Genomic DNA, 169,470 nt, shown 5'->3' with positions numbered 1-169,470 from the left:
ACGCCATCCCTTGGTCAGGTCAAGATCCTTTTGGATCTTTTTTTGTGATTTTCATCACCTTCTGAACCGGCGTCATCACTTGGTGACAACGGCGGCGAATTATAAGGATCGCCGCCAACTGCGCAAGATCTTTTTCATCAAAACTGAATCGTTTGCTGGCTTTTTAATCGGATGTCTTTTTATCGTCCGATTTTTGGACTTTTTCTGATGTTTCTTGTTGGCTTTTCGTTACAGAATCACCTTCTTCACAATCAGTATCACCAACCACATGTTCAAGTTTAATGTTCTTTATTGTACGGAAGGTCGTGATTGGACCAGAAATCGCGTACAAGAAGAAAATAGAAAACAACACCAATGAAGGTTCGGTAGCAACAATCACGAACGCTAATACAATCGCAAGGATGGCAATGAACGATACGCGTCCACGCCAATCGACATCTTTAAACGAGTGATAACGGAAGTTACTTACCATCAACAAACCTGCAGCGATGGTTAGAAACGCTGCAAAATAACTTACGTTGCTTGGATCAATTTCGTATTTATTGCCAACCCAAACAAACCCGGCGACTATCGCTGCCGCACTCGGAATGGCTAAGCCTTGGAAATAACGTTTATCGGATGTGCCATGGTTGGTATTAAATCGGGCCAACCGCAATGCACCACCGGCAACAAAAATGAAGGCAGCCAACCAACCGAGCTTGCCAAGATCACCAAGCGCCCAGTTATACATGACCAATGCAGGTGCCATACCAAATGACACAATGTCCGCCATGCTGTCGTATTCAGCACCGAATTCGCTTTCGGTGTTTGTCATACGCGCAACGCGCCCATCAAGGCCGTCGAATACCATGGCTATAAAAATAGCAACAGCAGCCGATTCAAACATATTATTCATCGACGCAACGATGGCAAAAAAGCCTGAAAACAGTCCCGCTGTTGTCAACAGGTTTGGCAACAGGAAAATTCCACGACTCTTTGCTGTGGTTAATGACTGTTCAGTTTTATTCGGCATAGTTTGGTTCCCTTATAATGGTGGCCGCACAGCATAGCATAGCTTATTCATTGCAATAAATAGCCGAACTTGTGCTTAGCCCGGCTATTACATTGTGCCGCTTACTGGGAAATCACCAAGTTATTGTCTTGGTAATCAACCTTGATTGCTGTTTTAGGCAGCAGCTTTCCTGATAGGATTTGCTGTGCTAATGGGTTTTCGAGCTCTTGTTGAATCGCCCGTTTCAATGGGCGCGCTCCAAACACCGGATCAAACCCAGCCTCGGCTAAGTGAGCTAAAGCAGCATCACTCAGCTCAATCGAGTAATCACGTTCAGCTAAGCGTTGGTACAAACGTTGTAACTGAATTTGCGCAATGTGCTTAATATGATCCTTCGCTAATGGGTGGAACACCACCGTTTCATCAACACGATTCAAGAATTCAGGCCGGAAATGATGCGACAGAATGCCCATCACTTCAGCTTTCATTTCTTCATAAGTTTGCTCATGAGCTTTCTCTTGAATGACATCTGAACCCAGATTCGACGTCATGATGATTACGGTATTCCGAAAATCGACAGTCCGTCCTTGTCCATCTGTTAAACGCCCATCATCAAGTACCTGCAACAGAATATTAAATACATCTGGATGCGCTTTTTCTATTTCGTCTAATAGAATCACTGAATAAGGACGTCGACGAACAGCTTCCGTCAGGTAGCCCCCCTCTTCATAACCGACATAGCCAGGAGGCGCACCAACCAGACGCGATACCGCATGCCGTTCCATGAATTCAGACATATCGATGCGCACCATGGCATCGTCAGTGTCAAACATGAAATGCGCAAGCGCCTTACATAATTCCGTTTTACCAACACCGGTTGGGCCCAAGAACAAAAACGAGCCTATCGGCCGTTGCGGATCAGACAAACCTGCTCGTGAGCGACGAATTGCATTCGCCACCGAGGTAACAGCTTCATCTTGTCCAACAACGCGTTGGTGCAAATTCTCTTCCATTTTGAGTAACTTATCACGCTCACCTTCAAGCATTTTACTTACAGGAATGCCTGTCCAACGCGATAGTACGTCAGCAATTTGCTCTTCAGTGACTTTATTCTTAAGTAGCGACATGCCTTCTTCGTCCACCTCAGAAGCCGCTTTCAACTGCCGCTCCAATTCAGGAATACGGCCGTACTGAAGTTCTGACATGCGGTTCAGGTCACTTGCTCGACGCGCAATATCAAGCTCCGTTTTGGCTTCTTCAAGCTGTGCTTTTATGTGCTGTTCACCCTGAACGACCGCTTTTTCAGACAACCAGACTTCTTCGAGCTCCGCATATTTACGTTGCTGATCGTCTAACTCCCCCTCAAGCAGTTCTAAACGTTTTTTACTCGCTTCATCTTTTTCCTTCTGCAATGCTTTTTGTTCAAGTTGCAGTTGGATAATACGACGCTCTAAGCGATCTAAATCTTCAGGCTTCGAATCAATCTGCATACGAATGCTCGAGGCCGCCTCATCAATAAGGTCGATTGCCTTATCGGGCAACTGGCGGTCGCTGATGTACCGATGCGACAATGAAGCCGCCGCAACAATAGCAGGGTCGGTAATCTGCACCGAATGGTGCACCTCATAGCGTTCCTTCAGGCCACGCAATATCGCAATGGTATCTTCAACTGAAGGTTCATCAACAAGTACCTTTTGAAAGCGACGCTCAAGTGCCGCATCTTTTTCGATAAATTGGCGGTACTCATTTAATGTGGTTGCGCCCACGCAGTGCAGCTCGCCACGCGCAAGTGCAGGCTTAAGCATATTGCCCGCATCCATTGCGCCATCCGCTTTACCCGCGCCGACCATGGTATGCAGCTCATCAATAAAGAGAATGATGCGCCCTTCTTCTTTACCTAATTCATTCAATACCGCTTTCAACCGCTCTTCAAACTCACCGCGGTATTTAGCGCCAGCTAACAAAGCGCCTAGGTCAAGCGACAACACGCGTTTATGTTTCAGCCCCTCTGGCACTTCACCATTAACGATACGCTGCGCCAGCCCTTCAACAATGGCTGTTTTACCAACACCAGGCTCACCAATTAACACCGGATTGTTCTTAGTACGACGCTGCAACACTTGGATGGTGCGACGAATCTCATCATCTCGACCAATAACCGGATCTAACTTACCGCGCTCAGCACGCTCGGTCAGGTCAACGGTATATTTAGTTAATGCTTGGCGTTGATCTTCAGCATTTTGATCGCTCACAGCGTCACCACCTCGCACTTTCTCAATTGCTTTCTCCACTTTTTCACGTGTTACACCAAGTTTCTTTAATATTTCGCCCAGTGCGCCTTTGTCTTCTGTTGCCGCAAGCACAAATAGTTCAGACGAAATGAACTGGTCATTACGCTTTTGCGCATATTTATCGCAGAGATTTAACAGACTGCTTGAGGCCGCAGACACTTGAACATCGCCCCCAGTGCCTTCAACCTGCGGGAGTTTCTCTAGTGCGGCATTAAGTTGTGTGCGCAAGCTGTTTTGATCAACTTGCAAAAGCGTCATCATCGGACGTAAAGAACCGCCGTCTTGCGTCAATAGCGCCTGCATAATATGTAGTGGCTCAATAAATTGATGGTCGCGACCCAACGCTAATGACTGTGCGTCAGCAATCGCCATTTGAAATTTGTTGGTTAGTTTATCGAATCGCATGATTACCCTCTAAAAATATCAGTTATATCCTGATTATCTATGTGGGTATTAATTAACCAATTTCAAGCACAAACGTGCTAATTTTTCCAAATTATTGATGCAAAGCGGCCACAATGAGCATCGCGGCGATAGGAATACCAACGCGAATCGTTATAGGTGCACCAGCCGCTTTGCTTAATATGCAAGCAACCATGAGCCTGAAGAGTGCGTTCAGCTAACAACGGGAGATCAGCAAACCACTTGCCCGCTTTGTGGGGACGGAACGTCGATAAATCAACCAGATTTAATTCGGCAAATGCTGCCCGTAAGTCATCGCCGACTTCAAAAGCAGCAACAGAAATAGCGGGACCGATAAAAGCCTGAATCTGTTGTGGGGGGCATTGGAATTGGCGCAAGGTATTTTCAATTACGCCATTGGCTAAACCGCGCCAACCGGCATGAACTGCTGCGATTTCGTTGCCGTTATCGCTGCACAATAAAATAGGTAAACAGTCGGCGGTTAACACCGCACAGACAGATTGAGGTTGGTTTGAGTAAATGGCGTCGGCTTTAACTGTCGGACGCGCTTCAGAAAAATTCACAACCTGGTTGCTGTGAATTTGTGCCAACCAGCGCGGCGCACAGGGTAACTGTGCCTCACGCTGTAACACGCATCGATTTTTAATGACGGCGGCCGGATCGGCACCTACATGAGCTGCCACATTGCCTGGTTGTGCGACCGTAGAAATTGCAGCATGAATGCCTGGTGGTAATGTCCAATCAAGCATTAACATGGTTTAGTCGACCGGATGTTCCTGGCGATCTAAACGCAATGCTGCAATTAAATTCACCATGTCGTCAGGTGTTGGAGCTTCCCAACTCATCCATTCGCCGGTAATTGGGTGATGCAACGAAAGTCGCGCGGCATGCAATGCCTGACGGCGAAAATTGCGTAAGGTTTCCAATAGTTCAGCACTCGCTTTCTGCGGCGGGCGTGGCCGACCACCATAGGTAAAGTCGCCAACTAAAGGATGACGCAAATGCGCCATGTGCACACGAATTTGGTGGGTTCGTCCGGTTTCCAGCCTTAACCGCAACAGCGTATGCGCACGAAAACGCTCTGCCACACGAAAATGAGTCACGGCTGGTTTGCCAAGTGCAACAACCGCCATATGCGTACGCTGCGTTGGATGACGCGCAATTGGCTCGTCGATCATGCCACCTGCAGTCATTGGGCCATTACAAACCGCCTCGTACTCACGGGTGATTTGGCGTTCCTGCATTGCCGCAACAAGATGGGTTTGCGCAGGCACAGTCTTCGCTACCACCATCAAACCCGTGGTGTCTTTATCCAAACGGTGAATGATTCCCGCGCGAGGAACTTGATCAATAGCCGGAAAGTGATGCAACAGCGCATTTAACAATGTACCATCGGGTGTTCCCGCGCCGGGATGCACAACTAAGCCAGCAGGCTTATTGATGACTAAAATGTCGTCGTCTTCATAAACGATATTCAAGTCCATGGGCTGCGCTTCGAAGCGTCGCTCTTCAATTAATTCGGCATCGACTTCGATGGCCATTCCTGTCAGTACTTTCTCGCGCGGTCTGTCAACAACATTGCCTTCGATACGAACGTGTCCGTCGGTGATCCAAGTTTTTAACCGAGAACGTGAGTAGTCAGGGAACATCTCAGCAAGTGCTTGGTCCAAGCGCTTACCGTTGGCAGAAAGGGGGACGTTTCCAGTTAATAAAATCTGTTCGCTCATAAATTCGTATTCGGACCTGTGAAAGCAGCCAACGCTGCGCTAGAATGCGTGAATATGTATAGTGTACCTGTTTGGGGCGCTGCACCAAAGTTAAATCAACAGAGATTAAAAAAACAAACTATGAAATTTCGTATAATCTTAGCCTGCATCGCAGCATTGACATTGAGCGCTTGCTCAAGCTCACCAGACGAAACTGATGTTAACCGGTTAACCGATGTAGAAGCAGGTTATGCCCGTGCTCAACAAGCATTGCAAAACGGTAATTTCACAAGTGCCTTGCAGGTGCTTGAAGCGCTGAATACCCGTTTCCCGTTTGGTCCGTTTACTCACCAAATCCAACTTGACCTGATTTATGCCTACTATAAAACAGGTGATATTGATAAAGCGCTCGCCTCAGTCGATCGCTTCACGCGACTCAACCCGAACCACCAATCTATCGACTACGCCTTATACATGCGTGGTCTCACGAACGAACGTGCCTCAGAGAACTTGTTTCAAGATTTGGTCGGTGTAGATCGTTCTGACCGTGACCCAACTAAAGCACGCGAGGCCTTTGATGATTACGCTGAACTTGTACGTCGTTTCCCTGACAGCAAGTACGCCGCGGATGCACGCCAACGAATGATTGGCATTAAGAGTCGACTTGCGCGTCACGAATTAGCGGTCGCACAATATTACATGAAGCGCGAAGCATTTTTGGCAGCAGCCAATCGCGGCAAGTATGTGTTAGAAAATTTTGCTGATACGCCTGAAGCTGAACACGCGCTAGCGGTTATGGCTGAAGCTTACGACAGTTTAGGTTTAGTGGAATTGCGTGCTGACGCAGTTGCCACCTTGAAACACAACTACCCGCAAAGCGATTACTTATCGCGCTTTAATTGATTAACAAGAATTGATTAAAAAGAATTGATTAAAAAGGCGCGGTTGTTAAACCGCGTCTTCGTTTTCTTCCCCAGTACGAATTCGAATAACACGCTCAACATTGGTGACAAATATTTTACCGTCACCAATTTTACCCGTCTGTGCGGTTTCCAAAATAGTATCAATGCACTGCTCAACTTGGTCGTCTGAGACAACAATTTCCAGTTTCACTTTCGGCAGAAAGTCGACCATATATTCCGCACCGCGATACAGTTCGGTATGACCCTTTTGACGCCCAAAGCCTTTAACCTCAGCAACTGTCATGCCCGCGATACCAATTTCAGAAAGTGCTTCACGCACGTCATCTAGCTTGAATGGCTTGATAATCGCTTCAATTTTTTTCATGAGAACTCCGAGCTTGCACCTGCCGTTCTAATTCATAACGAAAGTGACTGGTTATTGGGTAGCGGCGGTCTTTACCAAAGTTACGCGAAGTAATCTTAGGCCCAATTGCGCCTTGCCGACGTTTGTATTCATTAATATCAACCAAGCGCACAACACGCAAGACTTCAGCTTCATCGAAACCACAATCGATTATCGCACTTGGCGACCAGTCTTGCTCCACATAAAGCGTGAGTATTTTGTCCAACACGTCGTAGGCTGGCAAACTGTCTTCATCTTTTTGATCAGGCGCTAACTCGGCCGATGGCGGTCTGGTAATAACACGCTCTGGAATAACCTCAGCCGCTTGGTTGCGATAACGCGCCAATGCAAACACCAAGGTTTTCGGTACATCTTTAATGGGTGCAAAGCCGCCATTCATATCGCCATAAAGTGTGCAGTAGCCAACCGCCAACTCACTTTTATTGCCGGTGGTAAGCACTAACGAATGGGTTTTATTTGAAACAGCCATTAATAGCGTTCCGCGTGCGCGTGCCTGCAGGTTTTCTTCGGTGGTATCTGCACTTGTTCCCACAAATAAAGGCCCAAGCTGCTGCATGAAAGCATCATAGATAGGTTCAATTGCCACCACATCGTATTTGACACCCATGGTGCGCGCTTGCTCAGCAGCATCATCTTGACTCATTTGCGAGGTATAGCGAAATGGCATCATAATCGCGTGCACTTTATCTGCGCCTAACGCGTCCACTGCAATCGCCATGGTCAGCGCTGAATCGATACCGCCTGAAAGGCCCAATGTAACGCCTTTAAACCCGTTTTTACCGACGTAATCTTTAACCGCCAGCACCAGTGCTTGGTAGATTTCTGCAAGACGATCATGGGCGTGGGGTTTAATATCTTGGTCGAGTAACGTAATGCCATGGCTATCACAGCGAACGCTTGCGCATGATGGTTGGCAGTGGGGTAATTCAGCCACTAAATCGCCGTTTGCATTCATCACCAACGAATGCCCATCGAAAACTAATTCGTCTTGGCCACCACAATTGTTCACGTAAATAATTGGAATGTGCGCTTCGCTGATGCGTTGTTGCATAATGTGCATACGTTGTTGATGTTTATCAACTTCATAAGGGGATGCGTTCAGCGTTAAAATTAAATCAACACCTTCCGTGCGCAACTGGCTGAGCGGCTCTGCATGCCATAGGTCTTCACAAATCAGTAAGCCAATGCGATGGCCTTGCCAGTTAAATACACCGGTATCATGGCCTGGAATAAAATAACGCTGCTCATCAAACACGCCGTATTGTGGCAGCCGTTGCTTATGGTAACGCGCCAAACATTGGCCCCGATGCAATACCGAAACACTATTATAAAGCTCGTTGCCCACCCGCTGAGGATGGCCAACTACCGCCAAGTTGTGTTCCGCTGCAGCGGCTATTTCTTTCAGGGCTTGGTCAACTAACGCTTCCAAGTCATCGCGAAACAGCAAGTCTTCAGGTGGATAGCCTGTTATCGCAAGTTCAGGAAAAACGACAAGGTCACTGTCTTGATACTGCGCCAACGTAGCTACGATTAAATCAGTATTACGTTTGATAGCACCCACCGTGAAATCGAGTTGGGCAAGCGTTACCGTGATTGGCTTCATGAATTGGCTCTCAGGCTTGACGAATATTAGGTTGCGTATGATAGAGCAGCGCCTTGTTTCGCGCAAATAAAGCGACTCATTACGCGTTTAAATCAAATTGCTTTCCGGCACTCTCGATGGAATAAATTTCACGCCCCTGTTGCGTGCGTGACCTGGCTATTTCGGCCCATTGATACACCACATTACGATGCACCTTTGCCCATAAGTTACGCCCGCAATCAACGTACAGCTGGCCGGATCTAATGATTAATGGGTGTTGTTCTGAAAGGGCAAATTGCTGCTCAATGTTGGTTGTCAGCTGAATAACCGGTGGCTCTGCATTGGGCACATTTTGCCACGTGGTGACAATGAAAGGCGCATCAGCAACCGTTATTTTAACTTTCTCGGCGGGGGTAACCAGGTAGAAAGTGTTGTCTTCATACACCAAAACGCTGGCGAATAATTTAACCAAGGCTTGGCGCTTAATCAGCGAACCTTGATAAAACCAATTACCGTCAGCGTCAATGTGTATTGGCAGCTCACCACAATAAGGCGGATTCCACCGTTCTGTGGGAGCATGCCGGCCTTGCTCTATCGATTCCAGCAATTGCTCCAACTTCATTTAACTCACCAAACGTTTCTGACGCAGTAAGTACCACAAGGTTGCTTCCGTACGGTTTGATACTTTAATTGCTTTAAAAATTGCCGACAAATGAACCCGAATTGTCCCTTCAGTAATTCCCAGAATTGTCGCAATTTCTTTGTTCGACAAACCTTGCGCCAGTAACTGCATAATTTCCAGTTGGCGGGGTGACAAAAAGTGCTCAGCACTCCCTTGTCGATTTATCGTGTCGTTTAAACGCGACTCCTCTGGTAAATACCGATCGTTTTGCAGCAGAATACGAATAGCTTGCTTCGCTTCTTCAGCGCTCGCATCTTTGGGCAGATAACTACGAACACCATTGCTCAATGCTTGGCGAACTTCTGACAACGGCCGTGGCCAGCTGAACAAAACGATGTGCGAGCTAGGCGCCATTTTCTTCAGTGTTTGCAAGGTTGGGCGAATCTCCGCATCTGGAATGTCCATATCGAGGAAAATTAAGTTATAGTCGCTTTGGTGGCGCAGGTATTCTTGCGCGATATCAAAACTTGGGGCTTCGTAGATTGCCAGCTCATCTGAGAAACTTGTTAGTACTTGAATGAGGCCAGCACGTACGAAAAATTGCGAGTCGATAATTAGTATTTTCATGAATGTCCACGCGCTTTAAATGTCCCTAACAATTAGCGTATTGTACACGCTTTAACGAATGTTTGAAGGTTTGGTGTTACCAAATTGTAAAAAAGTGTAAAAAAGTGAATTTTTTGCGACGCACTCTAAACGCTTTGTAAAACTAGGAACGTTCTACAGGGCATAAAATTCAGTCAAAAAGAGAACTTTATGAGAATTTTACGTTTAATCACATTTGTTCTAATAATGTTATATACGGGTGCTGCGTTTTCGCAAACCACGTTATTCCACAATTTTAACGGTTACACGCTAACCGGAAAGCCGGGTGCCGAGGCGGTACTCGTCAAGTTTAATGCCATGCTGATTCGCGATGGCAAGGTAGCAGCGGTAGGCACACTTGCTGATCTTGAAGCAACCTATGGTAAGCAACTGGCTGACCAACGGGTTGATTTGAAAGGCAAGTTTGTACTGCCGGGGATTACCGATGCACACGGTCACGTGCTGGGCTTAGGCCAAAACCTGATGTTGGCTGATTTACGCAATGCCACCTCAGAAAGCAATGCGGCGGCAACAGTGGCTGATTTCGCCCGTAAAAATCCGTCAGCGCCTTGGGTACTGGGTCGCGGCTGGAATCAAGAAAACTGGGACGTTCGCCAATTTCCTCAAGCACAAACACTGGACGAAGTAGATGCTGAGCGCCCTATTTACCTAACGCGCGTAGATGGCCACGCCGCATGGGCAAATAGTAAAGCACTGGAACTTGCAGGCATCACCGCAAACACAGTAAGTCCTGATGGCGGCGACATCATTCGCGATCAACAAGGCCAGCCTACCGGCGTATTGATTGATAACGCCATGGGCTTAGTTGAACGGGTTATTCCAACCCCGACTGCCGAGCAGCAAGAACAAGCCTTAAAAGTGGCATTTGAACACCTGTTAGCGCGCGGTATCACCGGCGTGCATGATGCGGGTGTTGATGCAACCAACCTGCAAGTCTACAAAGAATTAGCAAACGACGAAGCACTCCCTATTCGCATCTATGCAATGCTGTCGGCCACCGAGCCAACACTGGCTGAATTGTTAGCGGCTGGCCCCTATGTGACAGATGACGACAAGTTATCGGTACGCAGCGTCAAAATTTACGGTGACGGTGCCTTAGGTAGCCGTGGTGCAGCGCTACTTGCCTCTTACCATGATGCGCCTGGTCAACATGGGCTGATGGTCACGTCGCAAGAACGCATTCGTGAACTCTATGAATTGATTATTCCGCATGGCTTTCAAATCAATACGCATGCTATTGGCGACCGCGCGAACCGCGTTGTTCTAGACGAAATGGAGCGTGCCTATAACACCATCGGCGGCCGTAGCCTGCGCCATCGTATTGAGCACGCGCAAATTGTTCACCCCGAAGATATTCCGCGTTTCAAAGAGTTAAATATTATTGCTTCCATGCAACCAACGCATGCAACCAGCGATAAGAATATGGCGGAAGACCGTTTAGGTAAGGCACGTATGAAAGGCGCCTACGCTTGGCAAACATTCGCTGAACAAGGCACCATTATTGCGGCTGGTTCTGACTTCCCGGTTGAACTTGCAGACCCATTTTTTGGCTTACACGCTGCAGTAACCCGTCAAGATCGTGACAATCAACCGCAAGGTGGCTGGTACGCGCATGAAAGCTTAACGCTTGAGCAAGCACTGCGTGCCTTTACCCTTGATGCGGCCTATGCCGCTGGCCAAGAGCAGGTTTTAGGTAGCATTGAGCCAGGCAAGTGGGCGGATTTCATTGTGTTAGATCATGATCCCTTTGCGCGTGATGCCGCTATACTATGGCAGAACAATGTAAACGCCACCTATGTTGCAGGTGAGCGTGAATATAGCGCTAATTAATTGAAAGGAAGTGGACGCAGTATGGACTTAAAAAGTGTTCGTCGTGATTATGCCCAAGGCAAACTAACGCGTGAGTCGCTCGCTGAAGCACCTATGCAGCAATTTGCGAACTGGTTTCAAGCGGCAAAAGATCATCCGTCACAGACGGACCCTACAGCGTTCACTTTGGCAACCGTTGGTGCGGATGGTCAACCGCACCAACGTATCGTACTGCTGAAAGATATTCAGGCTGATGGTTTCGTGTTTTACACCAATTACGACAGCCAAAAAGGCCATGATATTGCTGGAAACAGCCGCGTGGCTATGCATTTTGCGTGGCTTGCACTCGAACAGCAGATTCGTATTGAAGGTTTTGCGCGCAAAATAGCACGGGCCGAAAGCGAAGCTTATTTTTATAGCCGCCCTCGCGAAAGCCAACTTGGTGCGTTGACTTCAGCGCAAAGTCATACCATTGCTTCTCGTGATGAATTAGAACAGCGTTATCATGCGCTCACCGAACAATATAAAGACCAACAAGTGCCCATGCCTGATACTTGGGGTGGTTACTTGGTTGCGCCTGAGCGTTTTGAATTTTGGCAAGGCGGTCGCTATCGACTGCACGACCGATTCACCTTTACCAAGCAGCATGAAAGCTGGTTAATCGAACGCTTACAGCCTTAATCTAGAACGTCCGGTAAAGGTTGCTGCATACTGTCAGCAACCTTTTTTAATTGCCGCCACAGCTCTGGCGTATAGTCCACTCCGGATTGCAGTTGCCGCTCACGCGTAGCTAACGCACCTTCGCCCGGTATCCGAACCGGTTTATTGGCATCAATGGGTATGGCTTGGTGCATGCCGTCAACCAGTGCTTGCGCTTGTGCCTTAAATGCATCTGCATCACCAAAAGCACTCGGATCAACCACCTGAATCCACACCGTGTTGGCATCTAAACCCGGCTGTTCTTGATGACGCCCTAGCTGGCTTAACGCAAGCGTCCATAATTCACTGAACAAACATAAGCCCGAGCCTTTATAGCCGAGGTCTTCGCCACCCAGAGGGGCAAGCACACTAGCAGGGTCGGCCAAAAATGTTGTGGCATCGGACGTATAGTCGCCGGCAGCCGTGATCAGTGCCGGATACGGCAACGGCTTTTGCTCAGCAATGGCTTTTCGTACTTTGCCTGCAGCCGTCATCGACAAACTAATATCAAGCAATATCGGTAATTGCTGAGTGGGCGCACCAATCGCGAACGGATTCGGCGAAAACCACGCCGATTTTGCACCATAAGGTGCAACAGCTTGCTGACCTGGCGTTGCGCACATGATTTGAATCAGCATGCCCGCACGCGTTGCTTGTTCAAGGTAAACCGCTAGCGCCGCAACATGCTGTGCACGCTTAATAACCACCGTACCGGTGCCGCATTCTTTCGCCATAGCGATTGCAGCCGTTATCGCTTCTGGCACCACGTACAAACCGGATACCAAGTCAGCGTCCCATAATTGCACTGCCGCACGTTGTTTCAGCACGTGATACTGGCCGGTGCGACGCGAACTGCCGTCCGCTAAACAATTGAGGTTATAACGCAACCGCATTAACCCATGGGTTCGAAACCCCATAAGATCAGCTGCCAGAAGCTTTTCCGCCATAGCCTGCGCTAATTTGGGTTCCGCACCGGCTTTTTCTAAGCAGGCTTGAGCCCACTGGCGCATCGAATTTGCTTCAACTTGAATATTTTTCTGCACGGTCATGTTGTGTACGTTGTAAATTAGGGTAAGTTCGATAAGCTTATCAGACAATAGTAAAGAGGAGTATAGAGGTGTCTGAAACTTCAACAGCACAACGGATTGGCGTACTCACCAGCGGTGGTGACGCACCAGGAATGAATGCAGCGCTGCGCGCTGTCGTACTAGCTGCAGAACATTACGGCATGGAAGTGATTGCGTTTCGACACGGCTACGAAGGCCTGTTAAACAACGAGCATATTCCCCTGCAAGCACCTGACGTGGCCCATGTGCTGCAATATTCGGGCACCATCATCAAAAGTGCACGCTGCCCGCGTTTTAAAGAAGAAGACAGCGCAAAGCTGGCAGCGGATAACCTAAACAGCCTCAATATCAATGCGTTAATTGTGATTGGCGGTGACGGTTCATTTCGCGGTGCCCACCACTTAAGTAATTATTGGTCTGGACAAATTATTGGGGTGCCGGGCACCATCGATAACGACGTTTTTGGTACTGACGCAACCATCGGTTATTCAACTGCTGTTGCAATTGCAATGGACGCCCTCGATAAAATTCGCGATACCGCCGATGCAATGGACCGCGTTTTCATTGTTGAAGTCATGGGCCGTCATGCTGGCTTCATCGGTTTGATGAGCGCCATGGCCTCCGGTGCTGAGCGCATGATTCTACCCGAACTGCAAAAAGATAAGCCGCTGACGGTGGCGGCATTGGTGAAACACATCAAGCGTGTTGAAGCAGTGCGTGGCCCTGGCAGCTACGTTATGGTCCTTAGTGAGCACCAATGGCCTGGCGGCGCTGTCGCGCTCTCTGAACAGCTGGAAGCCGAATACGACATGCCATGCCGACCGTGCTTACTTGGCCACATTCAACGCGGTGGCCCGCCAACGGCATCCGACCGAGTGCTCGCCTCAGAACTTGGCGTGCATGCTGTCGAGCTTATTTTAAAAGGTGAAACCGCGGTAATGACCGGGCTGAAAGCCGGTCAGTTGGTTGCTGTGCCACTCATTGACACATGGACCAAAAAGAACCCGCTTGATGAGAATTTATTGCGCATTCAGCATGAGATTTTTAATCCAGTAAAAAAGCCTTCTCGTAGTTAATCAGAGTGTGGCAATTTGGCGCAATTACAACGATAATAGCCCCCTTTTTAAGCACGCCAATTAAATCACTGTTGAACCAGCGGAGGTGAATCACCTTGAGTCAGCAACAACCTAAACAAATCACTTCGTTAGAAGTGAAAACGGACACCCCAGTACGCGAGTTTTTTGGGGCACAAACCGATGCAGCTTTATATGCCAATGGCACCCATATAATTGGGTTTGGTTTTGATGGCACCGCATGCTTTCGTAAAGGAACCCGCAACGGGCCCGACGGCTTGCGTTCCGTGTCAGAAGACATCGAAAGTTATTCGCCCTACTTAGATGCCGATCTGTTTGATCATCCGTTTTATGATTTAGGTAACTTGTCACTTGGCTCAAGTGATGATGTGGAAGCGCAGTGGCAACATGCTACCGATCAATTTGAACAGGTATTCGGCCCAATCAACTTGGAAGCCGACAACATTCGGGTGCTCACCTTGGGTGGCGAGCATTCAATTTCTTACGCGCCAATTCGCAAATACTTGCAGCAATACCCTGAGTTAGTGCTACTTCACCTTGATGCACACGCCGACTTGCGTGATGGCTTTCTCGGTTACCACTACTCACATGCATCAATTATTCGTCGTGCGCTTGACCATTTTGGCCCGGGGCATGAACTCATTCAGTACGGCATTCGCTCTGGTACCCGTGACGAATATCGGTTTATGAATGAGCACGGCACCGTGCGTAAGTCGCGTAAAGAGTTTTTGGACAGCGTGATGGCGATTCCAGCCGACCGTCCAATCTATCTGACGCTCGACCTTGACTATTTTGACCCAGCATTTCTGCCTGGTACTGGCACGCCAGAGCCCGGTGGCGAAGATTTTCATTCATACGTGAGCTTAATGAAAATTTTGCGACAGAAAAATCTTGTTGGCGCTGATGTTGTTGAGTTATCACCAGAAATTGATCCAACCGGAAATTCTGACGTGTTTGCCGCAAAAATTGTGCGCGAATTACTTATTATCTTGAACGAAAAAGGGGCTCGCTGATATGGCGCAGAACTGGACAATCGACGATGCCGAAGAACTTTATGGCGTAAAGCGTTGGGGCGCAGGTTATTTTTCAATTGGTAACAATGGCAGCATCCAAATTGCTCCCAATCATCGCCTGCCTGACGTAAACATCGATATGAAAGAAGTGGTTGATGAAATTCTTGCTGAAGGAATTCAACTGCCTGCGGTTATCCGTTTTCACGATATTTTGCGCTCACAAGTTGAAATCTTAAATGAGACATTCGCTAAGACAATTGAGGATGCGGATTACAACGCACGTTATGTTGGCGTATTTCCCATTAAAGTGAATCAAATGCGCGAAGTGGTCGAGGAAATCATCGACGCCGGTGAACCTTACGACTACGGCCTGGAAGCTGGTTCCAAACCAGAGCTTATGGCGGTGCTTGCGTATAACGAAAACCCGAATGCATTAACCGTTTTGAACGGCTACAAGGACGAAGACTACCTGACGCTCGCCCTACTTGGTCGTCAGCTACGCCGTAAAATGATTATCGTTATTGAGAAATTCAGTGAGCTGGAAATGCTCATCCCGTTAGCCAAAAAACTTGGCGTTGAGCCAATGATTGGTTTGCGCAGCAAAATGATGGTGCGTAGCTCCGGCAAATGGGCAGGCTCAAGCGGTGATCGTGCGAAATTCGGCTTAAGCATTACCGAAATATTAAACATTGTTGAGCTTTTGAAAAAAGAAGACATGCTGCACTGTGCAAAATTATTGCACTTTCATATCGGCAGCCAAATGTCTGATATCCGCAAAGTAAAAGAAGCGGTTTCAGAAGGCGCACGGCTTTATGCAAAATTGATTCAAATTGGCGTGCCATTAGAGTATTTAGATATTGGTGGTGGTTTAGGTATCGATTACGACGGAACCAGCTCAACCACCGATTCATCGCGTAATTACTCAACTGAAGAATACGTTGCTGACGTGGTTTACGGGGTGAAGCAGATCTGTGATCTCGAAGAAGTCCCCCACCCGAACCTGGTCAGTGAAAGCGGCCGCGCCATTACCGCACACCACAGTTGTGTGGTGACCAATATTGTTGGTGAGATTAAAAATACCGGTGCCCAATTCGACATCAGCCCAATCGCCGACGAGCACATTCTTGTCAGCAACATGCGCGAGCTGGTTAACTCAACCGAAATGCACCCGCAAGAACGCTATAACGACGCTGCAAGTTTCAAGCAGAGCGCGTATGAAGCATTCAAACTGGGTATTTTGTCTTTAGACGAAATGGCCAAGCTCGACACCATGTATTGGCGCATTTTGACAGAAATCCATCAATCGCTTGATCGCGAGAGCTTCGTCTTTCAAGAGCTGGAAGAATTAGAAGATATGCTCGCCAGCCAATACTTGTGCAATTTCTCTATTTTCCAGTCTGCTGCAGACACCTGGGCGATTGGTCAGGTATTGCCAATTGTGCCCATTAGCCGCCTGGACGAGAAGCCTGAAGTGCGTTGCTCAATTGTGGATATCACCTGTGATAGCGACGGCAAGCTGAGCAAATATATTGAAGGCACCGAAATCAGCGACAACATCCCCATGCACACATTACGCAAAGGCGAAAACTACCACGTAGGTATGTTCCTTACCGGCGCGTATCAAGACGTTATGGGCGACATGCACAATCTGTTTGGTCGGTTAACCGAAGTTCATATTTACTGCCATGACGACGAACCAGGCGACTTTTACATTGAAGAAGTGGTTCCGGGTACTGCAGCAGAGAAAGTGCTTGAAACCATGCAGTACAACACCGATTACATGGCCAAAACAGTCAAGAAGTCGATTGACCGCGAAGTGCGTAAGGGACACATTGCTCCGCGTGAAGGCGTACGCTGGACTGACTATTACGAGAAGTGTTTAGCGGGTACAACCTACTTGAAGGTGTAAAAATCAACAAATTGGGTATTTCCTGAGCAAACGGTCTGAATTCACCGAATTTCATCAAAAAAGCGGTTGACTCAGACCCGAAAAACTCGTTTAATACGCCCCGACGCCCAGATAGCTCAGTCGGTAGAGCAGGGGATTGAAAATCCCCGTGTCGGTGGTTCGATTCCGCCTCTGGGCACCATTATTGATAAGGCCTCGCTAGAAATAGCGGGGCTTTTCTTTTTCTGGCTTTGTGCCAAATTTGTACCAATTGTGCCATCAACATTCGATGCAACCGCTTTCAAATGCTGTCCTGCCAAATGAGCGTAGCGCAAAACCATTTCATAAGATGCCCAACCGCCGAGTTCTTGCAGCTCTTGAAGACTTGTTCCTCTTTGAGCATGCCAACTCGCCCACGTATGGCGTAAATCGTGCCAAGGTGGGTCCTCTGTTTGGCTTCAACAATCACAATCGAGCAGTGATAAGAGTCGAAATTACATATTATTTAAAACACTTTTCGTACTCCATTCATGAATTTTTTCTACTTTTCCTTAGTTTATCCGCCGCTTTTGGCAGTCTGGCCACCATTGCCTTATAAGTCGGACCTTCACGAACATCATAACGATATTCAGTGCCATACTTCTTATAATGACGCTCAACAGCAAGAATGTATGCCTCACAGTATTCAATCTCTGATTCATAATCTTTTGCTTTATTCGAGAGAATAGCAACGCGAAGAAAATATGATGGCGCAGCGAGATGCTCGGTCCTTTCCATCATGCGTAACTCTGCAGCACAACAACGTTTCATTACCGCAATATCATGCTTGAATTTTTCTACGAGGTTTAAGTCATGCCGTTCATCTTCTCGACCCGCTTTTACTAAAGCGTCAATTAATATATCTCCGCTCGTTTTATTTCGGTCACTAGCAGCCTGTAACCATGGCTCAGACGTCGGCACACTCCAAGCGGAAATAATTTGTTGTGCAGCTTTAATATCAGGAACTTTATCGTAACTGCAAATATCATCTACAGCTTCAGAAAGCTCTACTGTGACTGACTCAGAATTTTCTATATACGGGGCAAGTATGTTCGCAATCAACTTCGGATCACGCTTTCCTGAAGCCAGCAAAAAATAAGTAATATTCATTAATGCTTGTTCGTGCTTGCTCTCTACTCTTAAGACTTTGGCTAAATGCTCATGCACACTGGAGTCTAGCGCTAGAGATTCCAATATCTTGGAACCATTCTCAATACCCAGCTGCGCAAAAAGCCGCTTCTGCTCATGAAATTTTCTCCATGCCTCATCATGATTTCCTTCTTCTAAGGCCTCAAGTGCGCACTGCTTCGCTTCTTTGGCTCTTGAAAGAAGATTTTTCGACTTAGAAGCGATGGCTGATCTTGATCGATTTTCGAAGCTAGTTTTATTTTTACGTGTAAAGAAATCCCAAAACGACATAATTTTTCCTATTAGTCTTTTGATTGATAATCAACGACTTTAGGTTTAGTGGTTGATTCAAATCCGTTTATAGAAACACAATCTAACGCTTTACAACCAGATGATAGTACACTGACAAATAGAATCTGTTATTGATTTTTGGTTTTGCGGGATACGAGTGTCGGTTCAATTCAAGACGCTCCGTAGCTACGACCGACAGAAGCCTGATATCGAGATTAATTAACGCAGGTGATAATATGACTAACACAGAAACATGCATGCGAGAAATGCGTCACATTTTAAAACTCTTTGGTCAAAGCTATGATTTTGATCAGCAGTGGATATTATTCAAGGCTTTCTTAAATACACTGCACAGTCTTACGGATAACGACTCAAAAGCAAAAGGAATCTTAATAGGAAGTCCGTTAATCGATTTTACCCTTGTATTAAGAAATATAGTCCACCACCAGCCTGCCAAATGGCATTACAGTCAACATGACGTTAAACCAACCAACTTTTCTATTAGTTATACTGAAGACTCAGGCGTAAAAATGACATCAAGCTACTGTTTGGTTATTCAGAAAAATACATTAGAAGATGAAGAACTCCAAGCAGAACTTGGTCGTAACTCTAGTAAGCAACTTAAAGCCCTGCAGATAGCATTAAAGAAAATCGAAGCTCACGTAATTGTTGTAAAACCATTGATGCTGCAAATACAGAATCATATTGAAAATTATTGCCGAGAGCACAATTGTTACACTGATGGTTACGATGAGGACAGCAAAGGTTTTGTAATTGTTCGAAATTAAAACGAAAACGTGATTTACACTTAGTTCAGCCTGTGCCGATTTTGTACCGCCCCCCCATAAATATGCCAATCTGACCGTGAAAATTGAACCATCAATGTCGCAGCGACGCATTTTCTGTTCAGTATCATTCTCCATTTAAATATACAGCTTTATTAACCCCGCTATGTAGTGGCAAACTAGACTTGGCCAGCACATTAGGACAAATGACATGGACAAGTATATTTCAAAACCTAAGATCATAAATTTTTTAGGCTCTGCAGCTTCGATTATTATCTTTTGGTCGGTGGTCATCCTACTGTTTAAAAGTTGTGCGGCTTTATTTGAACCATCAGAGGACGAAGGACACACGGAAAAATTTCTAACTAATTTGGAGAGCGACAAAGAGTTGAGACGTCGAGTATTAGACCACTGCAAACTCAAAGAAGAAGTTGAATTCCCCGTAAACTCTGATGTATCAGTCTCTTGTCTTAAAACATCTAACGTAATTTATTCAGCGTTTTTCACAGAATCCACTTACAACAGGGAAACTAATGAACTCATTGAGAATGCAAAAAGTGACTGGATTATAAAGCTAGCCTCCTACAGTGTTACTTCAGACTCGGATATCGAATTCTTCCTCACGTCTCTTAGTAAAAATGTACATTATTGCGTTGCGACTTTGAAAATGACTCGTGAAGAACGTGAGCGGGCAAGATACGCACAGTCCTGTATCGGAGTTATGCCCATTTGCCTAGACGCAGCATATAAGGACGAATGGTCAGAAGATCTCATATTTTGTGGAAGCTACATGAATGCGATCATGAGTACTCGCTTTAATTTCTAGAGCATCTGTTTAGTTTTACTACTTTAGAGATTTCTTTTTATATAACTATTAGTTTCACTTTTAATGTGTCAATTTGACCGTGAAAGTGAAAATCACCGTGTCGTGGCTTGATTCCGCCTCTTGGCACCGTTCGTTAGTAAAGAATATTGAAATAAAACCGTACAGAAGGCTTTTAGGCGCTAGCTCGCTTGAATAGGTAATTGATGCCCAGTAAAGGAAGGAAAGTAGCGAATGCTAGATACTTCCAATCCCCTTGCAACAATCCAGCCACATATACAAATATAAACAGCGTACCCCACAAAAGCACAATTGTTAGGCTGGCTTTCGAATCCTTGCTAGAGTTTGCGCTCGCTTTTTTTAACAAACCAAAACAGAAAAACGGATACAAAATTGATTTTATGATTAACACTAATTGCGAAGAAGCATCATTGTGCTTCAAGAAATTTCTGTAAAAGTAGTACATATTATAAAACCCAGCCGAAAAGAACGAGAAAATCACTAATCTCGCAGGGGTTTCGGTATAGAAGCTTAAATTATTATGGTTTTGAATTGGCATACCGTACTCAACTGTATTTCCCTATATAAATTGGGAGCACAAAAGCGACAACGAAAAGCGAAAATCCAAACAGAACTAATTGTCGACGTCACAACGCTCCCTTAATTTTTAGTCCACATTTAACTTGTACTTGCTCATAGGTCAACTTATTTAAGAACCGATTTCGCTAATAAAAAAGGGGCGCAATAAATGCGCCCCTTTTATTTAAAACCGAAAAGTTTAGAACTCGTAGCTGTAGCTCAAACTGATTACCCGCCCTACTTCACGTGACTGCACGGTCACGCCTGATTGGGTTACGTCTTGCTCTTCATCAAGTAAGTTCTGCACTTTAAAACTGATTTTAGAATTAAAGTCTGGGTAGTAGTTGTACACTAAGTCGAGTGAATGGAATGGTTGCTCATACGCATCACCACGACCGCCGATACCTGCTGCCAGAATACGCTCACCAAACACGTTGTAGATTAACGAGCTTGAGTGATTGCCGTTGAGTGAATCGTAGCTCAACTGAAAGTTGGCAACGTATTCAGAGTGGCCTGTCATGCGCTTCGTTGGGTTGGTTAAGTTACCGGCTAACGCTGGGTCAATAACTGCCTCAGAATCACTCCAGGTCAGGTTACCACTGGTAAAGAAGCCATCCGCTAGATACGTCAGGTCATGCAGCCATTCAAACTCAACACCGTAAACTTCCGCTGAAATGCCGTTCACGTAGTTTAACGTGTATTCCTCGTCCCCTACGCTTAGCACTGACTCAATTGGCTTCTCAATATCTTTATAGAACGCCGACACGGTGTAGTTGTCGCCGTTATCTGCAAAGTATTCAAAGCGCGCATCGAGGTTGGTCATTGGGCTGCTTTCAAGGCCTGCACGACCAATGGTGCGAATGTCGGTAATCGGGTCAAAGTACGCAACCGGAACTGTTTCACGAATGTCTGGGCGAACCACTGTTTCCGAGAAACCAAAACGAATTTGATAACTCTCATCGCCAATATAGGTTAAAGACAACGCAGGATAGAAGTCATCTTCAACTGTTGTGCCGTTAAGAATGCGTTCAACCGAGTAGTACGTGTCTAAATCTTCAGGCGTAAAAATCAAGCTTGAAGTGGCCAAAGACACTCGCTTAAACTCTTCCCAACGCACACCACCGGCTAAGCGCCAGCTGTTGGTAAGAAACGCGTCAAACGAGCCATAAAACGCATCGGTTTTCTGCACAGCAATGTAGTCGTCGGCGTCAGGCGCTGTTGGCTCACGATACGACAACAAGAAGTTGCTTTCATCAATGCGCTCATCAGTTAAGTAGTCCGTTACGCCCAAAATGTTCGCCAAATCGTCGTTTACCGAAATCCGTAAACCTGAGCCATTATCCATCGCAAAACGGTCAGTGGTGTAATAACGCGCTTTGTCGGTGAAGTCATAGCCCGCTTTAAACTCAATATCCATACCCGCTAAGTTGGTGGGTAATGACAAGTTACCGCCATACGATTTCACGTGGTCTTCCATATCCACGTATTGGTACACAGCACGGTTATCATCACCTGTAACTACGGTGCTCAGATAATTGCCTTGGTCGTCATACAAGTCATCAAACCGGAATGACATGTCCGTAGGTATGTCAGTTTCAGCCGTAGACTCCGTGTATTGCCAGTCAAAGCCAATGCCCCAATAGTCTAAAAATGTGTGCTGACCACGCACTTGGTCAATATCCAAAGTGCGTTCTTCGTATTTAAACTCATGCTCACGGTTGGCTAAACCTGAACCGTAAATGGTTTTCAAGTTACTGCCATTTGGGCTTTGTAAAATACCAAACTCAGATTCGTCTTCAGCATCAGTTAAGTACAACTTGGTATAAGTGACGCTGTGCGTATCAAGCTCATAACCTACGCTGAATACGCCGTTTAAACGCTCAGTTTCGGTGGTCAGTGTGGTTTCGCTTAAGGTGTTGTAGCACGAGTTAGCAACTTCTTCTGCGCTGTTTAATGTTGTGGCACAACCTTCCGTGGCGTTTTCGCTCAGTACTGCACTAGAACGCTCTGAAACATTCCACTTGGTGTCATAGGCGCCAGCTAACAAGAAGCCGATGCTGCCACCAAAATAGTCTTCATCAAAGCTATTGCCGATACTGGCTTTAATGCTGTAGTTCGGGTTAAGCGAATCGTCTTGCAGTGCAATATTGCGTGGCAATGATTTCGCAAGCCCCGCGTTGATCATACGCGCTTGCTCACTTGCTGAGCCCAGTTCGTTGTCAACTAATCCGTCTTTGCCAACAATATTACGCAAGCTAAAATCACCGCGGTATTTAACAATCGCGTCGCGAATATTCTGTGGAATACCGGCTTCATTGCGGTCATAGGTATACCCATCCGTGGCATTGCTATTTTGACCGATACCAACCTCAAGATTCACCTGAAAGTCGCTTGGCAGCGATTTGGTACGAATATCAATATTACCGCCACCGAAGGCTGCCGGCATGCTCGGTGAGAACACCTTCTGTACCGCTAGGCTTTCAATAATGGTTGAAGGAATGATATCCAGTGGAATCACGTTACGGGTTAAGTCTGGGCTTGGAATGCTTGCGCCATTTAATCGCGCGCTTGAATAACGTTCACCTAAACCGCGCACGTAAACATATTTGCCATCTACCAGAGTTAATCCCGTCACACGGCGGAGCGCTGAAGCAGCATCGCTATCACCGGTGCGCGCCAGTTGTTCTGAACCAAGAATATCGGCAACGAAGGCCTGATTTTTGCGCTCATCAACAACCGCAGCTGCACTTCCTTGCAAACGCGTGCCGGTGGTGACAACTTCTTCAATGGTCGTGTCCGTTGTTGTTGCGGCTTCACTTTCATCAGCAGCTTGCTGTTGGGCATACGCTTGGCCACTTGCAGCAAGTGCAAGGCTAACCGCTAACACCAGCGGCTTGAGTTTGTAATTCGTGCTCATAATCAACTCCTGCGTTATGTTGAACAGCGGGCATGTTGATTAACATGCCCGCCATACGTTGCTTTACAACAAGTTCTATTAGTCTTGTTCTGCAGCAGCTAACGCAGCTTCAACCCACTGATACCATTCAGATGATGTGTCATCGCTAGATACCGCACCAATGTAATCAACGGTTTCGAAGTAGTCGTTACCTAAGGCACTTAAGTCATCGGCAGTAACAGTAATGTCAGCAGAAGTCATGTCAGTCGAAAAGCCATCTGCTGCAAATACGGTGGCGTTACCACCCAAACGTGCGTTCAAACCGCCATTATCGAACCATTCTTGACGGGTTGAACCATCAGGTAGCAATGCAGCTGAAGTAAACTCGTTCTCTGCAACACAAGCCATTGCTGAGCTGAAGAAGTTCAAGCCGTCCGCTACTACACCTAACTCGCCGTCACCGGTGAACAAGATGCAGCGGGTGTCGTTGGTCGCAACATCGTCTTTTACTAACAGGAAGTTGTAGAGTTGACCTTGGAAGTTATCATCAAACTTCATGGCAGTTGATGGGTCATTGTCACGGGTTGATAAACCGTCGGTTGTGACAACAGTTACGTTGGCGATAGTTGGACGTGACGTTGGCGCTTGTGAGTATTCTGCACCTGAGTTTTTCTCGCCGTCAGCTTCAAAGCCGCCGTTACCCATGAATACATCAGTACCGTCTACGTTTACAGTGCCGTGTTTGATGTACAAGAACTGGGCATTACCTTGCCAACCTGCATCGATATCCATTGAATCGTCTTGCGTGTCTGTGAATACAACACGTTTCACGTTAGCGGCGCCACCAAAAAACTCAATGCCGTCATCGTAACCTTGATGAATGTGAACATATTCGTATGAAGAGCCTGAACCAACTGCGTTTAAGGTCAGTGAGTTCAAGTCATCGCCGTCACCACCAGCACGAGGGCCTGAACCGGCATACCAGATTTTCGCGTATTTCATTGAGCCGCTATCATCTGCGTTATCGTTACCGCCGTAGTAGCTCACGATACCCTCTGAAGCAACGTTACAGGTGTTCGCGTCACGTTGTGCATCGGTACACTGGTTAGTAATACCTTGGCCGTTTACGATAATACCGCCCCAATCTGCGAAGCGCGGGCCATTGCCAACCACATCAAAACGGGTGAATGCGTTCGCTGACGTGAAGGTAACAGGTTTGGCGAACGTACCAATCGCATTAAGCTTAGCACCGCGAGCAACGCGAACAATTGCCTCACCACTGGTGAAAGCTAACGTTGCGCCTGGCTCAACCGTAACCACTGGGCCAGTTTCATTGATCGTACAGGTGGTGGTGGTATCACAATCTTCACCAATCAATAGCGCGCCATCAAATACGTGCACACCGCCGTCAGGCAGTTCTGCAAACGTTAAGTTTTCAGTGATTTCAACGTTGCGGCTTGCGAACTCTAAATTGTATTCGCAGTCGCGGCCATCAAAAGCACCCTGCAAACCGTTGTAGCTGGCGCATAAGTTATCACCCGTTGGGTCAGTTGGCGTTGCACCGCCGCCTGAAGTGTTGTTTGAGTTATTCACACTGTTGTCATTAACAGTTGGGTTTACTTCAATATCACCGCCACAACCAGCAAGGGCCAAAGCAGAAGCGATTGCTGTAATTTTGAAAAGGGTTTGCAAGTTCATTGTGTTCTCCCGGATAGGAACGTATGTAAGTAATTAAACGACGCAGGCAGATTAGTGATAAGCCATGACAAATTTGTGACAATTTCTTGATGTCATGAAAGATTCACTGAACCGCAACAGAACTGTCATCGTAAAAGTCGTGAAAGGCTCACGACTGCTTACACTTTCTCGTGGAGCAAGACCCGCCGTGGTGCTACATTGAAAAGAGAAACGTGGTTAAAGGATAAATATGATGCGCTATTTTATTGCAATTGCTGCTGTTATTTTGCTTGTGCTGTTACTGATGGCGCCGCCGGCATCGGGCATCCGCTTAATCACCCTCAATAAATCTGATCTGGGCTGGACCGTAACCTACAGCCTGAACGAACCTGTGACTCAACTGGAGTTTGTTCGCTCGCCCGATAACAGCCGCAGCGAGCGCTGGCAGCCACTTAATTCAAATACACAGATACGCCTGCAAAACGGTTCCGAAGTAATTACCAGCATTGATGGACAGCCCTTTAGCGAGGTTTCGTTTATTCTTGATGCAACTTATACCCCGTTGCCGAAAGACTACGCGCCATTTTCGCCCTTCAGCAATGGTGGCATGTTGGTTCACACCGCACGGTTTTTCGCCTGTGCCAATCATTGCACGAACGCCCATCATGAATGGCCCATGGCAATTACCATGAGCGGCGGTGACTATCTATTGATTGATGGGCAACAATATTTGCAAACCCATGAGTGGCTTGATCGGGATAGTGGCCGGGCTATTTATGTTGGTACCCAACCGCCCGAAGTATTCTCCGCATTGGTAGCCGTTATTGACCCAGTGTTACCCAACTCGTTGCAGAATGAATTAATCACCGAGCTACCCATGATCATGAGCTACTTCACCAAACAGCTTGGCAGTTTGTCCCAAACACCTACCCTGTTTGCTTCCTATAGCCCCTATGAAGGTGGTTTCTATGGTCACCAGGGTGGCGTTTTACCCCATCAGGTATTCATGCACTGGTACGGCAAAGGCGCACTCGACAACCTTGATGAGCAGAACACCTTGTGGTTTTTTGCCCATGAAATAGCGCACCTGTTTCAAGGTGTCGGGCTGCGTTATTCAAGCCCTGAGGAAGCCTGGATACATGAAGGCGCGGCCGAATTAATGGCTTATTTGTATGCTGATAGCAAACTCAAACAAGACAGTGCGTTGCTGCAACGCGCCATAGAAGGTGCCCAACTTGAGTGCGCATCTACCTGGCCCGTCAGCGAGGAGTTTGTCGATGTCGGCCGGGTAAACTTTAGAGCCCATTACACCTGCGGTTTGGTGGCGAACGCCGAGCTGCACGTGCAACTGAAAGCCAATGGCGTTGAAGAGGGTATTTATACCTTGTGGGCAACCTATTCACAGTTAGTGAAAGATGGTGAACCCGCTGATTCTGAAACCTATTTTGCTGCATTTAAGCAATTAACGGGGTATGCTTCAATGTCATTACGGCAGCTTATCGATCGCCCCGTGTCTGCTTCTCTGGCACCCTAATTAAACGGTAGACGGCGCGGCAACAAGGATAATAAATGAAACCACAACGAATATTCATCACTGGCGGCGCCAGTGGCTTGGGCTTTGCGCTTGCACAAATATGTGCAAAAGGCGGCTGGCAGGTATGTATTGGCGATCGTGATATTGAGCGCGGTGAAGCCGTTATCGGTAGCCTGCAGAAATGGCAACCCAAGGCCATGTTTCTACCCTGCGACGTAACCCGTATGAGCGACCTAGAACAAGTGGCGAAAACCCTCACTGAAAAATGGGGCGGTGTTGATGTTGTGGTCAACAATGCCGGCGTGGCTCAGGTGGGCAAGATCTCCGATACCACCCTCAGTGACTGGCAGTGGATTATCGACATTAACTTGCTTGGTGTGGTGCGCGGTTGCAAGGTTTTCACACCGCTATTTAAACAGCAAGGCTCAGGCCATTTCGTGAACATTGCCTCTATGGCAGGCCTGTTAGATGTGCCAAACATGAGTGCATACAACGCCACCAAGGCTGCGGTGGTTAGTCTGTCAGAAACGCTGCAAAACGAATTGGTGAAAGATAATATTCATGTCACCGTGGTTTGCCCAAGTTTCTTTAAAACCAATTTGAATCAAGGCATGCGCTCCACCATTGATGGCATTGAACAGAAGGTGGATAAGCTGATGAGCTCAAGTAAGCTCAATGCGGTTGATATTGCGCGTTTGATCATGAAAGCCGTGGATAAAAAGAAAAGCCACGTGCTACCGCACCGTCAAGGTCGTTTAGCTTGGTACATGAAACGCTGGTTGCCCCGTAGTTGGTATCAAAAACTGCTCTATTCACGAATGAAATAGTCGACAGTCGCTTCCATAAATAACGCCCTCTTATGAGGGCGTTTTCGTTTTAAACCCGCCGCGTAATCCCTCTTGATAAACCGCACTTACAGAATCACCTTGTTTCAAAAATAACAACATAAGCAATATGAATGGTCATAATTTTATTCATTCATTTGTAGAATGTGCCGTTTTAGGTCTAGCCTGTAATCGTTAACACATGAACAACAAGTGGACAGATTATGACCGACTCAAATAAGCCAACCGCAACAGCCTTTGATGGCCTGCAACTGCCGCCGTTAAGCGATGCTAGCGCAGCACTAATTAATAACACCACGCAAGAATTCTTAGTTGCACTTACGCGTAAGTTTCGCCCGCAATTGCACGCCGTGCTTGGGGCACGAGCTAAGCGCCAGCAACAGATTGATGATGGTACGTTGCCTGATTTTGACCCCGCTACGAAATCCATTCGTGACGGAGATTGGCGTGTTGCCCAACTCCCTGAAGACTTAACCAAACGCCGTCTGGAAATTACCGGCCCGGTTGACCGCAAAATGGTAATTAACGCGCTCAACGCCAACGTTGATTGCTACATGGCCGACTTTGAAGACTCGCAGTCGCCAACCTGGGAAGGCTTATTGCAGGGGCAAGTTAATCTATACGATGCCAACCGCGGCCAACTTGATTATACCGACCCAGATTCTGGCAAGTATTACCAACTTAACGACAACCCTGCGTTATTGATTGCTCGGGTTCGGGGGCTTCACCTTCCCGAAAAACACGTGCTTGTTGATAATGAAGTGGCACCGGGCGGCTTGGTCGATTTTGCGCTGTATTTTTGTCTGAATTTTCAACAGCGGCTAAAGAACAATACCGGCGTTTATTATTACATTCCGAAGTTAGAGCACAGCGACGAAGCAAAATGGTGGGCGGATGTGTTTCGGTTTACCGAAGACTACTTTAAGCAACCCCGCGGCACCATTCGGGCCACTATTTTAATTGAAACCCTTCCAGCAGTTTTTCAGATGGACGAAATACTGCACGCCATGAAAGACCACATCGTGGCGCTAAACTGCGGCCGCTGGGACTACATTTTTAGCTACATCAAAACCCTGAAAAATCACCCCGACCGCGTTCTGCCTGATCGCCAAGTGGTGACGATGGACCAACCGTTTTTAAATGCTTACTCGCGATTGTTGGTAAAAACCTGTCACCGCCGTGGCGCGTTAGCAATGGGCGGAATGGCGGCGTTTATTCCAAGCAAAGACCCCGACGAAAACGCGAAAATACTCGCCAAAGTAAAAGCTGACAAAGAGCTAGAACGGACCAATGGCCATGACGGCACATGGATAGCTCACCCTGGGTTGGCTGCAACCGTGCGCGAAGTATTTGTCGACGGCCTAAGCGGCAACAACCAATTGCATGTATTACGTGAACACGACCAACCCGTTACAGCCGAACACTTGCTTGCCCCCTGCTCAGGCCCACGCACCGAGCTTGGTATGCGTACCAATATCCGCGTTGCCTTGCAATACATCGCCGCCTGGATTTCCGGCAAAGGCTGCGTGCCCATCTACGGCTTAATGGAAGACGCGGCCACGGCAGAGATATCACGCACCAGCATCTGGCAGTGGATAAAGCACCAAATGACGCTTGATAACGGCAACGTTGTCACCAAGCAGCTATTTCGCGATTACCTAGCCGAAGAAGCCAAGGTTGTGCGCAACGAGGTGGGCGACCAGCGCTGGAACCAAGAACACTTTGAACAAGCAACACAACTTCTTGAACAGATAACAACAGCAAACGACTTGGTTGAGTTTCTGACTCTGCCCGGCTACGCGCTGCTTGATTAATAACAACAACTTAAACGAAACAGGATGACAACCATGACAACCACATCAATACATCACGCCGAAGCCGCGAAGCTGCTTGAACAAGACTGGCAAGAAAATCCACGTTGGAAAGGTGTCGAGCGCACCTACTCCGCACTGGATGTGATTCGCTTACGCGGCAGCGTACAACCTGAATGCACCTACGCCAGAAATGGCGCGGCGAAACTTTGGCGTTTGGTAAACGGTGCCGCACAAGAGAAGTTTGGCAAAGACTACGTCAATGCTCTTGGGGCACTTACTGGCGGCCAAGCCGTGCAGCAGGTAAAAGCAGGCTTGCAAGCTATCTACCTGTCTGGGTGGCAAGTTGCTGCGGACAACAATAGCTCGTTGAGCATGTACCCTGATCAGTCGCTCTACCCAGTTGACTCGGTACCCACTGTGGTTGAGCGTATTAATAATAGCTTCGCGCGAGCCGACCAAATTCAGTGGTCTAAAGGCATTGGCCCAGAGCAAGAAGGCTATATTGATTACTTCGCGCCTATCGTGGCCGACGCAGAAGCTGGATTTGGCGGCGTGCTCAATGCTTACGAATTAATGCAAGCGATGGTGAAAGCTGGTGCCGCGGGCGTTCACTTTGAAGATCAGTTGGCTTCGGTTAAAAAATGCGGGCACATGGGCGGTAAAGTTTTGGTGCCAACCCAAGAAGCCGTGCAGAAATTAATCGCGGCGCGTTTAGCTGCTGATGTGGCCGGCGTACCAACGCTTATCTTAGCGCGTACCGACGCCAATGCGGCAGATTTATTGACGTCAGATGTTGACGCGAATGACTTACCTTTTTGCACCGGCGAGCGCACCGCCGAAGGTTTTTATCGCGTCAATGCGGGCATTGATCAGGCTATCTCACGCGGCTTAGCGTACGCACCTTATGCTGATTTGTTGTGGTGTGAAACCGCCAAGCCGGATTTAGACGAAGCGCGCCAATTCGCCGAAGCCATTCATGCCAAATACCCAGGTAAATTGCTGGCTTATAACTGCTCGCCAAGCTTTAACTGGAAGCGCAATCTTGACGACACCACCATTGCGAAATTCCAACGTGAACTTGCGGCAATGGGGTACAAGTTCCAGTTCATTACCTTAGCGGGTGTGCACAACATGTGGTATCACATGTTTGAGTTAGCCCATGACTACGCACGCAATGACATGTCAGCTTATGTGAAGCTGCAACAACAAGAATTTGCGGCAGCCGAAAAAGGGTATACCTTCGTGGCGCATCAACAAGAAGTGGGCACCGGTTACTTTGATGAAGTGACAAATGTGATTCAAGGCGGAAAGTCTTCTGTTACGGCGTTAACAGGCTCCACAGAAGAAGACCAGTTCAAAAAACCGGCGTAATTATTAATTTACAAATACCCCTTAATAATTACCTCTGAAAATTCTCCGTATAAGCCGCTGAACACAGGTGTTTGGCGGCTTTTTTGTGGTAGTATTCGCCCGCCTGAGCAGCTCACCCCAAGAATCACGCTGTTCAACCCTTACGGCCTCCCATGTTGAAGGAATAACGACTCATGTGGAAACTACTGTTGTTGCTATTGGGCGCAAGCCTATTTTCTCCTGCCGCCTTTGCTGCTTCTGGTCAACTTGATTTGACGACAGCTAATGTTGGCATCGCCGCGATTGTCATTTTCACCGTAGCTTACATACTGGTTATGGGTGAAGAACGTTTGCACATGCGCAAGTCAAAGCCGGTGTTGGTTGCAGCGGGCTTGATCTGGATGATGATCGGTTTTGTGTACATGCAAAACGACCTGCCTGGCGTTGCTGAAGTTGCGTTCCGTCATAACCTGCTTGAGTTTGCCGAGTTGATGTTGTTCCTGCTGGTGGCTATGACCTACATCAACGCCATGGAAGAACGCCGTTTATTTGATGGCTTGCGCGCATGGATGATCAAAAAAGGGTTTACCTATAAACAACTGTTTTGGCTAACTGGTTTTCTCGCATTTTTTATCTCGCCAGTTGCCGACAACCTCACCACAGCCTTGCTGATGTGCGCCGTCGTCATGAAAGTTGCTGACGGCGATAAAAAGTTCATTAGTGTTTCATGTGTGAGTATTGTGATTGCGGCGAACGCTGGCGGTGCCTTTAGCCCCTTCGGCGACATTACTACGCTAATGGTTTGGCAAGCCGGCATGGTGCAATTTCAAGAATTCTTTGTGCTCTTTATTCCGTCACTGCTGAACTACTTGGTGCCAGCGGTGATCATGAGCTTCTTTATTGAAGACCGTAAGCCATCATCCATCTACGAAGAAGTTGAGCTCAAGCGCGGTGCATTGCGAATCACCGGCCTGTTCTTGCTCACCATAGCAACCGCAGTGGCGTGCCACATGTGGCTGCACCTGCCGCCTGTGTTGGGCATGATGATGGGGTTAGGTTACCTGCAATTCTTCGGCTACTTCTTGCGTATGACACTGCCAGGCTCACTGGCACGTAAGCGCGCCATGGCTGAACGCGCGGGCGACATGGCCCGGCTTGAGCGCCTTGGTAGTGTGGTGCCCTTTGACGTATTTAACCGGGTGCAACGCGCGGAGTGGGACACCCTCTTATTCTTCTACGGCATTGTGATTTGTGTTGGCGGGCTTGGCTTTATGGGCTACCTGTCACTGCTATCAAATACGCTGTACTTGGGCTGGAACCCGACGTTCGCGAACGTTGCGTTGGGGTTAATGTCGGCGATTATTGATAACATTCCGGTCATGTTCGCGGTGCTTTCCATGCAGCCCGAAATGTCTCACGGCCAATGGCTATTAATTACGCTGACCGCGGGTACCGGAGGTAGTTTATTGTCGATTGGTTCTGCCGCAGGTGTGGCGCTGATGGGTCAAGCGCGTGGCTATTACACCTTCGCCAGCCACTTAAAATGGACCCCGGTTATCGCGCTCGGTTACATCGTTAGTATCCTGGTCCACATGTGGCTGAACGAAAGCTTATTTACCGTATTTAACCACTAGCGACTCACGTTTAGTCAGAAGCGGTGCGTACACAACGCATAAAGCGCACCGCTTCTGGATACGGAAATACATCGGTAATCACCCCTTGACGCAAATGCTCTTGCTGCTGCTGCCAAAACTTCGCGTCAATAAGCTCCGGATGAAACTTTAACAGTAAGTCACGCAGTTCAGGTTGTGGCACCGCAAAGGTTGCCAGCTGTTCGGGAAACACATCATTTGGCGCAACCGTATACCAAGGCTCAGGGGCTATCATTTGTTCGTAGGTTTCAGCTTTGGGTAACGCACGAAAGTTCATTTCGGTTAAGTACTGAACTTCATCGTAATCATAAAACACCACGCGTTTGTGGCGCGTTAAGCCAAAGTTTTTCAATAGCATGTCGCCAGGAAATATATTGGCCGCCATCATGTCTTTTATGGCTTGCCCGTAGTCTTTCATGACCTTTTCAATTTCCGCTGGCGTGCCGTATTCAAGGAATATATTCAGTGGCACCATGCGGCGCTCTACGAACAGCTGGCTAATAATCAGCTGGCCGTCTTCAATTTTTAAGCTTCCCGCTACCGTGGTTTGTAATTCTTCGAGTAAATCAGGCGCTATGCGGTCAAGCGGAATCGCCACATTCGCAAATTCATAGGTGTCTGCCATGCGCCCCGCACGGTCGTGACGTTTAACCATACGGTAGCGATCAATAACGGTTTGCCGACTCATCTGCTTGCCGCCGCCAAATTCATCTTTAATGACCTTAAAAACATACGGGTACGAAGGCAGCGTGAATACGGTCATCACCATGCCTTTTATGCCCGCTGCGGCCACCAACTGATCATCGCTGGCTGCTAAATGATGCAGAAAGTCACGATAGAATTCCGTTTTACTTTGTTTGTGTAAGCCAATGGCAGAATACAGTTCCGCCAAAGTCTTCTTCGGCATTAAGTCTTTTAAAAATCGCACCAACGCCGATGGCGCACGGGTGTGCACCATGAAGTAGGAGCGCGCAAAACCAAAGATAATGGCCATTTCGTCGGTGTTGGTAATCAGTGCGTCTAAGTACAACTTGCCTTGCGGCGTTCGAAGTACCGGCACAATAAACGGAAAAATACGATTCGCACTGACAATACGCCCGACAACATAAGCGGCTTTGTTACGAAAAAATGGTTCTTTGAGCACATCAATGCGCAATTGGTAAGCCGACAGCTTGCCCGCTTCAGTTTGATCACGAAATGCTTTTCGTAACAGGCGGATGTCTTCGGAAAGGTCATCGTAATCCGCGCCGAAATCAACGTCGCCCATGATTCTCGCCAAGGTGCGGCGCATGCCCTGCACCACTGGAAAATACGAACGGAATTCGGTTTCCAGCGCCAGCGGAATGCTATTACTTAGCGTGGTTTCAACAAATATGTAGGCGTTGTTAAAGTAACGCCGATGAAACAGATTACAAAATACCGAGTTATAAAAAGTTTCTGCCAGTTCCGCTTGTGGGTGGAACTGCAAAAAGTCTTGGTAGAGCTGTCGCGTGGCTAACCACGCCTGCTCGTTGAGTTTATCGTCGGTTAGCTTTCGCAGTGCCGTGGTGGTTTCGTGCACGCGTTGATCATAGAAGCTAATTCGCACGGTTGCTGCATATTGGCCTGCGTGCCAATCGCCTTCCGCAAAACGCTGCTTCGCATTACGCGTCACCTCTTGGAATAACGCATAATGCTTATGAAAACCCTGCAGTATTTTGCGCGCGAATAGCCCGGCTAACTCGTCGTTGCTCATGGTATCGTGCGCGCTACTGATAGGCCGCAGTGTCAGTAATCAGCTGGCGGAACCAACGATGCCCCGCATCGTGTTGCAATAACGGGCTCCAGATCATGGTTAGCTCTAACGCCGGAATGGCAAACGGTGGCTTGATCATGACCAATTCATCATCGTCTTTATAAAGTGTGGCCGCTTGCGTTGGCAAGGTAGCTATTAATCCCTGTCGCGCTAGGTGCATCGCCACATGGTAGTTACGGGTAAATACGCGAATTTCGCGTTTATGCCCCAGTTTACCCAGCGCTTCATCAACCCAACCCAGCTTTTGTACATCGTGCGGGTCCATGCCCACACCAACGCCAAAGCCGGTTTTGCTCACCCATACATGCTCGCCTTTTAAATAGCTTTCTAACGTAGGGCTGGCAACCAACGGGTGGTCTTTACGCACCAAACAACTGAAGTCATCTTCCCACAGATTTTTCTGGTGAAACGACTGCGGTAGCTTTTCGAAACGGTTTATCGCGAGATCAACTTTGCCGTTTTCAACATCATGAAAACTAATGTCGCTGGGTGTCATAATATCCAGTGCCACATGCGGGGCCTGCTGCTTTAACTTTTCCAGCAAGCGCGGCATCAGCGTCGAAGCGGCATAATCTGACGCCATAATACGAAATACCCGGTCACTGGTGGCCGCATCAAAATCGCGTGCTGGCTGCACCATTTCTTCCACAGAATAGAGAATTTGGCGTACCGGTTCTTGCATGCGCAGCGCTGTTTCAGTGGGCAGCATGCCCTCGCTGGTGCGCACCAAAATAGGGTCATTAAGCAGTGTGCGTAGGCGTTTCAAGCCATTACTCATGGCGGGTTGCGTGATATTTAACTGCGCGGCGGCTTTGGTGACATTGCGCTCGCGTAGCAGCACATCAAGATAGACCAGTAAGTTAAGATCAATGTCTTTAATGTTATTCATAAAAAAAATAAATCCCGCTATAAGAATATAGCGGGATTATAGACATAATTTTTCTGAGATACATCACTTGCGTGATGCGACTATGGTCTATTCCCAGAAAAACGCTTTACGTGGCTCAGCTTTTGGCACCAACTGGTTCATGGTTTCGGCATCAAATAAACGGCCGTTTACCATGGTATGGGTAACACGATCAGTCACTGAAATGTCTGCCAACGGATTACCGTCAATCACGATAATGTCCGCAAGCTTCCCTTCTTTCAACGAGCCAATGTATTTATCCATACCGAACTCTTTGGCTGGGTTAATGGTTGATGTTGCCAGTGCTTGCAGTGGCGTCATGCCACCTTGCGCCATCATCCAAATTTCCCAATGTTGCGCCAGGCCTTCGCGTTGACCGTGCGCGCCAGCAACCACATCCACGCCAAGGTCTTGCAACTGCTTGGCAACGTCAGCGTTATTAAAGTGGTTGTAGTGATTGTGTGGCGCTTTTTCACGGCGCACCGAACTCACCAAAGCGTCCTGCGGAACAAACTTAGACAGTTTAGGATGCGACCATACGTCGGTTTCAGCGTACCAATAGTTCTCACCCCAAATGCCGCCATAGGCAACGCCAAGCGTCGGCGTGTAATTGACGTCAGTTTGGCTCCAGAACTGCTCAATATCGTCATAGATTTTGGCAACTGGAATGGAGTGCTCAACCGTGGTGTGACCATCAGCAATCATGCTTAAGTTATGTTGCAGCAATGAACCGCCTTCTGGCACAACCATCATGCCCAATTCACGACCAGCCTGAATGATTTGCTGACGTTGGTTACGGCGTGGTTGGTTGTAGCTTTTCACGGAAAACGCGCCAACTTTTTGCAAGCGCTCAAGGTGGAACTTGGCGTCTTCCAAGTCATCAACATGCGCTGTGTAGCCCGGACCATTGGCACCGTACAAAATTGTACCGGTGGAGAAGGTGCGCGGCGCAGCAATCAAGCCTGCTTTTTGTAGCTCACTGGCTGCAAAAATTTCAGTGGTGTCATTTGACGGGTCATGAATTGACGTAACACCGAACGCTAAGGTGGCGTAAGTTTTCCAGTTTTGCTCTGGAATAATCTCGTTGTCACCCTGCGGACCATGCGCATGGCCATCGAACAAGCCTGGCATGACCGTTTTGCCGGTGGTATCGATAACCGTTGCGCCGCTTGGTACGTTCACATCGTCAACGCTACCGACAGCCACAATCTTGTTACCTTTAACCACAACAGCGCCACGCTCAATCACTTGGTCGCCTTCCATGGTAATGACTTGCCCGCCAACAAACGCGACCGTTTCGTCGTGAATGCCTGCATCGGCATCAAAGCTAATATCAAGACCATTCGCAACTTGTTCGAATTCTGAATCGCCATCAATTCCGAACAGACCGTTCACAGACGCATGGTACAACTCAGGGCCAAGTGACCAATACAAGGCCTGACCATCGCCACTCCAGGAAATATTTTCACCGGCACGAACGGACAATTGCTCCACCGGGAACTGCTTGTCCGTTGGGCTAATTTTAATTGGTGCACCACGCTCGACAAATGGCGTTACGAACACTTTGAACCGCTCAGCAAAAGCCAGGTGCTGACCGTCTGGTGACACGCGGAATTCAGTTGCATGCTCAGCGCTATATAACGTGCGCGATTCTTTGGTGGTTAAATCCACACTCATCAATGACGGAGAACCGTCAAACGCCATCAGATAAACACGATCATTGCGCGCACCAAACTGCGGCGAGCTGCCATTTTCATTGATTAAACGTGGCTCAGCATTTTTGGCCAAACTCAGGTGGTAAACACCCGGGTTTAAACCGTAGGTATCGGCCGTGATATAACCACCACGCAATTTGCGATACACCACAGATTTGCCATCAGGGCTAAATACCGGCTCAACAAATTTGCCTTTGCCTGTTGGCAGCACTGTTTCTTTACCTGATTTCAAATCACGAACAATCAGTTGCCCTTGCTCTTGATCATCCCACGTGGTGTAAATTAATTTGCTACCGTCACGTGAGTAGCTCGGATACAGCTCCCAAGCGCCGTCACGGTTTGTTAAACGCTTCGGCTCGCCATTCGGCAAGCTACGCACATAGAGTTTGCCCAAGGCTTCAAATACAGCTTGTTTCGCGTTTGGCGCAACTTGCACCATACGTAGCATTTTCACTTTGAACTTGTCTTGATCAAGATTGGTTTCAAAATGCAGTGCATGCTGTACTTTTTTGGTGGTTTCAACGCTAAACGGAATCACGCGGGTGCTGCGGCTTTCCACATCAATTTGCATGATTTTACCGTCAGCCCAGAACACCATTTTTTTGCTGTCTGGCGTCCAGTCCATGGTTGGGTAAACGCCATGAATGGCCCATGTTTCTTGCATGTCGCGATCAAGCTGGCTATACAGCCGCGTTTTTTCGCCCGACTCTAAATTGTACAAATAAAGTACGCTATTAAAATCTTCGCGCTTGATGTATGCCAAATGCTTGCCATCCGGTGACGGTGTTGGACGAATTGCACCGCCCGCGCCACTTAAAATGACATCAATTTCGCCAGTTTCGCGGTCAAAGCGTTTAATTTCATAAATGCCTTCAAGCGAATCTTTGCTGTAATGGAAAGTTTTGCCTGGCGTGTCATCCTGTGAAAAATAGATATAACGGCCATCTGGAGAAAATGCTGGTTCGCCTAAATCTTTTTGATCATTCGGGCGTTCAGTTAGCATCACGCCTGAGCCACCTGAGCGGTGATACATCCAAACTTCACCCGCACCCAATGAACGACGCGCGGTAAAGTGCTTACGGGCCACGATAAATTCGCTATCCGGGCTCCACGCAGGGCTATTTAACAAGCGGAAGGTTTCATCGGTTACTTGGCGCGGATTGCTGCCATCAGCATCCATGATCCAGATATTATCGCCACCGTCAGCATCAGACGTGTAAGCAATGTATTTGCCGTCTGGCGAGTACACAGGCTGCATATTCCACGCAATGCCACCGACTAATAACTCGGCATCGCCGCCGGTTGATGAAATGCGATAAATGTCGCCCAGCATATCAAACACAATGTGTTTGCCATCAGGGCTCATATCAACATTCATCCAAGTACCTTCAGAGGTTTTAATCTGAATTTCCTTGAATTCGCCTTGAGGGTTGTTTACATCCCAATCCGTTTCGGTTTGAGCTTGTGCTGAATGTGAAAATGAGAGTGCAACGCTGACCGCAACGGCCAGCGCAGATAATTTTTTCATGAGAAAACCTTTTATTTAATTATTTTTTAGCGATGACCCACACAGCGTGCACAATGCCAGGAATATAGCCCAACAAAGTCAGCAGGATATTAATCCAGAAATGCTTACCAATACCTACTTGCAAGAACACACCAAGGGGTGGCAATAAAATGGCAATGATAATTCGAATAAAATCGCTCATGGGTCATCTCCTAATTCATTAGTATTTCGCGGCTTCGTCCTTAGCAGGAATAGTCGCTTTGATGAATTCGCGCAAGTCATCATTTGACAGTTTCAAATCTTCTGCGCGCAAGTACATCATGTGACCGCTGCGATAGCCTTTAAAACCAATACGATCAGCCATTTTGCCGCTTGGGTCGATGTGCCACATATTATATTTGGCATCAAAGTAATTTGTTGCGCCGTCGTAGTAGCCCGACTGAATCAGCACGTTCAAGTATGGGTTTTGCGCCATGGCTTGACGTAGGTTTTCGCCGGTATTGTTGTTGCTGCGATCCCACGGATGCACCGGACCAAACATGTTGTATTTCACGTCGGTTTTAAACTTCAGCTCTTCACGTAAGTAATAGTTGATAGCTGGCGTGAACGAATGCAACCACGAGGTTAACTCAGAGTTGTAATCTGGGCGCGAACCTACGTCGTCTTTATCAATACCTAAATAACGCGAATCGAGGCGGCCGATGGTTTGGCTGCGATCACGCAATAATTCTTTCCAGAAAAATGAGGTACTGATATCCAAGTTTGCACGCATCACGGTTTGCTTATCCAAACCTGAATATTTGGCAACTTGCTCAGCAACTTCTTCTTTTTCAGCTGCAGGCAACAACGCGCCTTTAGCCAACGCTGGCAGGTACACATTTAAGGTGTATTGCTCAACTTCAGGAAGTAATTCAAGTAAGTCTTTTTTCAACAAATCGCTGTTTAGCGCATTGTGGTACCAAGCTGCAGCAGCAAAGTACGGCAAGCGGTTCGCCGCTTTTACTGGGCCATCGCGCTCTATGCCGATATCCGTTGGTGACACTAAAACGACGCCGTTAAGGTACATCCACTGGCGGTTTTGCAGCTCAAGTGCCAAGCCAGAAACCCGCGTGGTACCGTAGCTTTCACCAATCAGGTACTTCGGCGAGCGCCAGCGCTCATGACGCGTTACAAAGGTGTTTACCCAGTCGGCTAGGTATTTCACATCAGCATTAACGCCAAAGAACATTTTTTGCAGTTCGTCACGTGAGTACTCGGTGCCGTCTTTCTTTGGCAACGGACGCGAGTAGCCGGTGTTAACTGGGTTTACAAACACGATATCCGCAACATCAAGCACTGAGTGCGGGTTATCTTTCACGCCGTAAGGCATGATTGGGAAACCTTCATCATCAACGCGCAATGACTTAGGGCCCGTGTAAGCAATGTGCATCCATACAGACGCTGAACCGGGTCCGCCGTTAAATGAAATCAGCAGCGGCCGCTCTTCGCGGTTTTTAACGTCTTGGCGCTCATAATAGGTAAAGAATAATGCGGCTGTCGCTTCGCCGTCTTCATTGAATACCGGTTGTGTTCCGGTGGTGGCGGTGTATTTGAATCGTTGCCCGTTGATGTTGGCGCTGTGCTCAGTCACCACAACATCATCGGCCTTCATTTTTGCTTCAGGTAATTCAAATTCAGTTGCGGTAGCAACCAAGCTTGAACTCATCATCGCAGCTAAAATTAGATGCTTCATGCCCTTCATCATTACTTCCTCTCGTTTTTATCGTGCTTCCATTTAATGCAATACGGGTGCAAAGCTCAAGGTGAGTGAGCCAAACGCACCGATTTTCAAGATGGTCACGACGGTGACATTCATTGCGATGTCAGTATGTCGTCAAAAGGTAATACAAATAGCCCAAGGCAAAGCCAGCAAGATAGACTAAACCTACCCACGCATAGATATTCAGAAGCCGTGACATGGGCCGGCGTTTTGCCAATTGAAAGTTTAACCACGCAAAAAATGGCGTGGTTAAAAAAGCTAAGGTCATGGCGAATGTCAGCATGGGGCCCAGCGCACTTTTGAAATACATAATCACCAACATGCCAGCAATAGACTGCCCGATTATCCAAATATTGAGCGGAAAAGGTCGGTTGGGCTTACGGGTGGTGGATTTAGGTAGCAGCAAGCGCTGACTCTCGCGTAAGGTTCTTGCGTAACCATCAAGCACCGCCAAGGTTGTACCAAACATACAAAGAAAGGCTATCGCACCCACTAAATATTCCGACCACTGGCCTATTGTACTGCCGTACATGCTGACAAATTGGCTGGCGAATTGGCTACCCGCCATGGCAATGGGTTGGTCACTGCCAAATTGCACCAAGGCCCCCAGCGCTAAGAACAGCAATGCCAATGCGGCGGTAACCCAATAGCCCAAATTGAAATCAAACAAACCATGGGCCAGCGTTACTTGGGTGAGCTTTTGTTTACTGCGCAGCCACAGTGAACTGATGGCCGAGAGCTCAATGGGTACTGGCATCCAGCCCACCATAGCGACTAAAAACGCCAATGCGGACAACTTCCATGGCGACGGCGCAACAAAGTCTGCGGGTGGCGGCACCGCGTTCCACCATGCAATGCCAACGGCAATAACCGTGGCGATACTTAAACTTGCCATGATCCACTTCGACAGTTTATCCAAGGTGCGATATTGCCCGCCCAGCAGAATCAACCAGCAGTTCACTAGAATCAACCAGCTCAACACAGTGGTCGATAATTGCGGAATAAATAACTGCAACAAGCTTGCCGTTAGCAGCAGCACACCGGCGGTATTGACCACCGCGGCAAGCAGGTTAAGCGCAGTAAATGCCCACAGGTAAAAGCGCCCTTTGCGATGGTACCCAGCAATTAAACTCTCGTTGTGCTGCAAGGTGTACGAAACCGCAAAGCGGAAGAATGGGTATTTGAGTACGTTAACCAGCAAAATAACCCACCACAGCTGCCAACCGAATAGCGCACCGGCTTGTGTGGAAGCAACTAAATGGGATGCGCCAACGGCCGCTGCCGCTAAGATGACGCCAGGGCCAATAGCACTTAACCGGGAAGATTGTGTGATATGTGTCATGCTTTTGTTCTTATAGTTTTTGATATGACGAGCTACAGCATAGCGCCAATTTCGCGGAAGCCAAAATTATGTTTATACTGGCTTAATCGCTGTTGTGACATAAGGACACAGACATGAGTGGCACTGAGCGCCAGCTAATCGTTAATGGCCAACAGGTACAATGGGAAAATTTACTCAAGTCGGGCGACCGAATATTTATTGGCACGCACGCCGCGGTGCCCCACGCGCTGCTGCATGATCTCACTGACCATTGTCAGCATTTTCATGATATTGAAATCATTCAAATTTACGCACTGGGTGATAACCACTGGGTGAACCCCGAGTACAGCCAAAACTTTAAGGTGAATTCCCTGTTTATCGGTGGCGAAAAGGTGCGAAAAGCCGTCGCCGAAGGCCGTGCCGATTACACGCCAGCCTTTATGTCTGATATTCCGTCGTTATTTAGCGAAGATATTTTACCGTTAGACGCGGCGCTAATTATGGTGAGCCCTGCCGATCAATACGGCTATCATTCGCTGGGCGTGTCGGTGGATATTGTTTCGTCGGCGCTGCGCTCAGCAAAAAAAGTTATCGCGCAAGTGAACCCCAAAATGCCGGTAACCTTCGGCCAAGCCTTTATTCATAAAGGCCAAATTGATGCATTTTTTGAGGCCGAGCAAGAGCTACCCGAAATTTCAGCGCCAGAACTTGACGCTGTGACCGAGCGCATCGGCCAGTACGTTTCATTGCTGGTTGAAGATGGTGCCACCATCCAAATTGGCTTTGGTAAAATCTGTGACGCGGTTCTGCGGTATTTAAGCAACCACAAAGACTTAGGCCTACACAGCGAGCTAATCACTGACGGCATTATGGAACTGATGCTGAGCGGCGTGATTAATAACCGTAAAAAAACCTATCACCAGCATAAAGCCGTGACCAGTTTCTGCATTGGCACCAAGAAGCTTTATGACTTTGTGAACAATAACCCGCACATTGGCTTCTACCCTTCGGAGTATGTGAACTCGCCGGCGAACATTGCCCGCAATGAAAAAATGGTTTCGATTAACAGCGCCATTGAGGTCGACTTAACCGGGCAAGTGGTTTCCGATTCCATTGGGCACCACTTATATAGCGGTATTGGTGGGCATGTTGATTTTACCCGCGGCGCCAGCATGAGCCCTGGCGGTAAACCTGTCATTGCACTGCCTTCTACCGCGAAAGACGGCACCGTATCGCGTATTGTGCCGTTTATTACCGAAGGCGCCGGTGTGGCCACATCACGCGCCCATGTGTATTACGTGGTGACTGAGTTTGGCGTGGCCTCACTGCGCGGCAAGAGCATACGCGAGCGCGCCCTTGAGCTCATTCGTGTTGCCCACCCCAAATTCCGTCAGCAATTGCTCGAAGAAGTGCGCAAGCACTACTACGTGCCCCACTACCAAGTTTTGCATTCCGTTGAAGTGCCCGAACTTGGCCCTGTTGGGTTTAAAGAAATTGTGATTAATGGCGAGTTTTTTGACTTGCGCCCACTCAACCCAAGTGACGAGCGGCGCCTGCAAGAGTTTTTCTATTCGCACACCAAAGAAACCCTGCAAATGCGCTACAACACAGTGCCAACGCAAATGAGCCGTGAGAAATCGTGCACCTTGGTGAGTGTTGACCAGTCGCGCGATTTGGCGCTGTGTATTGTGCGGCAAAAGGGCTCGATGGCGCAGATTCAAGCCGTTGGTCGCTATTACCTGCTACACGACGAAAAAAGCTGTGAAGTTGCCTTCGTTACGCGCGAAACTCAGCATGGTAAAGGTATGGCAACCCGCTTATTGGAAGAAATGAAGCGTATTGCGCGCGCGCGTGGCCTTGAACGCATGATGGCTTATGTGCGTTCTGAAAACGGCAAAATGCTGGCGGTGTTTGAGCGTGCGGGGTTTGTTCGTAAACCTTCAGAAGAACCGGGTGAGGTGTATTTGCAACTCAATTTAAATGACGTTTCTAAAGGCAGCGAGTGAAGTATGTCGATAACCGTATTTAGTCACCAATATTGCAGTTTGCACCGCGTTTCAGAAGTGCACCCGGAAGAGCCGGCGCGTATTGCAGCCATTAATGATCAGATTATTCGCTCTGGCATGGAGTTTGCGCTGACGCAAAAAGATGCCGAGCCAGCCGACCGTGAAGACTTACTCCGCGTACACGCCGCCAATTACGTAGACGACGTGTTTGAACGCGCACCAACTGAACCCGATCAGCACATTTGGCTAGACCCCGACACCATGATGACGGCTGGCACACTGCGCGCTGCGTTATACGCTGCCGGCAGCGGCATTTGCTCAGTAGACGAAGTGTTTACCGCCGAAAACCGCCGCGCGTTTTGCTCAGTTCGCCCACCCGGCCACCACGCCACGTGGGATGCCGCTATGGGGTTTTGCATTTTCAATAACGTAGCGGTGGCCACCGCATACGCCATGCATAAATATGGCCTTGAGCGCGTGGCGATTGTGGATTTCGATGTGCACCACGGCAACGGCACCGAAGACATCTTTTTGAACGACGAACGCGTGCTGTTTTGCAGCTCGTTTCAACACCCTTTTTACCCGAATTCGGGTACCGAAACCATTAGCCATGAAGTGATCAATATTCCATTGCCAGCAGGCTGTGATGGCCCCACCTGGCAAGCCGCTGTGCGCGAACGCTGGTTCCCCGCCATTGATGCCTTTGAGCCGCAATTGATTATGGTTTCAGCAGGCTTCGACGGCCATATGGAAGACGACATGGCGCAATTCAATCTAACCGAAACCGATTACCACTGGATGGCTCAGGAACTGAAAGCGCTTGCTGAACGCCATTGCGAAGGGCGTATTGTTGCGATGCTTGAAGGTGGCTATGACCATAGCTCGCTTGGGCGCAGTGTGGTGGCGTTTTTGAAAGGAATGCAGTGATATACATAGCGGCACACCCATAAACTCTTCTCATCTTTTTTAGCTGCTGTGATCTCCCCAGAATACTTTGGTGTACTAAGCTTATCGGTAATAACGTGTCATCAATGACATGTTTTAAGCCGCCACAGGTGGAGAGAATCGAAATGAAAAAATTTACTGCTTTGTTATTACCAATTGCTATCTACGCATTTTTAGCGCCAACAGCCGTAGCCCAAGAAAAAACAGCCTTAGTGCCGTTACCGTCGCTTGATGATTTCACCAAAGGCGAAGATGGCTGGGCTTTGGGATTAGGCTTAGGTGTTGAGTATGAATCCGCCTACGAGGGTTCCGACGAGTTTGGCTTCGAAGTTGATCCTGCTGGGGCACTGCAATGGCGCACTGGTGACAATATTTTTTACTTTGCTGGTGAAGCGTTGGGTTGGCGCGGTCTTCGCGACGATATCTGGTTGTTCGAAGCGACTGTCGGCTTTGATGAAGGCCGTGAAGAAGCCGATTCAGACGACGGTTACTTAAATGGTCTTGGTGATTCAGACGAAGGCGCTGAATTTGTGTTACAGGCGCGTCGTGCGTTTAATGCTGACTGGCGTTATTGGCTCGATGGCCGCGTGATTGCCAGCGAAGATGGCAACATTGGTATTTTTGGTGTCGGCCGCCGCTTTGGTGAGCAAAACGACGGCACCGGCGGTGAGTTGGCCTTGGTTGCGGTATATCACGACAGCGATCGTGCCAATAAAGATTTCGGCATCAACGCCGCGCAGGCTGCTGCGTCGGGCTATAACCAAACCTATCTGGATAGTGGCATTCGCTCAATTGGACTGCATTACAATTATCGTCAATATATCAACGAGAATTGGCTAGTTTTTGTTGAAGGCCTATATGAACACTACAGCAGTGACGTGCAAGACAGCCCAATTGCTCGCAGTGACTACGAAGCAGAATTGGGCGTCGGATTTATTTACCTATTCTTCTAAGTGATTGAGCGGCGGCGGTACCACCAAAATACCAACAGTACCGCCAGCTGCGCACCAAGGCTTTGCCAGGTGGCAGCCATACCTAGCCAGTCAATATTAAGCGGCACTGGGAATGGTGTTGCCGCAATCCAACCCGCCTCTTGGAAGGCAATGATCGCTTTACCCGCTAATACAAACGCCAGCGCCAATAACAGATACGTGGTGTAGGCAAAGAACTTCGCAATGGGTAACTTCAAGCTGAAGCGCAACATTACCCATGTCACCACAGTCAATACCGCCGCAGCGGCGATGAAGCCACCCCAAACGCTACTATGCTGGCCCGTTTGTGCTTGCGTGAGTAACGACTGATAAAACAGTACGGTTTCAAACACTTCCCGGTAAACCGCCACAAAACTTAACAGCGCGATACCCCACAACGTCCCTGCCGCTAAATGCGAATGCAAATGTTGCTTGATGTATTGTTGCCACGCCTGCGCGTTGGTTTTGCTGTGCATCCAAATGCCAACGTAAACCAGCACCACCGCAGCTAGCGCGGCAGCGACACCTTCCATGATCTCGCGACTGGCACCACTAATTGAAATCAGCGATTGTGCCGCCCACCAGGTCAAGCCGCCAAGTACTAGCGCCGTCACCCAACCGGTATGCACGTACTTCACGGCGTCATTGCGCTCCGTGCGACGTAATACTGTGATCAGCGCCAGCACCACGAGTAACGCCTCTAAACCTTCACGTAATAGAATGACAAAGCTCGCCGACGCTAACGCAGTATTTGAAAGCTGCTGCTCAGTCATGGTGGCTTGCGCGTGGTCTAACGCTTGAATCGTTTCATTAATTGCAGCACTTACTTTTGCTTGCTGATTGGGAACGGCGATAATCCGGCGCAAGTCCATCATTTGCGCTTCAATGGCTTTGGTCTGCGCAGCATCGTACGCGCTTAAACCGTTTTCCATTAATTCAAAACCATCTAAGTAAGCACTCACTGCCAAATGGTTTGCACGCTTTACGTCACCTGCTGCGTAAGCTTCTTCTGCCGCTTTCAAACGAGCTTTTGCGACCGCAAATGGTGATATTTCCGCTTCAAAAAGTCGCTGCGGGTTCGCACGCAAAATATTTACCAAATTCGCTTGTGAACTCGGCAATTCAGCACGCAATTGCGCTGGACTCGTATTCACCATCTGTTGTAAATCAATCACCTCAACACTTGCTTGCGGCGCATCCACTGCGTGTTGTTGAAACGCCAGCGAGCCCACATAAAATGCCAACGACCAACGCTGCTGCTCGGTCAGGTTGGTAAATGCCATCATGGCCGTGTCATCAATCCCTTTGGTAATTGCATCGTACAGACCCAACAACGAGCGGTTTTCAGCACGCTCTAAATCCGTAAAGTTAGTTGGGGCAGGTTCTAGATTTTGCCCTGCAGGCCCGTCACCCTGGCCTTGCTGGCCATGACATGCGCTGCACTGCGTTTGATACAGCTCTTTGGTTTGCGCTGTTGGCGATAACGCTTTTGGTAGTTCTACTTTCGGTAATTGCTGCAAGATTTGCGCACGAAGCTGCGATGTTGCACCACGCACCTCTGCCAAATCGGCTTTATTCATGATTAGTTCGCGAAGCTGTTGCGCCGGCTGAACGAGTCTTTGCAATGCTTGATTATCAGTTGCAAGGGTGTTGATATTGCGCAGAATTATTGACGAGAACTCTTCCATTTCGGCATATTCGCCGGCGTTAACCACCTCACCGTTGGCAACCGCCTCACTGTAATCCACTCCAATATATTCCACCAACTGCGCAATTTGGCGCATGTATTCTTGTTGAAGCTCTGGTTGGCTGTTTGAGGTTTGGGCTTTTGCTTGCGGGCTCAACACTGCCAGTGTGGCAATAACAATAACCGCCAATGCGGCACGAGTAATGGCTTGAAGCGTCATGAGGTTCGCTCGTTCTCTTGAGATTAGTAGAAGATAGAAACAAAGTGCATGTTATGACGAGCGATGTTACTACTAATGCGAATGATTCGCAATAACGCTGGCGGGGTTTTAGCCTATTCCTACATAGCAATAGACGTCGTCATTCGATATTTCTGTGAACGTATGTGACTCAGTGTCGACGGTGAATACTTGTGTCGCCTTCACCCATAGCTTGTTGTCTTGATCTTTCTCAGAGGTGGAACGAATTAATGCGACAAAGTTGTCGTTAGATGGCATCAAGCCTGGCCGGGTCGCTTGCATCTGTTTAAACGACGAATAATTTTCCGTGCAGTTTGATACGGTTGCCTGCCCCTTTGGGTTCTCGAGAACGTCGACTATTTCCCATCGTTTAGAGCCCTGTGTATTTTTCGACAACACAATAACGCTTTCTTGGTTACTGAGATCTTTAACGTTGCTAACCGAATACTTGCAACCTGAAAGACAACTTCCGGATAACTGCTTTAACTCGGGTAAATCCCTCTGAAAGCTCTGGTAATGCTGACCAATTAAATCCGTTGCTCGAGCTACGCAAGTTACACTGACTAGAGAGAATAACGCTACAATCCATTTGGTTTTCATGTCATTTCCTTATTCAAGGTTCCTGTACGGCTTACCGAACTGAACATCCGCTCAAAAGACAAACTACTATTCTGGAGAAATAATTCCGAACAAGGCTGCTTTGTGCCAGGAGCAGACGTTAACGCCCCCATGTGCGGCGGGTTTGGAGCGTAGCTGAAAACCAGTCTGACAACATGCTTTTGTTAGAAATCGACACGATCAATTAGCACTTTCCCGCGCCATTGTGCTAGATATATCGAGCCATATGATTCATATGACTCAAAATTTAAAGCCACATCCTCAACCAAAGATTCTTTATAGATGTCACCTAGCTCCAATAAACTTTTTAAGTTATCTTCATCCAGCTCAACACTATCCTTAAAATGGTTGTACATATGATGAAATCGGTCGATCGGCTCGGGATGTGATTTTGCACGACCCACCGAAGGACTTATTTGGTCCTTCACTCCTTGGTATATGTGCAAGTACACAAAAAAGAATAAAGCTCTGTTTACAAGATCTGCTCTCATATCAGGAGTGTAAATCGGCCTTTCGATTGCGTTAATGTCGGCATCGAGTTCATCTTGCTGGGCATATGAGAAAAACTTATGGGGCTTTTCGCCCATCTCCCGAACCGATAAATAAGTATCCTCAATCAAGTTTGCATCATTCAGATGCCCAAGAAAATAATGAGCAAACTCATGCCCAACAATGAACTCCAATTGTCGATTTGTATGATACTGAACGTTATCATGGACTTGTTTGGGTATTTCACCTCTAGGGTCGAGCTCAAAATCGAGAGCTTCACTTTGAAGCATTGTTCTAATCGCAATTTTTATTGCGGCACTTCTAACAGCTTGGGGTACTTCTGCATCGCCATGATCTAGGATTGCTAGATTCATAAAATATAAGAAGTATCTTAGTGACTCAGATATCGTGATTATATTTCCGAATTCTGTCTTCTCAATTTGACCATTCGGCTTATCACAAAAGACGAACCCAGCTGTTAATTCCTTCGCTTCTGCATAATCTTCATCTGCTAGGTGTTCGACATAGTTCTCAAGTGGCTTGGTATCAAAATAATCATTGAAACACCAATTTTCTCCTGCATCGGCCATCGTTCGCATAAAGACACGATAAATTCTTACGTGATTAACAGTGGCGTCAGCTCTAATTTTCAATAGGTAGTCACTAGCGGACGAAACGTTAAATATACGCTCGATTTCATCGCGACTGCATAGCGACATATAAAATCCCTTCGCTATAGTTTCTTGATCCATATCTATGCCTTTGTATTTCTAACATTTGTATTATTGTGCGTGCGCATTCAGAAACTCGTCCAATTGATAGTTTTCGGTTATTAACTTACTGAGAAAGCAGGTATTCCTGACTTGAAAAGTCCCGAGTTAGTAAAGACAATTTGAGTATGCTTAGTTACACCCTACCGAGCGCACAATATCCAATCTTTATTTTTTCTATGTCATTGACAGTAAACGGCTTAAATACACAACACAACAATATAGCGCGCAATATTCAGAGATAAGTGTGCTGCGTCTCAGGTGGGTCAATTTAACATTGCCGGTGACATTACTAGTCTAATTGGACAAAAAGCCCAATGTCCGATCCTCGCTCATCGCTCACCCTCGGCTTTGCGCCAAGAGCGGACTTTTTAAGCCGCGCTCTTCGGCAAATTTGTAGCGCAGCGAAAGACTTGCCCGACAGTAGTGCCTTGTTAGCAAGTACTACTTAGCGCAGTATATTATTGGCCTTACGTTCATATCTTTGACCGCATGCGCGAAGGAAGAAATAATCCATAATAGCTGGACAATATTCCCTCTAACAGGTTCTTCTTCTTTTATTTTATTAAATTCTTCTTTAATACCTGAGATAGAAAGAAACGAACAGCATAATACGCAGCTACGATTCAGCTTGTAATCTTTAAGCAAGTTAGCCAGATACAGTTCAAAATCATCAGTGTTGCCCTGCCGTATCCTAGGTATTTTTGTCTGAACGCCTTTTCCTGACTTGTAATCTTTCTTAAATGTTTTTTCTAATTTTGACAGCATAGCATTTGCATCGAAATACATGTTTCCAAGATTCTTAATCCCTTGGCCTACGACATCATGTAAGTTACTAGCTGATGTACTGGGATCACCATGTTTCGAGTGAATAAAGCAAATGTTTGATTTTTCTTTATTAAATGTTATGTGATCAGCCCACTCATCACCTAAATCGTCACAGAATATAAAATCATCTTGAGCATGAATTTTTTCAACGGCATCAAACATCGAATCGGCTGTAAAATTTTCGCTTTCTACCGTAAAACTGCCTTTTTCCGAATTGACCGCTGGCATTAACTCTATTGGTTGAAAAATCTCAAGGATGTTGTCGATCTCGGAAATTCCAGAAGAATCTTCGAAACACGCCCCCATAAAGTACATGTATTTGGGGTCGTCAAAAGTAACACTATAGAATCCATGCTTAACAATATACTTTTGAAGAGTTATTAGCTTGCCGTTTTCAGACACACGCAACTTTGCAAGATATTTCGAATATAAAGTAAGACTTTTTTTGTTAGCTCGAATCCGAGAACCATCATTAACTCCGATGACGCTCAAATCTGAATCTATCTCATATACCTTCTCTAGCGCAGATTCTAGATTTTTGTAGACGCGATTGGAAACGCTGATGACCTTACCCTTTTTTGTTTTATATTTTAGCTGGATACCGTCTTTCTTTAGACGATCAAACAAGGGGGAACTCTCTATAAGAATGGCATTAGGCGAGCAAATAGTTAAGACTTCACTTAGCTCCACTTTACTTGCGAAAGCATCTAAGAAGTTTGTATTGCTAGGAGCTTCTATAAGATTGACCTGCTCCGAAACCCATGCAGCGATATTGTCGATTGTTTCTCTACTGGATGATTCAACAACCCGACCAGTTCCTGATATAGACCTGGTCTTGGCTCCTTGCCGGAGCTTAAAGTAATAGGGGATTGATCTTCCTGCTGAATGAGTCGAAAGCAATCCTTTTAAGTCGGCCGCTTCATATGATCTTGATCTCATTGCTCGATCTGAAACTGTCATATTTCTAAGCGCCAATCTCTGAAATTCCACATCATCATCAGAGAATGAAGATGAAAACTCTTTACTGCCGACGAGAGTAAAGTTTTCATCCATCAAGTCGAATATATTGCCACAGCTTTTCTTAAGAACAGCAAGGTAGCCGCCAGTCTCAATAATCAATATAAATGCATAAACCGTGTCTTCGAAGTCATCGTCCAAGAAGTAAACTGGTCTACTAGAAGAAAACACCCTTACTGAATAGACAAAACCTAATTTTAGCTCATCTACATTTCTTTCCTGCCTAAATTGATCAATTATAAATCCACTATCTGGATTCATGTTATCAGAGGCAGTGTCGAGGATTTTTCTAAGCAATTCATCCTCTACAGGTTCATTAACTCTGTAAAATTGTGCATTCTTAGTCAATCTGAGTCTTTCTGGCATTATCTTGCCTCCTTGCTAACAGTGTATTATGCCAACCGTGCGAGCTAGATTACCTTGTAAGGTCAGAGAGTCCAACGTCTGTTTATCGCTCAAAGCCGACATTAATTCTAACGCTAATTTTTCAAAGAAATGCAAATGCCTTTTGCCCTAAGAAAATTTCGGCCTGTTCGGTTACTAAAAACCTAAATCTTTACATCCATGAGGTGGAATGCCCTTAGAAAGCTCTTGTTGTTTTGCTCGAATATTTTATGGTCTGGATGATTTATTGAGCGTTTATCTTCAAGAAATGCTGGTGCGACACACCCCCAGTTCGAATTTCTAGCGAAGTAGACAACACAATCGACATTACTTTCTTTCCATTGGTTCGAGACGTCGTGTTTGAGATCAGAAGCAGCGACTGTTTTAACTTGAATTCGATAGTAGTTTGGTCCATCAGAAATCAATAAATCAGTTTGATGTCCGTGATCTAAAATAGGTAAGAATACTTGCCATCCATCTTGCATTAGCCAAGAAACCACCATACTTTCAAATGATGTATTTTTTAGAGTTTGATGCGTACCTTTTTGCGTTTTCGTTAGTCGACGTGGCATTTCACTATCCTCTGTAAGCCGTTCAAGCGACCACACCTCGGCACTTAGGAAATGCCGAACATCCCCAGAACTGTCGCCCTTGATGTTCACCTCGTTTAACCAATCGCTTTACCATCTGTGCTCCACATTTTGGGCACTGAACGCCCTCATCAGCGGAATTTGATTTATTGGTCTTCTGCTCAATAATTTCTTTAACGTGCTGGCGATGCGCACGAGAAGTTTGAATTGAACGTGTTAGCGCATTTGATTCAATCTTATCTCTAATTGCACGCACTTCCTCAGTGCTCAACACAGGCATTTTCTTGGCTTGAATAAAATTAATATAACGTGCACCAAAGAAAACATTATCCGGCATTTGTGACTTAAATTGACTATCACCGATAAATACAATCAGCGAGTAAATTTGTTCTTCGGTTAGCTGCAGTATTTCTTTGAGTACTTGGGTATGTTTGTAGTTTTGATGCAACGGATTTTGAAAGTTATATTTATTCCGGTAAATAACCTGAGTCCATGTCTTTTGCTTCTCAGAACCGAAAATCCAACCACGGAAGTACTTTGTCTCAACAACAAATACGCCATAAATCGAGACAATAATATGATCAATTTGTGTGGTGCCATCATCAGTAGGTAGCGTCACATCTTTTATGAGGTGATATTGGTCTTTATCTAAATGAATTTTCGCGGCGAGGTTCACTAAAAACTCACCGAGCTTTCCTTTGAACCACGATGTATTCAAGATCTTAATAATAACAAGCAGCAACGCTATAGCACCAAGATACTTAAACATATCGGTGTTTTGCTGAAACGCTGACAGCAGAATATCCATATTCATTTTCTCCATTTTCGTCTCGTGACTGGCTAATATATCGCCATAGAACCGCTAAGCAGTCAAACATAAAAAAAGGCGAGCTAAAAAGCTCGCCTTTTTCATCACATCAAAACGAATCAACGATAACTATCAACCGCAGGGCAGCTACACATCAAATTCCGGTCGCCGTATACGTCATCAATACGGTTGACGCTTGGCCAGAACTTGTTGATTTTAACCGCAGCTACTGGGTATGCAGCCACTTCACGGCTGTATGGGCGTTCCCAGTTGGCGTCAACGATGTCTGCTAACGTGTGTGGTGCGTTGTGTAATGGGTTATTGTCTTGCGCCCACTCACCTGCTTCAACACGTTTTGCTTCTTCGCGAATGCTGATCATGGCTTCAATGAAGCGGTCTAGTTCAGCTTTTGATTCTGACTCGGTCGGCTCAACCATTAAGGTGCCCGCTACCGGGAAGCTCATGGTTGGGCTGTGGAAGCCATAGTCTTGCAAGCGTTTTGCCACGTCCATTTCAGTTACGCCGCTGGCATCTTTCAATGGGCGTAAGTCAATGATGCACTCGTGCGCAACGCGGTCGTTACGGCCTTTGTACAGAATTGGGTAATGCTTGCTTAAGTGCTTGGCAATGTAGTTGGCGTTCATGATTGCCACTTCAGTTGCTTCGCGTAAGCCACGGCTGCCCATCATGACAATGTACATCCACGAAATTGGCAGAATGCTCGCGCTGCCGAATGGTGCTGCAGAAACTGCGCCGTTCGCTTTGTCGGTACCTTCAATGGTAATCACGCTGTGATTCGGCAAAAACGGTGCTAAGTGTTGTTTAACACCAATTGGGCCCATACCTGGACCGCCGCCACCGTGTGGAATGCAGAAGGTTTTGTGCAAGTTCAAATGCGAAACGTCAGCACCAATATAGCCCGGCGACGTAACGCCTACTTGTGCGTTCATGTTGGCGCCGTCAAGGTACACTTGGCCACCGTGCGCGTGCACAATTTCACAAATGTCTTTAATGCCTTCTTCGTACACACCATGCGTTGATGGGTACGTAACCATGATGCACGACAAGTTATCGCCTGCTTCAGCGGCTTTCGCTTTCAGGTCGTTCAGGTCAACGTTACCGTTCTTATCACAATCAACCACTACCACGTTCATGCTCATCATTTGTGCAGAAGCTGGGTTGGTTCCGTGTGCAGAGCTTGGAATCAAGCAGATGTTACGGTGTGCGTCGCCGCGGCTCTGGTGATACTTCTGAATGGCTAGCAAGCCAGCATATTCACCTTGAGCACCCGAGTTTGGCTGCATAGACATCACGTCGTAGCCAGTAATATCCACTAACCACGTTGACAAGGTGCTCAGCAATTCTGCGTAGCCTTGTGCTTGGTCTGCTGGGCAGAACGGGTGCAACTGACCGAATTCAGGCCAGGTAACCGGAATCATTTCTGCGGTCGCGTTCAGCTTCATGGTGCATGAACCCAACGAGATCATGCTGTGGTTCAACGACAAGTCTTTGTTTTCAAGCTGCTTGATATAACGCAGCATTTCAGTTTCTGAATGGTAGCTGTTGAATACTGGGTGTTCCAGAATTGCGCTTTCGCGGCGCAATGCTGCTGGAATTGACTCAACGTCACCTGAGGCAACGCGTGAATCCAATACGTCAACTTCTAAGCCGTGGTCATCACCGAACAACACGGCAAACAATGCAGCGACGTCGTGACGAGTTTTGGCTTCATCAAGGCTTACGCCAAACTGGCCGTTGCCATCAACACGTAAGTTAATTTCTGCTTGGTCAGCGCGTGCTAACACGGCATCGGTATCGCCTTCCAGCTTGAAGGTTAGCGTGTCAAACCAATGGTTATTAACCAGTTTCACGCCCTTTTCTTGCAAGCCCAGCGCCACAATGTCAGTTAAGCGATGAATGCGTGACGCGATTGTTTTCAGGCCTTGCGGGCCATGGTATACCGCATAGAACGATGCCATGTTGGCAAGCAATACCTGCGCGGTACAGATGTTTGAGTTGGCTTTTTCACGGCGAATGTGTTGCTCACGCGTTTGCATGGCCATACGCAGTGCTTGGTTGTCGCGCGAGTCTTTCGATACACCGATGATACGGCCTGGTAACGAACGCTTGTACTTGTCGCGGGTTGCGAAGAATGCAGCGTGTGGGCCGCCATAGCCCATAGGTACGCCGAAACGTTGGGCTGAACCCAACACCATGTCTGCGCCCATTTCACCCGGTGACTTCAACAGCACCAAGCTCATGATATCGGCAGCAACGGCAACCACGCCTTTGTTCGCTTGAATGTCGGCAATCAGTTTTTCAATGTTATGAATTTCACCGTTGCGATCTGGATATTGCAGCAAGGCACCAAATACGTCTTGACTGTCGGCGTCACGCGCTGGGCCAACTACAACTTCAAAGCCAAACTGTTCGGCACGGGTTTTCACCACGTCAATGGTTTGCGGGTAAACGTTGTCCGCAACGTAATAGGTGTTTGATTTGCTTTTGCTGACACGCTTGGACATTGCCATGGCTTCGGCAGCAGCGGTTGCTTCATCAAGCAACGAGGCGCTGGCCAATTCAAGGCCGGTTAAGTCCATGGTCATTTGTTGGAAGTTCAAAATAGCTTCTAAACGACCTTGCGCAATTTCTGGCTGATAAGGCGTATAAGCGGTGTACCAACCTGGGTTTTCTAACACGTTACGCAGAATAACGTTGGGCACTAGGGTGTCGTAATACCCCATACCAATAAATGACTTGTAGACTTTATTCTTGCTCGCAATGGCTTTCAATCTGGCCAGCGCATCGCGCTCGGTCATTGGTTCGCCAACGGCCAAGAATGGGTCGCGACGAATCGCTCCTGGAACGGTGTCTTGCGTGAGCTCTTCGAGTGAATGCACACCCAGCTCTGCTAACATTGCCGCGGTTTCATCAGCACTTGGGCCAATGTGACGCGCAATAAATTCACCGTGATTTTCTAACTGCTTCAGCGTGGTCGTAGTCATTTACTTCAGATCCCCTAGCTTTCGGGTTGATACAAGACATTTGAAACACAAAACCCCGGTGCAAATGACCGGGGCTTAGCAACAAAACGAGCTGTTATTCTTCGTCGATAACTGCTTGATAACCTTCGGCATCAAGCAAGCCTTCAACTTCAGTTGGGTCTTCGGCTTTGATTTTGAACAACCAGCCGTCACCAAATGGGTCATTATTTACAGTTTCTGGTGCGTCTTCTAAATCTTCGTTAACTTCAACAATTTCACCAGCAATAGGTGCATAAATGTCAGAAGCTGCTTTTACTGATTCGGCAACAGCAACATCATCACCGGCAGCAACATTCGCACCAACGTCTGGCAACTCAACAAACACCATATCGCCTAACAAATCTTGCGCGTGTTCAGTGATGCCGACAGTAAAAATGCCATCGCCTTCGTTACGCACCCATTCGTGCGTTGATGCGTACTTAAGTTCCTTTGGAATGTTGCTCATGTTCTGTTCCTCATTTTCTGTTCATCAGAAAGGTAATAAATGTTTAGGCAAGTACTGACTTACCGTTGCGCACGAAGCTTGGTTTGACCACGCTTACTGTAACTAATTTTTTGCGAATTTCCACCTCAACGCTGTCACCGACTGTGGCCGGCACACGGGCCATAGCAATCGAGAAGCCTAAGGTTGGTGAAAAAGTACCTGATGTGATCACGCCTTCTGCGCCTTCAACCACAACTCTTTGACCATGGCGTAGCACGCCTTTTTCTTTCATAACCAAGCCAACCAATTTATCGTGACCTGCCGTTTTTTGCTGTTCAAGCACGGTACGCCCAATAAAATCGCGATCAGCCGGTTCAAAAGCAACACTCCAGCCCATATTCGCTTCAAGTGGTGTAACGCTTTCGTCCATATCTTGACCGTACAAGTTCATGCCTGCTTCTAAACGCAGTGTATCACGAGCACCAAGCCCACATGGTTGTACGCCAACATTTAATAGGTCGTCCCAAAGCTTCTCAACTTTGTCGCCAGGCACAACAATTTCATAGCCTTTTTCACCGGTGTAGCCGGTGGTCGCGATAAAGTGGTCACCCGCTTGTACGGACATAAACGGCTTCATGTCTGCCACTGGCGCAAATGCTTCGTCGCCCAGTACTAACTTAAGTTTTTCTGCAGCTTTTGGCCCTTGCAACGCCACCATACCGAAACTTGGTTGTTCTGTGATGGTTACTTTGAAGTTGGCCGCAACGCTGTGAATCCAGTTCATGTCGCGCTCACGGGTTGCTGAGTTCACAACCAGGCGATACGACTCGTCACTGAAGAAATAAACGATAAGGTCATCAATTACGCCGCCTTGTTCGTTCAGCATGCCGCTGTAAAGGGCTTTACCCGGAATGCTTAATTTTGCAACGTCATTGGCTAACAGGTAGCGCAGGAAAGGTTTCGCATCAATACCGGCCACATCAACAATTGTCATGTGCGACACATCGAATACGCCTGAGTCGTTGCGCACCGCATTGTGTTCTTCTATTTGCGAGCCGTAGTTCAGCGGCATGTCCCAGCCGTGGAAGTCGACCATTTTCGCGCCAGCTTTCACATGCGCGTCATATAAAGGAGTGCGATTTGCCATGAGCTAGTTGTCCTTTTTGGGTGTTGATGCGCCAAAATTTACACAGTGCTTGCGCATTCAAAAATTAGGGCGAATTATAGAACTCTAAGGCCCCCGCAACAAATGAATATTACTTATACATTCATAAATATTTTAAATATATTTAATATTCGTATAAGATTCAGTAATGAAACCCATTGGAATAGGGCCTGCAGCATGCAACATCTTCCATTAGAAGCGCTACGTGCATTTATAAGTATTTATGAATTGCAGAGTTATACCGCTGCCGCCCAACAATTGAACCGTTCCCAACCGGCAATAAGCTTGCAATTGCAACGCCTTGAAGACTTACTCGGCGTGTCGCTATTAAGTCGCAGCGGCGGCCGTATTCATCTGACCCCTTCCGGGGCCGAGCTGCTTGATCAAGCGCGGCTATTGCTCGGCCTGAATGATCAAATCTTTGCGCGCTTTACCGAGCCCAGTGTGTCGGGGCAAGTTCGCTTAGGTATTCCAAGCGAGTTCGCCAGTAAACTCTTGCCGCAGGTGCTTGGTCAGTTTGCGCAAGCCTACCCGAATGTTTCGCTGTCAGTGACATCGGCGCTTAGCAGAGATTTGCTTAAAGACGAACAAGCGCATTTTGACTTGGTGATTGCCTTAAAAGAGCCCGATAAGCGGGTTACCCGCCCGGGGTTGATTATCTTGAAACAAGAACCCTTAGTTTGGGTGGGCAGCCACAGCGAAATCGGTGGTAGCAGTGAAGCCCTGTCTTTGGTTGTGGCGCCCGAAGGCTGCATTTATCGGCGTCGCGCTTTAGCTGTGCTGCGACAAGCCAATACACCGGTTCGCATCAGTTACACCAACGCGGACTTCTCGGGCCTGACGGCGGCTATTGAAAGCGGTTTGGGGTTAACGGTGTTGGCGCAAAGTACGGTGCCGGATAACTTAGCGCGGTTGCAACGCAGCCACTACCATGCGCTGCCAGAACTTGGCGAGGTAAGCGTTGCGATGTGGCAAGCCGATGCCGACAATCAAGCCGCCACGCAGCTTGCCCAGTTTATTCAAGAACGCATTTAGCGGCTATTCGCCCAGCGCGGCTTTTACCAGCATACGTTTAATAGGCGCCGTGCTATTGGCCACCTTAAAGCCCACACCGCGCACTAATTTAAGTAACGGGTTGGCACTGCCGAAACCACGCTTGAAGGCTTCCATTGCGGTGATCATAGTCAGCGCGGCTGCTTTGCGTTTGCGCTCCCAGGCTCGCAAGCTGCGCTGGGTCGGCGATTGCTCAAATATCGCGAGTAAATCAATAACATCACCAAAACCCAAGTTGGCACCCTGCCCCGCTAACGGGTGAATGCTGTGTGCGGCGTCGCCGATAATCAACAAGCGGTCTTGCAGCCAACGCTGCGCATATTGCATGCGCAATGGAAAGCCAACCCGTTGTGACGCTAACTGCAGTGTGCCAAGGCACTGATCACTCGCGGCCTGCAGTTGCTTTATAAAGGCTTGGTCGTCATCGGCGAGCAACTGCTGTGCATAATCGGAGTCGGCCGACCATACCAATGACACATGGTGTGGATCATGCAACGGCAGCCAAGCCACCGGCCCTGTCGGCAAGAACACCTGCCGTGCCACGCCTTGATGCGGCTGTTCAGTTTCAATCACGGCGACAATGCCGATTTGTTCGTAGTCCCAAAAGCTAATGGGTAACTTGGCACGTTCGCGAATGGCTGAACGCGCACCGTCAGCGGCAATTAAATAGTCACCATGCAGTTGCTGGCCTGAGCTAAGAGTAACGTGCGCATGTTCAGCATCAACCTGATGCGCGGTCACTTCGTCTTCGGCGTGCATCACCACACCTGCTGCTTCAGCGGCGTCCCATAATGCTTGCTCTAACACGCGGTTTTCAACAATCGCGCCAAGGTCATCCGCATCAACTTCTGCCGCGGCAAAGCTAATCTCACCAAAGCTGTCGTGGTCCCACACCTGCATACCGGTGTACGGGCCCAAACGCTCGGCCGGAAGCTTCTGCCATACGCCAAGGTTTTGCAGTAATGCCCGGCTATGATGTGCCAGTGCACTCACGCGCAGCTCGGTGTGTTCGCTGTAGGTCGGTCGACCTGAACGCTCAACCATGTGCACGCGGTGGCCTTGCTGGCGTAAGCCTAAAGCAGCGCTTAAACCAATCATGCCGCCGCCGACAATAATGACTGTCAGGGCATTCGTTTGAGCTTTCATAAGTCACGGAACCCCATCGTTTGTCGCGCAAAAACATGGCGCAACGGCGGTAAGTTATCTAACCCAAACAAGGCTAAATTACGCCCCATAATCAATGGCGCATAGTGGTTGGAAAAGCCACGCACTAAGCTGTCCGTTAACCCAATAATATGTTTGTAGTCGGCTTGGCGCGCTTGGTTGTAACCACTGAGCATTGTATAGCTGCCGGGGTCGGTGGCATTAATGAGTTTTGCACTCAGCTCAATGGCGTCACGCACCCCTAAATTAAACCCTTGCCCCGCAATTGGATGCAAGGTGTGCGAAGCATTCCCAATAATCACCGTACGATGGGCAATACTGGTATCTGCCAAGTGCAATTGCAGTGGGTATTGTACCCGGTCGGTAACGGCTAAAAAGCGACCGGCACGGTAGCCAAAGGCCTGCTGGCAGGCTGCCAAAAAGTCATCATCTGCACTTGCTAATGTGCGTTGAGATTCTTCAGGGCTTAAGCTCCAAACCAGTGAGGCTTGGTTATTCGGTAACGGCAATAACGCAATGGGGCCGGTTTCCGTGAAGCGCTCGTAGGCCCAGCCTTGTAACGATTCAGATAAAGTTAGTGTGGCGATAATACCGGCTTGTTGGTAGTCGGTGTGTTGCATGGTAATACCGGCATCGGTGCGTACTTGAGAACGCTGCCCGTCGGCACCAACCAGTAAAAGCGCTGAGCTTGTGTGCTCGGTGTCATTTACCGTGTAGGTAACTTCAATGGCGGCAGATTGGCGTTCCGCACGCACAAACCACGCACCGCCAACCCAGTCGATATTGTCCTGCACCTGGCACGCCTCATACAACGCCTTGTTCAGCGTTGCCGCGGCAATCACTTGTCCCATTGCTGGCACACCATGCTGGTGCGCGTGCAGTCGTGTCATCCCTAAATGGCCGCGATCGCTCACATGAATGTGTTCAATCGGGCTCGCTTTATCCGCGATAGTTTGCCAAATGCCTTGGCGCTGCAAGAGCGATACGGTGGCGGCTGCCAGCGCAATGGTGCGCTTGTCTTGGGCAGGGCCTTGTTGTTGCGGTTCAAGCACGCGAATACGCCAATCTGGCTGGCCACGTGCCAGCAGCAATGCGGTTAAGGCGCCAACCAGCCCACCGCCAGCAATGATTACTGGCTGCGGTGCTACTGAGCCATCCATTGCTCAATCTCTTCAACAGTTTTAGGTACGCCTTGTGTCATGTTTTCATAACCTTGTTCGGTAATAATGACATCGTCTTCGATGCGAATACCTATACCATGCCATTTTTCATCGACGTTGGCGGTGCCTTTGGGAATGTAGATACCCGGCTCAATGGTTAACACCATACCCGGTTCAAACTTGCGCTTTTTACCAGCTTGGGTGTAGGTGCCTACGTCATGCACATCAAGCCCCAACCAATGGCCTAATCCATGAATCATAAACGGCCGAAATGCGTCATTTGCTATCAGTTCTTTCAGGTTGCCCTTAATAATGCCAAGTTCATGCAGGCCTTCAGTCAACGCCTTGCCCGCTGCAACCATCGCTTTATGCATGTCGCTGCCCGGCTTTAACGTATCAAGCGCTGCCTGCTGAGCCGCTAACACAACGTTATACAGCGCCTTCTGATCGGCGCTAAAGCGCCCGTTGACGGGGAATGTTCGCGTAATATCACCGGCATAGCCTTGATATTCAGCGCCAGCGTCAATTAATAGCAGGTCGCCATCGTGCAGCTCACTTTCGTTTTCGGTGTAATGCAAAATACAGGCATTTTCACCGCTGCCACAAATGGTTCCATAGGCTGGCGAAAGCGCATTTTGCATGGCAAATTCATGGTGAATTTCTGCTGCCACCTGGTATTCAAATTTGCCCGGTTGCACGAACTTCATCGCACGCTTGTGCGCATCGACACTTATACGCGCGGCGTGGCGCATCAGTTCAAGCTCGGCGGCACTTTTGACTATGCGCATATCGGCTAACCACGGGTTAATATCAACCCACGCATGCGGTGCTTGATGCCCTTTTTTCGGTGAAGCACGCAGCTCATCGGCTAGCGCATGCAGTTGCCCAGCAAGCTCTGGCTTGTCATGCGGGTAATAAACTTGTTCCGCGCCATCAAGAATGGCAAATAAATGATCGTCCACATCGTCAATGCTGGCGGTAAAGTCCACACCCAGACTTTCCAGCGCGCGTTCAACGCCAAGGCGTCGGCCGTGCCACACTTCATCGATTGGGCTACTTGGCTGACAGAACAACTGCACTGGGGTTTCGCTATGTGGCGCAAGAACCAACAATGCATTGGGTTCATTAAAGCCGGTTAGGTAGAAAAAGTCGCTGTCCTGACGGAATGGAAATTCGGTGTCGCGGCTACGCGTTTGCAATTGCGCACTTGGAATAATGGCCACAGCCTCAGGCGATGACTTTTTTAAAAGTTTTAATACGTGGGCGCGGCGCTTTTTGAATTCGGCAGAAACTTGGGTATGTGACATGTGAACCTACATCAGAAACGGGTCAGTGAATTAATGTAAAACCTTATTGGTGACACAATCGGTGCCGGCTCGCTGGCCCAACTCGTTAAAGCACAACATGGCGGAAATACGTAAATACTCCACCACTTCATAGTAGGCGCGCTCGCCTTCTTCGTCGTCATCAACGGCAAAATCTAGTTTCGCAATTTCGACCATGTCATCGATAACTTCGCGAACATCGTCAGATAGCCCCGCTAAGTTGGTTTGATTCACGCCAAAACCAACCAGATAGGACTGTACCCAACCAATCATACTGCCAAGGCGTTCAACTAAAGCTTCGTGGTCATTCGGCAATAACAAGTTAAAGCCTAAATCCGGATCACGCATGCTGGCGCACACGTCTGCGGCCATTTCGATAAGCTGTTCTTTAACGACAGGCTTAAAGGATTGGCCTTCGTGGATTAAGTCGCTCAATAGCGTCAGCCAATCTTCGCCTTTCAGGCTGGCGCCGCTCGCAATCATTCCGGTTAAAATGCCGTGTACTTCGGCCGCGCTGGATAATATTCCTTGCTGCTCGAAGAATTCGTTTAACTGGTCGTAATTAAGTGGTTTAGCATTACTGCTACCCGTTTCAGACATAGCTATATTCTCTTTACGTTCTTTACGCACATCCTACCATTGCAAAGCTATTCAGGCTAGCTGACAAAGCCCGGTAGTACGTGTCATAATATTGGCAGTGTAATTAATAAGAATAGTTCAAGCACAGAGGAAGCGGCATGAGTCAACGCACCATGGACATAAGATTGATGGAACGTCACTACAAAGTGAATTGTCCACCTGGGCAAGAAGTGGCGTTGCAACAAGCTGCCGACCGATTAAATAAAAAGCTCGAAACTATTCGCGGGGCAACGAAGTTATCGAACCCTGAACAGATTGCGGTTATGGCGGCGTTAAATTTGTGCCATGAGTTTGCGCAAGATGAACAACGCAAACAACAGTATATTGTTGATTTAGAAGAAAAGCTGAAGTTGTTGCAAGAAACGCTTGAGCAAGTAATGGCCGAGCAACGCCCCGGACGTTAATACAAAGAATTATGACTGCCTGGGATGTGCGCCAGCACGCCGATGTCCCTGAGCCGATGCTAGCAGTAAAGGGGCTCACTGGGCGACTATTGTGCAAGCTCGACATGTATCGAGAAGCCTGCGGTCGTTCCAATTGCGCCCCGCCTTGAACCAGTGGGTTCAAGGGCCAAGGCACGCAGCGGCATTCTGGGTGGTCACCCCTTCGAAAAAACCAGTACGCAATTAGATATTGAAGAGCGATATTAGATATTAGTCAAAGTCCAACCCGCTAATATCTAATATCTAATATCTATTACCGTTTTTGCTTTTCTTTTTGCACGATGGTGCGGACGTCGGATAGCAGTTCTTGCGCATCGTAAATGATGCCATCTTTGATGGTGTAGCGAATGCCTTTGGTGCGCATTGGCTCATTGTTTTCGTCGAGCTTGTAATGGCCTGTGCCGTACAGCACCTTAAAGTTTGCTAACGGGTTTTCGTCAACCACAATTAAGTCCGCTTTTTTACCCGGCACCACACTGCCAATTTCATCTTCAAGGCCAAGTGCTTCTGCACCGTTAAGCGTTGCAGCTTGAATCACTTCAAGCGCATTGAAGCCAGCTTCACGTAATAATTCCAACTCGCGGATGTAACCAAAGCCGTAAATCTTATAAATATAACCGGCATCTGAACCTGTGGTGATGCGCCCACCATGGTTTTTAAAGTCGTTTAAAAAAGTCATCCACAATTGGTAATTTTTGCGCCACGCAACCTCTTCATCAGTGGTCCAGTCAAACCAATATGAACCGTGCGCGTAGCGGCTGGGTGTAAAGAAGTCCCACAGTTGCGGCAAAGTGTATTCGTCGTGCCAAATTGCCTGACGCTCACGCATCAAATCACGGCTTGCTTCATAAATGGTGAGCGTTGGGTTAATGGTAAAGTCGAGCGCAATCAACTCATCACGTACCTGATTCCATTTTTCTGAACCGGGCTTTGCCGCTTGTGCCCAGAGTTTGCCTGCTTCACGGAAACGATCTTGCTCGTTGTTGTAGTTGTAATCAGCTGGATAGTTTTGAATCTGCTGGCCAGTAAACAGCGCCTCGGGCAAACCATACCAGTGCTCCATACTACCCAAGCCTAAACGGGCGGAGTCGATAACGCTGGTGCGTACCACGTTCAACTGCGCATGATGCATCATGGTGCCAAGGTTTTGTTGACTGGCTTCATCAAGCGCCGCCGCCATCACTTTCGGGGTTGCACCAAAGAATTTTATCCCGGCTGCGCCCTGTTTTTTGATGCTACGCACCCAATCACGGGCTTGTTCGCCGTTAAAAATAGGGGCGTCAGCGCCCATTCCAAAACCTGCGTATGGGATAAGTCGCGGTGAAACAATCGAATTCTTCTCGGCCTGTTGCTGATGCCACTTGGTCCAGTCCAGACCGTTAAAGCTGCCCGGTTCACGCACCGTGGTAATGCCGTGTGCCAGCATTAACTTCAGCACGTATTCGGCTGGAATGCCTTCGGCCGAGCCACCAATGTGACCGTGCATGTCAATAAAGCCCGGCAATACATACTTACCGGTTACATCAAGTTCGGTGTCGTTGGGTCCAGCTTCCGGCCGCCCTTCCGTTTTAATTGGTACCCCTGGGTTGCCGACACTTACCACGTTCACAATGCGATCGTTTTCGATAACGATATCGACTGGCCCTTGCGCAGGTGCACCTTCACCATTTATCAAGGTCGCCCCACGCAGAATCAAACGCATGTATGGGCCGTCACCTTGGTCACCCCGCGCTGGAGCTTTTGGCGGTGCAGCAACAGCTGTACTGGCTATCACAAAGGTTAGGGTTAACGTGGTCAGTAATTGGCGTATCATGATATAACTCACTGTTATTCGATTTATTATGCAACTAAGGATATCAGCGCCGTGTCGCAACAGCAATTACGCAGTCACCTTCTTAACGCACGCGCTAGCCTGTCTGCCGCAGAGCGCGATGATGCGGCGCGACAGGTGGGTGAACACTTACTTAACCTGCCTGAACTGCAACAACCTTGCACGCTCGGCAGCTATTTTAGCGTGCGTGCTGAGCTGCCCACCCATGCCATAAATCAAAAACTGATGGATGCGCAGCATCAAATTGCTCTACCCATTTTGCACCCTATTCTTGCGGGGCATTTGTTGTTCCTGAAGCTCAGCGAGACCACCCAATGGACCCACAATAAATACGGTATTCCTGAGCCCGAATTAAACGCGCAACACATTGTGCCGTTGCAGCAGATGCAGGTGCTGCTGGTGCCGCTGGTGGGATTCGACCGCAGTGGCAACCGCATGGGTATGGGCGGTGGCTTTTATGACCGTACCTTAAGTGCTTGGCATAAAGGGCATGTCAAAAACCTGCTCCCAATTGGCTTAGCGCTTGACTGTCAGCTGGTGGATGAGCTGCCTAAAAACCCGTGGGATGTGCCGCTACCGATGGTGATCACACCCGCGAAAACATGGGACTTTCGCAGCTAAAACTGTATACTCAAAGGCCATAGACAACTGACTGTGGGAATCCGTATGACAACCTCTCAAGACCTACTCAAAAAGCAAGCCGCTGAAGCCGCACTAAAGTATGTAGAACCTAACACCATTGTAGGTGTCGGTACTGGCTCAACGGTAAACTTTTTCATTGATGCACTCGCCACCATGAAGAATGACATTGAAGGCGCGGTTTCAAGCTCGGAAGAATCCACAAAACGTTTAAAATCTCACGGTATTGACGTGATTGAGCTCAACAACGTCGGCAACCTGCCCGTTTACGTAGACGGCGCCGACGAAATTGATGAGCACCTGCGCATGGTTAAAGGTGGCGGCGGCGCACTGACCCGCGAAAAAATCATCGCTGCCGTAGCCGATAAGTTCATCTGCATTGCGGACGAAAGCAAGGTGGTTGGTCGCTTGGGTAATTTCCCTGTGCCGGTAGAAGTAATTCCAATGGCGCGTTCTTACGTTGCCCGCGAAATTGTGAAGCTGGGCGGCGACCCTGTTTGGCGACAAGGGTTTACCACCGACAACGGAAACGTCATTCTGGATATTCATAACTTTGATATCTTAGACCCTGTTCAACTGGAGCAACAATTGAATAGTATTGTCGGTGTTGTCACTAACGGCCTGTTCGCCAAGCGCGGCGCAAATATTGCAATTATCGCAAGCCCCGCAGGCTTAAAATTTATGGAGTAGAAATGAACGACGTGACCGCACCACAGGTTTCACTTGCCAAAGAGCGCATTCAAATTTTATTGCTTGAAGGCGTGCATGACAGTGCTATCGAGGTACTCAAACAGCACGGGTATACCAACATTCGGGCATTGAAAACTTCGCTTAATGAAGATGAACTTTGCGAAGCAATCAAAGATGTGCACTTTATTGGGATTCGGTCACGCACGCAGTTAACGCCGAAGGTGTTTGCTGCGGCCGAGAAACTGGCAGCGGTTGGCTGCTTTTGTATTGGTACCAACCAAGTTGACTTAGAAGCCGCACGCGACCATGGCGTGGTGGTTTTTAACGCGCCATTCTCAAACACGCGCAGTGTGGCCGAGTTGGTGCTAGCAGAAATTATCATGCTGCTACGGCGTATTCCGGAGAAAAGTGCTGCGGCGCACCGTGGTGGCTGGGATAAAGCTGCGAAAGGCTCATTTGAAGCCCGCGGCAAAATTTTAGGCATTATTGGGTACGGCCATATCGGCAGCCAACTGAGCATACTTGCCGAACAGCTTGGCATGCAGGTGCGCTATTACGATATCGAAACCAAATTGTCACTGGGTAATGCACTGCAGGTGCGCAGCTTAAATGAGCTGCTTAGCCAAGCGGATGTTATTACCCTGCATGTTCCTGAAACGCCGCAAACCCAGTGGATGATTAGCGCTGAACAACTGACTAAGATGAAACCTGGCGCGGTATTAATCAATGCGTCACGCGGTACCGTGGTGAAGATTAATGCATTGGCTGACGCGCTTAAATCAGGGCACTTGGCGGGCGCTGCAATCGATGTATTCCCTGTTGAGCCGAAGGGCAACAATGAGGAGTTTGAGTCACCACTGCGGGGCCTGGATAATTGCATTCTAACCCCGCACATCGGCGGCTCTACCCAAGAAGCGCAAGAGAACATTGGCATTGAAGTGGCGGGTAAGCTGGTGCGTTATTCCGATAACGGCTCAACGTTATCTGCGGTGAACTTCCCTGAGGTGGCCTTGCCAACCCATGCTGGCGCGCGCCGGTTGCTGCATATTCACCAGAACCGCCCTGGCATGCTAACGCGTATTAACCAATTGTTGGCCGACAACAACATCAACGTATCCGGTCAGTATCTGCAGACCGACAGCAAAGTCGGTTATGTGGTGATTGATATCGACACGCCACCAACAAGCACCATTGCCGACGACCTGCTGGTTGAAATGCGGGCCATAGAAGGCACGATTAAAGCCCGCGTACTCTACTAACAAAAACGCCGACATCTTGTGTCGGCGTTTTGCTATAAGGCTTGAGGCTTAACGGTTGCCTTTAACCGTTTTCTCCATCGACTCTGGCGACACGTGGCGTACGTCTTTGCCTTTCACGAAGAAGATAATGTACTCCGCAATATTCTGGCAACGGTCACCAATACGCTCAAGTGAACGTGCCGACCACAACACATTCATGACCTTCGGAATACCACGTGGGTCTTCCATCATGTAGGTCATTAACTGACGTGTGAGTGCTTCGTATTGACGGTCAGCTTGGGCATCCATTTGATGCACTTCATACGCTGAATCAAGATCCATACGCGCAAATGCGTCAAGCACGCCTTGCAGCATGGCGAGTACTTGTTGGCCTAAGTTTTCAAGGCTCACCAAAAACTGCTGTTGGTCATTGTTGAAACTCTCAAGCGCTACACGTGCAATGCGCTCCGCTTCATCACCAATACGCTCAAGATCAGAAATGGTCTTGAAGATGGCAATCACTAACCGCAAGTCGCTGGCTGCTGGCTGACGCTTGGCAATAATCTGCACACACGCTTCGTCAATTTGAACTTCTAACGCATTGATTTTGTAATCGCGCTGCAGAATCTTTTCTGCCATTTCGTGATCAGATTTTTCAATGGCATGCAACGAATCACGCAGTTGCTGTTCCACCAAGCCACCCATAGTGAGTACTTGGTTACGAACTGCTTCAAGTTCGTCGTTAAACTTACCGGAGATATGCCGGCTCATATTGTTTTTATCCATAGCCTTCTCCTATTAACCGTAACGTCCGGTAATGTAGTCTTCCGTTTGTTTCTGTTCTGGCGTGGTAAACAAGGTATTGGTATCTGCGTACTCAATCAACTTACCCATATACATGAACGCCGTTTGATCAGAAACCCGGGCGGCTTGTTGCATGTTGTGGGTAACAATCACCACGGTAAACTGTTCTTTCAAGTCGGTGATCAATTCTTCAATGGTTAGCGTTGAAATTGGATCCAATGCCGAGGTTGGCTCATCAAGCAACAACACCTCAGGCTCAATCGCAATTGCGCGGGCAATAACCAAACGCTGTTGCTGACCACCGGATAAACCGAATGCAGATTCATTGAGTCGGTCTTTCACTTCTTCCCAAAGCGCGGCACCCTTTAACGAGCGCTCAACCACTTCGTCCAAGGTGCGACGGTCATTCACACCCTGCAACCGCATGCCGTAAACAACGTTCTCATAAATTGACTTAGGGAATGGGTTCGGGCGCTGAAACACCATACCAACACGGCGGCGTAATGCTGCCGCATCAACGTCTTTTTCGTAAATGTTTTTATCGTGCAAGCGAATTTCACCACTTACACGGCAGATTTCAACCAAGTCGTTCATGCGATTAATGCAACGCAATAGTGTTGATTTACCGCAACCTGACGGCCCGATGAAGGCGGTTACACGATTTTTCGGAATGTTCATCGAAATATCGTATAAAGCCTGTGCATCACCATAGTGCAAGTTCAAATTGCGAATTTCTAACGCAGTTTGCTCAGGCGTCAAATTTGCTAAGTCTAATGATTCGACATTGCTTGTGCTCGGGGTTACCGAAATCATAATGTTTAACCTTCTGCCCTAAAATTTGTTAACGCTTTAACAGCTTAGTGTTCAAGCGAGCGATATTTTTCACGTAAATGGTTACGCACGCCAATAGCGGTCAGGTTAAGCCCGACAATGACGGTAACCAATAAAAATGAGGTGGCGTAAACTAACGGACGCGCTGCCTCAACGTTTGGACTTTGGAAACCCACATCATAGATATGGAAGCCAAGGTGCATAAATTTCCGATCTAAATGGAAGTACGGGAAGTTGCCATCAACTGGCAGCATCGGCGCCGACTTCACCACACCAACTAACATCAGCGGTGCAACTTCACCTGCTGCGCGTGCCACGGCCAAGATTAAGCCAGTCATAATTGCTGGTGAGGCCATCGGTAAAATGATTCGCCACAGCGTTTCGGCTTTGGTTGCGCCCAATGCCAAGCTGCCTTCACGCAAGGTACTTGGAATACGTGATAGACCCTCTTCAGTAGAAACAATCACTACCGGCAACGTCAAAATCGCCAAAGTAATTGCGGACCACATAACCCCCGGCGTACCAAAGGTTGGGCTTGGTAGCGCTTCTGGATAGAAAATTTGGTCCAGTGAGCCACCAACCATATAAACAAAGAAGCCAAGACCAAACACACCGTAAACAATTGACGGCACACCGGCTAAGTTGATAACCGCAATGCGTATCAAACGCGTGATAGCGTTTTTACCGGCGTACTCATGCAAGTACACAGCGGCAACCACACCAAACGGTGTGACGATAACCGACATCAGCAACACCATGAATACGGTACCGAATATTGCAGGGAATACCCCACCCTCTGTATTTGCTTCACGCGGGTCTTCCGAGACAAACTTACCAATTTGCACAAAGAAGTGCCCGATTTTACTGAATAGGCCCATGTCATTCGGGAACGTGGCGTCCAGTACGCGATATAAAGGTATGGAAACCTCCATGCCACGCATGTCGCGCATTACTACGCTGTCGCGACTGGCTTGTTCACGAAATGCGAACAGCTGCTTCTCAAGCTCACGGTATTGCTCGTTTAGTGCCTGTTCTTCAGCCGTGATCCGTTGCTTTTCGGTATCCGTAAGTTTGCCTTCAAGGTCTAACGCACGGCTTTCCAAACGCAGGCGGTTCAATTCATGGTTGATTGCACCAATTTCGCCTTGCTGCAAATTAGTGGCCTTTTCGTTCAGCTCAACTGCACGCTCAATGCGTTCGAATAGCACGTCGCGAATATCACGGTCGTTAACAACCGATTCGCCCTGCTCCAACACATCAACAACGTAGCCGTAGAAATTACCGTCTTTGGAGCGTTCCAACACACCTAAGTCAGCTGGCGTTTCGTCACGAATAATTTGCGGTTCCATCACCCACATAAAATCAAGCGGGACAAACTCACGGTTACCTACTTTAAACAGCTGGCGCTCTAGCGTTTCACCGTCAAAGCCATCGAGTTCTACACCCGACTCTTCTAAGCGTTCAATTGGAACTTGCTCACGGTCGTACACCTCACCAATAATGATGCGCGTTGACCCGTCATTGGCTTGCACCTGCACTTCGTGAATTTGTGCGGGCCAAAAGAACGACAAGCCGCGCCAGGCAATAAGTGCCAATAGCCCGAGTACGGCAATAAGACTCACACTAACTGCACCGGCGGTGAGCCAAATGTACGGTTTTCCTGATTTAAACCATTTGTTCATGGAAATCCTCTTGCTTACATCGAGCTGTATTTTTCACGTAACCGCTGGCGTACAAGTTCGGCCAACGTGTTAAACGCAAACGTGAATACAAATAGAACAAAGGCAGCCAAAAATAGTATTCGATAATGCGAGCTACCCACTTCCGATTCAGGCATTTCAACGGCAATGTTGGCAGACAACGTGCGCATGCCCTCGAAAATATTCCAATCCATAATCGGCGTATTGCCGGTGGCCATGAGTACAATCATGGTTTCACCAACGGCGCGGCCAAGGCCCATCATTACCGCCGAGAAAATACCCGGGCTAGCGGTTAATAGCACTACTTTGGTAAGCGTCTGCCATGTAGTAGCACCTAACGCTAATGAGCCGTTCGATAAATGGTTAGGCACGCTAAATACCGCATCTTCGGCAATCGAGAAAATGGTCGGAATAACCGCAAAGCCCATCGCGATGCCCACCACCAACGAGTTACGCTGGTCAAACGTGATGCCTAATTCGTTGGTAATAAACTGACGCACATTTCCGTCAAATAGCACCCGCTCTATAAATGGTGACATTTCAAACGCGAACCAACTGACCAGTGCGACCACCGGCAACAAAATTAAGGCGGCTCTGCCGTCCGTGAATTTGTTGCGCCAGGTTTTTGGCAAGCGACTGCTTAGAAACGCCACCAGAATAATCGCGCTTGGCACCAAAATGATGGTGGCGACAATTCCGGGCAAGTAATTCTCAATAATCGGGGCTAACCACAAGCCTGCCAAGAAACCCAAAATAACTGTTGGCAGTGCTTCCATAATTTCGACAGTTGGCTTCACCACTTTACGCACACTTGGAGACATAAAGTAGGCCGTATAAACCGCTGCAGCTAAGCCAATTGGCACGGCGAACAGCATGGCATAAGCTGCTGCTTTAATCGTTCCGAATGAGATCGGCACCAAGCTGAACTTCGGCTCAAAATCATCTGAACCCGATGTTGATTGCCAAACGTACTGCGGTTCCGGATACCCTTCGTACCAAACTTCTTGCCAAATGCCACTCCAACTCACTTCTGGGTGTTCATTTTCGAGTTTGAAGGTGTGCAATTCACCGTCACTTTGCATCAACAGGGTATTCGCCCGTGGGTCTATCACCACACGGTCTGCACGCAGTTTGTCAGGATATTCAAGATACAGATCAGCTTCGGAGGTGGTGTGGAATACACCTACTTGCCCATTTGCTGAAACGGTATAGAAGGTTCTGCGATAATATTCAGCAACGATATCAACAATGGCGTCGTCACCGGCTTTAAATTCACGAATGTACTGATACTGACGACCATTTTCGCCCGCCACTTCAAACCATTGCGTGACCAGGCCATTGGCATGACCAAACATGACTGAGCTGGCACCAGCAAGCAACTGCATGCTGGTTATTTCGCCGTAACGGCGGCGTTCAATGTTCAGCAACTGGCGTTCAGTTACTTTCCCTGAACGTGATACATCAAATACGTAAAAACGATTACCCTGCCGCACAAACACTTGACTAAGGTTCGGCTGCACAAGAATGTTGTCCACTTCGCCGGTTAGCGGCAACTCGGTGAACTTTGATTCAAGCTCAACGGCTCCGGTTAAGAAGCTCTTGGTTGCCATGGCGTAATTAACAATCACGGTGTTATCGGCTGTCACTGCAGCAAATAACGAGGAGTCGCCATCATATTCATAGGCCAACTGGGTGAGTGTGCGTTGTTTCGGGTCAACCTGAACCAGCTCACCGTCATTGCCGTAAGCAACATAAGGTGTTGTTAGTCGCTGGCCCGCAGTAAACTTAGAACGAAACTTGGGTTCGATAATGCGCACTTGGCCATTGGCTACGGCATAAGCATAACGCTTTTTCTGTGGTTGCGTGGTCGCAAACGCGGTGGGCTGTTCGGCCACCTGTTCGGATAAAATAACTTCACCAGGCTGCCAATCTGTGCCTAATTTTGTTTTCAGTGCGAAAAAGGTCAAGTCACCTTGATCACTGAATCTAAAACCAATTTCAGACTGTTCTTCCATGCCCATGGCGAGGGTCTGGCCCTGTCCGGGAATGGCAAAAGATTGTTGCCGCTCAATTTCCACACCGCGGAAAATTGGCTCAACCACATATAACAAATAAAAGAAGATCAGTAGCAGTGCTATCAAGACTAATCCGCCGCCAAAGGTTACCCCCCAACGCGCGGCTCTATCTTTAAATAATCGCACATTACTGGCTCCCAACTCAGAGCGTTGTGATGCCGCCATTGCTGCCTCTTAAGTTATAAACCAATGAATATATTTATGATGCCGCATAGTATAGACGTGTTCTATGACAGTATTGTTACAGTACTGTCATATTAGTGAAATTTTTCTGTCATGCAGCAAAAAGCCCGCTAGGAAATTAGCGGGCTTTTCATGGTTCGTTTTGCTTAGTTTAAGCCTAAACGCTCAAGCTCTTGCTCAACCACAATGCGTGGTAATGGAATGTAGCCGTCTTTGTCGACAATTTCTTGGCCAGCTTTTGACAATACCATTTTCAAAAACTCAGCTGTTGCTGGGTCCAACGGCTTGTTTGGATGCTTATTCACATAAACATACAAGAAGCGCGACAGTGGGTACTTACCAGCAAGCGCATTTTCTGTGGTTGCATCAACATATTCTTCGCCAGCTTCAACCGCTAAAGGTACGGTTTTAACACCAGAAGTCATATAACCGATACCTGAGTAGCCGATTGCGTTCAGTGAAGTTGATACTGACTGCACAACAGATGCAGAACCTGGCTGTTCGTTGACGTTGTTGCGGAAGTCACCGTCACACAATGCGGTTTCTTTAAAGTAACCGTAGGTACCTGAAACTGAGTTGCGGCCATAAATCTGCAAGTCGCGTGCGTCCCAGCTACCGGTAAGGCCTAAATCACCCCAACGACGCACTTCTTCGGTTGCACCGCATAAGCGGGTGCTTGAAAACACAGCATCCACTTCAGCAATGGTCATGCCTTCGATTGGGTTATCTTTGTGTACGAATACTGCTAAAGCATCAATGGCAACACGAACGGCTGTTGGCTTGTAACCGTGGCGCTTTTCGAAAGCTTCAATCTCTTTTGCTTTCATGGCTCGGCTCATTGGGCCGAAGTTTGAGGTGCCTTCAGTCAACGCTGGTGGCGCAGTTGATGAACCAGCAGCCTGAATTTGCATGTTCACATTCGGGTACATGCGTTTAAATTCTTCAGACCAGAAAGTCATCATGTTTGCTAAGGTGTCAGAACCCACTGAAGATAAGTTGCCAGATAAGCCGCTTACTTTTTCATATTCAGGTAAGTTGTCAGTTGCTTTTTGCGCGGTTGCTGAAAAGCTCAATAAGCCTGCAACTGCTGCGGTAATTAATGCCGATTTGAATTTCATAATAGACTCCAATCGTTAATGTGTGTTGGCGCAAACCAAACGTGTAATCAGTAACTGGAATCTATTCTAGTAGGTCAATGTGACAGTATTGTGACAATTATGACAAAGCTGTCATTTTTTTATCACAAGCTCTTCAGAAATACGGAAATAAAACCGCGAGCCGCGCCCAACCACGGAATCAATTTGCAGTCGGCTATGGTGGTGTTCTAAGGCTTGTTGCACAATTGCCAGGCCAAGGCCGGAGCCGCCCTTCTTGCTGTTGCGGTCTTTATCAACCCGATAAAAACGCTCCGTTAAGCGCCCCACATGCTCAGCTGGAATGCCGGGGCCGTTGTCCTGCACGCTGAACTCGGCGTCTTGCCCAACCATTTTCCAGGTTACACGAATGACGCCGTTGGGCTGCGTGTAATGAATTGCGTTAGCCACCAGATTTGAAAACACGCTGCGCAGTTCATCTTCAACGCCATGAATTTGAATTGGCTGAATATCAAATTCAAGTGTGTGCTGCTTGTCTTGATTGAGCCGTTGCGCGTCACTTTTAACCGTCTCCAGCATACTGGGTACGTTGACAATGCGTTCAAACATGTCGGTACGGTGCACATCCATGCGCGACAGCGACAACAATTGATCAACCAGATTGCGCATGCGGTCACTTTGACCCTGCATATCACTCACGGCTTTGGTGAGCATCGCGGGTGGCATCGAGGCTGGCTCATCGAGCATTTCCAAATAGCCTTGCAACACGGTGAGCGGCGTTTTTAATTCATGGGAAACGTTCGCAACGAAGTCTTTGCGCATTTGTTCTAACTGTTTCAGCTGCGTCACGTCGCGGGCCATGAGCAAATACTGGTCGTCGCTGTAGGGCATGATGCGAACTTCAAGCTCGATGTCTTCCCGCACCGGTGAAGGTATATGGATGTCTTCACTGAAGTCGCCTTTTTGCAAGTAAGCGACAAACTCAGGATGCCGAATTAAGTTTGAGAGCCGAATTCCGGTATCTGCTGGCCATTTCAGGCCAAAATAAAACTGCCCCAATTTATTGCACCAAATTAAACCGCCGTCTTTACGAAACACGATAGCGGCGTCAGGGATTGCTTCAGAGGCTTCACGAAAACGGCGCAGTAATCTGGCCAATGCACGACGGCGCTGCTGGCTGCGGCGCTGGGTGCGGTAAATGCCGTCATAGATGTAACTCCAGCTGCCCGGCGCGCTTGGCGGAAGTACTGTACGGCGATGCCATAACCAGTCCACCAGCCTATATTGGTAGTAGTAATGCCACACCACTAATGCAAACAATACAATGGCAAGTGTTGCCCAAAAATAATCGAACAACCAACCTAAAAAGCCCACTGGGATAATAAACCACAGCAGGCCTTTTAAAATAAACAGCACCGAATAGCGGCGATCCATGCTCAGAACCCGCCTTGTTTAGCTTTTTGAGAAACGATAGCCGACACCGCGAACGGTTTGCACCAAGCGGTCATGACCGTGGGTTTCAAGTGCTTTACGCAAGCGACGTATATGCACATCAACGGTTCGGTCTTCAACATAAACGTTTGTTCCCCAAACATGGTCCAGCAACTGCTCACGACTATACACCCTATCTGGGTGGGTCATAAAGAAGTGCAGCAGCTTAAATTCTGTAGGCCCCATATCCAAGCGTTCATTAAACGCCGTAATACGGTGCGAAACGGGGTCTAAGCGCAAGCCTTCCACTTCAAGTGGCTCATCGAGTGCTGTCGGTGCAACACGACGAAATACGGCTCGCATACGCGCCATGAGTTCTTTCGGCGAAAAAGGCTTGGTCATGTAATCATCAGCACCAACCTCTAAACCGCGAATTTTATCTTCTTCTTCGCCACGGGCGGTTAGCATAATGATTGGAATTGACCGGGTGAAATCATCACCCTTTAATTTTTTGGCGAGCTGAATTCCAGAACCACCTGGAATCATCCAATCCAGTAAGATCATATCGGGGAACGGTTCGATAACTTTCTCAAGTGCACTCTGGTAATCGCCTGCTTCAACAGCTTGATAGCCATGTTGTTCCATGACAAAACTTAGCATTTCTCGAATTGGCGCTTCATCTTCTACAATCAGTATCTTTCTGGACATGTGCGTCACCTATTGATTTCAAGCACCGCCGATTATCTAGATACTTTATGACACTTTTATGAAAGTCGGCAAATTTGTTTCATTTATTTTAACTGAATGTCTATCCACACCAGCCGATGATCGGACGAAACTTCACGGTTACGCACGAGTTCAGCCTTGGCTGCGTTGGGCTCCGGCCAAAATACGCCCGCTTGAATCAGGCTGATACCAGCCGCCGATGGTAAAACATAATCCGCGCGCTTACGCCAACCCGCTGTGTGCGTTGATGCCTGCGGATTGTCCGGTGAGTGCGCGGCCCCACCGCGACTTTCTGGCGTGATTTCTGCATTTACTTTGGGGTGTTCCAACAATTGAGCAATGGCGCCAGGAACGTTATCTTCGCTTTCAATCGAGGCGTTTAAATCACCCGCAATAACAAATGCCTGGTTCTCACCAAGGCCACCATAATTGCCATTATCATCGTAAATATAGTCACTTAAATGTGGCTGTATGTAGTCTGCCCAAAATCTGATTTCATCGTGGTTACGGCGCCCATTACGATTTTCTTTGCCATCAAATACGGGCGGCGTTGGATGGCTGACCAGCACATGCAAAGTGTGTTGGTTGACAGCTATCGGCACGTCCCAATGCGACTTGGAGCTCAAACGAAATTCTTGCCACGCCTCAGCGCTGTAAAACGGTTCGCTGGTACCTGGCTTCAACGGGGCAAGCGCGCCTGGCATATCCTTCCACTTAAACATTTGAAAGGTACGTACCGCGTCGGTTTGGATTGGGTATTTGGACAACACCGCCATACCGTATTGGCCCGGATAAAAACCGAAACCCCAGGCATCATTGCCGGTGCCTGTTGCTTTGCCATCGCCGCTTAAATCATAAGGGCTCGGTACGCCAGTGTTCACCGGGGCACTATACACATACGGGTAATCAATTGGCGATTCGCCATTTTGACTCACGGCCAAGTAGTCACGCTTAAATACATCAATGCCGTGTTGCTGATTAATATAGTCAAATTCATTAAGCACGAGCACATCAGGACGGGTGTGCTGCACAATCTCAGCGATTGCCTTTATTTGGGGATGCTGTTGCGCCAAAGCATCACGCAACGCACTCGCGCCTTTGTCTGGCAACTCTTCGGCAGCAAGATAATTACTTGCATCCATACTCACGTTAAAAGTAGCTACCCGCAATGCGACTGGCTCATTCATTTTTTCTTTGGGCATATCGCATCCTACTAAAGTAAGCGCAGATACAGACAAGATAAGGGCTGTATACAATTTCATCGGGGCGGGTGATCCTGTTTAAGGCTCGCTAAGACATAACAAGAGAATAAAGGTTCAATTTAGCCGATGCAATTCAAATAGAATATAGGTAAAATACTGTCACATTTTTGACACATGGATGCGGTGATAATATCCCCGTTGTGTCATCAGGGCGGTAAATCCAGTTGTAACGCCTTGTCTCAACTTTTATTCGTTCAGTAAATGTTAGGGAATAAGTATAAATTGGCAACGGATCACGAGCGTTATATGCGTCGCGCCATCGAACTTGCGCAACAAGCCGAACAACTCGGAGAGGTGCCTGTAGGTGCCCTTGTTGTAGCCGATGATCAAATTATCGGCGAAGGGTTTAACGAAGTAATTCGTTTAAACGACCCTTCAGCCCATGCCGAAGCCCAAGCCATTCGCGCTGCCGGCAAAGCACTCGGCAATTATCGCCTCATTAATACCACCCTGTACGTTTCTTTAGAGCCCTGCGCCATGTGTGCGGGGCTTATTACACATGCGCGTATCAAAACATTAGTTTTCGGTGCCGCCGACCCGCGCACAGGTGCTGCGGGCACGGCAATCAATGTTTTAAATCATGCCTCTATGAATCACCAAGTCAATATCATTGGCGGTGTATTGCAGGAAGAGTCAGCAACCCTTTTACAAGATTTCTTTAGAAAGCGCCGGAAAAACCAAACGAATTGATGCGTATTTGTTAATTTTTGACTACTATTTCATCAAATTGTAACAGAAGCGAATTAAGCTTCGACCACAAAAATGAAAACTTACTTTAACCACAACCCAGGAAAGCAACATCATGTTGAATAATAAACCCAGCCGCATTGCAGCTGCCGTCGCGTTAGCGATAGGCTTATCTGCAACAGCAACTGCACAAGAAACATCATCGAGTGTACGTGGTGTCATCGTCAGTCAACAAACAGGTGAAGCACTCAGTAATGCTTCTGTTTTGTTAACCGACGAACGTACCGGTTCTTCACGTACGTTAACCGCAAACGACAACGGCCTGTTTTCAGCACGTGGCCTTGCTGTAGGTGGCCCTTACACTGTTGTTGTAACCGACAGCATGGGCAACCAAGAGCGCCTTGAAAATGTATTTTTAACACTTGGTGAAACTGAGAACTTGAACATTGCGGTTGAACAGCAATCTGTTGAGCGCATTCAAGTAAGCGGTCGCGTATTGAACATGACTTCAGGCTCAAACAGCCCAAGTTCTACGTTTAACCTACGTGACTTGCAAGACGCTCCAGCAATTAACCGTGACATTAAAGATGTTGTTCGTATCGACCCGCGTCTTTATATCGATGAAAGCTTTTCTCGCGGCATTCAATGTGCCGGCGCTAACCCACGTTTCAACAGCTTAACTGTTGATGGTGTGCGCACAAACGACAACTTCGGTTTGAACTCGAGCGGTTACCCAACTGAACGTATGCCTTTCTCATACGATGCAATTGAACAGGTTGCTGTTGAATTGGCACCTTTTGATGTTCAGTACGGTGGCTTTACTGCTTGTAACATCAACGCTGTTACCAAATCTGGTGAAAACGAATTGTTCGGCAGTGTTTTCTATGACTACACCAACGATTCAATGCAAGGCGACACGTTGGAAGGCGATGATATCAACGTTGGTGATTTCACCGAGAAACGTTTTGGTATTAATGCTGGCGGCGCAATTTTGAAAGACAAATTGTTCTGGTTCGCTGCTTACGAAAAACTGGAAGGCGCTGATACATTTGATCGTGGCCCAGAAGGTTCAAACGCTGCCACTATCGTTGAAGGCGTAACCGAAGCTGATGTTGATCGTATCGCTGCAATTGCTCGTGACGTTTATGGTTTCGAACCTGGTTACTTCCCAGCAAGCTTACCTGTTGAAGATGAAAAGTTCCTTGTAAAACTTGACTGGTATCTCAACGATTCACATCGTGCATCATTTACGTATAACTACAACGATGGTTATTCAATTGCACAGTCAGATGGCGACTCAACTGAACTAGAATTTTCTAACCACTACTATGAGCGTGGTTCGAAGTTCACATCTTATATCGCGCAAGTATACTCAGACTGGACTTACAACTTCTCAACTGAAGTTCGTGTAGGTTACTCAGAATTAGACGCGCGTGTGCTTCCACTTGGCGGTACTGAAGTTGGTGAAATTCAACTTGAAGTAGGCCCGGAAGATAACGAAGACGTACCAACAATTTACCTGGGTGCTGATGACTCTCGCCACTCAAACAAATTGAAGTACGACACCTCGTTCTTCAAAGTTGCTGGTACTTACTTGCTGAATGACCACACTATCTCGTTTGGTCTTGAAAGCGAATCGTATGACGTTTACAACTTGTTCGTGCAAGAAACTGAAGGTGAATTTATCTTCCGTTCAATTGACGACTTTGAAAACGGCGTTCCATACGCAATCACTTATGAAAACGCTGCGGGTACAAACAACCCAATCGACGGCGCAGGTCAATTTAAATATTCAATCAACACTGTATATGCTCAAGATGAGTACTACATGATTGACCAAGATTTGACCTTAACTTTCGGTTTACGTTATGACTGGTACAAAACCAGCGACGCACCTGCGTTTAACCAAGACTTTGCTGACACCTATGGTTTTGCGAACAATGCTACTGTTGACGGCGAAGGCCTGTTACAGCCGCGTTTTGGCGCAAACTGGGTGGTTAACGATCAGTTAGAAATGCGTGGTGGTATTGGCTTGTACTCAGGCGGTAACCCGAACGTATGGTTGTCAAACAACTACTCTAACAACGGTACCAAGTTGTATGAAGTATACTTCCGCAACCGCGATGGTGAGTCATTGTTTGATATCCCACATAACGGCTCAGGTCGTCCATTGTTTGATATCCCACAAGATATGGTTGATGAAGTTGCTGCAGCAAACGGTGGTGGCCCAATCAACGTATTAGATCCAAACTTCGAACTTCCGACAGAATGGAAATATGCGTTGGGTGCAACTTATACCTTCGAAAGCGGTTACGTAGTTATGGCTGATTTGCTTCATTCGCAAAAGAAAAATGCGGCAATCATCAGTGACCTTCGTCGCACAGAAGCTGGCGGCTTCGGTCCAACGGCTACCGGCCCTGACGGTCGTCCAATCTATCCTTCATTACCACCATCATATGCTGGCGGTCCAGTTGACGCATTTATGCTGACTAACGTCGACGGTGACGCAGGTGACAGCACAAGCTTGTCACTCGCAGTAACTAAGCAATATGATTGGGGCTTGAACTGGAGTTTCGCATACGCGTACACCAAGTCTGAAGACGTAAACCCAATGACTAGCTCAGTAGCTTACTCAAACTACACTAGCGTTGCGGTATCTGACTTCCAAGACCCAGGTGTTGCGACTTCAAACTACGAAATCCCGCATCGCTTCACGTTGAATGCGCAGTATCGTACTGAGTTCTTCGACGGCTATACGTCAACCTTTAGCTTGTTCGGTCAAGCAAACAAAGGTCGTCCATATAGCTTCGTTATGTCTGGACCTTCTGGTGACATCACCGGTGGCCGTCAGTTGTTCTATATCCCAACTGGTGCCGACGATGAGAACTTTGTAGCAGGTGCTGAGTTTGATACACAAGCTTTCTTTGATTACCTGGATGAAACAGGCTTATCTAAGTATGCTGGCGGTATCTCTCCACGCAACGAGTTTAACAGCAGCTGGTGGCATAAAGTGGACTTCCGCTTTGAGCAAGAAATGCCAGGTTTTGCTGATGGACATAAAGCAGCTGCATTCTTTGTTATCGACAACTTGACCAACTTAATCAATGACGACTGGGGCGTGTTATACGAGCGCAGCTTCCCACGTATGGTTAACATTGGCAGCGTTGAGTACATTGAAGATGGTTCTGCTGATGGTGCATACCAGTACAATTCATTCCGCGCACCAGCTAACGTTCAATCACGTGTAGGTGACCCTTCACTGTGGAGCATTCGCATCGGTGTTACCTACGACTTCTAAGTCGTAGGTCTCCAGCGGAGACAATTTGCTTTCGAGCATAAAAAAACCCTCGCAATGCGAGGGTTTTCTTTTTCTAGAACCACACTTTATTAACCAAGATAAACACGTGCGTTGCGGAACATACGCATCCACGGGCTATCTTCGCCCCACTCATCTGGATGCCAGCTGTTCGCGACGGTACGGAATACCCGCTCAGGGTGCGGCATCATAATAGATACGCGGCCATCCTGCGTGGTTAAACCGGTAATACCTTCTGGCGAGCCGTTCGGGTTCGCTGGGTAGGCACTCGCAACATCACCACGGTTGTTAATATACCGCATGGTCACTAGCCCTTCGTTATTCACACTAGCAAGGTTGCTGCCTTTAAACTCAGCACGACCTTCGCCGTGTGATACGGCGATTGGCATGCGTGAACCGGCCATACCTTCAAAGAACAGTGAATTACTTTTCTGAACTTCAACCAAGCTAAAGCGCGCTTCAAAACGCTCAGAGCGGTTCGTCACAAAGTGTGGCCATGCTTCTGCACCTGGGATCAGTTCTTTTAGGTTCGACAACATCTGGCAGCCGTTACAAACGCCTAATGCGAAGGTTTTGTTGCGCTCAAAGAAAGCGGCGAATTCATCGCGTGCACGGCTGTTGAATAGAATCGATTTTGCCCAACCTTCACCAGCGCCAAGTACGTCACCGTACGAGAAACCGCCACAAGCGACCAAACCATTAAATTTCTCGAGGCTAACGCGGCCACTTAAGATGTCACTCATGTGCACATCAATTGCGGCAAAACCTGCCCGATCAAACGCTGCGGCCATTTCAATGTGCGAGTTAACACCCTGCTCGCGCAACACGGCAACCATAGGGTCACGGCCAGTATTGATATATGGTGCGGCAACGTCTTCACTGACATCAAAGCTTAAATCGGCAAAAAGGCCTGGATCATTGAGGTTTTGTTTGGCCTCGAATTCTTCATCAGCGCACTCAGGGTTGTCGCGTAACCGCTGCATTTGGTGCGTGGTTTCTGCCCAAATTGCACGGTAATGGCTGCGCAAATGCGAAAGCACTTCTTCGCCATTGCGATTAAAGCGCACCACGTCTTCGCGTACCGGGCGCCCAATAACGTGTACACAGTCTTCCAACCCATGCTCGGCGTAAACGGCCAACACGTCGTCCAATTGCTCAACGCTTACTTGCACCACAGCACCGAGTTCTTCACTAAATAATGCGGCTAAGTCATCATCACCGAGTGTATCCAGTGCAACTTCAACGCCGCAATGACCGGCAAAGGCCATTTCTGCGACTGCCGCAAATAGTCCGCCGTCGGAACGATCGTGATAAGCCATCAGTTTCTTATCATGAACTAATTGCTGGGTTGCATCGAAAAACCCTTTCAAAATTTCCGCGTTATCAACATCAGGGGTTATATCGCCCAGTTGACGGTACACCTGTGCCAACGCCGAGCCGCCCAAGCGGTTTTTCCCGCGGCCAAGGTCTATCAGCAGCAGTTTGCTGTCACCTTTGTCCATACGTATCTGTGGCGTTACCGTGCGGCGCACATCGCGCACGCGGCCGAATGCGGTAATCACCAAGCTTAGTGGTGCAGTAACGGCTTTCTTGCCCTGCTCGTCTTGCCACTGGGTTTTCATCGACATTGAGTCTTTACCAACTGGAATGGTAATTCCAAGCGCTGGGCACAGCTCTTCGCCAATGGCTTTTACCGCTTCGTATAAGCCAGCGTCTTCACCTGGGTGCCCCGCTGCGGCCATCCAGTTTGCAGATAATTTGACGTTTTTAAGGTCGCCAATATCAGCAGCCGCAATGTTAGTGAGTGACTCACCCACCGCCATTCGCGCTGATGCTGCGTAATTTAACAAAGCCAGAGGCGTTCGTTCACCCATGGCCATGGCTTCGCCAGCGTAGGTATCGTAGCTGGCCGCTGTCACGGCGACATCGGCTACTGGAATTTGCCACGGGCCGACCATTTGATCGCGCGCGACAAGACCTGTCACGGTGCGGTCACCAATGGTAATTAAGAATGTTTTCTCAGCGATTGCAGGCAAACGTAATAACCGTTTTGCCGCTTCATTAATCTTGATGCCTTCACGCGCAAGTGCGTCACCGCTGACTTGTTGTGACTTCACGTCACGATGCATTTTCGGCGGCTTGCCAAGTAATACATTCAGCGGCAAATCAATCGGCTTATTGTCAAAATGCGCATCGGTAAGGCTGAGGTGCTCGGCTTCGGTGGCTTCACCAATAACTGCAAACGGCGCGCGTTCACGCGCGCAGATGTCTTCAAATACGCTCATTCGCTCTGGCGCAATTGCCATTACATAACGTTCTTGCGACTCGTTGCACCAAATTTCCAGCGGCGACATGCCTGGTTCGTCGTTCGGGATTTTGCGCAGGTCGAAGTTACCACCGCGACCACCGTCGCTAACCAGCTCAGGCATTGCGTTCGATAAACCGCCAGCGCCAACGTCGTGAATAAATACAATCGGATTTTTATCGCCCAGCTGCCAGCAGCGGTCGATCACTTCTTGGCAACGACGTTCCATTTCTGGGTTGTCACGTTGCACCGATGCAAAATCCAGGTCTTCTGTGGAGGTACCCGAAGTCATTGACGAAGCAGCACTACCACCTAAACCAATGTTCATAGCGGGGCCACCAAGCACGACCAGCTTTGCACCGACCGGAATCTCGCCTTTTTCGACGTGCTGCTCACGAATATTACCCAGGCCACCGGCAATCATAATTGGTTTATGGTAACCGCGAATTTCTTCGCCATTGTGGCTTGTTACTTTTTCTTCATAGGTACGGAAATAACCGGTTAATGCAGGGCGACCAAACTCATTATTAAATGCTGCGCCGCCTAATGGGCCTTCGAGCATAATGTCGAGTGCAGTCACTATACGATCCGGCTTACCGAAGTCTTCTTCCCACGGCTGTTCAAAGCCCGGAATGCGCAAGTTAGAAACACTAAAGCCAACTAAGCCAGCTTTTGGTTTTGAACCACGACCGGTGGCGCCTTCGTCACGAATTTCGCCACCCGAACCAGTTGCCGCACCCGGGTATGGAGAAATGGCTGTTGGGTGGTTGTGCGTTTCTACCTTCATTAAAATATGAATTGGCTCATGGAAATAGCTGTATTCGCCTGCAGCATTTGAACCGGTCGGGTACGGATAAAAACGCCCTGCTTCTGAGCCAACCATAACTGCGGCATTGTCTTTGTATGCCGAAAGCACGTTGTCAGGCGTAATCTCGTACGTGTTTTTAATCATTTTGAACAACGATTTCAGCTGTTCTTTTCCATCTATGGTCCAATCGGCATTGAAAATCTTATGGCGGCAATGCTCTGAGTTGGCTTGCGCAAACATATAGAGTTCAATGTCGTTCGGATTACGCTTTAATGCACTAAAGTTTTCAAATAAGTAATCAATTTCGTCGTCAGCTAGCGCGAGCCCCATAACCACATTGGCTTGTTGCAGCGCATCGCGGCCACCTTGCAAAATATCAATACTTTGTAGCGGTGCTGGCTCAGCTTCGGTAAATAGCACCGCAGCTTCATCAAGGCTGTCGAGTACCATTTCAGTCATGCGATCATGAACCAAAGCGGCAGCTTGTTGCATCTGCTCGGCTGTTAGATTGCCAGAAAGGTAATAGGCAATGCCACGCTCAATTCGATGAATTTGGGTTAGGCCACAATTATGCGCAATGTCGGTCGCTTTAGACGACCATGGTGAAATGGTTCCTTGGCGCGGAACGACAACGATCAACTGCCCTTCTGGAATATGAGAAGCCAGCGCAGGACCATAAGTGAGTAGCTTCGCTAATACCGCATTTGAGTCATCATCAAGCTTTTGCTCAACGTCAACAAAATGCATGTACTCGGCGTATACTTCAGCGACAGGTAGACCGGCACTTTGCAAACGTTGCAATAACTTTTCAGTTCGAAAATCAGACAAAGCGGGGGCACCGCGTACTATTTCCACAGACATGTCTCCAAAAATTATGGGGAAATTATTCTTGTTTCTCAGTTAATCGAAACCATTTCTGCCGACGCTCGGTCTGCAAATGGCGTTGCTTACGCAACCAAGCGCGGCGGCGCTCGGGTGATACTAATCGGCGGTTCTTACTGCGCATTATTTCACTCCATCACCACTTCCCTCAGGGATAGTGATTTCCATAGATTTAGCTGGGATGCGTCCGCGCTCGTCCAACCAAACTAACGTGTCGAAATAGCGACGTATGTTCCCTACGTATCGCACCGGTTCATCACCACGCGCAAACCCAAATCGGGTTTGTCGATAAAATTTCTTTTGACGTAATAAAGGTAGTCGTTTTCGCACATCTATCCAACGATCGGCGTCGCCGCCTTGTTGCTGGGTTAAAATACGTGCGTCTTCTAAATGACCGTAGCCGATATTGTAAGCGGCTAAGGCAAACCAAATTCGATCAGGCTCAGGTATTCTAGCTGGTATGCGTTCCAACATGCGTTCAAAGTAACGCGCACCGCCTTCAATGCTTTGTTCTGGATTCAGCCGACTGGTAACACCCATCGCTTTTGCTGTTGGCAGGGTTAACATCATCATGCCGCGCACGCCGGTGGGCGATAGAGCGCGCGGATTCCAGAGACTTTCTTGATAGCTTATTGCAGCTAATAAGCGCCAGTCGAGTGCGCCAGCATACTTTTCAAACGAGTCGCGATACTTGGGCAATACGGTTTGTACGGCATTAATAAATAAGCTGGTATCAACGTAGTTAAAGCTCGAAACATGACCGTAATGCTGATCAAGCAGCTGGGACAGCTGCCCTGAATGGCGCAAATTACCAAAAAAATCGATCACTTCAGAATACAAAGAAGAATCGACTTGTTGATTCACCAGCCAAGCAATGTCGACATTGTCGCGCACGGTGAACGCAACACTTAAATCGGGGTAATAACGCCGCTGAATGTCGAGTGTGTTGCTATCGGCAATGGTGTAGGCAATATCACCTTCAACAACTTGACGTAACAGCTCACTGGCATCATGGTCATCCGTTGTACGCCATTGTAAGTTTGGATAGTCAGGGGCGACGCTTTCCAGCCAATCCTGATGACTGGAACCTTCCACCACCACCAGTTCGGCATCTAGCTCTTCAAGGCTGCGGGGCCTGTCCCGCGAACCTTGACGAAATACGATGCGCTGGGCCACTTCCATGTACGGTGGGCCAAAACGAAATCTTTCGGCACGTTTAGCTGTTCGGTCAAGCCCGGCAGCCAATAAATCAACCTCACCGGAGTCGAGCAAGTTAAGTAAATTTTTAACGTTGTAGCGCGACACCATTTCCAGCTCAACGCCTAACTCGTCGGCAAAGTTCTGGGCCAGTATAAATTCAATACCAGCCTGCCCTTCGGCGTCGAGATAATAGCTGGTTGGCCCCAGCAGGGTACCAACACGCAGTACCCCACGTGCTTTTATAGCGTCGAGCTGGCTGGGCTGTGGTTCAGGTGCACACCCAAGCAACAACCCGACAAGCAATAAGCTAGCCAGCCAACGAAGCACGCGCTATTCCCACTCTATGGTTGCAGGTGGTTTACCCGAGATATCGTAAACCACGCGCGAAATACCATCGATTTCGTTAATAATGCGGTTCGACACTTTTTCGAGTAACTCGTAAGGTAAATGCGCCCAGCGCGCGGTCATGAAATCGATGGTTTCTACTGCGCGTAACGCGATAACCCAATCGTATTTACGGGCATCGCCCATCACACCAACCGAACGTACCGGCAGGAACACCGCAAACGCCTGATTAACGTCGTGATAGATACCAGCATTACGAAGTTCGGTAATGAAAATATGATCGGCGCGGCGCAACAAGTCGCAATATTCCTTTTTGACTTCGGCCAGAACCCGAACACCCAGGCCTGGGCCAGGGAACGGATGGCGGTATAGCATTTCATACGGCAGGCCAAGTTCTAAACCAATTTTGCGTACTTCGTCTTTAAACAGTTCGCGTAGCGGCTCAACCAGCTTAAGTTTCATGTCTGCTGGCAGACCACCAACATTGTGGTGCGACTTAATCACATGTGCTTTACCAGTTTTAGACCCAGCCGATTCAATTACATCTGGATAAATGGTGCCTTGGGCTAAAAATGAAACGTCTTTGATACGGCTTGCTTGTTCATCAAAGATATCAATAAATACGCCGCCAATAATCTTACGTTTCGCTTCTGGGTCCTGCTCACCCGCAAGTGCATCAAGAAAACGGTTCTCGGCATCAACATGAACAATGTTTAGCCCGTAATGATCACCAAACATTTCCATGACTTGTTCAGCTTCTTGCCAACGCAACAAGCCATTGTCGACAAATACGCACGTTAGCTGTTCACCAATTGCGCGGTGCAATAACATTGCAGTTACTGAGCTATCAACGCCGCCGGATAAACCAAGTACGACTTTTTCGCTGCCAACTTGTTCACGAATTCGCGCCACGGCATCATCAATAATGTGTGCGGGTGTCCAATTGCGTTCGCATTCACATATCTCAACCACAAAGTGCTCAAGCATACGCATGCCTTGACGGGTATGCGTTACTTCTGGGTGGAACTGCACCCCATAAAAATCACGCTTGTCGTCAGCCATTGCCGCGATTGGGCAGGTTGGCGTTTGTGCAACAATGTCAAAGCCTTCAGGTACTTCAATAACTTTATCGCCATGGCTCATCCAAACGTCAAGTTGTGGATTGCCATTTTCGTGCACGCTGTCTTCAATGTGGTGGAACAACGGGCACGGCGCAGTACGCTCAACCTGTGCATAACCAAACTCACGCTCTAGCGAGCCTTGCACTTTCCCGCCAAGTTGCGCGGCCATGGTTTGCATGCCATAGCAGATACCAAATACCGGTACGCCTGCTTCAAATACATACTGCGGTGCGCGCGGTGAGTTTTCAGCGGTAACAGATTCCGGGCCACCCGACAAAATGATGCCGTTTGGATTGAAGTTTTTGATGTCTTCGTCGCTGACATCCCACGCCCACAATTCACAATAAACGCCCAATTCACGCACGCGACGTGCTATCAGCTGAGTGTATTGCGAACCGAAGTCTAAAATTAAAATTCGATGTGCATGAATATCTTGCATGATTACTTAACCCATCCGGTAGTTTGGTGCTTCTTTGGTAATTTGCACATCGTGAACGTGTGATTCACCCATGCCCGCTGCAGTGACTTTCACAAACTGTGGCTTGGTGCGCATTTCTTTCATATTCGCAGAGCCTGTTAAGCCCATTGCCGAACGCAAACCACCCATTTGTTGGTGAATAATGGTGGCAATTGGCCCTTTGTAGGCCACGCGACCTTCAATGCCTTCAGGCACTAGTTTTTCAGCTTCATTGCTGGCTTGGAAATAACGGTCTGATGAACCATGGCGTTGATTCATTGCGCCAATGCTGCCCATACCGCGATACGATTTGTAATAACGGCCTTGGTACAGCTCAACCTCGCCTGGCGACTCTTCGGTACCAGCAAGCATGCTGCCAACCATCACGCAGTCAGCGCCAGCGGCTATCGCTTTGGCGATGTCGCCTGAAAAACGGATGCCCCCGTCAGCGATTACTGGAATATTTGTTCCTTTTAACGCGTCAACCGCATCACTAATTGCTGTGATTTGTGGCACGCCACAACCGGTGACAATGCGCGTGGTACAAATTGACCCTGGGCCAATACCGACTTTAACGGCATCAACGCCTGCGTCGGCCAGCGCTTTTGCACCAGCACCTGTCGCAACGTTGCCGGCAATAATCTGTAAATCAGGATAGGTTTTACGCGCCCATACAACACGGTCAATAACGCCTTGTGAATGGCCGTGTGAGGTGTCAATTAACAACACATCAACGCCAGCTTCAACCAGCGCTTCAATACGCTCGTCAGTGCCTGGGCCTACACCTACGGCTGCGCCCACGCGTAAACGACCCAATTCGTCTTTACAGGCGTTGGGTTTATTTTCTGCTTTGGTGAAATCTTTTAGGGTAATCATGCCGCGCAAGTGGAACGCATCATCTACAACGAGAATTTTTTCAATGCGATGTTGATGCATTAGATTCAAAATCTCTTCGCTATCGGCGTTTTCTTTTACCGTGATGAGTTTATCTTTTTGCGTCATGATTGAGCTTACCAGGCGATTATCGTCACGCTCTGCACGGGTATCACGACCCGTGATAATGCCGACTAATTCGCCTGACTTTTCAACCACTGGAAAACCGTGGAAACCATGCTCAACCGCAAGGGCACGAATTTCTCCAAGCGATGTATCTGGGCTAACTGTGATAGGATCAGAAACCACGCCGCTTTCGTACTTCTTCACTTTGCGTACGTGCGCAGCTTGTTCTGCAATTGTCATATTCTTATGAACGAAGCCTAAGCCACCCTCTTGCGCTAAGGCAATAGCAAGTGCTGCCTCGGTAACGGTGTCCATTGCGGCGGAAACCATCGGAATATTGAGTTCAATTGAGCGCGTTAACCGCGTGCGTAGGTCGGCTGTATGGGGTAATACAGTTGAATGTCCAGGGACGAGCAAAACGTCGTCAAAGGTAAGGGCTTCTTGAGCAATTCGTAGCATGGCAACATCTCACTGGCTGACTTAATGTTGCGAGCAGATTTTACTCGCAAACCGCTTTTCAGTAAACTGATTTTTTCAATTCTTACCGAGGTTTTCACATGCAGCAACCGCACATATTTACTGTTCATAGCTTAAATACCGAGGTGCGGCAGGTGCTTGAGCAAGGCTTCGGTTCAATTTGGCTGGTTGGCGAAATATCAAACTTTGCCGCACCAGGCTCCGGTCATTGGTATTTTACCCTAAAAGACGAGCGCGCGCAGATTCGTGCCGCGATGTTTCGAAATACCAATCAACGCGTCAAAATTCGCCCCCAACATGGTATGCAGGTATTGGTTCGCGCCAAATTAACGGTGTATGAGCCGCGGGGCGATTACCAACTCATCATTGAGCATATGGAAGATGCCGGCGCCGGCTTATTGCAGCAAAAATATGAACAACTCAAAGCGAAGCTGCAGGCTGAAGGTCTCTTCGATGCTGAGCAAAAGCAAGCATTACCTGAATCCATTAAGAAAGTGGGCGTTATTACCTCGCCAACGGGTGCGGCTGTGCGTGATATTTTAGCGGTGTTGAATCGTCGTGATCCAAGTATTGAGGTCATTATTTACCCAAGCTCGGTGCAAGGCCAAGCAGCGACCGGCGAACTACTAAATATGCTGCAGCGCGCAATAATGCGTAATGAAGTGGATGTGTTGATTATGGCCCGCGGTGGCGGTTCACTGGAAGATCTCTGGTGTTTTAACGACGAGCAATTGGCGTATGCATTGCACAGCTGCCCTATTCCGACCATTTCAGCGGTGGGGCACGAAGTTGATTTTACCATTTGTGACTTTGTTGCCGATGTGCGCGCCCCAACCCCTTCCGCCGCTGCAGAGTTAGTCAGCCGAGATCAACGCGAAAACTTGCAACGGGTGAATCACTTAAGTCACCGCATTGAACAGACCTGGCAGCGCCAACTTCGGCATTGGCAGCAACAAGCGAATTATTTGGTGCAACGCCTGCAACAACAAGACCCGCAGCGACAACTGCAGCAAAACAATCAACGTCTTGATGAGTTGTCCTTACGGGCAGGCAGTGCAGTACAACGTTTAGTGTCACAGCAACAACGTAACCAAGTGCAAATTCAAAACCGCTTGCAAACCGTGCATCCAGAGCGACGCATTGCGCCTTTGAAACAACAGCAACAACAGCTTCAACAAAGGTTACAGTTGGCCATGCAGCAATTGGTGAAACAACAGCGCCAGCACTATCAAGGCATTAACCAAGCATTGCATATGGTTAGCCCCTTGCAAACCATTGAGCGTGGTTACGCCGTGGTGCGAAAAACAGATGGCAGCGTAGTGCGTAACCCGGAACAGTTAGCAGCGGGTGAAGCCTTTCAGGTGAAAGTTGCGCAGGGTGATTTTACCGCCACGAAAACTGACAACGAAAGCGCTTAGCGTGCTTTTAAAGCGTTACGAGGAACTGAATTAGGGCATACCAAAGTGGCAAGGTAGCAAAACATAAAATTACACCATACCCCACAATAGCGGCCGACAATGTCGGCGCCAGCCCCGCCATAATGGCTAAAGCGCCAGCTGAAATCATGGCTGGCATTGCTGCTTCCATAATCGTCACCTGCACGGCCAGCTGTTCTAGCCCAAACCCATACAGCACGGCCAATGCAACCAATGGCGTGGCAATTAACTTTAGCCCTAAAGCCCAATATAAGGGTGCACGGTCTTCTTGCGGCAAGCGGAATTTCAACTGAAAACCCACCGCAACCATAATGACGGGTACCAGCGTGATTGCCAGCGAATCAATAAACTGGCTTAACACGTCAGGGTAGTCAAAACCACGCGCCGCAAACGCGATAACCAATGCCACAAAAGGCGGGAACTTGGCGATGCGCCATGCAATAGCACCCGCACTTGGGCGTTGTGCACTCGTGCCCGGTTCATGGCTATAAATAGCGGCAATAATAGTGGCGTAAATCGATAAGATAAAGAACGAGCCCAGTTGGTCATATAGCAACGCATAAGGGATGCCTTCCGTACCGAAAAAAGCCTCAATCATGGGGAAACCGACAAACGACGTGTTGCCCAGCGGCACCACAATTAACATTGCCCCGGTGGTTAAGCGTGACCAATTCAGCCACTTAGCCAGAGCCAGTATGACCGGAACAGTCAGTAACAGCAGCAACCAAGGCATTAACGCTGGATACAACAGTTCTTTACCAAACGTCAGGCTGGGTATTTTTTGCAGCACCACGGCAGGCAGTGCAACGTAGATCACGTAGGCATTAAGAATTTGCCCAGTATTTTGTGGAAATTGCCGGCTACGCTGCAGCAATAAGCCGATAACAACGTAGCCAGCAATAAATATAAAATTTGCCATCAATCGCGTTCGTTATGAAAGATGGCAATAGTGTACCTTGCTTAAAACTTATGTTCGATACCAATCGCCAGATAACTCTGATTAACGTCGATGCTATCTAGATCGCGACCTGTATACCAGCTATAAACCTTCGTGTTTTTACCCAGTTTATAGTCTACGCCTGCAGCCAATGATTTTTGTTCACCATCAACACTGAAGTCCATCATTTGATACTGCGCTTTGAACGTGAAGTTTTGGTACGGATATTTAATACTCGCAACGTAACCATCAGCTTCCGCGCTGCCATCTACTTGTTCCTGTTGTTGCCACATTAAACCGACAACAGCTTCAGAAACCTTGGTGTAACCCACCAAGCGTTCGATATCGTAACCATCAACTTCACGGTCAATTGCGGCGCCTAAATAAAAGCTTGTATCATCAAGCCCTTCATCGCCGTAACTCACCCCAGTAGAGATACCATCATCAACCAACGGATCATCGCTCGCAATATAGCTTAGCGCGAAGCGAACATGGTTAAATGCTGGTGAATAGTAGCTTACGCTGCTACCTAAGCGATTTTCACCTTCAAAAATATTTTTTACGTCGGCTTCGTAGTCGCTGAATACATCAACGTCGCCTTGAATTGTTTTTAACACGGTATCACGGCGGCCAATGGTGATTTCACCAAAATTGCCCTTTAAACCGATATATTGATTGCGTGATTTTAAATTATCTGACCCGCCCAAATCGGCTAAATCAACTTGCCATTCAAGCTTATAAATAACTTCAAGATCGTCATTCAACTGCGTTCCGCCTTGAATTCCGAAACGTGAAGAGTTCGATACCATATCGGTTTGCGAACCGTCTCCGTCATCAAGATCGTTGCTTTGCAAAGAAACATTTATTTTACCGTAAATGTCCCAAGCTAATGGCTTCTCGTCGGCGAACGCAGGTTGAGTAAGTGCTGCTACTGCCACCGCAATTGCTGAAGTAAGGAATAATTTGTTTTTCATAAAATAGCCGCCCAATTTTCGGAGAACACAAGTGGATATATACCACAACCTCTTAATATTGGCGGCTATGTTATGTCAGAAATATGACAGTTTCATGACTATGTGTCAGTTTTTTGGCATTTATATGTCGTTTACATGTCACTTCTATGATTTTTTTAATTCAGACTTCAGCTCCATCAAGTTATCTTGTTGTTTCTGCTCGGCTTGCGCATAACGTTCCCATTGCGCAGCAGATTGACGCGAATCATCAAATTTTTTCGCTTGGGCAAACGCTTTCAAAGCCGCATTGAAGTTCTCCATATTCAGTTCAGCCATACCGATGACTAAATGCATTGAACCCGGTTGCTCCAAATTACCTTTACGCAGGGCTTGCTCAGCCGCAGCAATTGCTTCTTTGTTACGCTCAGCATTGAGCATCAGTGTTGCGCGCTGCGCATCTAACTGGCCGTTGTCACTCAACTCCGCTGCCGCTTGCAATGCTGCGTTAGCTTTGTCGGTTTCACGTGCAGCAACCCACGCCTGAGCAAGTAGTTTTAAATTGCGCAAGCTGCGTTCAATAGCACCGGTATTTATACCTTGTTCAAGAACTTGCCCTGCTTTAAAAGGCACATCACTAAAAAAGTAGGTTTGGGCTAAGTTCAGCAGGTCTTGCCCTTTGGTTAAAAAGCCTTGTTGAAACGCTGTTTCTAACATAGCTAACTGCTTTTTTTCCTGACCCAGCTGACCATACACACCCGCTAACTGCACCCAGTATTCAGGTTTATTGTAATACCGCACCATTTTCTCGAGCACGTTGGCAACATTGTCGGTTTGCTCCAGTTCAAAAAATATGGCGCGTTGCAGCACCAACCAGTTTTCTTCTGGCACTTGTTGCTTGGCTTCAACAGCATTAATTGCAGTTGAGATTGGTGTCAAAGCTTGCTGATAATCGCCTTTCTGATACAGCGCTTGCGCCTTGAGCACATAAGATTTTTGCTTCTGATCCGCATCAACCAACTGTTCCCATTGGTCTAAGTACGCCAGTGTTTTAGCATAATCACCTTGGCCCAAAGCCAGTTGCGCAAGGCTAAATAAGGTGTTTTGCTCCAGTGCTTCGGGAATCGCTTCTTCTTTGGTCACTTTATCGAAGTAGCTAATTGCTTTGGCAATGTCATCCTGACCGTAATGCATATAACCGTAGAAATTCCAGAGCATGGCGCGTTCGTAGCTGTTCATGCTACTGAGCTTGCTTTCAACATTGTTTAGCGCTTGCAAACCGGCTTGTACATTGCCTTCATCCGCTAACTGCTGCGCACGGGCTAGCTGGCTATAAACTTGCTCGCGCAAGGCTGGTGTTTTTTTGCGTTCTTGCGCAATCGCACTGGCGTTCGCAAGTACAGACAATATAACGATAACCCATAGTACATAACGCATTAACCTATCTCCTCTAACCATCTATCGCGAATGTGAGGCGATTCTGAACGCCCTGCACTTCAACAGGTTCGCCGTTTACCACGCGGGGTTTATATTTGAACTTTAAAACCGCATCCATCGCGGCCTGATCGAAAATACTTTCAGGCTGCGCCTCAACCACATAAGGGTCACGCACCGTTCCTTGCTTGGTCACGGTAAATTCCACCACCACATACCCTTCAATGCCACGCTGAAGTGCGCGCCGCGGGTACACGGCCTGAACTTTTACAATCGGTAAATACTCACCGTCACTGGTGTCTAGCCCAACACCGCCTGACAAGCTTGTATCCGCTTGAACATCGGTGGAGAAATCTAAGCCAGCGCCGTCATTTTCCGCCACATCATTTTGCATTTGCGGTTGCGGCATATCCGGTGGCGGTTGCTCCGGCTCAGGCGGGCGCTGCGGCTTGCGTTCTTTTTCCTGTACCACTTCTTCAGGCTTCACACGGACAAAGTCCAGCACACTGCCTTTGGGTGGTTCCGACATTGCACCTTCGCCACCGGCTATTAATGACTGCATTAAATAAAACAGCCCGGCAGTAACGGCGAAAGCAACAACTAAAGCGGCTAAGAAACGTTTCATAACTAGTCTTCTTGGGTTGCAATCGAGACATCAAATACACCCGCAGCACGGGCAGCGTCCATCACCTTGATAAGGGTTTCCGTGGTGGCTTTTTTATCAGCCTGAATAACCACTGAACCTTGCGGATTTTCCGCATACAGGCGCTCAATGTTGGCTTGCACGGCCCGTGCATCCACTTGACGTTTGTTAATCCAAATTTCACCACTGTCGCTAATCGCAACAAGGATGTTGGCGCGGTCCTTTTGCACTGCGGTAGCTGCTTCTGGACGGTTCACGTCAATACCCGACTCTTTGACAAAAGACGCCGTAACAATAAAGAAGATCAACATGATGAACACCACGTCGAGCATTGGCGTCATATCAATTTGCGCTTCTTCTTCATCAATCAAATTTGCAAAATGTTGTTTCATTGCGCCCTACCTCTATGCGTGTTCAGTGGTCTGTTGATTTGAATGGTCTAGCAGCAAGCGGTCTTCAAGTTTAAGCCGCTCGCGCTTTGCCGTACGTTGTAGCCAGGTGGTGGCGAATACGCCTGACAGCGCACCAACCATTCCAGCCATGGTTGGAATGGTGGCTTTGGAAACGCCAGCTGCCATCGAACGTGCGTTGCCCGTTCCTGCCACGGCCATGACATCAAAAACTTCAATCATGCCGGTTACGGTACCCATTAAGCCAAGCAATGGGCACAACGCGACCATCGCCTGCAAAATCGGTAAGTTGCCACCTAAAGCTATCGAGACCCTTGAAATCATGGCCCCGCGAATTTGTTCAGCCTGCCACGATGACTTATCCGTCCGGTTTTTCCATGACTGCATGGCTGCTTTGGTGGTTTCTCGGTGACCACGTAAGTAATAGAAAATACGCTCGAGAATCATTAACCACATGACAAAAATGAGTACGCCGATAACCAGCAGCACGTTGCCGCCGGTTTCGATGAAGTCTTGGATTGCGTTGGTGAACTCAAGCAGAAACATGATTAATGACTCCGCTCAGAGCGCTCCGCAATAATGCCAGACGCTTGTTCTTGCAGTATGTGCACAATGTTACGGCTGCGCGTGTTCAGGGTTGCGAATAACAACGTCATCGGAATGGCAACAACCAGCCCCAACACGGTTGTAACGAGGGCTTGCGAAATACCACCAGCCATCAGCTTCGGATCGCCGGTGCCAAACAAGGTGATAGCTTGGAAGGTATTAATCATACCGGTTACGGTACCGAGTAAGCCCATTAGCGGCGCGACCACTGAAATAATCTTAATAAAAGTTAAGTTGCGCGTAATTTTTGGAATCTCACGCAAAATCGCCTCGCTAAGTTTCAATTCCAGCGTTTCAGTATCGGCATCAGGATATTTGCTTTGCACCGCCATAACACGACCGAGCGGATTGTCATTGGCTGGCTCCATTTTCTTCATTTGGCGCTTCACTTTGCCGCCCATCAGAATCAGCGTGACGAAACGCTCTAATGCAATCAGTAAGCCAATAGCACCCAAGGCCAGAATGATGTAACCGACCGTGCCACCTTGGTCAATACGCTCACCAAGGTCAGGAGCTTGCACCAAGAGGCCAAGAATTGAGCCGCCGGTTGGGTCCATAGCGAACTTAACCGGATTGCTGTCTGCCGACTCAAGTGCACCAATGGTGTCAAGGTAGCGGCCCGATGGCTGACGAATTAATTCGGCCACCGTATCCGTGCCCGGCACAAGCTCTAAATAACGACCATCCGCGACCATATTAAAGGTACCAACACGGGTTACCGGTTTCTGTACCTTTTCACCGTTAGCAAGTGTCACTTCCGTGTCGAACTGGCTGACTTTGCCAGACTCGGTCATTTCTTGCAGAAGTGCTAACCAGACTGATTCAATTTCTTCTATCGATGCTAACTTCGAGCTGCTGCCCATTTTCTGAGCCAAGTCGCTCAACTGTTCGCTGCGACCGGGAAATTCAACTGACACAAACGAAGATTGCAGCTTACTGCTGGTGTCGCCCGCAACTTGTTGCAATACACCGAATAGCTCACGTAACGAACCCATACGCTGGGTTAATGTGTCAGTAAGACCAGCAAGTTCAATCTCGTTCTTTTCAAAATTGGTTTCTAACGTTTCGCTGAGTTGCTCTAAACGGTCACGTTCAGCAATCGCTTCACGCAAAATGCGCGCCTGCTCATTGGCTTCTGCGCGAAAGCGCGCTTCACGCTGCTGGTTCTCTTCAGACTGTGCAAACTGACCTTGTTGCAACTGTTGTAACAACTGGTCCAAATTTATTGGATCTTGCGGCGCGGCAGCGGCGCTTGCTGAAAGTACCATTGCGGCTGCTGCCAAAGTGATGGTGAACAATTGTTTTAGCATGGTTACTCTCCAGCGCCGGTGGTGTTAGTAAAAACGGGAAGCATCAGAAGATCAGGTGCAAGCTGCTTGCGTGCAACGCGCAGTGCTTCTTGTACACTGCTGGCGTAGCTGGAATCTAAAGGCTGCCAATCGCCTTGTTGTTGATTCCAAACCCCCATTTGATTGCCGTCGCGGGTTTTATAAACAAGCACCGTGCGGCCCATGCGCAAAAACTCGACGTCTTGTTGCTGACCGTCAATGGTCATTTCACCGTTATAAGCTTCGATATTGCGACCGTAGTCGGCTTCAATTTGAAAGGCTTCCATGACGCGGCGAAACTTCTCTGAAACATCAACGTCGGCGCGGTCCATCAAGTCACGCAAGCCAGCAACACGCTCAGCACGCTCTTCGGGCAAGAATGGCACGTCCAACTCAACAAACTTGGCGAGGCTATCAATCATGCGCAACATTAGTGGTGTAATTTGCCGCTCAACCACACTCACTTCATCAATGGATGTATTGAGTTCGTTCTTCTCGGTAGCTTGGGCATTAAGTTGTTTTTGCAGTTGCTGGGTATAAACTTCCAGCCCCTGGATTTGACGGGTTATTTGCTTATATTGCTGAATTCTCTCTTGGGTAGAGTCTGCAATTTTTTCAACAGTTAACTGTGACGATTTCGCCGCTGCATTAATTTTGTTGGCCGCATCAACAACCGGCTCAAGCGATTGTTCTTGAGCGGCAAGCGGTGCGCTTAGCAACGCCAGTGCCGCGACCGAGGAAATAAAGGAATGCTTCATAACAATACCCTGCGCATCTAATGAGTGATGATGCGCACGATACTGCAGTTATGTGACAGCTTGGTGACTCTATTGTGTCACTTATGTGTCAATATGACGGTTTTGTTTGATTTGTGTGACCATCTCGCGCATATCCACGCCGCTAGGATGCTGGAACACACGCAAACCAAACTCTGGCAAGATTGAAATCAAATGATCAAAAATATCCGACTGAATGCCTTCGTACGCCACCCATTCGGTGGTGGCAGTAAAACAATATATCTCAAGTGGCAGACCATCCGCAGTTGGGTTTAAATGACGCACCATTAAGGTCATTTCTTGATGCACCCGTGGGTGATTTTTTAGGTACTGCAACACATACGCTCGAAAGGTTCCCAAGTTACTTATGCGACGGGTATTAACCGGCTCTTTGCCTTCGTCTTTCAGTTGTTGGTTCCAGTCATCAATTTCTTTTTGTTTGGTACTCAAATAATCTTTCAACAAACGAAAGCGGTGCAGCTTGTCGCGCTCGTCTTCTGACAAAAAATGCACGCTGTTCTGATCAAGCATTAAGCTGCGCTTAACCCGTCGCCCACCCGACTCTTGCATACCGCGCCAGTTTTTAAACGGATCGGAGATAAAACGCTTCGTCGGTATGGTGGATATGGTTTTATCCCAGTTCTGCACTTTTACCGTATGCAGTGCGATATCAATCACATCACCATCAACGCTTAAATTAGGCATTTCTACCCAGTCGCCCACACGAATAATGTCATTCGAGGTAATTTGCACACTGGCGACCAATGATAATAACGTATCTTGAAACACCAACATCAGTACTGCAGCCATCGCACCCAAGCCGGATAAAAGTATGATAGGTGAACGGTCAATCAATGCTGCAACAATAAGGATTGTGACGACGGCGTAGATACCAATTTTGACAACCTGAATATAGCCTTTAATGGGCTTTTCATGGGCATCGGGCTGCCGTTCATAAACTGTATTGACCACGGTGAGTATGCCGCTAAGCGCGCGGCCTATGGTGAGTACTACGAAGGCATTGCATACGTTGGTGACAACTATCGCCACTTCCTCTTGCAACCCCGGAACCGAGCTAATTCCGTATGAAATAACCAGAGCCGGAACAACATTGGCCAACCGCGCTATAATATTGCGCTCAAATAACTGGCGATCTTTTCCTACTGGTGTGTACGAAAGTGCTTTCATAGCACCGCGCATCAGCACTTTTTTGACAATAAAGTTAGCGAGCCAGGCACCAACAAGTAACAGCGCCAGTTTGACGATAGTGTCCATATCAGGATGTTCAGAAAGCCATTGTTGCCACTGCTGAAATTGCTCTTGCATGCGGTTTTATCTCTGTGCGACACCATATCGGCGAAGGGTTTTAAACTTTCCCTAACATAGCTGAAGCCGTTAGTTTTCTCAATGCTTGATATATTGCGAATCTAGCTAAATTCCAGTACCTTGTGTGAAAGTTTGATAGGACCTCACATGGCAACGTCGAGTATTTCAAAATCCCTTTTGACGAATGTGCTCTCAGTGTACTTTGTACTGACACTGATTGTTACGTCCGTGCAGGTTGTGGGCGAATACTACGACACCAAAAACATGTTGGTTCAGGAGTTAAACAACCAACAAAGCACGTTCAGCCACTCACTTGCCCGCTCATTGTGGGAATATAACTCACCGCAAATTGATGCAATCGCTGATGGCCTTATCAATATCCCGGCCATTGCTGGCTTGGTTATTCGCGATGATACCGGTCGTATCGTCAGTCAACTTGGCCGCACACCGCCGCTTCGCGCATTCCCAGTTATTTCGGCAGACAGTTATGAATTGCCTGAACGCGAGGGGGTGTTTGGTTATTACGCAAAGTTAGTTTTTGAGTTCTCCGGCGACTCCACCCAAGTTGGCGACGTAACACTCTACACCACCCGAGACATTGCCATAGAGCGCATTAAAGTGAGCTTGTACTTCATCATTGGCTCCGCCATTATCAAAAGTACATTTCTTATCATGCTCTTTAGTTTCGCTTTTCATCGCATGCTAAATCGCCCAATGCGCGAAATGATTGGGCAAATCAAAAATTTCCGTCTCGATGACCTTGACCACTCCAAATTACACTTGCGTAACCTGCGCAATACAGAGTTCTTGCTGCTTGAACAAGCTTATAACCAATTGGTCGACAGCCTTAAAGATTATCAGGACGACCTTGACCGCACGCAAAAACAGCTGTTGCACGCCAACCGTAAACTGGACGAGCAAAACGGTATTTTGGAGCAAGAAGTTGCCCGTAAGACCAGCAACTTGAGTCGGGTACTGGTTGATCTTGAGCGCCAGAAGAACGACCTTGAACTGCGCCAGGAGTCACTGGAAAACGAAATTCGCCAACGCCGCACCATTGAAACAGACTTGCGCGAAATTAACAGTCGTTTGCAAGAGTCATTAAGTGCGCTTGAACGCGCCCAAGATCAATTGATTGAATCTGAGAAAATGGCTTCGCTTGGCGGTCTCGTGGCGGGTATTACGCACGATGTAAATACGCCGATAGGCATTTCCGTAACAGCTGCTACGTACATTCGAGACCAACTCGCTGAGGCAGAGCGCGCACTGGGCAATAAAGAGCTGACTCAGGCGCAGCTGAAAAAGGTGTTTGCGCTGAGTAAAGAGTCGCTCGACTTGCTTGAGAGTAACTTGGCGCGCGCATCCGATTTGATTAGTAGCTTCAAACAAGTGGCTGTTGATCAAACCTCGGAAGCCATACGTGATATTAATATGAAGCAATACGTGCAAGGCGTTATCCAAACCCTTAATCCACGCTTTAAGCCATTTAAGCCAAATATTCACGTAGACTGCGCCGATGACATTAACGTGCGTTGCCCGGCTGGGGCCTTTGCCCAGATTTTCACAAATTTAATCATAAATTCATTGATTCATGGCTTCGAAAATAAGCAAGATGGCGAAATAGATATTGCCATTAAGCGAGTCGATGACAAGCTTGAAATTACTTATAACGACAACGGAAAGGGTCTAGAGCAGCAGCAACTCGATCAGCTGTTTGATCCTTTCTTCACCACCAAAGTGCAACAAGGTGGCAGTGGCTTGGGTACGCATATTATTCGCAACCTGGTTACCCAAACACTAAATGGCACGATTGAAGCACAGAGCAAGCCCGGACATGGCTTAACCTATCGAATGACACTGTCAGTTACGTTTATCTAATTTTGAACAAGGTTATGAACGTAACCGATACGGGTCGCATTGATTGATTCAAGGAACAAACATGTGGTTTAAGAACTTGCGTATTTACACGCTCGCAGAAGACTTTGCATTACCGGAAAATATTGAACAGCGCCTCGAAGAGCATGCATTTCGTCCGTGCGGGCGCCAAGAACTCGCGACTTTCGGCTGGAGCTCACCTTTTGGTCAAAATAGCGAGGTGCTTTCACACCAGCTTGGCACCAGTTATTTATTTTGCGCCCGCAAAGAAGAAAAGGTATTGCCTGCTGCGGTGGTTACCGCAGAACTTGATGAGGCCGTTGCCCAAATCGAAAGTGAGCAAGGTCGTAAAGTACCGAGCAAAGAAAAGCAAAACATGAAAGAAGACATTATTCATCGTTTGCTGCCACAAGCTTTTACGCGCTTTCGTTTAACCTGGGGCATGCTTGATACTGAGTTGGGCATTGTTGTGGTTGATGCGTCAGCAGCTAACCGCGCTGAAGATTTTCTTGGCTTATTACGTGGCAGCTTCGGCTCGTTACCGGTTAAGCCTCTATTTAGCGAAAACCCGAGTGAGCTTTACTTCACACAGTGGTTGAAAGACGGCAAAGCGCCGGGTTCATTTGATTTTGGTGACGAAGTTGAATTGCATGACGCGGCCGATGAAGGCGGCATTGTCCGTGTTCGTAAACATGCATTGACAGGCACCGAGATAGATACCCACATTGAACATGGTAAACAAGCGATAAAAATAGGATTAAACTGGAACGATCGAATGACGTTTGTGCTTGAACATGATCTTGCAATAAAACGCTTCAAGCCAACCGACATGCTCATCGACGAGCAGGACAAACTCGTTGATGCGACGCCCGAACAAAAAATCGACGCTGACTTTGCGCTTTTGGCCGGAGAAATTCGCGCGTTGTATCCAGACTTAGTTAGCTTATTTAAGGAATAGCAATGAACAACACATTACGCATCACCATGACAGCAGTGGCCATCAGCTTCGCTTTGGTCGGTTGCAGCAAAGAACCAGCGCCGGTCGAGCCGGCTAACACAGAGGTTGCCGAAACAACATTAGTTGCTGGTGCTGAGTCGCGCTTAGGCATTTACTATCCGGTTGATTTAAAAGCTGACTTGAGTCACCTCTCTGATCGCCAACGGCATGTTGTGGAGCTACTTATTGAAGCTTCAGAAATCATGGATAACTTATTTTGGCATCAGGCCTACGGCGCCAGCAAAGATAGCTTATTGAGCCGTATCAATGATGAGCAAGTGCGCCGATTTGCAGATATAAACTATGGCCCTTGGGACCGCTTAGATAACAATAAACCGTTTTTAACGGGGTTTGGTGACAAGCCTGCAGGCGCCAATTTTTATCCTGCCGATATGACCAAAGCTGAGTTTGAACAAGCGCAGTTTCCAGGAAAAATTGATTTATACACCTTGGTTCGTCGCAACGACCAAGGTGAGCTCTATGCGATTCCCTATAACGAAGCCTACCGCAGTGAGTTAGAGCGCGCCGCCGCACTGTTACGCGAAGCAGCCGAATTTGCCGAAGATGAAGGCTTTAAAAATTATCTCACCATGCGCGCGGATGCCTTTTTAAGTAATAGCTACCAGCCGTCTGACTTTGCATGGATGGACATGACAGAAAACGACATCGATGTGGTTATTGGCCCAATCGAAAGCTATGAAGACCAACTCTACGGCTATCGTGCTGGGTTTGAGTCTTACGTATTAATCAAAGATTTGGCCTGGAGTGAAAAACTCGCCGTTTACGCACAGTATTTACCTGAGCTGCAACGTAACTTGCCGGTACCCGCCGAGTACAAGGCGGAAGTGCCGGGATCAGGCGCTCAGTTGAATGCATATGACGTGGTTTACTATGCTGGCCACTCCAACGCTGGCAGTAAAACCATCGCGATTAACTTGCCGAATGATGAGCAAGTTCAACTGCAAAAAGGCACGCGCCGTTTACAACTGAAAAACGCGATGCAGGCAAAGTTTGATGCCATTTTGGTGCCTATCGCAAACGAGCTGATTGTGCCCGACCAGCGCCAGCACATTACCTTTGACGCATTCTTTGCCAATACCATGTTTCATGAAGTTGCACATGGTTTAGGCATTAAAAACCTTATTGGCGAAGCAGGAACCGTGCGCGAAGCCTTAAAAGAGCATGCCTCGGCGCTAGAAGAAGGCAAAGCTGACATTTTGGGCTTGTACATGGTCACGCAATTGCTTGAAGCTGGGGTGATTGAAGAAGGCACACTGGAAGATTACTACACCACGTTCTTAGCGGGCATTTTCCGCTCAGTGCGTTTCGGAGCTTCCAGCGCGCACGGCAAAGCCAACATGATTCGCTTCAACTACTTTGAGCAAGCGGGTGCCTTTTCACGCAATGAACAAGGCCAGTATTCAGTAAACATGGATGCCATGCGCGAAGCGATGAATAGCCTGTCAGAGAAAATTCTGACCCTGCAGGGCGACGGTGACTACGCGGGCGTTGGTGAGTTATTTGACACCATGGGTAATATTGGACCGCAGTTACAAGCCGATCTTGATCGCCTGTCAGCTGCCGATATTCCAGTTGATATAACCTTCCGTCAAGGCAAAGACGTGTTGGTTTTATAATCATTTAAAGGGAGCCAAGGTGTTTGGCTCCCTTTCTCTAACCTTTCAGTTTCTCCAATCACTCTCGGTCGAATTTATTAACAAACCAGTAGAGCGCTGCACTCGGTATGCCAGCAACAAGCGTTAAAATAAACCAAAAGAATCCATTCAATAAATAAATATTCTTACCGGCTCGTCGGGTTGAAAGCGCATCTGAATACACGGCAACGGCTAATACGACATGAATTATAGCCGTAAGAAGTAAATAAAAAATGCCGATACCCGAAGTAAAAGAATGTTCGAAAATCATACAAATCTCCTTTTGGTATTAATTACAACTGTATGAACAAAGATATTTCCCGTCACCAGAATATCTGCATGATGTGAAAAACGTATTATTCGTACAAACTGTACCGGAGAACTCAATATCAAAATACGAGCCATAGTCCTGAAATCCATTAAAACTACTGAGGCTACCAAAATTAAAGTTTCCTGAGAATTCGCTCTCTTGAGTAGGAATTTGATTATTATCACAATCAAACGCGCTGCCTTCTACGACATCAAATGTATTTCCATCGCCCGACATGACGACGTCGGCAACACCTCCGTCAGGGAAATGGATCGTTTGTGGCGTCCCAAAAAGGTTGCCCTCGACAAAGAGAGAAAAGTTACCTGAATTAGATTGAAATGTAATATTCGCTTTGTTTACAAAATTGTTCCACGTATTTATAAATGACTGGCTCACCGGATACCACAGGAGCATTTTGTCAAACACATTTTTTCTAAATTGAGAGTCTAGAATAAACTGATAAACACCTCTATCCGAGGTTGCACAAGATTTGCCGTTATTTTCCGCAGTATAATTTGAGACTGTTCGAAAAACTTTAGATTCGCGTGGTGGCGAAGCGAGCCCAGAAGCATTAACTGATGATATAAGATCACTGAGCATATTTGGTGATGACTCAAAGGCCGCAATTAAATTACTTCGTGATGTAAAAAACTCTTGAATTGCCGACTTCACATCGTCCCCGACGGTGACTCCAGTTACACGCTGCCAACCTAGTTCCGCGTCAATATGGGCACGATATAAAAATAATTTCTCGGTGTTTAAGTCTATTACATAGTGCGTAGACAACTCTCGAAAAGGGGTCGTCGCCCATGCATTATCCAATACTTTAAATTTATGTTCCTCAACCGAACAATCGTTGCACTCCAGCAAATAAGGTGAAGCGTAGGCATCATTCAGTAAAATCAATATCAAAGAAATTAATAAGAGTACCTTTTTCATTGTAAATTTATATCCCTATGTTGATGAGAACACTCAGATTACACTCCGATCACAGACATTTCAAATCAGTTAATTTATCGCATCAACGCCGAAAAATACCAATGCCGAACTAATACTTTTCAAGCATCGCACATTGGTCATCTTTAAGGTAAAATTGCTGGCATTGAAAGCCCATAGGCTTCTCCGTGGCTTCTTCGTAACTACAGGAATAACGCATGACACCCGATTGGGATGAACTCGAACTGGACGATGAACTCATCGACGTTCTACGAGCAGCTGACATTAACAAGCCCGCTAAAGTACAGCAAGCCGTAATTCCAGCGGCCCTTGAAGGGCACGACCTATTGGTTAATTCGCCGACGGGTACGGGTAAAACACTCGCCTTTCTGCTACCAGCTATTCAGCATTTGCTTGATTTCCCACGTCGGCATCCGGGTTCTGCACGTATCTTGATTTTAGCGCCAACGCGCGAATTAGCGCAGCAAATAGCGGAACAAGCCGATGCGTTTGGTGAAACAACCAACCTGAAAACAGTATTAATTACCGGCGGCGTTAATTACGGTTCACAGCATCAAGCTTTGCAAGCCAACCATGACATTGTGGTGGCGACGCCTGGCCGCTTGCTGGATTTGATTGGTGCTGACCAATATGAACTTGAAAGCGTTGAGTGGCTGGTGATTGACGAAGCCGATCGTATGCTCGACATGGGCTTCACCAGTGCGGTGAAGCAACTCGTTAACGAAGCCCGCAATCTGAAGCAAACTCTGCTGTTTTCTGCCACGTTAGACAGCACTGGGGTGCAACGTTTTTCTGCTGAAATTCAAAAAGAGCCGCAGCAAATCACCATCGACCCGCCGAAGCGCGAACGCGGTAAAATAGTCCAACGCTGGTATCAGGCAGATACCGCGGCGCACAAATTCAAGCTTCTTGAGCGAATTCTGGGCGAATACAAAGGGCGCCGTATTATCTTTGTTCGTACCCGCGAGCGTGTTGAAGAGCTGGCCGGGAAACTGCAGTCTGCCGGCGTTAAAACGCTGACGCTGCGTGGCGATATGCCGCAGTCAGATCGCCAACGCATTATCGCGCGCATGGAAAAGTTCGAAGACAGTACGTTGATTGCAACTGATGTTGCTGCGCGCGGTATTGATATTGACGATATTGAAGTGGTTATTAACTTTGATTTGCCGAAGCAGGCAGACGTTTACCTGCATCGCATTGGCCGCACAGCCCGCGCCGGTAAATCGGGCGTAGCTGTTGCCTTAGTGGAAGCGCATGATGCTGAACTACTTGGGCGGATTGAGCGCTACCAAAAGGTCAAAATGGAACGTCGTGTAATCGATGACTTACGTCCGCAGTATAAATTCCCTACGCCCGGCAAGTCGAAAAAGAAAAAAGCAAAGAAAAAGAAAGCTAAGTAGGCAACTACTTAGCTTTTTTCTTATGATGAAAGCGCCAATAGGCGAACGCGTAATAGGTTGCGGCGCCAGCCGCATCAGCAAGCAAATCACCTAAGCTTGCCTGCCGATAGGGCAATAAGTCTTGTGCCCACTCAATTGCCAAACCATATGACGTTAAAATAGCCAACGCTGCCCATATCGGGATTGGAAAAGCCCGATGAAATGTAAGGGCCAAAACAAAAAACGCACCGAAATGAACAACTTTATCTGCATGCTCAAATCGCGGTACTTGATTGCCAGAAATTTGCACGAGGAAAGCAGCCGACAACCCTATCAATACAATTAAAAATATAATTCGAGCAACATTTCTTGGCGTCATTTAGTATCCTTTTACGACTCGCTCGCCGTGTTCTCAGGCTGGAACACTGCAACGTTTTTGTACCCCTGCTCTTGCAAATACAGGGCCTGTAATTTACTCATTACCCCTTTGTCACAATACAACAAATAGGTTTTGCTCGGATCAAGTTCAGCAAATGCCGCTGCCAATTTAAAAAACGGGATATGGCGTACCTGAATATCCGCGCTTGGCGCAATAAAAGCTTTTCGCTCAACTTCATCACTACTGCGAATATCAATAATTTCGCTGGTTGAACTGTCGACCGTGCTGACCGAGTCAACTTTTTGAATCTGTTCTTCCGTAGCGCTGCCAATTTGGCTGACTTCTTCAACGCGCGACTGTCGCACAACCTGTTCCAGTAGGTCGGCATTCAATGCAGCCTCGGCTTCAATCAACGCATCACGTTGCGCTTTCACCGTCGGTTTGTTGGAAATCACACCACAGTATTCTGGCATACTTCGCGCAAAATCCGCGGTACCAATTTGTTGCGCAATGTTAATGATTTCTTGTTTATCCATAGTAATCAACGGGCGCAGCACCAGTTTATTGGTGGCCTCATCAATCACACTCAGGTTACTAAGCGTCTGGCTCGACACTTGACCAAGTGCTTCCCCTGTTACGATTGCTGCGGTGTGCAGTTTGTCAGCAACCATTTCTGCCGCGCGCAACATTTGGCGTTTTAATACCACACCCATTAAGCCGTTATCGATTTTAGTTAGAATCTCTTCCACCACTGGTGCGAAGTCGATGCTAATAAATTTAAGCGGATGCGAACTGGCATATTGCTGCCACAGGTAATACGCAGTTTGCCTGACACCCGTTTCGTGTTGTGCACCACCTAAGTTAAAAAAGCAAAAATGCACACGAGCACCGCGGCGAATCAGTTGAAAACTCGCGACACTTGAGTCAAAGCCGCCCGAAAGAAGACTTAACACGGTTTCTTGGGTAGGTAGCGGGAAACCACCTAAGCCCTGCTGCTTATCACCGAATACACGAACAACGTCATTATCGATTTCAACACGCACCTCAACGTCTGGCCGGCTTAAGTTCACGCGACTATTGGGGCAATGTTGCAGAATGGCGCCACCTAAGTAACGCTCTAAATCTATCGAGCGAAAAGGATGTGTCCCTTTTCGTTTTACGCGAACCGCGAAACTCTTGTCCGGTAAGGTTGACTGCCAACACTGCAATACTTCCACCATAATCGGCTCAAAGTCAGTTGGGTCGCCGCTGGGTAATGGCAGTTCATGTGAACGGCTAAACCACGAGATACCCGGAATGCGTTGTAAGAGTTCGCTGATTTGTTCGGCGCCTTGCTGCTGATCCTGAGCAACAACCACTTCGATTCTATCCCAACACCAGACAACCTTGGCGTCTACTTCGTTACGTCGCAAGATACTTTTCAGATTATTTACCAGTACCTTACCGTAGCGTTTACGAACGCCTTTACTTTTAATGGTGATTTCTGCGTGCAATCGAACTATAAATTTCATGATATTATTTACGGCCGTTTATGTTACTTCGTGTAAAAACGCGGCATTATACCTGATTTGACCGCACTGCGGAATCAAGGTAACTTGTGCGCCATATAACAGCACAGCCACTGGATTCACTAGCCTTATGAGCGATTTATCATTTGAACAAGCCATGCAACAACTTGAGCGTATTGTGGTTCAGCTTGAGCAAGGCGAACTGCCGTTAGAACAAGCGCTTGAACAGTTCGAGCAGGCCGTGAAATTATCCCGTTTAAGCCAACAGAAATTGCAGCAAGCTGAGCAGAAAGTCAGTCAGCTATTGCAACAACAAGGCGCGGAAACCCTTGCACCATTTCAGCCAGCAGCTGAGGACGACGCGTGAACCAACGCGAACACCTGCAAGCCCTGCTGGAGGAAACGCGGGAACAATTTAATCAGCAACTGATACGCTTGCTTGAGCAGCGTACTGCGCTGGCACCGCGCCTCAATGAGGCCATGCATTATGCTTTGGTGCTTGGTGGTAAGCGTGTGCGCCCCTTCTTAACGCTACAAGTTGGCCGTTTGTGTGGTGCTGATAAACACAGTCTCGAACGGGCGGCAGCCGCAGTTGAATGCGTGCATGCATACTCATTAATCCACGACGACTTACCCGCTATGGATAACGACAGTTTGCGCCGCGGTCAACCAACGTGCCACATTGCATTTGACGAAGCTACGGCTGTTTTAGCAGGTGATGCCCTGCAAACCCTTGCTTTTGAATTGCTCAGTACCAACGACAAAGCCTTAGACCCAACCCGCCAACTGGAAATGATTCACGTGCTTGCCGATGCAAGTGGTGACCGTGGTATGTGCGGCGGTCAGGCATTGGACTTAGCCGCAACGGGTGTCAAGCTGCCCGAGTCTGAGCTGGCCCAAATACATATTCATAAAACCGGTGCGTTAATTCGCGCAGCCGTGCAACTCGGCGTTTTGGCGGGGCATTCAGAAGCTCAACCGTATCGTGCTCACTTTGATGCCTTCGCGCATTATCTGGGCTTGGCATTTCAGGTGCAGGATGACATTTTAGATGTTGTAGGTAATACCGCTGCGCTTGGTAAAACCCAAGGCAGCGACCTGCACGCCAACAAAGCAACTTATGTTAGCTTGCTTGGAATAGACGGCGCAAAGCAACGGTTACACGATTTACACCATAAAGCGCTTCATGCGCTGGGTAAAATTCCTTACAATACCCAGATATTGGAAGCATTCGCAGATCATCTGCTGAACCGGGATCATTAATACATGTCGTCACCTAGCAGTCACTCAACGTCTTCAGCAACTTTGTTGGACACTATCAACCTACCGGCAGACTTACGCTTACTTCATGAGCGTCAGCTACCGCAGGTATGTGCGGAAGTGCGTGAGTTTCTGCTTAATTCGGTTAGCCAGAGCAGCGGGCATTTAGCTTCGGGCTTAGGTACGGTGGAACTCACCGTGGCGCTACATTATGTGTATTCAACCCCACATGACCAGTTGGTCTGGGATGTTGGTCACCAGGCGTATCCGCATAAAATACTAACCGGACGTAAAAATCAGTTGCATAGCATTCGTCAGAAAGATGGTTTGCACCCGTTCCCATGGCGTGAAGAGAGCGAATACGACACGCTGAGCGTCGGCCACTCCAGCACCTCGATAAGTGCAGCTTTAGGTATGGCGATTGCCGCGCAGCGTAACAACAGCCAGCAAAAAGTCGTTTCCATTATTGGTGACGGCGCGATTACTGCCGGCATGGCCTTTGAAGCACTCAACCATGCGGGCGATATTAAGCCCGACATGTTGGTGATTCTTAATGACAACGACATGTCGATTTCGGAAAACGTTGGCGCACTGAACAATCACCTTGCACGCGTTTTATCCGGCAAGGTTTACACCTCGATTCGTGAAGGCGGTAAAAAATTACTGCAAGGCATGCCCGGTATCTCTCATCTTGCCAGCCGTGCAGAAGAACATGTGAAAGGCATGGTTGCGCCCGGTACCATTTTTGAAGAACTTGGCTTCAACTACATTGGCCCAATTGATGGGCACGATGTGAACCTGTTGGTGGATACACTGCGTAACATGCGCAGCTTGAAAGGCCCGCAGTTTTTACATGTGGTTACCCGTAAAGGCAAAGGCTATGGGCCTGCTGAGAAAGACCCTATCGGTTATCACGGCGTGCCTAAATTTGATCCGAAACAAACATCGCTGCCAAGCAAGAAGCCCGGCACCCCGTCGTATTCCAAAGTATTTGGTGATTGGCTGTGCGAAATGGCGGCAACGGATGACAAACTCATGGCGGTTACGCCAGCCATGCGCGAAGGTTCCGGCATGGTCGATTTTTCTCAGAAATACCCTGACCAGTATTTCGATGTAGCCATTGCCGAACAGCATGCGGTTACCTTTGGGGCTGGCTTAGCCATTGGCGGGTACAACCCTGTTGTCGCTATCTATTCAACGTTCCTGCAGCGTGGTTATGATCAATTGATTCATGACGTCGCAATACAAAACTTGCCGGTATTGTTCGCCATAGATCGTGCGGGCATCGTCGGTGCTGACGGCCCAACCCACCAAGGTGCATTTGATTTAAGTTACATGCGTTGTGTGCCTAACCTGGTGATCATGGCGCCGAGCGATGAAAACGAATGTCGCAACATGCTCTATACCGGGCATCTGCATCAAGGCCCGGCCGCTGTGCGCTATCCGCGTGGTAACGGTATTGGCGTTAAGATGGACGAGCACATGCAACAATTGCCGATTGGCAAGGGCCGCATTGTGAAAAATGGACAGCGCGTGGCTATCTTAAATTTCGGTACCCTGCTTGAAGAGGTGCAAACCTGCGCCGAAGCAATCGATGCCACAGTAGTCGATATGCGCTTCGTGAAGCCACTCGACACTGACTTAATTGATAACGTGTGCGCTGAGCATGAGCTTATCGTAACGGTTGAAGAGAACGTCATTGCTGGTGGTGCTGGTAGTGCGGTAAGTGAGTATTTGGCATCGCAAGGGAAAGCCATGCAACTCTTGCATTTAGGTTTGCCAGACGCCTTTATTAAACACGGTAGCCAAGAAGAGATTCGCCACGAACTGAAGCTTGACGCAGCGGGCTTAGAAGAACAAATTAAAGCCCGTATGAAGTAAGTGTAATACGGTGACGCTGGCCAGTCCGGCCAGCAAATCATCAACCATGATGCCTGCCCCACCTTTCAGGTTTTTATCGCACCAGCCAATTGCGCCAGGTTTGTAGATATCGAAAAACCGAAAAAGTACGAACGCTCCAAGCACGTTGTACCACGTAAATGGCAGTGCAAACATCGCGATCATATAGCCAGCTATTTCATCCCAGACAATTGCGGGATGATCGTGTACACCAAGTGTCTTTGCGGTAAAACCACAAATCCATAATCCGGCCACTGCCGCGATAATGGTCACCAACGCGTAGCCAACGAGATTTAAATACTGCATCGCGAATACGAGCGGGATGGCTGCCAATGTACCAAAGGTGCCAGGCGCTTTCGGTGCCAGGCCGCTACCAAATCCGAGCGCTAAACAATGAACGGGGTGTAGCAATAGGCGTTTCATAAATTAATCCGACTCGACGGTTGAAGTCCGAAAATGCTCAAAGCCATGTGCTGTTTCCGGTAGTTCCCAAGCTTCATCGCCGTGCCGTAACTGCAGCACTTCAACGTCACTGGTAATTCTACCGATACACACCGGTTTACTGGGGCTATGTGCGGTTACTGTGTCAAACAATCCACGTTGAGACTCTGGCACAGTAAATAACAATTCATAGTCATCACCGCTGGTTAACGCATACGTTAAAGCTTCTTCAGCCGAAAGACTTTCGGTTAATGCCATAGACAGTGGCAACTCATCCACACTAATACGTGCGCCTACGTGCGAAGCTTTGAGTACATGCTTGATGTCAGCCAACAAACCATCAGATACGTCAATTGCGCTACTGGCTATGCCGCGTAAGGACTGCCCTAGAGCAACACGTGGTGAAGGGAAATAGAGCCGCTCGGTTAAGCGACGCTGATAATCGGGGTTAAGTTTCTGGCGGTGTTGGCGGGCGGCTAACGCTAGGCCTGCATCACCTAAGGTACCGCTTACATAAAGCCAGTCACCGGGCTTAGCTCCATCCCGACGAACGGCCTTGCCGCGCGGCACAAACCCATGGGCTGTTACGGTAACGGCTAACGGCCCCTGCGTGGTGTCGCCACCAATAAGCTGGCAGCTATAATAGTCACAAATTTCGCGCAACCCGTGCGCGAATCCAGCAAGCCATTCTTGATTAACTTGCGGCAAACTAATGGCCAGGCTAATCCAAGCTGGCTCGGCGCCCATGGCAGCTAAGTCACTTAAATTAACCGCAACAATTTTATGGCCAACGGCTCGGGCAGGCGTGTCCTCGTCAAAGTGAACACCCTGCACCATAGTATCGGTTACGATAACCAAGTCAGAATTATCTGGAACTCGGGTAACAGCACCGTCGTCACCGATGCCTATTTCGACATCATCGCGCTTAGGTAAGCGGTGCGTGAAATAGGTTTCAATGAGATCGAACTCACCAAAGGCCATATCGTTTCTCACCTACTGGCGAGCAGCGCGAAGGGAATCAATTGCTTTATCGAGCACACCATTTACAAATCGATGGCTGTCATCAGCACCGAAAGCTTTTGCAAGCTCAATCGCTTCATTAATCGCGACCTTATACGGAACGTCTAAACGCTCGCGTAATTCAAAGGCAGCTAACCGCAATACGGCGCGCTCTACTTGATCGAGATCTTTCAATGGGCGGTCTAAAAACGGCTCAAGCGACGCATCCAAGGTATTTGACTGACCGGCCACGCCTCGCACTAAGGCAAGGAAGTAATCCACATCAATTTTACTGGTGTCGTTGTCGGTTAAAAACTGTGCTTCGATATCACTCATGCTATTTTGCGTTAATTGCCATGAGTAAATCGCCTGTACGGCAAGTTTTCTAGCCTTACGGCGTGCAGCTGGTTTCATTATCAACTCTCTTAAATTTGGCTCAGAACATTAACCATTTCGAGTGCGCTGAGTGCCGCCTCGGAGCCTTTATTGCCGGCTTTGGTACCGCTACGTTCAATGGCTTGCTCAATGCTGTCGGTGGTTATAATGCCGAATGCAACGGGTACTTCGTGCTCAAGGGCAACGCGACCAAGGCCACTGTTACTCTCGCCAGCAACAAAATCAAAATGCGGCGTACCACCACGAATAACGGCACCAACAGCGATAATCGCGTCGTAGTTACCTGACTTCGCCAGCTTTTTTGCTGTCAGTGGAATTTCATAAGCACCAGGCACGCGTACGACAGTGATATCGTCACTGTTTACTTGGCCATAATGCTTAAGTGTAGTTAAAGCACCCTCTAACAGGCTATCAACCACAAAGTGGTTAAACCGAGAGACGACAATCGCAAATTTCTTACCTGGAGCGGCAATTCCGCCTTCAATAACTTTCATGGTTGGATCCTTTTCTTAAAATCGGCGCGATAATAGCACAAATTTGCCGATCAGGCATGTTCTGGATGTTTTCCGACCGCGTGCGCTAGAGCTGCCTTAACGCGAAGCAACTCTGCGTCAATTTCCTCACGGATCATCAGTGCTGGGGTAATCTCAATAACTTTACGGGAAAAGTCTAGCGCAATAGGCACTACGGGAACATTCGCGGACTGGGCTATATGTAAAAAACCTTTTTTCCATTCATCAACTTTTTTGCGCGTGCCTTCTGGCGACAACGCCAAAATAAGATGTTCGCGCTGCTTAAACTGGGCAACCATCTGTTCCACCACACCGCTGGCCGCGCGTCGGTCGACTGGTATGCCGCCCAACCAGCGCAGTAAGCGATTAACGGGGAAACGAAATATTGTGTGTTTGCCCAAGAAACTTAAGTTTAAACCTAACGCGAGCATCGCAAACACGCCAATGAAAAAGTCCCAGTTCGATGTATGCGGCGCAACCGGAATTATGGCTTTACGTACCTGAGGTAGGTCACCTTCAACTTTCCATCCGCCCAATAATAAAAGGCCGGCACGCCCAACCCAACGGCTAAAAGCGTTGCCACGAAGCGGAAATTCACCTTGAATTTCCGCAGGAATTTGAGCTGATGAAACGTCTTTCATTACTGCATGAGAGCCTGTTGTATTGACTCAAGTTTCAGTTTGATACGGCGAATGTTATCTGGGCCCGTACGTAACATTTGTTTCTGCGCAGCAGGCAATTCTTCTAAGGTAGGGTCTGCATAACGGTACATGACACTGTCGTCGTTCAATTCAATCACAGTGCCTACCGAAGGCGTTGCTAACAACGTGTCGATAGCTTCGAGCAACACGTCATTCGGGTTCTGATTAGGGTAACCAATCTCCGCGAACGCGTCGCTGATTAATGGCCGATAACGGTCCATCATGGTGACCAAAACCTCTGTATCCAAGCTTACAAACCAGTCCACAATCGGGTTGTATCGGTCATAACTACGCGGGTCGATATAGATTTTACCGTTCTGCTCCAACACGCGGAATTGTGCTTTGGGGCCTTCGATAACAGCTTTGTCACGAATCACCATGCCTTGGCGCAGGTTATCGACAAACACCACTGCGTCACGAATTATCTGATTGCTGACAATTGGCGCGATATCCTGCTCAGCTTCTTGCAGCTCTGCTAACACAACGTCTGTGCTTTGAGCCAACATCGGTAGCGGCTTCGCTGGTTCAGGAGCTGGTTCAGGTTCTAACTCGACTGTTTCGCTAATTTCAGGGATTGGCTCGTCAATTTCGGGCTGTTCAGTCGTTTCAGATTGTTGTTCAAGAGCTGGCTGAGAGACGGGTTCAGGTTGCTTAATTTCGGGCTCTACCCGCTTACCTTGCTGCTGCGCTAACCAAAAGATCACGACAATCGCAATTGCGATAACCGCAATAACGCTTAAGATAAGCTTACCTTTATGCGTAAATGTCGCTGCTGGCTGCCCTTGCTCCTGCCCAAAATCTCTCATTGCTTACCCCTTAACAGTGTTACTTTTGGTCGCGTTCAGCGCGATAAAATACCAACTCGCTTTCGGTGGACTCATCCGCGTTAAAGCGATAGCCACCAGCGTTAAATTGGCGCAGTTCAGCCACTGTTTTTGGTTGCTCAGTCATAATGTAACGAGCCATCATACCGCGTGCTTTTTTCGCCCAAAAACTAATTACTTTAAATTGACCGTTTTTCTCATCTTTGAATACCGGTGTAATAACACGCGCATTCAAGCGTTTCGGCTGCACACTGGAAAAATATTCCTGCGATGCCAAGTTGATGACAAGATCAGACTTAATCGCATCTAAATCTTCATTCAACATATCGGTGATTTCGTCACCCCAAAACTCGTAAAGGTTATGTCCGCGCGCCGTGTCTAACTTGGTACCCATTTCTAAACGGTATGGTTGCATCAAGTCCAATGGCCGTAATACACCATATAGACCCGACAATATGCGTAAATGTTCCTGAGCATATGAAATTGCATCGTCAGAAAGCTTTTCGGCAGCAAGTCCGGAATAGACATCGCCGTCAAAAGCATAGATTGCTGGACGGGCGTTATCGGTCGTAAATGGGGTATGCCACTCGGTAAATCGAGCGGCATTTAATCCTGCCAGTTTATCGCTTATCTTCATCAGCTCGCTGAGCTGCTGTGGAGATAAAGCTTGGCAACGATCCACCAACTCTTGGGCCCGCTCCAACATACGCGGCTGACTGTACTTGTCAGTCGGTAAAGGACTGTCGTAATCCAAATTTTTAGCAGGTGAAATCACTACCAGCATAATTATCTCCGTTTTAAGTCTTGCCCTGCCTGTTAAGGCATTGGTTCGAGGTCTTCGCCCTCTTTTTCCACTTCTGGTGGCATTAAGTCTTCGCGGCTAACACCCAATGCTAAGGCGAGTGAACTGGCAATGTAAATTGATGAATATGTACCAATTATCACACCGAATAATAATGCTGTCGCAAAACCGTGAATTAACTGACCGCCTAATAAAAATAGAGCGGTTAGTACCAGCACCGTTGTCAATGACGTGATTACTGTACGACTCATGGTATCAGTGAGTGCGCCATCGATGGTTTCTTCAGAAGTACCTTTATGATACTTACGGAAGTTTTCTCGAATTCGGTCACAGACCACCACGGTATCGTTTATCGAGTAACCAATTACAGCAAGTAAAGCCGCTAACACGGTAAGATCAAATTCTAGACCTAAAACAGAAAATAAACCTAAAGTGATAATAACGTCATGCGCCAAGGCACCTACAGCACCGAGCGCCAATCGCCATTCGAAACGAATCGCAATATAAATGAGAATACAAATTAGAGCGGTCAACATCGCTAAGCCGCCCTGCTCCGTTAATTCATCACCTACTTGTGGTCCAACGAATTCAATTCGGCGCATTTCTACTGCACCGTCACTTTCACTGCGCAATATCGATAGAATTTCGTTGCCCAACTGCTGCGCTTTCACACCCTCTTGCGGTTCTACGCGAATCAACACGTCTTGCTGGGTACCAAAGTTTTGAACAACAGCACCACCAAAACCATTGGCATCAAGTGATTTACGAATGGCTGGTAAATCAGCTGACGTTTCGTAACCCACTTCAATAACGGTGCCGCCGGTAAAGTCCAAGCCCCAATTCAGTTGATTAACGCTCAAGCTGATGATGGATGCGAGTATCAGGAGGCCACTGACTATCCATGCGCCAAAACGAAAGCGCATGAATGGAAGTGTTTTGTTTGTTTTAATTAGCTCGTGCATAAATTCCCCTTATACCGACAGCTTATCGATGCGTTTGCCACCCCAAACAGCGTTAATAACTGCGCGGGTACCGACAATTGCGGTAAACATCGAGGTGATAATGCCGATTGCTAAGGTCACAGCAAAGCCTTTCACTGGGCCGGTGCCGATAGCAAATAAGATAACTGCAACAATCAACGTGGTTACGTTCGCATCCATAATGGTTGAAAATGCACTGTCGTAACCATGGTGTATTGCTTGCTGCGGACTGCGCTTCGCTTTTATTTCTTCGCGTATTCGCTCAAATATAAGTACGTTGGCGTCAACCGCCATACCAACAGTAAGAACGATACCCGCCATACCCGGCAAGGTAAGCGTTGCACCTGGAATCATCGACATCACGCCAATAATCAATACCAGGTTTGCAGTAAGAGCAAGGTTTGCCACCAAACCAAACTTTTTGTAGTAAACCATCATAAAGGCAACGACCAACAAAAAGCCCCAGATAATTGCTTGTGTACCAAGCGCGATATTTTCTTTACCCAAACTTGGGCCTAAGGTGCGCTCTTCGACAATTTGAATTGGTGCAATCAAGGCACCCGCACGCAATAACAATGCGAGATTTTGCGCTTCTTGCTGCGAGCTGATACCAGTAATACGGAAGTTACTACCCAAGCGCGACTGGATGGTTGCGACGTTGATGACTTCTGCATGACGTTCAAACACGATACGGTCGTTTTCGTCACGCTCGCCAGTGGCCTTAAACTCGATAAATAAGGTTGCCATTGGCTTGCCTACATTATCACGCGTGGCCAAAGACATTTTGTCACCACCTGCGCCGTCTAAGGAAATACTTACTTGCGGGCGCTGGTTTTCGTCGAAGCCTGAGCTGGCGTTGACGATGTGGTCACCGGTAAGAATCACGTCTTCACGCAATAAGGTGTTACCACCATTGCGATTCGGGAACAGCTCAGCACCAAAAGGCACACGGCCCATCTCGGCGTCGCGTAAGCTGTTTTCATTGTCAACCAGACGAAACTCCAACGTAGCAGTTGCGCCTAAAATCTCTTTAGCGCGAGCAGTGTCTTGGACACCTGGAAGTTGCACCACGATGCGGTCAGCACCTTGACGCTGAACCACAGGTTCTGCAACGCCCAGTTCATTCACACGATTTCGCAAAATAGTAACGTTTTGAGAAATCGCATAGTCTTGCGTTTCTTTTAATTTCGCGTCGGTCATTCGAAGACGAAGTGTTTGGCTGGCCTCTTCTTCAATCAGTGTATAACCTGGATAACGGTTATCTAAGTATTGCTCTGCCGCCGTATAGTCTTCACTGCTGCGCAGTTCGATCACCACATCACTGTCTTGACGACGAATGTTGGTAGAACGAATACGCTCCTCACGCAGTTCCGTGCGCACTGTGTCACGCATTTGGTCTTGAATTTTACGCGTGGCTTCTTGCATATCCACTTCCATTAAGAAGTGAACGCCACCACGTAAGTCGAGACCCAATTTCATTGGTTCAGCACCAAGATTAGCGAGCCAATCCGGTGTGGCCGGCGCTAAGTTTAACGCCACGATATAATCGGTGCCTAAATCACGCAAAATCTCGTCACGGGCCTGCAGTTGCTCAACGTCCGAGTTAACACGCACCAAGATTTGATCGTTCTCAAGCGTGATGCCCTTCGGTTGTATGTCCAGCCGTTCCAAGGTTTGTTCAACAGTGCCTAGCGTATCGGTCGTTATCGAGGCATTTCGGCTAGCGGAAATTTGCACCGCATAGTCTTCACCGTAAATGTTCGGTAACGCGTACAAGGCAGCCACCGCCAAAATGGCGATGACCATCAGGTTTTTCCAGAGCGGAAACTTATTTAACACGTTAAATCCTTATCTCATGTTACAGAGATTTCATCGTACCTTTTGGCAGTACTGCGGTAACTGCTGATTTCTGCACAGTCACTTCCATACCTTCAGCAACTGCAATCACCATAAAGTCTTTATCTTCAGCGATTTTAGTGATGCGGCCAACGAAACCACCGTTCATCAACACTTCATCGCCTTTGCCGATGTTTGAAATAAGCTCTTTGTGCGCTTTAACGCGTTTGGCTTGTGGGCGGTAGATCATGAAATAAAAGATCAAACCGAACATAACCAACATGAAAATAAGTTCCATACCGCCGCCTTGAGGTGCGCCGGCTTCTTGTGCGTATGCTGTTGGAATTAAGAAATCCATGAATATCCCCTTTCTGTATTTTTAAGTTATTGAGGTTAGAGATGGGGCTAAATGTAGTGCAAACAAGCCCAATTCTCTAATTTTTAATGAATGGCGGGCATTCTAACGAATTTCTGCTTAAATAGGGAGAAAATTGACGTACACTGAGCCTTCAGTGAGCGCAAATAATTGGAAGAACAACGATAATATGGACCTAGCGACGCTATTTTATTGGATTGACCATTTAGGTGTGGCCGTTTTTGCGGTTTCTGGCACCTTATTAGCCTTTCGCAAAAACATGGACGGTTTCGGCGTAATTGTTCTGGCCACCGTAACCGCCATTGGCGGCGGCACTACGCGCGACCTCATTCTCGATATGCCGGTATTCTGGGTATATGACCCCAACTACCTATACACCGTCGCTTTAGCCGCATTAATCACTATTTTGTGGCTGCGCTACAAAGATTATATTCATCAAAAAACCTTACTTTTAGCAGATGCCGTAGGAGTTGGTTTTTTCACCGTTATGGGTGCGCTAAAAGCTTTAGAGGCAGGTTTTTCGCCGTTAATCTGCATTATTATGGGCACGATGACCGCCTGTTTCGGCGGTATGCTTCGCGATGTTCTGGCGCGTGATGTGCCAATGGTTCTAAAAGGCGAGCTGTACGCAACAACCTGCCTGATTGGCGCCACCGTTTTTGTGTTTATTGAACCCTACTCGCAACTGCTCGCAATTGCAGTTGGCGGTGTGACGACCATTTTAATAAGGCTGGGCGCAATTCGTTGGCAATGGTCGCTCATTGTATTCCATGAGCACAACGACGGACACCGTTAACCATGCTAAGTACTGGCGTTGCTATATTACTGGCTGTTGCTTACATCGCAATCCTTTACAGCATCGCCTACCGTGGTGAACGCAAACCACCGAATCAAGTTAAGCCCTATCGTTACGCGCTAGCCCAAGGCATTCACTGCACTACGTGGGCGTTCTACGGCACCATCACACAATCAGCTTATTACGGTTGGTCGGTAGCCCCAACTTATGTGGGTGCCATGCTGGTGTTTCTGTTTGCGCACCGTATTCAGATGCGCTTGCTGCACGTGTGTAAGCAACAAAATCTTACCTCAATTGCCGATGTTATCAGCCATCGATATGGCAAATCACCAACGCTTGCGTTGGCTGTGGCGCTCATCGCCCTTATCGGTATCGTGCCCTACATTGCGCTGCAATTACGTGCGGTAACCGGAAGTTTCGCCGCAGTCACCGGTTTAGCCGACAAACCGCTACCCTGGTTTGGTGATATCGCTGCCCTCGTCGCGTTGGCCATGATGATGTTCGCCATACTCTTTGGGACCCGCCGCATGAGCCTTGCCGAGCAGCATTCTGGACTTATGGATGCTGTTGCATTTGAGTCCGTGGTGAAGCTGCTGGCATTTATGGGTGTGGGTATCTACGTAAGTTATTCATTATTTGACGGTGTGGCCGATGTATTTTTGCAGGCAGCTCAGTCCACCCAAGTCAGTACTGTATTGGAAGGCCAGCCAAGCGGCGGGTTTGTTTACTTGACCCACATTTTATTGGGCGGCATTTCTATGTTTTGCCTACCCCGGCAGTTTCATGTCAGTTACATCGAAAATACGGATCCAGAAGAGCTACGAACCGCACGGTGGGCCTTCCCGCTTTACTTATTCGCGATTAATTTGTTTATCTTACCCATCGCACTTGCCGGTTTACTGCTGGTGCCAGAAGCGGCTCAGTCAGACACCTTTATGATTTCGGTATTACTGCAAGCCGATACCCCGTGGATAACCACTGTTGCGTTCATTGGCGGCTTAGCGTCCGCCACCAGCATGGTGATTATCGCAACCCTGGCTCTCAGTATAATGATGTCTAACGACGTGGTGATGCCGTTTTGGTTGCGTGCAACCAAGCGCAAACTGCGTAATGTTACCTTCACCCCCAAACGTATCTTGCGCATTCGCCGCACCACCATCACGGTTATTATCTTGCTGGCGTTTGGTTTTCACAAGCTCACCGAAGCAAACTTACCCTTAGTGAACGCTGGCTTATTGTCTTTGGCTCTGCTGGCACAACTTGCGCCCGCATTGCTTGGAGGCTTAGTTTGGCAGCGGGGTAACAAAGCGGGAGCAAGTATCGGTATAGCAGTTGGCACGGCTATGTGGTTGTGGTTGCTGTTTATCCCATCTATCCAGTTGAACCGAGGGTTGTCTGACGTTGACTTAAGCTCAGGCGTACTCGCCAGCTTAGGTGCCAACCTCGTTATCTACATCGTATTTTCTTGGCTCATCAAGGCGAGTTCTGTTGAGCAACAGCAGCACCGTTTGTTTACCGATCCAACGGGCGGTCACCCGGAACTGTATCAACACCAAGCAATTTCGTGGGGTCGGTTGCGGCAATTGTTAGCACGATTTTTTGATTCCATTGAACTGGAGCGTTTAAGTGAGCGGTTAAGCCATGACTTAACCACGGCGCCAGCCGATGAACTGGTACCTGGCACTCTTTTGGCGCGCATCGAGCGTGAACTTTCTGCAGTAATCGGCAGTGCTGCCAGCCGCATTTTACTTGATACTGTCACGCAGCAGCCGACTGTACCCATTGCGCAAGTTGTCACTTGGGCCACCGAAGCTTCGCAGCTTTATAAGTTCAACCGTGAACTGCTACAAGCTTCGGTTGAGAATATCCCGCAAGGCATTAGTGTTATTGATCAAGACTTAAGGTTAGTGGCATGGAACCACCGTTATGTTGAAGTGTTTCAATACCCACCCGGATTCTTGCAAGCCGGCATGCCTGTAGCCGACTTGCTTCGCTATAATGCTAAACGCGGCTTAATTCATGCTGATGCGAATTCTGATCTTGATGATGAAGTTGACAAACGCATCAATTATTTACGCCAAGGCAGTGCATACCGCTACCAGCGCCAGCAAGGCGATCATGTCATTGAGCTGCAAGGCGCACCGATGCCGGGTGGCGGCTTTGTAACAACCTATACCGATATCACCGAGTTGGTGCAGGCTCAACGCGCGCTTGAAAAAGTGAACGTTGAACTGGAACAACGCGTTGCCGATAGAACTGCGCAATTATTGGACGCAAAACAAGCGGAAGAGCGCGCTCACCAAAGTAAATCACGCTTTTTCGCGGCCGTCAGTCACGACCTCATGCAACCGTTTAATGCCGCAACCCTATTTTGCGATATGCTGGCCCAACGGCTAACTGACGAGCCCGCGCAACTTGCTCGGCAAATTCAGCAGTCGCTGCACAATGCGGAAGAATTGCTGACCATGCTGCTGGAAATGACACGCCTGGAAGCCGGCAACCTTCCGGTTAATCAGCAATTGGTGGCGTTGCATGACATTATTCAACCCTTGGTGGATAGCCAGCAGGTTATCGCTGCCGATAAAGCCATTCAAGTACGCTATGTACCGACCCGCGCGCAACTAACCACCGACCGCAAAATGATCAGCCGAATCGTGCAAAATTTGCTGTCGAATGCGGTTCGTTACACTGACCAGGGTAAAATTTTAATCGGCGCAAAACGCCGGGCAAATTCACTTCAGCTTAAAGTGATCGATACCGGGCGAGGCATCCCGAATGATCAGCGCAATAAAATTTTCAAAGAGTTTCATCAGGTTAATCAAAGTGGCGATAACCCCGGTTTAGGTCTTGGCCTCGCCATTGTGGAGCGCATGTGCCGGCTGTTGGATATTCCTTTGTCACTGGAATCTCAAGTGCAGCGCGGCACAGTGTTCACCTTGACCTTTCACAACGTTACTTGGCAACGTCAATTATCGCGCACCCGAGCAAACGCCCCAGTGCTTTCTGAAATGTTCTTACAAGATATTCGCGTGTGGCTGCTCGACAATGACGCTAGCGTATTACAAGCCATGGCGCAGCTGTTTCAAAGTTGGGGAGCAACGGTTGCGACTGCAGCGAACCGCGACCAGTTACCGTGGAACTCTGCTCAGCCAGATTTGCTGGTGTTTGATTACCATCTTGATAACAATGATACGGGAATTAACGTATTGCATGCGGTACGCGAACATTTCGGCAATTGGCAGTTACCAGCGATCATTAATTCAGCCGACCCTGACGAGAACGTGCGTGAGCAAGTGATTGCTAACCACGCGTCATTTACGCCAAAACCAATTAAAACCGCCGCACTGAAACGGCTGATTAAACGTCTGCTTCGGCGTTAAACCCTGACGAATTGAGCATTTGTTTGAAGATAATCCCCGCTTGGGTACGGTTAATTACATTCAATTTACGCAAAATAGCCGAAACATGCTGTTTGATGGTGGTTTCTTGAACATTCAATTCATGCGCAATTTGCTTGTTGAGTAAACCGTCTGCCAAGCACTCTAAAACGCGAAACTGTTGCGGTGTAAGCTGCTCAAGTCGCTGTGCGAAATCAACATACTCAGTCGGCGATTCTGCGTCGACTGCATCACGCAAGTATTCAGGCAGCCAGGTGTCGCCTGCCAGCACACTATGCACGGCTTGCTGCAATTCAACCAGTGGCATCGATTTCGGAATGTATGCACTTGCCCCAAAAGCCATCGCTTGGCGAATAGTAGGCACTTGCTCATTCGCGGAGACAATCACTACAAGAATATCTGGATAACGACTACGCAGTGACGTTAGACCAGTCAGCCCTTTATTGCCAGGCATGGTTAAGTCCAATAGCACCAGTTCAATTTGCGGGTGTGCGTGAATTAATTCTAATAATTGCTCAAATGAGGCAGCTTCAAGAATAGGAGCATCCAGCGTTTCTGCCAGAGCTTGTTTTAGTGCAGCTCGAAATAATGGATGATCATCAGCGATGATTGCACGCGCCATGCCTGAACCTGATTGGATTGAAACTGAAGTGGTCATGCTAGCGCGTCCAAAGAAAAAAGTCAGTGGTTACCTGCAATCAATATCAGGTAACCACTGTATGGGGTTAGAACTTAGCGTTAGAACTTATACCCCACAGACAGGGAGATAGTACGCGGATCACCGTAGTAACCAATAATTGTGTCTTCGCCACCAAGGCCTGGCCCCGTGCGGTTTCCGTCAGCATCGCGTGGCGCTGCAAAGTTGTAGCCAGCAAGACGATAAATCTTGTCGCCAATATTCTTCACATGCAAACCAACGTTCCATTTGCCGTCATCAGATAACCAATTCAAACTTGTATTGGCTAAGCTGTAGCCGCCCATATCAAGCATTGAAGGCACTTCGAAAATTTGCGTTTCACTGCGATACGCAAGGTTTCCGTTCCAAACCAACTGGCCAATGCTGCTATCAAATGATTGGCTAAAACCAACATTCGCACTCCACTCAGGCGTATTCGCAAACGACCAAATATCTGATACGTCGGTATTTTCTTGAGCGACTGGGTCAAAGAAAATAACGGAATCAAATTCAGCATTGACATGACCAATTGCGGCATTCACGTTCAGGGTATCGGTAACCGCTAATACCGTTTCAATTTCAAAACCTGAAACCGTCGCTTCAGCAGCGTTGAGCACTTGCGATGCAACACCCGCGGTTACAGCGCGCTGAACCGTTACTTGCATATCTTGATAGTCGGAGTAGAACACTGCAGCATTTAAGCGCATGCGGCCATCCAGCAAATCAGATTTCATACCGAACTCAAAAGTATCAACAATTTCCGGGTCGTATGGGTTTTGTGCGTCAGGGTTCAGTGACACATCCGCACGCATATCTACACCGCCAGACTTAAAGCCATTGCTGTAGCTACCATAAAGCATCATGTCGTCATTCAAACGATAGCTTAAACTTGCGTGTGGCGAGAAACGACTCCAATCAGCTTCAGTTGAAAAGTCTGAATTGACGATTAATGGCGTGCCCCAATCACCCGGCTGATTTAAGAAGTGAATGCCTAAGTAAGTATAGCGGTATACGTCTGCAGCTTTGTCGTCTTTGGTGTATCGACCACCTAAAGTTAGGGTTAGCGCGTCGTTAAAGCGATACGTGCCTTGGCCGTAAAGTGCTTGGCTTTCGGTATCAACGCACCCACCAGTATCCAATGTTAGGCCTAACTGCGGCAATACAGTACCGAAGTCACCACAGGCTTCACCATCATAAAAATACAAACCACCAACGAAGTCGAAATTGTCATTGTTGGTATACAAAGCTTGGATTTCTTGAGTGAATTGCTCATCTTGATAGATAGCAGGCACTAACAGTGCGCCAGCGCCAGTTGAGTCAAAGTCGATGTTGGTGTCGGTATAGCCTTCACGACCCGCAGTGATTGATTTAAGCGTTAGGTTTTCGTTGACGTTCCAATCAACAACCGCTGACCAGCCTTCGGTTTCAACCAAGTTCTCAACTGGCATGGCGATGTTTGAATCATAAACGTCGTCGTATGGTTCTTCACCTGTCAACTGACTGCTGGTTAACCGATAGCCACCTTTGGGGTTCGACTCATCTTTGGTTTTGTCATACGAAAGCTTCACTGACAAGTCGTCAGTTACAATCCATTTGGCACTTAAACGACCGGTCATCACGTCTTTGTTGTAGTTTTCGTCACCGGTATTCACAAATTCGCCGTAACCGTCACGTTGCAACGATGCAATGGCACCGCCGACAAAGAAGTTGTCTGACAAAGCTGTTTGACCAGAGATTTTGATATCGCGTTGACCAAAGGTACCGACAGTGCCTTGCAGATTTAACTCGTTATAGCCTGTTAACTCTTTGGTCACGTATTTCAATGCGCCACCAATGGTGTTTTTACCATAAAGTGTGCCTTGTGGGCCGCGCAGTACTTCAATACGCTCAATGTCGAATACTTCTAATACCGCACCTTGCGGACGCGCAACATAAACATCGTCAATGTAAACACCAACGCCTGGCTCAAAACCCCAAAGCGGATCTTGCTGGCCAACACCGCGAATGTAAGCGGTTAACGTTGAGTTGGTACCACGGCTAACTTGCATGGTTGTGTTCGGTACGCGCTGTTGCAGTTCAGTGATGTCTTCAACACCGATTTCTTCAAGGTCATCAGCACTGAAAGAACTTACTGAAACCGGAACATCTTGAATACTTTCCGATTTACGACGCGCTGTAACTTGAATACGCTCAAGCCCTTTAAATTCGTTTTCATTTGTTTGCTCTTCTTGCTGAGCGTATGCAGGCACCGCCATTACTGAGGCGATAGTGGCTGCAAGCAGCGAGCGGCGAAAAATGGGTTGACTCATGATGTCGTTCTCCCGGATTGTTAAGTTGTTTTGTATGCTGTTGTTTTATTTATATATCAGTGCAACGAAAGCAAACTGTTGTCATGGCTTATGTACCCTAGCTGAAAGTTTTGCTTTTGTATTCTGTACGTTAGTACTATGTAAAAAAAACAGCGATTGCCGCATGATACTTTCCATCACCGCAGCGCTTCAGGTCATGGTACCCCCTGAAACAACCTTCAAAGAGGTAATGCATGTTAAGCATGATTGGACTCGTAGGCGGATTAGTCCTACTTATCATTCTAACTTTGCGTGGAATGAATTTATTTATAAGTGCGCCTTTGTGCGCTGTTTTGGTCGCTTTATGCAGTAATGTTCCGCTGTTTCAAGGTGAGCTCAACTTCGTAAGTGCCTACATGGATGGCTTTGCCAGTTTTGTTGCCGCTTGGTTTTTTATGTTCTTGCTGGGTTCTATCTTTGGCAAGTTCATGGAAGACACCGGTGCCGCCGATAGTGTTGCAAAGTGGATCATTACCAAACTTGGCCGTAAACGTGCCATGTTAGCTGTGGTTTTAGCTTGTGCCATTCTTACCTATGGCGGTGTAAGTGTATTCGTGGTCGCGTTTTCAGTTTACCCGATGGCGTTAGCACTCTTTAAAGATGCCAATTTACCGCGCCGTTTCATTCCTGCCGCTCTCGCATTTGGTTCAGTAACCTTTACCATGACATCAGCTGGCTCGCCTGAAATACAAAATTGGATCCCAATTCAATATCTTGGCACCTCACCTTATGCAGCATGGGAAGTCAGTTTGTTCGTTGCCGTGTTGATGGCCTTGTTCGGTTACTGGTGGCTGAGCAAGTTGATTGGCCGCGCGGTAGCCAATGGCGAGAGCTTTGAAGTGCGCGCTGATGACCCGAAAAATATCGAGCGCAAACTACCGTCCCCTATTAGCGGATTGGTGCCACTGGTGGTGGTGCTCTCATTAAGCTTTCTATTTCACGAAGAACTGAAGCAGAACGCGCTGATTATTGCGCTGTCAGGCGGCGTTTTATCGCTGGCTATAATTAACCACAAATACTTTCAGAATATTTCACAAGCACTGACGGAAGCCTCAACCGGCGCTTTGGTTGCCATAGGTAACACCGCTGCTGTAGTTGGTTTCGGTAGCATTGCGAAAGTAACGCCAGCGTTTGAACAAGCCGTTGCCGTAATGACCAACTTACCCGGCAATGAACTGGTCGGCGCCGCAGTGGCTGTAAGTGTTATTGCTGGTTTAACTGGCTCAGCTTCAGGCGGGCAAGCAATTGCGCTGCCGGTACTTGGCCCGCATTACATAGACGTTGGTGTGAATCCGGACCAATTGCACCGTATTGTTGCGATTTCCTCAGGTGCGCTCGACTCGTTGCCGCACAACGGTTATGTGGTAACAACCATTCGAGGCATTTGTAAAGAAACCCATCAAGCAGCTTATTGGCCGGTCGCGGCCGTAACTGTTGTGGTGCCCTTTGTGGGCTTAGCTGTGGCCATAGGCTTGTTTATTTGGTGGTAGGAGTACCAGGGAACTTATATGTTTGAAACAACAACACAATCGAGTCCGATACTCGCAGGCGAAGCGCAAAATAGTCAGTTGATGATTATTGACTTACTGCGTCATGCCGTGCGGCGCCACCCACAACAAGAAATTGTGTCACGGCGGCTTGAAGGCGATATACACCGGTATACGTACGCCGATTGCTATTCGCGTAGCTGTCAGTTGGCGAATGCACTGCAGAGCCTTGGGATTGAGCCTGGTGAGCGCGTTGCCACCTTGGCTTGGAATACCTACCGGCACATGGAGCTCTATTACGCCGTCAGTGGAACGGGTGCTGTTGTGCATACGGTTAATCCACGTTTAATGGCGGACCAGATTCGCTGGATTCTGGATGACGCCCAAGCCAGCTGGCTATTTATTGATTTGTGCTTCGTTGATTTACTTGATGAGTTCGTTAATGAATTGAAAACCGTAAAAGGTGTGGTAGTGCTGGCGGATACTGATAGACAGCCAGAACTCGACCATATTTGGTTACCCATTCATAACTACGAAACGTTACTTGCTGCGCAACCGACTCATTTTGACTGGCCAACATTCCATCAAGACAGCGCCGCGCTGCTTTGTTATACCTCTGGCACAACCGGCAACCCCAAAGGGGTGCTCACCTCACATCGCTCAACTGTGCTGCATGCACAGGCCACCATAGGGCCTGAGCTACTCGACTTACGTAACGACACCGTGCTGATGCCAATGGTTGCTATGTATCACGTGGGCGCATGGGGTGCACCCTATGCAGCACCGTTAGCTGGCTGCAAACTGGTATTGCCCGGTAATGGCATGTCGGGCGAAGCCATGTATCAGCTTATTAGCGAAGAACAGGTGACTGTTAGCCTTGGGGTGCCCACCATTTGGCTGACGCTGCATAACCATTTGAGTTCCCATAACCTAACCTTATGTAGCCTTGAGCGCGTCTGTGTTGGTGGTGCGGCTTCGCCATTGGGGCTAGTGAAAACCTACGACGAGAAATACGATGTGTACTGGCAGCCCATTTGGGGCATGACTGAAACGGGCCCATTGGCCAGCTCCGCCCCGCCTACGCCGCAACTGCTCGCCTTACCGAAAGCTGAACGTTATGCCATTCAAACCACCGCTGGCCGCGCCTGCTTTGGCGTCGACATGGAAATTTTTGATGCCGATGGCAAGCCGTTACCACATGACGGGGCCACTTCCGGTGAATTAAAGGTTCGGGGGCCCTGGATTACCAAAAGCTATTTTCAACGTGACGATCCCGAAGCGTTTGCCGGTGGTTGGCTTGCCACTGGCGATATCGCAGTAATTGACGCGAACGGCTACATGAAGGTTGTTGACCGGAAAAAAGACGTGATTAAAAGCGGCGGTGAATGGATCAGCTCGTTGGAAATCGAAAATATTGCCAGCCAACATCCGGCTGTTAATGAAAGCTGTGTCATTGGTGTAAAACACCCCAAGTGGGACGAGCGGCCGTTACTGCTATTGGTTGCCAATAGCGGGCATACCATAGATAAAGCGGAGATCTACGAATTCATTGCGGGTAAAATCGCGAAATGGTGGACACCGGACGACATTGTCGTGGTGGAAAGCTTACCGCATACCGGCACTGGTAAACTTATTAAAAACGAACTGCGTAAGCAGTACTTCAATTACCTTGTGGAGCAATCATCATGATTTTGCGAACACTTACAGCACTGCTTCTTAGCGCCAGCCTGGTAGCTTGTGGCGCTGCTCAGGCTGATTTAATGGTCGAAAAAAAATCGTTCACAACCAAAGACTTCACCACAGTAAGTGGTGAAACCATTGCTGATGTTACTGTTGGCTGGGAAGCCTACGGTGAGCTTAATGAAGCAAAAGATAACGTGATTCTGATTACGCATTTCTTTTCCGGCAACAGTCACGCGGCAGGCAAATATACGGCGAATGATCCTCAGCCAGGTTACTGGGATGCGATTATTGGGCCGGGCAAAGCGATTGATACAGATAAGTACTACGTGATTAGTTCAGACACTCTAGTCAACGCTTTCCCACACTTACCGCACGTTATTACAACGGGCCCGGCTTCAATGAATCCTGCAACTGGGAAACCGTATGGGCTGGATTTCCCTGTGGTAACTATTCGTGATTTCGTGAATGTGCAGCATGCCTTGCTGCAAAGTCTTGGTATTGAAAAGTTACATGCCGTGGTTGGTGCATCTATGGGCTCATTGCAAGCTATCGAATGGGCATCAGCTTATCCGGATATGGTAGAGCGGATGGTATCGGTTATTGGTACAGGTGCCATGGATGCCTGGACAATAACTGCCTTGGAGCACTGGGCACGACCTATTAAGCTGGATCCGAACTGGAAGCAAGGCAATTATTATGATGGCGAGGCACCATTAACCGGTGTGACGAATACGCTCGTGATGATCACGCAGCAAGCAATGCATCCGATAGCCTTTAATCAAACGTCACCAAAGCAAGAGGTCTTGCCAAAGGCGGCGCTTGAAAGTGTTATGAACGGCTTACCCGCAACTGATTTTTGGTTTGGCGCAGCTGCAAAAAATGCCCCACTGGCCGATGCGAATCACCTGCTATATCTGGTTAAAGCCAATCAACTCTTTGTTGCTGGACATGACACAGACTTAGCCACCGGCTTAGAGAAAATTAAGGCTAAAACGCTCTTTTTACCGGCCAAAAACGATTTGCTGCTGCAGCCTTATCTAGCCAAGCAGACAGTCGAAATTTTGAAAGCCCAAGGCAAGTCACCCCAGTACGATGAAATTGACGGTACTTTTGGTCACCTTGACGGGGTATACAACATTCAATCGAAAGCAAATGTGCTGGCTGACTTTATAAACGACTAGAGTTTCGGGAAGCCTGTTCAAAAAAAACACCGGCATGTAGCCGGTGTTTTTTTTACAATGGATTACGTTAGTTACCGCCAATTACGCCTTTTAAACGATCTTTGAGTTTGTCTTCAATTGCGCTCTCAAATTTTGCTTTGAGTAATTCCTGCAATTTTTCATCACGCTGTTCGGCGTTGCTAAGCAAATCTGAGATGCCTTTAAGCTCAGCTTCGTTGGCACCTAAGAAGCTACTCGACTGTTCCTGTAGCTGGCTGCGTAAATCGGCCAATTCAGTTTTACCAGCCTCAAGAGCCGATGCTTTTAATGCACTACCAAGCTGGCGGTCGAGATCTGACCGAAACGCAAACTTAGGAGCTGTTAGCGCACCACTGATATCCGCATTGATATCAAGGCGTGACAATTGACGTAGTGCAGAAGCAATTACTTCTGCCCAACGATTCTCCGCAGAAGCGTCTAACTGCATATCAGACAAACGCACCGTACCGCCACCATCAAACATACTGTCACGCAGTGACACGGCACCTTCTGAGTCCAGCAAAGCGGCAACAATGCTTGCCATAAATTCGCTTTGATCGCTCAGTTTTACGCTATCCAATTGAATGCCTTTAACCTGCCATTGTTGTTTCGCATCAATACCTGCCGCAGTGAGAGCTAATTCGCCATTTAAATTCAGTGATTGCCACAAATTGGAGTTGTCGGCTCGCGCCACAAACGTAGTCGGCTGCCCTAACTGTTCATGCTGATGGGTGATATTCGCCCAATTCACATCCAATATGGTCTCGTTCCATGCAAATTCAGTTTTTGCTTTTTTGATAAGAAACGAAGGCGGCTCATTCGCGTCGCTGAAATCAAACCAAACACCCTCACCCCGTTGCGGTTTAACTAATGTTTCATCTGCTGAACGCGCCAACATTGGCGCTAACTGCTCGTACGCCAACAGAATGTATTGGCTCCACTGACGCATTTGTTCACCAAATAATACAGCGGTAATTTCAGTTAAGCCCGCACTGTTAAGCTGCATCAGCTCTTGCGCCCGCTCTAAGTCTTGTCCGGGCGCCGACCTCACAGCTGCAAAGTCAGCCTTCACTTTATCCAACGCTGCTGTTGCTGTTTCTTTAATGGCTTTTATCTGTGTTCTATCGGCCTCGAACTTTTCCTTAAGCGCTTCAAACTCGTCTTTTTTCGCCTGTAATTGTTGTGGTGTCTTAATTTCGGCACTGGTGATTTTCTTCAGTTCAGCCTCATAAGCTTTTAAATCTTCGGCAGTAGGCAAATTCTCGCGAAGCTCATCAATACGTGACTTCTGCTCAGCCAACGTGGCTTTTGCCTGCTCAATTGCTGCGGGAGTTTTCAAGTTCAGTCGTGCCACAATGTCATCGACATTGGGCATGCTAAGATCCAAAGCGGCAAGGCCGTCACTTGCCCAGCCTTTCATCGCTTCTTTGTCAGGCACTTGGTACACATCACCTGTCGACGCACGAGGTTGATGCACCCGGATACCTGTACTCACCACATTCTCAAAGTGAAAGCGCCCCATCAATAGCTGCTCAACATTCAAGTCAGCGGCCACATCCCGAATCACTAAACGGTTAAAATCCGGTTGTGCTGGATCAGTCACTTGAATACCCATAATTGTCACCCCGAGAGGGCTCCAACTGTGGTCAACGGATTCAATATTCACTTCAGCGCCATTTAACGTGCCCACAGTTCGCTCAAGCGTCCATTTAATTATGGTGTCTAGCAACAACCAAGAAAATGCCGCTAACAGCGCGCATATAATCAAGAATGCCGCTAACCCCGGCCAACGTATAGCGCTGCGACGTACGTGAGTTGGGTTGGTCTTTGTTGTCGTCATTTTCATTACCCCCGTATGCCAGAGTAAATGGCCCAAAATCGATTGGCTTTAAGCATTTGCACCAACTTCAATCGGTTGAACCATGCCTGAATGCGCTTACGATATTGCGTGATAATAAAAAAGCTGGCGAACAACAATATAGGCGCAAATGCCAAACTGATTAATACACTTCCCAAGGTTAGGCTGTGTTGAAATTGCAAGACGCGCCAAAACGCCGACTGGTAAAGTGATTGCCACAGCGGCTGCCAGCTTTCATGCGCGAGCAGATAAAATCCAACTTGGTGAAACCAAGGGTCCAGTAAATACGCCACACCGGAACAAATAACAAAGCTCAATATAAAGCCGGTCAAATTAATCCGAAACAATAGTGCAATGAGCAGAATCACCAAGTTGTGCACACGCCAAAGTGGCGTAAAACCCATTATCATGCCGAGTACGAAGGCAAATGCTAATGCCCAAGCGCCAGACTCGGAATTCAGTGCCTTCAAAAATTTTGCCAGTAGTGTAAGCATAACAACGTACTCCGAACTATATTTGTAATAACAAGAATAGCTTACCCACCGTCGTTCGGCTATTTTTGTAACGTTTTTTTGCATTTTAAATATATTTTTCGAAGCCCTTGTGTTTTGATCAAAATAGGAATAAAAAGGCGCGGCAAACACGCATTGGAGCATACATGCAAAACTCAGCTTTGATCATTCTTGATGACATCACCGATTGGCAACCTTACTACCCAAGCCAGTCAACTGTTACTTCGAGTGAGTACTTACTTCAAACATCAAGTAAAAGCCGCACACAAATTTTAAATTTATGCGGCGACTTGAGCTATTTATCCACCGGCTACTACGTTAGTTTACTTGCTGAAGCTCGCGGACAACGTGTGCTCCCATCAGTAACAACAATTAACGACTTGGCGAATTTCAATCATTACCAATTGCTGTTGGCTAATACCGACAAACAGCTCAGTAAGTTTCTCGGTAATGCGGATAAAACAGCCCCTGTGCGTATTCTCATTTGCTTCGGTCAAACCGAAGAGCCACTGCTAAGTAGCTTTGCCCGTCAGATTTTCGATCGTTACCCGTGTCCTATAATCTGGGTTGAGTTTAGTTATCAAGGTCGCTGGTTTATTAATCAACTGGGCGGTGGTGCTTTGCCGGACTTATCCGACGAGCAGCAAACCTTTTTCGGTAACGCGCTGGATAGTTTCAGCAAGCGGGTATGGCGCAAAGCACGCGCGCCGAAAGAGTATCGTTATGACTTAGCTATTTTGCATGACCCGAATGAATTTATTCCGACCAGCGACAAAAAGGCCCTGCAGCGCTTTATCAAAGCCGCCAAAGAAGCCGATATTGATGCTGAGTTGATCACTGCCGACGACTACAATCGCCTGCTTGAGTTTGATGCATTATTTATTCGTGAAACAACGCGTATCAACCATTACACCTATCACTTCGCTAAAAAGGCTGAGGCCAATGGCATGGTTGTTATCGATGCGCCGCATTCTATTTTGCAGTGTGCCAATAAGGTGTTTTTGAAAGAGTTGTTGGATAAACACGAAATACCGACGCCACGCACCGAGCTGCTGCTTAGCCAGCAAGAAATTGATTACGCCAAAATTGGCGAGCGCTTAGGTTATCCGGTGGTACTAAAAATTCCGGACGGGTCGTTTTCGATTGGTGTTGAAAAAGCAGAGTCCGAGGAAGAATTACGACGCGTTGCCAATGAACTATTCAATAAATCGACCATATTATTGGCCCAAGAGTTTGTAAAAACTGACTTTGATTGGCGCATTGGTATCTTAAACAATCGGCCTATCTACGCCTGTAAGTATTTTATGGCGCGGAATCATTGGCAAATCTACAACCATGCTAGCGGCACCAGTCGCTCAAAGTCAGGCGGCTTTGAGACCGTTGGTGTGCATCAGGTTCCTAAAGACGTGGTGAAAACAGCTCTACAAGCCACCAAACTTATTGGTGATGGTTTGTATGGGGTTGACATGAAGGTTACCAGTAAAGGCCCTGTGATTATCGAAATCAATGACAACCCGTCGATAGACTCGGGCGTTGAAGACCTATTGCTTGGTGATGAGCTGTATCACATTATCATGCGGGATTTTGCGCGGCGCTTGGACGAAAAATAGAATGAGCACAGCATGGCAGTTTCGAGAAGCGACACTAAAAGACGTTGATAATCTGGTCGCTCTCGAACAGCGTTGTTTTGATTACAGTCGCATGGGGGCGCGCAGTTTTAAGCGGTTATTGGCCGCTGACAGCGCGCATCTTTACGTGTGTGAGCATCATGGCACTTTGGTCGGTTACTATTTATTACTGACACGTAAAAATAGCCAGCGGTGGCGCTTATATTCCATTGCTGCGGCACCCGAATCACGAGGAACAGGTCTTGGCCGCGCGTTGTTGGAGCATGCAATTGAAATTGCGCGCAATAACGCGGCAATAAGTCTCAGCCTGGAAGTTAAGACAGACAACACAACCGCGATTCGACTCTATGAGAAGCTGGATTTCGCAGTAACTGATTTATTACCGGGCTACTACGACGATGGCACAGATGGCTATCGCATGCGCATAAGCTTTAACGATTAAATTATAAGTCTGGAAAGTCGGTGAAAAAACCATCGACGCCAAGCTCCGTTAACCATTGTTTCAACTGCTGATAACTTTCCACGCCTTCGGGAAGGTCGTCAGCGCGCAGTGTATACACATGAACTTCCAGGCCCGCAGCCTGAGCATTTTTAACCACGTCAGAAAATTTGGGTTTGCCGTTTTCATCCAAACCCAGGTAAACATGATTCACCCACACGCCGATACCCTGCGCATAACTGCGGAGCGTTTCCAAGCCTGCAGCGGTGCGCATTGTGTTGTAGTCGACCTCACTCTCATTCCAACTGTTTTCGGCAATTAACTGAATCAGTGGAATTGAAGTCATAAACTCGCGTTTTAAGCGGCGCAGCACTTCCGGGTCAAAACTTTGCAGGTAGATTGGCGCCGGCGGTTCAGCTTCGGTGAATCCATAACGCGCCAATACACCCATGGTTGAATTCACTAAATCGTATTCATGATTTTTGTGCCAACGGGCACTTTTAAACTCAACATATAAGCCGCTGTTGTGGTCGCGGCTTCGATTGAGCCCCAAAATCAATTCAATTTGCTGCCCAAGTGACATGACATGAAAGTGCCCTTGGTCGCGCGCAAATCGCTTCTTATAGCGCTGTTCACCTTCTTTGTTACTGCGCTCAATCAGTTTCAGTTGTTGCAGCTCTGAAAAACTGAAATCCATGACGTAATAATGCCCATTGGGGCGGTGCTTTTCGGGGAAAACATCACGGACATTGCTGATCCTGTCGAGTACAAGGTCGTGCAGCACAACCGGCACATGATCGCGCGTTAAAACGACGTCTTGTTCGATAAAGTCAGCATTTTGCGCATGGGCAATGGCTACTGCGGCCATCGAATGTTCGGGGGCATAACCAGAGGCCCCCCGGTGCGCAATAATTAACGGCTGCGGAGGAGGCAACAGCGCAGGTGTCGGCTCTACGTTGAGCTCTTGCGCAGCGATTGTCGGTGCAAACATTGTTGCAACTAAGACAACCGAAATTGCCATCGCTAATCTGAACATTATTGTTTGTACCAAACTTTGTCACCTTGCTCACGATAGCGATTCAGCAATGCCTGAATTGGTTCAGCTTCGGTGCGCGCACCACGCTGCGTTAAGTAGTCGAGATTGTAGAGCTTACTGGCGGACCGTTCACCGAGGTCACAAGCAAAGGTTACAATCGTTTTACCCGGCCCGTGCAACAGTGCAGCCTGTAACGCGCCAGCAACGTTCAAACACGAGCTACTACCCAATACCAGCCCTTCTTCTTCAACGATATAACGTGACAATGTCACCAAATCATCATCGGGTAAATTAACGGCTGCATCGATACGCGCCTGTTTGAAGTTTTCAACCAAACGCATAATACCGATACCTTCGGTAAACGAGCTGCCATGGCTAACATATTCACCTGTTTTTAAGAAACTATAAATACCGGAACCATCAGGGTCAGCCAGCCAAATTTGCACCTTTTCATTGCGTTCTTTTAAATACTGCGACGTGCCCGCAATGGTGCCTCCAGTGCCTGCAACAGAAACCAGAATATCGATATTGCCATTGGTTTGCTCCCAAATTTCGGGACCTGTCGTTCGATAATGCGCCTTGGCATTACTGGTGTTTTCGAACTGATTCGCCCACCAGTAATCGTCGCGCTGCTCAGCAAGACGCCGCGCCGTATGATAAAAGTGATTTTCGTTTTTAAAGGGTACCGGGTCGACCGTTTTCAGTTGCGCACCATGCAGCGTGATCATGCGCTCTTTTTCTTTACTTTGGTCATTGGGCATAACAGCTAACATGTTCAAACCAAACGAACGTGCCACCAACGCCAGACCAATGCCAGTATTTCCCGCGGTACCTTCTACCACGGTCATGCCCGGCTTCAGTTCACCGCGAGCCATCGCATCTTGAATAATTTGCAGTGCAGCCCGGTCTTTAATGGAACCGCCGGGGTTTTGTGATTCGAGTTTTACCCAAATATCGCAGCCAGTCAGCTCCGATAGAGAATTCAAGCGCAATAAATCAGTCTTGCCAATTAATTCGGCCGAGCGCTTAGCAACTTGCATGATGACTCCTTATCTATCAGCAGTAATTAGCGTAACGGTTGTTCTTGGTATGCGTCACCAACGCATAACCAGCGCGCTGAACATTCATCGCTGGCGCCTTGTGTACACGAGCGCAGCACAACGCGATTTGCACCCAGCTCAGCCGCAGCTAGTTTCATTCTCAGCAAGGCTTCTTCTTGGGTCGGTTTCTCATTGAAGAATCGCGCCTGGCATGACGTACCCTGCACGTCACCGAGGCTCACAAAGCTCACATCGTTTCGTGATAGTTCGTAAGGGCGCATAAACTCAACAGTATCTGCCGCGCTCAAATCAAAATTGGATTGCTGCGCAGACCCCGCACAACCGCTAAGAACCAGCACTGACAACGCCAACAGTAAATATTTCATAGAGGTACCCTAGTCAATTTTATTCCACATTACGGCGCTACAGGCGCCATGTAAAGTTTGAATCATTATAAGTTAGTTCCAATTAAACCACTTATTAATTTGTGTTTGCTACACTTAGTCTCAAGCTACATCAAAGGAGATTTGCATGGCAAACGCGCAAGCCTTTATCGCAGAGCTACTGGCACCCGCCGATATTCAAATTAATGGAAATCGGCCTTGGGACATGCAGGTACGCGAAACTGACTTTCTCAACGATGTTTTAGCACGGGGTAACTTAGCACTCGGCGAGGCCTATATGGCCGGAGACTGGGACTGCGATCAACTTGATGTATTCTTTTGCCGCCTGTTAGCTCATAAGGTTCATGAGCATATCAAACCGTCGCGGCTGCTCTGGCATCATTTAAAAGGCCGATTATTCAATCTGCAAAGTAAAAAACGCGCCTGGCAAGTCGGTGAACATCATTATGATCTCGGCAATCGGCTCTACCGTGCCATGCTTGATGAACGCATGGTGTATACCTGCGGTTACTGGGAGCATGCACAAGACTTGAACCGCGCCCAACACGATAAACTGGAATTAGTGTGTCAAAAGCTACAACTTAAACCCGGCATGAAAGTTCTCGATATTGGTTGTGGTTGGGGTAGCTTTATGAAGTATGCAGCGGAAAATTATGGCGTTGAATGCGTGGGCGTTACTGTTTCCAAAGCTCAAGTCGAACTGGGCGAACAGCTTTGCCAAGGCCTGCCAATTGAATTCCGTCTACACGACTATCGCCAACTTAACGAATCTTTTGACGCGGTGGTTAGTATTGGTATGTTTGAACACGTCGGACAGCGTAACTATCGCGAATATATGAACGTGGCTGCCAACTGCCTCAACCCTGATGGATTATTTCTATTGCATACCATAGGGCGCAATCGCGACGTGCGCGGCACCGACCCATGGATTAGCAAATATATTTTCCCCAATGGCGACTTACCCAATTTAGCGCACATTGATATCGCATCAAGAGACCTCATGTGTGCCGAAGACGTGCACAATTTCGGTGCCGATTATGACCCGACCTTGATGGCATGGTATCAGAACTTTGAACGTGCATGGCCCGAGCTTCAGCAGCATTATGATGAACGCTTTTTTAGAATGTGGCGGTATTACTTGATGTCTTGCGCGGGCGCTTTTCGCGCCCGCGACTTGCAAGTTTGGCAATGGGTATTCAGCAAAAATGCATATATTGGTGGCTATCGCCGCCCAAACCTTCAGGTTGAATAACGATTAATGCTCGCCATTAAAGTCAGTCATGAATATTTGCCATACGGCCATAAATAGTGCCGCAACCAAGGGCCCTATGACAAAGCCATTAATGCCAAACAGCGAGATACCGCCAATGGTGGAAAACAGCACCACATAATCGGGTAATTTGGTGTCGCGACCGACTAAAATTGGGCGTAACACATTGTCAGCCAGCCCAATAATAATTGCCCCGTAGGCCATCAGCACGGTCGCGCTAACCCACTCGCCCGTGGCATAAAGATACAAGCCGGCCGGAAACCAGACCAAGGCGGCGCCAACGGCTGGAATCAGTGACAGGAACGCCATAATCACACCCCACAACAGCGGTGCTGGAATGTCTAATAACCAGAAGATGAAACCACCTAACGCACCCTGCACAATGGCGACAACCAAGTTGCCTTTAACGGTTGCGCGGGTTACCTCTACGAATTTTTCGAACAGCGCTTGTTCACGATCATCGCCAATCGGTAACGCTTTAATCATGAGTTCTTTAATTGTTTGGCCGTCACGCAACAGGAAAAATGCCAAGTACATCATGAGCGCTAAGCTAATTAGAAAGCCAAAGGTGTTCTGACCAATAGTCAGCGTTTCTTTCGCTAAAAATTTCGACGTTGCTTGCACGCCGCTGATAACTTGGTCACGAATGTCGTTGGGATTAATTCCAAACTCAACTAACAGCTCATCGATAATGGGGAATGCATCGCGCAATTTTATTAGCATCTCACGCGGGTCGATATCACCTGAATCAAGCCGTTGATAGAGCTGAATACCTTCTTGAACAAATGCGGTTGTTAAGAAAATAACCGGTATCACCACAATCGTCATGCAAATCGCGAGCGTCACTAATGCGTTAGTGTTAGGCCGGTGGCCCCAGTAACGCACCAATAGGCTTTGCAGCGGAAAGAAAATAACCGCAACAGCACATGCCCAGAAAATGGAAGACCAAAACGGCTCCAAAATAAAACCAAAAGCTAATGTCACTGCTGCCAGCAATAATAAAAAGGCACGACGTTCCAATTGTTCGCGCATGCGTTGTCCTTGTTCTTTATTAGAATCGCGTTAATATTGACAACAAAACAACAGGTGAGCAAGCCATGAAAACAATTACAGACCATTTAGCCAGTTACGCAGCGTATCATCGCGATCGGCGCAATATTTTGACGCACTTAGTTGGTATTCCGATGATTGTTGTTGCGATTATGATTTTGCTGTCGCGCCCCACTTGGTTGATCAGTGACTTTATTCTGTCGCCGGCAATTATTGTCAGCGCCGTTGCGGCACTTTTCTATTTAAAGCTTGATAGTGTGCTCGGTGTCATCATGACACTGTTACTTGGCCTTTGTGTCTGGCTTGGCAGTCACGTTGCACTGCTTGAAACAACACTCTGGTTAGCGTGGGGCATCGGACTCTTTGTCGTCGGCTGGATTTTTCAGTTTATTGGGCACTATTTTGAAGGCCGCAAACCCGCATTTGTGGACGACATTATGGGCCTTGCGATAGGTCCTTTATTCGTCGTCGCTGAAGTCGTGTTTATGCTTGGTGGTAAAAAGCAGCTGCATCAAGCTATTGAAGCACGATTTAAATAACTGAGTTGGTGGGCGATTAGAAATTCCACATCGTCCACAACCCAATTTCATGTTGCTGCTGGTCAATGATTAAACTGTCAATCTCGGTTTTCTTTGCGACCAAAGCAACAGTGACAAAACGCGTCGCTTTCCAGTCCACACCGAGTTGAAAGTAATCTTGCTTTAACTCAGGGTTTAAGCGCCGACTTGGGTGGCTCACATCATAGCGAACAAACGCCGAATAGCCGGGTTTAAAACCATAGCTGGCCCAAACGCTCCAGCCGTCGCTGGCATCAGGCGCAAGCTGATTAACCCGTGTCCAGTTGTCATTATAAGCGTATTCAACCCCCAAACGGGTGGTGTTAAGTAAATAGCTTAACGCTAAGTTCCAACGCTGTGCATAATGAAACCTAGGGTTTTCGTCCTTATCTTGTGTTCGAGTGCCCTCATACCAGCCCGTCGCAACATCAAGCCCCGGCAAAACGTGCCACACGCCCGTCAACTCGAAGTCGACACGCTCGCCAATGCGCGGCTTCTTGAACCCTCCGCCCGAGATAGCCGCGGCGGCGACGGTGAAATTATCGATATTCATACTGTAGTGAACACCAAGATCTGTCGGCCCAGCGAATTGGTTTTTGGGGTTCAAACTCGGATCGATATAGCGATAACCAACGCGCCGCGCAATATAATCAATCCAAGGTAACTCGGCGACACCAAGTTTTAATGTCTGCTGTTTAGTCACACGGTGTTCAAGGTACGCGTGACGGAACCAAACATCCGTTGGGTCTTGCTGGCGTTGCCACTGAATGTCGGTGGTCAGCTTTAATTTCCAATCGGCGTTAAATTGGTGATCAAAATTAAGATAAAAACGCTTTAGATCAATTTGCCAGCCTTCGCGATCAGAGCGCATATCAGCAACTTGCACGTTGCTAAAATTGGTAAATATTTGGCTTGAAATCTGCGTATCGTCATTCGCAAAAGTTACTTCGCTAACACCTATCCCTGCAAAGACTAAAAAAGCACCTATAATCTTATTACATGCATCGCGTTTCATGCAGACCCCGTACAGTTAATCCCTACTATTTACATGGATTATAGATTAGAATCTTCTAAAATACGATGTTCACCCTACTCTCAAGAGGCAACAGTTCGTCATGAAGCTAACTAACGTTATTTTTATCTGCGCGACCGCAGTCATGACCTTAAGCTTACCAGTCATGGCTGCAACGGATAGCCAGCGTGGCAAGCAACTCGCCATGCAAGGTGATGGCTCCGGTGCACCATGTTTGGCCTGCCATGGCCCCAGCGGTGAAGGAAATGCAGCGGGCGCTTTCCCAGTTATTGCTGGCCTCAATGAAGGCTATTTGTTTCGCACCATGCAAGCCTATCAATCGGGTACTCGGGTTAATCCAGTTATGAGTATGAATATTGATAATTTTGCCGAGCAAGACCTGCTTGATCTTGCCGCCTATTATGCGAATTTACCGTCACCAGCACCCGCCGCCTCTTCTGCAAGCGCTGAGCAATTAGCATTGGGTGAAAAAATTGCGTCGCAGGGCGACTGGGATGCCTACATTCCGCCCTGTGCCAGTTGTCACGGCCCAAACAATCAAGGCGTGAATGAAAATTTCCCTGCTATAGCTGGCCAGCACGCAAGCTACATCAAACAACAAGTTAAGGCATGGCAACAAGGTCAGCGCACGTCAGATCCAGTTCAACTTATGGAAGCCATTGCGAAGCGCCTAAGTGACGAGCAACTGGACGCGGTTGCTGCGTACCTAGCCAGTCAACCCGCAACGCAGCAGTAACAGGAGAGGCACTCATGCACTCAATCAATAAGTTAACGCTCGGTTTTGCCACGCTGTTCGCCACCAGTTTTTCTGTAGCGGTTATTGGCGCGCAGTCGTCGCCTTCTACCGAAGTTAAATTACCCGCCGCGGCAGCGGGCCAATACCAACACACAGCACCCACGCTTGCGGATATCGAAAATGATAGCGATTTACATCCTGAATTGCGCAAAGTGATTCTCAAAGGGCGGGATCTATTCATGAACACCCAACAGTTGCGGGGCGAGTACGTTTTTAATGACCTAAATTGTAAATCCTGCCACATGGGTGAAGGACGTATGGCGTGGTCTGGCCCGGTTTGGCCAGCGGCCACAACCTTACCTGATTTTCGAGGTAAGAATGGTCATGTGAATTCACTTGAAGAACGCATTGCGGGCTGCTTTTCATTTTCAATGAACGGTAAACCGCCAGCCTATGGGAGTGACCTCATGTTGGCCATATCGGCCTACCACCAATACATGGCCAAAGGCGCGAAAATGTACGACAAAAATATTGCTGGGCGCGGCTTCAGCCATTTGGGCAATAAAATTCCTGCAGCTACAAGTTATGCGAATGGACAAAAAGTTTACGAGAAAAATTGCTCAGTTTGTCATGGTAGCAACGGCGCTGGAACCAAGGTTGATGGCGCTGTGGTTTACCCGCCACTATGGGGCGACGGTTCATACAACTGGGGCGCCGGCATGACTCGTGTTTTTACGGCTGCGTCCTTCATTCAGAATAATATGCCGCTGGGTCAACCCGGCCGTTTAAGTGACCAAGAAGCTTGGGATGTTGCCTATTTTGTGAATGCGCACGAGCGTCCACAAGATCCGCGATATACCGGAAACGCCAAAGAAACTCGCGAGAAATATATGAATTTTCATAAAGCTACGCTCTATGGCACTGAAGTTAATGGCGCAGTGTTGGGCCAGCATGATAATACGGGTGATAAGCCATTTTTAAAACCGGACGTACTGAAGCCACGCAGCTTTAACTAAACGGTTGAATGTGCAAAACCGAGCCTGCGTTTGCAAAAGCGCAGGCTTTTTTGCGTCTAATCCACTATTTATTGGTTAAATTACTCACGCGTCGATGTGCGAAAAATGCCGCCCCGGCCGCCAAGCAGCTAAAAGTAAGGCATCAAAGTATGGCCTATAATTTGCATGATGTAACAAAGTAGTTAACTATTAATCATCAACCAATAGGGAAATAACGATGCCAGTTAAATTAGAAGATCGCCCAATTGAGCAGGTTCGCGAAGAGACGGTGGATAAACTCATTGTAAATTACAGCCATGCCATTATTTCAGCTGAAGCGTTTGAGCGCAGGCTTGATGAAGCAATGGCAACGGATTCTCATCAACAACTGGTCGATTTGGCGGCAGATTTACCGCTTGAAGCTGACCCGGGCTACGATGCGAAGAAAGAGCGCTCCTTTACACCAAATTACAGTGCTAGCGAAGAAACTGAAGACGACAAACTGATCAGTATTTTAGGTTCCAACGTAAGAGAAGGTCAGTGGTTAGTACCGAAAAAGATTATTGTGGTTGACGTGATTGGCTCGGCGAAACTCGATTTTACTGACGCAGTTTTTCAGCATCAGCACGTTGAAGTCAACGTAACCAACGTGCTTGGCAGCCTGGAAATCTTTGTGCCCGAGAACGTTAATGTGAAAACTCGTATGTTCAACATTATTGGTTCTTCTGAGAACAATGCGCCTTCCATGGGCGGACGCCAAGCGCCACAGATAACAATTACGGGCTACTCTGTACTGGGTTCACTTGAAGTTTCAGTGAAGCGCACCATGAAAGAAAAGCTGGTCGCTTTCGCGAATAGCATGCGTGAAACCTTCGGTATGGAGAAACTTTAATACATTCAATGAGGTTGTTCATGGGTAAAAGTCTGGTGGTATCGGTATTCGTATTATTAATTAGCGCCTGCTCATCTGGCGATTATCGAACAGCTTCCCGTGAGCCTGCTGGTATCGCACCCAACCCAGCCGTTGAGCAACAAGCCGTTATCGAAGTTTATGCTGCAGATGCTTTTGGCTGGCGTGGCTGGTTTGCTGTGCACACCTGGATTGCAGTAAAGCCTGAGCGAGCTGATGAGTACACCGTGTATGAAGTGGTTGGTTGGCGTTTGAATCGCGGCCAACCCGCGCTATATAGTTATCAAACCGCCACACCTGATCGCTATTGGTATGGTGCTGAACCTGAGCGTGTTCTCTCCATTCAGGGTGAGCAAGCTGCCGCTTTAATTCCGCGCATTATTGAAGCCGCCGACCGGTACCCATGGGCCAATGAGTACGAAGCAGTGCCGGGCCCGAATAGTAATACCTTTCCTGCATGGATAGGCTTGCAAGTACCGGAGCTGGGCTTGGAGCTACCATTCAGTGCAATCGGTAGTGGTTACGCAGACAACGAAAAGTAACCGTTCCGGCCGATTTCCAAGACAAACGCCGTCAAAAACGGGATAATGGCTATCAAGATTTGAAATTCATAACCTCGGTAGCCTGTTCATGGAAATAAAAGTTAACTTTCTCGATAATCTCAGACTTGAAGCCAAGTTTGATGATTTTACTGTCGTCACTGACCAACCTATTCGTTATAAAGGCGATGGTTCGGCACCGAGCCCATTTGATTACTTCCTAGCGTCGTCAGCCATGTGTGCGGCTTATTTCGTGAAGGTCTACTGTGTCGCCCGTGATATTCCCACTGAAAACATTCGGCTGTCACAAAATAATATTGTTGACCCAGAAAACCGCTACAACCAAATATTCAAAATTCAGGTCGAATTACCTGATGATATCTCTGAGAAAGACCGCCAGGGTATCTTGCGTTCTATCGATCGCTGTACAGTTAAAAAGGTTGTGCAGACCGGTCCTGAGTTCCAAATTGAAGTGGTGGAAAACTTAGACGAAGATGCGCAAGCATTACTGATGGGGCACCCTGAAGGTGGCACGCGCACTTTCATTGAAGGCAAAGACCTGCCGCTGGAAGAAACCATCGCCAACATGTCCGCAATTTTGGCTGACCTCGGCATGAAAATCGAGATTGCCTCATGGCGCAACATTGTTCCACACGTGTGGTCACTGCACATTCGCGATGCTGCCTCACCCATGTGTTTCACCAATGGCAAGGGCGCAACCAAAGAAAGTGCCCTATGCTCTGCCCTTGGCGAATTCATTGAACGTTTAAGCTGTAATTTCTTCTATAACGACCAGTTCTTTGGTGAAGAAATTGCGCATGCGGATTTCGTACACTATCCAAATGAGAAGTGGTTTGCGCTGCGCGAAGACGATGAGCTCCCGCAAGGTATTTTGGACGACTACTGTCTGGCCATTTACAACCCAGATGACGAGTTACAAGGCTCTCATTTAATTGATACCAACTCGGGGCGCACAGACCGCGGTATTTGCGCATTGCCATTTACCCGCCATTCCGATGGCGAAACGGTATATTTCCCGTCGAACCTTATCGAAAACCTTTATCTCAGTAATGGTATGAGTGCAGGCAATACCTTGCAAGAAACGCAAGTACAGTGCCTGTCTGAAATTTTCGAGCGGGCTGTTAAGAAACAAATTATCGAAGAAGAAATTGCGTTACCTGATGTGCCAGAGTCGGTACTTGCGAAATACCCGGATATCGTTGAAAGCATCAAAGCTTTAGAAGCACAGGGCTTCCCTGTATTGGTCAAGGACGCTTCGCTTGGCGGGCAATTCCCCGTGGCCTGTGTGACGCTTATGAACCCGCGTACCGGTGGTGTCTTCGCCTCGTTTGGTGCGCACCCAAGTTTTCATGTTGCGTTAGAGCGCAGCTTAACTGAGCTGTTGCAAGGCCGAAGCTTCGAAGGACTTAATGATTTTCAGCCGCCAACTTTTAACTCCATGGCCGTTACGGAACCCAATAATTTTGTCGAACACTTTATTGATTCCTCGGGCTTAGTTTCGTGGCGCTTTTTCAGTGCCCGCAGTGACTATGCGTTTTGTGAGTGGGACTTTTCCGGAACCAACCAAGAAGAAGCTGATTACTTATTTGGCATTCTTGCGGATATCGGCAAAGAGGTTTATGTCGCAGTTTATGAAGATTTGGGCGCGCCAGTTTGCCGCATGTTGGTGCCTGGATATTCAGAAGTTTACCCAATTGAAGACTTGGTTTGGGATAACACCAACAAAGCCTTAGAGTTCCGCGAAGACATTCTCAACCTGCACCGCTTAACAAACGAACAGTTGGCCGACTTGGTGGAACGCCTTGAAGAAAGCCAGTTGGATAACTACATCGATATCATTACGCTGATTGGCATCGAGTTCGACGAAAATACGGTGTGGGGACAACTCACGATTCTTGAATTGAAACTGCTTATTTATCTTGCCTTGCAGCAACATGACGAAGCGTATGAATTGGTTGAAGCGTTTTTACAGTACAACGAAAACACCGTTGAACGTGGTTTATTCTATCGCGCCATGAGCGCTGTACTGGAAATTACACTGGACGACGAGCTCGAGTTGGACGATTACCTGCCGAACTTCCGCCGCATGTTTGGTGAAAGCACCATGGATGCAGTTGTTGGCTCGGTAATTGGCTCTGTACGTTTCCACGGGCTGACACCAACTAATATGCAGTTAGAAGGCCTGGACAAACATCTACGCCTTATTGAAAGCTACAAGAAACTGCATGCCGCACGTGCTGCAAGCGCGAAGCTCAAATGAGCCTCGCGCCGTCCGCATAATTAATCAGCTTGACCGGTCTGCGCCTTAATAAACTGGCGGGTATCTTCAAGTAACGCCTTTCGTGCTGGCTCATGCACATACATCATGTGACCACCATGATAGTAGTGGTAGACGATGTCATCACGCGCAATACCATGACGGTTCAGCGTGTACTCAGCATCAAAGAACGGGGTCACGAGGTCGTAATAGCCCGAGCCAACCATAACTTTCAGGGTCGGGTTACTGCGTAATACCGCGGCCAAATCTGGCGTGGTATTCACGTAGTGCGGCTCCCACGAGCGCCCTTCCGGCAACGGGCTCCAACGCCACTTGCCCGACAGCTCAGGGTCGGCAGGATTCAAATAAGTGCGATTCCAATCAATGCCTAAGTCATTACGCATGTAATGCATAAGCGCAGCCTTGTAGGCTGGCGAAATCGACCGCGCAGCGTCTTCACGCGGGCTTGCCGCAACATCATCGCGTTCGTCTTTAATGTACCGACTATCAAGACGGCCCACGGCAATGCCTTCGTCGCGCCGTAACTCTTTGGCAAAACGAAATGCATTAATACGCAGGTCAACACGCTCAATGTATGTCTTGCTCAAGCCAGTAAAACGGTGCAGTTCATTCACCAGCTCAGCACGCTTATCAGCACTTAGCTGGTTGCCCTGAAACAACGCCGGCAGCAGTTCTTGTGTTGCGAACTCGCGGCTTTGCTGAATAAACGCTTCAAAGTCACCCGAATTATCAACTTTTCCGTGATACCAAGCCGTTGCAGCCATGGTTGGAATGTATGTAATGTAGGAAATAATATTATCATCGATATACGGCGTAGACCCTTGATAATCAAGCGCCTGCGACACAAACACAATGCCGTTAACGTTAATCACGTAGTCGTCTAAAAGCACCTTCGCAACCGCAGCTGCGCGGGTGGTACCAAAGCTTTCACCTAACAAAATCACTGGTGAGTTCCAGCGATTATTCTTGGTGAGCCACTCGGCAATGAAAGCTGCCATAGAATTGGCGTCTTCCATGAGCCCCCAAAAGTCTTCTTTTTTACCCTTACCCACTGCCCGTGAGAACCCTGTACCTACCGGATCAACAAACACCATGTCGGTTACATCAAGAATGGTTTCAGGTGCAGCTTTCAAGGTATATGGCGCAGCGCCAGGGTGCTCTGCATCACTTGGCACTACAATGCGTTTTGGGCCATAACCGCCCATATGCAACCAGTTTGAAGACGAACCAGGGCCACCGTTCCAAATAAAGGTAACTGGGCGCCCTTGCTTACTGTTGGCCACATAGTCGAACGAGAATATTGCGGCAGTTGGTTCACCTTCGGCGTTGCGAATATAGGTTTCGCCAGCGTCAACGGTATAGCTTAATTTGGTGCCATTAAACGTACCTTTGTGTTCCGAGCGAAAGCGCGTCGGTTCAGGCACTGGCTGTGTTGTTTGTTCTGCTTCTGGCTTAGTTTCGGCAGATTGTGCCGATGCACTTGTGGGCACAGCCACCAGCAAAAGAATAGATAAAAACGCGATATAGTTGTTCAATGGTTTCACTGTTTTACTTCCTGTCAGGGCGAGTTCATCAGGTTACCACAAACAGGAAAAGCAAAGCCATGCATGTGCAAAAAGGCGCCAAAGGCGCCTTTTTGTCTAGGGCGATTGAATGCTGCACGCACTCAATCTCTCATCTACCCGTTATTGTACTTCCGAGGTGATATCGGTCGTGATAGTAAATGGTGTGGCAACACTAATATATCCGGTAACACGCAACGTATAAGTTCCTGCCATATCCGTCCAGAACTGCAATACCTCTGGGTTATCTAGTGACGCACTAGAAGCTACTTCTACACCCTCTGGGTTTACCAGATAAAAGTCCAGATCAGCCACCCCCGTCCAATTCAACGTGGAGGTTATACTGACGTCATTTGGATTAATCTCCAACGGGAACTCTTGTATTTCGATGTTTTCAGCTGAAGCACCCATGGTGCCAGAATCAACCTGCTGACTGTATGCGAAGCTGACATCTGGAGACAATAGAGCACCATCCACATCCATCCGGTCAAACATAACTCGTTTATTTAGGATACGAACTTCCAAATCATGGACACCTTCACCGAGATTGCCAAAAGCCACGGAAACATCTTTCGGCGACGCTTCCGATGCGTCAGCTGCGTAGATTGTTTTCGTTCCTACAGAGCGTCCATCAACAATGAGTTCAATTGAGGTCGGTTTGCTGCTACTTGCTAAAAAATGAAACCGCACGCGCTCGCCGCGTATTTTTGCGAAAATTGACGAATTATCATTTTTAGCCGCGGTAATCGTTTGCTGAAATGCTGAATCGTCGTATTTGCTTTGCCAATTGCCCACGTAAGCGAATTCTTCAGCACTGTCATCCGCTTGATTCCATACCCCTTGGCTTGCCCATAACGTATCACCATTCAAAAACGCAATGCGTTCGCCAGTGGTCACTTTTGCGCGATCAACCGCAGCTTTTACATCGATGTAGCCAGCTCCAACTTCGTGGGGAGCGTAATCCATTGGCTCGGCCGTATCTTTCAGTATTTCCTCGATTTGGTCAGGCGACAAATCTGGGTTTACTTCGAGCAATAATGCCGCAACGCCCGCTACGAATGGGGTCGCCATCGAAGTACCACTGATTGTGTGATAATAAGCCAAATATTCTGGATGATCAGGATCTACCAACGGTCCCATCGCGCCAATAGCTGTATTGGGAGCTCGGGTGGAAGTGATATTTTGCCCGGGTGCCGTAATATCCGGTAACTTGTATTGGTCACCCGCTACACCGCGACTTGAAAAATCGGCTAGTTGCTTGTCACTGGTACCTGCTGCAACGTTGATTACCCAAGGTGCCACCGCATACTGGTTCAATGTATCTTCGGCAGGCCCTGAGTTCGACGCTGCAAAACTTACCACCATACCTCTGCTATACGCTTCGAAAGACGCCTTGTTTATCGGGTTATTAGGATCAAATTGAGAGCCATCCCCTCCGCCCCAGCTGTTGGTAATGATATCAATATCGAGGCGATCTTGATTCGCAATGGCATAATCGAAGCCTAACAACGCATACAAGATAGAAAGACCTTCCCCAGCACCAAGACCGACAAGGTTTGCTCCAGGGGCGATACCATCATGGTAGTACGCTCTTCGTTCATCGTTCACAGACACCATACCCGAGCCTGCAACGGTGCCTGCAACATGCGTACCGTGACCTGAAGTCGTATCACTATTCGGTACGCCCTCGACAAAAGCACTACGGCCACCAAGTAGGTCGAGATCGCCTATAATTTTTACGTTTTCGACTGTCTTTGTCTGAAACTCTAGATCGGGGTGTGTTGCATCCACTCCAGAATCGAGAACCGCTATGGTGACGCCATTACCCACTACGCCATAATAGTCGTGCACATAATGGCCTCCGGTAATTTCGCCAGATGTGTAATTACTATATTCCAACGGGGCATTGGCGTAGACACTACTAACCGCTGGGTTTTTCACCAGTGCCTGCAATTGCAGCTTGGTCACGGTAGCGCCGGCCATAGGCATAGTTTGAAGTGCACGGTAAGGAATCCCAAGACTTTGTAAAACGCGTTCGATGCTACTGTGCTCATCAAATGACACAATGACATTGTACGGTCCTGTAAGATTCTGTATATCTTGCTTCAGTTGCGGCCCCAATAATGCATCAGCCTGAGCAGAAGTTGCACCCAACAGACCTGAAGCTAAAAGGCCTAATGATAGAAGAGTTCGTTTCATTATTATATTCTCCAAAAAGATCGTGGTTGACCGTTTCAGATTTGCACAGAACTCAGCAGCTCGATATAGGGGATAACCCCTAATTTTTTATGGGCTCGAACTGTTCAGGGAGATGGTGGCCCCTCCCAGACTTGAACTGGGGACCTACCGATTATGAGTCGGGTGCTCTAACCAACTGAGCTAAGGGGCCATACAGATTGAGGGTGTGCGTTGGCAAACTCGACTGAGTTAACCAAAAGCGGGCGCAAGTATATGAAATTTCGGCCCGCTTGTCATGACCCCGTACGAGGTTTTTTACAGGTTAATGTGATAGAAGTCTGCGGCGTTACCAGCAAACACTTTATCAATTGCTTTTTCGTCACCGAGTGCTTCGCAAACGGTTTCAATGTCACGTACGTTAAATGGGCGCTCTGCACGTGTTGAAGGTAAATCTGTACCGAACATCAAACACGCAGGGTTAATTGCGTACAGTGACTTCACGGCCTTGCTAACATCCACTTCAGTGCGACCGAAGCCACTGGCTTTAATCTTCACGCCGTTTTCAGCCAGTTTCTGAATTTGTGATAGACCTGAGCGTGCCATACCTAAATGGTCAATAGACACTTTTGGAAGCTTGATGAGTTTTGGTGCTACTTCATCCAGCTCACGGCTATCAACGTACATTTCCAGGTGCCAACCGGCTAAATCCCAAATGCGTTTACCAAAGTCGACTAAGTTATCAAGCCCACTCACTACGCCACGTTTTAAGTTCACGCGAATACCGCGAATACGGTGGTCGCGCAGCTTTAATATTTCTGCGTCGGAAACACTGCTCGGTAAGTTAGTGATACCAACATATTGGTCACCCATTTCAGCCAAGGCGGCTTTTAAGTAGCTTTGATCAAAGCCTTGTACTGACCCCGAAACAATTACGCCACCAATGACGTTGAAGTCTTTCGTGCGATGAATATAGTCTTCGATTGAGAATTGCGACGGCAAAAAGCCTTGGTTCTCAATCAAAGGAAATGAATCGTTATAAATGTGAAAGTGCGCGTCGATAATGCGACGCGGATGCTGTCTTTCGGTGTTATTCTGATCAACTGCGATCATATTTCATCCTTTTCAGCGAAGTTAGGCACATATTAACAGATTTTGGGCGAAAAATAAAAAAAGCCCCGCCCGCATGGGCTAGAGCTTTTTTAGACGTTTTTTACATCCTTTCGTTCAGAAAGCGCTTGAGTTTACTCGTCTAGGAACGACTTCAGCTGCTCTGAACGGCTTGGGTGACGCAATTTACGTAGCGCTTTCGCTTCAATCTGACGAATACGTTCACGCGTTACATCGAACTGCTTACCAACTTCTTCAAGCGTGTGATCGGTGTTCATGTCGATACCAAAACGCATGCGTAAAACTTTCGCTTCACGCTGGGTCAGGCCGCCAAGAACTTCACGAACCGCATTGCGTAAACTTTCTGAAGTAGCAGAGTCCACTGGCAAGTCGAGGGTTGTGTCCTCGATAAAATCACCAAGATGCGAATCTTCGTCGTCACCAATAGGTGTCTCCATCGAAATTGGCTCTTTGGCAATCTTCAGTACCTTACGGATTTTGTCTTCTGGCATAACCATGCGCTCAGAGAGTTCTTCTGGCGTTGGTTCGCGGCCCATTTCTTGCAACATTTGACGTGAAATACGATTCAATTTATTGATCGTTTCAATCATGTGAACAGGAATACGAATGGTACGCGCTTGGTCTGCAATTGAACGTGTAATTGCTTGGCGAATCCACCAGGTTGCATAAGTTGAGAACTTATAACCACGGCGATATTCGAATTTATCAACAGCTTTCATCAAACCGATGTTACCTTCTTGGATAAGGTCCAAGAACTGCAAACCACGGTTGGTGTACTTTTTCGCAATTGAGATAACCAAACGCAAGTTCGCTTCAACCATTTCTTTCTTGGCGCGACGTGCTTTGGCTTCACCAATCGACATGCGGCGGTTGATGTCTTTAACTTTGGCAATAGTTAAGCCGGTTTCGACTTCAACTTCAGCAAGTTTGTGAACGCAACGTTCAAGTTCTGGCTGCAATGCAGCGACAGAGTCTGAATAGCTTTCACCGTCGGCAATTACTTTATCTAACCATGCTTTGCTATTTTCGTTGCCGGCAAACGCTTTCATGAACGCGCGCTTCGGCATGCCTGCCTGTTCAACGCACATCTTCATGATTAAACGTTCTTGCACACGCACACGATGCATCATGTCGCGCATGTCTTTTACAAGGCGATCAAACTGCTTCGGCACCAAGCGGAATTGTTTAAACAAATCACTCAATGCTTCAATTTCTTTGCGTGCTTTCGGATTATCGCGACCGTGTTTGCTTATCGCAGTACGGGTTTTCTCGTATTGGTCACGTAATTCACCAAATTTCTGACGTGCAAATTCTGGGTCAATACCGCCCTCATTTGCGTCGTCATCGTCGCTGTCGTCGTCATCCGCGTCATCGTCTTCGTCTTCGAGTTGGTCTTTGCTCAACTCCGAACCAATGTGCGTGGCAACAACGGGCGCTTGATCAACTTCGTTAGGATCGATAAAACCTGAGATAATATCTGTTAAGCGCATTTCTTCCGCTTCACAGGTATCCCATTGATCAAGTAGGAAGTTGATTGCTTCAGGATATTCCGCAACTGAGCACTGAACTTGGTTGATACCATCTTCAATGCGCTTGGCGATATCAATTTCGCCTTCACGGGTAAGTAGCTCAACTGTACCCATTTCACGCATGTACATACGTACTGGGTCAGTGGTGCGGCCTAATTCGCCATCAACACTGGCTAAGGCCTGTGCTGCGGCTTCGGCTGCGTCTTCATCAGCGGTGTCTTCGCTCATCATCAATTCATCAGCATCGGGTGCGTTTTCAAACACCTTAATACCCATGTCATTGATCATGCTGATGATGTCTTCAATTTGATCCGAATCAACGATCTCAGAAGGTAGGTGATCATTCACTTCCGCAAAAGTGAGATAACCTTGCTCTTTGCCTTTGGCAATAAGAAGCCTGAGCTGTGATTGACGACTCTGCTGCATACAGATCTACCACCTGTTATTAAATAGAAAAGTAACCGGTCTTAAACTTACGGCGACTTAGATAATGTGTGAACTTTCACACGCTTTATATAAGTGCGTGAGGTATAAAATTCAAGACCGGAAATTGTAGCAGATACTGTCGTTTTCAGCCAGAATTTAATCAGTTATTGTGCGGAATCCGCGATACGGCCAGCTCGCCGGTGCCAATCAGTTTCCCGTCAGCAAACACCAGTGGTGTGCATTCATCACGTGTGGTGTTGCCGTCTGCATGCACGCGCTGAGTGCGATAATAGAGTACGCGATAGCGTGTGCCATCAACGGTCCACAGGTCTGAAAAATCTGGTGTCCCAAGCTCATGTTGCGCAGCTTGCACCGTCATACCATCCGTAAATGAAGCGATGGTTGAACGGTTATTTTCCTCTAATTTCGAGTAACTGCCTTTATCATCGTAGCCTTCACCATCGCCGTTAACTGCGATTACACACCCTTGTAAGCTTGCAACGCTAATTAACACAGCGCCAAATGCCGCAGCCTTTACAAAACCCATAGCCATCTCCTGATCATTATTTTTTAAGGTTGGTTTAATTCTTACATCACTTTATTACATGACTTTATTACACGAATAGTAATGCAAACAAAATGCCAACTATGTAACAGATTGTTTTTAGGGATTATATTGCGGTCATTGAATCCAGAGTTTGAAGAGAATCACTAAGAGTTAGCGAAATTAGTCACGCAGATTAGCGTTTCCCGCGATCTTTCAAATATTGCAGCAAGGTGAGGTATTCTTGTTTCTCAACCTTGTTCAGCGGTGCCGTGCGTTCTTTTTCCAGCAACTCATTGGCGCGCTGCTCGACAAATTGATCGATAAAATAAGCAAAGATATCAAAAAATTCTTGGGTTACTTTTTCCGAATCTAAATGATGTTGCCAGCGTGCCAGTTGACGCAGTGGCTTTTCTTCAGGCTCTCCGCGCCATAATTCAAGCAACTGCGCGCTAGTGAGTTCTTGGGCTTGAGTTTGCTCGTGCAGCTTCAATAGCAGGTGAATGCCTGGCTGCTTCAACGCGCTTAGTTCATTATGTAGCGGAATTTCCCGCCCTAGCTGAGGGTGTTGTACTAAGAGGCCTATTGCACGACGCATTGGCGTCATTTTTAAACTGTCTTGAGGTGCTTTTTGCGTGGCAGGCGCTTGAATCTGCGCAGCCAGTTGCGATGCCTCTCGGCGCAATAGCCGTGCCAAGCGCTCCATTAACGTGTCACGATAAAACTCGCTGGCCACGCGCTCTATAAGCGGCTTTGCTTGTTTGAGTAATAATGACTTACCTGAGTCTGAGTTCACATCAATGGTGTCGGTCAGGTGTGCGAAAAAATAGTCGGTAAAACTCTGCGCTTTATCAAGGTGTTTACGAAACTCGTCCGCACCTATTTTTCGTACCAAGGTGTCAGGGTCTTCACCATCGGGTAAGAATAAAAAGCTTAGCTCAACGCCATCGTTAAGTAGCGGTAACGCGTTTTCGAGGGCGCGCCAAGCTGCATCACGGCCAGCTCTGTCGCCGTCATAGCAACAGACAATGCGGCGCGTTGCACGAAATAGCATTTGCAATTGATCGGTGGTTGTCGCGGTGCCCAGTGACGCAACGGCATAGCTTATACCCGCTTGTGCGAGCGCCACCACATCCATATAGCCTTCAACAATTACGACCTGTTCGAGCTCACGATTCGCTTGTCGCGCTTCGTAGAAGCCATAGAGTTCGCGGCCTTTATGAAAAATCCGTGTTTCGGGCGAGTTTAAGTACTTCGGGCCATCGCCATCGAGAATACGGCCACCGAATCCAACCACCCGCCCGCGCCGATCGCGAATTGGGAACATCACGCGATCGCGGAAAAAGTCATAGTAACGCCCCTGCTCATTACGATTGATCAGTTTCAGATCAACCAACTGATCTTTACTGCGCTGATCTTTCGCCAAGGCGTTTAAGAGGCCGTCCCACGCATCCGGGGCATACCCAATTTGAAACTGCTTTACAATTTCACCGCTTAAACCGCGTCCCTTCAGGTAATCAATGACCGCGGTAGAGTTTTCATGGCGGCGTAACTGGTGCGCAAAAAACTTCGCGGCGCGTTCCATTTGTTCATAATCACTGGACTCTTGCGCACGTTTCTTTGCATCCGCTGCAGGATCGGCTGTGGTTTCGCGCGGTACTTCAAGCCCCATCATGTGGGCGAGTTCTTCAATGGCTTCGGGGAATTCCAGACCATCAAATTTCATCAAAAAATCGATGGCATTACCGTGTTCACCACAACCGAAGCAATGGTAAAACTGCTTGTCTGGCGCTACCGTAAAACTCGGCGACTTTTCATTATGAAAGGGGCAACACGCTTGATAATTTCGGCCAGCTTTTTTCAGTGGCACACGGCTATCCACAACTTCAACCACGTCGGCACGTTCAAGTAAATCGTGAATGAAGCTCTTAGGAATTAAACCTGCCATGCCCTGCCTGTGTTCGCGTTGCGAAAAATGAACTAAGAAATGAACTAAGAATTGTACCCTGAGTTGAGATTCGTTCAAGTTAGATTAGTGAACGAACATGAAAAAGCCGGAATGAGAAAACTCAATCCGGCTCTTCGAGGTCTGTCTTGTAGTGACACCGCTATCGGCTGTGCCGCTACGGTACCAGTTTTTTAATACAGACGAGTGCGACGTGCATTTTCACGCGACAATTTTTTCGCGTGACGCTTAACCGCAGCAGCTTTTTTGCGCTTACGTTCAGAAGTTGGCTTCTCGTAAAATTCGCGACGACGAACTTCTGATAATACACCTGCTTTCTCGCAAGAGCGCTTAAAGCGACGTAACGCTACGTCAAACGGCTCGTTTTCTTTTACTTTAACAACTGGCATTAAAATCTCACCTCAATGAAAATTCTGTTGTTGGATTAACTGTGGGTTATCAATGCTGATTCATAGAAAATCACGATAGATAACCACTGCAAATAACCACTACGTTTAAATTTGGTGCTGAATTGTAGCGATTTCAGATCCTGATGTAAAGCCTAAGATCGATTTTAATACTGGTATTGGGAAGGAAGCGCCGCCGCTGCGAGACAGGCTGAAAACAGGGCTCGCACGGGGTGCGACGACACTTCCAAAAGCATAATGAAAACAATCCGATACCAGCAACGCCAGGGAGCCGCTACTTTTAACACTATCGAATTGTAAAGAAGTATCGCACAACGATGCGACAGAGCACGTCGTTATGATTTAGTTATTTCTAAATTACAATAAATATCATGAAGTTCCTACAATTAGTTTGTACACTGTACACACTTTACTTATGCTCGGAGCGGCTTCGATGCTAGACACGTTTTTATTTCAGTTTACCTCGCTATTTACCATGATTAACCCCATAGCTGCGGTTCCTATTTATATTGCGCTTACCGAAGCAATGACACCTAAAGCTGCGCGCTGGGTTGCGATGCGGGCTTCTATTACAGCGTGTATCGCGCTTTGTGTCTTTGCGCTGTTGGGTGAAGTTATCTTTAGTTTCTTTAATATTTCGGTAAACGGACTGCGCGTTGCAGGCGGTATTTTATTCTTCGTCATGGGCTTCGAGATGTTGCGCGGCAGAACGGTGCCTAAGCGGGTTGATGGCGAGACAGAGAGTGATTTTGGCTCGGATGTTGCCGTAACGCCAATCGGTATTCCGATGGTTGCTGGCCCTGGCGCCATCACTATGGTGATTTTGTTCATTCAAGAAAGTACGGCAACAGCGAATTCAATCAGTTTGTTCGGTGCGATCATCGCCGTATGCGCATTAACTGCGGTGGTTCTTGCTACTGGCCGTCAGTTGCTGGCGAAATTGGGGCGCAGCGGAAGTAAAATATTAATGCGTTTAATGGGCTTGATAGTGATGCTGATTGCAGTCGAATTCTTCTTTGCCGGCATTAAGCCATACATTCTGGATATTGCCCGCGCTATTTAAGCGCGGGAACGTCCAAATTACGTTTCGCATAAAACGCGGCAACATGCTCTTCCAAGCGATCCTGCTCAATTGCGTCGCGTAGATCTTGCATTACCTTCTGATAGAAATGCAGGTTGTGAATGGTATTCAGGCGTCCACCTAACATCTCATTCGAGCGGTCTAAATGGTGCAAATAGGCGCGCGAGTAGTTTTTGCACGTATAGCAATCACATTCAGGGTCAAGCGGGCCTGTATCGGTGCGATGCACAGCATTTCGAATTTTTACCACGCCAGTACTAATGAATAAATGCCCATTTCGTGCGTTACGTGTGGGCATCACGCAGTCAAACATATCCACGCCACGGCGCACCGCTTCAACGAGGTCTTCTGGTTTTCCCACGCCCATAAGATAGCGCGGCTTATCAATTGGCATTTCAGGCGCAATATGATCAAGAATGCGCATCATGTCTTCTTTAGGCTCACCCACTGACAACCCACCAATAGCATAGCCGTCAAAGCCAATGTCAGTCAGCCCTTCAAGTGAGATGCTACGCAGCTCTTCGTACATGCCACCTTGAATGATGCCAAATAACGCCGACGGATTGTCGCCGTGGGCAGTTTTGGAGCGCTCGGCCCAACGCAATGACAACTCCATTGAGCTGCGCGCTTCTGCCTGAGTGGCCGGATACGGCGTACATTCATCAAAAATCATGACAATGTCAGAACCGAGATCACGCTGCACTTCCATCGACTTCTCAGGCGTGAGCAAGATCTTTTCGCCATTGATAGGCGAGCGAAAGGTTACGCCTTCTTCGGTGATTTTACGTAATTCGCCGAGGCTAAATACTTGAAAGCCGCCTGAGTCCGTTAAGATAGGCTTGTCCCAGTTCATAAAGTCATGCAAATCGCCATGTTGCTTAATGATTGCAGTACCAGGACGAAGCATGAGGTGGAATGTATTGCCTAAACAGATCTGTGCCCCCGTAGCTTTGACTTCTTCGGGTGTCATGCCTTTTACGGTACCAGCAGTACCAACGGGCATGAATGCTGGGGTGTCAACAACGCCACGGGCGAAGGTCATACGGCCTCGGCGCGCTTTGCCCGAGGTTTTTAATAATTCAAATTTCATTTTTTCACCGAAAAATTAACACGGAAAAACAGTCCGAGGTGCACATTATACCCTAGCGTGCTGTTCGGGTCACAAACATCGCATCACCGTAACTAAAGAAGCGATAACGCTCTGCGACTGCTTCAGCATAAGCATTCAATACGTTGTCTCGGCCAGCAAACGCCGACACCAACATGATTAACGTTGACTCTGGTAAATGGAAATTAGTGATCATCGCGTCGACTATCTGAAACGCATAACCTGGATAAATAAAGATATCAGTATCGGCGAAGAATGGTTGTAACTCCTGACCTTTCGCTTTGGCTGCTTGTGCAGCTGATTCAAGCGAGCGCACAGAAGTGGTACCTACGGCAATAACGCGGCCACCACGCGCACGTGTCTCGCTTATAGCCTGCACAACGTCTTCTGGAACCTCTGCATACTCACTGTGCATGTGGTGTTCTTCAATATTATCAACCCGCACTGGTTGAAATGTTCCGGCGCCAACATGCAATGTCACGTAAGCGAACTCTACGCCTTTGTCTTGTAGCTGCTTTAAAATTGCATCATCAAAGTGCAACCCTGCCGTCGGTGCTGCCACAGCACCAGGCTTTTTGTTATAAACTGTTTGGTACCGCTCACGATCGCTATCTTCATCCGGTCGGTCTATATACGGTGGCAGCGGCATATGGCCATGCGCTTCAAGCACATTCAACACGGGCTCAGAGGTGTGAAAATACAATTCAAAAAGCGCATCTTGGCGCCCGAGCATTTCTACTTCGACAGCCCCTTCCAAAATCATGCGCGCACCAATTTTCGGTGAGCGATTGCTGCGCAAGTGCGCCAGTACACGATGTTCATCGACAATGCGTTCAACTAACACCTCAACCTTTCCGCCGGAAACTTTTTCGCCCAACATTCGCGCCGGAATTACCCGGGTGTCATTAAATACCAATAAATCACCAGCATTCAGATGACCGACTATATCTTTAAACTGTTGGTGCATGACTTTACCGCTTGTACCATCAAGGTTTAGCAAACGGCTCGCACTGCGCTCCGCTTGGGGATAGCGCGCGATTAATTCATCGGGAAGTTCGAAACTAAAGTCTTTAACGTTCATATTGGCTTCATCGGTGCGTTGTGAGCGCGTACTTTACCGTTTTTGTGCTGTGAAAAAAAGCACGGGCAAAAAAAAGCGCGCCCATAAAGGCGCGCTAAAACGAGATGACAACCGATCAGGGAGACCGGTTAAAATGAATACGTCACAGCCTTGGCTAAAAGATCACTTACACCGTCATTTCCTTGACAATTGGATAGCGAGCTTTTGCTAAATATATAAATTTTATTCCGTCCGCCAGCTTCTTTGTTGCCAGCACCTTCTAAGACAAAGCTCACACGTTCATTATTCGGTAATGACTTAAGCGTTACGCCATAGTCGCAGAGCGTTTCTGCCATAGTTCGTTCAAACGCAGCAACCTGCTGCTGTAACTTTTCGTTACGTTGCTCACGCCGTTCTTGAATGTTGTTGCGAATTTCTAAGGTTGCAGTGCGCAGCTGTTCTTTTGCTTTATCGAGGTCCGAGCGCGCCGCTTCCAAATCTTTACGCGCAGTTTCAAGCTCTTGCTCTAATTTCTTACGGCCATTAGCTTCCGCAGCTTGAAGTGAATATTCAAGATCACGAACTTTACGGCGATATTCGTGTAAAGCGAGTGTTCGCTCACCAACTTCTTGCCCTCGCTCAGCCACCATTTCATAGGCTTCACCCGGCTCTTGAATAATCTCAATGTCTTCGCCGTCGTCAGTTTTGATAACGCGCTTTTCAATAAATACATTCGGCGTTGCAGGCGGCATTGGCGCGCCTGGAGCGTGCGGGGCATCAACATCAAAGTCGAAGTCAAAATCGAAGTCGAAATCGAAGGCTCGTCCAAAATTCACACGGTAAACAACACCTTGCCCAGCCAAATAATCGTAATTAAGCCGCTGTTGCTGCCAATGCGCCATGCGGCGTTTGCCGGCATCCGTATTTTGTTCCAGTTTGGTATTTAAAATACTGCTCATCACTTCAAGTTGCTCTTTGAGAGCATTACGTTGTGAAGCGTCACTGTCCTGCGATGCCTGAGCGGCAACGGTGGCACAACCTGCGATAACAGCTGCAGCTAAAGACACTGTCAAAATCTGTTTGCGTAACATATTTATCCCCTACTCACGTTTTATTGATTGGTAGAAACCGCTGGTTGCAGCCAGCCGTCCGAAACTTGTTGTAATTGACTGGCAAAGTAGTACTGATCGTCCTGACGTTGTTCGTTCACATAACGGATCAGTTCAGCCAAATCGCCTTCTCGCTCTTGCCGATTCACAGCCAGCATATAATCTGCAAGTTGTTTATTTGCTTGCGCCATTTCAGTGCGGAAATCTTCACGAAAATCAGCGCGCAAACTCGTCGCATAATTAGCGAGCGTTATTTGTTGCTGCGCGCCATATTCGTTTAAGCGCTGTGCCACCATGGTTTCGAGTTTCGCCTCATCAACCCCACCAAATTGCACCGTAAAGCCGTGTTCAGTGCTGCTAACCTGAACTTGCCCCAGCACCAATACCATGGCAAACATGGAAACTGCTAAGGAGCCAACAGGTAGCCAAGGTTTCTGCCACCACGCAGTGTGCTTCGGCTGCGCTGTGTAGCGCGGTCTGAATGTTGATTCCCGCGGCCACTCAGGTACTGATTCTTCATTGAGTTGCGTTGCCGTATCGGCCAGCCAACGCTCAAAGTCTTGTGGTTTACTCATACAACCTCCACCCATTCTTGTAACTTCGTGATCGCGCCATATAGGCGAGATTTTACGGTGCTAAGCGGCACGTCAAGCTGCTTCGATATATCACCCAGCTGCAAGTGCTGAAAAAATTTGAGCTCGACAACCATGCGCTGTTCCACCGGTAATTTTTGCATGGCTTTAAATAACTGCTGGCCCTGTTGCTGGCCGGCATAAACTTGCTCAGGGTTGTGCCACGCATCTTCGCTAACTTGCTCATTAACATCAGAGTCGTCGCTGATGATTTTGCGCCGACGAAAGTGTTCGATACAGCGATGATGCGCAATGGTCATCATCCAGTTTTTAAATGAGCTCTCGCCACGCCAACTTTCTAAATTTCGAAACACCGAGATAAATACTTCCTGCATTAAGTCCAGTGCATCGTCACGATTACCAACCATACGCAAGGCATAGTTATATACCAGCCGCTCATAGCGACTTATTAGCTGCAGCCAAGCTTGTTTGTTGTTATCAAGCGCTCTTTTTATAAGCCGCTCATCAGATGGTGCAAACACGATTGTGGATATCCTTAATTATGGTTACAGCTATAGTCGTACCGCCGTATAAAAAAGTTTTATCACAGGCAAAAAAAAAGAGCACCGAAGTGCTCTTTTTATTTTCATCACATCATTAAGCGCCAAAGGCGGCTTTAATGATGAAGTAAAAGATAATCGACATGATTGCGCCAGCTGGCAGCGTGACAACCCAAGAAACCACGATGTTGCGAACAACACCAAGATTCAAGGCTGCAATTCCGCGTGCCATACCCACACCCAACACAGCACCAACCAGGGTTTGCGTGGTTGAGATAGGTAAGCCAGTGCCCGATGCGATAACAACAGTCGTTGCCGCCGCAAGTTCTGCAGCAAAACCACGGCTAGGTGTCAGGTGGGTGATACCCTTACCAATTGTCGCAATAACGCGGCGACCTAACATCGCCAAACCAGCCACAATACCTAAAGCACCAACAGGAAGTACCCACCATGCAAGTGCGGCTTTAGAAGAAATCTCACCACCACTTTGTACAATGCTAACGACCGCAGCTAAAGGTCCAATTGCGTTAGCAACATCGTTAGAACCGTGAGCAAATGCCATGGCACAGGCAGTTACTATCATGAGTACGGCGAACACTTTTTCGACGTTGGTGTAATGCATGTTCTTGTCTGCCGCCGGGTCAAACTTCAGGCGTGAAATAAGAACTTTACCAAGAATACCAACAGCAATAGCGATACCGATAGCTAGCGAATAACCCTCAAAACTGGTTAATTCGATACCAACGTGTTTTAAGCCCTTTTTGATTGTAACCAGTGAAATCATGAAGCCGGTTAGTGCCATGTAATACGGCACGTAGCGTTTAGCCATATCGAGCGGTTTATCACTGTCAAATATCAGCTTCTGCGCACTGAGGAATATAAAGTACGCAATCAAACCCGCTATCATTGGGGTAATAACCCAGCTACCTATAATGCCGATTACTGAACCCCAGTTTACCGAATCAACACCAACACCAACCGCAGAGAAACCAACAATCGCACCGATAATTGAATGCGTGGTGGAAACTGGCCAGCCCGCCCAAGAGGCGAGCAACAGCCAAGTACCTGCTGCTAATAGTGATCCAATCATACCGAACACCAGAAGCTCTGGTGTGTCGACAAAGTATCCTGAATCGATAATGCCCTTGCGGATGGTTGAAGTGACTTCGCCACCGGCTAAGTAAGCACCGGCAAATTCGAAAATCATTGCAACAATGATGGCTTGCTTAATAGTTAATGCTTTTGAGCCAACTGATGTTCCCATGGCGTTGGCAACATCGTTGGCGCCAATGCCCCAGGCCATAAAGAAACCAAAAGCAGCGGCCAGCACGATCAAGGTCATGCTATATGTGCTAATAATATCCATTGAGTTTACCCCGACTTAGACACGTGCAAGCATGAGTTCAAAACGTGCACCCACGCGCTCGGCTAGGTCTGCGAGATCACCGACCCAATCCAAAATTTGATACAAGAACATTGCGTCAAGCGGATTCATATCCTGCTCAAGCGCGCGCAATTGACGGCGCAACTTCACCTGCAACGCGTCTGTATCCTGTTCGATTTCATCGAGTTCTGAAATCATCTTATCAACGAGATTACGCTCGCGACCTTTGAAACCAACTTCCAGCAAGTCATCAAATTCACCGATGGTTTCTTTTGCTTTATCGGTTGCGTCAAGGCAACGCGACAAATAGGCATCAAATCCTTCAACCATGGAAACTGGAATTTGCATTTCCCGACCCGTCATCAGGCCAGAGATGTCTTTCGCTTTATTTGCGATGCGGTCTTGCTGTGAAACCAGTTCGAGTAAGTCAGTCCGTTCCACCGGCATAAATAAGCCACCAGGAAGGTTAAGACGGATGTCACGTTTGAGATCGTCAGCGGCTTTCTCTTTTTTGACGATTTCTTTGCGGTGAATTTCTGCTTCTCCCCAATTTCCATCGTAAACAGCCTGGAAAAATGGTTTCAGCGTCATAGCGCAATCATGCACTTGGTCGATATGCTCAATCATCGGCTTGATTGGCGACTTGGCAAATACACCAAGAAACGAATTTGCAGACATAAAAGTTCGCCTTTGTTGCTGCGGAAATAAGTGTTTTGTAAACCTGTACTCAGGTGCGCGAATACTAACGAAGAACGAAACGTCGCGCAAAGACTAATTTAACAGTTGTGGTTAAGCATTAACCTAATTATTGTAGTTTACTAAATTATTGTTCGTAAGAGGGATGCACAATGTTCGAATGGATTATGATGCCTGAAGCTTGGCTGGCGCTGCTTACACTAACATTGCTAGAAATCGTGCTCGGCATTGACAACATTATTTTCATCTCGATATTAGTCGGTCGACTGCCCGAAGCGCAGCGCCAAAAAGCGCGACAAGTTGGTTTAATGCTTGCTATGGGGATGCGTATCGGTCTGCTGTTGGCAATTGTATGGGTAATGGGGCTTACCAAACCGCTGTTCGCAATTTTGACGTTCGAATTCTCTGGGCGTGATTTAATTTTGCTTACCGGTGGTTTGTTTCTACTTGCAAAGAGTACGCTTGAAATTCACCATGCCCTTGAAGGCACTGAAGAACAGAAAAAAGGCACTAAGGCGGCTACCTTTGGCGGCATCATTACGCAAATAGCGGTTATCGATATTGTATTTTCATTAGACTCGGTGATTACTGCGGTGGGATTAGTTGATCATGTCAGTGTCATGATTATTGCGGTGATTGTTGCGGTATTAGTGATGTTGTTTGCGGCAAAATCGATTGGCGATTTTGTTGATGCGCATCCAACCATTAAAATGCTCGCTTTAAGCTTCTTAATTCTGATTGGTTTCACGCTTATTGGTGAAGGTTTAGGTTTCCATGTACCTAAAGGCTACGTTTATTTTGCGATGGCATTTAGTTTAGGGGTGGAATTGTTAAATCTGAAAATTCGCAAGCGCCGCGAACCTGTGCATTTGAAAAAACGCTTAGGCGACGGGTAAATCCCGCCGCCTCGCTGAGCTGAATTATTCAGTTATTAAAATGAATAAACCAGTGTTACTGCAGTTTCGGTATCGAGCTTCTCTTTACTTGTGTCTTCTAAGTAAGAGTTGTGCGTACCGGCTACTGAGAATTTAAGAGCCAACGAACTGTTCACGTTTGCCGACACTGAAACTTCAGCACGCGTTTTGGTGTTATCTTCACCAACCTCGGTAGACGCCAATGCATTGAACTTGGAGTTTTTGGTGATATCCCAAACCAAGTTACCCGCTAAACGCATAATCGCACTGCTTTCTTGTGCTTGAGCGACACCGTCAACAATAGGTTTATTTACTGAGTAACCAGGACCTATCTCGTAGTCGGTATAAAGCGTTTCGCTATAACGATAACGCGCACCGTAACCAACCGCGACAGTACCTTGGTACTCATAACCACTAAATTGGTCTTCTTCATAAGAACCGAAGACAAATACCGATGAACGGCTTTCCGGGCTAAACTTGTAGTTACTCTGCGCTGACAAGAAGGTTTTATCGCCGGTAAGAATGGTATCCCCGGTCGCTTGGTCTTGCTGCTCAGAGCGGTAATAGTCAATCACACCCTTGTGACGCCAGTTTTCCACGTCACGAGCGAGGTTTAATTTCGCTTTAAAGGTTTCAGTTTCAGTGTTACCGGAAGTGAAAAGGAGACCAAGTTCCGCACTTGCATCCCACTCCGTTTTTTTCTCTGTATCGAGGTCGCTTGCATCGTCGTACATAAAGATACTAGCTGACGCCGGTACTGTTACGAATGATAATACAGCTACCAAAGCCATAGATGTAGTTGTTAAGCGCACGTGAATCCCCCACTCCTTCCTTTTCAAAACTAAAATTTCCTGCGAAGCCTTGTTGTTATTATACAGACTAAGGCCTCGCGAGCTAAAGGGCTGTTACTTCACTTTAGCGTCTAATTCGCCCCGTTCGTAGCGCATGAACATTTCTTCGAGCGAAAGCGCTTTAATTTTGCTTGCTTGACCAGCACAGCCAAACGCTTCATAACGCGCCTTACAGATTTCGTACATGGCGTCGGTTGACGCTTTGAAATATTTACGCGGGTCGAAGTTACTGGTGTTCTGCGCCAAGTGGCGACGAATCGCGCCCGTTGATGCTAAACGCAGATCCGTATCAATGTTTACCTTACGCACGCCATGCTTGATTCCTTCAGCAATTTGCTCAACCGGCACGCCATAGGTTTCAGGAATTTCACCACCAAATTCGTTAATTACTTTCAGCCATTCTTGCGGCACAGATGACGAACCGTGCATAACAAGATGCGTTGTTGGAATGCGTTTGTGAATTTCTTTGATGCGATCAATCGCTAAGATATCGCCGGTTGGTGGACGCGAGAACTTGTAAGCACCGTGTGAGGTACCGCAAGCAATTGCCAAAGCATCGACATTGGTTGCACGTACGAATTGTGCAGCTTCTTCAGGGTCTGTGAGTAACTGATCGTGGGTTAACTTGCCTTCAGCACCAACGCCGTCTTCTTCACCCGCTTCACCGGTTTCCAATGAGCCCAGTACACCTAATTCACCTTCAACAGATACGCCACACGCATGCGCCATAGCTACTGTCTGTTGGGTCACCTTCACGTTGTAATCGTAATCAGCTGGCGTTTTACCATCTTCACGTAACGAACCATCCATCATCACTGAGCTAAAGCCCAATTGAATTGAACGTTGGCAGACAGCAGGTGATGTACCATGATCTTGATGCATAACCACAGGAATGTGTGGCCACTCTTCAATCGCGGCTAAAATCAAATGACGCAAGAATGGTGCGCCAGCGTAGCTCCGCGCGCCTGCTGAGGCTTGCACAATCACTGGGCTGTCCATTTCATCTGCGGCTTCCATAATCGCGCGCATTTGTTCTAAGTTGTTCACATTAAAGGCGGGAACGCCGTAATTATTTTCAGCTGCATGGTCAAGCAACTGACGTAATGAAATTAGTGCCATGAATAAATTCTCCTAATGTCCTATTGGGTTTGGCCGGTTAGCCATTTAACGCGCGTTCTTCCAGAATCGCGACTGCTGGTAATTTTTTGCCTTCTAAAAACTCTAAGAAAGCGCCGCCGCCCGTTGAGATATAGCTGATTTTATCAGCGATACCATACTTATCAATGGCGGCAAGTGTATCGCCGCCACCGGCGATAGAAAATGCTGAACTATTTGCAATCGCATGCGCCAGCGTTTTTGTTCCTTCTCCAAACTGGTCGAACTCAAATACGCCGACCGGTCCGTTCCAAACAATCGTGCCAGCTTGTTCCAAAATTTTAGCAAAGGCAGCTGCCGTATCTGGCCCAATATCAAAAACCATATCGTCATCAGCAATGGTTGCAACTGATTTCGTCTCGGCCTGCGCTTGCGCGCTGAATTCTTTCCCTGTTACCACATCTGACGGTAACGGAATGTCGCCGCCTTTAGCTTTCGCTGCGGCAACTAAACGCTTGGCTTCTTCAAGAAGGTCTTCTTCGTACAATGATTTGCCGACATTGTGCCCCGCTGCTGCGATAAAGGTGTTCGCGATACCGCCACCAACGATGAGTTGGTCAACAACATTCGACAATGACTCGAGAACGGTAAGCTTGGTTGATACTTTCGAACCGCCAACAATTGCCACAAGCGGCCGTGCGGGGTTCGCTAACGCTTTGCCCAGTGCATCAAGTTCTGCTGCCAACAAAGGACCTGCACAAGCAACATCTGCATACTTGGCCACGCCATGGGTAGAGGCTTGCGCTCGGTGCGCCGTGCCAAAGGCATCCATGACGAATACATCGCATAAGGCCGCGAGCCGTTGTGCAAGTTCATCATCATTTTTCTTCTCGCCTTTATTAAAGCGAATGTTTTCAAACACCACAACTTCTCGGTTATTAACCTCAACACCGTCAAGATAGTCGCGCGCCAAACGCACAGGAACACTCAAAGTGTCATTAAGATAGTCAAC

General features: G+C 47.9%; 141 protein-coding genes, 2 tRNA genes, 1 other RNA gene and 1 pseudogene (1 of these 145 cut by a window edge). 49 read left to right on the top strand and 96 right to left on the bottom strand.

Translation table 11 applies throughout. The features are described 5' to 3' along the window. Positions 1-163 precede the first annotated feature (163 nt). From pssA to rluD, 4 genes are all read right to left on the bottom strand, one after another. Complete coding sequence (pssA, locus tag ACN0UY_RS10815) at positions 164-1,012, bottom strand: CDP-diacylglycerol--serine O-phosphatidyltransferase (protein WP_417667012.1); 849 nt, start codon at positions 1,010-1,012, stop codon at positions 164-166. Between the two features lie 101 nt (positions 1,013-1,113). Beyond that, on the bottom strand, positions 1,114-3,687 hold the full coding sequence (gene clpB, locus ACN0UY_RS10810; RefSeq protein ID WP_417667010.1) for an ATP-dependent chaperone ClpB: 2,574 nt from the start codon (positions 3,685-3,687) through the stop codon (positions 1,114-1,116). Positions 3,688-3,764: 77 nt separating this feature from the next. Next, the gene (pgeF, locus tag ACN0UY_RS10805) at positions 3,765-4,460 is read right to left on the bottom strand and encodes a peptidoglycan editing factor PgeF (protein WP_417667008.1); all 696 of its coding nucleotides are present in this window, start codon (positions 4,458-4,460) and stop codon (positions 3,765-3,767) included. Positions 4,461-4,463: 3 nt separating this feature from the next. Further along, positions 4,464-5,432 (bottom strand): 23S rRNA pseudouridine(1911/1915/1917) synthase RluD, encoded by a 969-nt coding sequence (gene rluD, locus ACN0UY_RS10800; protein WP_417667006.1) that lies wholly within the window; start codon positions 5,430-5,432, stop codon positions 4,464-4,466. A gap of 120 nt (positions 5,433-5,552) precedes the next feature. On the opposite strand from rluD, the gene ACN0UY_RS10795 reads away from it, so the two are divergent. Beyond that, the gene (locus ACN0UY_RS10795; RefSeq protein ID WP_417667004.1) at positions 5,553-6,314 is read left to right on the top strand and encodes an outer membrane protein assembly factor BamD; all 762 of its coding nucleotides are present in this window, start codon (positions 5,553-5,555) and stop codon (positions 6,312-6,314) included. 45 nt (positions 6,315-6,359) lie between these two features. Here ACN0UY_RS10795 and glnB read toward each other — a convergent pair whose 3' ends face one another. From glnB to ACN0UY_RS10775, 4 genes are all read right to left on the bottom strand, one after another. After that, entirely contained in the window at positions 6,360-6,698 is a 339-nt protein-coding gene (gene glnB, locus ACN0UY_RS10790) for a nitrogen regulatory protein P-II (protein ID WP_128353126.1), read from the bottom strand. Further along, on the bottom strand, positions 6,685-8,340 hold the full coding sequence (locus ACN0UY_RS10785) for an NAD+ synthase (protein ID WP_417667003.1): 1,656 nt from the start codon (positions 8,338-8,340) through the stop codon (positions 6,685-6,687). The genes glnB and ACN0UY_RS10785 overlap by 14 nt, the downstream gene beginning before the upstream one ends. 79 nt (positions 8,341-8,419) lie before the next feature. Continuing rightward, complete coding sequence (locus tag ACN0UY_RS10780) at positions 8,420-8,941, bottom strand: DUF1285 domain-containing protein (RefSeq protein WP_417667001.1); 522 nt, start codon at positions 8,939-8,941, stop codon at positions 8,420-8,422. After that, positions 8,942-9,568, bottom strand: coding sequence for a LuxR C-terminal-related transcriptional regulator (locus tag ACN0UY_RS10775; RefSeq protein WP_128353129.1), 627 nt, complete (start codon positions 9,566-9,568; stop codon positions 8,942-8,944). A 189-nt stretch (positions 9,569-9,757) separates the two neighbouring features. On the opposite strand from ACN0UY_RS10775, the gene ACN0UY_RS10770 reads away from it, so the two are divergent. Together ACN0UY_RS10770 and pdxH are read left to right on the top strand one after the other, a co-directional pair. Then, positions 9,758-11,437: an amidohydrolase gene (locus tag ACN0UY_RS10770; RefSeq protein ID WP_417666999.1), complete on the top strand. Its 1,680-nt coding sequence runs from the start codon at positions 9,758-9,760 to the stop codon at positions 11,435-11,437. A gap of 21 nt (positions 11,438-11,458) precedes the next feature. Beyond that, positions 11,459-12,097 carry a pyridoxamine 5'-phosphate oxidase gene (pdxH, locus tag ACN0UY_RS10765; RefSeq protein ID WP_417666997.1) on the top strand — a complete coding sequence of 213 codons (639 nt, stop codon included), beginning with the start codon at positions 11,459-11,461 and terminating at the stop codon, positions 12,095-12,097. On the opposite strand, the gene ACN0UY_RS10760 is transcribed toward pdxH, so the two are convergent. Continuing rightward, positions 12,094-13,164, bottom strand: coding sequence for an Ldh family oxidoreductase (locus ACN0UY_RS10760; RefSeq protein WP_417666995.1), 1,071 nt, complete (start codon positions 13,162-13,164; stop codon positions 12,094-12,096). The genes pdxH and ACN0UY_RS10760 overlap by 4 nt on opposite strands. A gap of 68 nt (positions 13,165-13,232) precedes the next feature. Here ACN0UY_RS10760 and ACN0UY_RS10755 point away from each other — a divergent pair, with 68 nt between their 5' ends. The 4 genes from ACN0UY_RS10755 to ACN0UY_RS10740 all read left to right on the top strand — a co-directional run bounded on the left by ACN0UY_RS10755 (position 13,233) and on the right by ACN0UY_RS10740 (position 17,379). After that, positions 13,233-14,258 (top strand): ATP-dependent 6-phosphofructokinase, encoded by a 1,026-nt coding sequence (locus ACN0UY_RS10755; RefSeq protein WP_417666993.1) that lies wholly within the window; start codon positions 13,233-13,235, stop codon positions 14,256-14,258. 95 nt (positions 14,259-14,353) lie between these two features. After that, entirely contained in the window at positions 14,354-15,289 is a 936-nt protein-coding gene (gene speB, locus ACN0UY_RS10750; protein WP_417666991.1) for an agmatinase, read from the top strand. Between the two features lies 1 nt (position 15,290). Then, a complete protein-coding gene (speA, locus tag ACN0UY_RS10745; RefSeq protein ID WP_417666989.1) occupies positions 15,291-17,198 on the top strand; it encodes a biosynthetic arginine decarboxylase in 1,908 nt (635 codons plus the stop codon). 105 nt (positions 17,199-17,303) lie between these two features. Beyond that, positions 17,304-17,379 (top strand) — tRNA-Phe (locus ACN0UY_RS10740). 118 nt (positions 17,380-17,497) lie between these two features. Here the strand turns inward: ACN0UY_RS10740 and ACN0UY_RS10735 are convergent. Both ACN0UY_RS10735 and ACN0UY_RS10730 read right to left on the bottom strand, forming a co-directional pair. After that, positions 17,498-17,611 (bottom strand): annotated as a pseudogene (locus ACN0UY_RS10735) (tyrosine-type recombinase/integrase); the annotation flags it as partial. A gap of 94 nt (positions 17,612-17,705) precedes the next feature. Continuing rightward, complete coding sequence (locus ACN0UY_RS10730) at positions 17,706-18,635, bottom strand: hypothetical protein (protein ID WP_417666987.1); 930 nt, start codon at positions 18,633-18,635, stop codon at positions 17,706-17,708. A gap of 236 nt (positions 18,636-18,871) precedes the next feature. Here ACN0UY_RS10730 and ACN0UY_RS10725 point away from each other — a divergent pair, with 236 nt between their 5' ends. Both ACN0UY_RS10725 and ACN0UY_RS10720 read left to right on the top strand, forming a co-directional pair. After that, positions 18,872-19,423 carry a hypothetical protein gene (locus ACN0UY_RS10725; RefSeq protein ID WP_417666986.1) on the top strand — a complete coding sequence of 184 codons (552 nt, stop codon included), beginning with the start codon at positions 18,872-18,874 and terminating at the stop codon, positions 19,421-19,423. Between the two features lie 208 nt (positions 19,424-19,631). After that, complete coding sequence (locus ACN0UY_RS10720; RefSeq protein WP_417666984.1) at positions 19,632-20,246, top strand: hypothetical protein; 615 nt, start codon at positions 19,632-19,634, stop codon at positions 20,244-20,246. A 775-nt stretch (positions 20,247-21,021) separates the two neighbouring features. Here ACN0UY_RS10720 and ACN0UY_RS10715 read toward each other — a convergent pair. Together ACN0UY_RS10715 and ACN0UY_RS10710 are read right to left on the bottom strand one after the other, a co-directional pair. Beyond that, positions 21,022-23,739, bottom strand: coding sequence for a TonB-dependent receptor plug domain-containing protein (locus ACN0UY_RS10715; RefSeq protein ID WP_417666982.1), 2,718 nt, complete (start codon positions 23,737-23,739; stop codon positions 21,022-21,024). A 78-nt stretch (positions 23,740-23,817) separates the two neighbouring features. After that, the gene (locus tag ACN0UY_RS10710) at positions 23,818-25,416 is read right to left on the bottom strand and encodes a hypothetical protein (RefSeq protein WP_417666980.1); all 1,599 of its coding nucleotides are present in this window, start codon (positions 25,414-25,416) and stop codon (positions 23,818-23,820) included. Positions 25,417-25,645: 229 nt separating this feature from the next. Here ACN0UY_RS10710 and ACN0UY_RS10705 point away from each other — a divergent pair, with 229 nt between their 5' ends. The 5 genes from ACN0UY_RS10705 to nhaD all read left to right on the top strand — a co-directional run bounded on the left by ACN0UY_RS10705 (position 25,646) and on the right by nhaD (position 32,572). Beyond that, positions 25,646-26,929, top strand: a complete 1,284-nt coding sequence (locus tag ACN0UY_RS10705) for a hypothetical protein (RefSeq protein WP_417666978.1) — start codon at positions 25,646-25,648, stop codon at positions 26,927-26,929. A 35-nt stretch (positions 26,930-26,964) separates the two neighbouring features. Beyond that, positions 26,965-27,756, top strand: a complete 792-nt coding sequence (locus ACN0UY_RS10700; RefSeq protein WP_417666976.1) for an SDR family oxidoreductase — start codon at positions 26,965-26,967, stop codon at positions 27,754-27,756. Between the two features lie 221 nt (positions 27,757-27,977). After that, positions 27,978-29,588, top strand: coding sequence for a malate synthase A (aceB, locus tag ACN0UY_RS10695; protein ID WP_417666974.1), 1,611 nt, complete (start codon positions 27,978-27,980; stop codon positions 29,586-29,588). A gap of 33 nt (positions 29,589-29,621) precedes the next feature. Further along, the gene (gene aceA, locus ACN0UY_RS10690) at positions 29,622-30,959 is read left to right on the top strand and encodes an isocitrate lyase (protein ID WP_417666972.1); all 1,338 of its coding nucleotides are present in this window, start codon (positions 29,622-29,624) and stop codon (positions 30,957-30,959) included. Positions 30,960-31,132: 173 nt separating this feature from the next. Then, a complete protein-coding gene (gene nhaD / locus ACN0UY_RS10685; protein ID WP_417666970.1) occupies positions 31,133-32,572 on the top strand; it encodes a sodium:proton antiporter NhaD in 1,440 nt (479 codons plus the stop codon). A 10-nt stretch (positions 32,573-32,582) separates the two neighbouring features. On the opposite strand, the gene aceK is transcribed toward nhaD, so the two are convergent. The 6 genes from aceK to ACN0UY_RS10655 form a co-directional block, all read right to left on the bottom strand. After that, positions 32,583-34,325 (bottom strand): bifunctional isocitrate dehydrogenase kinase/phosphatase, encoded by a 1,743-nt coding sequence (aceK, locus tag ACN0UY_RS10680; protein WP_417666968.1) that lies wholly within the window; start codon positions 34,323-34,325, stop codon positions 32,583-32,585. A gap of 13 nt (positions 34,326-34,338) precedes the next feature. Beyond that, positions 34,339-35,274: a LysR family transcriptional regulator gene (locus ACN0UY_RS10675; protein WP_339879024.1), complete on the bottom strand. Its 936-nt coding sequence runs from the start codon at positions 35,272-35,274 to the stop codon at positions 34,339-34,341. Positions 35,275-35,361: 87 nt separating this feature from the next. After that, complete coding sequence (locus ACN0UY_RS10670; protein WP_417666965.1) at positions 35,362-38,535, bottom strand: amidohydrolase family protein; 3,174 nt, start codon at positions 38,533-38,535, stop codon at positions 35,362-35,364. A gap of 19 nt (positions 38,536-38,554) precedes the next feature. Then, a complete protein-coding gene (locus ACN0UY_RS10665) occupies positions 38,555-38,716 on the bottom strand; it encodes a YqaE/Pmp3 family membrane protein (protein WP_128353145.1) in 162 nt (53 codons plus the stop codon). 18 nt (positions 38,717-38,734) lie between these two features. Further along, on the bottom strand, positions 38,735-40,246 hold the full coding sequence (locus ACN0UY_RS10660; RefSeq protein ID WP_417666963.1) for a S10 family peptidase: 1,512 nt from the start codon (positions 40,244-40,246) through the stop codon (positions 38,735-38,737). Positions 40,247-40,376: 130 nt separating this feature from the next. Continuing rightward, on the bottom strand, positions 40,377-41,615 hold the full coding sequence (locus tag ACN0UY_RS10655; RefSeq protein WP_417666961.1) for an NRAMP family divalent metal transporter: 1,239 nt from the start codon (positions 41,613-41,615) through the stop codon (positions 40,377-40,379). 113 nt (positions 41,616-41,728) lie between these two features. On the opposite strand from ACN0UY_RS10655, the gene ACN0UY_RS10650 reads away from it, so the two are divergent. From ACN0UY_RS10650 to ACN0UY_RS10640, 3 genes are all read left to right on the top strand, one after another. Beyond that, positions 41,729-43,600: a GNAT family N-acetyltransferase gene (locus tag ACN0UY_RS10650; RefSeq protein ID WP_417666959.1), complete on the top strand. Its 1,872-nt coding sequence runs from the start codon at positions 41,729-41,731 to the stop codon at positions 43,598-43,600. Between the two features lie 3 nt (positions 43,601-43,603). Continuing rightward, positions 43,604-44,527, top strand: a complete 924-nt coding sequence (locus tag ACN0UY_RS10645) for a histone deacetylase family protein (protein ID WP_417666957.1) — start codon at positions 43,604-43,606, stop codon at positions 44,525-44,527. Between the two features lie 143 nt (positions 44,528-44,670). Beyond that, positions 44,671-45,498: a MipA/OmpV family protein gene (locus ACN0UY_RS10640; protein ID WP_417666955.1), complete on the top strand. Its 828-nt coding sequence runs from the start codon at positions 44,671-44,673 to the stop codon at positions 45,496-45,498. Here the strand turns inward: ACN0UY_RS10640 and ACN0UY_RS10635 are convergent. From ACN0UY_RS10635 to gcvT, 9 genes are all read right to left on the bottom strand, one after another. Continuing rightward, positions 45,495-47,423 carry a cytochrome c/FTR1 family iron permease gene (locus ACN0UY_RS10635; protein ID WP_417666953.1) on the bottom strand — a complete coding sequence of 643 codons (1,929 nt, stop codon included), beginning with the start codon at positions 47,421-47,423 and terminating at the stop codon, positions 45,495-45,497. The genes ACN0UY_RS10640 and ACN0UY_RS10635 overlap by 4 nt on opposite strands. Positions 47,424-47,531: 108 nt before the next feature. After that, the gene (locus tag ACN0UY_RS10630; RefSeq protein WP_417666951.1) at positions 47,532-48,041 is read right to left on the bottom strand and encodes a hypothetical protein; all 510 of its coding nucleotides are present in this window, start codon (positions 48,039-48,041) and stop codon (positions 47,532-47,534) included. Positions 48,042-48,223: 182 nt separating this feature from the next. Next, the gene (locus ACN0UY_RS10625) at positions 48,224-49,300 is read right to left on the bottom strand and encodes a hypothetical protein (protein WP_417666949.1); all 1,077 of its coding nucleotides are present in this window, start codon (positions 49,298-49,300) and stop codon (positions 48,224-48,226) included. Positions 49,301-49,762: 462 nt separating this feature from the next. Beyond that, positions 49,763-51,529, bottom strand: a complete 1,767-nt coding sequence (locus tag ACN0UY_RS10620; protein ID WP_417666947.1) for a hypothetical protein — start codon at positions 51,527-51,529, stop codon at positions 49,763-49,765. 182 nt (positions 51,530-51,711) lie between these two features. Continuing rightward, complete coding sequence (locus ACN0UY_RS10615; RefSeq protein WP_417666945.1) at positions 51,712-52,119, bottom strand: hypothetical protein; 408 nt, start codon at positions 52,117-52,119, stop codon at positions 51,712-51,714. A gap of 22 nt (positions 52,120-52,141) precedes the next feature. Further along, positions 52,142-52,945, bottom strand: a complete 804-nt coding sequence (locus ACN0UY_RS10610) for an NERD domain-containing protein (protein ID WP_417666943.1) — start codon at positions 52,943-52,945, stop codon at positions 52,142-52,144. Positions 52,946-53,064: 119 nt separating this feature from the next. Then, the gene (gene gcvP / locus ACN0UY_RS10605) at positions 53,065-55,950 is read right to left on the bottom strand and encodes an aminomethyl-transferring glycine dehydrogenase (protein ID WP_417666941.1); all 2,886 of its coding nucleotides are present in this window, start codon (positions 55,948-55,950) and stop codon (positions 53,065-53,067) included. A 94-nt stretch (positions 55,951-56,044) separates the two neighbouring features. Further along, entirely contained in the window at positions 56,045-56,434 is a 390-nt protein-coding gene (gene gcvH, locus ACN0UY_RS10600; protein ID WP_417666939.1) for a glycine cleavage system protein GcvH, read from the bottom strand. Positions 56,435-56,477: 43 nt separating this feature from the next. After that, a complete protein-coding gene (gene gcvT, locus ACN0UY_RS10595) occupies positions 56,478-57,560 on the bottom strand; it encodes a glycine cleavage system aminomethyltransferase GcvT (protein WP_417666937.1) in 1,083 nt (360 codons plus the stop codon). Between the two features lie 195 nt (positions 57,561-57,755). On the opposite strand from gcvT, the gene ACN0UY_RS10590 reads away from it, so the two are divergent. After that, a complete protein-coding gene (locus ACN0UY_RS10590; protein ID WP_417666935.1) occupies positions 57,756-58,613 on the top strand; it encodes a LysR family transcriptional regulator in 858 nt (285 codons plus the stop codon). A gap of 3 nt (positions 58,614-58,616) precedes the next feature. Here the strand turns inward: ACN0UY_RS10590 and ACN0UY_RS10585 are convergent, their stop codons facing one another. Genes ACN0UY_RS10585 through ACN0UY_RS10570 form a run of 4 tightly spaced genes read right to left on the bottom strand, consistent with a single transcriptional unit; the run spans position 58,617 to position 62,880 of the window. Beyond that, on the bottom strand, positions 58,617-59,777 hold the full coding sequence (locus tag ACN0UY_RS10585) for a UbiH/UbiF/VisC/COQ6 family ubiquinone biosynthesis hydroxylase (RefSeq protein ID WP_417666933.1): 1,161 nt from the start codon (positions 59,775-59,777) through the stop codon (positions 58,617-58,619). Beyond that, positions 59,774-60,955 (bottom strand): 2-octaprenyl-6-methoxyphenyl hydroxylase, encoded by a 1,182-nt coding sequence (gene ubiH / locus ACN0UY_RS10580; protein WP_417666931.1) that lies wholly within the window; start codon positions 60,953-60,955, stop codon positions 59,774-59,776. The genes ACN0UY_RS10585 and ubiH overlap by 4 nt, the downstream gene beginning before the upstream one ends. Beyond that, positions 60,940-62,262 (bottom strand): Xaa-Pro aminopeptidase, encoded by a 1,323-nt coding sequence (pepP, locus tag ACN0UY_RS10575; protein WP_417666929.1) that lies wholly within the window; start codon positions 62,260-62,262, stop codon positions 60,940-60,942. Before pepP ends, ubiH begins: the two co-directional genes overlap by 16 nt. Positions 62,263-62,292: 30 nt before the next feature. Continuing rightward, the gene (locus ACN0UY_RS10570; protein ID WP_417666927.1) at positions 62,293-62,880 is read right to left on the bottom strand and encodes a UPF0149 family protein; all 588 of its coding nucleotides are present in this window, start codon (positions 62,878-62,880) and stop codon (positions 62,293-62,295) included. 137 nt (positions 62,881-63,017) lie between these two features. Between ACN0UY_RS10570 and zapA the strand changes: the two genes are divergently transcribed. Next, positions 63,018-63,323: a cell division protein ZapA gene (gene zapA / locus ACN0UY_RS10565; protein ID WP_417666925.1), complete on the top strand. Its 306-nt coding sequence runs from the start codon at positions 63,018-63,020 to the stop codon at positions 63,321-63,323. A 13-nt stretch (positions 63,324-63,336) separates the two neighbouring features. Continuing rightward, a non-coding RNA gene (ssrS, locus tag ACN0UY_RS10560) (6S RNA) lies at positions 63,337-63,520 on the top strand. A 95-nt stretch (positions 63,521-63,615) separates the two neighbouring features. Here the strand turns inward: ssrS and ACN0UY_RS10555 are convergent. Beyond that, positions 63,616-65,175, bottom strand: a complete 1,560-nt coding sequence (locus ACN0UY_RS10555) for an amidohydrolase family protein (RefSeq protein WP_417666923.1) — start codon at positions 65,173-65,175, stop codon at positions 63,616-63,618. Between the two features lie 51 nt (positions 65,176-65,226). Between ACN0UY_RS10555 and ACN0UY_RS10550 the strand changes: the two genes are divergently transcribed. Genes ACN0UY_RS10550 through serA form a run of 3 tightly spaced genes read left to right on the top strand, consistent with a single transcriptional unit; the run spans position 65,227 to position 67,781 of the window. Beyond that, positions 65,227-65,814: a 5-formyltetrahydrofolate cyclo-ligase gene (locus ACN0UY_RS10550; RefSeq protein ID WP_417666921.1), complete on the top strand. Its 588-nt coding sequence runs from the start codon at positions 65,227-65,229 to the stop codon at positions 65,812-65,814. Positions 65,815-65,859: 45 nt separating this feature from the next. Next, positions 65,860-66,522, top strand: a complete 663-nt coding sequence (rpiA, locus tag ACN0UY_RS10545; protein WP_417666919.1) for a ribose-5-phosphate isomerase RpiA — start codon at positions 65,860-65,862, stop codon at positions 66,520-66,522. A 2-nt stretch (positions 66,523-66,524) separates the two neighbouring features. Continuing rightward, entirely contained in the window at positions 66,525-67,781 is a 1,257-nt protein-coding gene (serA, locus tag ACN0UY_RS10540) for a phosphoglycerate dehydrogenase (RefSeq protein WP_417666917.1), read from the top strand. A 48-nt stretch (positions 67,782-67,829) separates the two neighbouring features. Here the strand turns inward: serA and phoU are convergent, their stop codons facing one another. From phoU to ACN0UY_RS10500, 8 genes are all read right to left on the bottom strand, one after another. Continuing rightward, a complete protein-coding gene (gene phoU / locus ACN0UY_RS10535) occupies positions 67,830-68,546 on the bottom strand; it encodes a phosphate signaling complex protein PhoU (protein ID WP_128352946.1) in 717 nt (238 codons plus the stop codon). Between the two features lie 12 nt (positions 68,547-68,558). Further along, positions 68,559-69,377 (bottom strand): phosphate ABC transporter ATP-binding protein PstB, encoded by an 819-nt coding sequence (pstB, locus tag ACN0UY_RS10530; protein WP_417666914.1) that lies wholly within the window; start codon positions 69,375-69,377, stop codon positions 68,559-68,561. Between the two features lie 44 nt (positions 69,378-69,421). Further along, the gene (gene pstA / locus ACN0UY_RS10525; protein ID WP_417666912.1) at positions 69,422-71,077 is read right to left on the bottom strand and encodes a phosphate ABC transporter permease PstA; all 1,656 of its coding nucleotides are present in this window, start codon (positions 71,075-71,077) and stop codon (positions 69,422-69,424) included. Positions 71,078-71,091: 14 nt separating this feature from the next. Next, entirely contained in the window at positions 71,092-73,335 is a 2,244-nt protein-coding gene (locus ACN0UY_RS10520) for an ABC transporter permease subunit (RefSeq protein ID WP_417666910.1), read from the bottom strand. A 164-nt stretch (positions 73,336-73,499) separates the two neighbouring features. Beyond that, on the bottom strand, positions 73,500-74,471 hold the full coding sequence (locus tag ACN0UY_RS10515) for a PstS family phosphate ABC transporter substrate-binding protein (RefSeq protein ID WP_417659577.1): 972 nt from the start codon (positions 74,469-74,471) through the stop codon (positions 73,500-73,502). 111 nt (positions 74,472-74,582) lie between these two features. Further along, entirely contained in the window at positions 74,583-75,881 is a 1,299-nt protein-coding gene (gene phoR, locus ACN0UY_RS10510; protein WP_417666908.1) for a phosphate regulon sensor histidine kinase PhoR, read from the bottom strand. A gap of 18 nt (positions 75,882-75,899) precedes the next feature. Then, positions 75,900-76,586 (bottom strand): phosphate regulon transcriptional regulator PhoB, encoded by a 687-nt coding sequence (gene phoB, locus ACN0UY_RS10505; RefSeq protein WP_417666906.1) that lies wholly within the window; start codon positions 76,584-76,586, stop codon positions 75,900-75,902. 83 nt (positions 76,587-76,669) lie between these two features. Then, entirely contained in the window at positions 76,670-77,806 is a 1,137-nt protein-coding gene (locus ACN0UY_RS10500; RefSeq protein WP_417666903.1) for an endonuclease/exonuclease/phosphatase family protein, read from the bottom strand. Positions 77,807-78,067: 261 nt separating this feature from the next. On the opposite strand from ACN0UY_RS10500, the gene tadA reads away from it, so the two are divergent. Continuing rightward, complete coding sequence (gene tadA, locus ACN0UY_RS10495; protein WP_417666901.1) at positions 78,068-78,556, top strand: tRNA adenosine(34) deaminase TadA; 489 nt, start codon at positions 78,068-78,070, stop codon at positions 78,554-78,556. A gap of 112 nt (positions 78,557-78,668) precedes the next feature. Beyond that, the gene (locus tag ACN0UY_RS10490) at positions 78,669-81,851 is read left to right on the top strand and encodes a TonB-dependent receptor (protein ID WP_417666899.1); all 3,183 of its coding nucleotides are present in this window, start codon (positions 78,669-78,671) and stop codon (positions 81,849-81,851) included. Between the two features lie 89 nt (positions 81,852-81,940). Here ACN0UY_RS10490 and purL read toward each other — a convergent pair whose 3' ends face one another. Genes purL through guaB form a run of 5 tightly spaced genes read right to left on the bottom strand, consistent with a single transcriptional unit; the run spans position 81,941 to position 90,445 of the window. Continuing rightward, positions 81,941-85,837 carry a phosphoribosylformylglycinamidine synthase gene (purL, locus tag ACN0UY_RS10485; protein ID WP_417666897.1) on the bottom strand — a complete coding sequence of 1,299 codons (3,897 nt, stop codon included), beginning with the start codon at positions 85,835-85,837 and terminating at the stop codon, positions 81,941-81,943. Positions 85,838-85,865: 28 nt separating this feature from the next. Then, complete coding sequence (locus ACN0UY_RS10480) at positions 85,866-85,988, bottom strand: hypothetical protein (protein WP_417666895.1); 123 nt, start codon at positions 85,986-85,988, stop codon at positions 85,866-85,868. Continuing rightward, a complete protein-coding gene (gene mltF / locus ACN0UY_RS10475; protein ID WP_417666893.1) occupies positions 85,988-87,391 on the bottom strand; it encodes a membrane-bound lytic murein transglycosylase MltF in 1,404 nt (467 codons plus the stop codon). Before mltF ends, ACN0UY_RS10480 begins: the two co-directional genes overlap by 1 nt. A 3-nt stretch (positions 87,392-87,394) precedes the next feature. Next, positions 87,395-88,969, bottom strand: coding sequence for a glutamine-hydrolyzing GMP synthase (gene guaA / locus ACN0UY_RS10470; RefSeq protein ID WP_417666891.1), 1,575 nt, complete (start codon positions 88,967-88,969; stop codon positions 87,395-87,397). A 6-nt stretch (positions 88,970-88,975) separates the two neighbouring features. Then, the gene (guaB, locus tag ACN0UY_RS10465) at positions 88,976-90,445 is read right to left on the bottom strand and encodes an IMP dehydrogenase (RefSeq protein ID WP_417666889.1); all 1,470 of its coding nucleotides are present in this window, start codon (positions 90,443-90,445) and stop codon (positions 88,976-88,978) included. 98 nt (positions 90,446-90,543) lie between these two features. Between guaB and xseA the strand changes: the two genes are divergently transcribed. After that, on the top strand, positions 90,544-91,881 hold the full coding sequence (gene xseA, locus ACN0UY_RS10460; RefSeq protein WP_417666887.1) for an exodeoxyribonuclease VII large subunit: 1,338 nt from the start codon (positions 90,544-90,546) through the stop codon (positions 91,879-91,881). Positions 91,882-91,888: 7 nt separating this feature from the next. Here xseA and ACN0UY_RS10455 read toward each other — a convergent pair whose 3' ends face one another. The 9 genes from ACN0UY_RS10455 to ACN0UY_RS10415 form a co-directional block, all read right to left on the bottom strand. Next, positions 91,889-92,818, bottom strand: a complete 930-nt coding sequence (locus ACN0UY_RS10455) for an AEC family transporter (protein ID WP_417666885.1) — start codon at positions 92,816-92,818, stop codon at positions 91,889-91,891. 41 nt (positions 92,819-92,859) lie between these two features. Then, entirely contained in the window at positions 92,860-93,810 is a 951-nt protein-coding gene (locus ACN0UY_RS10450; protein WP_417666883.1) for a porin, read from the bottom strand. A gap of 144 nt (positions 93,811-93,954) precedes the next feature. Beyond that, positions 93,955-95,223 carry a tetratricopeptide repeat protein gene (locus tag ACN0UY_RS10445; RefSeq protein ID WP_417666881.1) on the bottom strand — a complete coding sequence of 423 codons (1,269 nt, stop codon included), beginning with the start codon at positions 95,221-95,223 and terminating at the stop codon, positions 93,955-93,957. A gap of 13 nt (positions 95,224-95,236) precedes the next feature. Continuing rightward, the gene (locus ACN0UY_RS10440) at positions 95,237-95,845 is read right to left on the bottom strand and encodes an energy transducer TonB (RefSeq protein WP_417666879.1); all 609 of its coding nucleotides are present in this window, start codon (positions 95,843-95,845) and stop codon (positions 95,237-95,239) included. Between the two features lie 2 nt (positions 95,846-95,847). Beyond that, a complete protein-coding gene (locus tag ACN0UY_RS10435; RefSeq protein ID WP_128352965.1) occupies positions 95,848-96,255 on the bottom strand; it encodes an ExbD/TolR family protein in 408 nt (135 codons plus the stop codon). Between the two features lie 12 nt (positions 96,256-96,267). After that, the gene (locus ACN0UY_RS10430; protein WP_417667020.1) at positions 96,268-96,813 is read right to left on the bottom strand and encodes a MotA/TolQ/ExbB proton channel family protein; all 546 of its coding nucleotides are present in this window, start codon (positions 96,811-96,813) and stop codon (positions 96,268-96,270) included. An 8-nt stretch (positions 96,814-96,821) separates the two neighbouring features. Then, positions 96,822-98,189 carry a MotA/TolQ/ExbB proton channel family protein gene (locus tag ACN0UY_RS10425; RefSeq protein ID WP_417666877.1) on the bottom strand — a complete coding sequence of 456 codons (1,368 nt, stop codon included), beginning with the start codon at positions 98,187-98,189 and terminating at the stop codon, positions 96,822-96,824. A 2-nt stretch (positions 98,190-98,191) separates the two neighbouring features. After that, on the bottom strand, positions 98,192-98,965 hold the full coding sequence (locus ACN0UY_RS10420) for a DUF3450 domain-containing protein (RefSeq protein WP_417666875.1): 774 nt from the start codon (positions 98,963-98,965) through the stop codon (positions 98,192-98,194). A gap of 81 nt (positions 98,966-99,046) precedes the next feature. Beyond that, a complete protein-coding gene (locus tag ACN0UY_RS10415) occupies positions 99,047-100,309 on the bottom strand; it encodes a mechanosensitive ion channel family protein (protein ID WP_417666873.1) in 1,263 nt (420 codons plus the stop codon). 147 nt (positions 100,310-100,456) lie between these two features. Here ACN0UY_RS10415 and ACN0UY_RS10410 point away from each other — a divergent pair, with 147 nt between their 5' ends. The 3 genes from ACN0UY_RS10410 to ACN0UY_RS10400 all read left to right on the top strand — a co-directional run bounded on the left by ACN0UY_RS10410 (position 100,457) and on the right by ACN0UY_RS10400 (position 104,818). Then, on the top strand, positions 100,457-102,187 hold the full coding sequence (locus tag ACN0UY_RS10410; protein ID WP_417666871.1) for an ATP-binding protein: 1,731 nt from the start codon (positions 100,457-100,459) through the stop codon (positions 102,185-102,187). Between the two features lie 61 nt (positions 102,188-102,248). Then, positions 102,249-103,142, top strand: a complete 894-nt coding sequence (rdgC, locus tag ACN0UY_RS10405; RefSeq protein WP_417666869.1) for a recombination-associated protein RdgC — start codon at positions 102,249-102,251, stop codon at positions 103,140-103,142. A 2-nt stretch (positions 103,143-103,144) separates the two neighbouring features. Next, positions 103,145-104,818 carry a dipeptidyl-peptidase 3 family protein gene (locus ACN0UY_RS10400; RefSeq protein ID WP_417666867.1) on the top strand — a complete coding sequence of 558 codons (1,674 nt, stop codon included), beginning with the start codon at positions 103,145-103,147 and terminating at the stop codon, positions 104,816-104,818. Positions 104,819-104,876: 58 nt separating this feature from the next. Here ACN0UY_RS10400 and ACN0UY_RS10395 read toward each other — a convergent pair whose 3' ends face one another. Next, positions 104,877-105,107, bottom strand: coding sequence for a hypothetical protein (locus ACN0UY_RS10395; protein WP_417666865.1), 231 nt, complete (start codon positions 105,105-105,107; stop codon positions 104,877-104,879). 18 nt (positions 105,108-105,125) lie between these two features. Further along, positions 105,126-106,085 (bottom strand): hypothetical protein, encoded by a 960-nt coding sequence (locus ACN0UY_RS10390; RefSeq protein WP_417666863.1) that lies wholly within the window; start codon positions 106,083-106,085, stop codon positions 105,126-105,128. Positions 106,086-106,300: 215 nt separating this feature from the next. On the opposite strand from ACN0UY_RS10390, the gene srmB reads away from it, so the two are divergent. Then, positions 106,301-107,503, top strand: coding sequence for an ATP-dependent RNA helicase SrmB (srmB, locus tag ACN0UY_RS10385; protein WP_128352974.1), 1,203 nt, complete (start codon positions 106,301-106,303; stop codon positions 107,501-107,503). A 4-nt stretch (positions 107,504-107,507) separates the two neighbouring features. Here the strand turns inward: srmB and ACN0UY_RS10380 are convergent, their stop codons facing one another. After that, positions 107,508-107,861, bottom strand: coding sequence for a VanZ family protein (locus ACN0UY_RS10380; RefSeq protein ID WP_417666861.1), 354 nt, complete (start codon positions 107,859-107,861; stop codon positions 107,508-107,510). A gap of 11 nt (positions 107,862-107,872) precedes the next feature. Next, positions 107,873-109,372, bottom strand: a complete 1,500-nt coding sequence (thiI, locus tag ACN0UY_RS10375) for a tRNA uracil 4-sulfurtransferase ThiI (protein WP_417666860.1) — start codon at positions 109,370-109,372, stop codon at positions 107,873-107,875. 127 nt (positions 109,373-109,499) lie between these two features. Between thiI and ACN0UY_RS10370 the strand changes: the two genes are divergently transcribed. Genes ACN0UY_RS10370 through dxs form a run of 3 tightly spaced genes read left to right on the top strand, consistent with a single transcriptional unit; the run spans position 109,500 to position 112,510 of the window. Next, positions 109,500-109,736: an exodeoxyribonuclease VII small subunit gene (locus ACN0UY_RS10370; RefSeq protein WP_128352977.1), complete on the top strand. Its 237-nt coding sequence runs from the start codon at positions 109,500-109,502 to the stop codon at positions 109,734-109,736. A 23-nt stretch (positions 109,737-109,759) separates the two neighbouring features. Next, a complete protein-coding gene (ispA, locus tag ACN0UY_RS10365; RefSeq protein WP_417667018.1) occupies positions 109,760-110,632 on the top strand; it encodes a (2E,6E)-farnesyl diphosphate synthase in 873 nt (290 codons plus the stop codon). Positions 110,633-110,635: 3 nt separating this feature from the next. Further along, positions 110,636-112,510 carry a 1-deoxy-D-xylulose-5-phosphate synthase gene (gene dxs, locus ACN0UY_RS10360; protein ID WP_417666858.1) on the top strand — a complete coding sequence of 625 codons (1,875 nt, stop codon included), beginning with the start codon at positions 110,636-110,638 and terminating at the stop codon, positions 112,508-112,510. Here dxs and ACN0UY_RS10355 read toward each other — a convergent pair. Genes ACN0UY_RS10355 through yajC form a run of 10 tightly spaced genes read right to left on the bottom strand, consistent with a single transcriptional unit; the run spans position 112,478 to position 120,377 of the window. Further along, positions 112,478-112,951: a phosphatidylglycerophosphatase A gene (locus tag ACN0UY_RS10355; RefSeq protein ID WP_417666856.1), complete on the bottom strand. Its 474-nt coding sequence runs from the start codon at positions 112,949-112,951 to the stop codon at positions 112,478-112,480. The genes dxs and ACN0UY_RS10355 overlap by 33 nt on opposite strands. Positions 112,952-112,954: 3 nt before the next feature. Beyond that, positions 112,955-113,950, bottom strand: a complete 996-nt coding sequence (thiL, locus tag ACN0UY_RS10350) for a thiamine-phosphate kinase (RefSeq protein ID WP_417666854.1) — start codon at positions 113,948-113,950, stop codon at positions 112,955-112,957. 12 nt (positions 113,951-113,962) lie between these two features. Next, positions 113,963-114,382 (bottom strand): transcription antitermination factor NusB, encoded by a 420-nt coding sequence (gene nusB / locus ACN0UY_RS10345; protein ID WP_417666852.1) that lies wholly within the window; start codon positions 114,380-114,382, stop codon positions 113,963-113,965. Between the two features lie 11 nt (positions 114,383-114,393). Next, positions 114,394-114,858 carry a 6,7-dimethyl-8-ribityllumazine synthase gene (gene ribE, locus ACN0UY_RS10340; protein WP_128352982.1) on the bottom strand — a complete coding sequence of 155 codons (465 nt, stop codon included), beginning with the start codon at positions 114,856-114,858 and terminating at the stop codon, positions 114,394-114,396. A gap of 50 nt (positions 114,859-114,908) precedes the next feature. Continuing rightward, a complete protein-coding gene (locus ACN0UY_RS10335; protein WP_417666850.1) occupies positions 114,909-115,517 on the bottom strand; it encodes a 1-acyl-sn-glycerol-3-phosphate acyltransferase in 609 nt (202 codons plus the stop codon). Next, positions 115,517-116,383, bottom strand: coding sequence for a DUF3014 domain-containing protein (locus tag ACN0UY_RS10330; protein WP_417666848.1), 867 nt, complete (start codon positions 116,381-116,383; stop codon positions 115,517-115,519). The genes ACN0UY_RS10335 and ACN0UY_RS10330 overlap by 1 nt, the downstream gene beginning before the upstream one ends. Before the next feature lie 19 nt (positions 116,384-116,402). After that, positions 116,403-117,185: a peroxide stress protein YaaA gene (yaaA, locus tag ACN0UY_RS10325; protein ID WP_417666846.1), complete on the bottom strand. Its 783-nt coding sequence runs from the start codon at positions 117,183-117,185 to the stop codon at positions 116,403-116,405. A gap of 32 nt (positions 117,186-117,217) precedes the next feature. Further along, the gene (gene secF / locus ACN0UY_RS10320) at positions 117,218-118,165 is read right to left on the bottom strand and encodes a protein translocase subunit SecF (RefSeq protein WP_417666844.1); all 948 of its coding nucleotides are present in this window, start codon (positions 118,163-118,165) and stop codon (positions 117,218-117,220) included. A 9-nt stretch (positions 118,166-118,174) separates the two neighbouring features. Then, positions 118,175-120,022, bottom strand: a complete 1,848-nt coding sequence (gene secD / locus ACN0UY_RS10315) for a protein translocase subunit SecD (protein ID WP_417666842.1) — start codon at positions 120,020-120,022, stop codon at positions 118,175-118,177. Between the two features lie 19 nt (positions 120,023-120,041). Beyond that, entirely contained in the window at positions 120,042-120,377 is a 336-nt protein-coding gene (gene yajC / locus ACN0UY_RS10310) for a preprotein translocase subunit YajC (RefSeq protein ID WP_339878427.1), read from the bottom strand. 187 nt (positions 120,378-120,564) lie between these two features. Between yajC and ACN0UY_RS10305 the strand changes: the two genes are divergently transcribed. Beyond that, positions 120,565-121,191 carry a trimeric intracellular cation channel family protein gene (locus tag ACN0UY_RS10305; protein ID WP_417667016.1) on the top strand — a complete coding sequence of 209 codons (627 nt, stop codon included), beginning with the start codon at positions 120,565-120,567 and terminating at the stop codon, positions 121,189-121,191. 2 nt (positions 121,192-121,193) lie between these two features. After that, entirely contained in the window at positions 121,194-124,571 is a 3,378-nt protein-coding gene (locus ACN0UY_RS10300; RefSeq protein WP_417666840.1) for a PAS-domain containing protein, read from the top strand. Here the strand turns inward: ACN0UY_RS10300 and ACN0UY_RS10295 are convergent. Together ACN0UY_RS10295 and ACN0UY_RS10290 are read right to left on the bottom strand one after the other, a co-directional pair. Beyond that, positions 124,549-125,247, bottom strand: coding sequence for a response regulator (locus tag ACN0UY_RS10295; protein WP_417659847.1), 699 nt, complete (start codon positions 125,245-125,247; stop codon positions 124,549-124,551). The genes ACN0UY_RS10300 and ACN0UY_RS10295 overlap by 23 nt on opposite strands. 80 nt (positions 125,248-125,327) lie before the next feature. After that, entirely contained in the window at positions 125,328-127,574 is a 2,247-nt protein-coding gene (locus ACN0UY_RS10290) for a TonB-dependent receptor (protein WP_417666838.1), read from the bottom strand. Positions 127,575-127,807: 233 nt separating this feature from the next. Here ACN0UY_RS10290 and ACN0UY_RS10285 point away from each other — a divergent pair, with 233 nt between their 5' ends. The 3 genes from ACN0UY_RS10285 to ACN0UY_RS10275 are packed head-to-tail and all read left to right on the top strand — an operon-like array spanning position 127,808 to position 131,964. Continuing rightward, positions 127,808-129,103, top strand: a complete 1,296-nt coding sequence (locus ACN0UY_RS10285; RefSeq protein WP_339878418.1) for a GntP family permease — start codon at positions 127,808-127,810, stop codon at positions 129,101-129,103. Positions 129,104-129,121: 18 nt separating this feature from the next. Then, entirely contained in the window at positions 129,122-130,789 is a 1,668-nt protein-coding gene (locus ACN0UY_RS10280) for a long-chain fatty acid--CoA ligase (protein ID WP_417666836.1), read from the top strand. Beyond that, positions 130,786-131,964: an E22 family MetX-like putative esterase gene (locus ACN0UY_RS10275; protein ID WP_417666834.1), complete on the top strand. Its 1,179-nt coding sequence runs from the start codon at positions 130,786-130,788 to the stop codon at positions 131,962-131,964. The genes ACN0UY_RS10280 and ACN0UY_RS10275 overlap by 4 nt, the downstream gene beginning before the upstream one ends. 67 nt (positions 131,965-132,031) lie before the next feature. On the opposite strand, the gene ACN0UY_RS10270 is transcribed toward ACN0UY_RS10275, so the two are convergent. Both ACN0UY_RS10270 and ACN0UY_RS10265 read right to left on the bottom strand, forming a co-directional pair. Continuing rightward, positions 132,032-133,822: a TIGR03545 family protein gene (locus ACN0UY_RS10270; RefSeq protein WP_417666832.1), complete on the bottom strand. Its 1,791-nt coding sequence runs from the start codon at positions 133,820-133,822 to the stop codon at positions 132,032-132,034. 5 nt (positions 133,823-133,827) lie between these two features. After that, positions 133,828-134,334 carry a TIGR03546 family protein gene (locus tag ACN0UY_RS10265; RefSeq protein WP_417666830.1) on the bottom strand — a complete coding sequence of 169 codons (507 nt, stop codon included), beginning with the start codon at positions 134,332-134,334 and terminating at the stop codon, positions 133,828-133,830. Between the two features lie 164 nt (positions 134,335-134,498). Between ACN0UY_RS10265 and ACN0UY_RS10260 the strand changes: the two genes are divergently transcribed. Then, positions 134,499-135,962 (top strand): RimK family protein, encoded by a 1,464-nt coding sequence (locus ACN0UY_RS10260; RefSeq protein WP_417666828.1) that lies wholly within the window; start codon positions 134,499-134,501, stop codon positions 135,960-135,962. A gap of 1 nt (position 135,963) precedes the next feature. After that, on the top strand, positions 135,964-136,422 hold the full coding sequence (locus tag ACN0UY_RS10255) for a GNAT family N-acetyltransferase (protein WP_417666826.1): 459 nt from the start codon (positions 135,964-135,966) through the stop codon (positions 136,420-136,422). 1 nt (position 136,423) lies between these two features. On the opposite strand, the gene glpQ is transcribed toward ACN0UY_RS10255, so the two are convergent. The 3 genes from glpQ to rcsF are packed head-to-tail and all read right to left on the bottom strand — an operon-like array spanning position 136,424 to position 138,881. After that, positions 136,424-137,455, bottom strand: coding sequence for a glycerophosphodiester phosphodiesterase (gene glpQ / locus ACN0UY_RS10250; protein WP_417666824.1), 1,032 nt, complete (start codon positions 137,453-137,455; stop codon positions 136,424-136,426). Next, on the bottom strand, positions 137,455-138,495 hold the full coding sequence (locus ACN0UY_RS10245) for a cysteine synthase A (protein WP_417666822.1): 1,041 nt from the start codon (positions 138,493-138,495) through the stop codon (positions 137,455-137,457). Before ACN0UY_RS10245 ends, glpQ begins: the two co-directional genes overlap by 1 nt. Before the next feature lie 26 nt (positions 138,496-138,521). Continuing rightward, positions 138,522-138,881: an Rcs stress response system protein RcsF gene (gene rcsF, locus ACN0UY_RS10240; protein WP_417666820.1), complete on the bottom strand. Its 360-nt coding sequence runs from the start codon at positions 138,879-138,881 to the stop codon at positions 138,522-138,524. A gap of 145 nt (positions 138,882-139,026) precedes the next feature. Here rcsF and cfa point away from each other — a divergent pair, with 145 nt between their 5' ends. After that, positions 139,027-140,151, top strand: coding sequence for a cyclopropane fatty acyl phospholipid synthase (gene cfa / locus ACN0UY_RS10235; protein WP_417666818.1), 1,125 nt, complete (start codon positions 139,027-139,029; stop codon positions 140,149-140,151). A 3-nt stretch (positions 140,152-140,154) separates the two neighbouring features. Here cfa and ACN0UY_RS10230 read toward each other — a convergent pair whose 3' ends face one another. Next, positions 140,155-141,201: an AI-2E family transporter gene (locus tag ACN0UY_RS10230; RefSeq protein ID WP_417666816.1), complete on the bottom strand. Its 1,047-nt coding sequence runs from the start codon at positions 141,199-141,201 to the stop codon at positions 140,155-140,157. Between the two features lie 65 nt (positions 141,202-141,266). Here ACN0UY_RS10230 and ACN0UY_RS10225 point away from each other — a divergent pair, with 65 nt between their 5' ends. Next, positions 141,267-141,758 (top strand): DUF962 domain-containing protein, encoded by a 492-nt coding sequence (locus tag ACN0UY_RS10225; RefSeq protein ID WP_417666814.1) that lies wholly within the window; start codon positions 141,267-141,269, stop codon positions 141,756-141,758. A 16-nt stretch (positions 141,759-141,774) separates the two neighbouring features. Here the strand turns inward: ACN0UY_RS10225 and ACN0UY_RS10220 are convergent, their stop codons facing one another. Then, a complete protein-coding gene (locus ACN0UY_RS10220) occupies positions 141,775-142,791 on the bottom strand; it encodes a hypothetical protein (protein ID WP_417666812.1) in 1,017 nt (338 codons plus the stop codon). A 100-nt stretch (positions 142,792-142,891) separates the two neighbouring features. Here ACN0UY_RS10220 and ACN0UY_RS10215 point away from each other — a divergent pair, with 100 nt between their 5' ends. The 5 genes from ACN0UY_RS10215 to ACN0UY_RS10195 all read left to right on the top strand — a co-directional run bounded on the left by ACN0UY_RS10215 (position 142,892) and on the right by ACN0UY_RS10195 (position 148,270). Then, positions 142,892-143,545 (top strand): c-type cytochrome, encoded by a 654-nt coding sequence (locus tag ACN0UY_RS10215; protein ID WP_417666810.1) that lies wholly within the window; start codon positions 142,892-142,894, stop codon positions 143,543-143,545. 14 nt (positions 143,546-143,559) lie between these two features. Beyond that, complete coding sequence (locus ACN0UY_RS10210) at positions 143,560-144,561, top strand: c-type cytochrome (RefSeq protein WP_417666808.1); 1,002 nt, start codon at positions 143,560-143,562, stop codon at positions 144,559-144,561. A gap of 217 nt (positions 144,562-144,778) precedes the next feature. Further along, positions 144,779-145,432: a LiaF domain-containing protein gene (locus ACN0UY_RS10205; RefSeq protein ID WP_417666806.1), complete on the top strand. Its 654-nt coding sequence runs from the start codon at positions 144,779-144,781 to the stop codon at positions 145,430-145,432. Positions 145,433-145,452: 20 nt separating this feature from the next. After that, positions 145,453-145,992, top strand: a complete 540-nt coding sequence (locus ACN0UY_RS10200) for a DUF3750 domain-containing protein (RefSeq protein ID WP_417666804.1) — start codon at positions 145,453-145,455, stop codon at positions 145,990-145,992. Between the two features lie 88 nt (positions 145,993-146,080). Continuing rightward, positions 146,081-148,270 carry an OsmC domain/YcaO domain-containing protein gene (locus ACN0UY_RS10195; RefSeq protein ID WP_417666802.1) on the top strand — a complete coding sequence of 730 codons (2,190 nt, stop codon included), beginning with the start codon at positions 146,081-146,083 and terminating at the stop codon, positions 148,268-148,270. Positions 148,271-148,290: 20 nt separating this feature from the next. On the opposite strand, the gene ACN0UY_RS10190 is transcribed toward ACN0UY_RS10195, so the two are convergent. The 8 genes from ACN0UY_RS10190 to rpsU all read right to left on the bottom strand — a co-directional run bounded on the left by ACN0UY_RS10190 (position 148,291) and on the right by rpsU (position 158,010). After that, positions 148,291-149,832, bottom strand: coding sequence for a S10 family peptidase (locus ACN0UY_RS10190; protein WP_417666801.1), 1,542 nt, complete (start codon positions 149,830-149,832; stop codon positions 148,291-148,293). Between the two features lie 141 nt (positions 149,833-149,973). Beyond that, positions 149,974-152,049 carry a S8 family peptidase gene (locus ACN0UY_RS10185; RefSeq protein WP_417666799.1) on the bottom strand — a complete coding sequence of 692 codons (2,076 nt, stop codon included), beginning with the start codon at positions 152,047-152,049 and terminating at the stop codon, positions 149,974-149,976. A gap of 113 nt (positions 152,050-152,162) precedes the next feature. Then, positions 152,163-152,239: transfer RNA gene (locus ACN0UY_RS10180), tRNA-Ile, on the bottom strand. A 104-nt stretch (positions 152,240-152,343) separates the two neighbouring features. Then, positions 152,344-153,138 (bottom strand): amidohydrolase family protein, encoded by a 795-nt coding sequence (locus tag ACN0UY_RS10175; protein WP_417666797.1) that lies wholly within the window; start codon positions 153,136-153,138, stop codon positions 152,344-152,346. 131 nt (positions 153,139-153,269) lie between these two features. Continuing rightward, on the bottom strand, positions 153,270-155,111 hold the full coding sequence (gene rpoD, locus ACN0UY_RS10170; RefSeq protein ID WP_128352907.1) for an RNA polymerase sigma factor RpoD: 1,842 nt from the start codon (positions 155,109-155,111) through the stop codon (positions 153,270-153,272). A 160-nt stretch (positions 155,112-155,271) separates the two neighbouring features. After that, a complete protein-coding gene (locus tag ACN0UY_RS10165) occupies positions 155,272-155,658 on the bottom strand; it encodes a DUF3192 domain-containing protein (protein ID WP_417666795.1) in 387 nt (128 codons plus the stop codon). A gap of 193 nt (positions 155,659-155,851) precedes the next feature. After that, on the bottom strand, positions 155,852-157,603 hold the full coding sequence (dnaG, locus tag ACN0UY_RS10160; RefSeq protein ID WP_417666793.1) for a DNA primase: 1,752 nt from the start codon (positions 157,601-157,603) through the stop codon (positions 155,852-155,854). A gap of 191 nt (positions 157,604-157,794) precedes the next feature. After that, positions 157,795-158,010, bottom strand: a complete 216-nt coding sequence (gene rpsU, locus ACN0UY_RS10155) for a 30S ribosomal protein S21 (protein ID WP_034733010.1) — start codon at positions 158,008-158,010, stop codon at positions 157,795-157,797. A 451-nt stretch (positions 158,011-158,461) separates the two neighbouring features. Here rpsU and ACN0UY_RS10150 point away from each other — a divergent pair, with 451 nt between their 5' ends. Next, positions 158,462-159,091, top strand: coding sequence for a MarC family protein (locus ACN0UY_RS10150; protein WP_417666791.1), 630 nt, complete (start codon positions 158,462-158,464; stop codon positions 159,089-159,091). Here ACN0UY_RS10150 and tgt read toward each other — a convergent pair. The 7 genes from tgt to ACN0UY_RS10115 all read right to left on the bottom strand — a co-directional run bounded on the left by tgt (position 159,084) and on the right by ACN0UY_RS10115 (position 165,580). Continuing rightward, positions 159,084-160,199, bottom strand: a complete 1,116-nt coding sequence (tgt, locus tag ACN0UY_RS10145; protein ID WP_417666789.1) for a tRNA guanosine(34) transglycosylase Tgt — start codon at positions 160,197-160,199, stop codon at positions 159,084-159,086. The genes ACN0UY_RS10150 and tgt overlap by 8 nt on opposite strands. Positions 160,200-160,251: 52 nt before the next feature. Beyond that, entirely contained in the window at positions 160,252-161,298 is a 1,047-nt protein-coding gene (queA, locus tag ACN0UY_RS10140; RefSeq protein ID WP_417666787.1) for a tRNA preQ1(34) S-adenosylmethionine ribosyltransferase-isomerase QueA, read from the bottom strand. A 128-nt stretch (positions 161,299-161,426) separates the two neighbouring features. Beyond that, complete coding sequence (locus tag ACN0UY_RS10135) at positions 161,427-162,368, bottom strand: hypothetical protein (RefSeq protein WP_417666785.1); 942 nt, start codon at positions 162,366-162,368, stop codon at positions 161,427-161,429. Positions 162,369-162,388: 20 nt separating this feature from the next. Further along, positions 162,389-162,961, bottom strand: a complete 573-nt coding sequence (locus ACN0UY_RS10130) for a hypothetical protein (protein ID WP_417666783.1) — start codon at positions 162,959-162,961, stop codon at positions 162,389-162,391. Next, positions 162,958-163,500: an RNA polymerase sigma factor gene (locus tag ACN0UY_RS10125; protein ID WP_417666781.1), complete on the bottom strand. Its 543-nt coding sequence runs from the start codon at positions 163,498-163,500 to the stop codon at positions 162,958-162,960. The genes ACN0UY_RS10130 and ACN0UY_RS10125 overlap by 4 nt, the downstream gene beginning before the upstream one ends. A gap of 115 nt (positions 163,501-163,615) precedes the next feature. Then, a complete protein-coding gene (locus ACN0UY_RS10120; RefSeq protein ID WP_417666779.1) occupies positions 163,616-164,884 on the bottom strand; it encodes an inorganic phosphate transporter in 1,269 nt (422 codons plus the stop codon). 15 nt (positions 164,885-164,899) lie between these two features. Beyond that, positions 164,900-165,580, bottom strand: coding sequence for a TIGR00153 family protein (locus tag ACN0UY_RS10115; RefSeq protein WP_417666777.1), 681 nt, complete (start codon positions 165,578-165,580; stop codon positions 164,900-164,902). Between the two features lie 170 nt (positions 165,581-165,750). Between ACN0UY_RS10115 and ACN0UY_RS10110 the strand changes: the two genes are divergently transcribed. Further along, on the top strand, positions 165,751-166,494 hold the full coding sequence (locus ACN0UY_RS10110; protein WP_417666775.1) for a TerC family protein: 744 nt from the start codon (positions 165,751-165,753) through the stop codon (positions 166,492-166,494). 35 nt (positions 166,495-166,529) lie between these two features. Here the strand turns inward: ACN0UY_RS10110 and ACN0UY_RS10105 are convergent, their stop codons facing one another. The 3 genes from ACN0UY_RS10105 to ACN0UY_RS10095 form a co-directional block, all read right to left on the bottom strand. Beyond that, entirely contained in the window at positions 166,530-167,324 is a 795-nt protein-coding gene (locus ACN0UY_RS10105) for a DUF481 domain-containing protein (RefSeq protein ID WP_417666773.1), read from the bottom strand. 93 nt (positions 167,325-167,417) lie between these two features. Continuing rightward, positions 167,418-168,482 (bottom strand): class II fructose-bisphosphate aldolase, encoded by a 1,065-nt coding sequence (gene fba / locus ACN0UY_RS10100; protein WP_417659812.1) that lies wholly within the window; start codon positions 168,480-168,482, stop codon positions 167,418-167,420. Between the two features lie 37 nt (positions 168,483-168,519). After that, positions 168,520-169,470 carry the 3' portion of a phosphoglycerate kinase gene (locus ACN0UY_RS10095; RefSeq protein WP_417666771.1) on the bottom strand. The gene runs 234 nt beyond the window's last position, so 951 of the gene's 1,185 nt are visible here — the last part of the coding sequence; its start codon lies beyond the right edge, outside the window — the gene reads right to left on this strand; its stop codon occupies positions 168,520-168,522.

This window comes from Pseudidiomarina sp., from assembly GCF_048268165.1.
In the GTDB taxonomy this organism is placed as follows: domain Bacteria; phylum Pseudomonadota; class Gammaproteobacteria; order Enterobacterales; family Alteromonadaceae; genus Pseudidiomarina.
Note: the sequence above shows the minus strand (reverse complement) of the source record. Positions and strands in the feature narration are given on the sequence as shown.

Excerpts from the sequence above, each read along its gene's own strand:
- pssA (WP_417667012.1), bottom strand. The coding sequence starts at position 1,012 with ATGCCGAATAAAACTGAACAGTCATTAACCACAGCAAAGAGTCGTGGA.
- clpB (WP_417667010.1), bottom strand. The coding sequence starts at position 3,687 with ATGCGATTCGATAAACTAACCAACAAATTTCAAATGGCGATTGCTGAC.
- pgeF (WP_417667008.1), bottom strand. The coding sequence starts at position 4,460 with ATGTTAATGCTTGATTGGACATTACCACCAGGCATTCATGCTGCAATT.
- rluD (WP_417667006.1), bottom strand. The coding sequence starts at position 5,432 with ATGAGCGAACAGATTTTATTAACTGGAAACGTCCCCCTTTCTGCCAAC.
- ACN0UY_RS10795 (WP_417667004.1), top strand. The coding sequence starts at position 5,553 with ATGAAATTTCGTATAATCTTAGCCTGCATCGCAGCATTGACATTGAGC.
- glnB (WP_128353126.1), bottom strand. The coding sequence starts at position 6,698 with ATGAAAAAAATTGAAGCGATTATCAAGCCATTCAAGCTAGATGACGTG.
- ACN0UY_RS10785 (WP_417667003.1), bottom strand. The coding sequence starts at position 8,340 with ATGAAGCCAATCACGGTAACGCTTGCCCAACTCGATTTCACGGTGGGT.
- ACN0UY_RS10780 (WP_417667001.1), bottom strand. The coding sequence starts at position 8,941 with ATGAAGTTGGAGCAATTGCTGGAATCGATAGAGCAAGGCCGGCATGCT.
- ACN0UY_RS10775 (WP_128353129.1), bottom strand. The coding sequence starts at position 9,568 with ATGAAAATACTAATTATCGACTCGCAATTTTTCGTACGTGCTGGCCTC.
- ACN0UY_RS10770 (WP_417666999.1), top strand. The coding sequence starts at position 9,758 with ATGAGAATTTTACGTTTAATCACATTTGTTCTAATAATGTTATATACG.
- pdxH (WP_417666997.1), top strand. The coding sequence starts at position 11,459 with ATGGACTTAAAAAGTGTTCGTCGTGATTATGCCCAAGGCAAACTAACG.
- ACN0UY_RS10760 (WP_417666995.1), bottom strand. The coding sequence starts at position 13,164 with ATGACCGTGCAGAAAAATATTCAAGTTGAAGCAAATTCGATGCGCCAG.
- speA (WP_417666989.1), top strand. The coding sequence starts at position 15,291 with ATGGCGCAGAACTGGACAATCGACGATGCCGAAGAACTTTATGGCGTA.
- ACN0UY_RS10730 (WP_417666987.1), bottom strand. The coding sequence starts at position 18,635 with ATGTCGTTTTGGGATTTCTTTACACGTAAAAATAAAACTAGCTTCGAA.
- ACN0UY_RS10725 (WP_417666986.1), top strand. The coding sequence starts at position 18,872 with ATGACTAACACAGAAACATGCATGCGAGAAATGCGTCACATTTTAAAA.
- ACN0UY_RS10720 (WP_417666984.1), top strand. The coding sequence starts at position 19,632 with ATGGACAAGTATATTTCAAAACCTAAGATCATAAATTTTTTAGGCTCT.
- ACN0UY_RS10715 (WP_417666982.1), bottom strand. The coding sequence starts at position 23,739 with ATGAGCACGAATTACAAACTCAAGCCGCTGGTGTTAGCGGTTAGCCTT.
- ACN0UY_RS10710 (WP_417666980.1), bottom strand. The coding sequence starts at position 25,416 with ATGAACTTGCAAACCCTTTTCAAAATTACAGCAATCGCTTCTGCTTTG.
- ACN0UY_RS10705 (WP_417666978.1), top strand. The coding sequence starts at position 25,646 with ATGATGCGCTATTTTATTGCAATTGCTGCTGTTATTTTGCTTGTGCTG.
- ACN0UY_RS10700 (WP_417666976.1), top strand. The coding sequence starts at position 26,965 with ATGAAACCACAACGAATATTCATCACTGGCGGCGCCAGTGGCTTGGGC.
- aceB (WP_417666974.1), top strand. The coding sequence starts at position 27,978 with ATGACCGACTCAAATAAGCCAACCGCAACAGCCTTTGATGGCCTGCAA.
- aceA (WP_417666972.1), top strand. The coding sequence starts at position 29,622 with ATGACAACCACATCAATACATCACGCCGAAGCCGCGAAGCTGCTTGAA.
- nhaD (WP_417666970.1), top strand. The coding sequence starts at position 31,133 with ATGTGGAAACTACTGTTGTTGCTATTGGGCGCAAGCCTATTTTCTCCT.
- aceK (WP_417666968.1), bottom strand. The coding sequence starts at position 34,325 with ATGAGCAACGACGAGTTAGCCGGGCTATTCGCGCGCAAAATACTGCAG.
- ACN0UY_RS10675 (WP_339879024.1), bottom strand. The coding sequence starts at position 35,274 with ATGAATAACATTAAAGACATTGATCTTAACTTACTGGTCTATCTTGAT.
- ACN0UY_RS10670 (WP_417666965.1), bottom strand. The coding sequence starts at position 38,535 with ATGAAAAAATTATCTGCGCTGGCCGTTGCGGTCAGCGTTGCACTCTCA.
- ACN0UY_RS10665 (WP_128353145.1), bottom strand. The coding sequence starts at position 38,716 with ATGAGCGATTTTATTCGAATTATCATTGCCATTTTATTGCCACCCCTT.
- ACN0UY_RS10660 (WP_417666963.1), bottom strand. The coding sequence starts at position 40,246 with ATGAAGCATCTAATTTTAGCTGCGATGATGAGTTCAAGCTTGGTTGCT.
- ACN0UY_RS10655 (WP_417666961.1), bottom strand. The coding sequence starts at position 41,615 with ATGACACATATCACACAATCTTCCCGGTTAAGTGCTATTGGCCCTGGC.
- ACN0UY_RS10650 (WP_417666959.1), top strand. The coding sequence starts at position 41,729 with ATGAGTGGCACTGAGCGCCAGCTAATCGTTAATGGCCAACAGGTACAA.
- ACN0UY_RS10645 (WP_417666957.1), top strand. The coding sequence starts at position 43,604 with ATGTCGATAACCGTATTTAGTCACCAATATTGCAGTTTGCACCGCGTT.
- ACN0UY_RS10640 (WP_417666955.1), top strand. The coding sequence starts at position 44,671 with ATGAAAAAATTTACTGCTTTGTTATTACCAATTGCTATCTACGCATTT.
- ACN0UY_RS10635 (WP_417666953.1), bottom strand. The coding sequence starts at position 47,423 with ATGACGCTTCAAGCCATTACTCGTGCCGCATTGGCGGTTATTGTTATT.
- ACN0UY_RS10630 (WP_417666951.1), bottom strand. The coding sequence starts at position 48,041 with ATGAAAACCAAATGGATTGTAGCGTTATTCTCTCTAGTCAGTGTAACT.
- ACN0UY_RS10625 (WP_417666949.1), bottom strand. The coding sequence starts at position 49,300 with ATGGATCAAGAAACTATAGCGAAGGGATTTTATATGTCGCTATGCAGT.
- ACN0UY_RS10620 (WP_417666947.1), bottom strand. The coding sequence starts at position 51,529 with ATGCCAGAAAGACTCAGATTGACTAAGAATGCACAATTTTACAGAGTT.
- ACN0UY_RS10615 (WP_417666945.1), bottom strand. The coding sequence starts at position 52,119 with ATGCCACGTCGACTAACGAAAACGCAAAAAGGTACGCATCAAACTCTA.
- ACN0UY_RS10610 (WP_417666943.1), bottom strand. The coding sequence starts at position 52,945 with ATGGATATTCTGCTGTCAGCGTTTCAGCAAAACACCGATATGTTTAAG.
- gcvP (WP_417666941.1), bottom strand. The coding sequence starts at position 55,950 with ATGACTACGACCACGCTGAAGCAGTTAGAAAATCACGGTGAATTTATT.
- gcvH (WP_417666939.1), bottom strand. The coding sequence starts at position 56,434 with ATGAGCAACATTCCAAAGGAACTTAAGTACGCATCAACGCACGAATGG.
- gcvT (WP_417666937.1), bottom strand. The coding sequence starts at position 57,560 with ATGGCAAATCGCACTCCTTTATATGACGCGCATGTGAAAGCTGGCGCG.
- ACN0UY_RS10590 (WP_417666935.1), top strand. The coding sequence starts at position 57,756 with ATGCAACATCTTCCATTAGAAGCGCTACGTGCATTTATAAGTATTTAT.
- ACN0UY_RS10585 (WP_417666933.1), bottom strand. The coding sequence starts at position 59,777 with ATGAAAGCTCAAACGAATGCCCTGACAGTCATTATTGTCGGCGGCGGC.
- ubiH (WP_417666931.1), bottom strand. The coding sequence starts at position 60,955 with ATGGATGGCTCAGTAGCACCGCAGCCAGTAATCATTGCTGGCGGTGGG.
- pepP (WP_417666929.1), bottom strand. The coding sequence starts at position 62,262 with ATGTCACATACCCAAGTTTCTGCCGAATTCAAAAAGCGCCGCGCCCAC.
- ACN0UY_RS10570 (WP_417666927.1), bottom strand. The coding sequence starts at position 62,880 with ATGTCTGAAACGGGTAGCAGTAATGCTAAACCACTTAATTACGACCAG.
- zapA (WP_417666925.1), top strand. The coding sequence starts at position 63,018 with ATGAGTCAACGCACCATGGACATAAGATTGATGGAACGTCACTACAAA.
- ACN0UY_RS10555 (WP_417666923.1), bottom strand. The coding sequence starts at position 65,175 with ATGATACGCCAATTACTGACCACGTTAACCCTAACCTTTGTGATAGCC.
- rpiA (WP_417666919.1), top strand. The coding sequence starts at position 65,860 with ATGACAACCTCTCAAGACCTACTCAAAAAGCAAGCCGCTGAAGCCGCA.
- serA (WP_417666917.1), top strand. The coding sequence starts at position 66,525 with ATGAACGACGTGACCGCACCACAGGTTTCACTTGCCAAAGAGCGCATT.
- phoU (WP_128352946.1), bottom strand. The coding sequence starts at position 68,546 with ATGGATAAAAACAATATGAGCCGGCATATCTCCGGTAAGTTTAACGAC.
- pstB (WP_417666914.1), bottom strand. The coding sequence starts at position 69,377 with ATGATTTCGGTAACCCCGAGCACAAGCAATGTCGAATCATTAGACTTA.
- pstA (WP_417666912.1), bottom strand. The coding sequence starts at position 71,077 with ATGAACAAATGGTTTAAATCAGGAAAACCGTACATTTGGCTCACCGCC.
- ACN0UY_RS10520 (WP_417666910.1), bottom strand. The coding sequence starts at position 73,335 with ATGGCGGCATCACAACGCTCTGAGTTGGGAGCCAGTAATGTGCGATTA.
- ACN0UY_RS10515 (WP_417659577.1), bottom strand. The coding sequence starts at position 74,471 with ATGAAATTCAAATCGGCATTAATTACCGCAGCAGTTGCAGGCTTATTG.
- phoR (WP_417666908.1), bottom strand. The coding sequence starts at position 75,881 with ATGGATCGCCGCTATTCGGTGCTGTTTATTTTAAAAGGCCTGCTGTGG.
- phoB (WP_417666906.1), bottom strand. The coding sequence starts at position 76,586 with ATGTCCAGAAAGATACTGATTGTAGAAGATGAAGCGCCAATTCGAGAA.
- ACN0UY_RS10500 (WP_417666903.1), bottom strand. The coding sequence starts at position 77,806 with ATGCCCAAAGAAAAAATGAATGAGCCAGTCGCATTGCGGGTAGCTACT.
- tadA (WP_417666901.1), top strand. The coding sequence starts at position 78,068 with ATGTTAGGGAATAAGTATAAATTGGCAACGGATCACGAGCGTTATATG.
- ACN0UY_RS10490 (WP_417666899.1), top strand. The coding sequence starts at position 78,669 with ATGTTGAATAATAAACCCAGCCGCATTGCAGCTGCCGTCGCGTTAGCG.
- ACN0UY_RS10480 (WP_417666895.1), bottom strand. The coding sequence starts at position 85,988 with ATGCGCAGTAAGAACCGCCGATTAGTATCACCCGAGCGCCGCCGCGCT.
- guaA (WP_417666891.1), bottom strand. The coding sequence starts at position 88,969 with ATGCAAGATATTCATGCACATCGAATTTTAATTTTAGACTTCGGTTCG.
- guaB (WP_417666889.1), bottom strand. The coding sequence starts at position 90,445 with ATGCTACGAATTGCTCAAGAAGCCCTTACCTTTGACGACGTTTTGCTC.
- xseA (WP_417666887.1), top strand. The coding sequence starts at position 90,544 with ATGCAGCAACCGCACATATTTACTGTTCATAGCTTAAATACCGAGGTG.
- ACN0UY_RS10455 (WP_417666885.1), bottom strand. The coding sequence starts at position 92,818 with ATGGCAAATTTTATATTTATTGCTGGCTACGTTGTTATCGGCTTATTG.
- ACN0UY_RS10450 (WP_417666883.1), bottom strand. The coding sequence starts at position 93,810 with ATGAAAAACAAATTATTCCTTACTTCAGCAATTGCGGTGGCAGTAGCA.
- ACN0UY_RS10445 (WP_417666881.1), bottom strand. The coding sequence starts at position 95,223 with ATGCGTTATGTACTATGGGTTATCGTTATATTGTCTGTACTTGCGAAC.
- ACN0UY_RS10440 (WP_417666879.1), bottom strand. The coding sequence starts at position 95,845 with ATGAAACGTTTCTTAGCCGCTTTAGTTGTTGCTTTCGCCGTTACTGCC.
- ACN0UY_RS10435 (WP_128352965.1), bottom strand. The coding sequence starts at position 96,255 with ATGAAACAACATTTTGCAAATTTGATTGATGAAGAAGAAGCGCAAATT.
- ACN0UY_RS10425 (WP_417666877.1), bottom strand. The coding sequence starts at position 98,189 with ATGCTAAAACAATTGTTCACCATCACTTTGGCAGCAGCCGCAATGGTA.
- ACN0UY_RS10420 (WP_417666875.1), bottom strand. The coding sequence starts at position 98,965 with ATGAAGCATTCCTTTATTTCCTCGGTCGCGGCACTGGCGTTGCTAAGC.
- ACN0UY_RS10415 (WP_417666873.1), bottom strand. The coding sequence starts at position 100,309 with ATGCAAGAGCAATTTCAGCAGTGGCAACAATGGCTTTCTGAACATCCT.
- ACN0UY_RS10410 (WP_417666871.1), top strand. The coding sequence starts at position 100,457 with ATGGCAACGTCGAGTATTTCAAAATCCCTTTTGACGAATGTGCTCTCA.
- rdgC (WP_417666869.1), top strand. The coding sequence starts at position 102,249 with ATGTGGTTTAAGAACTTGCGTATTTACACGCTCGCAGAAGACTTTGCA.
- ACN0UY_RS10400 (WP_417666867.1), top strand. The coding sequence starts at position 103,145 with ATGAACAACACATTACGCATCACCATGACAGCAGTGGCCATCAGCTTC.
- ACN0UY_RS10395 (WP_417666865.1), bottom strand. The coding sequence starts at position 105,107 with ATGATTTTCGAACATTCTTTTACTTCGGGTATCGGCATTTTTTATTTA.
- ACN0UY_RS10390 (WP_417666863.1), bottom strand. The coding sequence starts at position 106,085 with ATGAAAAAGGTACTCTTATTAATTTCTTTGATATTGATTTTACTGAAT.
- srmB (WP_128352974.1), top strand. The coding sequence starts at position 106,301 with ATGACACCCGATTGGGATGAACTCGAACTGGACGATGAACTCATCGAC.
- ACN0UY_RS10380 (WP_417666861.1), bottom strand. The coding sequence starts at position 107,861 with ATGACGCCAAGAAATGTTGCTCGAATTATATTTTTAATTGTATTGATA.
- thiI (WP_417666860.1), bottom strand. The coding sequence starts at position 109,372 with ATGAAATTTATAGTTCGATTGCACGCAGAAATCACCATTAAAAGTAAA.
- ACN0UY_RS10370 (WP_128352977.1), top strand. The coding sequence starts at position 109,500 with ATGAGCGATTTATCATTTGAACAAGCCATGCAACAACTTGAGCGTATT.
- dxs (WP_417666858.1), top strand. The coding sequence starts at position 110,636 with ATGTCGTCACCTAGCAGTCACTCAACGTCTTCAGCAACTTTGTTGGAC.
- ACN0UY_RS10355 (WP_417666856.1), bottom strand. The coding sequence starts at position 112,951 with ATGAAACGCCTATTGCTACACCCCGTTCATTGTTTAGCGCTCGGATTT.
- thiL (WP_417666854.1), bottom strand. The coding sequence starts at position 113,950 with ATGGCCTTTGGTGAGTTCGATCTCATTGAAACCTATTTCACGCACCGC.
- nusB (WP_417666852.1), bottom strand. The coding sequence starts at position 114,382 with ATGAAACCAGCTGCACGCCGTAAGGCTAGAAAACTTGCCGTACAGGCG.
- ribE (WP_128352982.1), bottom strand. The coding sequence starts at position 114,858 with ATGAAAGTTATTGAAGGCGGAATTGCCGCTCCAGGTAAGAAATTTGCG.
- ACN0UY_RS10335 (WP_417666850.1), bottom strand. The coding sequence starts at position 115,517 with ATGAAAGACGTTTCATCAGCTCAAATTCCTGCGGAAATTCAAGGTGAA.
- ACN0UY_RS10330 (WP_417666848.1), bottom strand. The coding sequence starts at position 116,383 with ATGAGAGATTTTGGGCAGGAGCAAGGGCAGCCAGCAGCGACATTTACG.
- yaaA (WP_417666846.1), bottom strand. The coding sequence starts at position 117,185 with ATGCTGGTAGTGATTTCACCTGCTAAAAATTTGGATTACGACAGTCCT.
- secF (WP_417666844.1), bottom strand. The coding sequence starts at position 118,165 with ATGCACGAGCTAATTAAAACAAACAAAACACTTCCATTCATGCGCTTT.
- yajC (WP_339878427.1), bottom strand. The coding sequence starts at position 120,377 with ATGGATTTCTTAATTCCAACAGCATACGCACAAGAAGCCGGCGCACCT.
- ACN0UY_RS10305 (WP_417667016.1), top strand. The coding sequence starts at position 120,565 with ATGGACCTAGCGACGCTATTTTATTGGATTGACCATTTAGGTGTGGCC.
- ACN0UY_RS10300 (WP_417666840.1), top strand. The coding sequence starts at position 121,194 with ATGCTAAGTACTGGCGTTGCTATATTACTGGCTGTTGCTTACATCGCA.
- ACN0UY_RS10295 (WP_417659847.1), bottom strand. The coding sequence starts at position 125,247 with ATGACCACTTCAGTTTCAATCCAATCAGGTTCAGGCATGGCGCGTGCA.
- ACN0UY_RS10290 (WP_417666838.1), bottom strand. The coding sequence starts at position 127,574 with ATGAGTCAACCCATTTTTCGCCGCTCGCTGCTTGCAGCCACTATCGCC.
- ACN0UY_RS10285 (WP_339878418.1), top strand. The coding sequence starts at position 127,808 with ATGTTAAGCATGATTGGACTCGTAGGCGGATTAGTCCTACTTATCATT.
- ACN0UY_RS10280 (WP_417666836.1), top strand. The coding sequence starts at position 129,122 with ATGTTTGAAACAACAACACAATCGAGTCCGATACTCGCAGGCGAAGCG.
- ACN0UY_RS10275 (WP_417666834.1), top strand. The coding sequence starts at position 130,786 with ATGATTTTGCGAACACTTACAGCACTGCTTCTTAGCGCCAGCCTGGTA.
- ACN0UY_RS10270 (WP_417666832.1), bottom strand. The coding sequence starts at position 133,822 with ATGACGACAACAAAGACCAACCCAACTCACGTACGTCGCAGCGCTATA.
- ACN0UY_RS10265 (WP_417666830.1), bottom strand. The coding sequence starts at position 134,334 with ATGCTTACACTACTGGCAAAATTTTTGAAGGCACTGAATTCCGAGTCT.
- ACN0UY_RS10260 (WP_417666828.1), top strand. The coding sequence starts at position 134,499 with ATGCAAAACTCAGCTTTGATCATTCTTGATGACATCACCGATTGGCAA.
- ACN0UY_RS10255 (WP_417666826.1), top strand. The coding sequence starts at position 135,964 with ATGAGCACAGCATGGCAGTTTCGAGAAGCGACACTAAAAGACGTTGAT.
- glpQ (WP_417666824.1), bottom strand. The coding sequence starts at position 137,455 with ATGTTCAGATTAGCGATGGCAATTTCGGTTGTCTTAGTTGCAACAATG.
- ACN0UY_RS10245 (WP_417666822.1), bottom strand. The coding sequence starts at position 138,495 with ATGCAAGTTGCTAAGCGCTCGGCCGAATTAATTGGCAAGACTGATTTA.
- rcsF (WP_417666820.1), bottom strand. The coding sequence starts at position 138,881 with ATGAAATATTTACTGTTGGCGTTGTCAGTGCTGGTTCTTAGCGGTTGT.
- cfa (WP_417666818.1), top strand. The coding sequence starts at position 139,027 with ATGGCAAACGCGCAAGCCTTTATCGCAGAGCTACTGGCACCCGCCGAT.
- ACN0UY_RS10230 (WP_417666816.1), bottom strand. The coding sequence starts at position 141,201 with ATGCGCGAACAATTGGAACGTCGTGCCTTTTTATTATTGCTGGCAGCA.
- ACN0UY_RS10225 (WP_417666814.1), top strand. The coding sequence starts at position 141,267 with ATGAAAACAATTACAGACCATTTAGCCAGTTACGCAGCGTATCATCGC.
- ACN0UY_RS10220 (WP_417666812.1), bottom strand. The coding sequence starts at position 142,791 with ATGAAACGCGATGCATGTAATAAGATTATAGGTGCTTTTTTAGTCTTT.
- ACN0UY_RS10215 (WP_417666810.1), top strand. The coding sequence starts at position 142,892 with ATGAAGCTAACTAACGTTATTTTTATCTGCGCGACCGCAGTCATGACC.
- ACN0UY_RS10210 (WP_417666808.1), top strand. The coding sequence starts at position 143,560 with ATGCACTCAATCAATAAGTTAACGCTCGGTTTTGCCACGCTGTTCGCC.
- ACN0UY_RS10205 (WP_417666806.1), top strand. The coding sequence starts at position 144,779 with ATGCCAGTTAAATTAGAAGATCGCCCAATTGAGCAGGTTCGCGAAGAG.
- ACN0UY_RS10200 (WP_417666804.1), top strand. The coding sequence starts at position 145,453 with ATGGGTAAAAGTCTGGTGGTATCGGTATTCGTATTATTAATTAGCGCC.
- ACN0UY_RS10195 (WP_417666802.1), top strand. The coding sequence starts at position 146,081 with ATGGAAATAAAAGTTAACTTTCTCGATAATCTCAGACTTGAAGCCAAG.
- ACN0UY_RS10185 (WP_417666799.1), bottom strand. The coding sequence starts at position 152,049 with ATGAAACGAACTCTTCTATCATTAGGCCTTTTAGCTTCAGGTCTGTTG.
- ACN0UY_RS10175 (WP_417666797.1), bottom strand. The coding sequence starts at position 153,138 with ATGATCGCAGTTGATCAGAATAACACCGAAAGACAGCATCCGCGTCGC.
- rpoD (WP_128352907.1), bottom strand. The coding sequence starts at position 155,111 with ATGCAGCAGAGTCGTCAATCACAGCTCAGGCTTCTTATTGCCAAAGGC.
- ACN0UY_RS10165 (WP_417666795.1), bottom strand. The coding sequence starts at position 155,658 with ATGGGTTTTGTAAAGGCTGCGGCATTTGGCGCTGTGTTAATTAGCGTT.
- dnaG (WP_417666793.1), bottom strand. The coding sequence starts at position 157,603 with ATGGCAGGTTTAATTCCTAAGAGCTTCATTCACGATTTACTTGAACGT.
- rpsU (WP_034733010.1), bottom strand. The coding sequence starts at position 158,010 with ATGCCAGTTGTTAAAGTAAAAGAAAACGAGCCGTTTGACGTAGCGTTA.
- ACN0UY_RS10150 (WP_417666791.1), top strand. The coding sequence starts at position 158,462 with ATGCTAGACACGTTTTTATTTCAGTTTACCTCGCTATTTACCATGATT.
- tgt (WP_417666789.1), bottom strand. The coding sequence starts at position 160,199 with ATGAAATTTGAATTATTAAAAACCTCGGGCAAAGCGCGCCGAGGCCGT.
- queA (WP_417666787.1), bottom strand. The coding sequence starts at position 161,298 with ATGAACGTTAAAGACTTTAGTTTCGAACTTCCCGATGAATTAATCGCG.
- ACN0UY_RS10135 (WP_417666785.1), bottom strand. The coding sequence starts at position 162,368 with ATGTTACGCAAACAGATTTTGACAGTGTCTTTAGCTGCAGCTGTTATC.
- ACN0UY_RS10130 (WP_417666783.1), bottom strand. The coding sequence starts at position 162,961 with ATGAGTAAACCACAAGACTTTGAGCGTTGGCTGGCCGATACGGCAACG.
- ACN0UY_RS10120 (WP_417666779.1), bottom strand. The coding sequence starts at position 164,884 with ATGGATATTATTAGCACATATAGCATGACCTTGATCGTGCTGGCCGCT.
- ACN0UY_RS10115 (WP_417666777.1), bottom strand. The coding sequence starts at position 165,580 with ATGTCTGCAAATTCGTTTCTTGGTGTATTTGCCAAGTCGCCAATCAAG.
- ACN0UY_RS10110 (WP_417666775.1), top strand. The coding sequence starts at position 165,751 with ATGTTCGAATGGATTATGATGCCTGAAGCTTGGCTGGCGCTGCTTACA.
- fba (WP_417659812.1), bottom strand. The coding sequence starts at position 168,482 with ATGGCACTAATTTCATTACGTCAGTTGCTTGACCATGCAGCTGAAAAT.